Annotated in this window: 209 protein-coding genes, 15 tRNA genes, 2 rRNA genes, 4 pseudogenes, 1 riboswitch and 1 other annotated feature (2 of these 232 only partly in view); of the genes and pseudogenes, 53 read left to right on the top strand and 177 right to left on the bottom strand. The window is 45.6% G+C overall.

All coding sequences use genetic code 11. The annotated features are described in order from the left end of the window. The 5 genes from MKX59_RS05830 to MKX59_RS05810 all read right to left on the bottom strand — a co-directional run. Positions 1-654, bottom strand: partial view of a Cof-type HAD-IIB family hydrolase gene (locus MKX59_RS05830; protein ID WP_023990191.1) — the 5' portion only. Its footprint begins 96 nt before the window's first position; the window shows 654 of its 750 coding nt (coding positions 1-654); its start codon is at positions 652-654; its stop codon lies beyond the left edge, outside the window. An 82-nt stretch (positions 655-736) separates the two neighbouring features. Then, positions 737-2815, bottom strand: a complete 2079-nt coding sequence (locus tag MKX59_RS05825) for a peptidoglycan D,D-transpeptidase FtsI family protein (protein ID WP_028541424.1) — start codon at positions 2813-2815, stop codon at positions 737-739. A 191-nt stretch (positions 2816-3006) separates the two neighbouring features. Next, entirely contained in the window at positions 3007-5088 is a 2082-nt protein-coding gene (locus tag MKX59_RS05820; protein WP_209940382.1) for a peptidoglycan D,D-transpeptidase FtsI family protein, read from the bottom strand. 20 nt (positions 5089-5108) lie between these two features. After that, positions 5109-6260: a transglutaminase domain-containing protein gene (locus MKX59_RS05815; RefSeq protein WP_028541422.1), complete on the bottom strand. Its 1152-nt coding sequence runs from the start codon at positions 6258-6260 to the stop codon at positions 5109-5111. A 16-nt stretch (positions 6261-6276) separates the two neighbouring features. Further along, complete coding sequence (locus MKX59_RS05810) at positions 6277-6759, bottom strand: hypothetical protein (RefSeq protein WP_053326064.1); 483 nt, start codon at positions 6757-6759, stop codon at positions 6277-6279. Positions 6760-6982: 223 nt separating this feature from the next. Here MKX59_RS05810 and MKX59_RS05805 point away from each other — a divergent pair, with 223 nt between their 5' ends. Then, positions 6983-8155: an MFS transporter gene (locus MKX59_RS05805; protein WP_340857780.1), complete on the top strand. Its 1173-nt coding sequence runs from the start codon at positions 6983-6985 to the stop codon at positions 8153-8155. Positions 8156-8560: 405 nt separating this feature from the next. Continuing rightward, positions 8561-8905 (top strand): toprim domain-containing protein, encoded by a 345-nt coding sequence (locus MKX59_RS05800; RefSeq protein WP_029518206.1) that lies wholly within the window; start codon positions 8561-8563, stop codon positions 8903-8905. An 89-nt stretch (positions 8906-8994) separates the two neighbouring features. On the opposite strand, the gene cyoE is transcribed toward MKX59_RS05800, so the two are convergent. Next, positions 8995-9939 carry a heme o synthase gene (gene cyoE / locus MKX59_RS05795; protein WP_023990199.1) on the bottom strand — a complete coding sequence of 315 codons (945 nt, stop codon included), beginning with the start codon at positions 9937-9939 and terminating at the stop codon, positions 8995-8997. 203 nt (positions 9940-10142) lie between these two features. On the opposite strand from cyoE, the gene MKX59_RS05790 reads away from it, so the two are divergent. Then, positions 10143-11126: a metal-dependent hydrolase gene (locus MKX59_RS05790; protein ID WP_023990200.1), complete on the top strand. Its 984-nt coding sequence runs from the start codon at positions 10143-10145 to the stop codon at positions 11124-11126. 253 nt (positions 11127-11379) lie between these two features. Here the strand turns inward: MKX59_RS05790 and MKX59_RS05785 are convergent, their stop codons facing one another. Then, the gene (locus tag MKX59_RS05785) at positions 11380-11601 is read right to left on the bottom strand and encodes an alpha/beta-type small acid-soluble spore protein (RefSeq protein WP_013311857.1); all 222 of its coding nucleotides are present in this window, start codon (positions 11599-11601) and stop codon (positions 11380-11382) included. 121 nt (positions 11602-11722) lie between these two features. Between MKX59_RS05785 and MKX59_RS05780 the strand changes: the two genes are divergently transcribed. Continuing rightward, on the top strand, positions 11723-11890 hold the full coding sequence (locus tag MKX59_RS05780) for a hypothetical protein (protein ID WP_007431986.1): 168 nt from the start codon (positions 11723-11725) through the stop codon (positions 11888-11890). A gap of 42 nt (positions 11891-11932) precedes the next feature. Here the strand turns inward: MKX59_RS05780 and trpS are convergent, their stop codons facing one another. After that, positions 11933-12922: a tryptophan--tRNA ligase gene (gene trpS / locus MKX59_RS05775; RefSeq protein ID WP_071558285.1), complete on the bottom strand. Its 990-nt coding sequence runs from the start codon at positions 12920-12922 to the stop codon at positions 11933-11935. Positions 12923-12975: 53 nt separating this feature from the next. Then, positions 12976-13234: a binding site (T-box leader), on the bottom strand. Positions 13235-13375: 141 nt separating this feature from the next. On the opposite strand from trpS, the gene MKX59_RS05770 reads away from it, so the two are divergent. Together MKX59_RS05770 and MKX59_RS05765 are read left to right on the top strand one after the other, a co-directional pair. Then, positions 13376-14341: an aldose 1-epimerase gene (locus MKX59_RS05770; RefSeq protein WP_023990203.1), complete on the top strand. Its 966-nt coding sequence runs from the start codon at positions 13376-13378 to the stop codon at positions 14339-14341. A gap of 90 nt (positions 14342-14431) precedes the next feature. Next, complete coding sequence (locus MKX59_RS05765) at positions 14432-14668, top strand: alpha/beta-type small acid-soluble spore protein (protein WP_013311861.1); 237 nt, start codon at positions 14432-14434, stop codon at positions 14666-14668. Between the two features lie 244 nt (positions 14669-14912). Here the strand turns inward: MKX59_RS05765 and MKX59_RS05760 are convergent, their stop codons facing one another. Together MKX59_RS05760 and MKX59_RS05755 are read right to left on the bottom strand one after the other, a co-directional pair. Then, on the bottom strand, positions 14913-15314 hold the full coding sequence (locus MKX59_RS05760; RefSeq protein WP_023990204.1) for a hypothetical protein: 402 nt from the start codon (positions 15312-15314) through the stop codon (positions 14913-14915). 259 nt (positions 15315-15573) lie between these two features. Beyond that, entirely contained in the window at positions 15574-17361 is a 1788-nt protein-coding gene (locus MKX59_RS05755; protein WP_071558284.1) for a M3 family oligoendopeptidase, read from the bottom strand. A 97-nt stretch (positions 17362-17458) separates the two neighbouring features. Here MKX59_RS05755 and MKX59_RS05750 point away from each other — a divergent pair, with 97 nt between their 5' ends. Both MKX59_RS05750 and MKX59_RS05745 read left to right on the top strand, forming a co-directional pair. Further along, positions 17459-17629, top strand: coding sequence for a YycC family protein (locus MKX59_RS05750; RefSeq protein ID WP_014277894.1), 171 nt, complete (start codon positions 17459-17461; stop codon positions 17627-17629). Continuing rightward, positions 17626-17862, top strand: a complete 237-nt coding sequence (locus MKX59_RS05745) for a hypothetical protein (protein WP_023990206.1) — start codon at positions 17626-17628, stop codon at positions 17860-17862. The genes MKX59_RS05750 and MKX59_RS05745 overlap by 4 nt, the downstream gene beginning before the upstream one ends. Positions 17863-17955: 93 nt before the next feature. Here MKX59_RS05745 and MKX59_RS05740 read toward each other — a convergent pair whose 3' ends face one another. Next, positions 17956-18666, bottom strand: coding sequence for a DUF2225 domain-containing protein (locus tag MKX59_RS05740; RefSeq protein ID WP_023990207.1), 711 nt, complete (start codon positions 18664-18666; stop codon positions 17956-17958). Positions 18667-18708: 42 nt separating this feature from the next. Beyond that, on the bottom strand, positions 18709-19086 hold the full coding sequence (locus MKX59_RS05735) for a globin domain-containing protein (RefSeq protein WP_023990208.1): 378 nt from the start codon (positions 19084-19086) through the stop codon (positions 18709-18711). Between the two features lie 412 nt (positions 19087-19498). Here MKX59_RS05735 and ylbJ point away from each other — a divergent pair, with 412 nt between their 5' ends. Together ylbJ and MKX59_RS05725 are read left to right on the top strand one after the other, a co-directional pair. Then, on the top strand, positions 19499-20794 hold the full coding sequence (ylbJ, locus tag MKX59_RS05730) for a sporulation integral membrane protein YlbJ (protein ID WP_340857776.1): 1296 nt from the start codon (positions 19499-19501) through the stop codon (positions 20792-20794). Between the two features lie 66 nt (positions 20795-20860). Further along, positions 20861-21664, top strand: coding sequence for an NAD kinase (locus tag MKX59_RS05725; RefSeq protein ID WP_340857775.1), 804 nt, complete (start codon positions 20861-20863; stop codon positions 21662-21664). 58 nt (positions 21665-21722) lie between these two features. Here the strand turns inward: MKX59_RS05725 and MKX59_RS05720 are convergent, their stop codons facing one another. Further along, positions 21723-22637, bottom strand: a complete 915-nt coding sequence (locus MKX59_RS05720; RefSeq protein WP_340857773.1) for a YutD-like domain-containing protein — start codon at positions 22635-22637, stop codon at positions 21723-21725. Positions 22638-22661: 24 nt separating this feature from the next. Then, complete coding sequence (gene lipA / locus MKX59_RS05715) at positions 22662-23564, bottom strand: lipoyl synthase (protein WP_340857772.1); 903 nt, start codon at positions 23562-23564, stop codon at positions 22662-22664. A 248-nt stretch (positions 23565-23812) separates the two neighbouring features. Here lipA and MKX59_RS05710 point away from each other — a divergent pair, with 248 nt between their 5' ends. Beyond that, positions 23813-24919, top strand: a complete 1107-nt coding sequence (locus MKX59_RS05710) for a M23 family metallopeptidase (protein ID WP_023990212.1) — start codon at positions 23813-23815, stop codon at positions 24917-24919. A gap of 46 nt (positions 24920-24965) precedes the next feature. Here the strand turns inward: MKX59_RS05710 and yunB are convergent, their stop codons facing one another. From yunB to MKX59_RS05625, 17 genes and pseudogenes are all read right to left on the bottom strand, one after another. After that, entirely contained in the window at positions 24966-25775 is an 810-nt protein-coding gene (yunB, locus tag MKX59_RS05705) for a sporulation protein YunB (RefSeq protein WP_023990213.1), read from the bottom strand. A 126-nt stretch (positions 25776-25901) separates the two neighbouring features. Beyond that, positions 25902-26834 (bottom strand): aldo/keto reductase, encoded by a 933-nt coding sequence (locus MKX59_RS05700; protein WP_023990214.1) that lies wholly within the window; start codon positions 26832-26834, stop codon positions 25902-25904. Positions 26835-26917: 83 nt separating this feature from the next. Further along, positions 26918-27754, bottom strand: coding sequence for a carbohydrate ABC transporter permease (locus MKX59_RS05695; protein ID WP_028541414.1), 837 nt, complete (start codon positions 27752-27754; stop codon positions 26918-26920). Between the two features lie 2 nt (positions 27755-27756). Continuing rightward, positions 27757-28659, bottom strand: a complete 903-nt coding sequence (locus MKX59_RS05690; RefSeq protein ID WP_023990216.1) for a carbohydrate ABC transporter permease — start codon at positions 28657-28659, stop codon at positions 27757-27759. A gap of 32 nt (positions 28660-28691) precedes the next feature. After that, positions 28692-30056: an ABC transporter substrate-binding protein gene (locus tag MKX59_RS05685; RefSeq protein WP_028541412.1), complete on the bottom strand. Its 1365-nt coding sequence runs from the start codon at positions 30054-30056 to the stop codon at positions 28692-28694. Between the two features lie 99 nt (positions 30057-30155). Then, positions 30156-32012 (bottom strand): sensor histidine kinase, encoded by a 1857-nt coding sequence (locus tag MKX59_RS05680; protein WP_264454551.1) that lies wholly within the window; start codon positions 32010-32012, stop codon positions 30156-30158. 23 nt (positions 32013-32035) lie between these two features. Next, positions 32036-33631 (bottom strand): response regulator transcription factor, encoded by a 1596-nt coding sequence (locus tag MKX59_RS05675; RefSeq protein WP_264454550.1) that lies wholly within the window; start codon positions 33629-33631, stop codon positions 32036-32038. Positions 33632-33701: 70 nt separating this feature from the next. Then, entirely contained in the window at positions 33702-34391 is a 690-nt protein-coding gene (locus tag MKX59_RS05670) for a DNA alkylation repair protein (protein WP_023990220.1), read from the bottom strand. 19 nt (positions 34392-34410) lie between these two features. Continuing rightward, complete coding sequence (locus MKX59_RS05665; protein WP_023990221.1) at positions 34411-35028, bottom strand: DNA-3-methyladenine glycosylase family protein; 618 nt, start codon at positions 35026-35028, stop codon at positions 34411-34413. A 62-nt stretch (positions 35029-35090) separates the two neighbouring features. After that, positions 35091-35906 (bottom strand): SPL family radical SAM protein, encoded by an 816-nt coding sequence (locus MKX59_RS05660; RefSeq protein WP_264454549.1) that lies wholly within the window; start codon positions 35904-35906, stop codon positions 35091-35093. After that, on the bottom strand, positions 35896-36438 hold the full coding sequence (locus MKX59_RS05655; RefSeq protein WP_028541407.1) for a methylated-DNA--[protein]-cysteine S-methyltransferase: 543 nt from the start codon (positions 36436-36438) through the stop codon (positions 35896-35898). The genes MKX59_RS05660 and MKX59_RS05655 overlap by 11 nt, the downstream gene beginning before the upstream one ends. Further along, on the bottom strand, positions 36419-37024 hold the full coding sequence (locus tag MKX59_RS05650; protein WP_076264892.1) for a bifunctional transcriptional activator/DNA repair enzyme AdaA: 606 nt from the start codon (positions 37022-37024) through the stop codon (positions 36419-36421). The genes MKX59_RS05655 and MKX59_RS05650 overlap by 20 nt, the downstream gene beginning before the upstream one ends. Before the next feature lie 185 nt (positions 37025-37209). Then, positions 37210-38700: an alanine/glycine:cation symporter family protein gene (locus tag MKX59_RS05645; RefSeq protein WP_340857767.1), complete on the bottom strand. Its 1491-nt coding sequence runs from the start codon at positions 38698-38700 to the stop codon at positions 37210-37212. Positions 38701-38920: 220 nt separating this feature from the next. Beyond that, positions 38921-40810: a beta-glucoside-specific PTS transporter subunit IIABC gene (locus tag MKX59_RS05640; RefSeq protein WP_340857766.1), complete on the bottom strand. Its 1890-nt coding sequence runs from the start codon at positions 40808-40810 to the stop codon at positions 38921-38923. A gap of 250 nt (positions 40811-41060) precedes the next feature. Further along, a complete protein-coding gene (gene licT / locus MKX59_RS05635; protein WP_023990227.1) occupies positions 41061-41891 on the bottom strand; it encodes a BglG family transcription antiterminator LicT in 831 nt (276 codons plus the stop codon). Positions 41892-42168: 277 nt separating this feature from the next. Continuing rightward, on the bottom strand, positions 42169-43608 hold the full coding sequence (locus MKX59_RS05630) for a 6-phospho-beta-glucosidase (RefSeq protein ID WP_340857764.1): 1440 nt from the start codon (positions 43606-43608) through the stop codon (positions 42169-42171). A 939-nt stretch (positions 43609-44547) separates the two neighbouring features. After that, positions 44548-44634 (bottom strand): annotated as a pseudogene (locus tag MKX59_RS05625) (transposase); the annotation flags it as partial. A gap of 498 nt (positions 44635-45132) precedes the next feature. Here MKX59_RS05625 and MKX59_RS05620 point away from each other — a divergent pair. After that, positions 45133-46437, top strand: coding sequence for a pectate lyase family protein (locus MKX59_RS05620; protein WP_071558271.1), 1305 nt, complete (start codon positions 45133-45135; stop codon positions 46435-46437). A gap of 168 nt (positions 46438-46605) precedes the next feature. Here the strand turns inward: MKX59_RS05620 and MKX59_RS05615 are convergent. Next, positions 46606-46911: pseudogene (locus tag MKX59_RS05615) on the bottom strand (hypothetical protein); the annotation flags it as partial. On the opposite strand from MKX59_RS05615, the gene MKX59_RS05610 reads away from it, so the two are divergent. Both MKX59_RS05610 and MKX59_RS05605 read left to right on the top strand, forming a co-directional pair. Continuing rightward, positions 46898-47089 carry a hypothetical protein gene (locus MKX59_RS05610; protein ID WP_053325501.1) on the top strand — a complete coding sequence of 64 codons (192 nt, stop codon included), beginning with the start codon at positions 46898-46900 and terminating at the stop codon, positions 47087-47089. The pseudogene MKX59_RS05615 and the gene MKX59_RS05610 sit on opposite strands and share 14 nt — an antisense overlap. Continuing rightward, entirely contained in the window at positions 47038-47469 is a 432-nt protein-coding gene (locus MKX59_RS05605; protein WP_076264887.1) for a carbohydrate kinase family protein, read from the top strand. Before MKX59_RS05610 ends, MKX59_RS05605 begins: the two co-directional genes overlap by 52 nt. Before the next feature lie 149 nt (positions 47470-47618). Here the strand turns inward: MKX59_RS05605 and MKX59_RS05600 are convergent, their stop codons facing one another. From MKX59_RS05600 to MKX59_RS05555, 10 genes and pseudogenes are all read right to left on the bottom strand, one after another. After that, entirely contained in the window at positions 47619-47915 is a 297-nt protein-coding gene (locus MKX59_RS05600) for a DUF6250 domain-containing protein (RefSeq protein WP_053325502.1), read from the bottom strand. A 37-nt stretch (positions 47916-47952) separates the two neighbouring features. Next, positions 47953-48426 carry a PTS sugar transporter subunit IIA gene (locus MKX59_RS05595; protein ID WP_023988785.1) on the bottom strand — a complete coding sequence of 158 codons (474 nt, stop codon included), beginning with the start codon at positions 48424-48426 and terminating at the stop codon, positions 47953-47955. A 45-nt stretch (positions 48427-48471) separates the two neighbouring features. Continuing rightward, complete coding sequence (locus tag MKX59_RS05590) at positions 48472-50532, bottom strand: BglG family transcription antiterminator (RefSeq protein WP_340857761.1); 2061 nt, start codon at positions 50530-50532, stop codon at positions 48472-48474. 161 nt (positions 50533-50693) lie between these two features. Beyond that, entirely contained in the window at positions 50694-51257 is a 564-nt protein-coding gene (gene hxlB, locus MKX59_RS05585; RefSeq protein ID WP_340857759.1) for a 6-phospho-3-hexuloisomerase, read from the bottom strand. 10 nt (positions 51258-51267) lie between these two features. Further along, positions 51268-52320, bottom strand: coding sequence for a galactitol-1-phosphate 5-dehydrogenase (locus MKX59_RS05580; RefSeq protein ID WP_023988788.1), 1053 nt, complete (start codon positions 52318-52320; stop codon positions 51268-51270). Continuing rightward, positions 52317-52982, bottom strand: a complete 666-nt coding sequence (gene rpe, locus MKX59_RS05575) for a ribulose-phosphate 3-epimerase (protein WP_023988789.1) — start codon at positions 52980-52982, stop codon at positions 52317-52319. Before rpe ends, MKX59_RS05580 begins: the two co-directional genes overlap by 4 nt. A 22-nt stretch (positions 52983-53004) precedes the next feature. Continuing rightward, positions 53005-54258: a PTS transporter subunit IIC gene (locus tag MKX59_RS05570; RefSeq protein ID WP_023988790.1), complete on the bottom strand. Its 1254-nt coding sequence runs from the start codon at positions 54256-54258 to the stop codon at positions 53005-53007. Between the two features lie 14 nt (positions 54259-54272). Continuing rightward, positions 54273-54575 (bottom strand): PTS sugar transporter subunit IIB, encoded by a 303-nt coding sequence (locus MKX59_RS05565; protein ID WP_034095039.1) that lies wholly within the window; start codon positions 54573-54575, stop codon positions 54273-54275. A 1503-nt stretch (positions 54576-56078) separates the two neighbouring features. Further along, positions 56079-56870: a TrmH family RNA methyltransferase gene (locus tag MKX59_RS05560; protein ID WP_071558268.1), complete on the bottom strand. Its 792-nt coding sequence runs from the start codon at positions 56868-56870 to the stop codon at positions 56079-56081. 75 nt (positions 56871-56945) lie between these two features. After that, positions 56946-57611 (bottom strand): annotated as a pseudogene (locus MKX59_RS05555) (potassium channel family protein); the annotation flags it as partial. 160 nt (positions 57612-57771) lie between these two features. Between MKX59_RS05555 and MKX59_RS05550 the strand changes: the two are divergent. Next, positions 57772-58005 carry a small acid-soluble spore protein SspI gene (locus tag MKX59_RS05550; RefSeq protein ID WP_016819939.1) on the top strand — a complete coding sequence of 78 codons (234 nt, stop codon included), beginning with the start codon at positions 57772-57774 and terminating at the stop codon, positions 58003-58005. A 150-nt stretch (positions 58006-58155) separates the two neighbouring features. Here MKX59_RS05550 and MKX59_RS05545 read toward each other — a convergent pair whose 3' ends face one another. From MKX59_RS05545 to MKX59_RS05535, 3 genes are all read right to left on the bottom strand, one after another. Beyond that, positions 58156-59736, bottom strand: a complete 1581-nt coding sequence (locus MKX59_RS05545) for a peptide chain release factor 3 (protein WP_013311888.1) — start codon at positions 59734-59736, stop codon at positions 58156-58158. Positions 59737-60044: 308 nt separating this feature from the next. After that, the gene (gene zwf / locus MKX59_RS05540; protein ID WP_023990232.1) at positions 60045-61601 is read right to left on the bottom strand and encodes a glucose-6-phosphate dehydrogenase; all 1557 of its coding nucleotides are present in this window, start codon (positions 61599-61601) and stop codon (positions 60045-60047) included. A gap of 187 nt (positions 61602-61788) precedes the next feature. Then, positions 61789-62553 (bottom strand): YwmB family TATA-box binding protein, encoded by a 765-nt coding sequence (locus tag MKX59_RS05535; protein WP_076264884.1) that lies wholly within the window; start codon positions 62551-62553, stop codon positions 61789-61791. 245 nt (positions 62554-62798) lie between these two features. Here MKX59_RS05535 and MKX59_RS05530 point away from each other — a divergent pair, with 245 nt between their 5' ends. Continuing rightward, the gene (locus MKX59_RS05530; protein WP_340857754.1) at positions 62799-63263 is read left to right on the top strand and encodes a hypothetical protein; all 465 of its coding nucleotides are present in this window, start codon (positions 62799-62801) and stop codon (positions 63261-63263) included. 75 nt (positions 63264-63338) lie between these two features. On the opposite strand, the gene MKX59_RS05525 is transcribed toward MKX59_RS05530, so the two are convergent. The 14 genes from MKX59_RS05525 to MKX59_RS05460 form a co-directional block, all read right to left on the bottom strand. Next, on the bottom strand, positions 63339-63989 hold the full coding sequence (locus MKX59_RS05525) for a response regulator (protein WP_013372995.1): 651 nt from the start codon (positions 63987-63989) through the stop codon (positions 63339-63341). Then, entirely contained in the window at positions 63967-65046 is a 1080-nt protein-coding gene (locus tag MKX59_RS05520) for a sensor histidine kinase (RefSeq protein ID WP_023990236.1), read from the bottom strand. Before MKX59_RS05520 ends, MKX59_RS05525 begins: the two co-directional genes overlap by 23 nt. Before the next feature lie 16 nt (positions 65047-65062). Continuing rightward, positions 65063-65710 (bottom strand): cell wall-active antibiotics response protein LiaF, encoded by a 648-nt coding sequence (liaF, locus tag MKX59_RS05515; protein WP_076264883.1) that lies wholly within the window; start codon positions 65708-65710, stop codon positions 65063-65065. Positions 65711-65859: 149 nt separating this feature from the next. Further along, a complete protein-coding gene (locus MKX59_RS05510; protein WP_023990238.1) occupies positions 65860-66564 on the bottom strand; it encodes a PspA/IM30 family protein in 705 nt (234 codons plus the stop codon). After that, positions 66564-67052: a PspC domain-containing protein gene (locus MKX59_RS05505; protein ID WP_023990239.1), complete on the bottom strand. Its 489-nt coding sequence runs from the start codon at positions 67050-67052 to the stop codon at positions 66564-66566. Before MKX59_RS05505 ends, MKX59_RS05510 begins: the two co-directional genes overlap by 1 nt. 7 nt (positions 67053-67059) lie before the next feature. After that, positions 67060-67731, bottom strand: coding sequence for a PspA/IM30 family protein (locus MKX59_RS05500; RefSeq protein ID WP_023990240.1), 672 nt, complete (start codon positions 67729-67731; stop codon positions 67060-67062). A gap of 85 nt (positions 67732-67816) precedes the next feature. Next, positions 67817-68128, bottom strand: coding sequence for a LiaF transmembrane domain-containing protein (locus tag MKX59_RS05495; protein WP_013311898.1), 312 nt, complete (start codon positions 68126-68128; stop codon positions 67817-67819). Positions 68129-68258: 130 nt separating this feature from the next. Continuing rightward, entirely contained in the window at positions 68259-69521 is a 1263-nt protein-coding gene (locus MKX59_RS05490) for an MFS transporter (protein WP_327204603.1), read from the bottom strand. Between the two features lie 114 nt (positions 69522-69635). Continuing rightward, positions 69636-70187 (bottom strand): TetR/AcrR family transcriptional regulator, encoded by a 552-nt coding sequence (locus tag MKX59_RS05485; protein ID WP_023990242.1) that lies wholly within the window; start codon positions 70185-70187, stop codon positions 69636-69638. A gap of 385 nt (positions 70188-70572) precedes the next feature. Continuing rightward, positions 70573-70812, bottom strand: coding sequence for a NifU family protein (locus tag MKX59_RS05480; protein ID WP_013373004.1), 240 nt, complete (start codon positions 70810-70812; stop codon positions 70573-70575). A 313-nt stretch (positions 70813-71125) separates the two neighbouring features. Next, positions 71126-72523, bottom strand: coding sequence for a Fe-S cluster assembly protein SufB (gene sufB / locus MKX59_RS05475; RefSeq protein WP_023990245.1), 1398 nt, complete (start codon positions 72521-72523; stop codon positions 71126-71128). A 43-nt stretch (positions 72524-72566) separates the two neighbouring features. After that, complete coding sequence (sufD, locus tag MKX59_RS05470) at positions 72567-73874, bottom strand: Fe-S cluster assembly protein SufD (protein WP_023990246.1); 1308 nt, start codon at positions 73872-73874, stop codon at positions 72567-72569. Positions 73875-73897: 23 nt separating this feature from the next. After that, the gene (gene sufC, locus MKX59_RS05465; protein WP_023990247.1) at positions 73898-74674 is read right to left on the bottom strand and encodes a Fe-S cluster assembly ATPase SufC; all 777 of its coding nucleotides are present in this window, start codon (positions 74672-74674) and stop codon (positions 73898-73900) included. Continuing rightward, positions 74655-75176, bottom strand: a complete 522-nt coding sequence (locus MKX59_RS05460; RefSeq protein WP_023990248.1) for a MarR family transcriptional regulator — start codon at positions 75174-75176, stop codon at positions 74655-74657. Before MKX59_RS05460 ends, sufC begins: the two co-directional genes overlap by 20 nt. Before the next feature lie 220 nt (positions 75177-75396). Between MKX59_RS05460 and MKX59_RS05455 the strand changes: the two genes are divergently transcribed. The 3 genes from MKX59_RS05455 to MKX59_RS05445 all read left to right on the top strand — a co-directional run bounded on the left by MKX59_RS05455 (position 75397) and on the right by MKX59_RS05445 (position 76976). Then, entirely contained in the window at positions 75397-75579 is a 183-nt protein-coding gene (locus MKX59_RS05455) for a hypothetical protein (RefSeq protein ID WP_023990249.1), read from the top strand. Positions 75580-76265: 686 nt separating this feature from the next. Beyond that, positions 76266-76763: a tyrosine-type recombinase/integrase gene (locus tag MKX59_RS05450; protein ID WP_226887823.1), complete on the top strand. Its 498-nt coding sequence runs from the start codon at positions 76266-76268 to the stop codon at positions 76761-76763. An 84-nt stretch (positions 76764-76847) separates the two neighbouring features. Further along, the gene (locus MKX59_RS05445; RefSeq protein WP_256703645.1) at positions 76848-76976 is read left to right on the top strand and encodes a hypothetical protein; all 129 of its coding nucleotides are present in this window, start codon (positions 76848-76850) and stop codon (positions 76974-76976) included. Between the two features lie 44 nt (positions 76977-77020). Here the strand turns inward: MKX59_RS05445 and MKX59_RS05440 are convergent. The 32 genes from MKX59_RS05440 to MKX59_RS05285 form a co-directional block, all read right to left on the bottom strand. Beyond that, positions 77021-77099 (bottom strand) — tRNA-Leu (locus tag MKX59_RS05440). An 11-nt stretch (positions 77100-77110) separates the two neighbouring features. After that, a tRNA-Cys gene (locus MKX59_RS05435) sits at positions 77111-77185 on the bottom strand. Between the two features lie 12 nt (positions 77186-77197). Continuing rightward, positions 77198-77269, bottom strand: a tRNA-Gly gene (locus tag MKX59_RS05430). Positions 77270-77276: 7 nt separating this feature from the next. Next, positions 77277-77351 (bottom strand) — tRNA-Gln (locus tag MKX59_RS05425). 10 nt (positions 77352-77361) lie between these two features. After that, a tRNA-His gene (locus MKX59_RS05420) sits at positions 77362-77434 on the bottom strand. A gap of 17 nt (positions 77435-77451) precedes the next feature. Beyond that, positions 77452-77525: transfer RNA gene (locus tag MKX59_RS05415), tRNA-Trp, on the bottom strand. Positions 77526-77532: 7 nt separating this feature from the next. Beyond that, positions 77533-77618: transfer RNA gene (locus MKX59_RS05410), tRNA-Tyr, on the bottom strand. A gap of 5 nt (positions 77619-77623) precedes the next feature. Then, positions 77624-77699 (bottom strand) — tRNA-Thr (locus MKX59_RS05405). A gap of 22 nt (positions 77700-77721) precedes the next feature. After that, positions 77722-77794, bottom strand: a tRNA-Phe gene (locus MKX59_RS05400). A gap of 37 nt (positions 77795-77831) precedes the next feature. Continuing rightward, positions 77832-77908 (bottom strand) — tRNA-Asp (locus tag MKX59_RS05395). A gap of 15 nt (positions 77909-77923) precedes the next feature. Continuing rightward, a tRNA-Met gene (locus tag MKX59_RS05390) sits at positions 77924-78000 on the bottom strand. 26 nt (positions 78001-78026) lie between these two features. Then, positions 78027-78102 (bottom strand) — tRNA-Val (locus tag MKX59_RS05385). Positions 78103-78171: 69 nt separating this feature from the next. Continuing rightward, positions 78172-78243 (bottom strand) — tRNA-Glu (locus MKX59_RS05380). A gap of 17 nt (positions 78244-78260) precedes the next feature. After that, positions 78261-78352, bottom strand: a tRNA-Ser gene (locus tag MKX59_RS05375). A 3-nt stretch (positions 78353-78355) separates the two neighbouring features. Then, positions 78356-78431 (bottom strand) — tRNA-Asn (locus tag MKX59_RS05370). A 66-nt stretch (positions 78432-78497) separates the two neighbouring features. Then, positions 78498-81424, bottom strand: a 23S ribosomal RNA gene (locus tag MKX59_RS05365). Positions 81425-81828: 404 nt separating this feature from the next. Further along, positions 81829-83384: ribosomal RNA gene (locus MKX59_RS05360) — 16S ribosomal RNA — on the bottom strand. Together the 16S and 23S rRNA genes with 15 tRNA genes alongside form the textbook arrangement of a ribosomal RNA operon. 453 nt (positions 83385-83837) lie before the next feature. Next, a complete protein-coding gene (locus MKX59_RS05355) occupies positions 83838-84716 on the bottom strand; it encodes a nucleotidyltransferase-like protein (protein WP_023990251.1) in 879 nt (292 codons plus the stop codon). 112 nt (positions 84717-84828) lie between these two features. Continuing rightward, positions 84829-86547, bottom strand: coding sequence for a glycosyl hydrolase family 18 protein (locus tag MKX59_RS05350; protein WP_023990252.1), 1719 nt, complete (start codon positions 86545-86547; stop codon positions 84829-84831). A 185-nt stretch (positions 86548-86732) separates the two neighbouring features. Further along, a complete protein-coding gene (locus MKX59_RS05345) occupies positions 86733-87164 on the bottom strand; it encodes a Fur family transcriptional regulator (RefSeq protein ID WP_013311903.1) in 432 nt (143 codons plus the stop codon). A gap of 108 nt (positions 87165-87272) precedes the next feature. Next, a complete protein-coding gene (locus tag MKX59_RS05340; RefSeq protein ID WP_028541863.1) occupies positions 87273-88676 on the bottom strand; it encodes a DUF4097 family beta strand repeat-containing protein in 1404 nt (467 codons plus the stop codon). A 7-nt stretch (positions 88677-88683) separates the two neighbouring features. After that, positions 88684-89337: a hypothetical protein gene (locus MKX59_RS05335; protein WP_023990254.1), complete on the bottom strand. Its 654-nt coding sequence runs from the start codon at positions 89335-89337 to the stop codon at positions 88684-88686. 82 nt (positions 89338-89419) lie between these two features. After that, positions 89420-90133 carry an MgtC/SapB family protein gene (locus MKX59_RS05330; protein WP_023990255.1) on the bottom strand — a complete coding sequence of 238 codons (714 nt, stop codon included), beginning with the start codon at positions 90131-90133 and terminating at the stop codon, positions 89420-89422. A 98-nt stretch (positions 90134-90231) separates the two neighbouring features. Beyond that, positions 90232-90693 (bottom strand): GNAT family N-acetyltransferase, encoded by a 462-nt coding sequence (locus MKX59_RS05325; protein ID WP_023990256.1) that lies wholly within the window; start codon positions 90691-90693, stop codon positions 90232-90234. 129 nt (positions 90694-90822) lie between these two features. After that, positions 90823-92268 carry an Asp-tRNA(Asn)/Glu-tRNA(Gln) amidotransferase subunit GatB gene (gatB, locus tag MKX59_RS05320; RefSeq protein ID WP_013311908.1) on the bottom strand — a complete coding sequence of 482 codons (1446 nt, stop codon included), beginning with the start codon at positions 92266-92268 and terminating at the stop codon, positions 90823-90825. A 26-nt stretch (positions 92269-92294) separates the two neighbouring features. Beyond that, positions 92295-93752: an Asp-tRNA(Asn)/Glu-tRNA(Gln) amidotransferase subunit GatA gene (gatA, locus tag MKX59_RS05315; protein WP_023990257.1), complete on the bottom strand. Its 1458-nt coding sequence runs from the start codon at positions 93750-93752 to the stop codon at positions 92295-92297. A gap of 27 nt (positions 93753-93779) precedes the next feature. Then, positions 93780-94067 carry an Asp-tRNA(Asn)/Glu-tRNA(Gln) amidotransferase subunit GatC gene (gene gatC, locus MKX59_RS05310; protein WP_013311910.1) on the bottom strand — a complete coding sequence of 96 codons (288 nt, stop codon included), beginning with the start codon at positions 94065-94067 and terminating at the stop codon, positions 93780-93782. Positions 94068-94435: 368 nt separating this feature from the next. After that, positions 94436-94825 carry a hypothetical protein gene (locus MKX59_RS05305; protein WP_013311911.1) on the bottom strand — a complete coding sequence of 130 codons (390 nt, stop codon included), beginning with the start codon at positions 94823-94825 and terminating at the stop codon, positions 94436-94438. Between the two features lie 80 nt (positions 94826-94905). Continuing rightward, entirely contained in the window at positions 94906-95115 is a 210-nt protein-coding gene (locus MKX59_RS05300) for a hypothetical protein (protein ID WP_023990258.1), read from the bottom strand. A gap of 243 nt (positions 95116-95358) precedes the next feature. Continuing rightward, positions 95359-95988 (bottom strand): MBL fold metallo-hydrolase, encoded by a 630-nt coding sequence (locus MKX59_RS05295; RefSeq protein ID WP_023990259.1) that lies wholly within the window; start codon positions 95986-95988, stop codon positions 95359-95361. A gap of 3 nt (positions 95989-95991) precedes the next feature. Next, the gene (locus MKX59_RS05290) at positions 95992-96561 is read right to left on the bottom strand and encodes a thioredoxin family protein (protein WP_013311914.1); all 570 of its coding nucleotides are present in this window, start codon (positions 96559-96561) and stop codon (positions 95992-95994) included. 1 nt (position 96562) lies between these two features. Beyond that, a complete protein-coding gene (locus MKX59_RS05285; protein ID WP_013311915.1) occupies positions 96563-97177 on the bottom strand; it encodes a DedA family protein in 615 nt (204 codons plus the stop codon). A gap of 144 nt (positions 97178-97321) precedes the next feature. Between MKX59_RS05285 and MKX59_RS05280 the strand changes: the two genes are divergently transcribed. Continuing rightward, positions 97322-97645 carry a hypothetical protein gene (locus tag MKX59_RS05280; RefSeq protein ID WP_023990260.1) on the top strand — a complete coding sequence of 108 codons (324 nt, stop codon included), beginning with the start codon at positions 97322-97324 and terminating at the stop codon, positions 97643-97645. A gap of 81 nt (positions 97646-97726) precedes the next feature. Here MKX59_RS05280 and MKX59_RS05275 read toward each other — a convergent pair whose 3' ends face one another. Then, entirely contained in the window at positions 97727-98941 is a 1215-nt protein-coding gene (locus MKX59_RS05275; RefSeq protein WP_069080832.1) for a class I SAM-dependent methyltransferase, read from the bottom strand. Next, a complete protein-coding gene (locus MKX59_RS05270) occupies positions 98928-99584 on the bottom strand; it encodes a DUF6483 family protein (RefSeq protein WP_069080833.1) in 657 nt (218 codons plus the stop codon). Before MKX59_RS05270 ends, MKX59_RS05275 begins: the two co-directional genes overlap by 14 nt. A gap of 398 nt (positions 99585-99982) precedes the next feature. On the opposite strand from MKX59_RS05270, the gene MKX59_RS05265 reads away from it, so the two are divergent. Continuing rightward, on the top strand, positions 99983-100549 hold the full coding sequence (locus tag MKX59_RS05265) for a pyridoxamine 5'-phosphate oxidase family protein (protein WP_068938229.1): 567 nt from the start codon (positions 99983-99985) through the stop codon (positions 100547-100549). A 95-nt stretch (positions 100550-100644) separates the two neighbouring features. Here the strand turns inward: MKX59_RS05265 and MKX59_RS05260 are convergent, their stop codons facing one another. Both MKX59_RS05260 and yyaC read right to left on the bottom strand, forming a co-directional pair. Next, positions 100645-101439, bottom strand: coding sequence for an alpha/beta fold hydrolase (locus tag MKX59_RS05260; RefSeq protein WP_023990264.1), 795 nt, complete (start codon positions 101437-101439; stop codon positions 100645-100647). Positions 101440-101528: 89 nt separating this feature from the next. Further along, positions 101529-102119 carry a spore protease YyaC gene (gene yyaC / locus MKX59_RS05255; protein ID WP_023990265.1) on the bottom strand — a complete coding sequence of 197 codons (591 nt, stop codon included), beginning with the start codon at positions 102117-102119 and terminating at the stop codon, positions 101529-101531. Positions 102120-102239: 120 nt separating this feature from the next. Here yyaC and MKX59_RS05250 point away from each other — a divergent pair, with 120 nt between their 5' ends. Beyond that, a complete protein-coding gene (locus MKX59_RS05250) occupies positions 102240-102467 on the top strand; it encodes a DUF1128 domain-containing protein (RefSeq protein WP_013373034.1) in 228 nt (75 codons plus the stop codon). Positions 102468-102659: 192 nt separating this feature from the next. On the opposite strand, the gene MKX59_RS05245 is transcribed toward MKX59_RS05250, so the two are convergent. Beyond that, entirely contained in the window at positions 102660-103379 is a 720-nt protein-coding gene (locus MKX59_RS05245; protein WP_075154738.1) for a pirin family protein, read from the bottom strand. A 231-nt stretch (positions 103380-103610) separates the two neighbouring features. On the opposite strand from MKX59_RS05245, the gene MKX59_RS05240 reads away from it, so the two are divergent. The 4 genes from MKX59_RS05240 (at position 103611) to MKX59_RS05225 (ending at position 105724) form a co-directional block, all read left to right on the top strand. Further along, the gene (locus MKX59_RS05240; RefSeq protein ID WP_076264996.1) at positions 103611-104315 is read left to right on the top strand and encodes a phosphatase PAP2 family protein; all 705 of its coding nucleotides are present in this window, start codon (positions 103611-103613) and stop codon (positions 104313-104315) included. A 137-nt stretch (positions 104316-104452) separates the two neighbouring features. Further along, positions 104453-104710 carry a GlsB/YeaQ/YmgE family stress response membrane protein gene (locus MKX59_RS05235; protein WP_013311925.1) on the top strand — a complete coding sequence of 86 codons (258 nt, stop codon included), beginning with the start codon at positions 104453-104455 and terminating at the stop codon, positions 104708-104710. Positions 104711-104752: 42 nt separating this feature from the next. Further along, a complete protein-coding gene (locus MKX59_RS05230; RefSeq protein WP_023990268.1) occupies positions 104753-105154 on the top strand; it encodes a YtxH domain-containing protein in 402 nt (133 codons plus the stop codon). Between the two features lie 93 nt (positions 105155-105247). After that, positions 105248-105724, top strand: a complete 477-nt coding sequence (locus MKX59_RS05225) for a DUF5665 domain-containing protein (RefSeq protein WP_034095093.1) — start codon at positions 105248-105250, stop codon at positions 105722-105724. A 115-nt stretch (positions 105725-105839) separates the two neighbouring features. Here the strand turns inward: MKX59_RS05225 and MKX59_RS05220 are convergent, their stop codons facing one another. The 11 genes from MKX59_RS05220 to MKX59_RS05170 all read right to left on the bottom strand — a co-directional run bounded on the left by MKX59_RS05220 (position 105840) and on the right by MKX59_RS05170 (position 117887). Beyond that, positions 105840-106799 carry a magnesium transporter CorA family protein gene (locus MKX59_RS05220; RefSeq protein ID WP_076264995.1) on the bottom strand — a complete coding sequence of 320 codons (960 nt, stop codon included), beginning with the start codon at positions 106797-106799 and terminating at the stop codon, positions 105840-105842. Positions 106800-106919: 120 nt separating this feature from the next. Then, on the bottom strand, positions 106920-107693 hold the full coding sequence (locus tag MKX59_RS05215; protein ID WP_013311929.1) for a sigma-70 family RNA polymerase sigma factor: 774 nt from the start codon (positions 107691-107693) through the stop codon (positions 106920-106922). Beyond that, the gene (gene rsbW, locus MKX59_RS05210; RefSeq protein ID WP_023990271.1) at positions 107690-108142 is read right to left on the bottom strand and encodes an anti-sigma B factor RsbW; all 453 of its coding nucleotides are present in this window, start codon (positions 108140-108142) and stop codon (positions 107690-107692) included. The genes MKX59_RS05215 and rsbW overlap by 4 nt, the downstream gene beginning before the upstream one ends. 18 nt (positions 108143-108160) lie before the next feature. Continuing rightward, entirely contained in the window at positions 108161-108499 is a 339-nt protein-coding gene (locus MKX59_RS05205) for an STAS domain-containing protein (protein ID WP_023990272.1), read from the bottom strand. A gap of 99 nt (positions 108500-108598) precedes the next feature. Further along, entirely contained in the window at positions 108599-110269 is a 1671-nt protein-coding gene (locus MKX59_RS05200; protein WP_053326085.1) for a response regulator, read from the bottom strand. Positions 110270-110288: 19 nt separating this feature from the next. Then, positions 110289-111158, bottom strand: coding sequence for a CheR family methyltransferase (locus tag MKX59_RS05195; protein WP_023990274.1), 870 nt, complete (start codon positions 111156-111158; stop codon positions 110289-110291). Positions 111159-111237: 79 nt separating this feature from the next. Continuing rightward, positions 111238-114957, bottom strand: a complete 3720-nt coding sequence (locus tag MKX59_RS05190) for a response regulator (protein WP_076264994.1) — start codon at positions 114955-114957, stop codon at positions 111238-111240. Continuing rightward, complete coding sequence (locus MKX59_RS05185) at positions 114941-116122, bottom strand: PP2C family protein-serine/threonine phosphatase (RefSeq protein WP_023990276.1); 1182 nt, start codon at positions 116120-116122, stop codon at positions 114941-114943. The genes MKX59_RS05190 and MKX59_RS05185 overlap by 17 nt, the downstream gene beginning before the upstream one ends. A gap of 235 nt (positions 116123-116357) precedes the next feature. Next, the gene (locus MKX59_RS05180; RefSeq protein ID WP_023990277.1) at positions 116358-116699 is read right to left on the bottom strand and encodes a general stress protein; all 342 of its coding nucleotides are present in this window, start codon (positions 116697-116699) and stop codon (positions 116358-116360) included. A gap of 96 nt (positions 116700-116795) precedes the next feature. After that, a complete protein-coding gene (locus MKX59_RS05175) occupies positions 116796-117314 on the bottom strand; it encodes a hypothetical protein (protein ID WP_053326087.1) in 519 nt (172 codons plus the stop codon). 51 nt (positions 117315-117365) lie between these two features. Then, positions 117366-117887, bottom strand: coding sequence for a DUF948 domain-containing protein (locus MKX59_RS05170; RefSeq protein ID WP_013311938.1), 522 nt, complete (start codon positions 117885-117887; stop codon positions 117366-117368). 260 nt (positions 117888-118147) lie between these two features. Between MKX59_RS05170 and MKX59_RS05165 the strand changes: the two genes are divergently transcribed. Further along, entirely contained in the window at positions 118148-118315 is a 168-nt protein-coding gene (locus MKX59_RS05165) for a DUF1328 domain-containing protein (RefSeq protein WP_023990280.1), read from the top strand. Between the two features lie 125 nt (positions 118316-118440). Here the strand turns inward: MKX59_RS05165 and MKX59_RS05160 are convergent, their stop codons facing one another. Next, a complete protein-coding gene (locus MKX59_RS05160) occupies positions 118441-119607 on the bottom strand; it encodes a C40 family peptidase (protein WP_053326089.1) in 1167 nt (388 codons plus the stop codon). A gap of 191 nt (positions 119608-119798) precedes the next feature. After that, complete coding sequence (locus MKX59_RS05155) at positions 119799-120668, bottom strand: cation diffusion facilitator family transporter (RefSeq protein ID WP_028541844.1); 870 nt, start codon at positions 120666-120668, stop codon at positions 119799-119801. 410 nt (positions 120669-121078) lie between these two features. Between MKX59_RS05155 and MKX59_RS05150 the strand changes: the two genes are divergently transcribed. Beyond that, the gene (locus MKX59_RS05150) at positions 121079-121264 is read left to right on the top strand and encodes a hypothetical protein (protein ID WP_013311941.1); all 186 of its coding nucleotides are present in this window, start codon (positions 121079-121081) and stop codon (positions 121262-121264) included. A gap of 183 nt (positions 121265-121447) precedes the next feature. Here the strand turns inward: MKX59_RS05150 and MKX59_RS05145 are convergent, their stop codons facing one another. The 8 genes from MKX59_RS05145 to isdC all read right to left on the bottom strand — a co-directional run bounded on the left by MKX59_RS05145 (position 121448) and on the right by isdC (position 132035). Continuing rightward, entirely contained in the window at positions 121448-123076 is a 1629-nt protein-coding gene (locus MKX59_RS05145) for an ABC-F family ATP-binding cassette domain-containing protein (protein WP_023990284.1), read from the bottom strand. 282 nt (positions 123077-123358) lie between these two features. Then, a complete protein-coding gene (locus MKX59_RS05140; RefSeq protein ID WP_023990285.1) occupies positions 123359-124138 on the bottom strand; it encodes an ABC transporter ATP-binding protein in 780 nt (259 codons plus the stop codon). Next, positions 124128-125111, bottom strand: a complete 984-nt coding sequence (locus MKX59_RS05135; protein ID WP_028541843.1) for a FecCD family ABC transporter permease — start codon at positions 125109-125111, stop codon at positions 124128-124130. The genes MKX59_RS05140 and MKX59_RS05135 overlap by 11 nt, the downstream gene beginning before the upstream one ends. A gap of 14 nt (positions 125112-125125) precedes the next feature. After that, positions 125126-126085, bottom strand: a complete 960-nt coding sequence (isdE, locus tag MKX59_RS05130) for a heme ABC transporter substrate-binding protein IsdE (protein ID WP_076264993.1) — start codon at positions 126083-126085, stop codon at positions 125126-125128. 282 nt (positions 126086-126367) lie between these two features. Beyond that, entirely contained in the window at positions 126368-130360 is a 3993-nt protein-coding gene (locus MKX59_RS05125) for an NEAT domain-containing protein (RefSeq protein ID WP_076264992.1), read from the bottom strand. Between the two features lie 89 nt (positions 130361-130449). Then, positions 130450-130947, bottom strand: a complete 498-nt coding sequence (locus MKX59_RS05120; RefSeq protein WP_023990291.1) for an NEAT domain-containing protein — start codon at positions 130945-130947, stop codon at positions 130450-130452. 32 nt (positions 130948-130979) lie between these two features. After that, positions 130980-131447 (bottom strand): NEAT domain-containing protein, encoded by a 468-nt coding sequence (locus MKX59_RS05115; RefSeq protein WP_023990292.1) that lies wholly within the window; start codon positions 131445-131447, stop codon positions 130980-130982. Between the two features lie 72 nt (positions 131448-131519). Further along, positions 131520-132035 carry a heme uptake protein IsdC gene (gene isdC / locus MKX59_RS05110; RefSeq protein WP_023990293.1) on the bottom strand — a complete coding sequence of 172 codons (516 nt, stop codon included), beginning with the start codon at positions 132033-132035 and terminating at the stop codon, positions 131520-131522. A gap of 398 nt (positions 132036-132433) precedes the next feature. Between isdC and MKX59_RS05105 the strand changes: the two genes are divergently transcribed. From MKX59_RS05105 to isdG, 4 genes are read left to right on the top strand one after another with little or no spacing between them, the layout of a single operon-like run. After that, complete coding sequence (locus MKX59_RS05105) at positions 132434-133414, top strand: ABC transporter substrate-binding protein (protein WP_023990294.1); 981 nt, start codon at positions 132434-132436, stop codon at positions 133412-133414. Positions 133415-133423: 9 nt separating this feature from the next. Beyond that, positions 133424-134422 carry a FecCD family ABC transporter permease gene (locus MKX59_RS05100; RefSeq protein WP_175405192.1) on the top strand — a complete coding sequence of 333 codons (999 nt, stop codon included), beginning with the start codon at positions 133424-133426 and terminating at the stop codon, positions 134420-134422. After that, a complete protein-coding gene (locus tag MKX59_RS05095) occupies positions 134419-135210 on the top strand; it encodes an ABC transporter ATP-binding protein (RefSeq protein WP_023990296.1) in 792 nt (263 codons plus the stop codon). Before MKX59_RS05100 ends, MKX59_RS05095 begins: the two co-directional genes overlap by 4 nt. A 1-nt stretch (position 135211) precedes the next feature. Continuing rightward, positions 135212-135562 carry a heme oxygenase gene (gene isdG, locus MKX59_RS05090; RefSeq protein WP_023990297.1) on the top strand — a complete coding sequence of 117 codons (351 nt, stop codon included), beginning with the start codon at positions 135212-135214 and terminating at the stop codon, positions 135560-135562. 95 nt (positions 135563-135657) lie between these two features. Here isdG and MKX59_RS05085 read toward each other — a convergent pair whose 3' ends face one another. The 4 genes from MKX59_RS05085 to MKX59_RS05075 form a co-directional block, all read right to left on the bottom strand. Further along, complete coding sequence (locus MKX59_RS05085) at positions 135658-136668, bottom strand: MBL fold metallo-hydrolase (protein WP_028541835.1); 1011 nt, start codon at positions 136666-136668, stop codon at positions 135658-135660. Between the two features lie 211 nt (positions 136669-136879). Continuing rightward, entirely contained in the window at positions 136880-136990 is a 111-nt protein-coding gene (gene cydS, locus MKX59_RS27575) for a cytochrome bd oxidase small subunit CydS (protein WP_007432143.1), read from the bottom strand. Positions 136991-136996: 6 nt separating this feature from the next. Next, positions 136997-138028: a cytochrome d ubiquinol oxidase subunit II gene (locus MKX59_RS05080; RefSeq protein ID WP_023990300.1), complete on the bottom strand. Its 1032-nt coding sequence runs from the start codon at positions 138026-138028 to the stop codon at positions 136997-136999. Further along, positions 138025-139371, bottom strand: coding sequence for a cytochrome ubiquinol oxidase subunit I (locus MKX59_RS05075; RefSeq protein ID WP_068938244.1), 1347 nt, complete (start codon positions 139369-139371; stop codon positions 138025-138027). The genes MKX59_RS05080 and MKX59_RS05075 overlap by 4 nt, the downstream gene beginning before the upstream one ends. Positions 139372-139722: 351 nt before the next feature. Here MKX59_RS05075 and MKX59_RS05070 point away from each other — a divergent pair, with 351 nt between their 5' ends. The 4 genes from MKX59_RS05070 (at position 139723) to MKX59_RS05055 (ending at position 144988) form a co-directional block, all read left to right on the top strand. Continuing rightward, on the top strand, positions 139723-140277 hold the full coding sequence (locus tag MKX59_RS05070; RefSeq protein WP_076264991.1) for a MarR family winged helix-turn-helix transcriptional regulator: 555 nt from the start codon (positions 139723-139725) through the stop codon (positions 140275-140277). 90 nt (positions 140278-140367) lie between these two features. Beyond that, the gene (locus MKX59_RS05065; protein ID WP_076264990.1) at positions 140368-141600 is read left to right on the top strand and encodes an MFS transporter; all 1233 of its coding nucleotides are present in this window, start codon (positions 140368-140370) and stop codon (positions 141598-141600) included. Between the two features lie 329 nt (positions 141601-141929). Then, positions 141930-143063 (top strand): virulence factor, encoded by a 1134-nt coding sequence (locus tag MKX59_RS05060; protein WP_023990304.1) that lies wholly within the window; start codon positions 141930-141932, stop codon positions 143061-143063. Positions 143064-143184: 121 nt separating this feature from the next. Continuing rightward, positions 143185-143387: riboswitch (Lysine riboswitch) on the top strand. Positions 143388-143521: 134 nt separating this feature from the next. After that, complete coding sequence (locus MKX59_RS05055; protein WP_023990305.1) at positions 143522-144988, top strand: amino acid permease; 1467 nt, start codon at positions 143522-143524, stop codon at positions 144986-144988. A 118-nt stretch (positions 144989-145106) separates the two neighbouring features. Here the strand turns inward: MKX59_RS05055 and MKX59_RS05050 are convergent, their stop codons facing one another. Together MKX59_RS05050 and MKX59_RS05045 are read right to left on the bottom strand one after the other, a co-directional pair. Continuing rightward, positions 145107-146474 (bottom strand): MFS transporter, encoded by a 1368-nt coding sequence (locus MKX59_RS05050; RefSeq protein ID WP_076264989.1) that lies wholly within the window; start codon positions 146472-146474, stop codon positions 145107-145109. 47 nt (positions 146475-146521) lie between these two features. Then, positions 146522-147649 (bottom strand): transglutaminase domain-containing protein, encoded by a 1128-nt coding sequence (locus MKX59_RS05045; protein WP_075154750.1) that lies wholly within the window; start codon positions 147647-147649, stop codon positions 146522-146524. Between the two features lie 280 nt (positions 147650-147929). Between MKX59_RS05045 and MKX59_RS05040 the strand changes: the two genes are divergently transcribed. From MKX59_RS05040 to MKX59_RS05030, 3 genes are read left to right on the top strand one after another with little or no spacing between them, the layout of a single operon-like run. Further along, complete coding sequence (locus tag MKX59_RS05040; protein WP_016820309.1) at positions 147930-148175, top strand: FeoA family protein; 246 nt, start codon at positions 147930-147932, stop codon at positions 148173-148175. Then, the gene (gene feoB / locus MKX59_RS05035; protein WP_075154752.1) at positions 148166-150175 is read left to right on the top strand and encodes a ferrous iron transport protein B; all 2010 of its coding nucleotides are present in this window, start codon (positions 148166-148168) and stop codon (positions 150173-150175) included. The genes MKX59_RS05040 and feoB overlap by 10 nt, the downstream gene beginning before the upstream one ends. Positions 150176-150211: 36 nt before the next feature. After that, positions 150212-150388 (top strand): FeoB-associated Cys-rich membrane protein, encoded by a 177-nt coding sequence (locus MKX59_RS05030; protein WP_023990309.1) that lies wholly within the window; start codon positions 150212-150214, stop codon positions 150386-150388. Positions 150389-150478: 90 nt separating this feature from the next. On the opposite strand, the gene xylB is transcribed toward MKX59_RS05030, so the two are convergent. Together xylB and xylA are read right to left on the bottom strand one after the other, a co-directional pair. Further along, positions 150479-152002, bottom strand: coding sequence for a xylulokinase (gene xylB / locus MKX59_RS05025; protein WP_076264988.1), 1524 nt, complete (start codon positions 152000-152002; stop codon positions 150479-150481). 48 nt (positions 152003-152050) lie between these two features. Continuing rightward, positions 152051-153367 (bottom strand): xylose isomerase, encoded by a 1317-nt coding sequence (xylA, locus tag MKX59_RS05020; protein ID WP_013311966.1) that lies wholly within the window; start codon positions 153365-153367, stop codon positions 152051-152053. Positions 153368-153500: 133 nt separating this feature from the next. On the opposite strand from xylA, the gene MKX59_RS05015 reads away from it, so the two are divergent. Further along, positions 153501-154673 (top strand): ROK family transcriptional regulator, encoded by a 1173-nt coding sequence (locus MKX59_RS05015; RefSeq protein WP_076264987.1) that lies wholly within the window; start codon positions 153501-153503, stop codon positions 154671-154673. 71 nt (positions 154674-154744) lie between these two features. On the opposite strand, the gene MKX59_RS05010 is transcribed toward MKX59_RS05015, so the two are convergent. The 5 genes from MKX59_RS05010 to trxB all read right to left on the bottom strand — a co-directional run bounded on the left by MKX59_RS05010 (position 154745) and on the right by trxB (position 160589). After that, positions 154745-156202: a glycoside hydrolase family 1 protein gene (locus MKX59_RS05010; protein ID WP_071558242.1), complete on the bottom strand. Its 1458-nt coding sequence runs from the start codon at positions 156200-156202 to the stop codon at positions 154745-154747. A 15-nt stretch (positions 156203-156217) separates the two neighbouring features. Beyond that, positions 156218-157054 (bottom strand): BglG family transcription antiterminator LicT, encoded by an 837-nt coding sequence (licT, locus tag MKX59_RS05005; protein ID WP_028541828.1) that lies wholly within the window; start codon positions 157052-157054, stop codon positions 156218-156220. A 50-nt stretch (positions 157055-157104) separates the two neighbouring features. Beyond that, on the bottom strand, positions 157105-158994 hold the full coding sequence (locus tag MKX59_RS05000) for a beta-glucoside-specific PTS transporter subunit IIABC (RefSeq protein WP_069080520.1): 1890 nt from the start codon (positions 158992-158994) through the stop codon (positions 157105-157107). 364 nt (positions 158995-159358) lie between these two features. Continuing rightward, positions 159359-159589, bottom strand: a complete 231-nt coding sequence (locus MKX59_RS04995; protein ID WP_007432162.1) for a glutaredoxin family protein — start codon at positions 159587-159589, stop codon at positions 159359-159361. A gap of 58 nt (positions 159590-159647) precedes the next feature. After that, on the bottom strand, positions 159648-160589 hold the full coding sequence (gene trxB / locus MKX59_RS04990) for a thioredoxin-disulfide reductase (protein ID WP_028541826.1): 942 nt from the start codon (positions 160587-160589) through the stop codon (positions 159648-159650). 281 nt (positions 160590-160870) lie between these two features. Here trxB and MKX59_RS04985 point away from each other — a divergent pair, with 281 nt between their 5' ends. Next, complete coding sequence (locus MKX59_RS04985; RefSeq protein WP_053326102.1) at positions 160871-161602, top strand: ZIP family metal transporter; 732 nt, start codon at positions 160871-160873, stop codon at positions 161600-161602. An 81-nt stretch (positions 161603-161683) separates the two neighbouring features. Here the strand turns inward: MKX59_RS04985 and MKX59_RS04980 are convergent, their stop codons facing one another. Beyond that, complete coding sequence (locus tag MKX59_RS04980; RefSeq protein WP_053326103.1) at positions 161684-162145, bottom strand: hypothetical protein; 462 nt, start codon at positions 162143-162145, stop codon at positions 161684-161686. 10 nt (positions 162146-162155) lie between these two features. Further along, positions 162156-162710, bottom strand: coding sequence for an NAD(P)H-dependent oxidoreductase (locus MKX59_RS04975; RefSeq protein WP_053326104.1), 555 nt, complete (start codon positions 162708-162710; stop codon positions 162156-162158). 133 nt (positions 162711-162843) lie between these two features. Here MKX59_RS04975 and MKX59_RS04970 point away from each other — a divergent pair, with 133 nt between their 5' ends. Continuing rightward, on the top strand, positions 162844-163479 hold the full coding sequence (locus tag MKX59_RS04970; protein WP_103744670.1) for an HlyD family efflux transporter periplasmic adaptor subunit: 636 nt from the start codon (positions 162844-162846) through the stop codon (positions 163477-163479). 9 nt (positions 163480-163488) lie between these two features. After that, positions 163489-165012, top strand: coding sequence for a DHA2 family efflux MFS transporter permease subunit (locus MKX59_RS04965; protein ID WP_076264985.1), 1524 nt, complete (start codon positions 163489-163491; stop codon positions 165010-165012). Positions 165013-165158: 146 nt separating this feature from the next. On the opposite strand, the gene MKX59_RS04960 is transcribed toward MKX59_RS04965, so the two are convergent. From MKX59_RS04960 to MKX59_RS04885, 16 genes are all read right to left on the bottom strand, one after another. Continuing rightward, on the bottom strand, positions 165159-167141 hold the full coding sequence (locus tag MKX59_RS04960; protein WP_302055920.1) for a heavy metal translocating P-type ATPase: 1983 nt from the start codon (positions 167139-167141) through the stop codon (positions 165159-165161). A gap of 74 nt (positions 167142-167215) precedes the next feature. Then, positions 167216-167413 (bottom strand): hypothetical protein, encoded by a 198-nt coding sequence (locus MKX59_RS04955; protein ID WP_071558240.1) that lies wholly within the window; start codon positions 167411-167413, stop codon positions 167216-167218. 157 nt (positions 167414-167570) lie between these two features. Next, the gene (locus MKX59_RS04950) at positions 167571-169022 is read right to left on the bottom strand and encodes a PEP-utilizing protein (protein ID WP_340857724.1); all 1452 of its coding nucleotides are present in this window, start codon (positions 169020-169022) and stop codon (positions 167571-167573) included. A gap of 306 nt (positions 169023-169328) precedes the next feature. Beyond that, positions 169329-171770 carry a heavy metal translocating P-type ATPase gene (locus tag MKX59_RS04945; RefSeq protein ID WP_340857723.1) on the bottom strand — a complete coding sequence of 814 codons (2442 nt, stop codon included), beginning with the start codon at positions 171768-171770 and terminating at the stop codon, positions 169329-169331. Between the two features lie 190 nt (positions 171771-171960). Next, the gene (locus tag MKX59_RS04940; RefSeq protein ID WP_007432172.1) at positions 171961-172329 is read right to left on the bottom strand and encodes an ArsR/SmtB family transcription factor; all 369 of its coding nucleotides are present in this window, start codon (positions 172327-172329) and stop codon (positions 171961-171963) included. 148 nt (positions 172330-172477) lie between these two features. After that, positions 172478-173602 (bottom strand): NADH:flavin oxidoreductase, encoded by a 1125-nt coding sequence (locus tag MKX59_RS04935; protein WP_023990325.1) that lies wholly within the window; start codon positions 173600-173602, stop codon positions 172478-172480. 203 nt (positions 173603-173805) lie between these two features. Continuing rightward, positions 173806-174141 carry a cytochrome o ubiquinol oxidase subunit IV gene (cyoD, locus tag MKX59_RS04930; RefSeq protein WP_023990326.1) on the bottom strand — a complete coding sequence of 112 codons (336 nt, stop codon included), beginning with the start codon at positions 174139-174141 and terminating at the stop codon, positions 173806-173808. Next, entirely contained in the window at positions 174142-174750 is a 609-nt protein-coding gene (gene cyoC / locus MKX59_RS04925; protein ID WP_023990327.1) for a cytochrome o ubiquinol oxidase subunit III, read from the bottom strand. Continuing rightward, positions 174750-176726, bottom strand: coding sequence for a cbb3-type cytochrome c oxidase subunit I (locus tag MKX59_RS04920; protein ID WP_023990328.1), 1977 nt, complete (start codon positions 176724-176726; stop codon positions 174750-174752). The genes cyoC and MKX59_RS04920 overlap by 1 nt, the downstream gene beginning before the upstream one ends. A 25-nt stretch (positions 176727-176751) precedes the next feature. Continuing rightward, positions 176752-177735, bottom strand: a complete 984-nt coding sequence (cyoA, locus tag MKX59_RS04915) for a ubiquinol oxidase subunit II (protein ID WP_023990329.1) — start codon at positions 177733-177735, stop codon at positions 176752-176754. A 343-nt stretch (positions 177736-178078) separates the two neighbouring features. After that, entirely contained in the window at positions 178079-178327 is a 249-nt protein-coding gene (locus MKX59_RS04910) for a hypothetical protein (protein WP_013311984.1), read from the bottom strand. A 215-nt stretch (positions 178328-178542) separates the two neighbouring features. Then, complete coding sequence (locus MKX59_RS04905; RefSeq protein ID WP_023990330.1) at positions 178543-179889, bottom strand: GH1 family beta-glucosidase; 1347 nt, start codon at positions 179887-179889, stop codon at positions 178543-178545. Then, on the bottom strand, positions 179886-182366 hold the full coding sequence (locus MKX59_RS04900; protein ID WP_340857719.1) for a glycoside hydrolase family 95 protein: 2481 nt from the start codon (positions 182364-182366) through the stop codon (positions 179886-179888). Before MKX59_RS04900 ends, MKX59_RS04905 begins: the two co-directional genes overlap by 4 nt. 106 nt (positions 182367-182472) lie before the next feature. After that, positions 182473-184167, bottom strand: a complete 1695-nt coding sequence (locus tag MKX59_RS04895) for an ABC transporter substrate-binding protein (RefSeq protein ID WP_023990332.1) — start codon at positions 184165-184167, stop codon at positions 182473-182475. A gap of 74 nt (positions 184168-184241) precedes the next feature. After that, positions 184242-185144 (bottom strand): carbohydrate ABC transporter permease, encoded by a 903-nt coding sequence (locus MKX59_RS04890; protein ID WP_023990333.1) that lies wholly within the window; start codon positions 185142-185144, stop codon positions 184242-184244. Between the two features lie 15 nt (positions 185145-185159). Continuing rightward, positions 185160-186173, bottom strand: coding sequence for an ABC transporter permease (locus tag MKX59_RS04885; protein ID WP_023990334.1), 1014 nt, complete (start codon positions 186171-186173; stop codon positions 185160-185162). A gap of 241 nt (positions 186174-186414) precedes the next feature. Here MKX59_RS04885 and MKX59_RS04880 point away from each other — a divergent pair, with 241 nt between their 5' ends. Then, entirely contained in the window at positions 186415-186891 is a 477-nt protein-coding gene (locus MKX59_RS04880) for a GyrI-like domain-containing protein (protein ID WP_023990335.1), read from the top strand. Positions 186892-186965: 74 nt separating this feature from the next. Here the strand turns inward: MKX59_RS04880 and cydC are convergent, their stop codons facing one another. The 12 genes from cydC to MKX59_RS04820 form a co-directional block, all read right to left on the bottom strand. Next, on the bottom strand, positions 186966-188732 hold the full coding sequence (gene cydC, locus MKX59_RS04875; protein WP_340857716.1) for a thiol reductant ABC exporter subunit CydC: 1767 nt from the start codon (positions 188730-188732) through the stop codon (positions 186966-186968). Beyond that, positions 188713-190473 (bottom strand): thiol reductant ABC exporter subunit CydD, encoded by a 1761-nt coding sequence (gene cydD, locus MKX59_RS04870; RefSeq protein WP_340857715.1) that lies wholly within the window; start codon positions 190471-190473, stop codon positions 188713-188715. Before cydD ends, cydC begins: the two co-directional genes overlap by 20 nt. Next, entirely contained in the window at positions 190473-191486 is a 1014-nt protein-coding gene (gene cydB, locus MKX59_RS04865; RefSeq protein ID WP_053326115.1) for a cytochrome d ubiquinol oxidase subunit II, read from the bottom strand. The genes cydD and cydB overlap by 1 nt, the downstream gene beginning before the upstream one ends. Next, positions 191473-192879 (bottom strand): cytochrome ubiquinol oxidase subunit I, encoded by a 1407-nt coding sequence (locus tag MKX59_RS04860; protein ID WP_028541817.1) that lies wholly within the window; start codon positions 192877-192879, stop codon positions 191473-191475. Before MKX59_RS04860 ends, cydB begins: the two co-directional genes overlap by 14 nt. A gap of 405 nt (positions 192880-193284) precedes the next feature. Beyond that, positions 193285-194943 carry a response regulator transcription factor gene (locus MKX59_RS04855; protein ID WP_053326116.1) on the bottom strand — a complete coding sequence of 553 codons (1659 nt, stop codon included), beginning with the start codon at positions 194941-194943 and terminating at the stop codon, positions 193285-193287. Beyond that, entirely contained in the window at positions 194936-196726 is a 1791-nt protein-coding gene (locus MKX59_RS04850) for a cache domain-containing sensor histidine kinase (protein ID WP_071558232.1), read from the bottom strand. The genes MKX59_RS04855 and MKX59_RS04850 overlap by 8 nt, the downstream gene beginning before the upstream one ends. Positions 196727-196891: 165 nt before the next feature. Next, positions 196892-197473 (bottom strand): peptide deformylase, encoded by a 582-nt coding sequence (gene def / locus MKX59_RS04845; RefSeq protein WP_028541815.1) that lies wholly within the window; start codon positions 197471-197473, stop codon positions 196892-196894. Positions 197474-197774: 301 nt separating this feature from the next. Next, positions 197775-198749 (bottom strand): polysaccharide pyruvyl transferase family protein, encoded by a 975-nt coding sequence (locus MKX59_RS04840; RefSeq protein WP_023990345.1) that lies wholly within the window; start codon positions 198747-198749, stop codon positions 197775-197777. Continuing rightward, positions 198724-200103: a lipopolysaccharide biosynthesis protein gene (locus tag MKX59_RS04835; RefSeq protein ID WP_071558231.1), complete on the bottom strand. Its 1380-nt coding sequence runs from the start codon at positions 200101-200103 to the stop codon at positions 198724-198726. The genes MKX59_RS04840 and MKX59_RS04835 overlap by 26 nt, the downstream gene beginning before the upstream one ends. Positions 200104-200176: 73 nt before the next feature. Next, on the bottom strand, positions 200177-201130 hold the full coding sequence (locus tag MKX59_RS04830; RefSeq protein ID WP_053326118.1) for a glycosyltransferase family 2 protein: 954 nt from the start codon (positions 201128-201130) through the stop codon (positions 200177-200179). A gap of 41 nt (positions 201131-201171) precedes the next feature. Further along, positions 201172-202113 carry a glycosyltransferase family 2 protein gene (locus MKX59_RS04825; RefSeq protein WP_028541811.1) on the bottom strand — a complete coding sequence of 314 codons (942 nt, stop codon included), beginning with the start codon at positions 202111-202113 and terminating at the stop codon, positions 201172-201174. A 204-nt stretch (positions 202114-202317) separates the two neighbouring features. Beyond that, on the bottom strand, positions 202318-203118 hold the full coding sequence (locus MKX59_RS04820) for a DUF1836 domain-containing protein (RefSeq protein WP_071558230.1): 801 nt from the start codon (positions 203116-203118) through the stop codon (positions 202318-202320). A 224-nt stretch (positions 203119-203342) separates the two neighbouring features. Here MKX59_RS04820 and MKX59_RS04815 point away from each other — a divergent pair, with 224 nt between their 5' ends. Continuing rightward, positions 203343-204713, top strand: a complete 1371-nt coding sequence (locus MKX59_RS04815; protein ID WP_028541809.1) for a hemolysin family protein — start codon at positions 203343-203345, stop codon at positions 204711-204713. Positions 204714-204838: 125 nt separating this feature from the next. Beyond that, positions 204839-205636, top strand: a complete 798-nt coding sequence (gene bacA, locus MKX59_RS04810; protein WP_013312007.1) for an undecaprenyl-diphosphate phosphatase — start codon at positions 204839-204841, stop codon at positions 205634-205636. A gap of 129 nt (positions 205637-205765) precedes the next feature. On the opposite strand, the gene MKX59_RS04805 is transcribed toward bacA, so the two are convergent. The 7 genes from MKX59_RS04805 to MKX59_RS04775 form a co-directional block, all read right to left on the bottom strand. Continuing rightward, on the bottom strand, positions 205766-206092 hold the full coding sequence (locus tag MKX59_RS04805) for a thioredoxin family protein (protein ID WP_013312008.1): 327 nt from the start codon (positions 206090-206092) through the stop codon (positions 205766-205768). Between the two features lie 148 nt (positions 206093-206240). Continuing rightward, positions 206241-207152 carry an aldo/keto reductase gene (locus MKX59_RS04800; protein WP_071558229.1) on the bottom strand — a complete coding sequence of 304 codons (912 nt, stop codon included), beginning with the start codon at positions 207150-207152 and terminating at the stop codon, positions 206241-206243. 280 nt (positions 207153-207432) lie between these two features. Next, on the bottom strand, positions 207433-208176 hold the full coding sequence (locus tag MKX59_RS04795) for an alpha/beta hydrolase (RefSeq protein ID WP_071558228.1): 744 nt from the start codon (positions 208174-208176) through the stop codon (positions 207433-207435). A gap of 33 nt (positions 208177-208209) precedes the next feature. Further along, positions 208210-209190, bottom strand: coding sequence for a siderophore ABC transporter substrate-binding protein (locus MKX59_RS04790; RefSeq protein ID WP_071558227.1), 981 nt, complete (start codon positions 209188-209190; stop codon positions 208210-208212). Positions 209191-209202: 12 nt separating this feature from the next. Then, a complete protein-coding gene (locus tag MKX59_RS04785; RefSeq protein WP_340857711.1) occupies positions 209203-209961 on the bottom strand; it encodes an iron ABC transporter ATP-binding protein in 759 nt (252 codons plus the stop codon). Then, the gene (locus MKX59_RS04780) at positions 209955-210905 is read right to left on the bottom strand and encodes an iron chelate uptake ABC transporter family permease subunit (RefSeq protein WP_069080667.1); all 951 of its coding nucleotides are present in this window, start codon (positions 210903-210905) and stop codon (positions 209955-209957) included. Before MKX59_RS04780 ends, MKX59_RS04785 begins: the two co-directional genes overlap by 7 nt. Continuing rightward, positions 210895-211848 (bottom strand): ABC transporter permease, encoded by a 954-nt coding sequence (locus MKX59_RS04775; RefSeq protein WP_023990357.1) that lies wholly within the window; start codon positions 211846-211848, stop codon positions 210895-210897. The genes MKX59_RS04780 and MKX59_RS04775 overlap by 11 nt, the downstream gene beginning before the upstream one ends. A 328-nt stretch (positions 211849-212176) precedes the next feature. On the opposite strand from MKX59_RS04775, the gene MKX59_RS04770 reads away from it, so the two are divergent. The 4 genes from MKX59_RS04770 (at position 212177) to MKX59_RS04755 (ending at position 217094) form a co-directional block, all read left to right on the top strand. Continuing rightward, positions 212177-212854, top strand: a complete 678-nt coding sequence (locus MKX59_RS04770; RefSeq protein ID WP_023990358.1) for a response regulator transcription factor — start codon at positions 212177-212179, stop codon at positions 212852-212854. Next, entirely contained in the window at positions 212851-213768 is a 918-nt protein-coding gene (locus tag MKX59_RS04765; RefSeq protein ID WP_068938310.1) for a sensor histidine kinase, read from the top strand. The genes MKX59_RS04770 and MKX59_RS04765 overlap by 4 nt, the downstream gene beginning before the upstream one ends. Positions 213769-213876: 108 nt before the next feature. After that, complete coding sequence (locus tag MKX59_RS04760; protein ID WP_076264978.1) at positions 213877-214554, top strand: ABC transporter ATP-binding protein; 678 nt, start codon at positions 213877-213879, stop codon at positions 214552-214554. Then, the gene (locus tag MKX59_RS04755) at positions 214551-217094 is read left to right on the top strand and encodes an ABC transporter permease (RefSeq protein WP_076264977.1); all 2544 of its coding nucleotides are present in this window, start codon (positions 214551-214553) and stop codon (positions 217092-217094) included. Before MKX59_RS04760 ends, MKX59_RS04755 begins: the two co-directional genes overlap by 4 nt. A gap of 189 nt (positions 217095-217283) precedes the next feature. Here MKX59_RS04755 and MKX59_RS04750 read toward each other — a convergent pair. Next, positions 217284-217599: pseudogene (locus MKX59_RS04750) on the bottom strand (transposase); the annotation flags it as partial. A 290-nt stretch (positions 217600-217889) separates the two neighbouring features. Beyond that, positions 217890-218357, bottom strand: a complete 468-nt coding sequence (locus tag MKX59_RS04745; protein ID WP_023990362.1) for an Lrp/AsnC family transcriptional regulator — start codon at positions 218355-218357, stop codon at positions 217890-217892. A 172-nt stretch (positions 218358-218529) separates the two neighbouring features. Here MKX59_RS04745 and MKX59_RS04740 point away from each other — a divergent pair, with 172 nt between their 5' ends. Together MKX59_RS04740 and MKX59_RS04735 are read left to right on the top strand one after the other, a co-directional pair. After that, the gene (locus MKX59_RS04740; protein ID WP_023990363.1) at positions 218530-218727 is read left to right on the top strand and encodes a hypothetical protein; all 198 of its coding nucleotides are present in this window, start codon (positions 218530-218532) and stop codon (positions 218725-218727) included. Further along, complete coding sequence (locus tag MKX59_RS04735) at positions 218724-220244, top strand: MFS transporter (RefSeq protein ID WP_028541798.1); 1521 nt, start codon at positions 218724-218726, stop codon at positions 220242-220244. Before MKX59_RS04740 ends, MKX59_RS04735 begins: the two co-directional genes overlap by 4 nt. Before the next feature lie 231 nt (positions 220245-220475). On the opposite strand, the gene MKX59_RS04730 is transcribed toward MKX59_RS04735, so the two are convergent. Next, positions 220476-221006, bottom strand: coding sequence for a GNAT family N-acetyltransferase (locus tag MKX59_RS04730; protein ID WP_023990365.1), 531 nt, complete (start codon positions 221004-221006; stop codon positions 220476-220478). A gap of 250 nt (positions 221007-221256) precedes the next feature. On the opposite strand from MKX59_RS04730, the gene MKX59_RS04725 reads away from it, so the two are divergent. Then, complete coding sequence (locus tag MKX59_RS04725; protein WP_068938270.1) at positions 221257-222228, top strand: ring-cleaving dioxygenase; 972 nt, start codon at positions 221257-221259, stop codon at positions 222226-222228. A 261-nt stretch (positions 222229-222489) separates the two neighbouring features. On the opposite strand, the gene MKX59_RS04720 is transcribed toward MKX59_RS04725, so the two are convergent. The 7 genes from MKX59_RS04720 to MKX59_RS04690 form a co-directional block, all read right to left on the bottom strand. After that, positions 222490-223167 (bottom strand): hypothetical protein, encoded by a 678-nt coding sequence (locus tag MKX59_RS04720; protein ID WP_071558222.1) that lies wholly within the window; start codon positions 223165-223167, stop codon positions 222490-222492. A 518-nt stretch (positions 223168-223685) separates the two neighbouring features. Continuing rightward, positions 223686-223820 carry a hypothetical protein gene (locus MKX59_RS04715; protein ID WP_256026502.1) on the bottom strand — a complete coding sequence of 45 codons (135 nt, stop codon included), beginning with the start codon at positions 223818-223820 and terminating at the stop codon, positions 223686-223688. 21 nt (positions 223821-223841) lie between these two features. Then, on the bottom strand, positions 223842-224183 hold the full coding sequence (locus MKX59_RS04710) for a hypothetical protein (protein WP_028541793.1): 342 nt from the start codon (positions 224181-224183) through the stop codon (positions 223842-223844). Between the two features lie 76 nt (positions 224184-224259). Beyond that, positions 224260-225957, bottom strand: coding sequence for a M3 family oligoendopeptidase (locus MKX59_RS04705; protein WP_071558221.1), 1698 nt, complete (start codon positions 225955-225957; stop codon positions 224260-224262). 237 nt (positions 225958-226194) lie between these two features. Continuing rightward, positions 226195-227004 carry a bifunctional hydroxymethylpyrimidine kinase/phosphomethylpyrimidine kinase gene (gene thiD, locus MKX59_RS04700; protein ID WP_013312022.1) on the bottom strand — a complete coding sequence of 270 codons (810 nt, stop codon included), beginning with the start codon at positions 227002-227004 and terminating at the stop codon, positions 226195-226197. 197 nt (positions 227005-227201) lie between these two features. After that, positions 227202-228608, bottom strand: a complete 1407-nt coding sequence (locus MKX59_RS04695; RefSeq protein WP_071558220.1) for a DNA-binding protein — start codon at positions 228606-228608, stop codon at positions 227202-227204. Between the two features lie 246 nt (positions 228609-228854). After that, positions 228855-230686, bottom strand: the 3' portion of a protein-coding gene (locus MKX59_RS04690) for a bifunctional 2',3'-cyclic-nucleotide 2'-phosphodiesterase/3'-nucleotidase (protein ID WP_076264975.1). 79 nt of this gene lie beyond the right edge of the window; 1832 of the gene's 1911 nt are visible here — the last part of the coding sequence; its start codon lies off the right edge, out of view; the stop codon is at positions 228855-228857.

Below are 230686 nucleotides of genomic sequence, written 5' to 3'. Positions count from 1 at the left end.
ATTCCCCATTGCTACGCCCAGTCCAACCGCTTGAATCACAGCCAGGTCATTCAGACTGTCGCCAACGGCAACCACCTGCTCCAGAGTAATGCCAAGCAGATCGCACACTTCAGCGATTCCACTGGCTTTGGATATACCAGCTGGGTTAATTTCCAGATTTGTCATCGAAGAATTGGAAATTTCAAGTCCACCCATATCCTGAAGCTTAAGTAAAATTTGGTGGCGAATTTCGTCATTTTCCGTATTATAACCGAATTTGAGCCACTCCTGTGTGTCCAATGTATCCGGCCAACGATCCCTATTATATAATTCCTCCGTTGAGTAAGCCCAGAACCAAGAGCCTGTTTCTACAGCAATTTGGTGCATCTTACGAACGAGCTCCTTATCAAGTAAATAACGGCGCCACAACTCGTGGGGTGATTTCCACACCTCACTGCCGTTTACGGTTACCATTGGCGTCTCCAGGCCGAGTTGCTGACCGTAAGGCAGAGCATGCATCGCTGCACGTCCGGTGGACAAGCATACATGAATCCCTTCCTGAATCGCCTTGTTAATCCAGTTAATCGTTTCCAAGGAAATTTCATGATTATCATTCAGTAAAGTTCCATCCATGTCGAGCGCAAGCAGTTTGTATTTATATTGGTTTTCTCCCATAGTCTCTCTTCCTCCTGTATGTCCCTTATGTCCAACGACATTTTACCATGAAAAAGAGAAGCCCACAAAAGTATTCAAGTCCTCACTTTGCTGCCAGAGGCTTTTTAGGAGTACCATCTAGCCCATATACTTCGTCATACGCATCAAATATTTTACGCGCAACCGGTCCAGCGCTCGTCGCACCAAAGCCCCCTTCAGGAATGATGACCGCTACTGCCAGCTTCGGATTTTGACGGGGAGCAAAAGCGATGAACACCCCGTTATCTTTAACCGTACGTCCCACCACCTGCTCGGAAGTCCCCGTTTTACGGGCATAATCATAAGGGAATCCATTAAAGGCTTTAACATCTGTAGCCATACCTCGAATCACTGTATTCCAGTACGTATCTGAAAAAGCGACCTCATTCAGCACCTGCGGCTTAAACTCACGTACGAGATTCCCCTGATCATCTACAATTTTGCTGACCAAATGAGGCTGCATACGCTTGCCCTTTGTTGCCAGCACAGTTGTATACTGGGCTAACTGCATCGCTGTATATTTTCCCTGCTGACCAAAGGATGCCTGTACCAAACGTGTCAGCGCACTTTCATGCTTGCTCGTATACTCAAGTCTACCTGCCCACTCGCCCGGCAGATCTACTTCTGTCGGAACGCCTAATCCAAATTCCTTCATATACTTGTCCCATACGTCAATTCCCTGATGTACCCCTGCATTACTTCCGTATTTGCCATACAGCGGCTTGCCGATCATATCCACCATAAACGTATTCGACGAGACCTCAATTGCCCTGCTAGGTGTCAAAGAACCATACACATGTCCGCTAGAATTCCCAACCCGGCTGGAGCGATTTTTGCCGTAGTACGCACTTCCCGTATCCAGATAAGTTTGTCCGGGAGAAAACAGGTTTTCCTTCAACCCGATCAGCACGGATAGCGGTTTAATGGTTGAACCCAGAAGCACCGAGGATTCTGGATGTGGACCCGCTTTTCCGCTAGGGACGGATTTAATGGTTCCATTTCCCATTTTATGCTGAATTTCGTCATATACCGAAGGCGAGGTACTTCCACTTTTCCATACATTAGAGTCATAATCCGGCATACTGGCCATTGCCACGATATTTCCGGTCTCTACCTCCATCGCTACAGCGAAGCCAGTGGTAGCGTCTTGATGAAGCTTCCCCGATACGGCATGAGTATGAAGCCAGCGAAGCTGATCCATAATGGCCTGTTCGGTTTTCTGCTGAATTTCCTTGTTAATGGTGGAATATAAATGATGTCCTTTTTCAGGAGGAGTAATGGATTCAATGCCCTCCGGCATGCTGCGCGGATTGACTTCTACCGTTTTATATCCGTTTTTTCCTCTCAGTTCATCCTGGTACTGAAGCTCCAAGCCATCATATCCGACCGTTTCACTTTCCGAATACACCTGTGTCGGTCTTAGAACCTCCGAATTAGCTTCATAGAGCTCTTTATATTTGGGCCGGTTCGTTCGAGCTCCTTTGAACTTGTACATATATCCAATCGTTTGTACCGCCACCCGATCCGGGTCATAATGGCGTATACTTTCTTCTACAACCTCTACACCAGGGAACTCTGTCCGATGTTCCAGAAAATAAGCGATTTCCTGCCGACTCAGGTCGGATTTGACCAAACGTGGGGTAAATCCCCTATATTGATTATAGTCCGGGTCCAGTCGCTTTTTTATTTCCTCTGCATTAAGCTGCTCTCCTTCGTTACGACCCAGTTCGTTTAATTTGGCAGCAAGCTTGGCAGCAAAAGCATTGAGCTCAGGGAGCAGCTTTTCCCCCGGCTTGCGATCTTTCTCCGTACGCTTGCTATAATCCTTAGATAAAGTTACATACAGGGACTGTACTGGAGTCGAATATGCCAGCTTAACCGTACCTGTAGAATCATAAATCGTGCCGCGACTCGGGGCTAACGGGACATTTTTCGTATTTACGGATTGCTGCTGGCCCTTCAGCTCCTCCGATTGTACAAACTGCAATACAGCTAGTCTGGTAATGATCAGGGCAAACAGCACAAAAGCACTAAAAAACAGTAGGTTGGTTCGTAAAACCGTCCGTTTTTTTCGTGACTCTTCATTCTCTTCAACATTTTTCTTTTTAAATGAAAACTTTTTATCCAAACTTCCTCTGTCCATATTAGCTGGTCATTACTCCTTCCGATTAGGGTTTCATATTCCTGATCCTACCATATCTAAAACAATAAACGATGAATTCTAAGATGACAATTTTGTAAGAAAACGTAGAAAAAACATAAAAAAGCTTCCCTCAGCCCAAAGGCTAAGGAAAGCTTTCATGAAATGACATCGTATAAAATCGTATAAAATGATTATGGCTGTTTGATTGCGTTAGAATCGGTTGCTGTTTCAACCTTTTTCTTAGGTACCCCGTCCAAACCATATACTTCATCGTAAGCATCAAAGATTTTGCGTGCCACAGGTCCGGCGCTCCAAGCCCCGAAGCCCCCTTCAGGAATAACAACCGCTACTGCAAGTTTGGGATTCTGACGTGGAGCAAAGGCAATAAATACCCCGTTATCTTTTAGTTCTCTGCCCACACTTTGCTGCGATGTCCCCGTTTTGCGAGCAAAGTCATAAGGGAAACCTTTAAATGCGCTGACATCTGTTGCCATCCCGCGTATGACTTCATTCCAGTATGCATCCGGAAATTTCACTTCATTCAGCACCTTCGGCTTAAACGTTTGAACTACATTGCCGTTGGTATCTTTAATTTGACTGACCAAATGCGGCTCCATCCGTTTACCCTTGGTAGCAATCATCGTTGTGTATTGGGCAAGTTGCATAGGTGTATATTTACCTTGTTGACCAAAGGATGCATATGCCAATTTAGAAAGTGCTGACTCTGATTTACTCGTGTACTCCCGCCAACCCCGGAACTCACCGGGCAAGTCTACTCCAGTAGAAACACCTAATCCAAACTCCTTCATATAACGATCCCATACGTTAACGCCCTGGTCTTCTGCGGCATTGTTGATGTATTTGTTATATAAGCGTTTGCCAACCATATCGACCATAAAGGCATTGGAGGAATGGCGAATAGCGGTTGCCGGGTCCATTGAACCGTACACATGACCAGATGAGTTGCGCACCCGTGAGGAGTTGTTACGTCCGAAATAAGCCGCTCCTGTATCTTGATAGTACGTATTTGTTGTAAACAGTCCTTCTTCCAATCCAATAAGAACGGACAGCGGTTTAATAGTTGATCCGAGAAGTACAGTAGAATCAGGGTGCTGTCCAGATTGGCCAGAGCCAACGTTCTTAATTGTGGCGTTTTGATACACATGTTCAATCTCTTTATATTTATCTGTCGAAATTGTACCCGTTTGCCAGTAATTCGCATCATAATCCGGCATGCTCGCCATGGCTACCACATTACCAGTATCCACTTCCATAGCCACAGCGAAGCCTGTTTTGGCATAAGGATGAGTCTTTCCAGAAACCGCGTGTGTATGGAGCCATCTCAATTGATCCATAATGGCATTTTCAGTCTTAACCTGAATTTCTTTGTTAATCGTGGAATAGACATTATCTCCTTTTTGCGGAGGAGTAACGGAATCTACACCTTCCGGCATATTGCGCGGATCTATCGGAACGGTTTTATAACCATTTTTCCCTCGCAACTGTTCCTGATATTGAAATTCAAGTCCATCAAAGCCTACAGACTCGTTATCCATATAGATGAGACCCGGATCATTTTCAGCTGACATGGATTTTTGAATATTTTTATATTTATCCAACGTTTCACGCGCACTTTTGTAGCTTTTAATGTAGCCAACCGCTTGAACTGCTACCGTATCTGGATCGTAATGACGTACCGTTTCCTCTACGACATCTACGCCCGGGAACTCACTCTTATGCTGCATAAAATAGGCAACTTCATCTTTATTAAGATTCGTTTTAATCAGACGCGGCGTAAAACCGCTAAATCTCTGATAGTTTCGGTCCATAGCGTCCATAATTTGCTCTGCCGTCATTTTCGGCTCATCTTTATTACCATATTGAGCAAACCGATTTGCCAGCTTTTGTGTCATATTTTCCAGCTCAGGCAACAGCTTTTTATCAGGATTACGTAACTTTTCCATACTGTCACTATAGTTCTTGGAGAGTGTGATATACAGCGATTGTACAGGTGTAGAATACGCCAGTCTATTCTGCCCGGTCGAATCATAAATCGTTCCGCGAATCGGCGTAAGTGGTACATTTTTGGTAACATTACTGGCCTCCTGCTGCTTAAGCTGAGGTCCATCTACAAATTGAAGTATCGCCAGTCTTACAATAATGACCGTAAATATAATGAACGAGCTGAAAAAGAACAGATTGATCCGAAAGCTGAATCTTTTTCGATCAGACGTCTCGTTGTCTTTTCCCTGCTCGTTGTCTATCTTTCTCATGTGCCCTTTTCCACTCCTTATTAAATCACTTTATCCTTGATATGTGTTTGGGCAAAACCAGGCGGATTAAACCAGTCCCCACTTTGCGCCCAGGTCGGGTCTAACGGTACCCACTGATCCTGCGCGCTCAAATACACTTCATTCCATGCATGGGAACCATATCCTCCCTGTCCGTTATATCCAAGCCCTGTCACCACCTTGACCTGTAGTCCCTGCGACCGAGCCATCATCGCATACAGGCGGGCATAATCAATGCAGACTCCTTTACGTGTATCAAACGTATCTCTGGGGGTCTGTTCATGCCAGTCACCACGCTGCTCATAGGCTTCTACCTTACCGAAATCATAGCTAATACGGGTACCTACCCATTCATACAACGCTCTGGCCTTTTGCTCATCACCGCTCATCCCCTGTGTAATCTTGGCCGCAGCCTGACCGATATCGTTCGGAATTTCCCGGTCAATCATTTCGTATTTTCGCTGCAGGATACCATTTAATTCCTTGGTAACGGCCTGCGTAAATACGGGCAATTTATCCTTAATCAGTGTACCGGATAACGGCTCAATGACCGATTGCGCTCCCTGCTTATAAATCGGTGAAGCTTGGACGTAGCTGCTAAACCCGCTGTCTGGATACAGACTTACGCCGATGAATAGCAGGGCTATAACCATGATAGCGCGTGCTCCACCAATAAGAGTACCTATTCCAGCCCCTGCCACCCTGCTGAAAAAGCCTGATTTTTTTTCATGCTCATGGAAAGAAGAATCTGACTTGCCCCCTACCATCAACACATAAATTGCACGTAGTACAAATTGGGCGATCGCATAACTGAGCATAAACAATACGGCGAACCGCAGCAGCGGAAACCCCTCTAAGCCCGCCACCAACGTATAATAAAATTGCTCAATCCCGCTTAGTTCTCGCTGAGGCAAATGTTCCATGTAAGCCGCCAGCCATTGTTGTACCTTCGGTGAAAGCCACATGGCTAATCCGAGCGAGCACAAAATACCCGCCACAGTCAGTATGCCATCCACAATAAGACTGAACAGCGCCCCTACAGATCTGGAAGCTCCTCGTCTCCAGCCCTGAATCAACGACAGCAGTACAATGACAATCAAAAACACCGTCACGCCATTCCAATGAAGAATAGGCTCCAGCCAGGATGGTTTCATTGTGTTCCTCCTGTCTCTACGGCGACTGTGGCGACTGTGTTACAGCCGAGCCTTTCGCACCTTCGATATATTTCTTGACGGTATCGCCCATACTCCACTCGCCCAGCGACATCCCCTGAAACCATACCTTGACCTTGTCACCATCAAATGGACCTTTCACTTCCAGGTTGGAGCTGGTTACCGAAAACGTACCATCCGCGTTGGATGTGTATTGGGCATCCCGTCCCTCTTTGATCATCATGTTCAAAGCCTCGCTCTGAACCTTGTTAATCGCATCATCCTTTGCCTGAGTAACGACCTTGCCGACCTGTTCAAAGGAAATGCCACTGTAGATAAGCAAGCCTGCAATTACGACAATAACAATCAGCCATTTTATGAGAGTTCTTACAACCTTCAATATGACTAACAATAGGACAAGCCCAATTAATATATACAGCCAGTTATCCTGAACGATCTGCCAATTATGTTCCAAAAACTCTGTCCAGACGCCCTTATCCATTTCGCTACACTCCCGTTTTCAACTACATCATTTAAATCAGAAAATTGTCTCTGTAATTATACATGATTACGTGATGCCCTGTCAGCTTAGCTCTTTTACATACCTTGTTATTCAATTCTTGTCCATACAAAGTGGTCTATGTTCGTCCACTCCAGCGTACAACTTAGGAAGGGCCAATACGTGGTACAACATGAAAGTTTACATTAGGGAAGGGGGTCATCCCATGAAAACAGCCCTCTGGCTGTATCTCTTTTTATTCATTGCTTTTTTCGATCTGCATGCACAATATCCTATTTTGACACCATTCGCTATCTCCCTGGGTGCAGCACCTACTTTTATTGGCTGGATGATGGGGATTTACTCTCTAACTCACCTGCCTGGTAATTTGATGGCCGGCCCCAAGGTCGACAAACACGGCAGCCGCCGATATATTATGTTCAGCCTAACAGCCGCAGGCATCATTCTTATCATTCAATCGTACATCCACACACCGTGGGAATTACTTTTTCTTCGGGCGATTAGCGGTTTTGTGTTGGCCTTTTTATCTCCAGCCTGTCTGGCCCTGTTGGCACAGCTATCCGATCATCCAGTTACGCAGGGCAAATATATGTCGGGACATGGTGTCGTTCACACATTGGCCTCTGTCCTGTCTCCAGCCGCCGGCGCATTTATCGTAGCCAGTTTCGGCTTTAGTGAGACGTTTAGTTCCCTTGGCATCATTCTCGTAGTCACGGGACTTATGGCTTATTTCACCTTGCCCAAAAGAGCTCCCGCTCCACAGGCCCAATTATCAGATGGTCATGCGACACCCGCTCCACTATCCGGGGTACAGAAGACGCGTTTACCATTCAATTGGCGCTACCTGCTCCTGCCTTTTGTTTTGGCGTGTGCACAAGGCATTTTATTTTACGAAATCCCATTACGAAATAACGGTTCTGCGTCCATGATGTCCACCGGATTGCTCTTTTCCATCATCAGTTTGGGAGCACTTTGTACGCTCAGCTTGCTGTTTCTGAACAAATATTCACCCATGGCGCGGCTACTTTGTGGCATTATTTTGATGTCTCTAAGTTTCTACGCACTCGCCACCACGCCTGAAGCGGCGATTGGCATCATACTTTTTATTTTGGGAACAGCCAAAGGTATCATTTTTCCAGCGCTGGCCTCTCTTTTCATACGAATTGGAGGTGCGCGACTGGGTAAAACCTTTGCACTACAGTCTATTGCAACATCTATCGGCTCCTTTGCCGGACCTGTACTGGCAGGTCAGCTACCCGATCACATTTCTCCTTTTTTTATCGCATTTCTGATTCTGATGGCTGGCCTGCTATTCGTTCCCGTTAAGCGCTTATCTCCGACGCCGCCACTGTCTGCCTCAGGACCTTATCATTCCTAGCTAGTCTGAGACAGCGGTTGCTATTGTCCTACCTATAAAGCCCAAAATACCGTTCCAGAGGGCAAATGCACAGTACACTATACCCCTATCCACATAGACTATTTTGACTGAACATTCACTAACAAAGGGAGGTGCAGCCTGTGAGCCACTGTCATCCTTGCCCTATTGGAACTTCAACTGGCACCATTCTTGTTCTTTATATTCTGCTCGTCATCATTCTCCGTACTTGCTGGATTTAATGTCTGAATCGCCCTAACATGTTGCCCCTTGTGCCCATGCCTGCCACTTCTGGCAGGCTGTTTTGTTATTTTTTGCATGAGAACCCTATTTGGAGCTACACTATACACATATTCTTCATTTCCCGGGGAATTTCGAGCATATGTATCAGACAAGGGGTGAGCTTACATGGCGATAACCGTGATCGTCGAAGGGAAAAATGACCGCAGCAAACTTCGCCGATTACTTGACCCGGAGGTCCACATTTTATGCACCTTCGGCACACTAAACTCTATAAAACTGGAATCCCTCCACAAGCGGGCCAAGCACGACGAAATATATTTATTTATGGACAATGACAGCTCAGGGAAAAAAATAAGGGGTGTACTTGCAGACTCTTTTCCGGATGCCTACCATATGTATACCCGCAAAGGATACGCTGGCGTAGAAGGCACTCCAGACGAATATGTGATCGCTCAATTGGAAAAAGCAGGGTTGGAAGAATACATTATATACCCGCCACCTGTTCTTTAGTCTTTAAAATAACAAAAAGCTGTCCTCAGGCCGCTTTCATGCCTGTTGGACAGCTATATGGTGCACTATAAAATGCCTCTAAAATGACATTAGAACTTATGAACCGTATCGACGATCATCAGCAAGAAACTGAGTGTCAGATGGTTAATGGAAAAGAAAAATACTTTCTTCGCCCAGGAATCCGTTTCTTCTTCCTTAATCGTAAAACCTTTAAAGGCATAGAATGCCCACAGCACGGACAGTAACACGGACACGATCATAAAAATCATACCGGCATATCCATAAGCATACATAAGGATGGGTACCGGAATCAGCAATACAATATAAGGAATCATCTGAATCTTCGTCCGATGGATACCTTTTACGACTGGCAACAACGGAAATCCTGCTGCGCGATATTCCTCAACTCTGCGAATAGCAAGTGCCCAAAAGTGAGGAGGCTGCCATAAGAACAGGAGAGCGAATAAGAGCCAAGCGCCCATATCAATACGACCCGAAGCGGCCACATAACCAATCACCGGAGGCATTGCACCAGAAATACCGCCGATGGATGTGCTCCATGTAGACGAACGTTTTAACCAAAGTGTATAAATACCGACGTAGACGAACATACCAAGTAATCCCAGTAATCCTGCCGTTACACCAGAGAAGGAGAATAGAACAGCTAACCCAACAACGCCCAAAATAATAGCGTATGACAACACCGTTGTAGGGGTCAGACGCCCTGTTGGCAGTGAGCGATTACGTGTACGCTCCATTTTCAAATCCAGCTCACGGTCAAAATAGTTGTTAAAAACACAAGAAGACGCCATAACCAGCATTGTACCTAAAAGTGTAAGAATTAGCTTTATATAGTCAACATCCCATTGCGATGCTAACCAAAAACCACCAAAGGCTGCAACCAGATTGGTACGAAGGATGCCTGGCTTGGTAACTGTAATAAAATCTTTCCAAGTGCCCGCTTTACCGGGTGGTTTAGATTTTACAGAATAGGTAGCCGCATCCGAAGAAGTCTTATAACTTATATTATCCATTGTGAGTAACTCCCCCTTAGAGATGTATGAATTCGGGAGTAAGTTGAACTCCGATATAAATTTTATCATATACCTACCCCAAAAAGTTTGACAGAAAACGCACAAAACGTTCACAATTCCGATGGCAAATCGCCCCTGCTGATCGTTTACAGTAAATTTGGGTAGTAATAAGTACAGGAAACAATACAAAAGGAGCGACAGATATGGATACAGCCACACACTTTGTCATGGGAATCGGATTGGCCGGGCTGGCCTACACTGATCCTGTCGTCGCCGGAGATCCAAAGTTGGCCGCAGTCATACTGCTCGCTACAGTCGTAGGGTCACAAGCTCCGGATTTTGACACTTTGCTTCGGTTGAAAAACAATGCAGCCTACATTCGCAATCACCGTGGACTGTCGCATTCAATTCCCTTCTGGTTGATATGGATCTTGTCCATAACAGGACTGATTTGCCTGATCTTCAGAGATGTGCCCCCAGGTCATGTAGCATTATGGGTAACGATTGCCGTCTGCCTGCATGTATTCACAGATTTATTTAATACGTACGGAACACAGGCATTCCGGCCGTTTACAAACAAGTGGATATCTTGGAATATCATCCATATTTTCGATCCCTTTATTTTTGGCACCCATGTTGCTGCGATTATGCTGTGGATCACCGGGTTGACTCCACCCGCTCCCTTATTTATTACGCTGTACGTTATTATTGGCCTATATTACATTTGGCGAACCTGGAGTCATTTTATAACCAGAAAAGCGGTACGTAATATGGACAATGAGCGTCAGGAGGGCGACATCTATTATATCATTCCCACCGTATCATGGAACCGGTGGCATGTGGTAAAAGCTCATCAGAATGGAAGTTATGACATTGGCGGATTAAATGGCAAACACTTATTTTGGACGAAACATGCAATTCCATCCACACATCCTGCCGTAGAAGCCTCCAAATCCTATCGCGATGTGCAGGCATTTCGCTATTTTTCCTCCTTTGCCGTTGCCGAGGTGGAGGAACTGGAATGGGGCTATATTGTGCGATGGGGAGACGTCAGGTATCGACACCGGAGACAATATCCATTCGTGGCTGTGGTCGCGATGGATAAGCAGTTCGGACTGATCAACAGCTATATTGGATGGCTCAGTGACGAAAAGATGCAAAAACGCCTTTCCCTGCATACGAATTAAAACCTGCTTACAAGCTAACAACAAGCCGTATGAACAACAGACAGCAAGCTACCCTTAATCTGGGAGCTTGCTGTTTTTTTGGTCACTCCCGCAAAAAATCAGATCTCATGAAAGCGCCCTCTTGACGAAGCGGACTTGCGTGATTCACAATGGTCATAGGCCATGCGTAAAAAAATCCGGAGCATGATCGCTCCGGATTTTCTTCATCACAGTTGCTCATAATACAGCTTCCAAGATGGAGTGTTTATGTGTATTACTGCAAACGGCTGCTGCCCGACAAGGATTGTTCTGCTTGTTGGACCAGCTTTTTCGTGATATATCCCCCAAGCGAACCTGTTTCGCGGGAAACAACATTACCGAAGTAACCGTCCTGAGGGATGGTGATGCCAAGTTCTTGAGCTGCCTCATATTTTAATTGTTGTAAAGCGGCGTTGGCCTGCGGTACTTGCAGGTTGTTTGAACGACGTCTGCTCATATTTGAATCTCCTTTCAGTTCTTTGTGAGTGAGGTTCATTGCAAGCTTGCAAGATTATTATGGCTCGCTTACAACTACTTATTCCTGAAATTCAACATTCGAACACTGGAGGTTTTTACCAATGAGCAAAGGTTTATCCCTATGGTTCGCCGTTTCATCCATTGTCCTGCTGACCGCAGCCGCTATATCCATCAGTTATTCCGCATGGCTTGCCATTCTACTGGGGCTATTATCTGTCGGCAATATCGGCTGGGGTTTCGTGGTCAAAGCCCGACAACGCCGCTCCTAAGCCAATCCTATAGGGCCTAATCTATTTTGCCAGCAATATGCTTTAGCGTAGACGTGGCAGAAAGCCCATGCGCTCTTTGACCGCAGACAACGTGACTTCAGCCGCTTCTTGTGCGCGCTCTGCGGATTGGGCCAAAATACGTCCAATCTCACCGGATTCCCGGATGTCGCGATAGCGCTGCTGAATCGGTTCAAGCATAGCTACAACGGTCTCTGCCAGTTCTTTTTTAAATGTTCCGTACATTTGACCTTCATAGCGATCCTGCACTTCTTGGAGCGACAAACCGGAACATTGACTGTAGATGCCCATCAGATTACTAATTTCTGGTTTATTGGCCGGATCATATCTAACCTCACTGCCAGAATCGGTCGTAGCGCGGCTAATTTTCTTGCGTATGACTTTCGGTTCGTCCAGCAGGGCAATAAAGCTGCCTGCATTCGGATTGCTCTTACTCATTTTTTTAGATACATCATCCAGGGACATAATTCTCGCCCCTACTTCAGGGATATACGGTTCGGGAACAGTAAAATAATCTCCGTAACGGTGATTAAAGCGACCCGCCAAATCGCGTGTCAGCTCCAGATGCTGTTTCTGATCGTCGCCTACCGGAACGAGATCCGCGTTGTAGAGCAAAATGTCAGCTGCCATCAACGATGGATATACGAACAGCCCTGCTCCTACGGAGTCCTTGCCTGCCGCTTTGTCCTTAAACTGAGTCATACGTTCCAGCTCGCCCATATTCGTCAGTGTTGTCATCAACCATCCCAGCTCAGCGTGCTGAGGAACATGGGATTGTAAAAAGACATTGGATTTATCCGGGTTAATACCTGCTGCGATAAATAATGCCGCTACCGCCTCCGACTGCTCACGTAATTGGGCCGGTTCCTGCGGTACGGTAATTGCATGAAGGTCCACGACCATAAAGTAGCATTGATGATCCTCTTGCAATTTGACAAAGTTTTTCATTGCACCAATGTAATTGCCCAAAGTAAGTTGTCCGCTAGGCTGAATACCTGAAAGTACAGTTTTCATATTCTTCCTCCTCAGTTTATTTCAAAATTAGAACGCAAAAAGGCCCCGCATCCTCAAGGGACGCGAGACCGTGGTACCACCCTTATTCATTGCCGTCAGCCTATTACTTGTCAGAGCTATGCTCCGTGGCTGCCTGCAATCTTAAAGCTCCGTTAACGGGGAGCAATCGGCCGTCATACTGAGGACAGTAGAATCCTGTTCTGTGCGGCACTCCAAGGTCCATTCAGCAGTGCAGGCTCACCGGTTCCCATCCACCACCGGCTTTCTGAAGAGCTTATGCGAAAGCTTACTTGTCCTCATCATCGTGTTATCCATGTCATTACTTTCTAAACTACATTAATGATAATTCCGCATAATGTTATTGTCAAATGACGATTGTGCCCTACGATCAAAAATCTGTTATCATAATGACACGAAGCTTCAACCGATTATAGTGGACAAAGGAGCATGGATATGAAACAAGTGACCAAAGAACACTGGAACGGTTACGACACGTATGTTTTACATAGTGGTGAACTCGAAGTTACGATGATCCCTCGCCTCGGGAATAATATTATCTCAGTGCGTGATCTGAAGCTCGACCGGGATATCGTACGTCGGCCTGGTGAGGAAGAATTGGCTTTCTATTTACAAAAGCCTTATCATTTTGGCTTGCCCATTTTGATTCCTCCAGGCCGAATTCGCAAGGGACAATTTGAGTTTGACGGTGTTCCTTATCAGTTCGACCGAAATACTGCCAATGACAATCATATACACGGTCTGCATCGTAATCAATCCTGGCGCTGCAGTGATATTGAAGAGGATGAAGAAGGTTGCAGTGTTACTACCGAGCTTTTAACAGAAAGTGATCCGCACTGGATGGAACAATTCCCCATTCCTTTACGTCTGGAGATGACGTATCGCTTACAGGGTGCTGTATTAAGTCAAACGCTGCGCGTAACGAATTTGGGTGAAAAAGCAGCTCCATTTGGCTTGGGATATCACACTTGGTTTATGGTGGACGGAGAACCTGAGCGCTGGCGCCTAAAGCTGCCTGTGAACGGCGTCTATGAGCAGGATGCTGAACAGCTACCTACAGGTATCATTACTTCGTTGGACGACTTGGAACAGCTCTCTTCCGGACTTTCTCTGAAAGGAACAAATCTAGATACGCTGCTGCGGGCAACGGAAGGCCCTGCTGAAGCTCTTTTGACCCGTGACGACGGTTATCAAATCCGCTACACAGCAGATGAGCAATACTATAAGTATTGGGTTTTATATACCAAAGGTGAATGCGACCAGTATCTTTGCATTGAGCCTTATACATGGCTGCCTGATGCGCCCAATTCACCTGATCCTGTCGGGGAAGCCGGGCTGATCCGTCTGGAGCCTCAGCAATCCATCGACCTCAAAACTCAGATTCATATCATATATCCGTAATTTTCCTCTAGTCACTTTTCTTCCTTCGGCGCATATTTTCATAACTCTGTCGCATACTAACCTCATCACAGCCGAAGGAGGTGACTACACATGAATGAAGCTAATCAAGGCAGAAGCCGTCGCAGTAACAACCTAGTTGTTCCTCAAGCCAACAACGCATTGCAACAATTGAAATATGAAGCTGCACAAGAGCTGGGCATCACCATTCCGGCAGATGGTTACTACGGTGACATGCCATCCCGTGAAGCTGGTTCTCTGGGAGGCTATATCACTAAACGCTTGGTACAGCTGGCCGAACAGCAATTATCAGGTCGTTCAGGTCAATAAGCGTCATTATTCCGCGTGAGCATTCCGTTCATCGTAATTTACCAAAATGCGTTATAACGGGCATATAACAAAGGCGGTCTTCCCTAGGAAGGCCGCCTTTTCTTTACTCTTTTTTATCAGGATTTTGCAAAATTCGATTCCAGTCGCTCCGAAGTGCAAGATATAGACGAACTAACCATTTCGATCTATATCTTGTTCATTGGAAGTCGCTTATGGGATATTTGCAAAATTCTCATATAAATGTTTATTCCGAATTAGCCGCTCGGTATGTAGGCTTGTTGTAGCGGATCATGAGATTCGCCATGTTGTAGTTGGACTCCAGTGTTGCATCTACCAAAATCGTTCCTTGTCTGATGGCAAAATCGAAAGCAATCTCACCATGAGTCCAGCTACGCTTATGATTTAGCGTTTCTAGGGCCATACGCCGAAAATCCTCCCGATGCTTTACTGATAACCCCGGTTCTACTGCTGCAAATGTGCCACCTTTACCTGCAAGCGGATTATGACGAATCCCAAATTTCCCAACTACATTGTTACGTATTTGTACAAATACGATACCTGACGACAAACCCGCCAGTTCATTATCCAGTTCTTTTAAAACGATATCCATCTGCCTTGCCAACGACAATTGACCTACTTCATCCATTACAAAAACCCTCCTATATACCTTATCCAAAAATATTTAATAGGTCTTACGGCTCAATTATATGCGAAGATTTTTAACCTTACAATCAAAACCAACATAATTGGGTATTTATAACTATTTTCTAAGTATATCCATCATTTTAAATTTCGCCAACAGGTAATGTTAATTACACTTCGACATTTTGCGACTTTGTTCATCATCTTCTGCAAAAATTACAAAAAAGGCCTCCCTCGTGGGAGACCTCTAAAGTGTAAATCCGTTATTTTGTCATTTGTAAAAATTGCTCAATATCCTGAACAGTAACTTGCGCAGCATTACGCCAGAAGTCAGCCTGTGTTAAATCGGTACCTAAGTGCTTGGAAGCCAATTCTTCGACTGTCATGCGACCTGTATCACGCAGCAAGGCATCATATTGGTCGGCGAAGCCGTCAGGATTTTCCTTCGCAAAAGCGTAAATTCCTGCACTGAACATATACCCGAATGTGTACGGGAAGTTGTAGAAAGGAGTATTCGTAATATAGAAATGCAGCTTGGATGCCCAAAAATGAGGATGAGCCTCATCCAGGACACCACTAAACGCTTCACGCTGCGCTTGTTCCATCAACTCGCTTAATTGTTGTGCTCCTACGACTCCTTTTTTCCGCAGCTCGTAAAAACGGGTTTCAAACAGGAAACGGGCATGAATGTTCATAAAGAAGGCTACACCACGCTGAATTTTATCCTCCAGCAAAGCCACCTTCTCCTGACCCTCGGCAGCTTCCAGCAACGCATCTGATACAATTAGTTCTGCCAGCGTCGATGCCGTCTCAGCTACGTTCATGGCATAATTTTGATTCAATGGGTGCAATTCATTCATCACATGCTGATGATAACCGTGTCCGAGCTCATGGGCCAGTGTCGAAACATTGGATGGTGATCCGGCATAGGTCATAAAAATACGGGTCTCTTTGCTCAGACGCAGAGATGTACAGAAACCACCCGGACGTTTGCCTGGACGATCTTCTGCTTCGATCCAGCTTTTCTCAAAAGCCATTTGGGCAAAGTCAGCCATTCTCGAGCTAAATTTACCAAATTGCTCAACAATCGTTACAGCAGCATCGTCGTAAGGGATTTTAGTAGTTGACGTCCCCAGCGGAGCTTCAACGTCATGCCAGGACAGCTTCTCTAAGCCCAGCAGTTTTGCTTTCCGCTCCAAGTATTTGACTACAATAGGCTTTGTTTCATTAATAACCTGCCACATCGTATCCAGCGTTTGTGCAGACATACGGCTGATTTCCAGCGGTTCCTTAAGCACATCTGTCCAGCCTCGTTTTTCATATAGCTTCAGACGGAAGCCTGCCAAATGATTCAATGTATCCGCGCAATAGTCCTCTACCTGAGCCCATGCCTCTTCCCAACGTGCAAACACGTCTTTACGTACGCTGCGATCTGCTTCATCCAGCTTATTAGCTGCCTGACCTACAGACAGGTTTACGATCTCGCCATTTTCTGGCACAGGGATCGTCATATTTTTGACAATGGTATCATAAAAGTCGCCCCAGCCATGGTAGCCATCCACTGCCAGATCCAATGCAAGGCTTTCCAGCTCAGGAGCCATTTTTTCACGTGCTTCGTTCCGATATTCGGTCAGGACAAAAGAAATCGGCTGGATAGCTTCCCGCTCCATCCATTTCTGCCAAATGTCTTCACTGGTTTGTGCCAGCAAGTTCTGGAAAGATACTAAAGCACTTTTTCCTTGGGCATATAGCGTATTGACACGCGCACCCAGTTGAACAGCCAGCTTGTCGTGCTGGTTTTGAGCAGTTAGACAAGAGACAAAGGAACCCGCCTGCGACGCACCATTAAACAGCTCCTGTATGCTATTCAGTACACTATCCAGACGCTCGGTATCCAATACCGTTTGTGGTACTTTGGCTGCTTTAAGCTGAGCTTGCAGTTGTTGGACCTTGCTTTCCATTTCTTCCAAAAATGCAAGAAATGAGGCAGAGGAAGATCCTCCGCTAAAAATAGATTCCAGATCCCATGTTTGCTTTAACGGTGTTTTCATAATAGTTCCACCTTTCTTTTTTGGCGAATTCTTGTGGTTTCATATACAATAAAGCTACATCGTGATAGTAAATCACTACAATTGGGAGGAAAACAGGATGAGACCCTTACAAATTTCGCCGGAAACGGCTGTGAAATTATCCGAAAAGCTCGGCATTCCGCTGGAACACCTTATGCATACACCCCAGCACATTTTGATGCAAAAGCTAGCCGAACTGGCTAAAGAAGAAACCGCTGACCCGAACGGCGGAGAATCGGACAAATCATGATCCCTTTTCATAAAACCTGGCCTTATGACATCGTCATGGGAGACGTTTATGTACAGTCTTGTCCGTTTTGCGACCATGATAATGTTTTGCTGCCCCTGAAGCCAAAAGAACTTAAGCTCATACACGAAGGTATGAAAAAGCTGCTTGTGTTTCCATGCTGCCATAACAAGGTTACTTTAGTGGATTGTGATGACGATTATTTGCTGTCAGATACCACATTGCGTCATCATTAATTCATGAGGCATTTGTAAGATAAGATAACCCCGTTTTACAAACAAGGTGTGAACCATGAGCCTAAATCGGCCATAGTGCACACCTTTATTTCTTCAGGAGGAGCTTGCGTCTTGCATTTCCTCTGGCAGTTGGTAATTTTTAGCCAGCATTTGTTCTCGCAGTACAGACCACTGTTCACGGGAAGCCCGGATCATGGCTGCATCCATAATCTTTTTGTCATTAATGACACGCGAAAACCAGCGTACCGCTTCGTTAAAGTTGCCTGTACGTCGATGCAATTCACCAATCAGATAAAGCAGTTTGGCATTATTCGCCCCGACACCCTCCAGCTCATAGACCCGAACATAAGAATCCAGGCTAAATTTGAGAAAGCGAAGCTCCTGCTCCTCATTTCCCTGGTATCTGTACATCCAAGCGATATGCTGTAATAGACTAGCTACTACGCGTTCCTTTTCTCCGATGACCTGGGCACATAGTAAACCCAGTTTATACGTTTCTAATGCCTCTTCCCAGCTACGATGCCCGCCATATTCGCGAGACTGCCAGCGATTACCGATTTTATCCTTGAATATCTTGGTTTGCTGTTCGCTTAACTGAACGGTAGAGTGCTCTGTCGAGGTAAATCCACAATGAGGACAGACCCTTACGACATAAAAATCCGGATTTTCATTCTTATAATAAGCACAAAAATCTGAATCCGTACGAATGGCCTTCTTTAGGCTTGGTCTTACACGGGATGTCTGAAATTCTTCTTCGCAATGTGGGCAAATGATTTTGATCTGATATAACGGTTCAAGTTCCAATGTTTTTACAACCCTCTCCAAAATTCGGCAATCCCCGAAAGCTTACGGGGTATTTACAAAATGATGCGCAGGACCAGACAAACGGTTAAGTATGATTGAACGAAGCGGCTCCTCAATGCCCGTATCCGTTAACGCACCTGCCATACAAGACAACCATGCCTCTGCTCGCTCCTCCGTTACGGGAAACTTCATATGTCTGGCACGTAACATCGGATGACCATATGCATCAGAAAAAAGGGACGGTCCTCCAAAAAACTGGCTCAGGAACATATACTGCTTTTCCTTAACCGGTTCCATGTCTTTAGGAAACAGGGGACTTAACAACGGATCTTTATAAACTCTCGGGTAGAAGGCCTCAATAATAGCACGAACACCTTCCGCACCCCCAAGGTTGTCATAAATGCTCAGGCTAGGGTTCACTTTTTCTCCAACTTTCTGTGCTATGGTAATAAATATACACCCGTATTATAACAAAAAACAAAAAATGACGCTAAAAATAAGCGTCATTTTATCAATTTAACATATGAAGAGGGTGTGCTTCGTTGCACACAGCTTCGTCATTCTATAAATACCACTAATAACTCCGCCAATCCTCTTCACCGGGATGGACGAGAGAGGCACGAATAACATACACAAAAGCACATACGAACAGACCGGCAACGATACTCATCCTGATCACTCCATCCTTAAGGTTATGGATCGTTGTTTTCCTATTTTAACATACTATTTACAAAAATACAGCAATAAATGTAACCGTTTTCTTTGATTTTTTTGTACTCTTTGTCCATCCCCGACATAGGTATATTAGTACAACACCAAAGGAGGGGCCTCTATGTCGCTATACCGTCGTTACTCGCTTCCTCTGCTCATCCTTACACTGCTATTCCTGTTTATGCTTATGGCTGTATACCCGCAATCTTCTCTGAATGCCGGGCTTCGGGGGCTTGCCATCTGGTGGGACGTGCTGTTTCCGTCTTTATTCCCGTTTTTCGTTATTTCCGAGCTTCTCCTCGGTTTCGGAATTGTTCATTTCATAGGTGCGCTGTTGGATCCGCTGATGCAGCCTCTATTCCGTGTACCTGGCTGTGGGGGTTTTGTCGCTGCGGTCAGCTGTGCATCCGGTTACCCGATTGGAGCTAAACTAACAGCCAAGCTGTGGGAGCAAAAATGGATCACACGCATTGAAGGAGAGCGTTTGGTCGCGTTTACTACTTCCTCTGATCCGATATTTTTGATCGGTGCGGTTTCCGTTGGCTTCTTCCATCAACCAGAAATTGCACTCGTACTAGGCGCGGCCCATTATGGTGGCGTGCTCATCATCGGGCTGCTTATGCGCTTCCACGGTTCCCGTTCAGGGGAAACAGGTACTCGCAGCGACCGCCAACCTACTCAAAAAGCCTGGTCGAAGTCCAAGAATACAAAAGCAGCAGATCGCAATAGGCAGCCTGGACCCCTACGCCAAGCATTATATGCCATGCATACAGCTCGTTTGGAAGATGGTCGCCCATTGGGTGAGTTACTTCGTCAGGCGATTACTTCCTCCCTACGCCTTATTATTGTCGTAGGAGGGCTAGTTGTATTCTTCTGCGTCATTTTAGAAGCTTTGACGAACTCCGGTTTAATGAGCGGGCTTCATCTGCTTACAGCAAGCCTATTGACTGCATGTGGTCTTCCTCCTACGTTAACGGAGTCCATTGTGGGTGGTATTTTCGAAGTCACTTTAGGAGCGCAAGCCGCAGGTAAAGCCACGGCAGCGGCGTTACCATTCAAGGTAGCCGCAGCCGCTTTTGTTCTCTCCTGGGGCGGGCTGTCGGTTCATGCGCAGGTTGCAAGTATTTTAAATATGACGGATCTTCGTTATTTGCCATTTTTGTTGGCCCGGGCTGCGCACGGCATCATCTCAGCACTGCTAGCTCTCGTGTTATGGCGGCCTCTTATGGGACAGGGAAGTTCTCCAGTCTTTTCTCCGATATACGACATCGTGTGGTCTCCTGGCTTCTCGTCCGTCATGTTGTTGCAAAGTCTGCTGTTTCTTGCCTTTATACTGGCTGGAATGCTTAGTCTCTCATGGTTGAGTGTGGGTACAAGTCGCTTATATGTACGTTTGAGAAGAACACACAGGCAATGAACGATTGTGTTCTTGCTCATAATTGATTATGATCGATATATACCCATGACAAAGGAGCTTTTCATCTTGAGATATTATGTTCTGGATCGCGGGGATCAGCACTCCATGGACTTGAGTCAGCAATTTCACCGTCTTGCCCAAGAAAAGAATTTCAAGCTGGATGCCGAATCGCCGGAAATCGTCGTGTCTATTGGAGGCGATGGTACGATGCTTCATGCGTTTCATACCTTCATCGACCGCATTTCGGATATTGCCTTTGTTGGTGTACATACCGGTCATCTAGGCTTTTACGCTGATTGGCGTGCGGACGAGCTGGAGGAGCTAATCCACCTGATGAGCCAAAGCGGATCTGAAGGACCGCTTAACCCGAGAATCGTTAAGTATCCACTGATTGAGTTGGAAATTCACAAGAAGTCAGGCAATGCTTCTTTTATTGCCTTGAATGAATTTACATTAAAAGGGGTGGATGGCACTGTCGTTGCCCAAGTAGATATTAACGATATCACCTTTGAAATGTTTCGCGGTGATGGTATATGTGTTTCTACCCCCTCAGGAACGACCGCCTATAATAAAGCACTTGGCGGAGCTATGGTTCATCCCACCATTGAAGCATTGCAATTGACTGAGATCGCTTCCATTAATAACCGCGTGTATCGGACACTGGGATCGCCATTGCTACTGCCAAAACACCATCATTGTGATATTTTTTCACGGAAAGATCAGCGTCTCTTATTGACAGTAGATCACCTCAACTTTCCTGTAGATGACTTAATTTCTGTTCGATGTCAGGTCGCAAGTCAGAAGATCAGCTTCGCTCGTTACCGTCCTTTCCCATTTTGGGATCGAGTACGCAACGCTTTTCTTAATTAGAATCTATAAAAGAGCCGACTTTGGCTCTTTTTTTACAAACAAAACGGTTCCTGAAAATTCAGGAACCGTTTTGTTGTGGAGCTGTAAATGTTTTATTCTTTTTACTACCCTCAGCTCTTTCGGCTTTAGCAGCTGGCTGGGTCTGACCCTGGCCCTCAGGTTCACGAGAGACACGAACTTGCCGTCCCTCCCGATTTTCCTTTGATTGACGCTCATAGCGTGGTCCACGCGATTCCTTTTTATCGAAACTCCCTTGCTGATTGCGCTGTCTACGTGGTTCCCGGGCTTGCTGCCCTTCACCCGGATTGCGTCCATCCTTTGCTTCACGTGGTTCTCTTGGCTGGCGCGAATCGCGTGCTTCACGTGGCTCACGCTGCCGATTTCCTTCACGTCCTTCTCTGGATGGACGACTTTCGCGAGCTTCACGCGGCTGTCGCTCACGTACTTCCTGGGCATCCTTCGATTCCCGACGTTGCAACTCGCGTGGTTCCCGGGATTCTCGAGGCTGCTCCACTCGCGATTCCTCCGTAGCTGTGGAATCCTGCTGTGATTGCGGCCACTCCTGTTCTCCAGCTGTATGTTGCAATACTTCTTGCTGCTCTTCGGGTTCTAGCGTTCCTGCTTGTTCCCTTTGAGCATCTACCAACTGCTGAATATCTGGAGCAATGATTTCATCATTGACCCCGTTTTTATTAACCACTTCACGACTTTTTTGCAACACAAAATAGGCACAGCCAAAATTGCAGTATTCATTAATGTAATCGTCCAGTATCACTATAGATGTATCCTTATTTGCTTTGGGATGACCGTCTCGATAAAAGCCCTTCAGACGTAGCTGATTGTAACCCCAATCACCAATAATGTAATCATAGCGATCCAGCACTTCACTATACCGATCACGAAACGCTTCGGGATTCCACCCGTTCTTGTGATCCTGCAACAATTCATAGTTTTTACCACCGATTTGAAACAAGCTATTCTGACCGCCTTTCCCGGATCAAGCCTGCGAAAGGGCGCCTTCTTCCTTATGCTGAGCGGCTGACTTCACCTGCTCATGCGCTTGGTAGGAGCTGCGGACCAACGGTCCGGATTCGACGTGGCTGAATCCCCGCTGTAATCCCTCTTCCTTTAACTTCGCAAAATCTTCCGGTGGATAATATTTTTGCACATATAAATGTTTCTCGGACGGCTGCAAATATTGACCAATTGTCATAATGTCACAATCGACTTTACGCAGATCATCCATGGTTTGTAAGATCTCGTCCCACTCTTCCCCGACACCTAGCATGATGCTTGATTTCGTTGGAATAGCCGGATTTAATTGCTTCGCACGTTGAAGCAGCTCCAGAGAGCGACGGTATTTCGCTTTAGCCCGAACTTTGTCGGACATTCGCTCCACCGTTTCAATATTATGATTCAGAATATCTGGCTTGGCATCCATGACGATTCGTAGCGATTCAATATCGCCCATAAAATCGGGAATCAATACTTCTACACTGCAAAAAGGTAACCGGCGGCGAATCGCACGAACCGTTTCTGCAAATATAGTAGCACCTCCATCTTTCAAATCGTCGCGAGCCACACTGGTTACGACACAGTGCTTCAAATTCATGTTTTCAGCCGCTTCAGCGACGCGTTCAGGCTCCTGCAAGTCCAGTTCCGTAGGCATTCCCGTATTTACTGCGCAAAAACGACACGAACGCGTACAAGTATCACCCAAAATCATAAATGTAGCTGTCCTATTGGCCCAGCATTCATATATATTAGGGCATCGTGCCTCCTCACATACGGTATGTAATGTCTTGGAACGCATCATGCTCTTGATTTCCTGATAGTTATCGCCTGTCGTAAGTTTAATACGAATCCAGTCGGGCTTAGCTTCCTTCACTTTTCTAGACAATGGCATAGACCTTCTTTCTGATAAGCTTAAGCTGTCATTGCCATACATTATAACATGAAAGCCATGGAAAAACCTCCATTCATTGTTCCCTTTTTGATATGACATTGATGCCGGAAAAAGTAAACTCTTTACATGGATAAAAGCGGCGGATATGGCTCAATCTAAACAAAAGCACCCTATTCACGCTATTGAATACGGGGCCTAGAATTTACCGGGCGATTAAGCCCTTCTATAGGAGGTCGGTTCACGTGCCTTACCCTACGCGGACAGCCCGAGCTGTTCGTTTGTTATCGCTGCTGTTATGCGCTACTACACTGACAACGGCCTGTCCGCTTCCTGCCCATGCCTTTGCCAATCACTTACAGTCCTCGTCCGCCAGAAGCAGCCTGACCGCAAATGTAGATGCTTCACATGCTCAGTCTTCGTCGTATACGTCCAGGCTGGCTCTATATCATTCCATCGAAGCCCTGACTGGAGTTCCTTGGTACAGGCTGGCCGCCATCGACCAGTATGAACGCACACTTACAGTGGCCCATCCCAGGGATCGCAAGCATGCGGAACGGATCATAGGTATTTTCATCACGGGACCAGTCTGGTCCGGCCTGATGAACCCTGATTCGGAGGATCAAAATCCGCGTTCCATTGAACTATTTTCCGGGCTGGGACAAGACGGTTCGGGTGATGGAATCGCTGACCGTAATAATGACAAGGATCTGCTATTCAGCATCGCATCTTATCTCGGAAAGTATGGAAACAACGAGGATGAATTTGGTATTGCCGTTTGGGAATATTACCATAACAGCCGCGCAGTTCAAAGAGTTCAGCAGTTTGCCAAGCTGTATCGGACGTATGGCAAGCTGGATCTGGTCAGTCAAGCCTTCCCTCTTCCTTTAGGCAGCATTTATAGCTACCGCAGCACATGGGGAAGCCGTCGCAGCTGGGGCGGTTACCGTATACATGAAGGAACTGATCTGTTTGCTGGCTATGGAGTTCCAGTTCGCAGTACCTGCTACGGTGTAGTTGAAATGAAGGGCTGGAATCCCTTCGGCGGATGGCGAATCGGAATCCGAGATCTCAACAACCGCTATCACTACTATGCGCATCTTTCCGGCTTTGACAAAACCGTCCACAACGGAGACATCGTTACACCCGGTCAGACGGTTGGCTGGGTCGGAAGCTCGGGCTATGGAAAACCCGGTACTCAAGGTAAGTTTCCACCGCATCTGCACTATGGTATATATCGGGACAATGGTTGGGCAGATTGGTCCTTTGACCCGTATCCGTTATTAAGACAGTGGGAGCAGACCGAACGCAAAGCGCTCAAAACAGGAAAAACAAAAGGGACCTCCTCATAGGGTCCCTTTTGTTTTTCCTGAGCAACTCACGTCACTCCCCTCCGCTCTATGGCGTTGGGGACTGGCTAGAGGTGTTTTGGTCTTCCTGTACCTCTGGAACACTTACTGTGCTGGGATCTACAGCGCCGCTACTCTCTATGGAATGGGGAGGCAACGCCAACTGCGGAGCGGCTGCACCATTTTTACCCACTGGTTTCCCCTGATTGTCATAGTAGTACATCGGAACGTTGCCTACCACTAATAAATAAGAAACCGGAATTTCCGTCTCCACAATCTGAGGTTGCATCTCAAACGGTATAACCACGGACACTTCCGTCGTAATCCGAATGTACACTTCCACCAAGATCATGTTTATGCCCGCATCCTGTTGACGGGTATTTAAATCCACCTTGATTGCTCCATGCGGCTCCACCTTTAGGGGGACCGTTGGTCCATAAGCTGCCAACAGTGGACTGCCCAATGCCTGACCAATCGGAACACTCTCATCAAAATGGCTCATGCTGTCCATCGTTGCCTTGACTGCTTTGAGCGTGTCTGACGTAATTCTCATATGCTCTGCATAATTCAGAACAAAGCCGGAGGTTCTTCCTTGTGCATCCGTTCTCCATTCGATCAAATTATCAGCCGTCTTCCCCTGCTCTACCTGTGCTGTAATTGCTGAATTAATAGCCTCCGTCGCCATTTGTTTGACCCGTACTTTTGCCAGGTGCATCATAGGCGGCTTCAAATGCTGCTCCACATAAGCAGCCACCTGTATGATTCCCACCAGCAGCGCCAGTACCACAATCAAAAATACTCTACGTCTACCGCGTCGCCTTCTGTTGGGCGCGCTGTGCCATTGCGGTCTTCTCATCATCCGATCCCCCCGCAGCGTTGGACTTACCCTACAAGGATATGCAACGGAGGGACGAAAAAGAAGCCGCCCGTCCGGCAGCTTCTCTAGATGGAATACATATACAATTGCAAATTTCAGGTGCACTTATTATTTGAAAATGTGGTCAATCTTTTCGATATCAGCCTGACTCAATTGGACATTTAGCGTCTTCAAATTCGCCAGCACCTGCTCCGGCCCCTTCGCCCCTGGAATGAGGGCATCAATCGAATCGCGGGTCAAATACCATGCGAGCACAACATGAGCAACCTCTGCATTCAACGCATTGGCAATCTCCCTTACCTGCTCCACTTTGTCCAAATTACGAGCAAATGCATCTCCCTGAAACAGTGGATTTTTTGCTCTGATGTCCGTGAAGGTCATGTCTTTCGTATACTTACCACCCAGCAATCCTGAGGCTAGCGGGAAATAAGGCACAAACGAAATGCCATTTTCCTTGGTATAAGGCAGCAGATCCTTCTCAGCTTCCCGTTGAAACAAATTATATTGGGATTGGAGCACATCTACATAACCGTCGCTATTCGCATCCTTAAGTTGTTCAATGGAAAAGTTAGATACGCCAATAGCCTTGATTTTGCCTTCGTCCTTAAGCTTCTTCAATTCTCCAACTGCTTCTGCCTTCGGCGTTGCTTCGTCCGGGAAATGGATATAAAACAGATCGATATAATCGGTCTGCAATCTTTTCAGGCTGGATTCAACGGATTCACGTAAAAAAGCAGGCGAGTTGTCAAAAACGACCTCTCCGTTCACAAATTTGTGTGCACCCTTCGTGGCAATAACAGCTTTATCACGCTGACCACGCTCTTTCAATACCTCACCAATCAACCGTTCCGAGTGCTCAGGTCCATAAATAAAAGCCGTATCCAGAAAATTGATGCCGTTGTCCAAAGCTGTGCGAACGACTTCTTTACCCGTTTCATCATTCAAACCGGAAAAGAGATTATGTCCTCCCACCTTATTTGCACCCAAACCAATTGGTTTTACATATAGATCTGTTTTGCCAATACGCACTTGCTCTGCCAATTCACGTCATCTCCTTTTCGAAAGTTACTTCCATTTTAATATTAAATTCCAAAAAAATCAAAGTGCGTACCTGGCAGTTGTTCTCATCCTTTAATCCCCGTCAAGGCAATCCCTTCCATAAAATACTTCTGTCCTATGGCAAACAGAATAATAGCAGGCAAGACTACAATTAAAGATGCGGCCATCAAAACGCCCCATTGAGCCGAATATATTCCCTGAAATTGCTGCAGCCCAATCGCCAACGTAAATTTGCTCTCATCATTAAGGTAAACCAGCGGCCCCATAAAATCATTCCATGTATTCAAAAACGTAAACAATCCAATGACCAAAATCGCCGACCTCGACAAAGGCAAAATAATACGGGTGAAAATCGTAAAATGATTGCCTCCATCCACAAATACAGCTTCATCCAGTTCTCGCGGTAGCGTCATGTAGAATTGTCTTAGCAAAAAAATATTAAAAACGCCTCCACCAAAAAACGAAGGTAATACCAATGGAACGTACGAATTAACCATGCCTAATGCCTGCCAACCAATAAATGACGGAATCAGCGTGACTGCAAACGGCAGCATCATGCTGCTTAATAACAAGGCAAATACCTTATCTCTTCCCTTCCATCTCATTCGCGCAAAGCTATAGGCAGAAATGGTACTCGACAGAAGTACACCCGCCAAAGTACCCGCAACGACGATAAATGTATTCACAAAATAGCGCCCAAAGGATAACTCTTCAAACGGCTGTAAAAAATTCTCGAATACAAAAGGCTCTGGAATCCATTTCGGCGGGATCAAAAAAATCTGACTTAAATCCATCATAGAGCTTCGCACTAGCCAGTAAAAAGGAAACATACAAAACAGTGAGCCCACTATGAGAACTGCGTAGAGCAAAACCCTGCTCCAACTCCAACCGCGTTTTTTCATGTTCATGCCCCCCCGCCTTCGTAATACACCCATTTTCGGGCCGTCTTGAACAGAAAGGCAGTGAATACCAAAACGACAATAAAGAGCACCCAAGCAATAGCACAGGCATAACCCATATTCGAAAAAGTAAATGCCTCGCGGAACAAATAAAAGGTATAAAACAAGCTGGAGTTATTGGGTCCACCCTGAGTCATGACGTAAGGTTGAACAAACACTTGAAACCCACCGATGAAGCCCATAATCGTATTAAAAAAAATAGTGGGCGATGTCAATGGAATTGTAATATACATAAGCTTATGAAGAGCGTTTCCACCGTCAATTTCAATGGCTTCATAATAATGTCTAGGGATATCTTGCAAGCCTGCCAGAAAAATAATCATGGTTCCTCCAACGGTCCACAAACTCATTAAAACCAGAGTAGGAACTACTGACCCTTCGCTATATATCCACTGACTTTCAGGCAAATGCAGCGCACGCAATACCACATTTAGCAAACCAAGATCCGGATCAAACAGCCACATCCAGATCATAGACGATGCTATGAGTGGCACAATGGTAGGGAGATAGAAAACAGTTCTGAAAAAAGCCAGACCTTTTACCTTTTGATTAAGTAATATTGCCAAAAAGAAAGCTACAATAATTTGCAAGGGCACACTCAGAAACACATAATAAAACGTAACCCCGAGTGATTTATAAAAAAATTGATCCGTACCGTCAAATAAGTGGACGTAATTATCCAGACCGATAAAATGGGCCTGTGAAGCAACCTTGTAATCGGTAAGACTGAACCAGAGACTAGCGATCATCGGTCCCAGAACAAAAATGACAAAGCCGAGAATAGCAGGGGCGGCAAAAAGCCACCCCAACCAATTTTCCTTCTTACGAATAGAAGATAATGATTGCATTCTATCCCTCTCTTTCTGTCAAAACACTCACCCTATTCTTTTGGATACGTCCCTTTAAATTCCGCGTTAGCCTTTACGGAAACCTCCTTGAATGCTTGCTCCACCGTTTTCTTGCCCAGCCATACCTGATCCAGCGCCGGGTTAATGATAGCATTGATTTTTTCCGAGTTTTTCAGATAATAGTCGTAAGAATTGACACCGTTATGCAACGTTTGGTTCATGACAGCATCACGGTAACCATCGGCATGACCTGGTTTGACATCAGCCCATTTGCTAATCAAGTCTGGTTCGGTGTACCACTTTTTCATGACAGGCATCCACAATCCGCTGGAATGCATGTCAAGTCCGCTTTCAGCATCCAGCAAGAATTTATAAAACATCCATGCTTCTTTAGGATGTTTGGTTTTGGCAGAAATCACTTCCGGTTCGCCAAACAGGATCGTTTTGCTGCTCTTCAGCTTGGGTAACACGCCTACACCAAAATTCACCTTCGATTCTCCAAGATCCAATTGAACCCACTGTCCATCCAAATCCATCGCTACACGCTTACTTTGTAGTGCTACGGCCGGGGAAGGTATATTTTTGGACTGCGTTGGCGACGGTGCCACATGATAAACGTTGATCAGATCAGCCATTTTCTGAACAGCTTCAATCACATCAGGGCTCTCAAGATTAAGCGAGTCCCCTTTGTCTGAAATGACACTTGCGTTATTGGAAGGCACAAGCAAATGCCACATCCATGTATCAAACCGAACTCCATACTGTTTAATGTTACTTGCATCGAAATTGGGACTGAGCGCATTATTTCCCGCTTTATCAATGGTCAGCTTTTGTGCTGTCTCTAAAAACTGCTCCCATGTCCAAGCCTCCTCAGCCTTTACTGGCGGCAAAGCAACACCAGCCTCATCAAACAAATCTTTATTGTAATAAAGCGCGAAAGCTTCCTCAGTTACCTTGATCCCAGCCACTTTGTCCTTATCCCAATAGATGACTGAATTAGGAATAAGACTTTCCTTCGTTAGCTCCTTATCCTCCTTCAAAAATTCATTTAAATTATATAGTTTGCCTTGTTCAGCCCATTGCAGAGCCTGTGCTTTATAAATGGGAAATACATCGGGTGCCTGATTGGCGGCAAACATCGTCGTTAATTTGGTTACGTAATCCCCGGGGATATGCATATAGTTAATTTTGATCCACGGATATTTCTCTGTAAATTTTTTAGCGATTTCCTGCTGAACCTTCTTTTCATTGGTGCTACCCCAACTGGCATAGGTCAGTGTCACTTGCTCGTGACCCTGCAAATCAACTGGTTTGCTGCTGCTCTCATTTGAACTACAGGCTGACATAAGCCCAACGATCAAGCACATGCAGACGATCCATAATTTTCGTTTTAACAAGAGTAACGCCCCCAAACCGTTTATTTTTTTATCTTTTCGTTTGTTGCTTCGTCACTAAACTCATTTTAGCAAACGCTTACATTTTTAAAAGTCGTACTCTCATTGGATTGGTGTCATTTGATTAGATCTATGAATTTCTCCGATGCGAATCAGGACGAATGTCCCTTTACCTGCTGGCGAGTGGAGCGTAACGCCATAATCCATTCCATATAATAGCCGTACTCTTCTGTCTACATTTTTAATGCCCGTTGATCTGATTTCTCCAGCTTGAATTCGGCGTATATGATCTTCTTGAATTCCTAATCCATTATCCTCCACTTTAAAACACACCAATTGCTTCTCGATCCAGGCTGTGATCCTAATCAGACCCCCTGATTCCATTTCGGCGAAGCCGTGAATAATTGAATTCTCCACAAAAGGCTGCAAGAAAAGTTTGGGAACCTCCACCTGAAGCAAAATGGGATCAATATCATATTCCACCGTGAACTTGTCCTCAAAGCGATTCTGCATAATATAAATGTATTTTTCCAGCCAATTCAGATCGGTTTCCAAACTCCATGTATCGTTTTTATTTCGAGTAGTAATTTGCAGCATTTCCGCCAGACTAATGATCAATTGGCCTAGTTCCTGCTGTTTATGCTCTAAGGCGATCCAATACATGGTCGTTAAGGTGTTATACAAAAAATGGGGATTCAGCTGTAAATTAAGTGCCATTAACTCCGACTCTTTGGCTCGTAGACGTGACTTGTAATTTTCCTCGATTAAATCTTTAATTTTTTCATTCATTTGATTAAACCGAATCACCAGGTCTCCCAATTCATCATAGCCACGCACAGGAATTCGAATATCAAAATGTCCCTTCTCCATTACTTTCATCGCCTGTTTCATATCTGTGATGGGCTTACTGATGTAAACAGACAGTAAATATGCAAGAATAACAGCAACGAGCATCATAAAACCTAAAAAAAACACCGTGTAGGTGCGAATCGTTGACAGATGTCCCAATACATCTTCCATGGGAATGGCTATATAAGATACCCAGCCCGTCGTCTTCATCGCTTCGTAAACCAGTAATATGCTTTGACCTTTAACGTTTACCATTTTCATCCCTTGTTCCGAAGTAATGGCATCCTTAAGCCAATCCGCCACGGGCTCCCCCACTTGTTGCTGTCCATTCGAACTCATGACCATCCCATTTTTATCATGAATCATGCCATAGGATAGATGTGCAAATCCGCTGCGGGCTGCATAGTCTTCAAAGCCCCCTTTTAACAAGTCAGGACGAAAATTCAATATAAGTATAGGTTTTTCCTTTCCCTCCGGAAGCGTATGAAAGGTTCCTGCATCATCTAATGCAGTCAAATGGAGCTGCTTTACCACAGCAAATAAAGAACTAAACTCATAGGAGCCTCGTTTTAAATCCTGCTGATGGAATGTATCGGCATACGAATAAGCGGGAATCCATTGGGTAGCCCCTTCTGCTTCCACCGCCGTTGTTGCCAACGGAGAAGAATAGAACGGCTGAACGGGAATATACATCCGATCAGTGCTTCCATATGCATAATTTTGCGTCATAATTTGGGAAGCATACACTTCCTCCATATTGCCAAAGTATCTGTACAAAATTTTTGTAATGCTGCGATCAGCTCGTAACAGCGATGAAGAATCCGTAGTATCCACGTTCATAATGGTCTGAAGAAGATCATGGTCGATCGGAATCATATCTACGGTTTTTTGAATAGCTGTCAGCTTGTTATCCAGCAGCTGGTTATTACTACGCAGAACGCTTGTAACGCTATCTGTTACATTTGTAGTAATATTCCGTGCGCTCGTTTCAAAGTAAACGAAACCTAGGATCAAAACGATAAAACCAGACAACAAAAAATAGGACAGCATCAATTTCGTACGAAAGCTACTGTCCAAAAATTTTTGATACATATATTTAACTTGGCGCATCGTATCTTCCTTTCACCTAACAATCAGTTGAATTTCCTACGAAATTCTTCCGGCGTGTGCATTACGTTTTTTTTGAACACTTTAAAAAAGTATTTGATATCTTTATAACCAACCTGTCTACTAATTTCTGCGACCTTGGCGTCTGTATGCAGCAGTAAGTGCTGAGCCTTTTGCATTCTGAGCTTCACCATATATTCCGTGAACGAGAGCCCAAAATAATTTTTGAACAGAATGCTAAAATAGGACGCATTATAGTGGAAGCGCCGGGCCACGATCTCCAGACTTAGGTCTTCATGTAGATGTGCATCTAGAAATTCCTTGCACTTGTTCATAATGGGTTCGCCTTTGGAGCCGCTATGAAGCTCAAGAATCAGCTCTTTTAACCATGTTGCAACACCATCCTCAAGATTCCGAAGATAGGTTGCCCCTTCGACAGCTTTGTTCAAACGTTCCGAGAAACGTGAGTAGACTTCCTCACTCCACCCTATATTTAACCGTTGTAAACTAACCAACAGAAGGTGTACCAATTTAGCTTTAAGCGCTTCAGGTGCAGGATACCCTTGTGTCACTTGTCCAATGAAATTTTTCACCTGACCCAATAGCTGATCGGGCTCTCCATTAGAGATAGAGCTTTCAATGAATTTAAAAAAGGCCCTTTGTTCGTGTGCGCTCATTTCCTGTACTGGCTGCTCATCATCTGAAACGACAAGGTTCAAACATCTGATGTGAGGTGTATAAAAACGCATGGAGATCAGGCCAACGGCCTTTTCGTGAGATTGGTTTATTTGCATTTCATCAAAATCAAAAGGCTGACCCCAAGCAAACCAGATTGAAATCGCTTGCTGTTGCTCCAACTTTTTCAGTCCAGCTTGAAGGGCGCTTTTGGCCTCCTTGCTTTCAGCCCTATCCTTCCAATTCACTACTGCAACCACATGGTCTTTACGGGATTCGAGTGGAAACACGACAGAAGACGCCCAAGGTCGCAATATTTCAACAACCGTATTACGGAGCTGAGAATCCCACATATGTATATCCTCCGGGTGGGCCGCCGATGCTCCCAACGCGAGAACTTCTCCTACCCCACGCCATCCAAAGTGACTCTTTAATAGGATTTTCTCATTAGGCTGTAATTTGTCTGTCACGCATTTGCTAAACAAATGCTCCACAAATGCAGGCATACTCTGCTCGATCTGATTCAACGCTGTTTGATTCCCAATCAGTGCTTCCTGCTCCTCTACAATGATCTTCTCCATATGTTGAATCACTTCAATGAGCTGCTGCGATTGCACCGGTTTCACCAAATAATCATTCGCCCCGTACCTCACCGCCTGCTGTGCATAGCTAAATTCCTGGTAGACTGTCACTAAAATAACTTTGGTCTCATGCTGACCAGATGTTCTCAATTGTTGAAGATATTCAAGTCCATTCATGATCGGCATTTGAATATCTGTAAAAACGATTTGGATCGGTTTGGATAACGAAATGGTCAGAGCATCTTTCCCGTTCTTGGCTTCCCATACCTCGTATTCGGGACGTAGATCCCTGACCATGGCAGCCAAACCTCGACGCTGTCTAGTTTCATCATCCACAACAAGTACTCCCAGCGGGATCGAATTCACTGACTCCCCTCCTGTTCGTTTTCATACACGCATTTTTTTTCAGTATAACACTTACAGGTGGGAGCCGATCCTATTTTCTTTTTCGCTTCATACCGCGGATAGTCGTTTTCGTTGCCTGATCCACCCGATATGATTCCGTGATTTTTTGCAGTGCTTTGTTGAAGGTAAAATCATCCAATGTATTATGACTTAAATACGCCATTGTTACCTCGGGCAGCTTGATATAACAGATCGATATCGCCCATGCTACTGCCATTTGTACATAATAATCCTCACGATGGGTCTGATCCAGTAAAGTAAATACCCGGTTCATATACTGTTCCTCAATATAAAAATTTAGAAGCATAACCACACCAAACCGAATTTCATATTCTTTCTTGGAGAATAGATAGGGCTGAATAAACTCCCATACCCGTTCTTTATGATGTTTCGTGATTTTCAATCCGGCACAAAAGCTGTCACATACGGACCAATTATCAATTTTAGGAACAAACTTGGCGGTATAACTCAAAACTTCCTCTATATCTGTTTTTACAGAACCAATCACCATACCTTGCAGCATTACTTCTTCGAAGTGTTCACTTTCAGCGGTCTCCAGGTAGAGACGCCAATCTCCTTTGGCAATATTTTGAGCTAGCTTACGCAGCACTGGCAGACGTACACCCAGCACATTATTAATCGTCGGAAGCAATGCAGCCGTAAATTTCTGAAAATCCGCATCCACATATGACAGTATCTGTTCTCTGATTGTTTTCTCCATCGTTTCCACTCCCTGATTCTTAACGAAATGAAATACTCCACAAATAAATAGAGGCCACCGAACCATAAGGCGAATAAACTCGGCGGTACTCCTCAAATTGCTGCTTGGTCAATGTATCTAGATGGTACAACTTCATCATTCCCCGTCGAATAGCCATATCGCCCCAACTGACGACATCTGGACGCTCCATACAATTAATCAGCATCATTTCAGCCGTCCAAGGTCCTATCCCTTGCAGCGAGGACAATTTCTGGATCACCTGTGCATCGGAAAGCTCATATAATTCCTGTAAATCCAACAGGCCCTGCTCGATCGTTTGGGCTATATTTAGGATACATGTGGCCTTTTTCATGGTGATGCCACAGCTTTGAATATCTAAAGCCGTCTGAACGGCTATATTTTGTGGAGTGATCACGCCTAACTTTTCCTGCATCCTTGCCCATATGGTCTGAACCGCCTTGGCCGATATAAGCTGTCCCACAATCGCATGAACGAGCGCCGCGAACAGGTCGGGAATGATGATCCGTTCTACCTTGCCCATTTGCGTCATCGCTGCACCAAGTACGGTGTCTACGTTTTTTAGATAATTGATTTCCTTTTCTCCATAATCAAAGTTTTTGGTCATTACGGTTTGCATTCGTTCTCCCGCTGCCCCCTTATATGCTCACTCTTGATTCAATGGCATGGACTGCTTTTACATCAGGGTTCGAATCCTTCTTTGCTCACATAGAGCTGCTCTTTCGGGAAAACATGGAGAAAACGTTCATAAACCGCCTTATAGGCAGCAGGATGATACCATTCTTCCAGCCCCAATGACTCGTACAACGCACCAATTTTTAAGCTACGCGTTCGTCTTCCCCCACTGCCGTCTCCCATAAAATAATCATCAATACAGACACGGTTGACCAGAGGCAACAGCTTATCTGCAAAATGTTCACTGCTTGGAAGCATCGGAGCAATCGTAGCTTGCGTCGGTACACCTGCCTCCCTTAAAAGATGCAGCGTTTGGAGACGAGCCTGGATGGGAGGAGCCTCCGGGGTAAAATGTTTGCGTATATCTTCTCGATCTGTTTCTACAGTCATACTCACACGAACACGATTCCCCAATCGAAGCAGTAAATCGGTATCCCGCTGTACCAGTGGACTGCGCGTCTGTAAAAAGAGAAAATCAGGTGGATCCTCCACCATCACCTCCAGCAGAGACCGGGTCACCTCTTCCTTGTACTCGGCAGGCTGATAAGGATCTGTGCTTGACGACATAAAAATCGTGACTTTACCTTTGGACTTGGCTCTGCGAAGCTCCTTACGAAGAATATCTGCCGCCTGTTTTTTAATATCAACCCATGTCCCCCAAGCTTCCTTCCGAAATGTGGAGACTGGCAATTGGCGTACATAGCAATACGAGCAACCAAAGGTACAACCTGTATACGGGTTCAACGAGTGTGTATACCCTGACAAAAAACCTGTCCCTTTATTCAAAAGAGTCTTGGGGGATTTGTAATACTCATTTTTCATACTGAACCGATGCCACACTTTCCTTTTCGAGCTGCAAAAGCTTCACCTTCATGTCCAACCCACCCCGATATCCGGTCATAGCTCCATTTTTACCAATGACCCGATGACAAGGGACGGTGACCAAAATCGGATTAGCACCGATGGCAGCCCCCACCGCACGAACAGAGGCTGGCTTTTGAATAGCGTTGGCAATGTCTGAATAGGATACTGTTTCCCCATACGGAATATCACACAACGCATTCCAAACCGCCATCTGGAACGCAGTCCCATGAAAGTCAAAGGGCAATGTAAATTGGGTCCGCTCCCCTTGGAGATATTCAATCAGCTCCTTGGCATAGGGCTGTAAAGCAGCATCCTCTTCAACTAAAGGACTGCCGGGAAATCGCCTTCCCGCCCATGAAAACAATTCCTCTACAGGTTGATTGGGCGAACCTACATAACATAGTCCTTCCGATGTAGCTGCAATATATAAATTCCAATCCTCATGTGTCAACAATGACCAATAGATCGTTTTATTTATTTGCTGTGCCATGCTGTGTACCTCCATTTTGTGTTGCTTTCGATTTGAGTTGGCGATATTGCAATGGGGTGTAGCCTGTATTCTTTTTAAATAACGTAATAAAGTAAGGTGCATTGGACAGACCTACGTTCTCCCCCACTTCCGCAACAGATATATCTGAGCAAATGAGCAGCTTCTTCGCTTGTTCCAACCTGGTCTGCTGTATATATTCCATTGGAGTTAGATGCATAATCCGCTTGAAGGTACGATGTAAATGATACGGACTTCCATGACTTATCTCAGCCAGGATGTGCAATGTTAAGTCCTTCATATAGTTAGAATTCACGTATTCTGTAACCAGTGCGACCCATTCATGATCAGGCAATCGTTGTCCTGTCGGTTTACATCTTTTGCATGGACGAAAATGCTGGGCCAATGCCTGCTCTGCTGTTTTAAATATACGGATGTTCTCTCTTTTGGGAGGTCTGGATTTGCAGGAGGGGCGACAAAATATTCCCGTTGTCTTCACAGCGTACAAAAATACCCCATCATATGACTTGTCGTTTTCTACAATAGCTCTCCACTTGTCGTCAGTTATGGATAAATCGGATGTGCTCATTCAAATCACCTCTCTTGTGCAATGTGGCCTCCCCACATATCTATGGCAGAATTTTTCTAAATCCGTCTGTCTAAATTATAGACTAAATAGTGAACATATGTACCCCTCTTGGAATGTAAAGGCAAGATAACGAAAAAAAGATGACTCCCCGCGGAGCCACCTTTGATCTTACTTATCTATCTTATTTAGGCTTGCAGCTTGCTCGGTTTGGCGGTAATCGTCAACTCATCTGAAGGAGGCTGATATTCCTTTGACCAATACTCGGCATTTGAAATACCTGCCTTCTCCGGGTCAAACACCGGGTCCAGCCCTTGCCTCTGCTGCTGTTCGTAATCCTTAAGCACAAGAAGAGCAGGCTTGGCTAACAGAATCATAGCAATCAGATTCACCCAAAGCATAATACCGACCCCCATATCCCCCAGTGTCCACGCCAACGCCGATTCCTTGACGACCGTTCCATAGAACGTCGAACCCAGGATAACCAGCTTTAGAACGAACATGGGCCATTTGGCTTTACGGTCGGCAACCAGGTAGGCCATATTCGTTTCTGCGATGTAATAATAGGCGATAATGGTCGTAAAAGCGAAAAAGAACAAGGTAATGGACAGCAGACTCGACCCAAAACCCGGAAATACCGATTCAATAGCAGCTTGTGTATATTGGGTTCCCTCTTCAACACCCGGGAGATGCTGCACAATAAAATCGCCACCAGGTCCCTTCACGTTGTACATACCTGTGAATAAGACCATAAAAGCCGTAGACGTACAGACTAAAAAGGTATCCACATACACGGAAAATGCCTGAACTAGCCCCTGTTTTGCGGGATGAGACACTTCCGCGGCTGCTGCCGGATGCGCACCTGAGCCTTGTCCGGCTTCGTTGGAGTAAATGCCCCGTTTTACGCCCCAGGCAATCGCCGTCCCTGCCATACCGCCGAACACAGAATCCACGCCAAAGGCACTGCGAAAAATCAGCGAAAATACATCGGGAAGCGCAGTAATATTCGTCATCATAATATAAAAAGAGACAAGGATGTAGCCAAGTGCCATAAACGGTATGACAACCTGAGCCACATTGGCAATCCTTTTTACACCTCCAAAAATGATAAGCGCCAGCAACACGACTACTACTATCCCGGAAACCTTCATATCCATGGCAAACGAGCTATGAAAAGCTACGGCAATAGAGTTCGATTGAGTTCCCGGCATCAGTAAACACATCGCTACCAACGCAGCAACCGCAAAAATGACGGCAAACCATTTAAAGCCTGTCCCTTTTTCAATATAAAAGGCCGGGCCGCCTCGGTACTGACCATCGCGCTTTACCTTATATACCTGAGCCAGTGTGGATTCAACAAACGCAGTAGCCGATCCGATAAAAGCCATGACCCACATCCAAAATATCGCCCCGGGTCCACCCATACCGACTGCCAATGCAATCCCAGCAATATTTCCCGTCCCTACACGCCCCGATAGCGCCATCGTAAAGGCCTGAAAGGAGGATACACCTGCCTCGGAACTTTTCCCTTTAAATACTAGGCGGATCATCTCTTTGAAATGCCTGATTTGTAGGAAGCGAGTCATGATCGAAAATAATAGCCCCACACCCAAACAGACATATACCACAGGATTGCTCCAAATGACGCCGTTTACTGCCTCTGCCCACTGCTCTAACATTCCTTGTATTTCCCCCTGATCAATCAATTGATTTTCCAGTCTATGTTTTCAGAAAATTTGCATAATTACAAAAAATTATAGATTAGTTTTTACCCCCGTACAAGTTAATTTAATTGACATATTGTCAATTACAAGTGGGCTTACCAGCTACATAAAATGACGACAAAAAAGCTCTGATGATCCGAGAATATGGATCATCAGAGCCTTGTCCTTAAGACATTTAGGCAATGCTTTCTTTCTCATTCAGAGCACTAGACAGTTTCAACAGTGGGGCCTGCTCCGTTACCTCTCCTTGAGCGATTGGAAGGACTTCAGTATATTCGGAAGAATTCGTAATGATAACTGGCGTAATCGTAGGATAACCCTCTGCCCTGATTTGCTCAACATCAAACTCAAGCAGTAGATCCCCAGCTTTTACCTCGTCGCCTTCTTTGATATGGGAAGTAAAATATTTACCGTCCAGCTTGACTGTATCTACTCCAACATGAATCAAAACTTCTGCGCCATGATGCGAAACAACTGCAAGCGCATGTTTTTTCTTGAACGCCACGGTGATGGTTCCATCGAACGGGGCCACGACTCTGCCCGTTGTCGGTTGGATGGCGATCCCTTTGCCCATAGCTTCCGAAGCAAATGCAGGATCGGGAACCTCCGACAAAGCGACCACAGTTCCTTCAATTGGGCTGAGTACCTCTTCATTAGAAACAACAACTGTAGAGGTCGATTCTTTAGCCGAATTGTTAGTAGTTTCCTCTTCTTCAACTGGATCTTCAAAACCTAAAATATAAGTCAAGATGGCCGACACCAGGAATGAAACGGTAATCCCTAAAATCAATCCCGGGAATCCTTGTCCACCAGGGCCGTAAAAGATCGGCAAGGTCAGCAACCCAGGTGCGCCAGAGGCAAATGCTTGCGTTCCCGCTTGACCGATAATGGCACCACCGGCGGCGCCGCCGATAATACCTGCAATAAACGGACGTTTCAGTGGCAACGTAACCCCATAAACTGCTGGCTCCGTGATGCCGAATAAAGCGGTAAGTGTAGCGGAACCCGCCAGCGTTTTCAGCTTTTTATTTTTCGTTTTCAGCATAACACCGAACGCTGCGCCGGTTTGAGCAAAGACGGAAGCCGAAGCAGCGGGCTTAATGCCATCCCGGCCGTTGACAGCAATGTTATTAATAAATACAGGTATAAGCCCCCAGTGAACACCGAAAATAACGAGCAACTGCCAGCAAGCACCAAGGATTGCTCCAGCCAGCAACGGACTAAAGCTAAATGCAGCAACGAGTGCAGTAGCGATCGCGTTGCCCACATATACCCCGACTGGACCAAACACGATCAGGGTTAGAGGTAGCATAATTACGAGTAGAATCAAAGGTGTAATAAAGTTTTTGACGCTCTCATGGATCACTCGATTGCACCATTTTTCCAGCTTACTCATGACGATGACGGCTAAAATGATCGGAATAACGGTAGATGAATAACTCATCATAACAATAGGAATACCGAAAAAGTCCGTAGGTGTACCTTCCGTTTTTAGCGTGACAATGGTCGGGTAAAGCAACCCTCCGGCAATAGTCAGGGCAACGAAGATATTACCACCGAATTTCCGTGCTGTTGTAACCGCTAACAAGAGCGGGAGGAAATAAAACAAGCTGTCGGCCGCAGCATACAAAATCATATAGGTAGTGTCTTTCGGTAGCAACCAGCCGAGGTTGCTCGCAATCAGCAGCAGACCTTTCAGAATACCGGACCCCGCCATAACTCCGAGCAACGGTGCAAAAATGCTGGAAATTACGTCGATTACGGCGCCAAATCCTTTGTTGCCTTTAGCTGAATGATCTTCTTTTCCAGTTTCATTCAAAATATTGGATACTTTGCCGATTGCATTATATACCTCTGGTACTTTGTTGCCGACTACAACCTGGAACTGACCACCGCTTTGCTTTACCGTGATAATTCCATCGGTTTTTTCCAGCTTTCCCTTGTCTGCTTTTGCCTCATCTTTTAGCACAAAACGCAGGCGAGTGGCGCAGTGAACGAGTGATATTACATTTTTTTCGCCACCTACCAGGTGTACAATTTCCTTAGCCAGTTTTTCATTACTCATGATGGACACCTCCATGTTCTAAGGGGCTTTTTACATATTTAGGCACACAAAAAACCTAAGCCTTGAAAAATGGTGGGCACTTTATTCCCGCAATTTTTCATGACTTAGGTTTTGCCTGCATAACCAGTAACAATCCCAGTTAAAACTTATTAAATTCCTGTTACTATCATAATATAATTAATCTACCATATTTGTCAACAAAAACTTTTAATCATATATTTTTGATCCTTTTTCGTCGAAAAAGTTCGACTTATCTATTCACCACCCGTTCAATATGCACGGTCAGATATAGCTTTTCTTCATTAGTCAATTCGTGGTTGTATTCTTTTTGCACAAAAGCACCAATTTTCTCTGTGCAAGCAGCTGCTTCCTTGTGCTTTTCCTTAATCATGTCATACAAATGATCATAGTTATTTTCGTAGTGATTTCCCTTAAATACGCGCTGAGCGAAAAATTTCAGATGCGTAATAAAGCGGAAATAGCTCAGAGAGTCCTCGTCAAAATCGACCTTAAAGTGATATTTTGCAATATTGATAATTTGCTGGATAAACTTCGTGATACTCATGGTCGTAATGACTTCCTCGTTCATTTCAGCATTCACGATGTGAATCGCAATATAAGCTGCTTCGTCCACAGGCAGTTCAATACCGAGCCTTTGTTTGATTTGCTCCAACGTTTTCAGACCAATTGCGAATTCTTCTTTATACAGCTGCTTGACTTCCCACAATAACGCGTTTTTGATTTCCAATCCTTCCCGGTATCTTTCAACAGCGAAATTGATATGATCGGTCAGCGAAACATAAATATTTTCGTTCAGCTTTCTGTTCAGATTATGCTTGGCATCATTAATGACTTCCTCCACAATCACGATCAAATCAAGCGGTACCTCACGCAACAACATTTTAAAGTTATCGGACGTCTGCTTGTTTTTCAGGGCAAATACCTTCTGAATTCTGGTTTCGTCTACTTTGTCTCCAGGCTTTTTCTTAAAAGCAATCCCCCGACCCATTACCACGAGTTCGGTACCGTCCGTCTGGTAGACGCTGATTACATTGTTGTTGATGACCTTTGCTATGTTCATCTCGATCCCCCGTTCCATATGCCAGCAAGAGCCACACTTGCTCCATCCTCTTTATTGTAAACAGAAAAAAAACCGAAGCACGCCAAATAAACAAGACTGTAACATCTTCTTATTTGTGGCTTAGGTTTTGCCTGCTACGCAGTAACAATCCTAAAAATGATGGAATTGCGTCAAGTATAGCCCGAAGAGGAACGATTGTCAACGCTTTCAATGAAGAAACGAAGATCGGAAATCCCCGTGGGCCCGGGACGTCCGATCCTATTTTCTTGTGGTACGATTAATCGCCCAGATTTTCGCCGTCGGAATGAATTACGTTTTTGTACCAGTGGAAGCTTTTCTTTTTAATACGTTTCAACGAACCGCTTCCTTCGTTGTCGCGGTCCACATAAATATAACCGTAGCGTTTTTTCATCTCTCCTGAGGAAGCACTGACAATGTCAATAGGTCCCCAACTTGTGTAACCGATAATTTCAACTCCGTCTTGAAGAGCCTCACCCATTTCGGCAATATGCCGCTTGAGATAGTCGATCCGGTAATCGTCGTTAACTTCTCCTTCAGGCGAAACCACATCATTGGCACCAAAACCGTTTTCCACTACGAACAGGGGCTTTTGGTAACGGTCATGCAATTGGTTGGCTGTGATGCGGAATCCTTTTGGATCGATCGTCCAGCCCCATTCGGACTTGTCCAGATATGGATTGGCCACGGAGCCAAATACATTACCACTGGTCATGTTCTTGACGATTTCCGGGTCTGTGCTGGTCGTCCGGCTCGAATAGTAGCTGAATCCGATATAGTCAACGGTATGATCTTTCAGAATGGCTGCGTCGCCTGATTCCATCTCAATGTTTAATCCATGATCCTTGAAGAAGCGCTTCGCATAACCAGGATATTCGCCGCGTGACTGTACATCAATGAAGAAGTAGGACTCGCGGTCTTTTTCCATGCCCTGATACACATCTTCGGGATTACACGTATACGGATAGAAGCTGCCGGCAGCAAGCATACAACCAATCTTGGCATCCGGGATAATCTCGTGGCACGCTTTTACAGCCAGCGCGCTTGCCACAAGCTGATGATGTGCAGCCTGATACTGAATCTGTTTAACGTTTTCACCTTCTTGAAAAACAAGACCGGCGCCGAGAAACGGCAAATGGAGAAGCATGTTAATCTCGTTGAATGTCATCCAGTATTTCACTTTATCCTTGTAGCGGGTGAATACTGTTTTAGCATAGGTTTCAAACAGGCTTACCAGCTTCCGGCTCCGCCAGCTTCCATATTTCTCGACTAGATCCACTGGCACGTCAAAATGAGCGAGGGTAACGACTGGCTGAATGCCATGTTTATGCAACTCGTCGAACAAGTCATCGTAGAATTGCAAACCTGCTTCATTTGGAGTAGCGTCTTCTCCTGTTGGAAAAATACGAGCCCAGGCAATGGAAACACGTAGCGCCTTAAATCCCATTTCTGCAAATAGCGCGATATCCTCGCGATAGTGGTGATAGAAATCAATGGCTTCGTGGGAAGGATAGAATTCGCTTTCAAGTGGAGTCAGCGAGGGAACATTCCCTTTCATTATGCTTCTTCTCTTCTCTCCGGTAGGCAACAGATCCACCAGACTCAATCCTTTACCGTCTTCCAAATAAGCGCCCTCGGCCTGATTGGCAGCAAGAGCACCGCCCCATAAAAAGTCTTTAGGAAAAATATAACTGGACATAAACGTTCTCCTTCCAAATGTGTGATAAAGGGGTTCCTAGAGGGTGGTGATGGATATAAAAAAACCCAAACCAGCCTGTATACACTTGCAGTGTAAACAAGCCAATTCAGGTTATGCCCTATCGGTAACATCCCATGAAAAGGTTATACGTATTTGATTGAAACTCTAACAAAGATTTGGGAACCTGTCAAATTCATTTGATATAATAACACGCAATTAACAAACCAACAGCATTACGTCAATCGCCTATTGGGTAATGAGTAGAACCATGAAAGAAACCCCAGATAAACGACTTTACGAAAGATACCTGGCTGTTCGTCTTTGTCTGGAAGGGCACATGTTTTCGGAGAGTCGCTAATTTAAGATATTTTGTTGCAAGAAATTTAGAAAATCCCTTTGCATAGAGCCAAGAGGAATAATTTTTTTGATTATCTTGAACCTCCAATGCTGTCCTTTAATGTTAAATGACCAGATTGCAGAAGACAGATATATAGAATGATATTTTTGTTCTTGTAAATCAGCTACTTCAAATTCAACTTTTTCTACTACTTTAGATGAAAATAGATTGAGGAAAAGGATGATAATCCTATCATTATTTAGGAGTAATATAGCTCGACTTGTCCAAGCCGAAAGGCTTTGAGGAGTTGAATAGCAGATAAGCATGTTAGGTTCTCTATGCGATTCAGTTAGCTTATCAATAGTTTTTTTGTTAATGAATATCATAGTCAAATACCTTTCTATTTGGTTGCTCAAATAAAATAGCTTTTTAAAGAATATCTTTCAAAATATTTAAAATTCTAATTGTTTATGTTAAGAGCAAATATATTATCTACTCCCATAAGTAAACTATTTATATTATATACCACAATTAAACTATTACAAGAAAGGCTACATACCCTAATACTGGCCGACATGAAGCTTAATCTTATAAAACCTCTAAAAAAACACGTTATTCGCCACATTGGATTTAAGCCACAGCCATAGCCCCTCGACTGGATTCAGATTGGGACTATAGGGGGGTAAGAAAGACCCGGTGCAGGCGTAGATGTTCCTTCAGGAGGAGTTGTAACCCAGTGGCATATAGATTGGTTTTTAACTTATGTCCCTGTGCATGGGTCTGGACAAGATTTATAACGCTAAATCAAAAAACTGCGATTATCGCGGCTCCTTATGAGTATAAGTTTTTCCACTCTGAGAGCAGTCCCTTTATTTATGCACTTTCTGTAATATGATCTTCATATTTTTCTAGATCCGATCTGCGGTTGATTCTAAGGGGCAAACTCCAGTTACGGCTACCCAATCGTCCGTTACTACGGAGTAATCCCAAGCGCTTGGGATAGTAAATACCCTACCAGCAGCATTAAGTTGATAGGTATTTTTAGTTTTATAGAAAACACAAAATCGACATTAGTGGCTGGTTTATAATCTTTTTGCGCTAAAATAGTTGGAACGAATCTCAAAAAAAGTTATATTAGGATATATATATAATATCATTAGTATAATAAAAAAGGAGGAATATCCTAAATGGATGTACGAAGCTGTTTGCAACAAGGATGGAAGGTAGGCTTATGTATGTTGTTGTTGTGGATATGGATGATGGGGGCTGTAACAGCGGGTGAAGCCGGAGCACAACCAGTGTTCCCGGGAGCCGTGGGATACGGGACTGACACTTCAGCAGGCCGGGGCGGAAAAATAATCAAAGTGACCAACCTGAACAATGACGGGCAAGGCTCATTTCGTGCGGCATTAGAAACCAAGGGACCGCGGATTATTGTATTTGAAGTCGGCGGTGTCATAAATCTAGAAAAGGAGCGTCTTGAGCTAAGAGAACCCTACGTGACCATCGCAGGTCAAACGGCTCCCTCCCCTGGCATTACATTCATCCAGGGAGGTATGCAGATCAGAACGCATGATGTGTTGATGCAGCACGTCCGGTTTCGGATGGGCAACGGTGACAGCACTCAAGGCGCAGGCTTTGAACCAGATGTATCCACTTACGGAGCCTCCGCTTATAACATTGTCATTGACCATTGCTCCTTTTCTTGGGGAGTGGATGAGAACATGTCCTTCTCAGGTCCTCGTACCAGCGGAACCAAGGCGACTACCCACCGTGTAACACTCAGTAATAGTATTATCGCCGAAGGCCTGTATAATTCCGTTCATGAGAAGGGCCCCCATTCCATGGGCACGCTCGTTCATGATTACGTCCAGGACGTGGCAGTCATCGGAAACCTTTATGCCCATAACATGGAACGTAATCCGTGGTTCAAAGCATTCTCGACGGGCGTAATTGTTAACAATGTCATTTATAATCCAGGAAAATGGGCAATTCGACTCGGATTCGTGGAGAATGAATGGACGGATACGGGGATCAAACCGGAAGGCCCTAGAGTCAGTATCGTCGGGAATTACATGCGGCATGGAGTAGATACGATTAAAGGGTTAGGAATTGTCGGAACGAACAGTAAAAGCGGCTGGGCTTATCTCAAAGATAATCTTGCTTATGACCGTAATGGCAAGTCAGTCCCGCTGACTTTTGGCGGAATCAAGGAACTTGACAATCCACCTGTTTGGGTTGAAGGACTTGAAGCACTAGCTGCCTCAGAAGTAGTAAAGGAGGTCACTGAGCATGCAGGAGCAAGGCCGCAGGACCGGGATGCAACAGATCAACGAATTATCTCCGATTTTCTGACTGGTCGAGGAAAGATAATTGATAGTCAGGAAGATGTAGGGGGATACCCGGATGTTCCAGCGACCTACCGTGCTTTAAATGTACCTGACCACAGCATTGACGAATGGTTGTATCAATTTTCAATTGAGTTGGAGTAGTCTTTAATGCTCTTTAACAAGATCTAGTACAGTCCAGCATTTTGACTTGGGTACCTCCTAAGATTATAGGTATCTGATGTCCAATGAAAAGATCTGCTCAAACGTTTTTCGATTGCCCTCATTCGTATAAATTGCAATCAAGCCTGATCCTTCTTCGTTGAAAAGTCAGCTTGTACTGTTCTTATCCACCACCGCACTTCCCGAGAAGCTCGCTCCGTCCTCTCCAGGCAGAATTGTCGGTGGGAGTTCTCCCCAATACATGCGACCAAAGTCAGGCCGCGTATCATGGGGCGTATGCTGGTAGAACAGGTGGTACTCTCCCTCATGGTAAACCAAGCCGTTAGGATCGTTCATCCAATTTTTCTCAGGAGAATAATGAAATTGAGGCCTGTATGTCTCCCTATAATAACTGTTTGAGATCCCACCTTTTTTTGTTTCAGCCTTTCTGGATGAGCACCATGTGGATACGTCCATGCTCCTTTTTGATCCGGCAACTCCGACTACACTGGCCTTTGTTTCCCTTACCGCTAACGGCGAACGGGATTTCGTGTTCAATCGCGGAGCTGACCGTCAGCTGTCTCTGCAGGACATTGATAGAAAATGGACCCGGCAGGCTGGAGGAATTTATCACAATATCCAGAAGAGGAATTAAACATCATTACAGGGCTAGCTGACCGCGATGCTTCATTGGATTTTTTGCATGGGTTGGGAGCCAAGACGGTGGCAGTTACCTTGGGGAAAGAAGGAACCCTCATCTCAAGTGGTGCCTCCCGTTCGTTAATCGGCAGTATTGCTGTCAAATCGATCGACTCTACTGGTGCCGGAGATGCCTTCGTCGGAGCAATGCTGTATCAAATCAGCCAGCTGAGTCAGCCTAAGGCATTTACCTCCAACGCGAAGCAGCAGCAGGAATTTGTGACACTTGCCAATCAAGTCGGCGCCATCGTGTGTACTAAAGTTGGAGCGATTGCTGCCTTGCCGTCGTTGGAAGAAGTTAATCGTTTCGTAGCGCAAGGTTGGATCAAGGAATGAAGCGTAAAAACAGCAAAAGGTGTCCCACTATCTCTAAGGTCGCTGGACACCTTTTTATGTAGAGGTCCGTCATTCATTGGAAAGATGCTACTGATCAGGGCACCTTCCAATGAATGACGGAAAGCTTGGTGAAAATTCAAACTTATTATTTATGATGCGCATCCCTGTTGCTCTCGATTAATAAAATGAAGCGAGAGCATCGCGTCCTTATAATTGATAGGTCGATGAAAATGACTGACTGAAGGTAAGAATATATATACATTGAGACCAAAGTATCCTTCTTTATAAGTTTGATCTTTTGTGTCGATAACTAATTTATTGTTCAAATAAACCTTAGTGATATTGCCTTGCGCTTCTACTTTGAGATGATAATCTGTATTTGGCTGTAAATCCAGTTTTCCATCATTGTTATATGTCGCAATTTCATATCCGGTCCCATCAACCAATTTAATTAATTTTACAACATTATTTTATGTGTCTCTATTAAAGCAACTTCAAGAGTATTTCCTCGATTTCGGCAGGATTAGTTGCATTTTGAAAACGTTTAACGAATTTTTCTTCTTGAAACAAACTTGTTAAGTTCTTTAAAAATGAGATGTGCATCTTAGGATTTTTTACTACAAGTACCATCACAATTTCTGCGTTGACAGTTACATCAGATCCCCCCATATCCTCGAACTCTATGCTATTATCTAAAACTGCAACGGCAATAGCAGTTTCGTTAACGAATTCTTTATTTGTATGTGGAATTGCTATACCAATTGTCCCCATGTTGATTCCGGTCGGATATTCGATTTCACGTTGAAGCAAAGATTCTGTATATCCTTTTTTGGCATAATTTTTCTCTTCTATCTTTTTTCCAAAGCTTTTGATAAGCTCTTCCCTCGAATCGTAACGTGCGTGCAGTTGAATTAAATCCTGATCAAATACGAGTCCATTTATCGTTTTTGCGCTCATAATAATTACTCCCTTTTATAAAAATCGGAAAACATAGATATCTTTTTAATAATCCGTACCATATTTTTTGATGATACTATGGATATCCATTGCACTTTGGGCTTGAATGATAGCTTCACAATCATCTTTACTTTCAACAAGTTTCATTAACTGAACCAATGCCCTTAAGTGCTGTTGTTTATCGACAGCGGCTATGATAATAACGATGTTTATCGGCCTATTTCTTGCAAATTCAACGCCTTGCTCTAAACGGAGCAAGCTCATAGCTACTTCGTTTACCCCACTTTCGGGACTATCATGAGGAATTGCCACATTTGGGCTAATAATGATATACGGATCTTCCACATCGTAATGTTGGATCATAGCTTCTACATAAGAAGGTTGGATACTCCCTTGAAGCAGCAGCGGTAGCGCCCCTAATCGTATAGCCTCTTCCCAAGATGATACTGAAGGAAGCAATGTAATATTCTCCGGCGTTATCAGGTCATGCAAATTTGTCTTTTGTAATTCGGGTTGTGATTTGAAAGACAACGAGTGATGGCTTGTAAAGTAGTGTTGTAATTCCTTTGCAAGAAGTTGCCTGTTCTGAACGGTTGCATATTTCTCAACGATCTCCAGAATATTTTTCAAACTTAATTCAGATGGAGTGAATCCATGCAATAATTCCATCACTTGTTTTCGTAGAGAGATCTTTTCTTCCTTTTGTAATATTGGCTTGACTATAAATAGTCGTTTGTTCGTTTGCAGATATACGGAAGAAAAAACAATGTCATATTCCAAATCATACATCTTGAATTCTCTCACAGATAAGGAATCCAAAAAAATGAATTCAGGAAATAAATCATTCAAAGTAATTAGTAAAAGCTTAGAAACGGATACTCCGTTAGCACAAACCACTACTGCTTTTGTTTTACTCAGAATGCTGTCTCCTTGCTTTGTTAACCAACCGCCTATCAGCATCGTTAAATAAGTGCATTCACTATCTGGAATATCACAGCCAATGTAATCAGCTAAAGGTTTTGCTGACTTTTTTACAAGGTGGTGCAGTTCTATGAATTCACTATTAATTGTTTCTTGTAGTGGATTAGTAATAGTAAGTTTGTATTTAATGCGATAATATGCAGGTTTTATATGCAGCATGATCATATGCAACAACTGCTTTTTGTCTTGTAAGAGGATGCAGGACATTTTCTCGAATCGCTCCAGCATCTTTTTCAATGCCTGATTTAAATCTGATACAATGTCTTCCCCAAGGAGCTCAGATGAGGAAACATTCGTCGTAAGAATTTGCAGCGTTATGAATAATCTTTCCTCGGTCGGGATATGCACCAAATCCGATAGTAGTTCTTGAACCGCTTGGTACTCCTTGGTATCCGATAATTCTTCATAGCTAATATGAAAGGAATTTATTGTTTTCCCAAGTTTGATTCTTCGCAGCAAGATCAGTAGGATATGCGGCAAAGTCTTCATCTTATCATCTGTAAATTTCAAGCTCAGATGGCTTTCAATCTTTTCAAGACGTTCATGAATCTGTTGCACTTCTTTTTCAGTGATCTCTGCTAACTGTTGAACCCATTTTTCCCCATTGTACATGTGATGAATTTTGTTAACGACATCAATCAATAACTTTCTTTTTTGAAATTCAACACCCTCAATTGAGTAACCAGATAACCGGGAATAACGGATACTAAGATCATAAGGTTCGACTAATTCTTGTGCTGCTTTTAGATCATTTAGTATGGTATTCTTGCTTACGTAAATGGAACTGGTAAAATGAAATAAAGATAATTCTTCACTACGACTCAGTAGGATCAGAATAATAAGTTCTACTCGCTCTGCTTCAGAAAAAATATATTTTTTTGTCGAAGGCTTGTTTACTTCATTAGGCACAGCAGAGAAGAGAGTAGCATCAACAATAAAAACACCCTGTTTATTCCGTTCAATTTTTGGTAGGCGTTGGCCCTCTAACCAGTCATTGATTTTTTCAAGGCTGTAACTGATTTGCCTGCGGCTTAAACCATACTTATGTTCCAAGTTCTTACTCTTCACACTTGGATTTGATAACAATTCTTGCAGCAAGCTGCTGCTTCTATCATCAAGCTGCATGGCTCTCTCTCCTCCTTCCTTGTTAATAATAATATTGACAACTCCAGAGGATTATATAAGAGGCTTCAAGTTTAGGTCGTATTCAAATTACTCAATTTAATCTTTGGTCTTGGAGGCGCTCTGTGAAGAATCGAAATTTTGTTCTGCCTCAAATCAAACGTTTATTCCAAATTAGCATGTCTTAATTTCATGTCATCATAGGTTTCATTAAAATTAGCTACCCATTCCAAAACAATCGCATCATACAAGAGAAGACTTAATTGCTCAAATGCCGATCCCATTGGTTGAATAGAAGATTCCATTAAATCAGTATCCGTTTCTTTATTGTCAACATTAATTAAAAGCATGTAATCAGCTAGTTTCCCCAAAGTCGACTGCGAATTCGTTGTATTAAGAATTACCTTTGCTCCTGATTGCTTTGCTTTTTTTGCATTTACTATTAGACCAGCGGTTTCTCCTGAACCAGAACCAATAAATAAAATATCCTCTGCTTGAATGCTTGGAGTAGTAATATCACCAACAATATAAACCGTTTTATCTAAGTGCAACAGTCGATTAGCGAAAGCACGGATCGCTAAACCTGATCTCCCTGAACCAGCAAGGAAAATCCGCTTTGTATTATACAAGACTTGTAGAATTTGTTCACTTTCACCAACATTCATTAAGGAAATACTTCTTTCTAATTCTTTCATAATGACTTCCATTTGTTTAATTAATTTGTCCATAAGTTCACCTTCAGCTTTCTGGATACATGATTACCTTGCCGATAAGTTCTTTTCTTTCCATTAATCGTTCAAACATTTCTGAACCTTCTTCAAGCGGTATACGATGTGTAATCATTTTTTTAGTATTTAATCTGTTATTGTGCATAAAGTGAACAGTCGTTGCCCATTCCTTACCTGGGAATGGTGCGGATACACAACTCCATGATCCCCACACGGTTAACTCACTTCTTAGGATTTTTTCAAAATAAAATCTTTCCATCGCAACGTCTGCATAAGGGATACCTAGGAACACAACTCCGCCGCCTTTTTTGGCGTAACCAAACACAGTTGCTGCTGTATGGGGCGTTCCAGCTGCTTCAACTACAATATCTGCATTCATGCCATCCGTATATTCAGCGACCTTTGTCAGAACATCTTCATTCAGAGAATTTATCGTATAATCGGCGCCTAATTCCTTCGCAATTTGAAGTTTTTCATCATCAATATCAACCGCAATTACTTTTTTCGCGCCAAATATTTTTGCCCATTGAACAGCAAACAACCCAATGGTTCCCCCTGCTCCAACAATGACCACATCGTCGCCCACCGATAGATTGGTTCGATAATACCCATGTAAAACTACAGTAGAAGGTTCTACCATAGAAGCTGATTCGAAATCCAAATCATCAGGTACTTTAACTAAATTCTTCTCTGGGAGTTTAATGTATTCGGCGAATCCACCAGGTTCCTTAGCACCTATTGCATGCAATGAATTCGCTCTAGCTGGTTGACCTGCTCGATAATAATAATCATCTTCTTCAATTAGTGCTGGACATCCAGCAACATGGTCTCCAACTTTTAGATCTGTTACTTGATCGCCAACTTGTTCTACAACACCTGCAAATTCATGTCCCCATACCTGACCAGGTGTGACTGCACCCAATTTTTTATATCGAGAGATATCAGATCCACAAATGCCACATGCTTTTATTTTTACAATGACATCTTTTCCATCCAGTATTTGAGGTTTTTCCGCTCCTCCAAAACGTATGTCTCTGGCACCATACAGTTTTAATGATTTCATTTTCTCTCATCCTTTCTCTCTCCATGTTCTAGACTTTTCAAATTCTTCACATGTGCTTTGTTATTCGAAAATAAATATGATCCGATGACAACCAAAGATGCTCCAGCTTCGATACATTGACTAGCTATACTCTCATCGACTCCACCATCAACTTCGATCTGAATATCTCGTTGACCTATCATTACTTTCAGTTCTCTTATTCTATCAATCGTTTCTTCCATAAAAACTTGATTAGGTCTTCCTGGATTGATCGACATAACTAGAACATAGTCAATGATGTTTAGAAAAGGTTTCAATATAAAGGTGTCCGTCCCAGGATTAATGACGATCCCTGCTTTCCTTCCATGTTGCTTAATCTGATCAATGACAAAACGAATATGAGGAGTTGATTCATAGTGAACTGATATCATTTCTGCTCCAGTGTCCAACACACTCGCTATATGCTGCTCTGGGGCTGATACCATCATGTGAACATCTAATTTCATATTCACTTGTTTTTTTATATTTTTAATTTGTTCTGGTCCAAATGCGATATGAGGGACGAAGTTTCCGTCCATCATATCTACATGAAGTACTTGAAATCCTTCTTCATATAAAACATCGCATTCACTTTTTAAGTTCATTAAATCTGCTGCAAATATTGAAGGTAAAATCAGATTCATTATTTTTCCTCTTCTCTAGTCTTTATTTAACTAAAGTGCTTACCCAATAAATTAATAAGTTCCATATCTCAGAAAAAGTAACATCTGTCCCTAAACCTTTTAACTCGACACCTGCGCTGTTAAGCATCTGTGTTGCACCTGGTGCAACAAATCCTGCCAAATAAAATGTGATAATACAAAATACTACTGTCGACACAATAGAACGGAATAGATTTCCTTTACTTGTTAACGTACACATTACAGAAATATAGGTAACAGACATTAACAGTCCTATTGGAAAGAACTGAACTCCAGGTAAAATGAGTGCCAATAACATAACAATTGGAATAGAAACGACTGTAGTTGTAATAGTAGTCGGATCGCCTAAGCCTAGCGCAATATCCATCCCCACATTTAGATTGGAGTTATTCCCCATGCGTTTAATCATAAAGTCTTTTGCCGATTTCCCAATTGGAGATAGCCCGTCCATCATCACTCCAACAACTTTAGGCATTAATACCATAACTCCAGCTATCCCTGTGGCCATAGTCACTATCTCTGTAACAGGTCTTTTAGTAATTGCCCCTAAAACTAATCCAACAATAAATCCAATAATAACTGGGTCCCCGAGAACGCCTATTTTTTTATTAATTTTACTCAGAGAAAACTCCAATTTATTTAAACCAGGAATGAAATCAATGATTCTATTTACCAGCCAGGCAATCGGATAACCCCAAGCTGAATAAATAATAGTTGTGCAGGTTGTACCTTCTAAACCAAAGTATTCTTGCCATTTTGAAGCAATTAAATCACCAACGAATAGAGCAATAACAGACATCACCAATGTTACTACCAACCCTAACCAGAAACTGTCAAAAAGAAAGTAAGCCAAAGCTCCTGGAATTAGAAAATGCATGTAATTCCATATATCCACATTTAACGTTTTTGTCCATCTAAGTCGAACTAATACTAGATTAATAATTAAACCAAGAGGAATTGCTAATGCTGCAAAAGGAGGCACCCAAGATGCCGCCCCTACAGCTGGCCATCCAATATCTGCAATTGTAAATCCAGAACCGATTTTTGCATAATAATCAACTGCCGGTTTTAGGGAGGAATTGAGCAAGCCAACAACTAATGTTAAACCTAAGAAGCCTACCCCAACTAAAAGGCCTGATTTGATAGCGTTTCCAATTTTCATTCGAAAAACTAGACCTAATACGGTGATTATTATTGGTAAAATAGCTGTTGCTCCCATATCAGTAATAGATTTAATAATATTATGCACAGTATCCATTATGATCTACCACCTTAACTATTTTTTAAATCCAGCAGTTTTTCAGCCAATTGATTTTTCAATTTTTCTTCATTAAGCCCTGTTACAAATCCCATGATGTTCATATATGGCTTTTCATCGGTTTTAAAATTATTAGTTGTCAGAACAATATCGACGTTGTCAATAATATTCGGTAATTCCGTCATACTCGTTTTAATGATATCGTAATGTTCAATTCCTGCTTCTTTTAATACCTCTTTCACTCCATCTGCTGCGATAGTAGAAGTTGCTACTCCGCTTCCACAAGCTACGGCGATTTTAATTTTTGAATTTGACATGTTAATTCCTCCTGGTATGTTAGTTTTCGAAGCTAGTTTTAAATCCATTTCCAATCCCAAAGGGTTGAAAAAATCCTCCTTGCAAATTGTTTTATATTTCCTTTTACTCAGCAGGATTAACTTCTTTCTTGCTGTGGATTCATAATAACATGATGAATTCAATTGTTGTATTCGTTTACATCCCACTTTATAGACAACAGGTTGTACAATATAGTGATGAAAAAAATGATTTTCCCTCGATATTTTTCAGGTTAAAATCCATCTATTCCAATGAATTCAATCGTATCAACGAGTTCCGGGTTGGGTACAACGGTAGACGAGGCTGAGCTGCAACATGTAGACGTGAGAGATGATGAATCCTGGTACATGACGTCCTATGGAGAGGAACCCACATCTGCCACAACGGAGGAAATGACACTTAGCAGCGCAGATTTGGTATTGCCCAGGTTGATCCCATTTTGTCTCACTCGTATATATGACAGCTCCAGGTTTAGCTGAACTACAGCTACATTTCTCCAATCCCCCCTCGAAACCAAGAAGTTTATTAATTTTGTTAAGCCTATGTCAAATTAAATCAATTCGATTGACGATCATTTTCGCAGATTGTTAAAATGTTCTCGAAATGACACGTTCCAATAAATGATCAAAAGGGAGATTAATTATGAAATTTAAATTTAAACGTTTATAGAGAAATTTATGAGCTCATGCATTCATTCAGAGAACAGGATCAAGATAGCTTCACTTTTTTTCAATGATTTTCTATAACTCTCCAAAAAGAAATCCTGATTCATCAAAGTTTTTGACGACCGGGATTTATAATAGTGACAAAAATATATTTTACATATGTGACAACCTTCAAACGACTTGCTACAAGCAATACATCTCTTGTTGTTATAAAAATGGACTGTCCTTTTTCATACGAAAATTCATCAAGATAAATCACCTTTGAGGATAACTCATTTGAATACTTAAGCAAAATCCCCGCCGTTACTGGATTCTTAAGGAAATGTCTGTCTCATTCCGATCTTATAAACAGTCTCATTTAGTGCTATAACTTGTCTCATTTGATGTTATAAACCACATAGCAGGATGAGATTTGAATGACTGCAACATTTTTCTGGAAACTGGTAGCCATTTCACCTGCTATACATAACGTAAAAAAGCCCCAAAATAGAGAGCTTTTCATCGGGACTGTTTTAGTTAGATATTAAATTTTCCTGTAGTAAATGTATATAACAAATTGTAGCCGAGCAAAGGTAATTTTCCCTTTAGATATGTTTATCTTACTTCTTGTTATAAAAAACAGGCTGTCCTTTTTCACTATAAAATAAGAAAACTTAGATGAATCATTAACAGATAATTTTGTATTTACTTTGCCTTTATTCCCGATTTCACTGGGTTTTCGGGGATATTCGCTGTCTCATTTAGATGCTATAATCAGTCTCATTTAATAATATAATTAGTCTCAATTGATGTTATAACCCACACAGGAATTATTTTAGTTTAAAAGTTTCGTTGTCTCATCGCCTCAAATAATAGCACCGTAGAAGCCATCGCTGCGTTCAGTGATTCCGCTTGCCCCTGCATCGGAATGAATACCGACTCATCCACCATGCGCGCGGTAGCAGCAGAAATACCTTGGCCTTCGTTTCCGATCACAAGCCAAGTGGAAACACGCAAATCTATGGTATAGCATGACAAGCTCGCATCCAGTGAGGTGCTGAGCAAGCGGGCACCTTTACTTTTGGCCTGCGGTAAAAGCTCCTCCAGACTGCCTTCAATCACCGGCAGGTGAAACAACGATCCCATCGTGGAGCGGATCGTTTTGGGATTGTACAGGTCGGCGCAGCCATGACCCAATATTACGCCTGCGGCTCCAGCAGCGTCCGCGCTGCGGATGATGGTGCCTACATTGCCGGGGTCCTGCACCCCGTCCAGCACCATCACCAGTGCATCCGGCTGCTCCAGCAATGCCGGGAATGCGCTGCGCTCCTCCTTACGCACGATGGCAAAGACCGACTGCGGCGTCTTCGTATCGGTGCATTTTGCAATGACCGCCGCTGACACGGGAACCCATTCCACCGGCTGGTCGGCTGGATCCAGGCCATTCAGCTCGGCGGGAATGCCCTTGTCCAAATCATAGGCGACGGTTTCGACAGCCGCGTCCGAACGCAGCGCTTCCTGCACCAGATGAATACCCTCGACAATATATTTATGCTGCCGTGTGCGATGCTTTTTCTCCAGCAGTTGCGCCCACTCTTTTACACGCGCATTATTCGGTGAAATGATTTCCATTCGTTTAACCTTCCGTTTCTTTGTCCGTTTCTTAGAATAAATGATGCATCACTTGTACTTGAACATCAGCCTTCATTAGGCTGCGAATGCCAGCTCCAGCTTGGTCAGATCATCCTTGTGGCCCACAATGACAAGTACATCACCCGGCTCCAGACGATCTTCGGCATAAGGTGAAATGTTCATTTCCTGATTTCTGCGAATCGCCATCACATTGCAGCCGAAGCGTGCACGTATGTCTAGCTCCTTCAGGTTTTTGCCAATCATGGAATCGGCGGCTCTCATCTCCAAAATACTGTAGTCCTTGGACAGCTCGATATAATCCAAAATGTTGGGAGATGTCAAATGATGGGCTACCCGTAACCCCATATCCCGTTCAGGATAAACGACTTTATCCGCACCTATTTTTTGCAGCACTTTCCCGTGCAATTCATTTTGTGCCTTGACCACAAGGGCTGGTACGCCCATGTCCTTGAGAATCAATGTCGTCAGAATACTGGCCTGTATATCTTCGCCAATCGCAACTACAATTACGTCAAAATTACGGATACCCAGCGCTCGTAGCGCTTCCTCATCCGTCGAGTCAGCAGATACCGCATGCGTCACAATATTCGACATTTCCTGTGTACGCTGCTCGTCCGAGTCAATAGCCAGCACATCAAAACCCATCTCACTCAGCGCACTGGCAACACTGGAACCAAAACGGCCCATGCCAATGACCGCATACTGTTTTTTTGCCATTCCTTCTTTACCTCCCGATCACCATACTGTCCGTCATAGTATAGCATATCATGTTGCAAACATAAATTTTGACATACTTATGCCAAATGCTTCTCCATGTATACTGGACAACAGCCCAAGCCATAATACATTCGACCACTACTACAACATACGGGAGGTACACATGCCCATTACAATGGATTTACGACAAGCAATTGTTCACAAAGTACACGGCAAATCAGAAGCTGATCTTACGGACATGATTATTGGGTCAGTGGACGGACCGGAGGCCGCTTTGCCTGGATTGGGTGTCATTCTTGAAATTGCTTGGAAGCATATGAGTCCAAACCAGCAGCACGATTTCGTCCATTTGGCACATGAACAAATCGATAAAATCAAACCCGTACCTTTAACCTAGCTCTAGCTATTTAACTTTTTGTTCCGATTTAATTGTGCTCATTATTTTACCCGTATTCGAAAATGAGAATAGTCCACTCGCATTAACATCGAGTGGACTATTCGTTGTATACACTAAATGACTAGATCTAACGGTTCTGCATACTCAATCTTATGGAGCCATTTCCAAAAACTTAGCTGTCGGGTTTTTCTCCATAGCCGTACGCATGGCATACTCATTTTCGAACAAGGCAACATAATTGCCCTTCTTATCCTTTACCAGCGTAGAGTTAATACGGAACTTGCTCGGATCAATCTGATCATCCACAATCCAACGTGCAAATTGGAATGGCATACGCTGAAGCTGTACATCAACGCCATATTCACCCTTCATGCGGTACTCAAATACTTCAAATTGCAGTTGCCCGACAACACCCAATAGCGTATCGTCAAAGCTTACCGTACGGAACACCTGAATCATACCTTCCTCGGTCAACTGGTCAATACCCTTCAGATACTGTTTGTGCTTCAAGGCATTTTTCACCGTTACCTTGGCAAAAATCTCAGGCGAAAAGGTCGGCAATTCATCAAACACAACCTCGCTACCTTGGCTGAGTGAATCACCAATACGGAAAATACCCGGGTCAAACAATCCTATAATATCGCCAGGAAAAGCCTCCTCGACAATATCACGGTCCTGTGCCAGGAACTGCTGTGGCTGAGACAGCTTAATCTCCTTGCCCATCCGTACATGCTTAACACTCATCCCGCGTTGAAACTTACCGGAGACAATACGCAAAAATGCAATACGGTCACGGTGAGCCGGGTTCATGTTCGCTTGAATTTTAAATACATAGCCGGTAAACTTTTCGTTTGTTGGCTCAATTTCCCCAGCTGTACTACGGCGCGGCTCCGGTTTAGGAGCAAGCTGAAGGAAGTTTTCCAAAAATGTTTGTACACCAAAATTATTAATCGCACTGCCGAAGAATACAGGTGTTAATTCTCCACGCTGTACTTTTTCCATGTCAAAAGGGTCACCCGCGACGTCAAGCAACTCCAAGTCTTGGCATAATTGGTCATGCAAATATTCGCCCGCCATCTCACGAATGATTGGATCATTGTAATCTTCCACTTTTTGTACTTTGATCGTGGAATGGTCATCTCCCTGAAACAGCTCGACCTGATTTTTGACACGGTCATAGACACCACACAACTCGCGTCCTGTACCAATCGGCCAATTCATAGGCACCGAACGGATGCCAAGCACCTGCTCCAGCTCCTCCATCAAATCAAAAGGACTGCGTCCCTCACGATCCAGTTTGTTAATGAAGGTGAAAATCGGAATTCCACGCTTCGCACAAACTTGAAACAGCTTAATCGTTTGCGCTTCCACACCTTTCGCTACGTCAATCAGCATGACTGCACTATCTGCTGCTGTTAATGTACGATACGTGTCTTCACTGAAATCCTGGTGACCTGGGGTGTCCAGAATATTGATGCGGTGACCATTATAATCAAATTGCATTACTGAGGATGTTACAGAGATCCCCCGCTGTTTTTCAATCTCCATCCAATCACTCGTGGCGTGTTTGCTTGCTTTACGCGCTTTAACTGAACCAGCAAGACGAATCGCGCCCCCGAACAGCAGCAGCTTTTCCGTCAGTGTCGTTTTACCCGCATCCGGGTGAGAAATAATCGCAAACGTACGCCGTTTGTCGACTTCCTGTTGAAGTATATCTGTTGTTTTACTCATTTCACATATCCCTTCATGATCAAATCCATTGCATTACTGCTCAAGCTATTCATAAAAAGGCCATGACGCACGCCTGTTTTCATAAGTTCATCGGCTCTATGGGCTATATTTCCATTAGCTCCAGTATTCGGCGCACTCCGTTACCATATTCATTATAAATACGATCAATTTACATGTTTTAGCCTGCCTTTAACTTATAATCAGTTGCAAACCGAAAACCTGAGACTAAGCTATTATAGCACACTCCGAACGCAAAGCATCCCCTTACGTCCTGAACAGGACATAGGGGGATGCAGGACAAATCGGGATTACTGAACGCCGCCTACTCGCCAGATGACATTATCTTCATCCTGACCGCTAACCGGCCACCACTTGAAGCCATCCTGCTCCAATAGCTTGTGAGCACCTTCCGGTCCCCATGAGCCTGCAGCATAGGTTTCCAGCGTATCTGGGGTCTGCTGCCATGCCTTGGCGATTCGATCGACGAATCCCCATGCCGTGGCAACCTCATCCCAACGCGTGAAGTACGTCGAATCACCCTCAATCGCATCCATCAGCAATCGTTCATAAGCCTCCGGTGAGTTGATACCCACCATACAGCTTTGGCAAAAATCCATAGCCAGCGGTTCAATATCTGATTCGGAACCAGGTTTCTTGGCATTAATTTTAATGTAAATGCCCTCCATTGGATTGACCCGAATCACGAGCAAGTTCGGTTCTAGCTTATGCTTTTGACCGAGATACACGTTCGTTGGCATGCTCTTAAATTCCACAACAATCTCCGTTGTTTTTACTGGGAGACGTTTGCCCGTACGAATATAGAACGGTACGCCAGCCCAACGGAAGTTATCAACAAACACGCGTGAAGCAAAATAAGTCTCTGTGTTCGACTGTGGATCTACCTTGTCTTCTTGGCGATACCCCGGCAACTGCTGGCCGCGATAACTGCCTTCGGTGTATTGGCCACGTACCACATTGGTTTTCACATCCTCAGACGTTTCAAAAGGGCGCAGCGAACGCAGCACTTTTACCTTTTCATCACGGATATCCTCAGGCAACAAACGACTAGGTGGTTCCATCGCAATCATCGTTAGCATTTGCAACATATGGTTCTGTCCCATATCCCGCAAGGCGCCGGAATGATCGTAGTAACCTCCGCGTTCCTCCACCCCTACCGTTTCACTAAGCGTAATTTGCACATTGGCAATATGCTTATTATTCCACAGTGGTTCAAAGAAGGCGTTCGCGAAGCGGATCACCTCAATATTTTGTACCATTTCCTTACCAAGATAGTGATCAATCCGATAAATTTCTTCTTCGGCAAATACTTCTCGTATTTCAACGTTCAATTCTTGTGCAGATTCGAGGTTATAACCGAATGGCTTCTCAATTACTAGGCGATTCCAGCCTTTTCCATCCATCATGCCGCCATCTTTCAAGCTCTTCGACACGCTTCCGAATAATTCAGGAGCCAAGGCCAAATAAAACAACCGATTTCCCGGTATGTTAAACTTGCTTTCTATAGACTCCGTCTGCTGTCTCAGCTCATGGAACCCTTCGACATTGTTTATATCCAGCGATTTATATTCAAAATGCTCGGCAAATGCCTGCCATTCTTGATCATTTTCTGCTTTGTAGCGACTAAACTCCTGTATGGAAGCATACAGGTCATTACGGAATTCTTCCTCTGTGCGCGGACGCCTTGCTACACCAATAACGGCAAAATCTTCAGCAAGCTTGCCTTCGCGGTACAAGCTGTAAATAGCAGGAAAAAGCTTGCGACGAGCCAAATCGCCCGTAGCGCCAAAAATAAACAGAACTGCGCCTTGCGTCACAACAGATTCTTTAGCAGGTATGTCAGCCATGAAGTACCTCATTCTTCCCATGTCAAGATTCCGCAATCCACAATCCCCGAAATCCGCATGTAGTATTGTGTATATTTATACAAGATCATACTTGATTTTCGAAAAACATGGAACTAAAGATTTGATGATATTTTATCATATCCTACATGGATAAGCTATCCGATGAATCATAAATTTACCTTATAAGTCAGTATTCAATCGTGATGAGCGGGAAACCGAGCGTTATACGTGTATTCTGCTGCTCCCTATCTTCATGTACAGCCATCTGCATCTGGACCTGATGCTCACCGCTTTGAATCATTAACGGCAGCTCTGGAGCTTCATAGGATATAGCCACAGTAGTCGCATCCGTATATCTTTCTTTGGCCTGCATGGAGATGTTCTCTGCTAAGCTCGCCTCTGTCAGTTTCAACAGTTGATCTTTGGATTCCTTTGTATGCAGCGAACGCTGAAGGGCTGTGTTCCACTGCGCTTGAATCCCCATAGATTTTAATTGCTCAGCACAAAGCTTATGAAGCTGAATCAACCGCTCACGTCCTGCATTATTACTCTCCAGTTGAACAACTACATACCATTGTCCAGTTTGACGTTCCATCACATTTAAGCGGATTCTTAGATCCTCACTATGACGAACAGAACGATAAACCGTGTGTCCATTTTCTACGAGTTTGTTTACTGTGGGTATATTCAGCTGATCGGCTATCTGTGCCGCCACATCTGCCGGCTTTTCATGGTTAGAAATCCAATCGCCTTGCCACTTCACAACCAGCTTATCCAACGTACCCGGGGCCTGGTCCGAGATGATTAACAATGAACGTAAAGCCGTTTCTGCTTCGCGGGAATCATATCGGTTTGTCTGAAGGGTTCCGTAGCGCCAGCCAGCCAGTACCAGCACCGTTCCTAATACCAAAATTGCAATAATCCCTTTTTTAATCAGCTCTGCTTTTAACATTATCGTTCCCCCCGCTCCACAACCATCCGATTCCCACACCTACGCTCTGGTTACTTTCTTTTTCGGCTGGTTTGAAATCTATCAATCTATCAATAGCATTCCCTTTGTCAAAGGTTTTATACACACAGCTACGGCAAAGCCCTTCTAAAATATTCATCTGCCTACTGGGTGTTCGACCATACATCGTAGGCACCGTAAGAATAGACTATGATCACAATGCATCTTACACCAAAAGAGGTGAAATCATGTTTCCGATTTATCCTGTAAATGAAGCCAATGTGGCACCTCATGGTGGACGTCTGGTCTGTGCCGTTATGCGTGATGGTACACGACACATCGGCATCTTAAGTGGGTGTAGCAAAGGCAAGCTGATGTTGAACGGATATCCATCCTCCTTTCCTGACAGTCTCTACGCCGGGAGCTACAGTAACAAAGGAAAACAATCCCCAAAAAAGAATTCCTCTAAAAAGAAAAAAAGGAATCCTAAAAACAAAGCTCGTACCTCTGCCAAACTAAATGCCTTAATTAAGCCACCTAACGAACCTCTGAGTCCATCCTTTCCTTATGACGCAGGCGGATTTGCTGGAAATGGTTATAGTAGTTATGGAAATGGCAGACCAGGCTATCGCGGTGGGTACGGCGGATATGGATACGGGGCAGGGCTTGCACTAGATCTGGCTTTAATCGCCTTTTTATTCCTCCTGATCTAAACACCTTGTTATGGAATACAAAAAACCGGAGGACTATTGTCGTCTCCGGTTCTTTGTATTCGTTTATTCTACATTCTACTCTGCTAATCCGTTCTTATAGGCATAGATCGCCGCCTGTGTACGGTCTTCCACTCCTAATTTAGCGAGAAGGTTCGTGACATGGAATTTTACCGTCTTAATCCCGATAATCAGCTCATCTGCGATATCTTGGTTAGACTTCCCTTGTGCCAACAGGCGAAGCACCTCCATCTCACGATCAGTCAGTTCCGTATGCGCGGGTGCCTCAGCCTGTGGCTGGCGAAATCGATTCATCATCTTGGAGGCCACCTGTGACTCTAGTACGGACTGTCCGCGTGCAGCTGCACGGATCGCATCCGCTATCTCGGAAGCACGAGACGTTTTGAGCAAATAGCTGAATGCCCCTGCCTCAATGACCGGATACATTTTCTCATCGTCCAAATAACTTGTCAGCACAATCACCTTTGTCTCTGGAAGCAGACGAGTTACTTGGCGTGTCGTTTCGATGCCATCCATGCCATCCATGACCAGATCCATCAAAATGACATTTGGCTTGTATTCGGAAGCCAACCGTATGCCTTCTTCTCCGCTTCCAGCCTCGCCGACCACTTCAATACCTTCTTCCGTCCCCAGCACCGCCGCAAGACCAATCCGTACCATTTCATGGTCGTCTACCAGCAGTACGCTAATCGGTAATTCCGTTTCCATGATCATCGTTCCTTCCGCTTTCATCATTAATAACTGGCACGGAAACCTCGATCCGTGTTCCTTTTCCCGGTGCCGTTATATATTGAATAGCTCCCCCAATTTCACTGACCCGCTCCTGCATTGTGGATAATCCATATGAAGTCTGCTTTTTCTCATCCAGTTCAAAACCAATACCGTTATCCCGAATCGTCAGCCTGATGGAATCCGGGCGTTGCACGATACGAATTTCCATGCGGGTTGCTTTGGCATGACGCAATGTATTAGACATCGCTTCCTGAACAATACGAAACAAGTGGTTCTCAATGCCTTTAACCAACTGTACTCCGCTTTCAATCTCAAAATCAATCTCCATCGGTACCTTTGCCTGCAACTCCTGTACCAAATCACGCAAACCCTGCTCAAGCCGTTTTCCTTCCAGATAGACAGGCCGCAGATGAAGTAGTAACGCCCGCATTTCGGATTGTGCCACGGAAGACATTTCTTCAATTAGCGCAACTTGACGCTGCGCTTTATCAAAATCCTTATCCAGCGTCCTCCCCACAGCCGTCGCCGTCATTGAAATAGCAAATAATTGCTGTGATACGGCGTCATGCAACTCTCTGGCCAGCCGCTGCCGCTCCTCCACAATCGCAGTCATCCGTGCCTGTTCTGCCAACTGAGCATTATCCGTGGATAAGCGTTGTAAAGACGTAACTTGTTCCTGCCATTTACGCCCGATCCGTTCCAGCTGCTCTCCCAGCCTGCCAAGCTCATCATGCCCTAGGGGCGGCAACTCACGTGCAGGGGTTCCCTTTTCCCACATCAGCAACGTCTCTCTCAACATTTCCAATCTGCTTTTAAAGCGGTAGCTCTCATAAAATCCGTACATTGCCCCTGTACCAATCAACACCAGTATAACGGCTCCTGCAACTTTCAATATCATGCCCCAGGTTGGGAACGACTTCACATATCCATATGTATACAGCATATAAAAGACAACTACGCCCACAACAACACACAGGAGGATACCTTCACCCATACTGCGGGTTACCATGTTGGACGTTTTTTTATGATTCATCCCGGTTCCTCCTGATTCAATAAAATCGGACGCGGACATCGCCCGCCAAGTACGAAACGACAAACTTCACTTTATACTCACTCTGCTCAAAATGGGGAGACTTCCAAACCAGTCGATTGAGCATCCCCGCCTCATGATCCCGGTCAAACTGAATCTGTCCGAACAATACGAGCATCTCCACCTCTACACCGTAATTATCCGGTAACGTGATGTCAATGTCACCGAAGATCCCTTGTAGAAATATGACGGACTCACGTTCCTCTGGGAGAGCCAACGTCAGGTCAGCATCCACGTCCCCAACCACATGCCATATGCTTGTGCTGCGCAGACTCCAAGGCACTTCATCCCATTTATGATTGGATATAAAATTGTGCTTGAATATGGAGCTTTGACCTTTATGCAGCTTCCTTGAACGTGAATAGAATACAGCTAATGATGCTAGTGTAACTACCACAAACAGGAACAAATGATCCAGCACTAACAGTCCAGCACCAATCGCGAGCATCGTGTAACCTTTTTTGATTTTGGAATTACGGATCTTATATATTCCGGCCAACATTAGGATCAGTGCAACCACGGAGAGGAACCCAATCCACTGACCGAATAAAATGATAATCCCGATGCCAATCCCTGCCAGTGCCAAGGCTGATTTTCTTCTCTCCATGCTGCACCCCCTTTATGTTTATACAGGACGGAAAAGCCATAGTGGCGCGACATTCCGCCATATGGCTTTCACGGACCATACAGATTGAGCACGATCATCGACCAATGTCCATTCCATACAGCATATCATAATGTCTTGTTTCCGAGTAGTCAGTCCTTCTTCATATCGACTGGTTTAGCACCTGTCTGAATTTTGGACTTAAGCTGTTGAAGCTGCTCATCCACTTTAAACTGTTTTTCAGCCTCAGCTGGATTAATATATGCTTCTCCTGGAGCTTGACGGTAAGGAGCACGCAGTACGTCAGCTTCAGCTTCCATTTGCATGATTTTTTCTTCCATACGGTGGAAGCCCAATGAAGCAGACCCACTTTCAATCGTGTGCAAACTATTGATTTGAGACATTTGCTTTTTGGCTTTCGCCATTTGAGCACGGGATACCAACTCATTGCGCTTGTTGCGCATTTTATAGAATTCATCTTTCATGTCGTGAAGCTGCTGTACCAATTCTTTTGCTTGAAGCTCAGCTTGTGTGTGCAAGTCGCGGTATTCGTCCTGCTTTTGCACAAAATAAATCTTCTCTCCCAACAGCTTGCGCGCTACTTCTTCCTGGCCATTTCGTAATGCGGATTCAGCTTGCTTCTCACGCTCATTGGATACACGCACCGCTTCCTCCAAACGCTGTTTCATACGTCGTTCATTCGCCATTTGCTTGGCAACCGTTACCTCAGCCTCGTGAATTTCCGCCTCCATATCGCGCAGATATTGATTCAACATAATAATCGGATCTTCCACTTTATCCAACACTTCATTCACCGATGCTCTTGTCATATCCTTCATTCTTTTAAAGATCCCCATTATTTACGATCTCCCTTCTCGAATTGCTCTACTTTTTTGCGTAACTCTGCCAATTCTTTTTTCATTGCCTTTTTCTCAATATCTTCCATCATGGAATCCAAGTCGTTGTTCTGACCTGTGTTAAATTTGGATGAGTTGCGGGCATCTTGACCAAAAAACGGGTTCGAATTGCCGTATGCGCCGCCCTGATTGTAACCAGTTCCCTGCCCATACTGCGATCTTGTATTGTTACTGCCATAATAGCGCGGGTCCTGTTGATTATAGGGTCCGCTGTCAGGGCCAAATCCTCCATCGAAAGGAGATCTCGGCTCCTTGGAGATAACCAGTGCCGCAATCACATAAATCATAAATGTGGTTCCTGCTGTAATAAAGAAACTGATCACAACCAGAATACGAATCCATGTTGAGTCCATTCCTGTTGCGTCAGAAAGACCGCCACATACACCTGTTATTACTCTATCCCGGCTTGATCTGTAAATTCGGGTCATTATCAATTTACTCCTTCCCGCTGTTGTTCAGCTTGCTTTTCAGTCTCTCCCACTCTTGTTCAAGCAACGATCCACCGCCTTGGGCATCCTGTACATGGTCGCCCTCACCCCGACGTAAATCACGCAGACTCATCGTTTCTGCTTCCATATCGGCTACTCGGTCTTCCAAGCGGTTGAACATTCGGGGAACATTTCGTCCACCGTATGTACCAGCCCGTTCGTTCATTTGCTGCTGGAGTCTCAACGTCTGTACACGTGCCGCATAATACTGACGCTTACTGTGTACCGTTTGATATTCTGTCTTTAATGTATCTAGCTGTTGTTCTAGCTCACGTAGTGATTCACGGCTCTGCTCCCACAGTTCTCTATACTGCTCTTCTTTTTCTGCATATAGCATTTTCTCCTGAAGGGCCAGCTTCGCGATATGTTCTTCATCAGCCTTCAAAGCCAGTAGCGCCTGTTCCTCCCGTTTGGTCTGCATGGACAATGCATGATCCAACTGCTGCTTCATCTGTCTTGTGTGCATCGCATACTGTTGATGGAGTTTTTCCGCTTCGGCAATTTCCTGGCGGGTATTATACAAGAACTGGTCAATTAGTTGCACCGGGTCTTGGCTTTGTTCCAAATGCTCATTGAAGGTCGCTACCGTGATATCTCGCATTCTTCGAAAAACACTCATTTGCGTCTGCTCCTTTCACAATTCGTATTTCCATAATTTATCACTTCGTTGCTACAATCTTTTTTCATTCGTCAAACTGCTAAAATCAGTAACGTCTTCTGCGGTCACTCAGCAGGGAAACACCAAATATGATCAACCCGATTGCCAGTAGCGGTCCCAGAAGCCAGGACAGTTTGCCAAGCAAAATCAGTACCCCGAGTACAAGTACGATCCAGCCGAAGAGCGCATTTCCTTTTTTCACACCGTAGTAGCCTAGCATGACCATAGCTATCGGAATTAAGTAACCAATCAGATGTCCTAAAAAGTGACCGAAAAACGGAGTAAACTTACCGAGCAGCATAATCGAACCCAACACGATCAGTACAATCGCTAACCCATTCCCTTTGTTAACTCTCATCATCTCTCACCGCCTTTCACTGTGTCTTGCTTATGTTCTTATTGTACGCTGACTTAGCGTTCGACAAAACGGACCCCAGACGGTTTTTGAACCTAGACCTAAGTCGGGGATGAATATAGACCTGCGGCTATCACCCTCTATGCTGTTCTGCTGCACGGGCTATCGAGTGTTGCTCACCCGCTTGCTTGGAGCGTAGTGACAGGACAAGACAAGCCAGTAACGCTATAGCTGCAACCATATAAGGCAGGTTAATATGAACATCGAACAACAGTCCTGCAATTAACGGTCCAATCACATTACCCAAGCTTGTATAGGACGAGTTCATTCCTGCCACAAAGCCTTGCTCATCTCCGGCCTGCCGCGATAGAGAAGTGCTTACTGCTGGACGAAGGATATCCATAGCCAGAAAAATGATAAAGGTCGTCAGCATAATCATCACATACTGTTCAGCAAATAGGGTTAGAAAAATGAAAACGCCCCCAATAGCCAAACAGAGGTGAATGACTTTTTTCTCTCCAAAACGATTAATGATCCATCCAAATATAGTTGCTTGGACAACTGCTCCCATAATGGAGCCTGTCGTTATAATGATGGCAATATCCATTGGTGTAAAACCATATTTATGGTCAACAAACAGTCCAAACACTGTTTCAAAGTTCGCTAACCCAAAAGCAACGACAAATACAATGAGTAAACCCATGAAATATGGAGATTGATATGACTTGGCAAATTGCTGCAAAAGATTTTCTTTTTGACGTGGAAGCTCTCTATTAAATTGTTGCTTTTCCTTGCTTAAAGACTCAGGCAGCACTAACAGAGACAAGATAGCCGCTATTCCCGCAGCTCCTGCTGCCGCAAAGAAGGGAATGCGTATTCCATATGTGGCAAGCAAACCGCCAATCCCTGGTCCTATTATGAAGCCTGTGTTGATCGCTGCATTGATCATTCCCATTCCCTTGCCTCTTTCCTCAAACGAGGTCACGTCAGCTACATAGGCCATAATAGAAGGAGTAAGCAATGCTGCCCCTGCTCCACCCATGATTCGTGCTATGAACAGGGTAGGAATGGAATTTGCCAGTCCAAAAACAAGCTCTGATAACATGAAGATGAACATCCCAGAAACAATCAACTTTTTACGTCCATAACGATCAGACAACTTTCCTGACAATGGTGATAACAAAAGCTGTGTCAACGCAAAAGCTGCAACCATCAGCCCCATCGAGGAACCATTCATCCCTAGCTCACTTATAAACTTAGGTAACACAGGAACAACTAAGCCAATCCCCATGAATGCCAAAAAAATGTTAAGCATCAATAACAGCATTGCTCCTCGATTTCTTGTGAGTATAGACATATTTCCACCCTTCCTTTTCCGTATCTCTTTATTCAACATCAGGTAAACTTCATTATTCTTTTTCAAAAACAATTGAAACTAAAATTGTTTTATTAGTTTTCATATAAAAAAATGGCCTCTTCAAATATGCAGCATATTGTTGAGGCTATTTTTTTATTTTTCGACCAATCCGAACAACAGAATATCTACAATAGAATAAGTTGCTTCCTCTACCGTCACACTGTTATCCAGAAAGAAACGCTGATCAAGCGTTAAATTTACAGATTCAATAATAAGCTTCATGATCAGAGCCTCATTTTTGTTCACTATTATTCCTTCTCGAATGCCTTCCTGAATTAATGTTCTAATCGGAGACCAGTCATTTAAATCGGCATGTACCCTTTTCCATTGCTCAGGATAATACTTTTTCATCTGGTCCAATATTCTTAAATCGTAAAACTTATAATACAGAGGCATGACCCTAATCGACTGCTTAATCTTGTCTAACAAAGATAACTCATTATTTTCGATAATTTGCTCAGTTTTACGAATCATATCATCATTAGTACGCTCAATAAGTGTTTCTAAAATAAGCGTCTTAGACGAAAAATGTTCATACAACGTACGCTTACTAATGGCGAGTCTTTTCGCAAGATCATCCATCGTAAATTTCAAACCATTTTCATGAACTTCCTCTACAAAAGCCTCCAAAATTCTTTCCTGCATATTCGTCCTCATTTCTTTCGTGCTCAGTAAACTAGAAAAGTTTTTTCAGTACCATCATCTTACGATAAGATCAAAGCGCTGGTCAAATCCATGTTAACCTTGTTGCCAAAATCATGAATATATAATAAAAAGGATGATAAAATGCCTTTAAGCATTTTATCACCCTTTTGTGTATACCGGCGAGAGGACTCGAACCTCCACGGTTTCCCACTCGATACCGAATACAATCTTGATAATACCTTGTTTAATGAAGGAAAATAAGCGCTGCTCGTCGATTTCGACCCGCAAGGTAATCTGTCGATGTACTTTGGTATTGAGCAGCGGGATCAACTTCCGTAGCTATGGTCTGCGACAGGACTAACTCAGTTGCTCAGTATCAAGGAATTTAGAATACTTGTACAACTTCTTTAATATCATCAATTTCCTCAAGAATTGCGCGCTCAATAGCAACCTTTAACGTAATCGTAGCACTTGGGCAACCATTGCAAGCTCCCAAAAATCTTAATTTTGCTATACCGTTCTCAACTTCGACCAGTTCAGCATCTCCACCGTCACGCAGTAAGAAAGGACGTAGTTTGAGAAGAACTTCCGATACTTCATCGAATAAAACTCCATTTTCATCCATTATGTCAACTCCTCCCATTTTTTATCAACCGTCAATTCAGACCTTTTTTCACCCTAGATCGTCTGAGTGATCCTTTGCTTTTTGCCTAAGAGTGACCTCTTGATCCGAAAGTTCCCTTATAAGCGTATGAATAGAGTCTAAAGGTATCATCACACCACAACTTGCGCTCAATCCTGACAGCATATTGAAGCAGAACTGAAGTTTTCGTATCTCTCGGGTAATTTGAGCTAGTTCTGAATCGTCCGAATTATTTTTCTTCATTACTAGCACCTCTTTAAAGAATGATAAAGGTTTGATCTATTAAATTAATGAATCAACCGATGCTTCCTTCCATCTCAAATTGAATCAACCGATTCATTTCAACGGCATATTCCATTGGCAATTCTTTGGTAAACGGTTCAATAAAGCCCATTACAATCATTTGTGTAGCATCTTGTTCTGTAAGCCCGCGGCTCATTAAGTAAAACAATTGTTCCTCGGACACTTTGGATACTGTTGCCTCGTGCTCCAAAGTAATCTGATCGTTTTTAATTTCATTGTACGGAATCGTATCTGATGTTGACATGTTGTCCAATATCAACGTATCGCACTTAATATTGGACTTGGACCCTGCGGAATCGCGGCTGAAGCTGGACAACCCTCGGTAGTTTACTTTTCCGCCCTGCTTGCTGATGGATTTGGATATAATCGTAGATGTTGTCTCGGGAGCAAGGTGAATTACCTTCGCGCCAGCATCTTGATGCTGATCTTTACCGGCTACGGCAATAGACAGGATGGACCCCTTGGCTCCCCGTCCTTTCAATAATACTGCCGGATACTTCATTGTTACCTTGGAGCCGATGTTGCCGTCCACCCATTCCATTGTGGCATTTTCTTCTGCCACAGCCCTTTGGGTTACCAAGTTGTAGATATTAGGAGCCCAATTCTGAATGGTCGTGTAACGGACACGGGAATCTTTCCGGCAAATAATTTCAATAACTCCACTATGCAGAGAACTGGTACTATAAATAGGTGCTGTACATCCTTCAACATAATGGACAAAGCTGCCCTCTTCGGCAATAATTAATGTCCGCTCGAATTGACCCATATTTTCAGAATTAATACGGAAATAACCTTGTATAGGAACCTCGCACTGAACACCCTTCGGAATGTATACAAAGCTACCGCCTGACCAAACCGCACTATTAAGCGCCGCAAATTTATTGTCGGCGGGAGGGATGATCGTCCCAAAATGTTGCTTAAACACTTCGGGGTATTGCTTTAATGCACTATCCGTATCAAGGAAAATAACGCCCTGATCCTCCAGTTCTTTCCGCATGCTGTGATAAACTACTTCCGACTCATATTGAGCGGATACGCCCGCCAGGAACTTTTGCTCCGCTTCAGGGATTCCCAGCTTGTCAAAGGTTGCTTTGATCTCGGAAGGAACCTCCTCCCAGGTCTTTCCCTGTTTTTCAGAAGGGCGAACGTAATACTGGATGTCATCAAGATTTAGCCCGGTCAAATCCGCTCCCCATTCAGGCATCGGCATTTTGTAGAATTGATTCAAAGCTTTCAACCGAAAATTGAGCATCCACTCCGGCTCTTCCTTGATCCGGGAAATTTCCCGGACAATCTCTTCCGTCAGACCTTTTCCAGATTGAAAAATAGACTGGTGCTTGTCGCGAAACCCATATTTATATTCGCCCATATCTGGTGCTTTTTTAGCCATTAGTATCACTCCTTTTTAACCTTTCAAGATTCATTTTGATTTGCTATGATCTGCCGAGCTTGCTTTCCACTAAATCTTTTAGGCGACTGCGAACACCTTCCAGCGGGATCTCCGAAATGACAGGAGCGAGAAATCCGAAAATAACAAGATGTTCGGCTTCACTCCGTGATATCCCGCGCGACATCAGATAATAGATTTGCTCTGCATTTACTTGCCCCACGGATGCAGCATGACCCGCGGTTACATCATCCTCATCTATCAGCAGGATCGGATTGGCATCGCCGCGAGCTTTAGGACTTAGCATAAGCACGCGTTCTGTTTGCTGACCATCACAATGGGTTGCGCCTTTTTCAATCTTTGTAATGCCGTTAATAATGGCCGTAGCTTCTTCAAGCATGACTGCACGCGTAATCATCTGGCTTACCGAGCTTCTGCCAAAATGCTGAGCTTGAGTTGTATAGCTCGATTTTTGATTGCCCGTGCCAATAGCAATCACCTTATTGTCGGAGACCGCCCCGTTGCCTTGTAGCAAAGTCTTGGTATCGCTGGCGGTATAACCATTGTTCATCTCACCAATAATCCATTCCACACCCCCATCAGCAAGAACGACCGCCCGTCGCTGGGTGAAATCTGTTGTAGTTGCAGCAAGCTGATGAACCGAAGCTACTTGCACCTTTGAGCCCGCCCCCGCGAAGACCTCCGTCACACCGTTATGCAATACCTTGACATCATCACCACTCGATACACAATTATCCACATAAGTGATCTTGCTGTTGCTCCCTGCCACAATTAAGACGTGAGGAGCAAAACACACACCGCTTGTATCGTTAAGAAAGATCGCTTGAATAGGTGCTTCAACCTCTACACCGTCTGGGACATATAGAAAAACGCCACCACTCCATAAGGCACTGTGTGCAGCAGATAAACGATGTTCTTCTGGCTTTACTGCCTGAAAGAGATAACGTTGAACCAGCTCCTCATGCTCTTTTGCCGCAGTATGCAGATCCGTTAAAATGACTCCCTGGGCGGCTAAGCTCTCGGACAATTTCGTATACACTACATCCGAGTTGAACTGAACGATTAGTCCGCCTTTCACCGGAGAAGCAACCAAACCTCGAACAACCTCCGGCGCTTCCTCCAAACTAGACCACGCATTCTCAGCCTTGTAATCTCCACTTTCGTAGATATCCCATTTTTCGAGATTGATTTTCTCCACTTTAGGCAACTCCAGCGTCCCTGCCAGTTCGAGTGCGTGAACGCGGCGTTCAATCAGCCAACGAGGTTCATCCTTAGCGCTTGACCATGCGCGTAAATCGTCCACATTCATTGAAACTCTAGCTTGTATATCCACGTGCTGTTCCTCCTCTCCGGCTTTTAAGCTTCCCTTACCGTCTCATCCGTAATCCCAAGTTCCTCCTTCACCCAATCGTACCCTTCAGCCTCCAAACGGTGGGCAAGCTCCGGACCGCCAGATTTAACTATCCGGCCTTGCATCATGACATGCACAAAATCCGGGGTAATATAATTCAACAGTCGTTGATAATGGGTGATGATTAAAAAGCCTCTATCCGGGCTGCGCATCTCATTTACGCCATTGGCCACAATACGCAGTGCATCAATATCAAGCCCTGAGTCCACTTCATCCAGGATCACAAACTTGGGTTCAAGTAGCATCATTTGCAAAATCTCATTCCGCTTTTTTTCACCGCCAGAGAATCCCTCATTCAAATAACGATGCACAAATTCCGGGTTCATCTCCAGCCCCTTCATTTTGCTCTCCATTTCACGGATAAAACGGATTAAGGATATCTCATCGCCTTCTTCACGCCGTGCATTGATGGCACTTCTGAGAAAGTCCGAGTTGGTCACGCCAGCAATTTCACTTGGGTATTGCATAGCGAGGAACAAGCCTGCCTGGGCACGCTCATCCACCTCCATCTCCAGAAGGTCTTCATTGTCCAATGTCACCTTACCGCCAGTAACCTCATATTTGGGATGGCCCATTAAAGCTGAAGCCAATGTACTTTTTCCCGTCCCATTAGGCCCCATAATCGCATGAATCTCTCCGCCATGAATCTCCAGTGTGAGCCCTTTTAAAATTTCTTTCCCTTCAATCTTGGATCTTAATTCCTCAATCTTTAATGTCGTCATTTATCGTAAACTTCCCTTCGGAGTATTCTTCGGCACGCGCCACCAAATCACTCATAAATTTTCCAATAGTCTGCAGCTCAACCTCTGAATAGGATTCAATGAATTGGTAAAACCTTTCTTCTTTTTCTTTGTGCAGTTCTTTATGCAAATGATAAACGTGTCTTCCCTTATCCGTTAAACTAAAGTAAATCTCCTTACGATTGCTGTTCAGTTGACTTCTCATAATGAAGCCCATTTCCAGCAGCTTTGCACTAATTTTAGTAATGCTAGCTTTGGACAACCCCATCTTCTCCACAATCCCGGTATGATTTATCGGTTCATAATCACCAATGCAATCAATAACGTGTACACTAGTAATATTGTTGGAGAGCATGTCAATCTGGTACTTTCTGGCCTGTTGCCGAAACGAGTTAAATTCTTGTTCAGTATACAGCTCATTCAGATGTAGCATTTTAATATATTGCTCGTAAAGATGACCTTTAAAATGATTTTGAAACTCCAATTTCCCAATCTCCCCTCTCTTGTAGTAGTTGCAGACCAAGTTCAGTGTCACCATTAGATTATTTTTTGTTCACTAGTGAACAAAATTATATTAACACAATTGATATTGATAATCAATATCAATTGTGTTAAATGTGACGCAATTTTGGAGGCGCTTTTCATGAGTTTGTTATCATTGTCATCGGCCTCATGCTGTGTTTTGACTAGGGCACGTCCCGGAAATGGTTTTGCCTACCTCTGATCAATTCGGCAGCACCCGGATGGATATGGTAACCGAAGCCAAGTCCAATACCGTTGCCTATGAACGTCATGGTACACCTGCCACAGACCGGGGTCGCTACCGTAAAAAGAGGACAAAGGTGGTGCTTGGCCGAGCTGTTTTAAAGCCGTACCGCAGCGTTTGAGTACGCTATCGTGAGCATGTATGGCAATGAATAATCCGTCAGTTACCTGTGTCTGGATATGTTATGGGGCCAAAGAGTATACCAAAAACTGTGGTTTTTGCTGGTGAATCCGAACAGGCGATGCTCCATTCTAGCCAGCACCGATCTGACACTGGAGACGACCTAGATCATCGAACTTTATACCGCCCGGTTCAAAATCAAATGCACCTTCTGGGCGCTAAAGCAATCCATCGGCGGATTCAGCTACCACTTTTGTAGCAAATCCATTCCGAAGCTCAACCGGTATTTGAAAAAGGATCGGGTTCACCCTCTGGAGTTGTTGGAAGAGGAGAAAGCGCAACGGGACATCCGCCTAACTGTAAAGATGAGAATGGTAAACGATAACCAAAATGGATCCCTACGGGGCTTAAGATAAAAGGAACCAAGAAAAGAGCCGAAATCTTGCTTCAGGAAGCCAGGAAGAATTATCATATGGAAGGACAAGCACTCGCGGTTGAAAACGAAGATATGCTGTAAGAGTAAAAGCGGCTACTCCATCCGGTAATAGCAAAAGGCTGTTCGCAGACTTTATGCTTCAATGGCTAGAGATGATGAAAAACAGTATCGGGCTTATCTCATCTCCTATATCTCCTATTCCGACACTGTAAAAGGCCGCGTAGATCCTTTTTCCGAGAGAAAGGGATGTATTGCTTGATGATTTAACTACAGAGGATTTTCAGACCTTGTATACCCATGAAATGAATGTGCAAGGTGTCAGCGCCAATACCGTTATTCATTACCACGCGAACATTTGCAGAGCCCTTCAGTATGCCGTGAAAATAAAGCTGATTGTGGCGAATCTCCCTGACTTAGTTGAAAGCCCAAAAAAGAACAATTACGTCGTGAGCTTCTACAATGCCGAGGAGCTGAATCAACTCCTCGCAGTAATCCGAGGCGAAAGAATTGAGCTTTTCGTTATCCTGGCTGCCTTTTATGGGCTAAGCCGAAGCGAGGTCGTAGGATTAAAATGGTCGGCTATTGATTTATTGAATTGGACTATTAATATTAAACATACCGCCACATCGGGTAATTTGAATGGTAGATATATTGAAATTGAAAAGGACCGAACCAAGAATAAAGCCAGTCGCCGTATACTGCCACTGGTGGACACGTTCTATGAGCTTCTGATTCGTATGAAGGAATAACAGGAATCCTATCGCTTATCTTCTGACAATTCTTATTGTCTTGAATACCTGGAGTATATTTATGTAGATGTATTAGGGGTAAGCATGAAAGAAGTTCAGGAATGGTTAGGCCACAGCGATTATGCAACAACGGCAAATATTTATTCGCATTTCGAATACAACTCAAAGGTGTCTTCAGCTCAAGCAATGAGTGCGGTACTAAAGCTCAAATAAAAAAAGCCCACTAGAGATTATCTCTAATGAACTCTTTTAGTTAATACCGGCGAGAGGACTCGAACCTCCACGGTTTCCCACTCGATTTTGAGTCGAGCGCGTCTGCCATTCCGCCACGCCGGCATATTCAATTATGGAGGCGCCACCCAGATTTGAACTGGGGAATAAAGCTTTTGCAGAGCTTTGCCTTACCACTTGGCTATGGCGCCAGAGTGTAACAAAGCGGACGACGGGAATCGAACCCGCGACCCTCGCCTTGGCAAGGCGATGCTCTACCGCTGAGCCACGTCCGCATAAAGATGGCTGGGGATATAGGATTTGAACCTATGCATGACGGAGTCAAAGTCCGTTGCCTTACCGCTTGGCTAATCCCCAATAAGTAAAGGGCGGCCGATGGGGCTTGAACCCACGAATGCCGGAGTCACAGTCCGGTGCGTTAACCACTTCGCCACGACCGCCGCAAGTAATGAATAATTGGCAGGGGCAGCAGGAATTGAACCCACACCAACGGTTTTGGAGACCGTTGTTCTACCTTTAAACTATGCCCCTATAAAACTGGTGGAGGATGATGGATTCGAACCACCGAACCCGTAAGGGAGCAGATTTACAGTCTGATGCGTTTGGCCACTTCGCTAATCCTCCAAAAATGGTGCCGGCGAGAGGACTTGAACCCCCAACCTACTGATTACAAGTCAGTTGCTCTACCAGTTGAGCTACACCGGCACATAAAATATTCAATTAAAAGTGGCTCGGGACGGAATCGAACCGCCGACACGAGGATTTTCAGTCCTCTGCTCTACCGACTGAGCTACCGAGCCTTATTATAAGGCTCTTCATTAAACGTTGTATTACTAATGGCGGAACTGACGGGATTCGAACCCGCGATCTCCTGCGTGACAGGCAGGCATGTTAGGCCTCTACACCACAGTTCCATAATAAATTTTAATTGGTTGCGGGGGCAGGATTTGAACCTGCGACCTTCGGGTTATGAGCCCGACGAGCTACCGAACTGCTCCACCCCGCGACAATAATAAATATTTAATTTTCAAATGGTGGAGGCTGAGGGGCTCGAACCCCCGACCCTCTGCTTGTAAGGCAGATGCTCTCCCAGCTGAGCTAAGCCTCCACAATTAAGCACTTCTCATATTATACCATAATGAACTTTTTATTGCAAGTTCTTTTATGATATTTTTTATGACCCGTAGGGGATTCGAACCCCTGTTACCTCCGTGAAAGGGAGGTGTCTTAACCCCTTGACCAACGGGCCATGCAATAAAATAATTATGGCGGAGAGAGAGGGATTCGAACCCTCGAGACGCTTTTGGCGCCTACACGATTTCCAATCGTGCTCCTTCGGCCAACTCGGACACCTCTCCATATGGCTCCCCGAACAGGACTCGAACCTGTGACAACTCGATTAACAGTCGAGTGCTCTACCAACTGAGCTATCAGGGAATATTAAGCATTTGTTTCAAGGTTACACCCTGAAAACTGGATCCGAAACTCATTGCGTTTTATTCTTAGGATAAGCCCTCGACCGATTAGTATTGGTCAGCTCCATGCATTACTGCACTTCCACCCCCAACCTATCTACCTCGTCGTCTTCAAGGGGTCTTACTAATTGGGAAATCTCATCTTGAGGGGGGCTTCACGCTTAGATGCTTTCAGCGCTTATCCCTTCCGTACATAGCTACCCAGCGGTGCTCCTGGCGGAACAACTGGTACACCAGCGGTACGTCCATCCCGGTCCTCTCGTACTAAGGACAGCTCCTCTCAAATTTCCTACGCCCACGACAGATAGGGACCGAACTGTCTCACGACGTTCTGAACCCAGCTCGCGTACCGCTTTAATGGGCGAACAGCCCAACCCTTGGGACCTACTTCAGCCCCAGGATGCGATGAGCCGACATCGAGGTGCCAAACCTCCCCGTCGATGTGGACTCTTGGGGGAGATAAGCCTGTTATCCCCAGGGTAGCTTTTATCCGTTGAGCGATGGCCCTTCCATGCGGTACCACCGGATCACTAAGCCCGACTTTCGTCCCTGCTCGACTTGTAGGTCTCGCAGTCAAGCTCCCTTCTGCCTTTGCACTCTTCGAATGATTTCCAACCATTCTGAGGGAACCTTGGGGCGCCTCCGTTACTCTTTAGGAGGCGACCGCCCCAGTCAAACTGCCCACCTGACACTGTCCTCGCACCGGATCACGGTACCAAGTTAGAACCTAGATACGATCAGGGTGGTATCCCAAGGATGCCTCCCTTCAAGCTGGCGCTCAAAGTTCAACGGCTCCCACCTATCCTGTACAGATCGTACCCAAATTCAATATCAAGCTGCAGTAAAGCTCCATGGGGTCTTTCCGTCTTGTCGCGGGTAACCTGCATCTTCACAGGTATTAAAATTTCACCGGATCTCTCGTTGAGACAGCGCCCAAGTCGTTACGCCATTCGTGCGGGTCAGAATTTACCTGACAAGGAATTTCGCTACCTTAGGACCGTTATAGTTACGGCCGCCGTTTACTGGGGCTTCGGTTCATAGCTTCGCCCGAAGGCTTACCACTCCCCTTAACCTTCCAGCACCGGGCAGGCGTCAGCCCGTATACTTCGCCTTGCGGCTTCGCACAGACCTGTGTTTTTGCTAAACAGTCGCTTGGGCCTTTTCACTGCGGCCCCCTCGGGCTATTCACCCTACCGAGGCACCCCTTCTCCCGAAGTTACGGGGTCATTTTGCCGAGTTCCTTAACGAGAGTTCTTCCGCGCGCCTTAGAATTCTCTTCTCGCCTACCTGTGTCGGTTTGCGGTACGGGCACCTTCTCCTGGCTAGAGGCTTTTCTTGGCAGTCTGAGATCATGACCTTCGCTACTACAATTTTCGCTCCCCATCACAGCCCAGCCTTACGATGTGCGGATTTGCCTACACACCAGCCTCACTGCTTAGACGGACATCCATCAGTCCGCGTCACTACCCTACTGCGTCACCCCATTGCTCATAACGGATTACGGTGGTACAGGAATTTCGACCTGTTGTCCTTCGACTACGCCTATCGGCCTCGCCTTAGGTCCCGACTTACCCTGAGCGGACGAACCTTCCTCAGGAACCCTTAGGCTTTCGGCGGATCTGATTCTCACAGATCTTTTCGTTACTCATACCGGCATTCTCACTTGAATGCAGTCCAGCGCTCCTTACGGTACACCTTCAACCCGCATTCAACGCTCCCCTACCCCTGATGCAAGCATCAAGCCATAGCTTCGGTGGTGTGTTTAGCCCCGTTACATTTTCGGCGCAGAGTCACTCGACCAGTGAGCTATTACGCACTCTTTCAATGGTGGCTGCTTCTAAGCCAACATCCTGGTTGTCTGTGCAACTCCACATCCTTTCCCACTTAACACACACTTGGGGACCTTAGCTGATGGTCTGGGCTGTTTCCCTTTCGACAATGGATCTTAGCACTCACTGTCTGACTCCCGGAACTAAATCTATGGCATTCGGAGTTTGACTGAGCTTGGTAACCCTTGCGGGCCCCGCACCCAATCAGTGCTCTACCTCCACGATTCTTTTTTCCGAGGCTAGCCCTAAAGCTATTTCGGGGAGAACCAGCTATCTCCGGGTTCGATTGGAATTTCTCCGCTACCCCCACCTCATCCCCGCATTTTTCAACATGCGTGGGTTCGGGCCTCCAGTGCGTGTTACCGCACCTTCACCCTGGACAGGGGTAGATCACCCGGTTTCGGGTCTACGTCCACGTACTCAAGATCGCCCTATTCAGACTCGCTTTCGCTGCGGCTTCAGCTCTTCACCTTAACCTTGCACGGGAACGTAACTCGCCGGTTCATTCTACAAAAGGCACGCCATCACCCATAAATAGGGCTCTGACTTCTTGTAAGCACACGGTTTCAGGATCTATTTCACTCCCCTTCCGGGGTGCTTTTCACCTTTCCCTCACGGTACTGCTTCACTATCGGTCGCCAGGGAGTATTTAGCCTTGGCAGATGGTCCTGCCGGATTCATACGGGGTTTCACGTGCCCCGCACTACTCGGGATCCGTCTCGGAGAGAACAAGTTTTGAACTACAGGGCTTTTACCTTCTCTGGCGGGCCTTTCCAGACCTCTTCATCTAACCGGTTCCTTTGTAACTCCATGTGAGACGTCCCACAACCCCAAGGAGCAAGCTCCTTGGTTTGGGCTAATCCGCGTTCGCTCGCCGCTACTGACGGAATCACTATTGTTTTCTCTTCCTCAGGGTACTTAGATGTTTCAGTTCCCCTGGTCTGCCTCTATTCTGCCTATGTATTCAGCAGAAAGTGACTGTCGATGAAGACAGCCGGGTTTCCCCATTCGGACATCCCCGGATCAAAGCTTGCTTACAGCTCCCCGAGGCTTTATCGTTGTTCGCCACGTCCTTCGTCGGCTCCTGGCGCCTAGGCATCCTCCGTGTGCTCTTTGTAGCTTAACCTAGACTTTTCTTTCAAAGAAAGAAAATGTCGATGTTCGATAAAGAATGATTTTTGCCAAAGGCAAAAGATCTTTCCTTACCTGCTACCTTTATTTCACTTGTTTACACAAGATCAGCTTAAAGGAATATTCTAAAACGCAATTTCGTTTCGGTATCCAGTTTTCAAGGTGCAATTCGCTTCTTCGAAGCGAAACCCGATGAATATTTCGATTCCACACGGATGTGTGAATGAAACATTCGTCAAAGCTTGAGAGTTTGAGCTCTCAAAACTGAGCAACGAGTGAGTAAGTTAAGGATATTCATTTCATTCACACGAACGTGATGAACCGAATTGAATATCCGGTCGCAGGTACATTGTACCTGCTTATTTGAATGTTTCCGTTGCAGGAAACGATTCTCCATAGAAAGGAGGTGATCCAGCCGCACCTTCCGATACGGCTACCTTGTTACGACTTCACCCCAATCATCTACCCCACCTTCGGCGGCTGGCTCCCTTGCGGGTTACCCCACCGACTTCGGGTGTTGTAAACTCTCGTGGTGTGACGGGCGGTGTGTACAAGACCCGGGAACGTATTCACCGCGGCATGCTGATCCGCGATTACTAGCAATTCCGACTTCATGTAGGCGAGTTGCAGCCTACAATCCGAACTGAGACCGGCTTTTCTAGGATTGGCTCCACCTCGCGATTTCGCTTCCCGTTGTACCGGCCATTGTAGTACGTGTGTAGCCCAGGTCATAAGGGGCATGATGATTTGACGTCATCCCCACCTTCCTCCGGTTTGTCACCGGCAGTCTGCTTAGAGTGCCCAGCTTGACCTGCTGGCAACTAAGCATAAGGGTTGCGCTCGTTGCGGGACTTAACCCAACATCTCACGACACGAGCTGACGACAACCATGCACCACCTGTCTCCTCTGTCCCGAAGGAAAGGCCTATCTCTAGACCGGTCAGAGGGATGTCAAGACCTGGTAAGGTTCTTCGCGTTGCTTCGAATTAAACCACATACTCCACTGCTTGTGCGGGTCCCCGTCAATTCCTTTGAGTTTCAGTCTTGCGACCGTACTCCCCAGGCGGAATGCTTAATGTGTTAACTTCGGCACCAAGGGTATCGAAACCCCTAACACCTAGCATTCATCGTTTACGGCGTGGACTACCAGGGTATCTAATCCTGTTTGCTCCCCACGCTTTCGCGCCTCAGCGTCAGTTACAGCCCAGAGAGTCGCCTTCGCCACTGGTGTTCCTCCACATATCTACGCATTTCACCGCTACACGTGGAATTCCACTCTCCTCTTCTGCACTCAAGCTCCCCAGTTTCCAGTGCGACCCGAAGTTGAGCCTCGGGATTAAACACCAGACTTAAAGAGCCGCCTGCGCGCGCTTTACGCCCAATAATTCCGGACAACGCTTGCCCCCTACGTATTACCGCGGCTGCTGGCACGTAGTTAGCCGGGGCTTTCTTCTCAGGTACCGTCACTCTTGTAGCAGTTACTCTACAAGACGTTCTTCCCTGGCAACAGAGCTTTACGATCCGAAAACCTTCATCACTCACGCGGCGTTGCTCCGTCAGGCTTTCGCCCATTGCGGAAGATTCCCTACTGCTGCCTCCCGTAGGAGTCTGGGCCGTGTCTCAGTCCCAGTGTGGCCGATCACCCTCTCAGGTCGGCTACGCATCGTCGCCTTGGTAGGCCTTTACCCCACCAACTAGCTAATGCGCCGCAGGCCCATCCACAAGTGACAGATTGCTCCGTCTTTCCTCCTTCTCCCATGCAGGAAAAGGATGTATCGGGTATTAGCTACCGTTTCCGGTAGTTATCCCTGTCTTGTGGGCAGGTTGCCTACGTGTTACTCACCCGTCCGCCGCTAGGTTGTTTAGAAGCAAGCTTCTAAACAACCCCGCTCGACTTGCATGTATTAGGCACGCCGCCAGCGTTCGTCCTGAGCCAGGATCAAACTCTCCATTAAAGACCAACCGAAGTTGGTTTATAGAAAGAGCGATAAGCTCATTTTGAAACTGACGAGATAAAATATCTCTCGTTTGATTTTGCGAACAAAATCGTTTTACTCACTCGTTGTTCAGTTTTCAAAGATCAAACCTGCATTTTGTCTTACTTTGTTTCACCACCGCGTCTCAGCGGCGACTTAAATAATGTAACACATAATCTCATTTTTCGTCAAGCTTTTTTTTGAAAATTCATTTTTCTGCTTGATGCAACACGTTTATCCTGCTTTAAACAGTTCAAAATTATTCATGCTGCTTAATGGGGCGAGTTATAACTTATCACATATTTTATATACTCGTCAACCTAAATTGATAATTTATATTTTTTAACTATTTATAAATACTAAATCACGTACAAAAAAAGGAAGAAAAGTCGGTTTAACAACCTTTCTTCCTGACAAATCAACCCCTGCACATCAAATAAGGGAGTAACGCAGTTCACGATTTTGTCCACGCTCCCTAAAATCCCCGGCAGCTGTTTCTCTAATAAGTGAACGATATACCAGTTTACGGAGCACGACGGTAAGATCCAATTGGAGATTCTTTAGCTCAGGATGGTTAATAAGTTCATTTATAGACCAAGGTTCCCGTCTGCTGCCTAATATACGGAATAGCGGAGATGAGCACTCCTCCATTTTTGACATAACTGAAAATTCACAAGCAAGCAGTACTAGTTCAACCCGTTGTTCCAAGGTTTCCGTACTTAATGTGAGTTCGTTATACAATTTGTCAATCGTTCGATCCAGAGGCCGTACCTGAACCCATAAGTGAATCTTTGGATAAATCCCCCGTTCAATGAGTTCAATAGATGCCCAATGATCCAATGCTTTCAGAACACTTTGATAAGCGTCAATGATCCGCCCTTCTCGCACCGCTCTTTTACCATGAACGTAATTGACCAGAAAACGGGAGAACTCATGAAATCGCTTCTGCTCCCGCAGTGGATCGTTAAAATCAACAATTTCCTGTCTTAAAAGACGGACCCTGTCATCCCGTTCCCAGACAATACGACCTTCTAGCACATAATCTATAATGTTGGCTTGTTCACCAGCGATAATCCATTCCTTCAGACAACTGAGCGTTGCATACAACACTTGGCATCTTAATCCATTCATAAATAAGTGTTGAATAGAACGAACTGGCTTGGTGCCTTCTCCAATAATTAGAATGAGTTCATCAAAGTCATACAACATCGAACCGTGAAAATACTCTCCCGGCTTTCTATACGAAATAACACCTATCGAATCTTCCTGCAACAATTCATCATACATCAGGTTTAATTTGGTTAGCTGCACTTCTCCCTCCATATCTGCAAGGCGGCTATGACCGCAAATTGGATATTTGGATACATGTGATCATTTCTACATAAATAAGAGACTTCCTTCTTCAATTGTATAAATTTTTATCTTATTCACTTATTTTTTTCAGTGTTACCCAAGCGTTTGCATCAGCAAAAGTTCGATTCCACACACCAATTCCTCCAAGCTTCAGCGATTTGGCAAGTTCTACTCTTGCCTCAAGAGATACCTGATCCTCCAGCCAAATCTTTTTGACCACACCATCTTCTGTATACTCAACATAATTTTGACCTTCGGAAGCTCTAAACTTAGGCTTCAACTTAAATTTGGCTATGATATCCGCTGCTGCCTCCATACCAAGTGATTTGGAGGTGACCTTAATCTTCCCTTCTTTGGGAGTCTCGGACCACACGCGAGTATATAATGGAATACCTAAAACCACTTTTTGAGGCGGCACTTCATCTTCCTGAATAATTCGCTTAATTGACGCTTCCGTCCATGGTAGCGAGGCGACAGAACCAGCCTTTGGACTAGCCGCCCAATGTTCATCATATGCCATTACCATGAGGTAATCTGTGATGGTGCCTAATGATTTTCGATCTAAAAAAGCTGACCACATCTCACTTTGAGATTTAGGCGTTACATCAATGGACAGTATCAAATCATGTTCCCGAGCCATCGGTTTAAGTTCCCGCAAAAATTGGGTGACATTTGGGCCATCTTTCGTATGAACATTTTCAAAGTCAATATTAATACCGTCCAGATCATTTTCTAGGGCAAGTGAAATCATCTGATCTACAATCGACTTTCGACGTTCAAAGGTGGACAAAGCTTCTGTTGTTAATTCGGGATTAAAGCTGTTGCTCAACAAGCCCCAAACCTCAATCCCTTTGCGATGTGCCCAGCTGACATAGGCAGGATCTGCCTTGCTTTCTACAGTACCTTCATGATCGACGACACTGAACCACGTAGGGCTCACCACATTTACTCCAGGCATAGGATCAAACTTGGAAGGATCGGGCTTGCGATTATAGACAGCTTCCCAAGCGAGGTTTACTAATCTACCCTCCCAATGTTTTTCCGAGATGGACAAATCGTCCTTAACCGAAGGGATCACAAGCTCTTCTCCTTCAGCGACATGGTCTGACTTAATGTATCCTGCATAACCATTGTCTAACTGAACAAAATACCAATCTCCCTGTTTGGACCAAATACGCACCTTCGTCCGCTGAGATATATCTGTCAAAATGAAAGATAGGCTAGAGGCTTCTTTACGTAAGGCGATTGTAGCATCCTGTGGGCCATCCTTCTTTTCTACACTCCCCAGCCTGACCTTCTCTCCAGCCTTCATTAGGATGACAGCACCAGTCACAGGGTCTTCGTGTATAGAAACGCCGTATACTTCACGTACAGCCTCTATCGGGATATATACCTCTCCACTGATTACCTGAGGGGTTGCGCTCAGCGCATATGTTTTACCATTCAGTTCCCCTTGTGCCTTCGAAACCTTCATATAGAGCAGGTTTTGTCTCGTCGCCATAATGACGGTTTGGCTGTCATCCTCGTAGCGAACCGTAGGATCAATTTTACTTTGCACCAATTTAAGCGGCATCAGCATGTTCTTGCCGGAGCTCTGAGCTTCATACCCAGTCAACTTTCCCTGCATAAAAATAGGACGGACACTGCCCTGCCAATCGGGTTTCTCGTGAAGGGGATTACCAAACCATACAACAGTAATTGCACATATAATCGCTGCAAATAATAGCAGGCTTGCCGCTCCTTTGAATCGTGAACGTTTACGGCGGCGTCTGGAATGATTTCTGGCCAATATTGAACCTCCATTGTATGAACTTTGAATTTCCGTATTTTGTAACCTCAACAGATTACTTAAAACAAAAATAAAGTGATTTAAACAAAAAAACGCGGTAAATCCCCGCTTATGGGGAATTCCTCACGTTTCCAATCCATTACAATATATACATACCGCACAAAAAACTTCTATTCCTTGTTTCGTTACGTTTGTTTGTTACTACAAGCTTTGCATACTCCGTGTAACTCCATACGATGTCCATGCACCTCGAAGCCTGTTTCCAACGCGGCATGGCGTTCCACATCGGCCAAATACGGATAACTGAAATCTTCAATCTTTCCGCATTTTTCGCAAATGATGTGATAGTGCTCCGAAATATTGGCATCATAACGACTGGCGTTATCTCCATAGGTCAACTCATGTACCATACCCGCTTCTATAAACATCTTTAAGTTATTATAAACCGTAGCCACACTCATACTTGGAAACTTGGACTCAAGCGCTCGATATATTTCATCTGCAGTCGGGTGCCCCATAGTTTCCATTAAATAGTTTAATATGGCATGACGCTGGGGTGTTATGCGTACACCTGTCTTCTTCAGAAGTTCCAAAGCATGCTGGACGCGTGCTGCCATATATGTCCACCGCCTTATCCCTTACTTACGATCCTATCAATTACCACGCATCTATTTACAATTCACTTCTAAACCTACTCACATTGTACGGTCTACTCAAGTTTCTTGTCAACGCGCCGTATTGTCGCCGGATATTCCTATAGAGGTATCTGTCTCAGAAGCTCCCGGTTCAGCCGCAGAGCTTTCAGATGTATCGGGCGCAGTCGTACCCCCGGAATCATCCAAGTCGGGTAACGACGGCATCAGTAACTTTTTAATGGTTAAATTACTGTTGCCCTCTACGTTGATCGCATACTTGCCTGTCCCGTTTTGGCCTGAAATACTTTTACTGTCTATTTTAAATGGAAAATCGGATTGAAGATTACCATAACTGCTTGAACCCTCTAACTGAAAATCTCCATTCGACGGAAGATCCAATACGATATCACCGACAGCACTGTATATTTTCCAATCTCCGCCTATCTGCTCGCTATGCACTTTGATAGAGCCATTAAGCGAATTTGCATTCAGCTTGGCTGTAGAATTCAGCACATTCATGTCACCATTCTGAGTATCTACGGTGATGTCCCCTTCCGAACGAGCGAGCTGAATATCACCTACCATGGTGTGCAGTGTCACAGCTCCTTCAATATCGCCTGCTTGCATGTCGCCACGGTTCGTGCGCACATCCACATCTCCAGAAATCCGATGCAATTTAACCTGACCGTTCAGCGTGCCTCCCTTGACATTGCCGATAGCGTCATTAACAGTGAGATTTCCATTACCGCTCTCAAGCCGAATGCTGTCAATTGCATCAACTCCATTCAAGGAAATATTCCCGTTGGAGGTTCTAATCTGCACATTGAACCGCCGGTCCTCCGGCACGGTGATCAGCATGTTCACACGAGGCTGACGTTTGCTTGATGCTCCGTACGACTTTGCCTCCGGACGAATCTGGATAGTCTTGCCGTCGGTAGAAGTCAGTGAAGAAGCTTGAGCAATCTTGTCCGCTTCGGCAGCAGGCGCTTGATCCACCCATAGAGTCCCTCGTACCTCTATATTGGACACAGGCCGTCTGATCAGTGTTACATCACCATTAACCGAATCAACTACTAAATCGGACGTCTGCATAGTTACAGGTACCAGCATACCACCCATATCATACCGATTCTCTTTAGCCTGGCTAAAATCCATAGAGGCTGACGTCAGATTGAGACTGACCCGGTTCCACAGATACATATAATGATTTTGCTGGGTCACGATAAAAACCGAGGCTGCCACTACCAAAGCGGACAGAATCCCCTTTAGGTCAGGTCTGAATCGCCTTCCGTTGTCAGACTTGCCTTCTTTCCGATAGTACATGGCAAAAAAAATCAGATACTCCAGTCCCCAAAGCACAAAGATTACGGGCCACCAAACGAGGAGCTGAAGCATATATTCAGTATTTTGAAACACATCTACAATAAGCAAAATGCCTACAGCCATCAACAGAAGCGAAGAGGTGTAGCGCCCGACTCTTATTTTGCGGTGCACGCCAGCTTCACCCTCTTTCTTTCAACTTTTTACGCTTAAAGTTCAGAAAGGCTTCCCTTAGAAAAAGGAATAAACCGATCATCATTAATAAAATGGCCAGCGTAAGGAATCCATAATCCTCAAAGAAATTACTCAACCAGCGAGGTTTCATGCGAAACAAAATCATAAGTCCACCGCCTGCCACCATTAGCACAGCAAAAGCAAAGCCTCTCTCCCATGCATAAAAAGGACTACTTTGCTGGCCTCTAGCATCCATTCGTGCATAACGATCTGGCTTACGCCGATAACGAACCATGTAATCTGCTGACTGTAAGACATCATATACATTATAAAAATATAAAATGGGTATGAACAATCCAAGCAAAATAAGTAATGGAATGTTGATCCTCAAGCCGTCAGAGGAAACATACAACATCGCAAAAATATCTAGCAGGAGCAATACAATAAAACTAAGCCCCCTAATAAACAGTCCTAAAAAAAGATGTCCCAGTCCGGGTAACAATGCCGCCATGATAATAGCAATCACTTTGCGAAATTTAGCGTATTTTAGACGTTTCCCCTGTCTGGGCTGTTCCCGCTGTTCCGATGCTTGTAGCTGTCCAGCCTCTCCAGACGGTAACGGTTGTTCCGAGTTCATGCCATCCTCCCCTTTGAATCCCATGCGTGGCTCCGCTGAAAATACTTCGATGCTTACATAGTACCCCAATCGGATTTAAGAGTAACTGTTAAAAAAAGGTAGACTATTACTCGACGGAGACAGCAGCTATATCTTCCCATTGTCGTAAATCAGCTGCAATACGTACGGGATTAAAATCATGACGGGACAGCACCTCTAGGGAAACCTCCATACTCTGCCGATCTGGATGTAATTCGTGAAATGGGACATTTTCATGTTCTTTAATCATTATTTTACGTATTTCCACTTTTTCTTGCTCTAAATAAGTCGAAATCTGCTCCAGCAATCCGTGAGACGACAATCCGTACAATGTAATAAGATGACGCTTGCGTCCACGCATATATCGGAGTTCGACTTTGTTAAATACCCATAAATTTAAAAACACGAGCACCGTTGCCGCAATAGACGGGAAATAAAAGCCTGCTCCGACCCCAAGACCAATGGCAGCCACGACCCAAATGGAAGCCGCAGTCGTTAGTCCGGTAATGGATTTACCTGTGAACATAATCGTCCCTGCACCCAAAAAGCCTACGCCAGTGATTACAGCCGTAGCCAAACGAGCGGGATCTATGCGTACATTAGCTTCTTTAATAAAATCGGCAAAGCCGTAAATGGAGAGTAGCATAATCAGCGTCGAACCAAGACTGACCATAATATGAGTCCTCAAACCAGCTGCGTGATTGGAACGTTCGCGTTCAAAGCCAATGAATCCACCGAGAAGCATGGACAGCAAAAGCCGTAAAATGATATGTGAATCGTCTATAATCCACGGATTATTCATTCAAGTCACTCCTCCCGGTTATGTCGTACTTCCCACTCCGGGTGCGCGGTTTGTGGGCTTATGTGCATTTTTAATGCCAATTTAATGATATTTCAATGCTATTCCAACTTATGCAGATGGTAGGTGGTTAATTCCACGCCTGGGGCGACCTCCGCCGCAGATACGGGGCGAAAGCCATGTTTTCGATACAATGTCACCGCAGGAGTATTTAAAGTTCCTGTAGAGACAATAAACAACGGGATATTTTGATATTCATTCAAAACATGCTTCATTAAAGAGTCTGCAATACCTTTTCGAAAATGATCCGGGTGAACCATCATACGTGTAAGGGTAAGCGAATCGGGCGACTCAGACTGCACAGCCAGTGCTCCTAGCAATTCACCGTCCTCCAGCCACCCATAAAAAGACTCTCCACAGCTTTTCAGCGTATCCAATGTATCCATCAGTGGAGGAATCTCATCAAACCCAATCAGCCCAGCTTCCAACCTATAGGCAACGTGCTGTAGACGCCATATCTGACTGACGATATCATCATCTTCCAATGAACATAGGGTAACCATGCTGTTTTCCCTCCTAAGGAAACTCATAAAATGCCATCAGGATTCTAAAGCTTGTTCGCGCCAACCGTTCTCAGCGCTATGCAAAAGGGGCCTGTCCCTAAAAGACAAGCCCCTGTCAAATCTATGCCATTAGCGGTTCAGCACTTCCGTCAGCAACTTATTAGCAAGACCAGGGTTTGCCTTCCCCTTGCTCTCCTTCATCACTTGACCGACTAGGAAGCCGATGGCCTTTTGCTTGCCAGCTTTGTAATCTTCGACCGATTGCGGGTTAGCTGCTACAACTTGTTCGACAATCGTCAGGATTGCACCCTCATCACTGATTTGTACAAGCCCTTTTTCTTCAACAATTTGCTGTGGCAGTTTATCACTTTCCAGCATTTCCTTGAAGACCGTTTTAGCGATTTTGCTATTGATCGTTCCCTTCTCCAGCAGTCCGATCATTTCACCCAAGCCCCGTCCGGTCAATTTAACCTGCGACAGCTCCACACCGGCACTGTTCAAATAACCGAGTAAATCCCCCATAATCCAGTTGGATACTGCTTTGGCATCCTTGGTAAATTGAAGGCTATCCTCGAACAAATCGGCCAATGGCTTGGAGGACGTAATCACCTGGGCATCATACTCAGGTAATCCATATTCCGAAGTGTAGCGTGCTTTACGCTGGTCAGGCAGTTCAGGAATCGAAGCACGGATGCGCTCTTTCCATTCTTCATCAATATGCAGTGTAACAAGATCCGGGTCTGGGAAATAACGATAGTCATGAGCCTGTTCCTTACCACGCATGGATAAAGTTTTACCTTGCGCTTCATCCCAACGACGCGTCTCCTGTACAATCGTTCCGCCTTCGTCCAGCGTCTGCTCCTGCCGGAACTGTTCATATTCCAGTCCGCGCTGTACGCCACGGAAGGAGTTCATGTTTTTCAGTTCCGCTTTAGTTCCCAGCTCTTTTTGTCCATGCGGACGAAGGCTGATATTCGCGTCGCAGCGAAGTGATCCTTCCTCCATCTTCACATCGGATACGTCACAATACTGCATAATGGCACGTATTTTTTCCAGATAGGCCTTGGCTTCTTCCGGCGAAGATATTTCCGGCTCCGAAACGATCTCGACCAATGGTGTGCCGACCCGGTTAAAATCGACCAAAGATGCGTAGCCACCATCAACATGTGTTAATTTGCCTGCGTCCTCTTCCAGATGCAGTCGGGTAATACCGATACGCTTTGTCTCACCATTCACTTCAATATCAATCCAGCCATTTTCGCCAATGGGTTGATCGTATTGTGAGATTTGGTAAGCCTTAGGTGAGTCGGGGTAAAAATAGTTCTTGCGGTCAAACTTGCTCACATCAGCAATGGTGCAATTCAGCGCCATTGCTGCTTTCATCGCATAATCAACGGCCTGACGGTTCAATACCGGCAGCACCCCTGGATGACCGAGACAGACCGGACATGTATGAGAGTTGGGTGGTGCTCCGAAGGATGTCGAGCATCCACAGAATATTTTAGACTTCGTATGCAATTCCACGTGCACTTCAAGTCCGATGACCGTCTCATATTTGGATGTAGTTGTAGACATGAATAGGTTCCCTCCTTTTTGGCAAATTACAGCTGCGGACGCTGCTTGTGAAATTCGGTATTTTGTTCAAAAGCATGAGCTACGCGTAGCACGGAAGACTCGTCAAAGGCTTTTCCGATAATTTGTAGTCCGACTGGCATTCCATCCGCAAGACCACACGGAATGCTGATGGCTGGCACACCAGCCAAGCTTACCGGAATCGTCAAAATATCGTTCAAATACATTGTTAATGGATCGTCCACTTGCGAGCCGATTTTGAAAGCAGTTGTCGGTGCAGTAGGTCCGATAATCACATCATATTGTTCAAATACACGATCAAAATCCTGTTTAATCAGTGTGCGCACTTTTTGAGCTTTCAAATAATAGGCATCGTAGTACCCGGAGCTGAGTGCATAGGTACCCAGCATAATCCGACGCTTCACCTCGGGACCAAACCCCTGCGTACGGGACTGATGGTATAGATCAAGCAGGTTGTCCGGATTGTCAGAACGCACACCATAGCGCACGCCGTCAAAACGGGCCAGATTGGATGACGCTTCGGATGAAGCCAGCAGGTAATATGTAGCTACCGCATATTCTGTGTGAGGGAGAGACACTTCTTCCCAAACAGCACCCAGTCCTTCCAGCGTTTTCAGTGCATCCAGCACCTTTTCCTTGACCTGAGGATCGACGCCCTCACCAAGATACTCTTTAGGCACAGCGATACGAAGTCCTTTTACATCCCCGGTTAAAGCGTTCAAGTAATCAGGAATGTCTACCTTTGCAGAAGTGGAGTCCTTCTGGTCATAACCTGCAATGGCTTGCAGGACATAGGCCGAATCCTGAACATTTTTAGTAATGGGTCCAATTTGGTCTAAAGAGGAGGCAAAAGCCACCAGTCCAAAACGGGATACTAGACCATAGGTTGGTTTCAGGCCAACTACACCGCAGTAAGAAGCAGGCTGGCGAATGGAACCACCTGTATCCGAACCGAGTGTGAAATAAGCCTCACCCGCTGCAACAGCCGCAGCTGAGCCGCCACTGGAACCGCCGGGAACACGTTCTAAATCCCAAGGGTTACGTGCAGGGAAAAAGCTGGAGTTCTCGTTAGAGCCGCCCATGGCGAATTCGTCCATGTTCATTTTACCGAGTGTCACGGTTTGCGCTGCGCGTAACTTGCTAACAACTGTGGCATCGTAAACGGGATCAAAATTTTTCAAAAACTGACTGCCACATGTTGTACGCAGCCCTTCTGTCACGATATTATCCTTAATACCAACCGGCAGGCCAAACAACAGCCCTCTTTCCTCTCCGGAAATCAGCTGATCATCCAGCTGACGTGCGGATGCACGGGCCTGTTCCTCGTCAACGGTAATATAAGCTCTGATCTTGTCTTCCCGCGCACCAATCGTCTCCAGAGCGTGTCCCACCAGATCACTCACGGAAATTTCCTTTTGATGCAGCTTGTTATGTATCTCGGGCAATGTGTTATTGAACAAGCTCAATTTGCATCCTCCTTTCAAATATGAGATCTATTCCAGAACAGCAGGAACTTTAAACTGTCCGTCTTCTTCTTCAGGTGCATTGCGCATCACTTGCTCATGTGTCAAACTTTCGCGAACTTCGTCGTCTCGCATGACATTGCTGACGTGCAGCACATGAGTGGTCGGTTTTACCTGCTCCGTATCCAGCTCATTCAGCTTCTCCGCATAATGGAGAATGGCGTTTAATTGTCCTGTCATCGTTTCTTCCTCAGCCGCGGTCAGATTCAACCTGGACAGCTTGGCTACGTGACGGACATCTTCCGTGGAAATGTTCATACAAAACCCTCCTCATGTATATGAGGATTTTGCAAAAAATCCTATAGGCGGCTTCCAATGAGCAAGATATAGATCAAAATGGTTTAGTTCATCTATATATTGCACTTCGGAGCGACTGGAATTGAATTTTGCAAAATCCTAATATTAAAAAATGCTGCACCGAACTTCGAAATAACGTTTTTAATTATAGGATAGAACCCTTTACAATTCAATCTTTGACGCGGTACAGAAGCAAACTGTACATCAATGAGGTAAATGTTGCTAAAAGGATATAAAAAAAGCACCTCTCGGTGCTCTTTCGAGAAAACTATAGGAGCTGAGATTGTGCCCATTATATATTTTTAAAAAGAGTCGGCAGTAGCCGACTCCTATATCCAAGCACGCAAATTGACTTGTCTGATAAAATCAGCCTGTGACAACAACTCTGCCGCGGTTTCTTCTTCCTCTTCAGTCTCTACCGAATCAAGACCACCGTTCATTACATGCTTGAACAGTTTCTCATTATGAGTAGCAAGGGCGTAATCTATCAGCGCTTCACGCTCAATCCGCTCGGCTTCCAGCTTGAGAATACTCTCTTCCAGCTCGATGTCCCCGGATGGTACAAAAAAGTTGCGGTTCACCTTCGGTACGCGAATGACATAGTCAAAAGCATTGTCCGCATTACGGTCGTAAGCAATGATATAACCATGTTCGCCCACAGGAAGATTCTGCTCAAAAGCATCCGCGACGATCATAATTCTAGCTCCTAAATGATGCATCGTTAGCCCCCCCGTTTGTCTGAACTTATCTGCTAAGTCTACTAAAAAAAAAGTAGCTTGTCTATATCATCTATGTATCTTCATAATCGACCGTCTCCACGTCCCAACCTGTGTTCATTCAGCCTCACATGCCAGTTTTGTGAAGGGATTCCGCTCCGTCGTTTCACCTTTTTCCAAGTCATGATCTTCGGCTCGGAACCTACCACAGAATCTTCAATATCTATTATATTGGGAACACGGAAACTACCTCCAATCTCACGTTGTACCCCAAATATATGTTTTCTTTTCATTCTTGCTCCCCCTTGTGATCTGACGGCCTCATGCCTCTTTATCCTCTTAATGGGCAAAAAAAAGAACGCAAACCGGGATTCATCCACAGCTTGCGTGCTTCGCGAGTTTAGTATGTAACTTTAATAAATTTATGTTAACAAAAATAAAAACCTTTGTCTATACATAATTTATAATTTGTTGTCGAAATGGGGCAAAACCTGTCACACCTTTGATTTTGCCCCTACTGAAAACGTTCATCACATTTACCGGATATACGGATTATTAGCTTTCTCATAACCGATGGACGTTTTGGGACCGTGACCGGAATAGACTGTAACGTCATCTCCGAGCGGAAACAATTTGTTCTGAATAGAATCGTATAGATCCCGTTCCCGACCACCCGTCAGATCCGTGCGTCCGACGCCCTGACGAAATAGCACATCCCCGGAAAAAAGATCTTTGCCGCACAAAAAGCTGACACTTCCGGGTGAATGGCCCGGTGTATGGAAAACCCGGAACGTGTGCCCGATCAGGTTCAATTGCTGACCTTCTGCCAAATCATATTCGGCAGGTTCCGTCGAGATCGGAGGGGATGCCTCTGGCCACATCAAGGAACCATTCAGCTTAGGAGATGTGAGCCAGTCTTGCTCCAAGGCGTGCAGATAAACCGGGCAGCCTTTGGTATTGCGAATCTCCTCTACTCCACCGATATGGTCAAAATGGGCATGAGTCAGCAGGATAGCTTCAATGGTCAGTGGCTCAATAGCTCTGAGCAAAGGACCCGGATTCATCCCCGGATCAATAATAACGGCGCGCTGTGGATCATCCCCTTGAAGCAAATAAGCATTTGTTTGGAGAGGACCGAGATTAAAGCTGCGAATAGATAACGTCATAAGTTAAAATCCCGAGATCAGCTCGCGTAATTCCTGAACAATCACAGGATGGACCTCGGTTCCCTCCCCATATTTTTCAGCCATTTCTTTACGAGCAACTGCGATTTTTTCTTGATAATCATCAGCTTCCCGATCTGGATTTTCACGTTTGAATCCAATCATAATTTGTTGGACATGTGCAGGGCGTGGTCCCCAGTGGCCAAGTACGTGACCTCCTGTATCCGCAAAAATCACAATCGGAACAGCACGTCCACCCATTGTCAGGAAGTCATCCATCAGCGCCTGATGGTTTTCCAAGATTAATACTTCGGTCGGAATCCCGCTATTCTCCAGCGCACGGAACACAACTGGCACATTGCGCACCACGTCCCCACACCAGTCGGCAGCCAAAATAAGCACGCGCAGATCATCCCGATGGTTCAAGCTTTCAAAATACTCTCGATCCTCTTCGCGATTCCATACAAACTGATCGTACCCAGAGCGGAAGGCTTCTTTGTTCTTTTCCATGCCCTCCATAAACTGTTCAGGGCTTAAGCCCTTTCCGAAGTATTGCGATACATTAGTACGGCTCATGTTATACACTTCCTTTTTTGTTTTTGGACAAAATCCACTTGATAACAAAATAAATGATCAAGAGTGCAAGGGCAACCAGCAAAATCGGTTTGATGTAAGGTGCTGCCACTTCGTCAATTTGCTCCCACTTGTCTCCTAGCAGCATACCTAAATATATAAACAAAACAGACCAAGGTATAATCGCTAGCGTTGTCAAAATAGTAAAGCGCCATACGTTCATTCGAGCCAACCCGGCAGGGATTGAGATGGCATGACGCACAACAGGAATAAAGCGAGCTGTGAAAATGACCCCTGTGCCGTATTTGTTAAACCAGGCTTCAGCATGGTCGACATGACTTTTTTTGATAAGTATGTATTTCCCATACTTATCTAATACCGGTCTGCCGCCATAGCGCCCAATCCAGTAAATGAATAGCTGGGCCAGCACCCCGCCAATCGTTCCAAAAACGACTGCGCCAAAAAAATTAATATGACCCGAGGATACCAAAAAGCCACCATAAGCGAGGACAATTTCGCTTGGAATGACCTCAACCATCAAGCCTAGCATAATACCAAAATACCCAAGACTACGAATGATCTCAAACAAATAATTAATGATACTAGATATTTGGTCCACTTCTCTTCCCACTCCCTGCCTGTTTCTCTATTTTCATTAGTGTATCACAGCGGCAGAACAAGTCGCCACTTCGCCCAAATAGGGAGGTCAGTGACCCCGACCCCTCTGCCCGCATAAGTTGAGAGAGAGAGGAGGGGGTACAATATGCCTCCCGGCAAATTCCCCAAACATGACAATTCACAATCCCGTTTACCCACAGCTCGTGGTATTCGCCGCGCATGTATCAAAGAGTTGTATCGAACCTGCAAACGTCTGCCTGTTCACATTGCTCCTGATCTGGTCAAGCAGGGCGAGGAGCTATACTGCCGCAAGGTCGTCGGACACCTTATCTGGATTGCGGAAAACCATAGTAACCGCAAACTACTATGCGACTGGTGGGACGAAGATGTCAGTGAGGAGCTCGCAGCATTGTGGAAGGTGGATCGCGATGTTTTGTGCACCGCTTTTAGAAGTGCCTATGGTGGATAGATGTTTGCGTACTGCAACTATGAACTGTGAACTACAAAAAAAGTGGAGCCACCCCGCAGTGGCTCCACTTTTACTATACTCCTAGCTGTGTGTCTGCTTTTCCCCTGCTCCTTCGGGAAGCAAATCCGCACAAGCGCGTTCCAAATAAGGATCAGCATGAATAAAATTCCGAAATGCTGTGTATTCACGCCACATAACGGATTGTTCTCCCGCTTGCCCTTTGACGGCACGAATCAGAATATTTTTAGGTGTATGCTCCATGTCGATAAATTCCAACAGCTGTGTCCGATATCCCATCATATCCAGCAGTTTGGCCCGGATTCCATCTGTTGCCAGTGCAGAAAAACGCTCCTTTAAAATACCATGGGAAAGCAACGGCTCCAATACCGGATTTTCCAGTTGGCTGAACAGCTCATGCTGGCAACACGGAACCGACAAAATGACGGAAGCTCCCCAGCGGACGGCCTTTTCCAGCGCCGCATCCGTTGCTGTATCACAAGCGTGCAAGGTAACAACCATATCCACCTGTTCCAGTTCGTTATAGTCTGCGATATCACCGACCAGAAACTCCAACTGTCGATATTGCAGCTTTTGAGCCAGAACATTACAGGTTTCAATGACATCTGCCTTCAAGTCCAAACCAACGATCTGCAATGGTCGCTTTTGCTGTACAGCCAAATAGTGATACAGCGCAAAGGTCAAATACGATTTGCCACAGCCAAAATCCACAATCGTCAATGGGCGGCCTACCGGAAGGCTAGGCAATATATCCTGCACCATTTCGAGAAACCGGTTAATTTGACGAAACTTATCATACTTGCGGGCCAGTACCTTACCATCCTCATTCATTATCCCGAGCTCAATCAGGAAAGGAATTCGTTCCCCTTCTTCGAGCACATATTGCTTTTTGCGATTATGAGACAGGTCGGCTTTACTTTTGCTCGGTGACTTTGTCAGAATGGATACTTTATATTTTTTACTGATCAGCACTTGGTAGTCTGCATCCTTGGCGCATAAAAGTCCTTGGCGGAACGTGTCCTCAAACAAGGCAGTCATACGCTCACTAGCTTCGTCAGGGGTCAGATTTTCATGAATGACTTTGTTGCTATAATGAAAAGCAAACTGGTAATGCAGCTTATTTTTCAATTCTACAGGTTTGATTTGCACTTTAGTAAAAGAAGCATCCTCCCGTTTGCGAAGCTGACTCAGCGTCGCTGTGATGAGGGATCCTCCCGTGGTCAATTGGTATATAAGTTCGCGCAGTGAATCCAAAAGGTACATCTCACTTTCTTTCATGTAATTGGGTGATCTCGGTCAAACCCTCGGTGACTTCCTGGCGTGAAATTCCACCCAGCTCCAGCTCTGCATTGGTCTTATCCAGTAATTGACTATAAAACGTCTCCGCTTCGGATAGAAGCTCTGGCTGCTCCCATGCCAATCCAAACCAGACATCGGCGGCTTCGTCCAGCCTGTTTTCTCGCTCGTAATGAACAGCCAACAGTTTGCTGGTTTCAGGGGGAAGCTCATATTCACGCACCAGTTTCACGATACACGCTATTCGTTCAGGCAAGACCTGCAGATCACGAGTCGCGCCATTCGTATCGCTGTACAAATATAAATGAAGAGATTTCATCAAGATTCGTATGCCCTCGTCTGTTCTGCTGGTTTCCAGGTAAATCACGGCTTCTTCTTCCAAAATGCGAGCCACCTGCTGAAGCTTATCCGCTTCAATTCCAGGGCCCAATCGGAAAAGCTCAATAATTTGTTCCGGCGGCAATCGTCTGAGCAAATCTGAACGAAGACGAAACTGCTTGTTGAGCAGGTCATCTAGCTGTTTTAGCGCTTCGACGTGTTTATTTTCACGCCTTAGACCGAGCACCGATGCTACTGCCGATGTCAATTCTTCCATCATACTGAGCAAATAATCTTTTCTAAGCAAGCCGTTCCCTTCCTTTCATCCCGATGCCTAGACAACCAGAAACTCTGTCTTCTGATTGTATGACATCCTTGTCTAAAAGCCAAATGCCCCACCATGCATAAATACCACTCATAACCTTCACCCTCAGTTAATAACATCAATGATCAGGTAGTCAGAATGCTCACGTATGGCAGTGAAATTCCTACGGTACAGTACTTTGTAGCTGATCATGTGAATAGCGAATGATGAGTTTTTTTAAAATCAATATTGCTTCTTCATTAGTGTTGTGATATTTTTGTTTCATACGAAACAAAAATAAAATCAGTATATTTAAACATTCCATAAAAGAATTCATATTAATTACTTTCATTAGAAACAAAAATTTATATGAATGTTTTTGTGAGAAAGGATGATGGAGTTTGGGTAAACAATTTAGCTCGATATTACCGGAACATCAAGAGTTTATACAGCGACAGCACATTTTCTTTGTAGGATCAGCACCGCTATCCAAGACAGGGCACGTTAACCTTTCCCCCAAGGGATATGATTCCTTTCGTATTCTATCGGACCAAAGGGTAGCCTATCTCGACTTGGCGGGAAGCGGCAACGAGACAAGCGCTCACATTATCGAGAATGGACGGGTAACAATCATGTTTTGTGCATTTGAGGGCACTCCCAGTGTACTAAAGCTCTATGGTACTGGTACCGTCGCGCTGCCTGATACTAAGCAATGGAATGAGCTGTACCCACTCTTCAACCCGCTTCCCGGTGCAAGACAAATCATTGTTGTGGACATTCACATGGTTCAGAATTCATGTGGTTTTGCGGTTCCCTTCATGACATACACGAGCGAACGGGAAAAGCTGAAGGAAGTCTCAATTCAGATGGGAGAAGAAGCACTTAAAAGATATGCCTATGAGAAAAATTTGGAGAGTATTGACGGTTTGCCGACAGCGTTTGCCTTTAACAAAAGCAACATAAATTAGACACCTTACACTCCTAAAAATAATTGACTACACAAAAAACCAGAACCTTCTGATTATCACCTCAGAAGGTTCCGGTTTTTTGGGCTTCCCTTAGTCTATTTTTTCAAGTTCTGCTCTAAAAATGTCAAGATAGCGTTCGCTAATAACTCCGGTGCTTCGAACAAGCTCATGTGACCTGCTTCCGGTAGGGTAACCTGAGTTACTCCGGCCCGATCTGTTGTAAACGTCCGCGCTGGAGGAACCGCCTGATCCTGCTCACCCGCTACTAAAAGGGCCGGCAATGCAGAAGCCGACAATACATCCCGACGATCAGTACGCTCGCGCATAGCCAGTGATGCTCCTACGGCTCCTTGTGGTGGTGTTTTGTAGCCAATTTCTTTGACTTTCAGTAATTGGCTGGACATCGACTCCACATGATCAGGAGCAAATAGCCCCGGTACAAGTCCATCTACAAAGGTTGTAATCCCCTCCGTTTGGATGGTGGATACAGCCTTATTCCGCTTTTCTTTACCTTCGTCCGTATCTGCATAAGCTGTGGAATGAATCAGTCCAAAGGCTGTAAGGCGCTCTGCATGTCTCTGCACTGCCGAAAGGGCTAGATAGCCTCCTAGGGAGTGACCAAACCAGGCAGCCTGAGGGATGTCCAATTGTTCTTGAAGTTTAAGCACATCATCTGCCATTTGATCAATAGTATAGGCTCCTAGTGGAGCATCGCTGCGTCCGTGTCCACGCAAGTCTGGAACAATACAACGATAGCTTTGGGACAGCAATGGAACAACCTCATCCCAATAGGAGGAACTTCCGCAAAAACCGTGCAATAAAATGATCGGTTCTCCTTTTCCCTGTTCGGCATAGCAGATCGTCGTTCCTTCGCATAATACCTTTTCCATATGGAACCCTTCCTTCTCTGTATATAATCTATTGGAGCTGAATATATTATTAAGTAGAACAATGCTGATGTATATTATTAAGCAGACCATCAATATCTGAAACGGTAACCCTCTGGAAAATCTTGCGAAGCTGTTTTCAAACCAAATTCATAAGCCGCCGCATTAGCAATATGCGCAGCCATTGTCATGACCAAGTGAAGCGACGTCATTTGGAGTGTCCAATAGGGTTTGGGGCTGCGCTCATTCACAATCGCTGCAACACTATAATGACCAACAGACGGCAGAGACAGCCCCACCGATCGCGCAGGAGTTAGCGGTTCACGCGCAATAAGAAACATTCCCGTTGAGCCGTGCTGTCCAAGACATGCATCTATGGCGATCACATGATGATCTTGGGGAATGCACTCCAAGTATGAAACCAGATGATCCGCATCACAGGGCTCCGTCATTGTGCCAATCACGTGCGGAAAGCCTTGCTCCTTGAGCATGGTGCCTACCAGTGGCCCGAGTGAATCACCCGATGAGCGATCTGTACCGATGCAAACAAAAGTCAACTTATCTATAGCATGCTGATGATGAATTTCTCGGAAAAACGGCGCGAGTCCATCTCGATCTGTTTTCTTTACATTATGTTCTAAGGACGAGCGACCGGGTGCGGAAGCTCGATTATACAAAGACAACTTTGTCCATCCTCCTTGATTCGGTTGTATATCAGTAATCTGGCTTTCAGTACATTCTACAACAAAAACATGATACAATACAGGCAACTTCCCCTGTTATGAAAGGATGGAAAATTAACGATGGATTTGTCTGTACCGTCTCATGCCAACATTGAGTATATGATTGAGGGTATTAAAACCAAGCTCCGTATGGCGAGTGGTGCTGCTATGCAGGCTTCCGCTTTCTCACTGGAGCAATACGAGGACATCCACGATGTCTATGATATGGTGATAAGCAAGCCTAACCTGAGCATTTCAGAGGTTGAAGCTATTGTTTCTGAACTGGGCAGATTGCGCAAGTCCTCCTGAATTAGCTTATAGGAAGACAGCTTAGCTGTATTACAACCTATCATCATGAGCAACAGCCTTCATGATAGTGGCCCTGTCAGCGTAAAATAAAGCTCGTACCTCCGGTCGTCTCAACAGACGTGCAACGGGATACGAGCTTTATTTTTCGATTGCATATACGCATTTTCATACACTTCTTCATTCAAGGATGCTTCAAGGCAAATCAGCTAACACCAGTTCAGATATATCCTCATTACCTGCAGCTCGTATCTTTAATGTACAGCTTTTTTGAATTCGCGCGGCATCACCAGGCCCTAACTGAAAATCCCCATCCTGGCACGTAACTTCCACATGACCGCTAACTACATAAATGTGGGTACGGCGCTCCTCTTGCTGTGGATATTCAAGCTGCTGTCCTTTCTCCAATCTGCTCAGATACAGATTTATATCCTGCGCGATGGATAACGCTCCCTCCACTTCTGAACCAGACACAACAGGCTGAAGCCGATTTAGGCGTTCACTGTGCTTGAATCTTTGCACCTGATAAGAAGGCTGGATGTCAGGACTCTCAGGTAAAAACCACATTTGCAAAAAGCGAACCGGTCTTTCATCCCCAGTATTTCGCTCTTCATGTTCAATTCCCGTGCCTGCACTCAGAACCTGTATCGAGCCGCTTTTCAAATCCTGCTCATGTCCCAAGCTGTCGCTATGATGCAGTTGGCCTTCAATTACATAGGTGACGATTTCCAAATCGTGATGCGGATGTCTTTTGAAGCCTTGCTGCGGTTCAAGCACGTTATCATTATGGGCTAGCATACAACCAAAATGGGCATTGCTCGGATCTTCATAATCGGCAAATGAAAAGCTAAACTCACTATGAATCCATCCTTTATTTGAGGTATGTCTTTCTGCCGATGTCACTATTTTAATCATCCTTAACACCTCCATGGGTTCCAGTTCCGTAAAGCAGCCTTGCTTTGTGATGACTATTCCACTTCCGGCCCTGGCATTACAAACGCTGTGATACGATCCCTTTACCCCGGGCTTATATGCCTCAATCAGCCTGTCGTCTCCGTCGGGTTTTGCTCTTAAGTTCATTATTAGTTAAGTTAATAGTACGAAAAATTGAATCTATCACAGCCATAAGGAGGAGATTTATTACATATGCTATCTCATGAACCCCAATCATCCCGTTTCCTACCGAGCTATTTGCGCCGTAGTCTGTATGCATCTATTATCATGATCGCTGTGTTGCTTCTCGTCGCCTACTCTGTGAAATGGATTGGCACAGCTCCTTTTCTATATTGGGATGAACGCATACAGGATGCCATTTTTCCAGATACAGCAGCTGCTCGTTACCAACTGCTAACCCTCGCTATATTCATTACATCTTTCGGTTCATTCCGCATGTCGTTGATCATCGCCCTCGGTGCCGCTACCTTGTGTTGGGTCAGTCTTCGTTCAAAAGCTTATTCCTTTGCGATCCTAAGCAGCTTTACGGCGATGTGGGTGCTGAATACGCTCATTAAGGAAATTTTGCAACGGGAACGCCCGTCACTTCAACATTTGGTTGAAGCCGGGGGCTATAGTTTTCCCAGCGGTCATGCGATGATTTCCATGGGATTTTTCGGAATGATATTTGCCATTTGGGCCATGGAACGAAAGATTCGTGGGCGTTCGCTCTTTCTTCCGTGTGTTCTTGGTGCACTACTGATTCTCTTGATTGGATTAAGCCGCGTATATCTAGGCGTTCACTTTCCTACAGATATTGTGGGTGGCTATATTGCAGGTATAATTTGGCTGGTGTTTACCGTTCCTGTGATCTATTGGCGAGCGCGCATGAAGCTTCCTTCCACTCCCCACCGGTAAATGTCCGAGACGGCTTTTTGTTTCACTCCGGGTCACGACGTTTATATACGAAGTAAGCAAGGCTCAGCAATAACGAAGCTCAGCCTTCATTAAAAACGTTATGGTTTTGTGAACTTAGGATAAGGGAGGCGATCCTTGTGTGGGGAATTGTACTAAGTATTGTAATGGCTATTATTATCGGATTGATTGGCGATGCACTGGCTGGTCATGAAATGCCTGGCGGCATTGCGGGCTCTATGATTGCTGGATTTGTAGGAGCTTGGCTAGGTGTCATGCTATTGGGAGACTGGGGCCCGGTCATCGGAGATTTTGCAGTCATTCCAGCCATACTCGGAACCGCATTGTTCGTGTTCTTGCTCGGACTTGTGTCCAGGCTATTAAGAAGGGCTACCTAACATTTATATATATTTTTTATTCTATAAGAGGAGTGATATAACATGAGTAACATTGACAATCAAAATATGGCAAGTACTTCAGGTTTTGCAAAAGGTTTATTTATTGGAGGTTTGATTGGTGCTGCCGCAGCCCTGCTGTTCGCGCCGAAGCCGGGTCGTGATTTGCGTAGTGATCTGTCTGATAAAATTACAGTTGTCTCCGATAAAACAAAGGACGTGGCATCTGTAGTTAGCAGCAAAGCGACAGATTTGGCCAAAACCGTTTCCACCAAAACAGCAGATGTAGCCAAAACGGTATCCGAGAGCAAAGACAATATCGTTTCCAGCGTAACCAAAGCTTCTGCCGATGTGGCTAATGAAGCGGCCAAAGCGGATAAAGAAGTTATGGATGCAACGGCTCAGGCGGCCAAGGATACACAGAAACAATTGAATGCTAATTCCTAATAGTTACACATTCAGATGAAAAAAAATAAGCCCTAGACACTGAACAGCCAGCATGCAAGAAGCTGGCTGTTTTTAAATGATAGAAAGGCTGGGATGACAATGAGCAAGCCAAACTCCTATGGAGATGATCTTACCGCGAACAACAAAAGAACCTTTCATCCCTTACAGGCTCAAGATCAGCCAGATGAGGTTTCATCCAAGCAGGCTTCTTCCACTCCTGATCATGTTAAAACGCATGATCAGGAGAGAGACTTTGATGTAAATGAGCATCCTTTTGAGCTGCGCCATGAGGTCAAGCGGCTTAACAAACGCTTAGATCAAATAGCAGATACGCTCGAAAGAGCAGAGTTCAAAGATATTCTGGAGAACTACTCCAGCACTAAAAGAAGAATTATGAGCAATCTGACCGCAGGGATTGCACGTGGTCTCGGCCTTACGCTGGGTACAGTGGTCATACTCGCCTTGCTCGCTTGGTTGCTCAGTTTCCTGGTACAATTAAATCTTCCGGTCATCGGAGATTTCATCGCCGAATTATTAGGATATATCAAAATGAGCCAAGGTACTAAGTAATTGTTCCTATCTCATTTAAAAACGATCCATCGTAACCGATAATAGACTCCTCAAAGAGCCTCCAGTTACGATGGATCGTTTTTTATTTGTAAATTGTAACAGCTGTAGTCAGCCGTTACAATTTGTTGCGCTTGTTAGCCTTCAATAAGTCTCCTGTCCACCCCTTCATCATCAGCCAGCCGTACATTCCCGCCATACTTAGCAGTGTGGCAATAATCACGGTGGTAAAACCCCAGCCTGTTTTAATCCAAGGCAGATTTTCAAAGTTCATGCCCCAAATAGCGCCCACTACAGTTGCTGGTGTAAATACGGCGGTGACAATGGTGAGCGTCTTTGTAATCTCATTCCCCCTAAATGCAGAAATGGCGTCGTCAATAGAGATCAATGTGTCGATTTCCTTTTCATAATGCAGGAAAAGCCCTTCCATCCGAGTAACACGGTAAAGTAACTGCTTAAAAAAGCGGTTCTCCTCCAGTTTATCCAGATATGCCTCCCGAGAAGCCGTTACCAGCTCTGAAAAAGGAATGAACATATTGCTCCAATACAACAGCTCGAAACGTGCATTCAATATAGAATCCATCAGCGTCCGAGCATTCCTTTTCTCCATGTCCTCTTCCAGTTTTCTCAGGTTGATCTCGAACTTATCCATACCAGTATGAAAATAATGAAGCACGGCTCTCGCCAATACAAACATGCCGTCAGCTGCATCCTCACACTGTTCCAGCATTTTTTGACGTTCCGCTGTGTGCATAATTTCACGGGTATTTTGATCCAAATTTAACGTCACTAACTTCTGATTTAGGACCAGAAAATAAAACTTGTTGCAATTGCGCTGACTGTCGATCTCCTCCTGAACAGAGTAGATCAGCGACCCGTACATTAAGGGCTGATCGCCATCTGGAAAGCGCACAGATATAAAGCTGGATGGAATGTCCTCTACCTTGTCCAGCCATTCTGAGGCTTCTGGGAGCTTCTCCTTCAAATGCTGTATGACCGAATCTTGCCAATTCCCAGCACTGATGTCCCACCATTCCCATCCTCCACGAAAGGAAGAAATCTGTTCAAATGCTGTCATGGATTCCAAGCTTCCTCCCAACCTTTTTCGCTTTATAAAAAGGACACGCTTCCCATATCGGAATAACGTGTCCTTACGATGTGACGTCAAATATTTTAAGCCATATAATCTGCCATCTACTCATGAAATAGAGGAATTAGACATAATCTGCTTCAGCTTTTCCGTTGCCCGCTTCTGAATACGGGAAACGCTCATCTGCGATACGCCCAACGTCTGTGCAATCGCACGTTGAGATTGACCGTCCTGAAATGCCAGAAGAAGCACCTTTTGTTCCTGCTCCTTCAGTTGGCTTAAAGCCTGCTGCAAATCCATTCGTTTTTCCACAGTGTCATAATCGTTAGCATCCGAGCTAATGAGCTCGCCTAATGTAGCTGCACTCTCTTCCTGGGATAAAGGCGAGTCCAGTGAAACATAGTGATAGCACTCACGGCCTGCAAGCACCTCAATCGTTTCTTCCACGGTAAGATCCAAATAGGTTGCAATCTCATCCACATTGGGTGAACGTTCCAATTTAACGGTTAGTTCATCAATAGCATGTTGAACAAGCGCACCCTTTTCTTTAATGCGGCGAGGAACCTGGATGTACCAGGATTTGTCGCGCAAATAATTTTTCATATGTCCCAGCATACTTTTCATAGCGTACGGTTCAAATGGGATACCCAAGCTGATATCGTATTGCTGAAGCAGACGTATCAAAGCCATCTGACCGGTCTGATATAAATCCTCGTATAAGTCCGGACGGTTACGGGAGATCTTCCCAGCAGCCATCTTGACCATCGGCTCATACTTACGGATCAGCACGGTAGCAATCTCGTTATCTTTTGTTTGCTGGTACTCCCAGATTAGACCAACGGCTTCATCCATCGACTCCGGGGGAGTTACCTTTTCATTCATACTCTTTCCTCACTTCTGGTCAGTCGCTTTACAAGCACCACTTCGGTGCCTTTTCCTGTCTCATTCAAGATATGGACATCGTCCATAAGCGCCTGCATGAGATAAAAGCCTAATCCGCCTATCTGCGCATCATTCAACTCCTTGTCATGCAAGGATGCGATACGGGACGGGTCCTCCACACGTTCAAAGCTCTCCCCTTCATCTTTGACACGAATGGACAACGAAACTTCATCAAATTCGAATATTACTTCCACGACTCCCCCCTCATGACCATATGCATAAAGGACAGAGTTATTACAGGCTTCCGATACAGCCACTTTCATGTCTTCAATATCCTCATAAGAGAATCCCATTTTCGCGGCAATACCGTATAAATTTAATCTTACAATATCAACAAAGTCAGCAGTTGCCGGCAAATTAAGAACTACTTTTTGAATTTGAGCATTCATTTCTTTTTCTTTCCTTTCCTATTGGGAATTCTCCTGGGGGACAAAGAATTTGGCAATACCGGTCATATCAAACAGCTTTTGAATTTGAGGCGGTACCTCTTGAACAGCAAAGCGAGACTCCATCCCATGCCTTGCTTTTAAAATGGATAACAAGATACCAATCCCCGTGCTGTCAATGTATTTAAGGTCTCTCAAGTTAATAATCAAATCTTGGCTGGACTCCCCCACCAAAGGCTCCATCACCAGACGAAAATCAGGTGCTACCGAAAGATCCAACTCTCCACTCAGATAAACGGTATTTACGCCATCGGTTGTTTCTGTAATTGCATTAAACTTCTCATTTTTATTTGTATTCATAGGCCTACTCTCCCGAAAAAAGATTTCCCTACATACTAACCCATTATACGATCGTTTGAATCACGGTATAACTTTTTAAACACTACCAAATGCCACCATCTAGGCTTCATTGATTTGTTCTTTACCCGGCTGCATTGGAAAATGGTCCGGAGAATGCCGTAGCAACGCCTGTTTTACACTGCTGATTTTAACGGGCTTACTGATATAATCGTTCATCCCAGCTTCAATACATCGAGGCTGAATACCCTCCATCACATTAGCCGTCATGGCGATAATGGCAGGTTGGGATCTTCCCGCCAATTGCTCACGCACTCTACCCGTACACTCCAGACCGTCCATCACAGGCATCTGCAAGTCCATAAAGATATAGTCATAGTCCTGATTCGCCATGACCATATCAAGCGCCTGTTGCCCATCTGCTGCCACATCTGAAGCTAAACCGAGCTTATCCAGTATATTAACCATCAGCTTCTGGTTAATCGGATGATCATCTACGACCAGTACAGGTTTACGGCTTGGAGATTCCCGATGTGGAATTTCCCAGTCGTGGCTGGACTCCCCCTCCAGTTCATTTTCCTGAGCAAAGCCAAGCTTCATTGTAAAATGAAACGTCACGCCCTGTTCTCCGCTCGTATCTACACGGATATCTCCGCCCATCATATTCACTAAGGTTTTACAAATGGCGAGTCCTAACCCGGTTCCACCATATTTACGCGTCATTGAAGAATCCAGTTGGGAAAAGGGCTGAAACAGCCTCCCAACCTTAGCGGGATCAATACCAATGCCTGTATCCTTCACAGAAAACTCAACGGTAAGTCCATTGTCGCTTTGCTCTTTGACAGATGCAAAGACGTACACCCCGCCCCGGTCTGTAAATTTGACGGCATTGGATACCAGGTTAATCAATACTTGACGCAATCTTCCCATATCTCCGAATAACACAGGAGGCATCTGTTCATCGAGGAAATAAACCAGTTCCAAGTTCTTTCGGTTCACCTCTACCGTAAATAGGCTGAAAACTTCCTTGATACAGGAAACCAGATCAAAAGGATATTCCTCTACCTCCATTTTGCCTGACTCCAGCTTAGTGAAGTCCAGAATATCATTAATGACTGCTACCAGCGCATCTGCACTACGACGGATGATATCGGCATATTCCTGTTGGTCGCTTTGCAACTCCGTCTCCATCAGCAAATCAATCATGCCAATGACGCCGTTCATAGGTGTGCGGATTTCATGGCTCATCATTGCCAGAAATTCCGTTTTGGCATTGGCAGCAATCTCTGCTGCCTCCTTGGCGGCAATCAGTTCGCTGTTCATCTTCTCCAGCTGCTGGGTCTTCTGATGAAGCAGCATGGACTGTGTCTTCAAGCGCTTGTTTGTCAGATACATTTGCACGAAGCCTTCAATTTTGGACTTGAGAATTTGAGGGATGAACGGCTTCACCATATAATCAATACCGCCCGCTGAATACCCCGCAAATAAATGCTCCGCTTCCTTGCTGTTAGCTGAAATAAAGATAATCGGAATATCCTTCGTTTTCTCTCTGGCCTTGATTAACTTTGCGGTCTCAATTCCATCCATACCTGGCATCTGTACATCGAGGACTACGATTGCAAATTCATCTTTTAATAGACATCGCAGCGCTTCTTCCCCGGATGTGGCCTTTACCAAATTATATTGTTCACTCTCCAGCACCGCCTCAAGAGCGAGCAGGTTCTCAGGTCTGTCATCTACCAGCAATATATGAATCGGTTCATGAAGCCCCATGGAATCCTCCTAAGCATCTCTATTTAATCTTCCGGTAAATTTTTTCTATCCGGTCCAGCGGCTCGTAGGAATCACTATAATCGGTAAAATGTATGGATTCCTTGGCCCCAAGCACCAACACACCAAAATGACTCAAACTATCATAAAACAACCCATGCACGTGGTTGCGAAGTTCGTCGTTAAAATAGATCATGACATTCCGGCAAAAAATAACATTGAACTCGTTAAAGGACCGGTCAGTCGCTAAGTTGTGCTCCGCAAAAATAATATTTTTCCGTAAAAAAGGATGAAACATCACTGAATCATACTTGGCTGTATAATATTCAGAGAACGATTGCGTGCCCCCGGACTCCAAATAATTTTTGGTATACAGCTTCATTCTGTCGATCCCGTATACGCCTTCCTTCGCCTGCTGTAAAGACAGGTTATTCATATCCGTCGCATAAATGCGGGCCTTATCATATAAGCCTTCTTCATGCAGCAAGATCGCCATAGAATATACTTCCTCACCTGTGGAGCAACCTGCATGCCATATTCGAATGTACGGATACGTTCGCAAAATAGGAATGATTTTCTGCCTAAAATTCAGAAACAGCTCCGGGTCACGGAACATCTCGGTCACCGGAATGGAAAGGCTTTGCACCAGTCTATCGAAGGCGCTGCGATCATGCAGCACCTTCTCCTGAAGTCCTGATATCGTGCTTACATTCTCGGACTGCGCATGATAATAAACACGCCGCTTAATCGATGGCAGAGCGTAGTTACGAAAATCGTAGCCGTACAGCCGATGTATACCTTCCAGCAACAGCTCAATCTCAATCAATTCCCGCTCAGTATCATTCGATTTCACTTCATTAGCAGCATTATCCGCCATATCCTTAGATGTCATAATCTCTCTCCAATTCCTAAATAGGTTTTGCCTGTGCCGCTCCAATCATGTGTCGATTTATATTACCCAATTTTTTGGGTTACGAATACAACCACACCCGCATTAATGATAAAAGCTGTTCGGTTTGAATCGGTTTTTTTACATAATCGGAAGCGCCTGCCTCAATACACTTGGAACGATCATCCTTCATGGCCTTGGCTGTCAGGGCAATAATAGGCAACTTCTCGAATTGTGGCATTAGCCGGATACGTCGCATCGCTTCATATCCATCCATTTCCGGCATCATCATATCCATCAGAACCAGATCAAAATCAGGTGTCTGTTCCAGCAGTTCCAGTGCTTCTCTTCCATTTTCCGCAAAGGTAACCTCCATACGATAGCTTTCCAGCACGCTGGACAGAGCAAATACATTGCGAATATCATCGTCTACCAACAATATTTTTTTATCTTCAAACAGTTCTTCCTTGTTGTATAGCTTCTGCAAAATTTTGCGTTTATCCTCAGGAAGATTCGCCTCTACACGATGCAAGAACAACGTTGTTTCGTCTAAAAGCCGTTCCGGCGATTTAACATCCTTAATAATAATAGACTCTGCATATTTGCGAAGTTGCGTTTCTTCTTTGCTATCCAGATCTTTGCCTGTATAAATAATGATCGGCAGATCAGTTAGCTGCTCGTTCTCTCGAATACGATCCAGCAGTTCAAAACCAGTCATGTCGCTCAGCATCAGATCCAGTACCATGCAGTCATACCGCTGGATAGCCAGCTCATTCAGTGCTTCCTGACCTGTCGATACCGCCGTAATGGCAACATCATCATGATCGATCAGCTCAATAATGGATTTACGCTGATTATCATCATCTTCAACCACAAGGAGACGTTTGACCATTTGGTCCGTATACGATTTTATATGTGAAAATGCCTTATCCAGACTTTCCTTCGAGGAAGGCTTTTTGAGATAGGCAATCGCGCCCATCATTAAGCCCTGCTTCACATCATCTATGACCGAAATAACATGCACTGGAATATGACGTGTCGATGAATTTCCTTTCAGCTCGCCCAAAATGGACCAGCCATCCATCACAGGTAATTGAATATCTAGTATAATAGCGTCCGGCAAATAAGATTGAGCCATGTTGAGCCCATCGTCTCCTTGGAGAGCGATCAGTGCTTTAAAGCCCCGGCTACGGGCCATATCGTACAAAATATTAGCAAAATTAATATCATCCTCAATAATCAGCAGCACTTTATCCTGCGAGGTAATCTCGTTTCGGTCGTCCCCCGGATGTATAATGTCCTCCGCTTTGTTTTTCGAAGGCATCTGATATAATGGCAACCGTTTAGCAGGCATAATCATGGGAAGGTCCGTTTCTACCGAGGCTGCGACACTCTCAAAATCCGAATTCACATCCGCACCGTTAAATTCCTCTCTCGAATTAGACTCCATATCCTCAGCCGTTGGTGTTTGTTCCGGCAAATACAATGTAAAACAACTGCCCTGTCCCTGCTCGGATTCCACCGTAATAACGCCGCCCAACAATCTGGAAAGCTCGCGGCTGATCGACAGACCTAGTCCTGTCCCCCCGTATTTCCGGCTGGTTGTACCGTCTACCTGCTGGAAGGCTTCGAAGATCAGATCCGTTTTATCGGAAGCAATCCCAATGCCCGTATCACGCACAGATAGAGCCAGATAGGATCTTCGTGGATTTAGCAGGCCAGGAAGCTGCTCTCCGTTTGCCCGAGATACATTGAAACGAATAGAACCTTCCGTGGTGAACTTGAAGGCATTAGACAGCAAATTACGTAAAATTTGTTTGAGACGATAACCGTCACTGATAATGGCATCTGGCAGGTTCTCTTCAATTTCGGTATGCAGTTGAAGCTCACGTTTGGCTGCGACCGGAGCAAAATTCTGCTCCACAAACAGTTCCAGTTCCTTCAAATGGACCGCTTCATGGTTAATATCCATTTTTCCAGCGTCCACTTTGGATAAATCCAGAATTTCATCAATCATTTTCAACAAATCCGCGCCTGACATATAAATGGTTTGTGCATATTCCACTTGCTTTGGCTTGAGATTGCCTTCCTTGTTCTCAGACAAGAGCTGAGAAAGAATAAGCAAGCTATTTAGCGGAGTACGCAGCTCATGAGACATATTGGCCAAAAACTCGGATTTGTATTTGCTTGTAATTCCTAGCTGCATGGCCTGTTGCTCCAACTGAGCTCGTGCATGTTCGATCTCGTCGTTCTTTTCTTCCACTTCTCGAACTTGTTCTTCCAGCGCTCTAGTTTTGGCAATCAGTTCAGTATTAAAATGCTCCAATTCTTCCTGTTGACGCTGTAACAACTCCTCTGAACGCTTGAGCTCCTCTGTTTGCTCCTCCAAATTTTCGTTGGAGCGCTTGAGTTCCTCTTGCTGAGTTTGTAGCTCCTCGGACTGGCATTGCAATTCCTCAGTAAGTGCCTGGGATTCGCGCAGCAATTGCTCTACACGCATCCGTCCCTTGATATTGTTCAGAATGATCCCCAAGCTCTCTACTAATTGAGCAAACAGCTTCGTTTCCAGATCACTGAAGCGATCCAGTGACGCTATTTCTATAGCACCGATGCACTCATCCTCGAACAAAATAGGGAAAATCATAATTCCCACTGGCTTACTTTCTCCTAAGGCAGAGCCTATGGACAAATATCCGTCAGGAGCCTCTGTAATCAAGATCGGCTTACGATCCAGAACACATTGTCCGAGCAACCCTTCGCCCACATGGATAACGTCCCTAATCGAATTTTCGCCAGTCACCTTTGCATAGGAGCCGTATAACTTAAAACGGTTGTCTTCTACATCTTTTCCTTGCAAATAGATGGCTCCATAGCTGCCTCCCAAGATGGGCGTAAACTCACTAATGAACATCTGAGCAACCTGCTCCAGTGAATTTACACCACGGAACAGCTCAGTCACCCGAGCAGTATTGGCATTAAGCCAAGTTTGATCCTTCTGCGTTTGAAGGACGGAATGCTCGAATTTCCGCTTTTCTTCCAAGTCCCCGGCCATTTGTTGAAATACACGAGCGACCTCACCGATTTCATCTTTGGAGGCAACACTCATTCGGCTGATGGCCCTGTACTTTCCCTTGCCAAAACCATTAATCATGAGACTAACGATATTTAGACCTTTGGCAATGCTTGGGAGCACCCACAAAATAACCAGTAAGCCCATGATCAGACCGGCGGCCATCAGAATTGTGGTAATCTGTACAGATTCCTCATAGGCCTGATTGGCTTGCTTCATGTCGTTATCAATCTCCCGATCCTGAAAAACGGCAAGGGCATTAATGCTGTCCATTGCCTCCTCTTGAGCAGGCAAACCAGTACTATTGCGAAAAGCGTTAGCCTCATCAATGCGATCTTGTCCCAGCAAAGAAACTAACCTTTGTTCGTAACTCAGAAATTCATTCCAGGCGACGGCTACCCGATCAACCTGCTGCTGCTCTTCACTGGTGCCTGAATTTGTTTGCAGACTTGCCAGCACTTTCGTTCCAGTAGCGGAAATATCATCGAGCTCACGTTTGGCCTCGCCGACGGAGGAGCCCGGATTTAAAATCAGGTTGGCCATAACTTTGGCCATATCATTCACCTGACCACGAATAGCCGTTGTTTTCCGGACCTTCACATATCGGTCCTGGTAAACCTGATTCAGCTGCTCATTCAGGCTCCCCATACGGTCATAGCTGATTAGCGTCAGCACAAGGAGGATCGCCATGAGCGATCCAAAGCCGATCAGCAGTTTATTTCTGATTTTCATGCAAGCTCTCTCCCTCTTTCAATGAAATCCAGATCAGGCACTTATCATCATCGCGATCCTGTGGCGCCTCATTACGAAAAAATGCATCCAGCATCGCTTCTTCATTCCAATCCTCATACTTACGTAGACACTCAGTCAGATACTCCAACTGCTCCTCATATTCACCTTCCACCGCTTCCAGCAAGCCATCCGTATACAAAGCGATATGTCCAGTTCCTTCATAATGAATCGTGTGCATTTCTGCATCAATCTTATCAAACAAACCAACCGGGCTACATGCACGGTCAAATTTGGTAATGCTGCCATCCTGGTTGAACAGCAAACCGGGAGGATGTCCCGCATTTACATAGTCAATTCGCCGTGAACGGGTATCAATCACCATATAAATCGCCGTAAAATAATACTGTACCAGCTGCTTGCCCAGATCCAGTTGATTAAAACGACGATTCAGCTCTTGTATGACTTTCTCAGGCTCCACATATGTGGTCACCGTATCCTTAAGTACAGACGCAATGAACATGCAGAACAGCGAGGAAGAAATGCCATGCCCCATCATATCAAGCAAAATGATGGCATATCGCCCCTCCCCTAACGGATACCATGAATATAAATCCCCTGCCAGTTCAAAGGAAGGCTGATAGAGCGCATTCACTTGCAGCACCGGGTCCTGAATGGCAGGACTAAGCACCGCCTGCTGCACCATCGCGGCCAGCTTCAACTCATCCTGAATTCGCTGATCCCGATCCTTATGCCAGTCCTTCTCCTGTTTGAGTCGCAAAGCAGACCGGATTCGCGCCATTAGCTCTACCTTGTTGATCGGCTTCGTGACGTAATCAACGGCTCCCACATCCAGAGCTTCGGCCAATTTTTTGGAATCGCCTACTGCCGTTACCATAATAATCGGGATATCTTTTAAATGCTCATATTCCTGCACAATACTGCAAGCTTCAATGCCGTCCATTTCAGGCATCATCATGTCCAGCAGCACCAAATCAATATCTGAAGGACGGGGTCGAAGACTAATGGTACGATCGCCGATTCCCAGATGCTCCAACATTTCTGCGGCCGAGCTAGCAGAGATCACATCCCGATAATTTTCTTTTTTCAGTATTTCACGAATAATAATGACATTCGTCGGGTTATCGTCAACAATTAGAATTCTCATTGGCCTCTCCTTATCTGTAACTCATGTATTATACTATACCTGCTTAAACGGCAACACCCTTGTTCATTAGAAGTAGTGTTTCCGTAAGAAGGCATTCCAAAAACATAGATAAGGAATGAGGCTGGAACCCCATTCCTTATCTATGTTTTTGGAGGACCCGCGAAACACTTGTGCTGCGGTCAACATCCTCTTTTTCGAATCTAATGCCACTCTGCTTTTATGGTGAACAGCAATATCACGCTTTTTTAGCAATGACCAGCACTTTACCCTGATCCAGTTCTTTTTCATAAAAGTCAGCTTCGGTATCTGTAAATCCCAAGGAAGTAATTTTAGCGCGAAGCTCATCGCCGCGGGAACGGAACAAGTTGGCTAATGAGTCGAAAACGCCCTCTTCCTTAATCCCGATTTCCTTGGCATCCACCGTATCAGCAATACGATCTGTCCGATCCTGATCATGAGCGAGCACGAACACATCCTCATAACGATAGCCCGTGTTACGCAACTCATTTACTGCTTCAACGGCTTGTACACCGTTATCTACCACTTTGGCATAAGATTTATGATTGGTCTGATTCATGTTTCTCACGCTCCTTTAAGGATTGACTTCTCTGACTATTACACTTCACACATCCATTTGAAACTTCCATGTTATGTCACGCCTCGGAAATATCAATTACCATTCCGTTTCATCAAAAAACTCGACATACTTAGGTTTATCAGACGTCTCATCCATAAACACTTTGATTGCACGTTGTCCGCGTACATAGACCTCTCCGTCTTCCGCCGTGAATTGCGAGCCACCCAGCGCCTGATCCAGCGTTTTCCGTTGCAGCGGCAGCCACTCATCATTTACCTTGATTCGACCGGCAGCAGGGTCTACATGCACATAAGAAACGACGTCATCACGCATACCAACTACAACATCTGGATATTGGTATTCTGTAGAAAGCAGCAGCATATCCTTTTTGACTCGTAGTGGCTTGCCCAGCTTTTTCAATACATCGGCACGTGTATCATCCAAAGATATGCCATTTAAGGTATGAAAATCTGCTGGTACAGCATGTGGAGCGGGTATCGTCTGCACAGTCCTAACCATATGCCCCGCTGTTTGCGGGGAAACGGTTTGCTGAACCGTATCCTGTCCGGAAAAGGGAGTGAGCAAACCAGCAGCTAGTAATAACGTCTTCATCATAAATCTCACCCTTTCAATGAATTTCCTGTAGTTTACGGTTCAGCCACTATGCTACTGACGCATTTTCTGCCACACCCCAGCAGCGATGTCTACATAACCCAACCAGTTTTTACCCGGCTTGGCCGCAGGCTCCTCATAAGTCGCATTGTAGCTCTGAACCGTCCGCTCCGTTGCGGTCAAAGGTCTATTCGGTGTCGTTGCCTTAATCGCATTATCCGTTCTGGAAGTATTACTCGCAGCGCTATGCGATTTCTGAAACCGTGTCATTAACGCTGTTGAAGCCTGCTTGGCAGCCAGCGTCACTTCGCTGAGTACCTCCCCCAAGTTTCTAACCGATTCCATCACTGGCTCCACTTGCTTCAATTTATGATCAACATCTGCGGTGATGTCATTCGCATGTCGAACCGTTTGTTTTACTTCATAACTCAGTTCATCTACCGTTTTTTGCACATCCTGTAAGGTTTGAGTCACCTTATCCAGTGAGCCTTGTGCTGCTTTCAACGTTTTAATGAGGAAAATAACGAGAACTGCAAATGCGATAGCAATAATAAAAATGCTGACCTGTGTTAACATGGCGTAACCTCTCTTTCGTCTTTCACGATGATGTTTATGATTACTGCATAGTTACCCTTTAGATTCAGACACGAAACAACGTCCAGGCTGGCTTCTTCTCCGCTCCAAACGTTATGATTCACGGACTCTCGCACCGTTTAAAACAACATATAACGATGGCACAGCCACGAGTAATCTATAGAAGTCACCGTCATCTGCAACCACGCTCTATCGGGGCGTGAGTATGCCACATTATATACAATTAAAGGAGGATACAGAACATGCTAAAATGGTCCGCTTTATTCTTAATTTTTGCTGTGATCGCCGGAATCTTAGGTTTTTTTGGTATCGTCGTGTCCATAGCTGCTACAATCGCTAAAATATTATTTGTGATATTTCTGGTGTTGTTCGTCATTTCACTCTTTACCGGAAGAAGACGGGTTTCATAGTTATCGGATGCTAGCTGTACAAAAGCAATATTCTAATGTTTATAAAAAAAGGATGTTCCCACCCTGGTCAACAGGGCTGTGGAACATCCTTTTTTGATGCAGCTTTTTTACGGTTAACGGCGCTTTTATTGAATCACGCTGCCCCCAAACAGGAAACGGTCCTGCCAAGGCTTACTGAAATCCGTAACTTTTACACCGCCACCCGCTACAGAAAACGTATGGAGAAGCTTGTTGTCTCCCAAATATACAGCTACGTGTGTAATCGTTTGGGAGGAATTATCCAAGGACGTGTACGCCCCAGAAGATGCATTATAATTTGTAAAGAAGAGTAAATCGCCACGCTTCAGCGTAGTCATGTCCGTATTCGGCTGACTGTTTTGCTTGATCCACTCACCCTGTGAACGGGAATCTGCCGGAAGCTGGATACCTACAGCCTGACGGAAAATTTGACGGGTAAATGCCGAGCAATCAAAAGTAGCCGTACTGTTACGATCCGAACCATATTCATATGGAGTTCCGAGATAAGTCATCCCCGTATTAATAACCTGCTCTATTGCAGCCGCTGCATCACCGGAAAACATGTTCGTAGTTGACGCAGGAGATGCTGTCACAGGTATTGCGGTAGTATCAGGAGTGGTTGTCACCGGAGCAGACACAGGCTGCTGCACAACAACGCCCTCGCCAATACGAATATACTGTGGAGACGAGCTGACGTAGCCCACTGTACCATCAGCATTGGTAACCTTGAACCAATAAGCATTACTTGGATCGGTAATCGTAACGACATCCCCTGCATTCAAATAGCCCAAAACCTCGGAAGAAGTGGATGCCTCCGCCCGCAAACGAACGGACGTTTGAATCGTGGCTTTCGTTTGACCGGCAGAACTATTCACTGAGGCCACAGCCTCTTTAGCTGAAACATTTTTAAGTGACTCTGTGGCTTCCGATTTACGAGTGGTAGACGGGGTGACAGCAGCAGCGACACTGGTAGCGCCAATTTTTATGTACTTGTCAGAGCTGCTAGTGTATCCGGTTACTCCATCAGAAGTCTTGATCTTGTACCAATAGCTGTTTGTTTTCTCCAATACCGTTACGGCCTCTCCCTGCTTCATAAAGCTGACTACATCCCCTGTAGTCGAAGGACCGGATCTAAGCTTTACAGCCGCCTGAATAACCGCCTTCTGTCCTGTGGATGCTGTTGATGCCGCTGCGTCAACCTGACCCGGCGCCACATGAATTGCTGCCAACAGCGCGGCTGACGTCATGAGCATTCCCATCACGCGTCTTCTCAATGTTGCACCTCCTGGCTGTTTTTACGAATTTGAAGAGCATATCCAATTCCGACGAATATAGCCGGACATGCCTTCATTATAGTAAAAGCAGCAGGAAGAGAGATATAATCCAAACGTCACAAAAGGAAGCGTATACGCCTTTTTCATATAGGTCTAAAGTCACTTTTAACACTAAATATTCAATAAATAATCTATAATTTGGGTTCTACATGGACATGGACATGCATCGTATTATGAACCTCTTGCAGACGTTCCTCAATCCGGTCGCTGATTCGATGCCCTTCAATCAGGCTGAGTTGCGGATTGACCTCAATGACCACATCCACCAGCGCATGATTACCATGTACACGTGCCTTAACGTCCCGAATTCCCTCTACTCCAGGTATACAGGCAATCGTACTCCGTAAGTCAGACAGCTCTTGCTCATCAAATCCATCGGTCAAGCTGTGCGTGGAATCCTTAAAAATATCCCACGCTGTTTTACAAATGATAAATCCTACCGCGATCGCAGCTACAGTATCCAGCCAGGGTAGGCCGAACTGTGCGCCGATAATGCCAACTGCTGCCCCAACACTGACAAGTGCATCCGATAGATTATCCTTGGCCGCTGCCAGCAAAGCCTTATTGTTAATTTGCCGTGCCAGTCTGTTATTGTAAAGGTACACTCCCAGCATAATCACTGCACAAATCACAGCTACACCCGCGGAGGTGATATCCGGTATTTGCTTTCCGCCCTTGAAAATGCTCCCGATCCCATCAATAAGCACCTGCAAACCGACGACAGCCATAATAAAGGACGCCAGCAGCGCCGCGATCGTTTCTGCCCGAAAATGTCCATAGGCATGGTCAGAGTCCGGTGGCTTTTGGGAAATTCTCAGTCCAACCAGTACAGCAACCGACACTACAATATCGGTGACATTATTGAAGCCATCCGCCCGCAACGCGCTAGAAGCAAATATATATCCGCTAATCAGCTTAAAGGCGGACAACAAGAGATAAGCAGCAATGCTCACCCACGCCCCACGCTCACCTTTTCGTATCTCTTCATAGACATTTACCACAACGTAGGACACTCCTTCAAATATATAGTTCCCAGCAGAACGATCTCACCGGGCCCAAAAATAAAAATAGCAGCGTTGCTGCCCTGAATAATATCAATTTTCTTTGGTTAACTGTTATTTTCAGGATAGCAGACGAACTTTGTGTGGGTCTAGAGAAACAGTCTTTCCGCTCTGCATCGCTGTAGTAACAACGAAAAAGTATTGCCAGGCCCCATTCCTGTAGGTTATACAAAACATTTTTTACTTCACGCAAAAAACAGAGGTTTTCTCTTCCAACCCACCCCAGATGTGTGTTATCATTGTTGCCCTTGTCCCTTCTTTTAAAAACGTATAAAATGAGGACACAGCCGCGTTTTTATTCAATCCAGCATGATTGACATGAATTTGGCGGCAACAGGAGGAATTTATTCATGAGCGATGCTAATGAACCACGTAAAGTTAATCTCGCAGATGCCATTCGGGAAAAGCTGGCACAAAAAAAACAGCAGTCCGGCGCTTCACAGCAGGGCGGCTTTCAAGGCGGTTCCGCCAAAACACTGAAAAGCCAAAATACGAAGAAGCCGAACAACCAACGTCGTCGTACAGGCGGATCATAAGCCACCTCATAGCCTTTATAGGGTACCAAAGGTCTGGCGAAGTCTATCTTACCTCACTGCCAGAACCAAGTAAGCTATGGGCATGACACAAAAACGAAAAAGAGGAGTCTCCCCGCCATCTTAATGGCCTGAAGGAGCTCCTCTTTCGTTTATCTAGTTGTTGAAGTTAGCCGGTTTGGATATTTAGCCGATTTCTACCGGATACATACGTTCACGCAATTTTGTGATTTCTTCATTTTCCAAGTATTCATCATAGCTCATCGTACGGTCGATTACGCCGTTTGGTGTAATTTCCACGATTCGATTCGCGATCGTTTGAATAAACTGGTGGTCATGGGATGTGAACAATATAGTACCGTCAAAATCAATCAGACCATTGTTCAGCGCTGTAATGGATTCCAGATCCAAGTGATTGGTCGGTTCTTCCAGCAACAGCACATTGGCACCGTTCAGCATCATTTTCGCCAGCATACAGCGAACCTTTTCGCCCCCGGACAGCACACTTGCTTTCTTAAGCGCTTCTTCTCCAGAGAAAAGCATACGTCCCAAGAAGCCGCGCAGGAACGTTTCGTCCTGATCCTTGGAATATTGACGCAGCCACTCCACAAGATTCATATCCACACCTTCAAAATAGGTGGAATTATCTTTCGGGAAATAAGCCTGGCTAGTTGTAATCCCCCAAGAGAATTCTCCGCTATCCGCTTCGATCTCGTTCATCAACACCTGGAAGAGCGTCGATTTAGGCATGCCGTTCGGGCCAACAAACGCGATTTTATCGCCTTTGTTCACAACCAGACTGAACTCATTCAGCACTTGCTCGCCTTCAACAGTTTTACTGAGGCGGTCTACTGTCAGGAGTTGTTTGCCTGCTTCGCGTTCAGGCTTGAAGTTCAGGAAAGGATATTTACGGTTCGATGGACGGATGTCATCCAACGTAATTTTATCCAGTTGTTTTTTACGTGAAGTAGCCTGTTTGGACTTGGAAGCATTCGCGGAAAAGCGCTGAATAAAGGCTTGCAGTTCCTTGATCTTCTCTTCCTTCTTCTTGTTGGCATCACGAGTCAAGGCAAGCGCAAGCTGGCTAGACTCATACCAGAAGTCGTAGTTTCCGACGTACATCTGGATTTTGCCAAAATCAATATCCGCAATATGCGTACATACCTTGTTCAGGAAGTGACGATCATGGGATACAACGATGACGGTGCCTTCATAGTCCATCAAGAAATTTTCCAGCCATTGAATGGATTCGAGGTCCAGATGGTTGGTAGGCTCATCGAGCAGCAAATTGTTCGGACGACCAAACAACGCTTGAGCCAGGAGAACACGTACCTTGTCATTACCACTCAGCTCAGACATGTTCTTGTCATGCAGGTCGCGGGGAATACCAAGACCGATCAGCAAGGAAGCTGCATCTGGCTCGGCATCCCATCCGTTCAGCTCCGCAAATTCACCTTCAAGCTCACCGGCACGTAGACCGTCCGCTTCGGTAAATTCCGTTTTGGCATACAGAGCATCCTTTTCCTTCATGATTTCATACAGACGCGTGTGGCCCATAATAACGGTTTCCAGAACCGGGAATTCATCGTATTCATAATGGTTCTGCTTGAGGACTGCCATCCGTTCACCCGGTGTCATGTGAACCTCGCCAGAATTGGCTTCAATTTCACCGGAAAGAATTTTCAAAAAGGTGGATTTACCCGCGCCATTCGCCCCAATCAGGCCGTAGCAGTTCCCAGGAGTAAATTTGATATTTACGTCTTCAAAAAGTGGGCGTTTACCATAACGAAGCGTTACGCCGCTTGTACTGATCATATAAGCATACCATCCTTATCATTAGTAAAGTGCTAAACACAAAATTACCGACGGCAATAGTATAACACACAAAAGATCGGATTCGAACCGTAGTATAAGTATAACCGCCCCTGAATCTCATCCAATATCTTATAAATAAAATAAAAAATGCTTCTGTCTCCACCATTGTCGCCTGACAAACACATGGACCAGAACCATTTTCATGTTCTAAATTCGTTGAGATGCCGTTAGGACAGACGCGTTATTCAGTCGCGGCATTGATGTTCCATGCGCTTGTAATTGTCAGGAAACCCCGACACCTAACGGAATGAGGTACATGCCGACTTCATCATCCTGTTTGATTACGACCTCCACGTCATAGACCGTCTGGATCAGTTCAGATGTAACGACCTCTGTAGGTGGGCCGTTCGCTATAATACGCCCTTCCTTCATGGCAATCATCACATCGCTATACCGAATAGCCTGATTGATATCATGCAGCACCATCACGATTGTCAGTCCATGTTCCTGGTTTAACTGCCGAATGAGCTCTAAAATTTCAAGCTGGTAGTACATATCCAAATAGGTGGTCGGCTCATCCAAAAATAAAATTGGCGTCCGCTGTGCCAAGGCCATTGCAATCCATACACGCTGCCGTTCTCCTCCTGAGAGCTGATCCAATGTGCGAGTTCTACGTTCGTTCAGGTTAGTGCAGGCTATTGCCCACTCAATCGCCTCCTCATCCTCGTCACGCCTCGCTGTGAACATGTTCTTATGCGGCAACCTGCCGAAGCTTACGAGCTTTTCTACAGTCAAGTCGGAAGGTGCCTCGTTCTGCTGATGGACTACCGCCAGTTGACGGGCCAGCTCCTTGGGCTTGTAGTGGGCTATCTCCTTGCCGTCCAGAATCACTTGGCCCAAGCGGGGAACAGCATTGTTGGACATCACGCTGAGCAGCGTTGATTTGCCGCATCCGTTGGGACCGATAATGGTAGTGATCCGTCCCGACTCAATAACAGCATTAATAGCATGCAGACGATCTGTTTTCCGATCATAAGAGAAGGTTATATCCTTAATGTCCATAGGTGCGATCCGCCTTTCTGATCAGGAATATCAGGAACGGCCCGCCAATGACGGCCATAATAATAGAAGCCGGGATTTCATTGGGAGCAAGCACTGTCCGCCCCAGTGTATCCGCGAGCAGCAGGAGCAAGCCGCCGCATAAGGCGGAAAATGGAATCAACCACTTATGATCCGAGCCAACTAGGTAGCGGGCACAATGCGGAACGAGCAGACCGATAAAGGCAATCACTCCCGCGATGGCTGTAGCCGTTGCTGCAAGCAGCACTGCAATCACAGAAATCAAAAGTCGTGCACGCGTTACATTGAATCCCAGATTTTTAGCTGTTTTATCTTGAAGGGACAAGAAATTGCACCAAGAGAACACGAGCATGGCTAAAATTAGCCCAATCCCGCCATAGGTCACAATAACCTCGACATCTACCCATTTTTTCATAGACAAGGTTGAAGTGGTAACCTGATTAATGCTAGTGACTGCATAACTGCCTCGATAGTTAAACGACTGACCTAGGCCGGAAAAAATGGCGTTCACAGCCACCCCGATCAGAATGAGACGAATCGGATGCAAGCCAGATTTCCATGAAAAACCATAAACCATTAGACAGGCTAACGCACCGCCAATAAATGAAAAGAACGGCATCCAGAAATAAAGCGCAGGAAAGACCGTCACCGCAATCAGCGAGATCAATGCCGCTCCCGAAGAAATGCCGATAACCCCTGCATCCGCCAGTGGGTTTTTCATGACGGCTTGCAGCAAAACACCCGCTACTGCAAGTGCTGCACCTGCCATCACGGACACGAAAATTCTCGGTAGTCTCAGGTCCTTGACCACATTCACCTGATCATCTGTACCTGTCCACAATCCGGTCATCAACTGACTCAAATCCACCTTGAGACTGCCTGTCATCGCTGAATACAGCATGACGCCGACGAGCAAGACAATTACAACAATAAGGCTCCATACTTTTTTGGACATGTCATCAGCTTCCTTTAATTCGAAGGATACAGCATTTTCATCAGCTCATCCAGCGCCGAGTTTGCCGCTAAATTCCCTGTTGTGCCAAACAACGGTTCAGGCAGATCATAGACATGCCCATTTTTCACAGCGTTGAAATGCTTCCAGATATCGTTAGTTTTGAACTCTTCATCGAACATTTTCACTACTTCATCCGGCATCCCGTGTGCAGCGCGCAAAATGATATCGGGGTTGGATTGCTGCAAGGCTTCGGTATTGTGGGCAATGAACTCCACCTTCTCGCCCTGAACCACATTGGTTCCGCCTGCAATTTTAACCAGATCCCCAATATAGGAATGCTCGGTAGCCACCAGATAGCTTCCTGGTACTCCCAGCAAAATCAATACTTTAGGGGATTTCTTCCCTTGGATTTTTTGTTGAATCTCAGCTACTTTGGCATCCAAAGCTCCATTAATCTCTTTGGCCTTATCGGCTTTGCCAAACGTGTCTCCCAGCTTTTGAATCTCTTTTTGCATATTCGCGAGACTTTCAAAATTCAAAAATTCGGCATTAATTTTCAAATCTTTAAATTTAGGCTCCAGATCATATTTCAGTGTCGTCACCGACAGTACGTCCGTCGGCTTCAATGACATCACTTTTTCCATATCAGGACTCATCGGATTACCCACATCAGGCACATCCTTGTAACGGTCAGGCAGCACTTTCGTGCTTGTCGGCTTGCCTGCCAAATCCAGACCCAGCGCATCCGTAATTTCCGCAATAGCTACCGTAGTTGCCACAATACGAGAAGCTTGAGCTTTACCATCAGACGACTTTTCGGTTGCATTAGATGTTGCCGCTGATTTCGAACCATCGCTCTGATTCTGTCCAGCCTGTGCTCCTCCCGAACATCCAGCCAGCAACAAGATCACGATGCCGATTAACATATACAAACAAAACGATCTTCCTTGAGCCAATGCTATATACCGTTTCATGAAAATCCAGTCACCTCAATTCAAAATATAGAACAACATTAGGAACCCCAACTTTTCGGGTATCCGGATTTTGCAAAATTCGATTCCAGTGCTCCAAAGTGCAATATATAGACGAACTAGACCATTTCGATCTACATATTGTTCATTAGAAGTCGCTTATTGGATTTTTGCAAAATTCCTCGGGTATGTAAATGCTGACAAGTCTTGACGCCGGGGCACCAAGACTTGCTCGCATACAAACTTTGCTGTTATTCAGACTACATTGATTATCACAACCTGAGGCTACTTCGCTTTTAGGCTTTCTTCATCAAATTGGAACTGAACTGTATACCAGTGATCATACGGCACTCCGCCAAGGACCAAACCAGGCACAATGACGTGTGTGTAAGCACCAATTTTCTGAGACAAGTCCCCTACCTCGAATTGAACGACACGTGTATCGCCGGATGTCGAGATTACTTCCACATCTTTCAGGGTACCGTTTTGCTCCACTTGGAGAGCTGGCATCCAGGAACTATTTTTCAAAGTAATTTGAATATAGCGCTTGTCTCCCTTTTCAATCAGTGTAGCTGGCTTGTCGAGATAACCGTCCATAACGGAAGCTTCACTCGTTTTATCTTTAAATACATTGTAATTAATCGTGTATTGCTTCTCGGAAGCCGTTTGAACCGGTTGCTCAACTACTGGTTTTGTTTCAGCCACAGATGCAGTTGTTTCTGCTGCCTTGTCCGTAGAAGTTGCTGTTGGTTCAGTTGCGGTTGCAGTTGTAGCTGCATTGACTCCCTCACCTTTAAGCGATGCACGGTCAAATTGAATCTGTCCGCCGAATTTCTCATTTAGAATGTATTTCTCAGGCAGATATACCTGTGTGTACACACTCAACTTTTTATCCAGATCAGGCACTTCGAACGCAATAGTGTGCGTATCACCTTTGGTGTCCGAACCCATAATCGTCGGATTGGCATAACGGCCTTCAAAATCCGTTTGGAATAGCTTCAAAGCCTGGTTGTCCGTAACGGTTACATGAGCCTGAACCTTCCCATTTTTCACAATCAACTTCGCTAGACTCTGTACAAAAGGAGCCGCTAGAGAATCCTTGTCCGTTCCGTTCGCCAGCACACGGAAGTTCGCACTGTACTCTCCATCCGCTAAGTTGTTTTTCCCTTGCTCTACTTCGTCTGCTTTAGTTTCGTTGTAGTAAGAAACATCACTGGTGTTAAATTTAAATTCAAAATCGTATACCTTCTCTACCCGATCCTCAGTCTTAAAGACCATCGGAGTGGCACTTGCCACTTTAGGGGCTTCATAGACAACCAGTTGGCCTTTTACATTGTTTTTAAAGTCATTCACGCTAAAACGAACGTGCTTCGTATTGCTTGCTGCATCCTCCTGGGTCACTTCTGCGTCTCGGTAGTCCCCGCTTGCGTTGTCCCAAATGCGCAGCGCCTTCACTTCATTACTGTTTTGCAGCTTCAGACCTACAAACCGTTTGTCGCCTTCCACGACCAATTGCGCCGATTCGTCAGTGATGAAGCGTTGAGCCGGAGAATCCACTCCTGTGGAACCATCAGACAAAACGATACTGAATTTCAAAGCATATTTACCATTGGCAAGCTTGTCGAAATCCAATTTAACAATGGGATCAGCTGCACCCGAAGAGGAAGGCTCGACAAAGCTGCGAATGGTAGCAGGCTCGAATTGATACTGCACATCATATACGTGGTCATAAGGGATGCCACCCAAATCCAATCCAGGTACGATGACATGCGTATTCACTGTCACTTTATCCGACAGATTGGGTACTTCGAATTGTACTGTTCTTGTATCTGCGGAGCTCGATTGATCGACAACCTGAGCCTCTGCACCATTTACTTTGAACGTTTTAATCCAACTGCTCTTGTCCATTTTGATCTGAATCACATTTTTACCGGACTGTCTTAACAGCGTGGCTGGTTTCTGCATATAGCCATCCATCACAGATATTTCATTGCTTCCATTTTTGAGTACGGAGAAATCAATGCTGTATCTGCCGTTTTCAGTCACGGGAGTTGTGCCGCCGTCTGTTCCTTTTACCGCAATGCTGCTGCGGTCAAATTGAAGACGAAGCTTATGATCCATCTCATAAACCCCACCTGGATAGGTCGTGCTCACATGTACCTGTGCATTCATAATAGCGTCCAAATCGGCCACTTTGAATTTCACAACACGTGTGTCCGCTTTCTTGTCCACGCTTACGATATCTGCATCTGTTAACGTTCCGTTTTGTTCTGTTTTGAACTCCGTCACTGTGGCGCTGTCTTTGATCGTGAAGGAAGCTTCATACTTGCCTTTTGATACCGTCAGTGTTGCCGGAGATAATAAATATTGCGCCATTGCCGATTTTTGATCTTTTGTTGCGTGCAATGCATTGAACTGGATCGAATACGTTCCATCAGCTAAAACTTTTCCAGGCGTACCTGGCGTCCCAGGATCAACCGGGGATGTTGCCGTTCCTAATTGGAGATCGACATTATATGTTTCCACATAATTTAACTCAGGCCAGTTGATGCTTACCCATGCGTTCAGCTTGGCAGGCACTTCTTTAACCTCAAATTCGATAACACGTGTATTCGCCGTTTGATTTTCGCTTACTACGGCCGTATTGGTCAATACTCCGTTTTGTTCTACTTTAAAGCCGTCAATCTGTTTGCTCTTTTTCAAAGTGAACTGTACATATTTCCTGCCCTTACGTTCAACCAGGGTACCCGGTTTTTCTGTATATCCATCCATCATGGACTTTTCACTTGAACCGTCTTTTAACAGCGTAAAGTCCAGATTTGACGTTACTGGAGTTGAACCGTTGTCCGTTCCTGGCTGGTCAAATTTAAGGCGTATTTTGTGGTCTGCACTATACGTACCCATGAGAATATGGACTTGTGCGTTCAAAACTGTATCCAGATTCGCTACCTTGAATTTCACCACACGCGTATTGGCTGTTTTGTCCTCACTTACAATATCCGCATCCGTCAACGTTCCATTTTGTTCTGTTTTGAATTCCGTTACTGTAGTGCTGTCTTTAATGGTGAAGGAAACTTCTTTTTGCCCCTTCAATACCGTCAAAGTCCCTGGAGACACCAGATATTGCGCCATTCTCGATGCTTGATCTTTTGTTGCATCCAGCGCATTAAAGTTAATAGAGTACGTTCCATCCGCCAAGGTCGGTGGTGCACTAGGGTCAGGTGTAATACTTGTGTCAAACTTGATTTGAACATGATACCAATGATCGTATGGTACTCCTCCCAGTTCCAAACCAGGCACAATCACATGAGTGTAAGCATTCAATTTATTGGATAAGTTGCTTACTTCAAACTCAACCGTACGCTGATTAGCGTCACTAACCTCTGAAATAGTTGCTGCTTCTACAAATTTACCGTTTTGCTCTGTTTGAAATGAAGGAATCCAGCTACTGTTATTAAACGTCAGTTGAATATACCATTTATCTCCTTTTTGAACGAGCTTTGCAGGCTTTGAGGCGTAACCGTCCATCACAGAAACTTCTTCTGATTTGTCCTTCAGTATTGTAAAATTAAGGACACCCGGTTTCAAGGGAACTTCCGGCTCAGGTGAAGGGGTAGGGGGAGTTACGGGTCCCTCTTTTAAAGCTATAGTTGATGGATCAAATTCAATCCAGTTTTGTCTGAGTCTATTATTTAAATTGTAATTCACATCAATTTTCTGTTCCAAATTATACACATCAAATGTTACTGTTCGTGGTTCATACGTCTTTTCCCCTTTTACTAAATCTGAAATATGGGCAGGAACGGTTTCTCCGTTTTGTCTAAATTCGATATCTGTAAAGGGAGTATTAGGATTGTCAAGAATTAAAGAAACATGATACGTAGCCTGCCCTACAGTAGAACTCTGTTCAACCGTCAACGTAGCTGGCTTTAGGAACATATCATTATAAGGGGAAGTCACTACCCCTGACACCTTGCTTTCACTTTTAACAACGTAGCTAATAGAATATTCATTAGTATCCTTCACAGTGCTGGAACTCTGTGAGTCTGCGGCTGCTACTGTGTACGCACTTGCCACATCTACTGTTGGAACCACTTCTTCTGGACTTGGCTCTATCGGATATACATCTTGCGTCACAGAGGGCTCGGATACACCAGATTCAGTTGATGAGCTTGTCTCATCAGAAGCAGATACGGTCGGAGCAAATGGGAAAACAACTGAGAGCAGCATAACAATAGCTGCAAACGTCATTAAGTATTTTTTCAATTGCCTTTTCAAGTGTATTAATCCCCCTACTTAAAATATACTCATTTGGAGCTCAATAGAATTCCAAATGAGTATAAGATCAATGTATAATTACTCCACTATTAGATGGAATCTTCGTCAAATAAAAATTGAACAGTGTAATCGTGATCATATGGAATGCCGCCAGTGTATTCTTTAGGCACACTTACATGCAACTTAACATTCAATTTTTGGGAAAAACTACTTACAGGGAACTCTACTATTCTTGTATCACCTGAGGTACTTACCACACTCGCATTCACATACTGGCCGTTTTGTTGCGTTTTGAATTCAGTGACCCAAGCACTTTTAGTAATAGCTACTCTAACTTTGTATTGACCATTATTAGCGATTAATGTAGCGGGTTTGGCGACATAACCGTTTGAGTCCATGTATGAGGTTTCATTGGTACCATCTTTGTACACTGTATAATCAACGTTATACGTTCCATTAGGCAAAGCCGCATTCGCTTTATTGGCAGAAAATGGGGCTAGTACCACAAAAACAAGCGCTGCCATCAGTACAGTAAGCATTACTTTTTTCAAAGACAATTTTTCCATACGATTCATAATCATGTTCATGTTCTTAATCTCCTTTTACGTTTTATTTTGGATTAGATTTCGTCGAATTGCAGTTGTACATCGTACTTGCCTGTGTAGCCGATTACTGGAATTGTGATTTCAGCGTAAGCATTCACTTTTGCATTCAGATCAGCAACTTCGAATTCCACTACACGAGTGTTGCTAGCAGTATCTGTGCTTACTACAGTCGCATCTTGCAGTACGCCATTTTGCTCTACTTTGAACGTTGTAATCAGATTGCTGCTTTTCACAGTCAGACGAACGACATTCTTGCCATTAGCTACTGTAACCTGAGCAGGCTTCGTCAGGTAGCTATCCAATCGAGAAGTCTCATTGGTTTGATCCTTCAGAACGGTATAGTCTACGTTATACGTGCCGTCGGCTGCTGCCACTTTAGCTGAGAATGGAGCAACGAGTGCAAAAACAAGCGCTGTCATGATCAATGCTACAAATACCTTCTTAAAAGAAAATTGCTCAAAGCGATTCATTACCATATTCATATCTACACACACTCCTCAATTTTTTATGCTTGAATTTATGTTGATTTTATGAACGATAAAGATGGCTTGAATTTACTTCTTGGAAGATTTAGTTGATTTTGCTGACTGGACGGCTGCTATTTTTTTGACGCTTTTGGAATCAAAAGCGAAGCGGATCGTATAGTCATGATCGTAGTTATACGCAGGGACAGTAACATGAATTTTAGAGATTAGCGGGCTGTTCACACTCGTAATTGGAAATTGTACGATGCGGGTATCGGTTTTGGCATCCTTATGGATGACCTTTGTATCGATGATTTTGCCTTTGTAATCTACTTTAAACCCAGTTGTCCATTCGCTATGATTCAGCTTAATTTGCATGGTCATTTGACCTTTTTTTACATACAACTTAGCTGGTTTTTCAAAATAATCATTAGCCATGGACACCGAATCATTTTCTGCCTTGAGGATATTGTATTTGAGCGTGTATGTACCATCCGCCAATTTTGGAGAAGCCGCAGCGGCTACTACAGATGACGAAGTTGGCCAAAAGCTCAGCACACTCACCAGCAGAAACACAGCAATAATTGCAGAATACCCCTTCTTCATTATGACAGCAGTCCCTCCCCACGAGAATTTAAGTAATTGATTATCATTCTCAATTGATAATTAAAAAAAATAGCTCTTTTTGAGCCGTGTCTTCCCACCTTTCTATTCCAGAATTTCGCAAAATAAAGTAAACCCATCACCAATATATCTTACACTTTTCGAAAATGTCAATATGTATTTGCATGTACATAACCCCTTGATATATGCTATTTTTTAAGAAAAATTTGTAGTTCCTTCTTCTATAATTCGAATATACCCCTTTTATTTTTAGTTCAAAATTTATTTAAAAATTTGCTTTTTTCAATTGACAATCCCCAGTGATATTCATTATCATTCTCTTATACATAAATGAAAATGATTATCATTATTGTTTAACTCAAAATTGCAGGAGGAATAACATGAAATCTTATGTGTTGTGGTCGTCCGCAGCGCTTTTATTGGCAGTTACCGGATGTAGTAATGGTGCCTCGACCGCAGATCACAAACCAACCAGTGCATCCGTATCTGCCACTTCTGGCACGACAAGCAGTGCGGTGATTCAAGTTACTGATTTTTCTAAACGGACGTTAGCGTTTCAAAAGGTCCCTCAACATATCATTGCGCTCAGCAATGGCGATCTGGATATCATATACGCATTGGGTGGAACTGCCGTGGGCAGGCCCAACTCCAATGGACCTGCCATCGTACCTGCTGCTGAGAACGTTCAGCAAGTAGGCTCCACTCATGAAGTCGATCTGGAGAAAATTACGATGCTCAAACCGGATGTCGTGCTAGGCAATTATCCTATGAATGAAAAAGACATTCCAGCCATTGAAGGAGTCGGTTCGCAGCTGCTGCTGACGGGAGCCAATTCAGTTCACGATATTCAGTCGCAAATTACGCTGTTCGGACAATTACTGCAAAAGCAGGCTCAGGCCGTGAAGCTGAACCAGCAAATTGACCAACAAGTAGCTAAGCTGCAAAAGGAAACCGCTTCTGCCTCCAAACCGAAGGTGTTGCTAGTCTACGGAGCCCCGGCTACGTATATGGCGGCACTGCCGAATTCACTGAGTGGAAACATTCTGGAAGCTGCAGGTGGCTCCAACATCGCCTCTGATTTTCCGGGCCTGCAAAATTTCCCACAATACGCGCAGCTGAACACAGAACGCATCATACAGGCTGACCCTGACTACATCTTCATCATGACCCATGGCAATACGGAAGATGTTAAAGCCGCATTTATAAAGGAAATGCAGGAAAATGCAGCTTGGAACGGAATCCGAGCAGTCAAAAACAATCAGGTCGAGGTTTTACCTTCAGATCTGTTCGGTACGAATCCGGGCACACGTGTCACTAAAGCGCTGGATTTGATGCATCAAAAGCTGTATCCGGCGAAATAGGCGATGGAGATGAACAAACTACAGCGCGCCAGAAGACGCACCATCGCCTGGATTACCCTTCCGATTCTACTGCTGGCCGTCTCTGTGTACGGTCTGGCCTACGGCTCGGTGTCGATTCCACTTCAAGAAATTAATCATGTTTTGCTACATAATGATGAATCTACATATCGCACGATCCTGATGGATCTCCGGCTACCCAGAGTATTAGTAGGTTTACTCGTAGGAGCTTGTCTTGCAGCTTCCGGAGCACTTCTTCAAGGTGTTATGAAAAATCCATTGGCTGACCCTGGCATTATTGGTGTATCGGCTGGAGGTGGACTTGCCGCCGTCATTACGATGGTGATGCTTCCACAGCTCAGCTACCTTCTTCCGATAACCGCCTTTTTGGGAGCCTTTCTGAGCGCAATCGTCATTTATCTGCTGGCTTGGGACCGAGGGGCATCGCCTGTCAAAATTGTGCTCGCTGGCGTTGCGATCAACGCGCTGCTGGGCGCACTCACCAACGGCGTAATGGTCATGTACAGCGACCGCGTACAGGCCGTTCTTCCTTGGCTATCCGGCGGATTAAACGGACGAAGCTGGCATCATCTAGAGTTCATGGCGCCTTACGCCATCATTGGATTAATCGCCTCTTTCTTTGCGATTAAACCTGCTAATTTACTGCTGCTGGGCGACGATTCAGCACAGCTGCTGGGCCAGCGAGTAGAGCTTCAACGCATGCTCATTATCCTGCTTTCTGCCCTGCTTGCCGGTACAGCAGTCAGTGTAGCCGGGTTGATCGGCTTTGTAGGACTGGTCGTTCCCCATGTCATACGGCTGCTGATCGGGGAAGATTATCGGTTCCTCCTTCCCCTTTCCATTGTGGGCGGCGGAACGCTGGTTGTTCTCGCAGATACGGTGGCGCGATCCTGGTTTGACCCGATTGAACTGCCTGTAGGTATTTTGCTGGCCGTCATCGGAGCACCGTTCTTCTTAATCCTGCTCAAGAAACGGGGGAGTTTCGGATGACAGCCATTCAGGGTGAGCATATCTCCTTACAACGTGGGTATTTCAAGCTGGACGATGTGAATATCACCTTGCCCGCTGGTCAGCTCACTGCGATCGTCGGACCGAACGGTTCAGGCAAGTCCACGCTTTTGCGGATCATGACCCGGCTGCTCAAGCAGGATCAGGGTCAGGTTTCCGTCCTCGGCAAGCCCGTGCAGGAATACAAGCGGCGTGATTTTGCCCAGACGATTACAATGCTACCGCAAATGAAGGATATGCTGCCGTTATTGACGGTCCGCGAGCTGGTCGCTTACGGAAGATCTCCTCATGCCAAGGGCTTGAGGGTACGCCATACCGGACAGGACCAGCAAATCGTGGACCATGTCATGAAGATCACGGGCATACAGCCCTATGCAGATCGGATGTTCCATACTCTATCGGGAGGTGAACAACAAAAAGCACGAATTGCAATGGCCTTGGCCCAACAAACAGGTATTCTTTTGCTCGATGAACCGACCACTTTTCTGGATATCGCCCACCAATTTGAAGTTATGGATATGCTGCGGCGTATCAATCACGAGTCCGGCTTGACGATTGTTATGGTACTGCATGATTTGCAGCAAGCTGCGGCCTATTGTCATCATATGATTGCGCTTAAAAAGGGACGAATCGCCGTTGCCGGCGAACCCCGTGAGATTTTGACGTCTGCTTTTCTTCGCGACATTTATGAAATGAACGCTACCATCAAATTTGAGAATGGCTATCCGGTTATTATACCGACCATACCACATCATTCAGGAGGAATTTAATATGGTTATCGTTACAAATACATCTAAAATCACACCGGGCAATGCACATCTACTCATCGAAAGATTTAACAAAGAAGGAAAAGTTGAAAAAATGGAAGGTTTTCTCGGTCTGGAAGTGCTGCTGACTGAAAACACGAAGGATTATGAGGAAGTAACGATCAGTACACGCTGGAAAGAAAAGGAGAACTTCCAAGGCTGGACGAAAAGCGAAGCATTCCGCGAATCCCATAGCCACCGTCAAATTCCGGACTATATTATTGAAAATAAAATCACGTTCTATGAAGTTAAAATCGTTCGTCATCCCATCGCCAACAGCGATTCCTCTTTGGCGAGTGATACGGAAGCAGTTTAATCCTGCATCACAGCCTAAAAACAAAAAAAGCGACTCCGCAGACAATATCAATTGTCCGCAGAGTCGCTTTTTCTATAAGAATTATGTCGAATTCCTCAGATTGTAGTTGAGCAGCGACGTCCAATTTTCAGCGTCTCTCCGTGCCCCAGAACATGAATGCGTTCCTTCGCAATACCCCTACGCTCACGCTCCGCTTCGAGCCGATCCAGCGCCTCTCTTGGCGTATCATCCGCTAGCTTGAAGGCTCCGTAGTGCATCGGAATCATCTGATCTGCGCCGCAATCTACAAACCCTTGCAATGCCTCCTCCGGTGTCACATGCTGCGAGGTCATGAACCATTCCGGTTCATACGCACCAATCGGCATAAAGGTCAGGTCAATGGCAAAGCGCTCGCCAATCTCCTTAAACCCACGAAAATATCCAGTGTCTCCCACAAAATACAACGTCGGTGTATGCTCTGAATCTGTATTCGAATGAGGATGAGGTTCCGTGACGGACGTGGCAGAGCCAATCACCTGCTGCTCATTTTGCAGAACGTATCCCCCCCAATGCGAAGTGTTCGTATCAAACGGCGTGCGTCGTGTCCAATGCTGGGCTGGAACAAACGTAAATCGCACCCCTCCTACCGTAAAATGCTCCCACCATTGCAGCTCATGACAGTTACGAAAACCTTTGCGGATCATTTTCGCCTTTAACCCCGTGGGTACGAGCATCAGCGTATCTGCACGATATAATTTCCGCAACGATTCTAAATGTAAATGATCATAATGTGAATGAGACAGCAGAATGATGTCCAGTGGTGGTACATCCTGAATACGAATGCCGGGCGGAGCCAACCTTTTATCAAGAGCCATACGCTCTGCCCATACCGGATCGGTGACGATATTCAGCCCAAGATACTGGATGAAAAAGGTGGAATGTCCCACCCAGGTCGCTGTCGCCATCTCCCGATTGCTATGCAGGAACTCCAGCTCCGGGGGATGGTTTGGCACAACGAACGTATAATCCTTTATTTTGCTGCGTCGCTCCTGCCGCCATTGTCTGAATTGCTTGATTGTTTTATCGGTATTTACATGATCCATATTGTTAAAACGAACTTTGGGCATGATGCAGCTCCCTCCCTGATGAACCCGTTTTCCAAAAAACGCATCGGTTCAATTTAACTATATATTGTCACTCGAGTGTGAACATAAAATGATGCAACATCCTGATATATGTAAAGTATAATTCAATCACGTCTGTAAAGGAAATTCTGCGATAATACAGCAAAAACAGACCTCCCGAATCAATCAGGAAGGCCTGTTCCACCTGTTGTTGTCAGTCTTGTGGATTTTTAAAGCGTGCCGAATAAATAAACAAAAACACAATCGCCACGACAATAATGATAGGTGACTCGTACATAATCGTAAAATGCTCGAAAGCAGCCACTCTAACTCACCCTTTCTTCCCTTCATGTCCGCGCACATATTTTGCATCGAACAGAAACAATCTTAATATCAGGATTAGCGAAGGGATCAGCACCAGCAGACCCGCAACAAACGCCGTAATCAATGCATACGCCATCGTAGAATTTGTAAAGCTGTCGTAGACATTAATGTAGGGATACAGAACATACGGGAGATGCGAGCGGCCGTAGCCATACCAGGCAAATGCAAATTGCAGCATCACCAATATGAATGAAACCCCTAGATGCCGCCGCTGCCATACCAGATAAACTGCTCCCGCAAAGCATATGAAGGATGCAACAAACATCCAGGCTATGTTCAGCATATTGGTAAAATGATCTGGATTTTGTTTGTTAATCTGAAAAAATGCGAGCAGACTCGCCAAAATCGTAGGAGCACTCCAGAGCAAGGCGTACCCTCGTACGATTTCGAAAGCAACCTTGTCCCCTGCCCTTTTGGCATAAAAGGACAAAAACATCGCCGAGATATACAATACACTCACCAGCGCCAGAATAATAACCGCCCACGTGTAGGGGTTGCTTAATAGCTGGCCCCATTGCAGATGAACACCTGTGCTGTTTTCTACAATAATGCCGCCTTCCGAAATGGCGAGAACCGTGGATAGCGCCGCCGGAATCAGCAACCCTGTCGCACCGTATAACGCCATGTAGACGATATTATTTTTACCGGAATGCCCATACGTATTGTATGCATAATACACTCCTCGGATGGCAAGAAGCACAATCGCAATACTGCCAGGAACGAGTAACGCCGTACCATAGTAATATGCCGCATCCGGGAAGAACCCGTTTAATCCCACCACAAAAAAGATGAGAAATACGTTTGTTACCTCCCACACCGGGGACAGATACCGTTGAATGATATTGTGGATTTTGTTCTGGTGGCCTGTTAACACACTGTAAAAGCTGAAAAACCCTGCACCAAAATCAATGGATGCCACAAGCAAATATCCGAACAGGAACGTCCACAAAATGGCGATACCTACAATCTCATAGCTCACTTGCCTTCAGCCCCTTCCAGGCCCAGCTGCCTTATCTCTTCCACCGCATCCTTATTGCGGAATAGCTTGCTGAGTACCTTAATGGCCGAGAAACACAACACCAGATACAAAATAATAAACAGCACCAGCATCCACCCGACACTCGTAGAAGTGGTCGCTGCTTCGGAGACTTTCATATATCCGCGTAAAATCCACGGCTGTCTACCGACCTCCGCAAACATCCATCCGAGCTCAATAGCTACCATCGCCATCGGCCCCACCAGAATGAGCGCCAACAGCAGCCATCTGGGGTATGGTTTGCGACCTGGCAAACGCTTGCGGATCAGATATAGCAGCGGAATGACGAGAATCAGCACCCCTGTGGTGATTTTGAGGTCAAACATATAATGGATAGACAGTGGCGGACGCTGATCCACGGGATAATCATTTAAGCCCTTGACCTCCGTACTGGGCAGGTTCCCGGCCAACACACTAAGTGCATAAGGCACTTTCAGCGCATACTTGATCTCACCGTTCTTATCCATGTATCCGCCATATACGAAGGGCGCATGCGTCATCGTATCAAAATGCCATTCGGCGGCTGCCAGCTTCTCTGGCTGATATTTGGCCAGAAATTTACCGGATGCATCTCCAATCATCACGGTACTGATGGCAAACACAATGGTACAGGTGGCAGTCAGCTTCAGCGCCTTTTTGAAATAAGGGTGATTACGTCCCCTCAGCATGCTGTAAGCCGCCAGTCCCATCAGCACCCCAGCGCTCAATGTATACGAAGAAGCCAGTACATGAGAAACTTTAGTCGGGGTAGCCGGATTTAGCATGGCCTGGATGGGATGAATATCAGTCATGACTCCATTTTTGAGTGTAAAGCCTTGAGGTTGGTTCATGAACGAGTTCACAGTCGTAATAAAAACCGCTGATGCAGATGAGGCAATCGCTACCGGGATGAGCAGCATCAGGTGAAAATATTTGCTTTTAAACCGATCCCAGGTATACAAGTAGATGCCCAGGAATATAGCTTCGATGAAAAAAGCAAACGTCTCCAAAAACAGGGGCAGCGCAATCGCTTGTCCAGCCACCCGCATAAAGGTGGGCCAAAGCAAGCTGAGCTGTAGACCAATGGAGGTGCCTGTAACGACACCCACGGCAACGGTAATGACAAACCCTCGCGCCCACCGTCGGGCCAGCAGTGTATAATGCGGATCACCGGTTCGCAGCCCACGCCATTCTGCTAGTGCAATCATTAAGGGTACGCCAACGCCGATGGATGCAAATACGATATGAACAAACAGGGTAATTCCGGTCAGCATCCGGCTTAGCAATACAGGGTCCAATGAAGACAAATGGGTTTCACTCCTTCATTTCACATTTTAAACATCGCGGATCACTCTGGATTACCAACTAAGGAGTCAAGCGAGCTATGCTTTTAATTACGGCATATAGCATAATGGCCGCAATTACTATACATACAATAATGAGCGTTCTTTCCTGCTTGCGGAACATAGGAACGCCTCCTTCACTTATCTATTGGCGCATTTTGGTAACCTATTCACAGTTTGGTTCATTCTTCCGAGTTTTAACCCTGCTTATACATTGAATGTAGCCGTATTTCTTTTTAGATATTGTCTTATGCATTTCAATACGTTATATTGATATATAGTTAGATAACCTAATTATATGAAAAGAGTGAACTTATGCCACCAAAACAAAGTAAGCGGGACACCGTCCAGCAACCCCTTCCCCGTCTGGGTCCAGAACCTTATCTGGAGTTAATGGATCAAACTGCCCTTGCAGGAACGGACCGACAACTTGCCCGCATGGGTCTCTTCTTGCTGTGGACGGGTGATAACGTGCTGGACGCGATCGATCTAGATCTATCTGCCTACGGCCTCACAGAGAGTAAGCTAGATCTGTTGTTGCTGTTGACACTGCACCAATCTCAGGCTCAGATGAGCCCCTCTATGATTGCCGACCGTCTGGGAATCCGTCGTGCATCTGTCACATCAATCTTGGACTGGACAGAGCAACGAGGATGGATTATCAGAGAACATAATTCTACAGATCGACGCAAAATTCATGTACGTATTACAGAAGCGGGGACTCATCTTGTACAGCAGGTGCTCCCTGTATTTTGGTCTTCCTGTGCTTCTCTAGCGAGTATTTTGGAGCCAGAGGAGCAGGTCGTTTTTTCGCGGATTATAGAAAAAATCCATCATCATATGGAAGGCAGATTGGGGGTGGGCAGATAAATTTTTTTAAACATATAATTAGGTTGTCTAATATACTTAATTGCGCGTATCAACAAGCTGCTTATTTTATGATCAAGGAGTGTTCAATTGATGAGTAAATTACGAACCAATCATACCGTTATACAGAAAGAAAATGTGGCTCTCCCTTATGCATGGATGACTGTAATCCTATGCTGGTCAGCGGTTGCCGTTATGTCCAGCCTGTATGTGACGATCCCTTTGGTCCCTCTTTTTGCTAAAGTGTTTGGAAAAACGCTTGCTGAAGCAGCCCTGCCGGGCAGTATCTTTTCCTTAGGCTTTGCGGCGGGATGTCTTGTTTATGGTGGATTGTCTGACCGCTTTGGACGAAAGCAGGTTATCGTCACCGGACTGCTCGCATTAACGATTATTTCGTTATCCCTCAGCTTAACCAGTCAGTATTCTGTATTAGTTACACTGCGCTTGCTTCAGGGTTTAGCTGCGGCCACCTTTTCTCCCGTTGCTCTTGCATACGCTGTCGATATGTTCCCGACCGAAAAACGGGTAACGGCTATCGGCTTTATCAGCACCGGTTTTCTAGTAGCAGGTATCGCTGGTCAGGTATTTAGTATTGTCATTAGCGAGCAAATGGGGTGGAATACGGTATTTCGGATGCTAGGCATTTTATATGCAATTACCTTCCTAATCGTCCTTTTTTTCCTTCCTAAAACCCCCTCCCCTCAACGAGGTGTTCGCATTTGGTCAGCTTTCAGTCAGTTAGGGACCGTTCTGCGCTCGTATCCTTTATGGTTAAGCTATACGGTTGCTTTTGTTCTCCTGATGTCCTTTGTGAGCATGTATACGGTTTTGGGTAGCTATCTTGGCGGCCCTGAATTTGGCCTGAATAGCCGACAGATGCTTTATGTCAGATCCGCTGGTATCATCGGCATGCTCCTTTCACCATTCGCCGGAAAGCTAGCCCAGAAATATGGTGTGCACCTTATATTACGTACAGCTCTTATTCTTTCCATTCTGAGTTTGGCGCTGATGGGAATGACACTCTCTCTTATGACTATCGTGGTGTTGAGTGTATGCTTTGTCAGCGGCATTGCCCTGAGTGTTCCTTCACTCATAGCAATCGTCGGCCAGCTCGGCGGTGCAGCGAGGGCTATAGCTGTCTCACTATATACCTTCATCCTGTTTGCTGGTACAAGTCTAGCTCCTGTGCTTTCCATTCGCTTGATGGATAATGGCGGTAATCAGACGACTACATTTATGCTGCTGGCAGCTGTTCTGTCTCTAGGCTTTATCGCCTCCCTGCTCATTCGCAGCCACCAGAACGATCCGCTGAAGCGGAATGCATAGACAGCATCAAACTATAAACCGAACTTAAAAGCTACCTATAGCGCCACTGCGCAGTCGGATGGTGCTTTTCATCGCGACCGCTACGCTTGTACAGCACCATTCCGCCTACTCCGTTTTCATGTTAATTTTTCGAGTTCGGCTTATATAGCATCCTGTTTTTATTAAAAAAACCTCCATATTTATCAGCCATGTTTACATGAGTTAGTGTGAGATATGTCATTGTTTTTTCCTCAGAAACACGAACTTCTCTTTGGAGACATTCGTAGAATGAGTTACAATACAGATAAGCTATATATGGAGAACTTTTGAACAGGAGGCTGTACTGAGCTATGAAAATAACATCTATCGAGCCAACTCCCAGTCCGAACACCATGATGCTGCATCTGGATGAGCGACTGGAAGCGGGTATCCGCAGAACATATACACGGGACAATGAGCGTTCCGCTCCTCCATTTATCCGGCGCATGCTGGGCATTGAAGGGGTCAAAAGCGTGTTTCACACGACCGACTTTGTAGCCCTTGACCGCAAAGGGAATGCAGACTGGTCCACCATTCTGGGTCAAGTCCGGGATCGGCTAGGCGAGGAAGGCGCTGACGCCAATTGGGATTTGCCAGAGGAAACCTCTGGAGAAGCATTTGGCGAGGCACAGGTCTTTGTGCAATTTTTTCGCGGCATTCCTATGCAAATTCGAGTCAAGGCGGGGCAGCAGGAGGAACGAATTTCCTTGTCCGACCGCTTTGTGCAAGCCGTTACCCGTGTAGCGAGTGCAACGCTGATTAAGGAACGCAAGCTGAGTGATTACGGCGTCCGCTATGGTGAACTACCGGACATTGCACGCGAGGTCGAGCAGGAACTGGAAGCTGCCTTTCCGCAAGAGCGGCTGGAGCAGATTATCCAACAGGCGATTGCCCACGGCGCAAACAACAGCGAATTCGTGGAGGAACGCCGCGAGTGGAGCGATGCCGAGTTGGGGCAGGCCCTGCAGCACGAGGATTGGCGCACACGCTACGCTGCGCTGGATCGGCTGGAACCGACGCCCGAGCATTTGCCGCTTATCCGGCAAGCGCTGCATGACGACAAAATGCAGCTGCGGCGGCTGGGCGTCGTCTATCTGGGCGATATTCGCTCACCGGAGGCGATGGATCTGCTAGCCGAGGCACTGCGCGATCCTTCAGCGGCAGTACGCCGCACCGCAGGCGACACGTTGTCGGACATCGGCGACCCGGTCGCTACCAGCGCAATGATCGGAGCCCTGTCGGATAGCAGCAAGTTGGTGCGCTGGCGGGCGGCACGTTTTTTATACGAGGTTGGAACCGAGGATGCGCGTGATGCGCTGGAGAAGGCCGTCGATGATCCCGAATTCGAGGTTAGTCTACAGGCTAAAATGGCGCTGGAGCGCATCGAATCAGGCGAACAAGCCGCGGGAACAGTTTGGCAGCAGATGGCCAAGCGGAACTCTTAATTTAAGATTCTACGAGTGATTTTCAAAAAATTGTCGATTGTCAGAAGATGTACAGGTACGATATACTGTAGTTCGCTATACAATAAAATATCATGTCATACACCTCATCAACCCTGTTTTATGATGAGGTAGAGGTCGCGGATGTAATCAGTACACCGGAGGAGACGATAAGAGCCGTCTGAGATTCCAGTGGAAAGGTACACCCGCCGAAGTATGCGGAGCTGACTCTTTGTAAATACTCCGAATGCTGGGGCTGCTAACCGAAAGGAGCAGAACTGTCACACGCTGTCCTAACACAGACACGTGTGTTGAGCTATCTTGTTATAGAAGAAGGTATGGTGCGGAATGCATAGACAAGACCGCAGGCGTATTCCCTGCGGTTTTTTGATTTATATACTCCCCCTCCTTCTGGCTCTTGCCCTGACATGAAATACAATTTCATGAAGGAGTGTTTGAACGTGCAACACAAAGCAACACCTGACGCAACCTTGCGTAAAAGTCTCAAAGCCCGCCATATGACGATGATCGCCCTCGGCGGCTCTATCGGAACAGGCCTGTTCCTCGCCAGTGGAGGCGCGGTTGCCGAAGCTGGACCCGGTGGTGCCCTGCTGGCTTATGCAGCAGTTGGTCTCATGGTCTACTTCCTTATGACCAGCCTCGGTGAGTTGGCTACATTTATGCCTGAATCTGGCTCTTTTAACACCTATGCAGGTCGCTTCGTCGATCCGGCTTTTGGTTTCGCCATGGGATGGAACTTCTGGTACAACTGGGCAGTGACGATTGCTGCCGAATTGGCAGCAGCGACCGTGCTCATCAAATACTGGTTCCCGGAAAGCCACTCTGCCTGGTGGAGCCTGTTATTCCTAGCCGTAATCTTCGCGCTCAACGCGTTGACCGTCAAAGGCTACGGTGAGTCTGAATACTGGTTCGCCATGATTAAAATTGTGACCGTCGTCATCTTTTTGACTGTAGGTGTGCTGATGATCTTTGGCATTATGGGTGGCCCTGCGATCGGCTTTGCCAACTTCACGGTAGGAGACGCCCCGTTCCATGGCGGATTCTTTGCTGTATTGGGCGTATTCATGGCAGCGGGCTTTTCCTTTCAGGGAACGGAGCTGATTGGGGTAGCCGCTGGAGAGAGCGAAAATCCGCGTGAAAATGTGCCGCGCGCCATCCGTCAAATCTTTTGGCGCATCCTGTTCTTTTATATTCTGGCGATTCTCGTGATTGGATTGATCATTCCGTACACCAATCCGAATCTGCTGCGGGGAGACATCAGTGACATCGGGGTCAGCCCGTTCACGCTCGTATTTGAAAAAGCAGGGCTTGCGATTGCTGCTTCTGTTATGAACGCCGTTATTTTGACTTCCGTATTGTCGGCAGGTAACTCGGGTATGTACGCGGCAACTCGGGTACTGTACGCTTTGGCACGGGAAGGTAAAGCCCCGCGTTTCCTCGGACATATCAATAGACGCGGCATTCCTATGAACGCGCTTCTGATCACGACCGCTGTCGGTATGCTGGCCTTTCTCGCCTCTCTGTATGGAGACGGTGTAGTCTATAACTGGCTGCTGAATGCCTCCGGAATGTGTGGATTTATTACGTGGGTCGGGATTGCGGTCAGCCATTATCGTTTCCGCCGTGCCTTTACTGCACAGGGTCACAGTCTAAGTGAGCTGCCATACAAAGCCCGCTGGTTCCCGTTTGGGCCGTTGTTCGCCTTCGCTCTGTGTATCATTGTCATTATCGGGCAAGGGGCGGATGCCTTCACCGGACAGGAGATTGACTGGAAAACGATGATCGCTACGTACATGAGTGTGCCGCTGTTCCTTCTGCTGTGGCTCGGCTACAAATGGACCAAACGTACTAAAATCGTTCCGTTAAAAGAATGTGATTTGAGTCCAGATGCTTCTTCGGATAAATAATAGAAAACAGTAAAAAAAGCCCGTCTCCACATATCAGGAAAAACACGCTGGTAAACCTGGTCCAAGACCGTTTATCCGCATTTTCACCTGTATATGCCCGGAGACGGGCTTTTTCTGTTTATTTGGAAGAAGAAGCTGACAAAGACATGGATAAGGCACGACGACTAAAAATACCGTATATAACAGCAATCAGCGTCAGCACTGCAGAAAACAAGTACAAATTAACGATGCCCAGATGATCTGCAATCCAGCCCATTAACAGCAGCGATATACAAAAGGTCAAACTTGTCAGTGTGGCCTGGGCAGACAGCACCTTGGGCAAATCATGTACGGACACACTCATTTGCATCATCGTACGGCGGGATACGACGGACATTTCCGCAGGTAGTCCCATCAACAACACGATAAGCAGTGTCAGCGGCGGTAATGTGTTCAGTGCATACCACGCTGTCAGCAGCCCGTAGCCTACCATCCCCGCCAGCATGGCGGGCAGCAGTCTGCGCTGCAAATGCTTGACGCAGGCGAGGACAACGATGCCGCCGCCAATCGCTCCTGCAAAATACGCTGCATTGATGTATCCCCACCATGCCTCGCTCTTGTGCAAAACCTGCTGAGCGAAAGCAAGCGTGAACGCGCCTACCCAAACCGAACCCCCTAGAAGGTCAATCATATCCATAAAAATAAGAGCTTTCAGTCTGCGACTGGCTCCGATGAGGCTCCAGCCTTCACGGAGTATTTCCTTTTTACGTTTGGGAGGTAGTGCGGTGCTCTCTGATTCCGGGCCATACAGTGTATCTTCCAACCGTGCAGGAGGCAAGTCATGATGCCCTTGCCCGGACTCAGTTACAGCTTCGGAAACTGAGACATCTCCACCTCGCACCCTTGTTCCAGGTTGCAGCAAATAATGGGCTTTGCCCTCTAGTGGATCTCGAATCAGGCTGGTGAAGATCATTGCTACCATATACAGCCCGCCAGCCACCAGTAGTGTTTTTTCCGAGCCTAGCATGGCTACGAGCACACCACTAAGCCCCCATCCCGCTAATTGCACCGTCTGGTCGCTGACCGATACCAGACTGTTTGCCCGCATGAGTCCTTCCCCAGACGCAAGGCGGGGAATCAGCGCATTACGCGCAGGCGTGGTCCATCCGTCCAGAAAGGACATGGCTGCCACCAACGTAAACACCATCACCCATATCGGCTCCGTACCCGCTGACCACAAGTGGCCCAGCAGAACAGCAAAGAAAGCCAATTGCCCGAACTGAGAAACGAATAAAATAAAAGGAAGCTGGAATCGGACCAAAATGAGCGGTGCTAAAAAGCCGCTGATCATCTGTGCCCCCATTCGCAGCAACGGGACGAGTACCGAAGAGAAGATCGAGTCCGTTTCATGAAAAACCAGAGACACAAGTGCCATAATGTAAAGAATGTCGGCCGCATTGGACATAGTCTGCGTGCCAAGCAAGTAGGTAAAGGAACGCTTGTGCATATAAATAGAATACTCCTTTGTTAATGTAGCTTTTTACAGCAAGATGATTAGGTCCATTTCAGGGTTACACGAAGATTGCCGGTACTTCCTAGATCCGTAATTTGATAAGAAATGGATTTCAAACCGAGTTGATATAAGGATTGTAAATCCTCCTTGAGACTTCGCTCCGTTCCCTGATAGGCGAAGGTAAGTGTTGTCCCTCCCTTATTTACAATCTTACGCACCTGTTCCTTAATGTCGGCGGATGTTTTAACCAGACCCTTGCCGTCTTGCAGCGGATATTCGAGGGTATTGTACAGTTTTTGATACACAGCAGCCTTTGATCCTCCGGTAGCTACCAGTGCTGATAAGGTTTCCCGATACGATGTATTCGCCTGAGGATACGGCTTAACCCATGAGTGATCCCGCCGCATTTCGGTATCCGTCAACAGATAATATGAAGTGCTTACCTCATTCGCGCGATCCGGGGTTGGATCATCCCATGTCGTATCCATGTGATACCATCGATCATCTAATAAAACAAGATTCCAGGCATGCAGCTGGCCCCCTGCTCTTCCTTCCACAATCCGGTTCGTAATGCCTGCACGTTCCAGCATTTTATAGGCCAACAGTGAATAACCCTGACAGACTGTGCTTCCCGTTTTCAGGCCATCATAGGCTGTGTACTTTTGTTGTGCTTCATCATACTTCAGGCGAACGACGATCCAATCATGAATGGCCTTTACCTTCTCATGATCCGTCATTCCCTTCGTAATAATATCCCCCAGCACTGCTTTAACTGTGCTATCCACATATGCTGTCTGTTCCTTCGTCTCCCGGTAGCTTAGACGAATCGTAACCTGAGCGGAGGTCGTTGTGCCTGTATAGCTGAATGCGTAGCTTTTGATCGTATAATTCACATACGGATCGCTCTCCATGGCCTGTTGGATGGCCGTCTGTAATTGTTGCTTGAGACCGTTCACTCGCCCTTGATATGTAAAGGTCAGCGTTTCACTCCGCGTAGCCATTGCCTGTAAAAGCTTGTTCTGAAGCTGCTGCGATGATACGGATGGAGCCGGCTTGGTCGATGCCGCATACACATTGCTACCCCACTCCACAGCCTGCGGCAGCAACACAGCCAGCGCTGCACCCGCAACCAGACATTTTACAAGCCTAACCCCGATTTTTCTGTTCATACAGAGCGTTCCTGCCCTTCTTAGCATAGTTGTAAACAGCTATATCTTACCATAAAAACAGTTGCCCCAAACGCTCTAGTTTTGTCGGTTGCAGACGAGTAAGGGAGCAGTTCAAGACAGGGTGTGACATTATACTCGCCTATATAACAGATGGGACAATGAGCAGACTTGTCGTTCGCAGAGAGTTTTATCACAGCAATCTAGGTTTCCTCATGATATGGTACTGGCATCGGAAGTAAATGATATTGATTCTCATTCTAGATCAGAAAGGCTGAGCACCATGCCAGAATGTATCTCACTCCTTCGTACGCCACTGGGTCAGACTGTGCGTTTGCAATCTCTTGCCCCTCTTCATCCCTCATTGCGCCGTCGCTTAACAGATATGGGTATCAACGAAGGTTCCATCATACGATTAAAGAAAATCAGTTTATTGGGCGGTCCTATCGTCATTGAATGCAACGGCCAGCTGGTTGGCCTCCGTCAAAATCAAGTGAAGCAACTGGAGGTTGTTCCAACATGGACATGATCGCTCTATTCGGTAATCCCAACACAGGAAAAACCTCATTATTCAACAAGCTGACTCGTACGTATGCAGAAGTAGGAAACTGGTCCGGCGTCACAGTGGAAAAGAAAACAGGAATCCTGCGTGACAAGTCTGCCGTATTGGTGGATTTGCCGGGCGCCTACTCTTTACTCCCTCTTTCGCTGGATGAAGGTGTCGCAACTCGATATTTGCTGGAAGAACCTCCTACGGCCCTGATCAACATTGTGGATGCCTCCCAGCTCCAGCGTAATCTCTATCTAACCGTACAACTACTGGAGTATGGCCGTCCGCTTGTACTTGGCTTAAACATGACTGACGTAGCCGATGCCACGGGTCTTCGCGTAAACAAGGAATTGTTAGCCGATCAGTTGAACGTTCCCATCATTCCTATGGTGGCGCGTACAGGCAGTGGAAGTAAGCAAATGCTTGCTTCTCTTCGGGAGGTAAGACGTACATCCAATGCTTTTCAATTGGACTACGGTCCTGCCGTTGAAGCTGCCATTACGGATATTTGCAACTTGCTGCCAAATGCACCTGTGCCGCAACTGCGGTGGGCCGCACTGCAATGTCTGGAAGGCAATCCTGTCGTCATGGAATGGATGACGAATGAGGTACAGCGTGAACAAGTAACTGTGCGCATCCACCGTTGCGAGGAAGAACTTCTCGGTGAAGGCCATGCCATCACCCCTGCTCAGCATATTCGTTCTGTACGAACAGCATGGATTGCTGATCTGTGCACCAAGGCACTCGACACCTCCAAACTCAGACCGCACAGCCTGACGGATAGGCTGGATGCACTATTAACTCACCGGTATCTGGGGATTCCGATCTTTTTGCTGCTGATGTACGCTACCTTCAAGTTCACCTTCGATTGGGCGGGTACGATCCTTTCAGATATGCTGGATGGATTTTTTTCAGGGACACTCAGCACTTGGATTTCTGAGTTACTCGTTCACTTGAACGCGTCCGCTTTTACGCAAAGTCTAGTTGTGGACGGCATCGTGGCTGGAGTCGGGGGTGTGCTTGTTTTTCTGCCTCAAATTGCTATTTTATTTCTGATAATTTCAGTGATCGAAGACTCCGGGTATATGGCACGGGTCACGATACTAATGGATCGCCTGATGCAAGCCGTTGGCTTGAACGGGAAAAGCTTCATTCCCTTTATCATCGGATTTGGCTGCAATGTCCCTGCGATTATGGCGGCACGCACCATTGAACAGCCCAGAGAACGTCTCATTACAACATTGCTGGTGCCCTTTATGTCGTGTTCGGCCCGCCTGCCGGTATATGCGTTGTTTGCGGGTGTGTTTTTCCCAACACATGCGGCAAGCATCATCATGCTGATGTATGTGTTAGGAATCATCGTTTCACTTATACTTGCCAAAATTTTTTCCAAAGTATCCATTTTGTCGGGTGAGCCCTCCCTCTTCATCGTGGAACTTCCTCCCTATCGAGTGCCGCAGGCTCTTACACTATTCCGCAGCACATGGGAGAAGGTCAAAGGCTTCGTCCGTAAAGCTGGAACAATTATTCTTGCAGGTTCCGTTGGCATCTGGCTCTTGTCCAATTTCGGTCCGCAGGGCTTCGGGGCAGAAATGGATGACAGCCTGCTTGCCACCGTTGGAGGTTGGTTCGCTCCATTACTGGCCCCTCTCGGTTTTGGCACCTGGCAAGCAGGTGCTTCCCTACTCACAGGCTTTATGGCCAAGGAAGTTGTCGTATCAACGATGAATATTATTTACCACGTTCCTGATATGCAGGGACTTGAACTACAAGTCAGACAGGCCTTTACACCGCTTGCCTCTTTTAGCTTTATGGTGTTCATTCTGTTGTATGTTCCGTGTCTGGCTACGGTAGCGGTCATTCGTAAAGAAACCCTTTCGTGGCGTTGGACCGCATTTTCTGTGATCTATCCTTTGACCGTCGCATATATCATCGCCGTCTTGATCTATCAATGTGGCAGATTATTAGGTTGGGGTTAAGTCAGGCCCTACAGTAAATAAAAGGAAGTGGATTCCATGATCAATATCATCATTTTATTGGCGATCCTCGGTTATAGTGCGTGGGTGCTGGTACGATTTTTGCGAAAAAGCCGTCAAGGCGCCTGTGCGGGGTGTTCGTCGAGCAAGTCATGTCCTGGCTGTGCCGGGAGTTCTATGAATGAAGATCATGCGAAAATCGAGAAAAGTATTTAATTCAAACTCATCATCACATGAAAAAAAAGCGGCTCCGGGGGTTTCTTACACCCGAAGCCGCTTTTCATTTACGCTCAAAACTCACCGTATTCAGCGATATACTGCCAAATGCTCACTTAGCTCTCGCGTATGCAGGTAAACTTCACGGTACAGTTCGTATAGGCCTTCATACCGTGCCACATGTTCCGGGTTTGGTGAATATCTCGCTGCTTCACGCAGAAAAGCTTCAGCACACGCTTGCAGAGATTCAAACCAGCCACTACCATAAGCAGCCAGCATGGCCGCCCCCAAGGCAGGTCCCTGCTCGCTTTCCAGCTTGATGATATCCGCATTAAAAATATCTGCCTGCATTTGCAGCCATGCCTCATTACGTGCACCGCCACCGATGGAAATGACTTCGTTCACCGTTTTGCCCGTTCCTCTGAGAATATCAATGGATTCCTTGAGCGAAAACGTAATTCCCTCCAGTACCGCCCGTGTAAAATGCGCAAGCTTATGCCCCGCATCCATCCCGATAAAGCTGCCTCGAATGGTTGCATCTGGATGAGGTGTACGTTCGCCGACGATATAAGGCGTGAACAGCAGCCCTTGGCTGCCCGGCTCAATAGAGTTCACATCTGCCAACAGTGCATCAAAAGAATGCTCTGGTGCAAAGGTATCCTTAAACCAAGTCAAGCTGTATCCGGCCGCGAGCGTAACCCCCATAATATAATAAGCATCCTGCTCACTATGATTAAAAAAATGCGCCCGCCCCTGCACATCAATATCCTTGCGTTCCTCATAAGAAAGTACAACCCCTGAGGTGCCGATGCTGCACAGGGTGCGGCCTTCGCTCAAAATGCCGGCGCCAATCGCGCCACATGCGTTGTCCGCACCACCTGCAAAGACCTTCGTTTCAGGCGAAAGCCCGCTCTGCTCCGCAATCTCCGGCAGTAGCGTACCCGTCTGATCAAAGGATTCCACTAGCGGCGGGAACAGCGACAACGGTAGGTCAAACGCGGCAGCGATCTCTTCGCTCCACTGCTTGTTCGCAATATCCAGCAGCAGCGTGCCCGCCGCATCCGAATACTCCGTCGCCAGCTCTCCTGTCAGACAGTAGCGCACATAATCCTTGGGCAGCATAAAATGTGCCGCACGGGCCAGCACGTCTGGCTCATGCTCCTGCACCCACAGCAGCTTGGGCAGCGTGAAGCCTTCCAGCGCGCGATTACGTGCGATGTTCAGCAGCTCCGATCCGAGCTTTTCTTCAATACGACGGCATTGTGCTGTTGTACGCGTGTCATTCCACAGAATAGCCGGACGAAGCACTTGGCCTTCCTTGTCAGTCAGCACAAGCCCGTGCATCTGTCCCGAAAAGCTAATACCGTCCACGGCATCTGTGCCGCCGATTCCAGCCTTCTCCACAAGCTGTTTTAGTGATGCTAACGTGCCACTGACCCAGTCCTTAGGGTGCTGTTCGCTATACCCCGCCTTTGGCTGATGGAGCGGATAAGACTGGGAGGTTTCATAAGACACCTGCCCCTTGCGGTTAACCAGCACCGTTTTGACCGCGCTGGTACCCAAATCTACGCCGATGACATAGCGTTCCTGCTCCTGATTTAGCTTCTCCTGCATTGGAGTTCCTCCTTCCCTGTTATCGTACTGCCCTTATAAGTTCTGGCACTAGTCAGCCAAAATGTATTGATTTAATGTTGCTTTCAGATATTCCTGACGACCGGATACGTTTTTGCGTGGTGTTTCGTTCGCCAAAGCATATTCAGCAAGAGAAGCAAGCGTTGCTTTTCCGGATACGATGTCTGCTCCAATACCTTCTTTAAAGCTGCTGTAGCGCTTCTCAATAAAGTCTTCAAACACACGATCTTCGATCAGTTTGGCGGCTACCTTCAGTCCCTTCGCATACGTATCCATACCTGCGATGTGCGCAAGGAACAAGTCTTCTGGCTCAAATGATGCTCTGCGCACCTTGGCATCAAAGTTGATACCGCCACGGCCCAAGCCTTCATTTTGCAGCACTTCATACATGGTCAGTGTGGCATCATACAGATCAACTGGGAATTCGTCCGTATCCCAGCCCAGCAGCAAATCTCCCTGATTTGCATCCAGTGATCCCAGCATGCCGTTAATCCGTGCTACACGTACTTCATGATCAAAAGTATGCCCCGCCAAAGTTGCATGATTAGCTTCCAGATTAAGCTTGAAATGCTGATCCAGATCATATTTTTGCAGGAAGGCAATCGTCGTCGCCGCATCAAAATCATACTGATGCTTAGTTGGCTCCTTCGGTTTTGGCTCAATCAGGAACTGAGCGTCAAAGCCGATTTCACGCGCATAGTCTACGGCCATATGGAACATACGTCCCAAATTGTCCTGCTCCAGCTTCAAATCCGTGTTCAGCAGTGTTTCGTAGCCTTCACGGCCTCCCCAGAAAACATAGTTATCCGCGCCCAGACGTTTGCCCACTTCCAACCCTTTTTTAATCTGAGCAGCTGCGTGTGCGTATACATCTGCATTGCAAGTCGAGGCAGCTCCATGCAAATAACGTGGATGGCTAAACATGTTCGCCGTGTTCCACAGCAGTTTTTTCCCCGTAGCTTTCATATGTTCCTCAATCAGATCCACGATGGTATCCAGATTGCTGTAAAATTCCTTCAATGACGCGCCTTCTGGTGCAATATCCACATCGTGGAAAGCAAAATAAGGTAAATTCAGCTTATCCAGCAGCTCAAAGGCAGCTTCCACACGTGCCTTCGCCAAATCCAGCCCGGTAAACTTGGACCATGGACGTTCCGCTGTTTCTACACCAAAAGGATCAGAGCCGCCTGCAACCAGTGTATGCCAATAGGCCATGCTAAAACGCAAATGCTCCTCCATCGTTTTTCCCGCTACAATTTCCTGTGGATTATAAAATTTGAACGCAAAAGGATTGTCGGATTGCTTGCCCTCAAAGTTAATTTTAGATACCTGTTCGAAATAAGCCATTATAAGTTCCTCCTTTATAGTAAACGTTTACAAAAACGATTCTAGCACAGCTAAAAGACTTTGTCTATTGCTTAAACTAAGTTTGTTTTTATGATATAATATCAGGAATTACACCAACAGGAAGTGAATTAACATGAATGTCACTGGCGATCAGGCGCTTGTCAAAAAGCTGAATAAATCCATTGTGCTGGAGCGTATTCGCCTTCATGCTCCGCTATCCCGGGCACAGTTATCCAGTCAAACTGGATTAAACAAGGCCACCGTTTCCAATCTGGTGGCAGAGCTCATCACCGATGGACTTGTGTATGAGACGGGATTAGGGGAATCCAGCGGCGGGCGTAAGCCTTTGATGCTACTGTTCAACAGCCGTGCAGGCTTTGTACTCGGTATTGAGGTGAGTGTACAGTACATCAAGGGCGCTCTGACCGATCTGGCAGGTACCATTGAAACTGAGCTTACCTTTTCCCTAACTCAGCATGACCCCGCCTTTGTTATGGAACAGATTCGAAAGCTCGTTCAGGAGCTCATGCAGGTCACTCCTCCCTCCCCTCATGGTATCGTCGGCATTGGGCTGGGGGTACCGGGTATGGTGGATGAAACCGGAACCGTTTTGTTTGCACCCAATCTGGGCTGGGAAGAGGTTCCGCTGCGGCGGCAGCTTGAGGCCGAGCTAGGTCTGCCCGTCGTAGTGGATAACGAAGCCAACGTCGGCGCACAGGGCGAGTTGTACTATGGTATGGACGGTGATCACCGACAGCTGGTGCGGGATCTGGTCTACATCAGTGCAGGGTCCGGGATCGGGGCCGGGATTATCATTGACGGCAAGCCGTATCAAGGAGCTTGGGGGTATGCCGGAGAGACGGGTCATATGACCATTGATTGGAACGGACGGCTCTGCTCTTGCGGTAGTCGCGGCTGCTGGGAGCTGTATGCTTCGGAGAAGGCGTACGCAGCATCCACATTGAAACTGCCTGCACATAATACAGCGGAATTACTGCCGTTTGCTCAGCAAGGTGAAGCGAGTACATTAAGCGTCCTTAGTGATATTGGGCGATATTTGGGTGTGGGTATTACCAACATTGTGAACAGCCTCAACCCCGGAATGCTTATCATCGGCGGTCCACTGGCGGAAGCCAGACCTTGGTTGGAGCAAAGTATGCGTGAAGTGATTGACGAACGTGCCCTGCCCTATCACCGTCGGCAACTACAGATTCGTTTCTCCACGCTTGGCAGCCGTTCGACGATGCTAGGTGCCGCCTATGCAGCAACAGCTCCTTTTCTCGGGCGTGTACGCGTATCTTTATAAGAAAAAAAGCGTACGGGAACACTCAAGTTCCTGTACGCCCACTTTTCTCGAGATTTTGCAAAATCCTCTTCTTACAACCCGTTATTGGAGATAACATCCTTATACCAGTAGAAGCTCTTTTTTCGTTTTCTTTCTAGTGTCCCGTTACCGTCATTGTCTTTGTCCACATATATAAATCCGTATCTTTTTTCCATTTCAGATGAGGAATAACTGACCAAGTCGATCGCTCCCCAGCTGGTGTAACCCATGAGTTCAACCCCGTCTAGAATCGCTTCATGCATTTGTTCAAAATGTGCACGGAAGTAATCAATACGGTAATCATCCTGAATACTACCATCTTCCTCTACCTTGTCATATGCTCCCAAACCATTTTCTACAATGAACAATGGTACTTCATAGCGGCTGTACAGCTCACTCAGAGAGAGTCTCAAGCCGACTGGGTCAACCTGCCAGCCCCAATCACTCGTTTCCAGATAAGGATTTTTAACGCCGCCAATCGTATTGCCACTGACTTTTTCCATGCCTTCACTATCCGCACTAGCAACCAACGACATATAGTAACTAAAGGAAATGAAATCCACCGGATGCGTCTTCAAAATTTCATCGTCACCCTCGAGCTTTTCAATCACGATTTCCTTTTCACGGAAGAAGCGTTTCATATAATGGGGATACGCTCCACGAACCTGTACATCCGTGAAAAAATAGTTGAACTGATTATCTTTAAACGCTGCCAGAATATCTTGCGGATTACAGGTGTGCGGATACGTCGTTAGCCGGGTTAACATACAGCCGATTTTAGAATCTGGAATGATTTCGTGACAGTATTTTACGGCCAGAGCACTAGCTATAAATTGATGATGCAGACCCTGATAAACCGCTAGCTCTACATTTTCAAAGCGCTCTGGTAAAATACCACCGCTCGTAAACGGATGGCGCACGATACTATCTATTTCATTAAAAGTGATCCAGTGCTTTACTTTATTTTGGTATCTTTTAAATACAGTCTTACAAAAATGGATAAAGAAATCTACAACTTTCCGTTGGGTCCAGCCTCCGTAATGGTTTACAAGATACATCGGCATTTCGTAATGGGACAGGGTGACAAGTGGCTCTATCCCGTTTTTATGCATTTCATCAAACAGCCGATCATAAAATTGCAGTCCAGCCTCGTTGGGCTTGTCCTCATCTCCGTTGGGGAAAATACGCGTCCAAGCAATAGAAACTCGCAACGTTTTAAATCCCATTTCACCAAACAATGCTAAATCTTCGGGATAGCGGTGATAAAAATCAATTCCCTGACGTTTGGGATAATCATGATCTGACGTGTCCTGCATCGCCTTTTGGATATGCTCCTCAGTCATTGAATTGTGTTTTTTATAATCAGCTTTGCTCACATTCTTTTTGTAAATAGCCATATCTGCTGTAGATATCCCTTTACCATCGACATTCCAGGCGCCCTCTACCTGATTTGCGGCTATCGCTCCTCCCCATAAAAAGCCTTTCGGAAATGTTCTTTTTATTTCTGTCATCTCTAGCTCCTCCTCTTAATTTCTGCTTATGACTCGTTTTAAGTGAATGATCAGATACATGAGTTCTTCATCCGGGATCAAAAGTTCGAATTTGGCTTCAATATATTGTTGAATCGATAATGCACACTTCTCTTCTTCAGGATACTTGTTCACAATTTGGCTCATTAATTCTGGATCTTGAGAATCTAACATTTTATGCTCAAGTAATCTCTGAACAAAAAATTGAAGGTGCGTTAGAAAACGCGAATAGTTGATGCTGTGGGTATCCAGTTCGATTTGGTAATGCAGTTTAATGATGTTCAAAATGTCTTTGACCGTATTGGTCATCAATAAAACCTGGTTCATATTGTTATCGGTTTGTTGAGCATTAACCAAATGAAAGGCGATATTCGCCGCTTCCTCTTCAGGCAGTTCTAGACCGATACGCTTTTCAATCAAGGAGAGCGCATACAAGCCAATACCGAACTCTTCCGGATAAAACTTTTTGACCTCCCACAACATCCGATTCTGAATCTTCATATTTTCTTTAAATCGTTTGGTTGCCATGTACAGATGGTCTGTCAGGGATACATATAAATGCTCATTCAAGTGACTGGATAGTGTATTTTTGGCATAAGATATGATTTCGTCTGCCAGAATCAAATACTCTTTGGGTGTTTCCTTCATTAGCGCCGTCAGATCAGAAGACATGCTTTCATTTTCAAGAACATATATCTTTTCAATCTCGTTCTCATCGACGAAGTCACCAGGTTTGCTTTTAAAGCCGATCCCTTTCCCCATCACGATAATTTCTTTGTGATCCTCACGTTTGGCAAGAACAATACTCGTATTGAGAACTTTAATTACTTTCATATCCAACGACATCTCACTTTCCAGGCTTGATTCCCCCAACAAACACACTGTTAAAGTACAGTAATTAGAGGCTTCTCCGGCCCTGTCTTTTCTGAACTTTCATGACCCATGATTTCCAGATAGTCCGCCGTGTTGGTCACAATAATCGGAGTTATCGTATCATACCCCGCCCTTTGTATGGCTTCAAGTTCAAATTCAATCAGAAGTTGCCCATGCTTAATTTCGTCCCCTTCCTGTACATGCACAGTAAAATGCTGGCCTTTCAGCTTAACGGTATCCAAACCGATGTGAATGAGCAGTTCTACGCCTTCAACTGATTTTAAGGCTATGGAATGCTTGGTGCGGAATACATTTGCTACGATGCCGTCAAAAGGTGCGACCACTTTTCCGCTACTTGGTTGAATAGCCATCCCTTTACCCATTGCTTCCTGAGAGAATGCTTCATCTTTGACCTGCTGTAAGGGAATTACGGTGCCCTCCATAGGTGCGAAAATAACGGTTTTAGATTTGAAGCTTTTACTTATACTTTGTGCTTTAGCAGGCTCGGGACGAGCTTCTTTTTTAGCCGGTTCGGTAACCGTATCTTGAAAGCCGATCATATAAACTGCAATAAAAGTCACAATGATCGAAATAGCCATCGTAATAAGCGCATATACCAGGTTAGAGTGATCTTCACTGATAAACATCGGCAGTGATGCAAAACCTGGACCCACAGCTGCATAAGCTTTTAAATTCATAAGACCTGCAAACAATCCGGCAACCCCGGCTCCAATCATACAGGCGAACAGTGTTTTTTTCAGGCGTAAATGTACGCCATACAAAGCGGGTTCCGTAATGCCGAATACCCCTGAAATACCTGCGGACAAAGCAATTTGTTTGAACTTGGGATCTTTCGTTTTCAGCGAGACGGCAAATGCACCCGCGCCTTGGGCCATATTGGAAGCCAACATGGCAACCAGTACCAATGTTTCATATCCTGGTGAAGCCAGCGCAGCAAAAATAATAGGATAGAATACTTTGTGCATGCCGAACATGACGATTAGCGGCATCACGATAGACATCAATACGACTGTAAGCCAGCCGATTCGTTCCTGAATCCAGAATACACCGTTGGACATACCTAAGCCCAAATACGTACCTAGAGGTCCTAAGGCAATGAGAGAAACAGGTGCGACAATCAGAATGACGATTAATGGTTTTAGAAATATTTTCACAGGTCCGGGAGAGATTTTATCAGCAAATTTCTCAATATATGACATGAGCCATATGGTCAAAATAATAGGAATAACGGAGGTAGCGTATTGTACCGATGCTACGGGCAAGCCTGCAAATGTGACAGCTTTCTCACCTCCTAGCAAACTGATTAAGTTCGGATGAAGTAGCACACCCCCTAGGAGTACGGATACGAATGGATTAGTCTTGAATTTCTGCGCGCTGGAGAAAGCCAGCAGCATAGGCAGAAAATAAAATGCCGCATCCGAGATTACACTTAGGATCATATACGTTTGGCTTTCCTTGCTCATGATTCCGGTTACTGTGCATAGCAAGAGCAGTGCTTTTAACATCCCTGATGCAGCAATGGCCGGAATAATGGGCTGGAAAATACCTGCAATCATGCTCGCAAAACTATTGAACAATCCCTTAAAGCTTCGATCCATCTTCACTTTTTCGGCTTCATCGGAAGACGATTGATTCGGGTCCAGCAATTTGACTAGCTCATTGTAGACATAGCCTACATCATTTCCTATAATGACCTGATATTGTCCACCGCTATTCACGGCTCCCATAACTCCGTCCAAAGCTTTAATTTCATCTGTTTGTGCCAATTCCGGCTTACGAAGCGTCATCCGTAATCGAGTAGAGCAATGAATAACACTGTTAATATTATCGTTCCCGCCCACTTTGTTAAAAATGGCTTGTGCGATATCTTTGTAATTCATGAGTTACACCTACCTTCTTAAAATAAGGAACAAAAAAAGACCTAAAAAGGGTAGGGAAAAATATCCTACCCAATCTAGGTCTTGCCTGCCGAACAGTAACACGCCTTTATTGGATATTGTGCTATTTAGTTAATTAGAAGTCATAATTGATGGTGCATTGATGAATTGTTACATAGAAGCAACCCGGGTTTTAAGCGCTTACAATTAAAATATAGCACCTATTATCTACAGATGCAATACTTTTCGACAAAATTCTCTCTTTGTAAAAAGAAGTAAAAAGACCTCCATCGCAGCTGTAACTGCAATGGGGGCCTTATTTAAACCATATAACGATCATAGGACCGTCATCTGCTGTTAGGTTGGATTAAGCGTTCAACACTTTTTCAAACTTGGTTTTGTTCATACCGGAAATACGTTCTTCCCCGATCAAAGTCAATGGAACGGCACGAATGCCCATATCCCAAACCTCTTGAGCAAAAGCTTCATTGGTTTCAATGTTGCGTTCTTCGTACTCCACGCCTTTTTCACTCAAATAGCTTTTTACTTGACGGCAATGCGGGCAGTTTGTAGATGTGTATACAATTGCTTTTTCCATGAATATCACCTCATCATTTATTTTGTTACATCATATTTATTCAACCTTGCGAAGATCATTACAGGGCCAGTGCGCTGTGCTCCAAGCTTTCGATGTATTTCTCGCTGTCCATAGCAGCCATGCAGCCACTACCTGCTGCGGTAATTGCTTGTCTGTAGCGTGTATCCTGTACGTCGCCACAAGCGAATACGCCTGGCACGTTTGTTTCAGAAGTCCCCGGATTTACGACGATATAACCGTTCGCATCCGTTGTAATTTGCCCCTCGAGGAAGCCTGTATTCGGATGATGACCAATCGCCACGAATACGCCGCTAACTGTAATGGTCTCCTCTTCGCCTGTTGCATTATTCAGCACTTTCAAGCCAGTGACTCCGTTCTCGTCAGCGATCACTTCTACAGGAGTACGATTGAGCGCCCATTCAATTTTGTTGTTCGCACGAGCACGATCCTGCATAATTTTGGAGGCGCGCATTTCTTCACGACGATGCACCAACGTTACTTTGGAGGCAAAACGAGTCAGGAAATTGGCTTCCTCCAGTGCAGAGTCTCCACCGCCGATGACAACAATTTCTTTGCCACGGAAAAAGAAGCCGTCGCATGTTGCGCAAGTGCTTACGCCACGTCCGATATTATCCTGTTCACCGGGAATACCCAAATATTTGGCAGTCGCCCCTGTGGAAATAATCAGTGTATCGGTAACCAGTTCACCCAAACCTTCTACATCCAATGTAAATGGACGAGCAGTTGTGTCTACCTTGTTTACCCAACCTGTGCGGAATTCAGCGCCAAAACGCTCCGCTTGCTTACGCATATTATCCATCAAATCGGGCCCCATGATTCCTTCAGGAAAACCCGGGAAATTTTCGACTTCCGTAGTCGTGGTTAATTGTCCGCCTGGCTGTGGTCCTTCGATCACCAGTGGGCTCATGTTAGCGCGTGCCAGATAAATTGCAGCGGTCAAACCGGCAGGGCCGGTACCTATAATAATGGACTTGTACATATCTTGGTTCCTCCTAAAATATCATAAGTATTATATAACGAGTTTTCGACACCGGGCGCTGGGCAGCTGCATATACTCTAAAAGTAATTCCACCAAAAGCTTATCCCAAAATGTGGACACCCGGATATTGCAAAAACGAATCACTTGTTTTGTAGGTTCTTATGACTTAGACTGATTCTAAATCCTAATTTCATTATGCGGAAATAGCTGTAAACAGTCAAATGAAGTTTTCATGAAGCGAAGCTTAAAGATAAATTAGGTATGGAGGGATTATCCCGATTATGAATGACGTTTTTGTAGGTAGCTTTATTTCTGCCCTGTCCACTGGACTCGGCGCCGTGCCCATACTATTTATGCGTAATATCACGCATCGGCTTCGCGATGTTTTGTTGGCTTATGCCGCAGGAATTATGACCTCTGCATCCGTGTATAACCTCATTCCCGAAGCGATCGAGCATTCCAATTGGTTCGTGCTGACTGCGGGAATCCTGCTCGGCTGTCTCGTATTACTGGTGATGGAAATGTACATTCCCCATGCGGATTTGGAGGACCCGGACTCCAAGACCTTTCATCTGGAGTCCAAATCTTTTCTCATTATCGCAGCTATTACATTGCACAATTTGCCAGAAGGGCTTTCCGTTGGAGTCAGCTATGCAAGTGAGACTCACAATCTCGGCAATCTGATCGCCTTCTCTATCGGCCTGCAAAATGCCCCGGAAGGCTTTATCGTAGCATTATTCCTTGTGAATCAAAACATTGGCCGTTTCAAGGCATTGGGCATTGCTACCCTCACCGGAGCCGTGGAAATCATAACGAGTCTGATCGGGTTTTATTTGAGTAGCTGGGTGAACGGACTGGTACCTTACGGGCTTGCTTTTGCCGCCGGAGCCATGATGTTTATCGTCTACAAGGAACTGATTCCCGAGAGTCACGGGGATGGCAACCAGCGGATCGCCACATTCTCTTTTATTCTCGGCTTGATTACAATGATTGGGCTAACCGAATGGCTATAGCCGAGCAACACAAAAAAGCTGCCTTCTGCCTGTAATCCAGACAGATAAGCAGCCTTTTTGGCATGTTCACATGAAGGTACCTCATTTTTTTTGGTTCATGGAGCGCAGTGCTTCACGGTACTGCTCATCCTCACTTTTGTGAGTCTCCTTCTCTCCATTAGATATTTGGGAACGTTCATCCTTTTCTTCGTCTTTTCCAGCAAAACCACGTAAAGCCGCACGATAATCCTGATCCCCGTAAGCACCTTTGATGTTCTCGCGATCCTTTTCCACCTTCTTATCCGTCTGGATATCCGGCATATTGCGATGCTCCTCGGCATGGTGTTCTTCGACGTCGAGATTTTTATGCTGCATCTCACGCGTATGATCTGTCAATTCACGCACCTCGGGTTCCACCTGCACAGGATAAGGACGTTTACTTCTTTGCCGTGTATCCTCTTCGGTGGGGTGAGTCTTGGGAGAAGACTTGCGTGTCATCTTCGTATTAAATACCAGCAAAAAAATAAAGGCAACCGCAGCTACTACGATAAAAGCAATGGTCATCGGCGGCCTCCTATTCTCTTTCAGCGCTACGGTACCGTCTCGCTATCTCAGCGACCCGTTTGCCCAAAGAGCGACCTAGTGCAAGATCATCACCCGTTGGAAGATTAGGCGGTCCATTGGGGTCTGTCTCCACCGGACATGTTATCCCTACGCCGTAATAGGAGCCGTATAACGCATTTTCCGTAATATTAGCTGGCAGTCCTACAACAATCATGCCTTGATGAAGCATCGGAGTAATCAAATTCAGAAGTGTGGATTCTAATCCACCATGAACAGTAGCGGTTGTGCAAAACACAGCGCCGATTTTATCCACCAGCTTGCCCTGTGCCCACAGATACCCCAGCTTATCAATCCAGCTTTTCAGACCGCTACTAATGGTACCAAAATGGCCCGGGCAACCCCATATGATCGCGTCCACACTCACTAGCTCATTCACATCGGCCTCGTTCACATGCTTTAGCAACACTTCCGTGTGCTCAAGGCGCGCGCCTTCTGCGATGGAGCGAGCGAGACGTTCGGTATGCTCATTTTCACTGTCATATACAATCATGATTCTGGTCGTCATTATGCGCATCATCCTTTGTCAGCAAAATCATCCTTTTCGCATGCGCTCTTAACCTTGCCCAAAATCCATCTGAATATTATGAATCGTTTGACGCATACTTTGAAAATCCAAGAACTAGGGAGGCATGTTACACATGAATTCACGCGCCATATTAGTCAACCTGCTAGTTATTATCATTATTCTGGCAGGAGGTGGAGCCGCCGCCTATTACTATAATCAATCCGCCAACTACATAAAAACCGATAATGCCCAAGTGAGCGGACAAGCGGTTACCATTGCCTCTCCAAGCGCGGGCAAGCTCACAGGCTGGAATGCTGAAGTTGGTAAAACCTACACCGCTGGAAGCACGCTTGGGAATATAGAAGGAGGCGGAAGTCGAATTAGCGTTACGATTCCAACCGATGGTACCATCGTGCAGCAATCTGCGGTCAATAACTCGATTGTTGGGGCAGGCACGCCTTTAGCGAAGGCTTTTGATCTAAACAATTTATGGATTACCGCCAATATAGACGAAACGGCTGTACAGGATCTTCAAGTAGGACAGACCGTAGATGTATATATTGATGCTTACCCGGATACGTCCCTAAGCGGTAAACTCGAAAAGATCGGCCTGGCGACCGCATCGACTTTTTCACTACTGCCCACTTCCAATACCACTGCCAACTATACCAAGGTAACGCAGGTCGTGCCTGTCAATATTTCCATTCAAGGTTATAAAGGGCTGGGTATTATCCCGGGAATGAGTGCGACCATCAGAGTTCACAAGTAGGAGGCTGTCATGGATCAAAAAATGTCCGTCGGACGTATTCTGTCCGTGCTGCTGCTAGGCGCCTTCATTTCGATTTTGAATCAAACACTGCTTAACGTGGCCATTCCACACTTGATGAATGATTTCAATGTATCTGCAACGACCGTTCAATGGCTATCCACCGGATATATGCTAACCAACGGGATTTTGATTCCAATCACCGCTTTTCTGATTGAGTCATTCGGAACACGTGCGCTGTTCATATCCGCGATGGGGTTATTTACTGCCGGGTCTGTCGTCTGTACTGCCAGTACCGGCTTTGCGCCTATGCTGGTTGGACGCGTTATCCAGGCCAGCGGAGCGGGCATCATCATGCCTGTGGTCATGAACGTGTTCCTGACTGTGTTTCCTCCGGAAAAACGGGGCGCTGCCATGGGTACCATGGGGATCGCCATGATGTTTGCCCCGGCGATTGGACCGACTTTATCCGGCTGGATTGTGGAGCATTACAGCTGGCGGCTGCTATTTTTGCTGGTTATTCCGCTGGCGATCATTGATATTCTGTTCGCCATACGCTGGCTCAAAAATGTATCCAAGCTAACAAAACCGAACTTTGACCTGTTGGGAACCATCTTTTCCACCCTTGGTTTTGGCTTTCTGCTGTATGGCTTTAGTTCAGCTGGAGACAAAGGCTGGAGTAGCAATACGGTAATACTTACACTCGCTGCCGGGATTGTGTTTATTGTAATGTTTATCGTACGTGAGCTGAACATGATACAACCGATGCTGGAGTTCCGTGTGTTTAAATATGATATTTTCACTGTATCGACCTTAGTCGGGGCTACCGTCAACATGACAATGTTCGGCGGGATGCTGCTGCTGCCGATCTATTTGCAAAATATACGCGGCTTTACACCGCTGCAATCCGGTCTGCTGCTGTTGCCGGGTGCACTGCTGATGGGTGTGATGTCACCGATATCAGGGGCAGTATTTGACCGTATCGGCGCGAGGCCGTTGGCGATCATTGGACTGATCATTACGGCAGTCACGACATGGGAATTCAGTCTGCTGACCGATGCCACCACCTACGGACATATTATGATCATCTATACGATTCGCAGCTTCGGAATGTCATTGCTGATGATGTCCGTCCAGACGGAAGGGCTAAACCAGCTACCTGCCCATCTCGGTAGCCACGGTACAGCCATGTCCAACACAGTACGGCAAATCGCTGGGTCTATCGGTACCGCTTGGCTCATTACTGTAATGAGCAGCCGGACCACGATTCATGTAGCGGATTATGCGAATGTCGCTACCACCGCCAATGTTCCTTTAACCGAAGGAGTAGCACAGTTGGGACAAACCCTCGCGCAAACAGCGGGCGTTTCAACAGAAAGTGGTTCAGCGTTGGCGCTACAACAGGTGTACCGCAGTGCTGTTACGGAATCGACGATCCATGGCATTAATGATGCCTTCATCATTGCTACAGGGATTGCGCTTGCAGGGCTATTGTTTTCCTTGTTCTTGCGACGGTCTACACCGCGACGAAGATAGACGTACAGCGTTAGCGAACTAGAGGTATGAGATGAACTTGCCTTTCAGACAGATAGGCTGGCACTGCAAAAGAAGGAGCATTCATCCCCCTGGATTTTAACAGGTATGAATGCTCCTTCCTGTTTGTCATCTTGTAATTATTAGTCCTATGACCGCAATAAGCGCAGGCCATTCAAAATGACAAGTAATGTGCTGCCTTCATGCCCAATAACCCCAAATGGCAGGGCTATATCTTGCACAAAGTTGCTGATCACAAGCAGCAAAATGACACTTACCGCGAAGATCATATTTTGTTTGACCACCCGCTGCGCCTTGCGCGCCAGTGCTATCGTCGGAGCAATCTCCTCGATTCCATCGTTCATCAGTACCACGTCAGCGACCTCTAGCGCTGCTCCGCTGCCATGCATCCCCATGCCTAGTCCTACGGTTGCCGCAGTCAACGCTGGAGCGTCATTCACACCGTCGCCGACCATGACGACATGCCCGTACTGCTCCCGCAGCATGCGAATATGGCTGACTTTGTCCTCCGGCATTAAGCCAGCATATACGGCGTCGACTCCGGCCTGCTCCGCGATCACAGCAGCCGTTTCTGGGCGGTCTCCGGTCAGCATGACGACCCAGATCCCCTGCGCTTGCAGGCGTTTCACGGACTCTTGGGCCTGCGGACGCAGCTCGTCGCGTAGTGCCAGCATCCCGGCAATCCGATCATCCGCGAGGATAATGGATACGGTTTTGCCCTCAGCTTCCAGCCGGGCCCGACTCTCCATCCACTGTGGCTCTGCCAGAGGACTAGGTCCATCCAGTACATTTGTACGACCGATTTTCCACTTCACCCCGCCTATGATGCCTTCCATCCCCCATCCGGTGAGTGCCTGCACTTGCTCGGTTGGGAGCAGCTCTCTCTGTCCCAATTCAGCTTCGGCTTTGGCTACAATCGCTCGCGCCAGCGGATGCAAAGAATAACTTTCGATTGTAGCGACAATGTGCAATAGCTCATCGGCATCGTATTCTGCGGCGGTAATCCAATCCGTGACGACAGGTGACCCCATCGTTAACGTGCCTGTTTTGTCAAAAGCAACAACAGAAGTCAATGCCATATTCTCCACATGTGCGCCACCTTTGAACAGGATGCCCCGCCGGGCACGGTTGGAAATGGCCGATAGCATCACTGGCATAATGGATGACACGAGCGCACAGGGTGAGGCCACGACGAGGAACACCATAGCCTTGTAGAACGCTGCTGCCCACGTCCAGCCTAATGCTATGGGTGCACCGGCAATGACGATCAGCGTGACAGCAACAACAATTCGAGCGTACACCGATTCAAACGTTTTAATAAACCGCTGGGAATCAGGAACTTCGGTCTGAGCCTCTTCCACCATACGAATGATTTTTGAAAATAAAGTGTCCTCCGAGGACTGACTAACCTCTACATATAGCACGCCTTCTCCATTAATGGTGCCGGCATATACTTCGTCACCTTCCACCTTATTTACCGGAACAGATTCCCCGGTAATAGATGCCTGATTCACTGCCGAAACGCCCTTGGAGATTCGCCCGTCCGCCGGAATCAGTTCGCCCGGCTTCACCAGCAGCAGGTCGCCTGGCAACAGCTGCTCAATGCCGACCGTTTCCGTCCCCTCGCGAGACAAGCGCAAAGCCGTTTCCGGCTTCAACGCCATGAGCTCAGAAATATCCTTACTACTACGCTCGGTGGTATAGCTCTCCAGCGCACCGCTGAGTGCAAAAATAAAGATCAGCATGGCTCCTTCATTCCAATAGCCAATGGCCGCAGCTCCTAGGGAGGCAGCGATCATGAGCAGATTAACATCCAGATCATGTTCTCGGATCAGTGTTTCGATCCCTTCTCTGGCTTTGGACCAGCCCCCAAGGGCGTAAGACACCACATACAGAATGACCGATAGCCATTGCCACCAATGTGAAATCCCCCATGCCATTAGCATCAGCAATCCACTACCTAGAGCAGCTTGCATCTCCTTGTTTTTCAGCATGCTTTTAAGCTGAAATTGCGGCTTGCGATTCGGACCGGGTCGTCCGCTGCCACTGTTTTTTGAAAGGGTTCGGTTAGAGGAAGACAATGTATCTTGTAATCGTTGAGCAGCTTGCATCATGTCACGTTCCTTTCCATATTTTGTTCCTTGTACTAGCATCTCATTGAGAATGATATCCATTGTTAAGTGCCCTAAAATAGCACATGCTGCTTCGGGAAGCCCGAAGCAGCATGTTTGGCAATGAGAATGATAATCATTTTTGCATCTATACAATTATTTTGGTTTAGAGAAACTTTTGTTTTATTATATACCTTTTCTTTTCCACTTGTAAACCAGTAATGGCCTAAATAAAAAAAGATACCCGCGCAAACACCGCAGGTATCCTCCATATTTAAAGTATCCTATTCAGGATTTGCAAAATTCGATTCCAGTCGCTCCAAAGTGCAATATATAGACGAACTAGACCATTTCGATCTATATATTGTTCATTGAAAGTCGCTTATTGGATTTTTGCAAAATCCTCTATTACATGAATTCGGGTTATCTTCAGGCTAAAGGAAACTTCCACGCATGGTTGTGTGCAGTTCCTGAAGTGTGCTGACGATCTGCGGGCTGTTGCAGTTCCAAACGCGCAGCCGCAAGGCGTGCAGCGGGAACTGCTGTGTCCGGGCAAATGACCCCCGTCAGCTCATTCTCCCAGATCGAAATCCCATCCAGAGACTGGTGAATTTCATCTATTGCTACCCATAAAGGAAGCTCGGGCTTTACACGCCGAACAGCTTCCATTATGCATTTTATCATATCACTAGTATTCTCATGACCATTGACATCGGATGGAATCAACTGATCCTCAGCCCTAATGCCATCGGATGAAGTTGGTACGACTTCTAAAATGACCGTATCGGCAAAGCGTGCCAGATCTGCAGCTTGAGCCACCTGCTTGATCTGTCGTGCGCCCACTTCGGACATGTGATTGGGGTTGGCTGACTCCCCCGACCGTGCGGCTGGCCTGTTCCCTGTTTGGCTTACGTTAGGCACCAAAGACGGATCAACTGTCAAAAGTACGCCTACCCGATATGGAATGCACCGAAGACGTTCGCATAAGGTCTGCTCCGCAACGCCGTCAATCCAGTCTCGGGTTGCCCGGAATTCGTCCACGTCAGCCGGATTGCGCACCATAATCTCCAGCTTGGGTTCCCCCCCCTGCCGCACGCTCCGTAACGCCGCACGCAGTAATGCCTCCAGCTGCATATCTTGCAGGCTTCCAAGACCCACTGCATTGTTTTGCTCAATTAGAGCTATAGTGAGTGGTGATCCGTTCAAAGACTCGAATAAGCCTTCATATTCTGTTTCCAGCAAACTGATAATTCGGCGGGACAAATGCTCACACAATCCAGGCAGGCCAGATGCCTGGTTAAAGGTTTTGTACGTGTCAGATGCACGAGAACCGGGAATAAGGATGGGATCGGGCTCCCCGTCAGGGGCATGAATCATCTGTCCAGACTCAGCTACGTCCAGATAGGCATAGCATAATTCCCCCACGCGGCCAGATGCCTGTGACAAGGGACCATGCAGAAGACTATAACCGTCAAAACTGCCTATTTCTGATGCTGTCTCTGTACTGATGCGACTCAAACTTGCAGGAGCATCGGCATAAATCCGTATGGAGGTACGCCTGTATTCATCGCTCCATTTTAGGAGTGTGCCCATTGCTTGCCCAATATCGTTGCTGTTATTCAGCATCGTTTCCCCAAGTAATTCCGGATTCGCAGCCATCAAAGCCTCCGCTCGACTGATTACGCCCTGCTCAGCTAAACCAACCAGCCAGCCCAACGGATCTTCCTCCTGCGTAGCAGATACTTCATGGCTGCCTGCCCTTAGCGTCTCCATAGCCAACCTCTGTGCAGCAGCCTCCGTACCCGACTCTGGAACTTTGAGATCCCGGCTGTTTTTGCCACCCAACAGCTCTGCGAATACATGCATCAGTTTAGCCTCCATGCTATTAATCCATCCTTTCTTCCGTCAGCAAGTTGGCACACACGAATTCGAGTACCCCTCCAAACAAAGAAAACGCTTACTCATTATGGAGCAACCGAATCTTACATGGGCCTTACCTGTAAAGCCCCTACCTTAACGTATTAGGCACGCCACACATTTATACATCTGGGCACAACCACCCTACATCCCAAAATAAATCTCTATACTGCTGGCACAAGACCACTCGAAAAAGGAACCTATAAAATAAACACCCCCGGTCTTCACAGGATGCCTATACATCCAATGCTAACCCAGGGGTGTTTATTTTTATTCGTAAGAACGAACCTTCAATACACGCATCACATTCAATACGGCTAGCAATGTTACACCTACATCGGAAAATACAGCCTCCCACATAGTAGCAATACCGAATGCTCCCAGCGTAAGAAACACAGCTTTGACGCCTAGCGCAAATATAATGTTTTGCCATACGATACGACGTGTGCGCTTAGCGATATGGATCGCCGTAACTAGCCTTGAAGGCTCGTCGTTCATGATTACGATATCTGCCGCCTCAATCGCAGCATCCGATCCCAAACCGCCCATCGCTACACCGACATCTGCCAGTGCCAGTACGGGTGTATCATTAATCCCATCGCCTACGAACAAAATTTTGTCGCTCGTTTTTTTACTTGTAGACAACTGCTCGATGGCTTCAGCTTTGTGCTGAGGTAACAGCTCTGCCCGTACTTCATCCAAACCCAGCTGTCGTCCTACAGCCTCGGCAACTGTCCTATTGTCACCCGTCAGCATGATGGTTTTAACCACACCCAACTTTTTCAGTGAAGCAACCGTTTGGGCTGCGTCTTCCTTAACCTCATCTGAAATCAGAATGCACCCAGCATACGTTCCGTCTACAGCCACATGTACGACCGTTCCTTCATCCAGCGTCCCTGCTTGCTGCGCCGCGTTAAAAGCCACATGCTCCCGCTCCATCAGCTTGGCGTTCCCGGCCGATACCAGACGACCATCTATTTGTGCCTGAATCCCGTGACCCGATATTTCACTATATTGCTGAACCCGTTCTGCTCTGAGTTCTTTACCGTAGGATTCACGCAAAGACGCAGCAATAGGGTGTGTGGAATGCAGCTCCGCCAAAGCGGCGGTTTCGAGCAAGCTTTCGTTTGTAAAATCTCCGGCAGGATAAATCCCTGTTACACGGAAAACACCTTTGGTGAGTGTGCCCGTTTTATCGAAAACAGCGTATTTCACATGATTCAGAGCTTCAAGATAGTTCCCGCCCTTGATCAGAATACCTGAACGGGAGGCTGCCCCGATTCCCCCAAAGAAGCCCAGTGGAATGGATACTACCAGCGCACAAGGACAAGAAATAACGAGGAAAACAAGCGCACGGTATACCCAATCTGCAAATTGTGCACCTGGCACAACAAGCGGTGGAACAACCGCCAACAACAGCGCTACAATAACCACTACTGGAGTATAGTATCTGGAAAATTTCGTGATAAACTTTTCAGTCGGCGCTTTTTTGGCACTCGCATTTTGCACTAATTCCAAAATTTTAGAGACCGCGGATTCACTAAATTCTTTGCTAACCTCTACCGTTAGAAGTCCGTTCGTATTGATAAATCCACTCAACACACTGCTTCCTGGCTCTACAGTACGAGGCACCGATTCACCAGTCAACGCAGAGGTATCCACATGCGATTTACCATCTATAACCTTACCATCCAGCGGGATCTTCTCGCCCGGCTTAATTACAATCAAATCCCCTATGCGAACGTCTTCTGGGGACACTCTCCGTACGGACTCAGCCGTCTTCAGGTTGGCATAGTCCGGTCTAATATCCATCAGATCACTGATGGACTTACGTGAACGGTTAACTGCAATGCCTTGAAACAGCTCTCCGATTTGATAAAAGAACATGACAGCTACGCCTTCCGGGTATTCCCCAATCGCAAATGCACCCACAGTAGCTAGCGTCATTAGGAAGTATTCGTCAAAGGCCATTCCGCGCACCAGGCTGCGTGCAGCCTGCAAGACAACATCACCGCCAACGATGATATATGCCAGTAAAAATAGGGCCAGCTTGCCTACACCTTCGACAGGTAACCACCAGGCAACAGCCGCAACGACCGCACCAATAGCCAAACGCGCAATCATGCGGCGCATACCGTCCGTACCGTGATCATGCGTATGTCCAGCGTGGCCATCATCTCCATGCGAATGTGAATGAGCGTGGGTGGCTTCACCATGTTCGTGCTCTGCATGGTGGTTGTGATGCTCGTGTCCATGATCGCCGTGGTTGTGTCCATCGTGCGTATGGGCTTGCTTGCCATGTGCTCCATGATGATGACCAGCGTGGCTGTGAGCCGCATGTTGCCCGACCTCGTGTGTATGCCCTTCACCTTCACCATCATGCTCATGACCGCATGCACAATCCTCTGTGCTGTCTGACTGTACTGCACCAGCATTGCTTCGGCTGTCTTCACGCAAGCGTCCACGAGCATTTTTTACAACCATTCGAACATGCGGCTCGAGTCTGTGAACCTTCCGTTCAGTCTGGCGAAAAACCTCTTCTTTTTGATCCGAACTTGTGGTCATCGTCAACGTTTTCGTAACAAAATTGACCGAGCAATCCAGGACCCCTTCTATTTTACTGACTCCATTTTCAATCTTTAGAGCACAGTTGGCGCAATCCAAACCTTCCAAAATCCATTCATGCCGTTCCGTTCTTTTTAGAGCATCCATAATCCATCGGCCTCCAATTAACTATATATGAGCAACTGTTCATATATTATTTGTTAAGGCCATTATATTCAGGATCAGGGTCAAAAGTCAATGACTCTAGCCCCTTTTTAACAAAAAAATCGACTTCAACGGACAAACGCCAAAAGAGCGCCAATCACTTGGCGCCCTACTGTTGTTTTATTCCAAAAAATCATTGATGTGATATGTGCTGATGGGTTTGCAAAAAGATCTGCTCCACATGATTATCATCCAGTGAATAAAACACCGTCTTGCCTTCCTTGCGTCGTTTGACAATACGCAGGTTGCGCAAATAGCGAAGCTGGTGGGATACCGCAGATTGTCCCATGTTCAACACCTGGGTCAGATCATGAACACACAATTCTTTTTGTGCCAGGGCATAAATCAGCTTAATCCGTGTCGGGTCACCCAGTGCTTTAAACAGCTCCGACATTTTGTATGCGATGGAATCCTCGACAAGGGAAGATTTTATGCGCTCGATTTCCTGATCTGAACCGTGACAAGCCGGCTCGCAATCCAAAGCTTCCGTTTCAGAATTCATCCTTTTCACCCCGTGTATTTCGACTTGATGCTTCTATTATAGCAAATTCGTAGAGTTTACGAATAGCTTATATTACAGCTTGCCCTGTAACAGAAAACTTCCAAGTTTCAATGCTTGCCTAACGCTATAGCTTTACACGACATAAAGCTTAATTCAACGTCTTTAATACTTCATCACTGTAAGGAATAATTTCTTCTATTTGTTGATCACGTAACTTCACCGCAAACGCTGGATCAACCAACAAAGCACGCCCAACCGCAACCAGATCAGCTTCCTCTCGTTCTACTTGCCCCACGAGTTGTTCTAATCTTGCCTCTACACTACTGGATTGATCGGTTTGACGATTATTATTTTTTTCCAAATCACTCAAAAAGGCCTTCTCCAAACCAATCGAGCCCACAGTAATCACTGGCTTGCCTGTTATCTTTTTGGTCCAAGCTGCCAAATTTAGATCAGACCCTTCAAATTCCGGTTCCCAAAAACGGCGGCTTGAGCAATGGAATATATCCACCCCGGCCTTCACTAATGGAGTGAGAAACTGTTCAAGTTCCTGTGGTGTCTGTGCCAGCTTTTCTTCATAGTGATACATCTTCCACTGGGAGAATCGCAGTACAATTGGGAAGTTCGGCCCCACTGCACGACGGCAAGCCTCAATGACCTCCACCGCAAACCGAGTACGCTGGACCAAATTGCCTCCGTATTGATCGGTACGCTTATTCGTTTTGTCCCAGAAAAATTGATCGATTAAATAGCCGTGTGCTCCATGAAGCTCAATACCGTCAAACCCCACTCGCTGGGCATCGGCAGCGGCCTGAGCATAAGCGGAGATAATATCCGCAATCTCAGCCTCCGTCAATGGCTCGACTACCTTTTCACCAGCGGGAGAAATACCGGACGGACCGACAGGCAATGCCTCGGGATTCGGTTGATTATCTGCACCTATTTTACGGGCCGTACCCACATGCCAGAGCTGCGGTATAATCTTGCCACCTACCGCATGAACCTCCTCAACTACCTTGGCCCATCCCTCTAATCCCTCTCCATAAAAATTAGGAATGCTTGTGTGCTCCACAGCTGCAGGATGATTAATAGCAGTGCCCTCCGTAATAATCAATCCAACTGCATTTTCCGCACGGCGACGATAATACGCGGCCACTTCAGGCCCTGGAATACCTTGAGGAGAAAAATTCCGTGTCATAGGCGCCATAACAATCCGATTGGGAAGAGATAAATTACCTGCCTTAAAAGGTTTAAACAGTAATTCTGTGTTCATTAATTTTTCCTCCGCTCTCCACTAGTATTATCGTTTTCACTCTACTGTTATACAATTCCATTTTACACATATGTAAACTTGAGTTCAAGAAGCCACAGTTTTATTTTTAATAAGCTACACAAAAAAAGAAGAAGCGGCTCTAAGTCCGCTTCTTCTTTCCTAATTCGTTTTTACTTGAGTGATTTTGCAAAAATCCTGACTTATTAGTGTGCTACCATGTTGTATTCCATAATCCATACAGAACCACCAACAATGGTCAACAGGATAACTACCCCGAAAATCAAAGTCATGACATTCCAGCGTGGTCCATTGCTTTCACGAATGTGCATGAAGAAGAAAAGCTGAACCAGAAATTGCAGCACTGCCGCGGCTAAAATAACAACCATGGTCGAAGTGCGGCTCAACATATGATTCATAACCACACCGAGAGGAATGATGGTCAGTACGATGGACAGAATAAACCCGATAACATAGGATTTCACTGAACCGTGAGAATCATCATGACCATGCGAACCCGCTCCTGTTTGATGCTGTGCCATCTACATCACCCCCATCAAATAGACGACTGTCAGCAAGAAGATCCAGACAGCGTCCAAAAAGTGCCAGTACAAGCTCAATGCCGAAACTTTGCCCTTCGTCTCTGGTGTAAGCCCGCGTTTCTTCAACTGGAACATGAGTCCAATCATCCAAACCAGACCTAACGAAACGTGAAGTCCATGCGTTCCGACTAAAGTGAAGAATGCCGACAAGAACGCGCTGGTTCCAAAATTGGCTCCTTCGTGTACCAACTCAACAAACTCGTAAACCTCAAAACCGATAAAACCAAGACCCAGGATCGCCGTCACGATTAACCAGTTAATTAATCCCTTCATGCTTCCTTTGTTCATGGCCAACACAGCCAGACCACTTGTGAAGCTGCTCGTGAGCAAGAGGAACGTTTCAATAATAACGCCCGTCATGTTAAACAGCTCTGCGCCACCCGGTCCTCCGGCTGTGTTGTTCCGAAGGACGACGAAGGTTGCGAACAAGGTACTGAACAGGATTACGTCCGTTACGAGGAAGATCCAAAAACCAAGCATCTTCAATTCTTGCGGATCGTGATGCCCGTGGTCATGATCATGGCTTTGGTGTGCTGCTGCTTGTGCCATTATACAGACCCCCTTATTGCCGCTTCCGTGCGTTTTACTTCATCCGCAGGGATATAGTAGTCGCCATCATAGGAGAAGAACGAACGGCAAATCATACAAATTGCCACACCGATCAACCCTGGAATATAGAAGAACGACCATCCGAATACGAACCCGAAACCTGCAATGAAAAAGAATACCGACATAATGAATGGAATCGCCGAGTTCTTCGGCATATGAATCGCTTCAATTGGCGGCTGCTTTCTGAAAATACCTTTTGCACGTTTATCTTTTTCTGCCCACCAGTCATCCCGTTCTTCTACTTGTGGAATGGTAGCAAAATTGTACTCCGGTGCAGGTGAAGGAATCGACCATTCCAACGTATGGCCACCCCAAGGGTCGCCTGTTGTATCCTTCAGCTTGCGGTAATTCTTGATGCCCAGAAGAATTTGAAGAACCTGGAACAAGAAACCAATCCCCATCAAGAATGCCCCAACGGTCGAAACGAGGTTAAGCGGCTGCCAGCCGGTATCCCAGCCATAAGTGCTCAGACGACGCGTCATACCCATCAGACCCAGAGAATATTGTGGAATAAAACATACATAGAAACCGATGTTCCAGAACCAGAAAGCCCATTTACCAGGCGTTTCAGGTAATGTGAAACCGAACATTTTAGGCCACCAATAGTACAGACCTGCCAAGTAACCGAACACTACACCACCAATCAGAGCGGAGTGAAAGTGAGCGATCAGGAAGTAACTGTTATGGAACTGGAAGTCAGCAGGCGCTACAGACAACATGACGCCCGTCAAACCAGCAATCAAGAAGTTAGGAATAAAAGCAATTGACCACATCATAGGGGTCTTGAATGTAATCTTACCCCGATACATCGTGAACAACCAGTTAAATACTTTAACCCCTGTTGGTATTGCGATAACCATCGTCGAAATCGCAAAGAATGCATTAACATCTGCGCCTGATCCCATCGTGAAGAAGTGATGCGCCCAGGTGAAGAAGGACAAGATCGCAATAATGAACATGGCGTAAACCATGGACTTGTATCCAAACAATTTCTTTTTGGAGAATACACTGATGACCTCGGAATAAATACCGAAAGCCGGCAAAACTACAATGTATACCTCAGGGTGACCCCACATCCAGATCAAGTTGATATACATCATCGGATTACCGCCGAAATCAAGCGTAAAGAAGTGTCCTCCTCCAAAGCGGTCAAGGAATAGCAAGGCTAAAGTAACCGTCAGAATTGGAAACGCGAAAATGATAATAACACATGATGAAAATACGGACCACGTAAAGACAGGAATCTTCATCCAAGTCATACCAGGTGCACGCATTTTAATGATAGTAACAATAAAGTTGATCCCTGTAGCCAATGAACCTATACCCGAAATCTGAATACCCCAGATATAGAAGTTCTGACCAACGCCGGGACTAAATTGCATTTCTGAAAGCGGTGGATAACTCAACCAACCTGCATCTGGCGAACCGCCGATAACGAAGGACAGGTTGAACAACATCGCTCCCATAAAGAAAAGCCAGAAGCTCAATGCGTTCAGGAAAGGGAACGCAACGTCGCGCGCACCAATTTGAAGTGGTACGGCAATGTTAAACAAACCAAACATCAACGGCATCGCCATAAACAAGATCATGATCGTGCCATGTGTTGTGAAAATCTGGTTGTAATGCTCAGGATGCAGTAGTGTAACATCCGGTGTAGCAAGTTGAACACGCATCAATAATGCATCCACGCCTCCGCGGAATAACATCAAGATGGCCGCAAGAATATACATAATACCGACTTTTTTATGGTCAACGGTAGTCAACCAGTTTTTCCAAAGCCAGCCCCATTTTTTGAAATAAGTGAGCACAAACACGATCCCGATCGTTGCTAGTGCGATGGAAACGTCCGCTCCATAGATCATCGGGTCTCCAGTAACGAAGAAAGTGGATGCAAACTCTTTTATTTTGTCAAGCATTGGGGGCCTCCTTCCCTGTAATCATTTAATGGTGTCCGCTCATATTCATATGACTCATGTCCATTGCAGCTTCATCTTCTGTATCGGACTTGGAAGAACCTTCTGTGGATGTGTGTCCGCCATGTCCAGCATGCGGGTTAGAAGCACCATCCACTACATACTTGCTTACAATGTCTTGGAACAAGCCATCTGGAATTGAAGAATACTCATCAGGTTGGGACAAACCTGGTTTTGCAAGCGCCAAATAGCCGTCTTTCGTCAGCGGCTTAGACTGCTTCTTGATGTTAGCGACCCAGTTTTTGTACTCTTCATCCGACTGAACCTCTACATCAAAACGCATTTGTCCAAAATGCTCACCGCTAAAGTTTGCACCCGAACCAAAGTATGTTCCTTCGTGGTCGGCCTGCAAATGCAGTTTCATTGCCATGCCTGACATGGTGTAGATCTGACCGCCCAATTGCGGAATCCAGAACGAGTTCATCGGGGCGTCGGCAGTCAGTTCAAAACGGACTGGAACACCTTTAGGAATGTGAATTTCATTGACTGTAGCAATACCTTCTTCAGGGTACATAAAGAGCCATTTCCAGTCCAGTGAAGTCACTTGAATGGTTACTGGCTTTTGTGTACTTGCCAACGGCTTGGAAGGCTCCAGCAAGTAGGTATATCTCGCAGTTATAACCGCAAGAATGCAGATAACGATGATTGGAATAGCCCACCATACGGTCTCCAGCTTTTTGCTGTCATCCCAATGAGGTTGGTACTTGGCTTTGTTATCCGGTGCGTCGCGATATCGCCAAATGATGAAAAAAGTCAAAATCATGACCGGTACAATCAGCAGTGCAGCCATAGACGTTGAAAGAATGATCAGCTCTTTTTGTGCTTGCCCAATAGGTCCTTTTGGATCGAAAACAACGTATTTTCCGCCAGCATAAAAACACGTCCAAATGAGCAATGCTACCGTGAGCACGGTCAAAACCAACGCAATAATCGCTTTTGGTTTTTTGTTCATGTTGTTCCCCTCTCCTTAAATAATAAATTACTCAAAACTTACGAACTCCTGTAATGTTGCCCTTATATAAGATAGCAGAAAAGCGGCCACTTTTTTTATTGTTAACAGAATTGTCGATTATTTGTCCGTTTTTTGTGAAAAACATCTCTAAAAATAAAATTTCTCTTGCAAATTCAAAATTTCTTATTAATACAAAGATGACATAATAAAAACGTTATTTGTGTATCTTAAAGAAGTTATATTAAAGAAAAAAGGGGACTCCTTACAGTTATCATCCTACACTGCTCGAAGCCCCACATTGTTGTTTTCGGTATATATTGCTTTAAATCATTTTTAAATTGTATTAACTGCGGCCGTTTTCCTGGTCTTCCTTCTTGCGTGCAATGACAAATGATTTCCCAACTAGAAAAATAAAAATCCCGGCAACAACGCAGCCAATACCTGTCATTAAATATATATTTCGATCAGTTAAATTACCTATATCAAGCAAAATAAGGATAATTCCTGCAATACAGGCGATCCAAGCGATAACAGATACCGTGCGGCTCATTTGGTTATCATTTGATCCTGATTTCCTAACATTCGAAGCCATACCCTCCACTCCCTCTGGTTTAAAATGGTTTAAAACGCCCTCGTCAGGTATTTTTTTCAGTATGCACACTTCTTATTTTTTTATTCCTGCTGTCTCTACATACTTGAAACAACCTGCATTCATCTTGGTTATTATTACCCCAGAGGGCCTCCTATTCAAACAAAAGGGAGCAGAGACAGGCGTAAATCTGCTTTATTTTCAAAACATCTCTTCGTTTAACGTCTGGTCTCCAACCAGTTATTACTTACTACATTTCGATACCAATAGTAACTTTCCTTCGGGGTGCGGACCTGTGTGCGGAAATCGACATGAATCATGCCAAATCTCATATTATATCCCTCTGCCCACTCAAAATTGTCCATAAGTGACCATGCCATATATCCTTTGACATGAAGGCCGTCATGAATAGCCCGGTGTACCTGCACCAAATGCTGCTGCATATACGAAATCCGACGGTCATCCTGAACCTTGCCATTCACGACATCATCGTTGATGCAAGCCCCATTCTCTGTGATATAAATATCGAGGTTACCGTATTTTTGCAAATAATGCAGTACCTCGTACAGCCCACGCGACTCCACTGGCCAACCGATATCCGTTACAGGTAGCCCCATATTGATTTCTTCAGATTGAAGGAACCCGGCTTCAGGATTAAAACGATTAACTGACATAGCATAGTAATTGATACCGATCATATCAATAGGCTCGCCGATAATATCCATATCCCCATCCTGAATAGGCACGGTGGCTCCCTGCTCCGCAAACCAGTCTACCAAAAACTGAGGATACGAGCCTTGATAAATAGGTTGAAGAAACCAGTCACTGTGCAGGGAAATGGTGCGCGCACAAGCGGCTTTATCTTCCTCAGATGTGCTGTAAGGAACAGCCCAGGAGACATTGGGAGCGATACCGATCTGGCCACTGGTGCCCAGCTCGCGGAAGCGGCGCACAGAAAGACCATGCGCAACTAGCAAATGATGTCCTACATCAATGGCTGTCTGAAGATTTGTCAGACCCGGGGCATGAACACCCAGCATATTGGATAAAAAGGCGATGCACCACGGTTCATTGAATGTTAGCCATTGGTGTATTTTACCGTGAAACTCGCGGAACATCGTTTCTGCAAACTGGACAAATGCTTGAATCGTGCGACGATTCTCCCAGCCTCCAGCATCCTGAAGCGCTTGAGGCAGATCCCAATGGTACAGTGTACAAAACGGTTCAATCCCATTTTCGTTCAACAAATCGACTACGCGATGATAATAGTCCAATCCTTCTTGATTAACTTCACCGTCACCATTGGGAAATATACGCGGCCAGGACACTGAAAAACGGTATGTACGAATGCCCAGCTCCTTCATTAGGCGGATATCTTCCTCGTAGCGATGATAGCTGTCACAAGCTACATTGCCGTTATCACCGTTGAATACTTTGCCAGGCGTATGGGCAAAGGTATCCCAGATCGACAAACCTCTCCCATCCTCCTCATAAGCTCCCTCGATTTGATAGGCTGCCGTCGCGGTCCCCCACATGAAGTCCTGCGGAAATTGAAAAATGGTCATAATGTCTCTTCCTCTCCTTTAATTATAATCGTATGTCCGTTCGTTATTTCCTGCTCTTTGGTAAAAATCCATGACAAAATGAATCCTCCGTGCTCAGGATCAGGCAGAGCCTGACGAGCATCTGCGCTAAACGGATGTGCACTGCGAATCGTGCAGCTTCCTGCTGAGATGGATGTGGCCAGTTCAGCACGGGCAAGCCGGGAACCGGACCATTCCATGCCGACCGTCATCCCGCCATGTCCCTTCAATCCACTGGCCCGTCCCTCCGCCCATGCCGTTGGCAGGGCAGGCAGTAACGTCAGCTCTCCCGGACGGCTTTGTAGCAGCATTTCTGCGATCCCCGCCGTCGCACCAAAATTACCGTCGATCTGAAAAGGCGGGTGAGCGTCGAATAAATTAGGATAGGTCGATCGCGACAGCAACGTGCGAACATACCGATGTGCGGCATCGCCATCTTCCAGTCGAGCATACAGGTTAATCAACCAGGCACAGCTCCATCCGGTGTGCCCACCACCGTGATCAAGCCGTCGACGCAGCGATATGCGGGCCGCCTCAGCCAGCTCCGGGGTATCACGGATGTGAATTTGTCGACCGGGGTACAACCCATATAGATGCGAGACATGCCGATGCCCAGGCTCCGCTTCCTCAAAATCGACAAACCATTCCTGTAACTGACCGTGACGGCCAATTTGATAGGGCATTAATCTGTCCCGTATCTCCTCGCAGCGGTTGCGAAACTCATCGTCTAATTCCAGCAGGTCCGCAGCTTGAATGCAGTTACCCAACAGCTCCCGAATCAGCGTCATATCCATGGTGGAGCCCATAGATATACTGCATTCCTCGCCGTCCGGCGTTTTGAATTTATTTTCAGGTGATGTGGATGGGGATGTCACAAGCCAACCCTCCGGGCCTTCCACGAGCCAGTCCATGCAAAAGGCTGCCGCCCCCTTCATGAGTGGATAAGCTTGTTCTGCCAAATAGGCTGTATCCAGGGTAAACAGATAGCGCTCCCATAGATGGGCGGTCAGCCATACACCCCCAAGCGGCCAAAACGCCCAACTGGCATGGCCCCCTGAAGGTCCAGCGTATCTCCACACATCTACATTGTGATGAGCTGCCCACCCTTGAGCACCATAATGGATGGAGGCTACCCTCCGTCCCGTGCGGGCAACTTCTCCAATCATGTGCAGCAATGGTTCATGGCACTCGGCAAGATTGCATACCTCAGCGGGCCAATAGTTCATCTGAGCATTGATATTGGTTGTATAATTACTGTTCCACGGCGGCTGCACCCGGTCATTCCAGATGCCCTGAAGATTGGCAGGCTGACTCCCCGGACGCGAGCTGCCCATGAGCAAATAGCGGCCATACTGAAATAACAGCACCTCCAGCCCCGGGTCGTCCTGACCTTTCTGATAACGTTCTAATCGCAGATCGGTCGGTAGAACGGAGTCGTCGGTTAAAGTATCACCTCTCAGTTCTAATACAACGCGGTCAAACAGCTTTCGGTGATCCTGTTCATGGCGTTGCCGCACCTGCTCACTTCCCAGCGAAATTGCTCCGTCTAAAATGACTTGACATGCTTCTGCTGACTCCGTTGCATCACTATTCGGCATAGTGTGAAATCCCCGAAATCCGGTAGCTGCTGCCAAATACACCGTGATTTTATCCGCGCCTGAGATGATCAGTGCTCCATCAGCACCCTTCGTCAAGGTTCCTCCCTCGGGAATAACCCTCGCCTGAACTGCAAAAGCCATCCCCAAATCATTTTCATAAACAACAGACTGTGGATGATCGCCGTGATAATTAGATTCCACATGACTGGGCGCTCGTCCAGTCAACGTAATAAAGTCACCGGACGGCTCCTCGGATGGAGCGTCCTCCTTATCGCTATCCCATTTGGATGAATCACCAAAATGTATATCCTCTCCAACCTCGTCTTCACAAGGATGGAGGGAAGTGATGCGCACGGATGCATGGATCTTCCCAAGCTTATTCGCAGTCAGTGACACCATCATGACTCCATCTGGCGCACTGGCGATAACTTCACGGGTATAGCAGACTCCAGCACTCTGAAAAGTGACCGCTGCCGTTCCGGTCAGCAAATCCAGTTCCCGTTCATAATGTGCAATTTCCCCTAGGCCCTCCTGCGTAATCCACAAATCTCCCAAAGGCTGATAGGCTTCCGTATCGCGACCTAGCATATTCGCATTAATCAGTTGTTCCGCTTCCTTGTATTTTCCATCTGCAATCAGCTTTCTGACAGGCTGCAAATATCGCAATGCATCATACTGAACGCCGTCTCTGGGAAATCCGGACCAGAGCGTATCCTCGTTTAATTGCAAATGCTCCTCTCTGATTCCGCCAAATACCATAGCTCCCAGCCTTCCGTTACCGACTGGCAATGCTTCCTCCCATACCTCAGCAGGCTGGCGATACCATAAACGCAGGGACTGTGGTCTTTCGCTTTTCGTCACATCAAACCCTCCCCCATCAAGATGAAACAGAGCGCTAATCCCGTATGGACCACAAGGACAAGCGCTCTGTCATTCCGGCATTCAAAATTTCGTTAAAAGCAGTCAGCTATTTAGAAGCCTTGCCACTCCATAACTCCACTCTGTCCTTCACCAGTTGCGTGTATTGCTGTTCCATTTGGACAGCTCCGGCGGCATCCAGTTCTTTAATCATGTTGTCGTATACCGTATCAAAATTGGAAGCCGGTGCTAAAATAGCTTCCGGTATACGTTTGCGGATAATGTCTGTCGTTTTTTTGAATGTAACGTTATAGCTGGATTCATTGTCTGTTGTCAGATTATAGGCTGCGCCCCAAGGCTTTACATCAAATTCTTTCTTGTCCGGGAACAGATCTTTCCACGTTTTTACGCCATACGCTTTAAGTGATTCTTTCTCCGGCTTCGAATAAGCCGCGATAATTTGTTCCGGGAATTTCGCAGTATAGTAGTTACCTGTAGGGTCCTTCACGCCGTCACCATAGTGTCCGCTGATGAGCGTGTACAAATCTATACCCGTAGATTTATTGAAGTTGGTTGTATTGTTCGTTTTTTGTTCCAGTACATCAGCAGGAATGACACGTTTGCCGTCTTTAATTTCATAATGCTTGCCTTCGATCCCCCAGTTCACTAGCACCTGTCCTTCATCGGAAGCTAAATAATCAAGGAATTTAATAGCCCGCACCGGGTCCTTGCAATTCTCTGTAATACCTACTCCATAACCGGACGTGAAGCCCGTATCCTGAAAGGAACGATCCTTGTATTCCTCCGAAAGTGTAACTGGAAAATGCGCGTAGCTGGATTCGGATTTACCTGACGCTTTTAACGCATTTTCGGCATCCTGATAACCCCACTCCTGGTCGATCAGACCGAGGACACGGCCGCTGGCAATTTTGGATTTGTATTGATCACTTTTCTGCACAAACGAATCTTTATCGAGCAGTCCTTCATTGTACATGTGGTTCAACCAACGGAAATATTCCTTTTCTTCCGGACGTTTGTAATGAAGCTTCGCTTCAAATGTTTTGGGATCAATAAAATATTCACCATCATCCGGCGCTCCAGTCGTCTGGAAGGCAGGATTCGTTACGGTAATCATAATTCTCCAGTCGTCTGCATCCAACGTGAGTGGGATCGTTTTTTTGCCATTGATCGTCGGATGTTTGGCTGCATAGGTTTTGAGTACGTTTTCATAATCCTGTAGCGTTCTTACCTTTGGATATCCTAGCTCCTTGAGCACCTTATGCTGAATTTCAAATCCCCCCGTCGCGTCAAAACTCTCCTGTCCCACACCTGCATACGTAGGAAGGACATAAATGGATTGATCTTTATTACTGTATTTCAAACGATCCATATAGGGTCCATATAGCTTTTTGAGATTGGGTGCATGATCGTTGATCAGATCTGTCAGATCAATCATGGCCCCCGCATCCACAAGCTTGTTAATATTCGCTTTAGGAGAAACCAAGTCCGGGTATTCTCCACTTGCTGCCATCAAAGCAATTCGGTCATCTCCACCTCCACCGCTGACATCAAATTCCGCATTCAAGGTTACACCTGTTTTTTTGGTGATTTCCTTGCCTATTTCATCCTTCATTCCGTTCCATTGTGGGCTTGTATCTGCTCCGAAGAAGCTAAACGTAATCGGGTCTGTGCCGCTGGATGTGCCTTCCTTCGCTGCTTTATCGCTTCCTCCACAACCTGCGAGTGCGGTAAGGGACACCGCGAGCAAGGGAATCAGTGCAAATCTGGACCAGTGTTTTTTCATGTATAAATCCTCCTATATTCCTATGATGACTTCTCCTGCAAATAACTGCTATTTTACTACCGGAATCCTGTCTTTTATGATTTCACTGCCCCCAGTGTCATCCCGCCTACAAAATATTTTTGCAGGAACGGATATACCATCAGGATGGGGAGCGTAACCGTAATCGTGATTGCCATTTTAATCGACTCTGGTGAAATTTGAGCCATTTGCTTAGCCATATCGTTACTATTCGTCATACTGGAGCCGCCTTGCTGCGTACTTTGCAGTATCTTCATCAGCTCATACTGTAGCGTCGTCCATTGCGGCGCCCCACCATTATACAAATACGTATCAAACCAAGCATTCCACTGACCTACTGCCAGAAAAAGAGCAATCGTTGCCAATACTGGTTTGCACAGCGGCAAAATAATTCTCCAGTAAATCGTAAAATCATTCGCCCCATCGAGTTTGGCAGACTCCTGCAACGCATATGGCAAACCGTCCATAAAGGAACGAATGACAAACACGTTAAATGCGCTAATTAAGCCTGGAAAAATGTACACCCAAAACGAACCCAGCAGATGCAGATCACGCATCAAAATAAACACGGGCACCATCCCGCCAGAAAAATACATCGTCAACGCCAAAAACGTAGAAATAAACTTACGAGCGCGAAACTCGACCCGACTCAATGTAAAAGCAAGCATAGACGCGCAAATCAATCCGAGTACTGTTCCGACCAAAGTACGAAGAATAGATATTTGCAGTCCCTGAAGAAGGCCATCGTACTGGAAAATCGTTTTGTAATTTTCGAGCGTAAATTGGCGGGGCCATATATAAATTCCACCGCGAACCGTGTCCGTTGAATTGTTCAGGGAAATCGCAAGTACGTTCAGAAACGGGTACAGCGTCAACACCACGATCAGAGCCATGAGGATATAATTGAACAGGTCAAACAGCTTCTCAGACCGGGTAGCATTAAATGCCTTATTCGTCATTTCGCTTCTCCCTCCCTACATGATGCTTTCTTTGGTCAGTTTTTTGAATATACCGTTCGCCGTAAACAACAGCAAAATGCTAACCAGTGAGTTGAAAATACCAATTGCCGTCCCATAAGAGAAGCGACCCAAATTAATCCCGTAATTGAGCGCGTACAGATCCAACACCTCGGAATAATCCGTCACGAGACTATTGCCAAGCAAGAACTGCTTTTCAAAACCATTGCTCACCAGATGCCCAATCGCCATAATGAACAGAACGGCAATCGTCGAGCGGATACCCGGCAGTGTAATATGCCACATCTGTCTCCAGCGGCTCGCTCCATCCACGCGCGATGCTTCATACTGTTCTTGATCAATTCCGGTGATTGCAGCTAAATAAATAATCGTATTCCAACCTGTCTCTTTCCATATGTCGGAAGCGGTTACAATGTACCAGAACCAGCTCCCCTTTGCCATGAACTGAATCGGCTCATCCACAATATGAAGCGCTACCAATATATCGTTGACAATGCCTCCGTCAATGGACAGCATTTTCGTGACCAATCCAGCCACAACTACCCAGGATACAAAATGCGGGAGGTAGGATATCGTCTGCACAAACCGTTTGAACAGCATTCCCCGCAACTCGTTTAACAGAATTGCAAAAAAGATCGGTACGACAAAACCAAATATAATCCCCATCAGGCTCATCGCCAGTGTATTACGTAATACTAGATAAAATCGTTCGTCCTGAAATAACTCAATAAAGTTATTCAACCCTACCCATTTCTGGTCCGTAAAGGATTTAGCTGGCTTATAATTTTGAAACGCCATCGTCCAGCCCCAGAGCGGCAGATAGCTGAAAACAAACACCCATATGACGAAAGGAATGGACATAAAATAAAGATACTTTTGCTGCTTCACACTGTCCCACAAGCCTTTTCTACCACGTTCAGGCTTCGGTCCGCGAGCCTTGCGCGGTCTTCCCCGGTTGGATTCAGGAATCACAGCACCATTGTTGGAAGCGGTTTCAGTTGAAGATTCCATAACAAGCTCCTCCTCATCTCTAGATACTATTATCATACTTTGCTGGCTTGGAAGCGGGTACCCGACGAATTAGGAGAAAAATCAGTTCAAAATTAGATATATGAGGGGTCTCTATGCCTTCCAAGCATAACTTTTTTGCGGATTCCAAACAAAATCGATCCTATAGTGAAAGATGACTAAAATTGTATTGGGGTTTACATTATAATCAAACTTGACAAACTTATTGGATGGAGGAGACTTTATGGAAACTAACGTAATAACATTACCTCTTTTTCATGTTGCAGGTTACAGAATCGAAGCCAATATTAATGAATTTGAGTCTGGTCTTGGCAAGAGCATCTATCATTCATTAATTGAAAGAAAAGATGAAATTCGGGACAGGAAAAATGAGAATGTAATTTTAATGCAAATTTATCCCATGAAGCCTGATTTTAATCCTCAGGTAGATAAGTTTACAAATATAATCTGTTATGAAATAAGTAAACTAGGTGAGGTTCCATTAAATATGATAAGTCATACTGTAAATGAAAGTAAGTATGTAACTTTCACACATAAGGGGCTTGAATCGGAGCTTGATCATTCGTATGACTACATATATGGCCAATGGATTAAAGATACCGGAAATGAACCGAAGGATTACGATTTTGAAATTTGGGGTGAGAAATATAATCCAGAAAGTTCAGACAATGAGATTGAATTATTTATAGCATTGAAATGAACGAGACACAACAATAGCCCCCAACACAAAATGTGTTGAGGGCTATTGTTTGCTTAGGTCAATCTATTCCTAGTTCACAGGCTCGGATGATCCAGCTCATACAGGTTGCGGTATCGGGGCTGCTCCTGCCAAAGCTTTTCATGACTGCCCCGCATGGAAATGACCCCTTTTTCCATAAAAATCACCTCGTCCATATGCTCCATTCCTGTCAGATGATGCGTGATCCAGATCAATGTTTTGCCCTTCAGCACACGAAACATCGTCTGCATGAGTTCATGCTCTGTCAGTGGGTCAAGTCCCACTGTTGGCTCATCCAGCAAAACAATCGGGTGATTTTGCAGCAAAATCCGCGCCAGTGCAATTCGCTGTTTTTCTCCACCGGAAAAACGAAGACCCGTCTCCTGCATTCGAGTATCGTAGCCCTCCGGTAAAGAATCAATTAGGGTTCCAAGCCCCACCTGCTCTGTTACTGCACGAACCTCTTCCAGCGTAGCATTGGGTCGTCCTAACCGAATATTATTCGCTACCGTCGTATCGAATAAATACGGCTGCTGGTTTAGCACCGCAAATAAACCGGAGTATGCTCCACCTGTATATACGGGAATCCCTGCGACAGTGACGCTACCTTCATCAGGCTGCAATGCTCCCTGAATCAGGTTCAGCAGCGTGGACTTGCCCGCACCACTGCGGCCAAGCAATGCAAGCTTGCCCCCCTGCGGTACGTGCAGGGAGATATTACGCACGCTCCATTCCTGCGTTGCCGCATAGCGGTAGCTTACGTTGTTCAGCAGCAGGTCTCCTCCGAGGCCCAATCGCATAGCGGTAGCCTGTTCCTCTAGAATGTCTGCTGTTCCGCCTGCTCCCGGTGTAGGTGTGTCTTTCTCCGAATCCTTTAACCGTCGAAGTGAATCCTGATACTCCGGTGCATGAACCACCGCTTCTCCAGCGCGAACGAAGGCATCCAGCAATGGAAAAGCCACAAGGGCAAAGGATGCCAGCCATGTGGCTTCTATACGATTCTGTGCTACCAGTCCCCCGGCCCACACAGTCATAATCACAATCCCGCCGCCTACAACGCATTGTGCGATCCAATGAGAACGCCACTCGCTCCGGCGAAGTGAATTCTCCATCACGGCAGCCCTATTGTGCCGTTGTGTAAAGGTACTCAGGAAATGCCCAGTCCGTCCGCTCAGCACCAGATCACTCATGCCGAACAGAGCATCCGTCAGCTCCTGATAGGCTTTACTCCGTTCCTGCTTGAACATTCGCCGTTTGGCGAGTGAGGTCCATAGTGAGATAGCTGGGGCAATAAAAAGCAAAAATCCGCCATATAGCGCCATGAGCAAGGCAAAGGTTCCGTCCATCCGTCCGAGCGCCAAGATGCCTGCTGCATAAATCAGCAAAGCCGATAGCGCAGGCAGAACTAGCTTCAGATAGATGTTTTGAAGCTGCTCAATATCCTCTGCCAGCAATCCTAATAGATCCCCTGTACGGAATTTGCTGCGAATCATCAGCGCCTGCGGTTCTACTGCCCGATATAAGCGTACCCGCATACGGGACACCAGACGCAGTGCGGCATCATGCCCTACCAAGCGCTCCAGGTACTGAATAACCGCTTTACTAAAGCCAAATGTTCGCACAAGCACAATTGGAACGTACACCATTAATATATTTTCCGGTTTTAAGGCCGAACGGGTAATCAGATGACCGGACGTAAAGAGCAACGCGCCCGCACATCCAATGGCCAGCGCGCCCAAAAGAGCAGCTACCAGAAAGGCCCAAAAATATTGTCTCAGATACGTCACAAACCAGCCTTGTCTGCTATTGTCCGTTACTCTCATATCGTCCGTTCCCTCCTTCCGATATCCCCGTCAGCAATCGGTAATATGCTCCCTTACGGGCAATCAATTGCTGATGGGAGCCTACTTCTTCCAGGCGACCTTGATCCATCATCCAGACACAGTCCATTTCTGGCATCCAATGAAGCCGGTGGGTGGCAAGAAACATTCTCTTATGTTTCAAAACCGATAAAATCGTCTGTTTTAGCTCCCATTCTGTCTCAATATCCAGATGGGCCGTAGGCTCATCCAATAAAACGACCGGACGATTACTGAGCAATGCCCGCGCCAATGCAATCCGTTGCGCCTGCCCTCCGCTCAGTGTCCGACCTGCTTCACCAATGGGCTCATTCAATCCACCCGGAAGACCGTCTACCAGTTCACGCAGTCCAACCGCGTCAATCGCCCACTCTACCTGCTGGTTGGATGCCTCCGGTTCATAAAAGCGGATATTATCTGCCAGAGAAGCGCTAAACAGGTATGGATGCTGTGGAATATAGGCAATATGCCGTTGCCATTCAGCTTTGGCAACCCCAGCCAATCCGCATCCATTCAGGAGCAGCTCACCCGAAGTGGGATCAGCAAAGCCGCCAAGCAGACTGAGCAGCGTCGTTTTACCTGCACCGCTAGCTCCAACGATGCCGATCATGTTCATGAGCGGTTCAACATTTGCAGACACATGTTCGAGCCGAGCCGAACCGTCTTCATTAAGGAGGCACACATCAGATAGCTCGAGACTATCCTGTCCCGTGATGTCCAATCTTTTATCGCTAGCTGCCTGTTTATTCGGCTCGTTCGCATCATCTTCTGTACTGAGAATGGAGCGTATTGCTCCCCAAGCCTCCTTACCATCCAGTGAAGCATGATAGTCTGATCCCAACTGGCGTATGGGCATAAAATATTCTGGTGCCAGAATAAGCACCGCAAGCGCTGCCTCCAGACCCACCGAGCCACTAATCAGGCGCAGCCCCAAGCCTACCGCGACAAAAGCGACCGATAGCATACTAAAAAAATCGAGGGCAAATGAGGAAAGAAACGCTACCCGCAGCGTGCGCATCGTTGCCGTGCGGTATTGGTCGCTGACCTTCCCAACCGATTCCCCATGCTCTTGGCTACGCCCCAAAAACCTTAGTGTCTGAAGTCCACGCAGCGAATCCGTGAAATGGTGAGATAACAAACGATAGGAACGCCATTGCTTGTCTGCCTGCTTCCGCGCTGCCAAGCCGAGCAAAATAAAGAAGCCCACCAGAATCGGCATCGTAGTCGTCAAAATTACACCTGAAATGACATCCAATGTGAAAACATACACAAGCACAAGTATAGTTACAGCCATCATGTCAATCATTCGAGGAATGGACAGTTCCAAATACGTGCGAAAACGATCCATGCCGTCCAGCGCTAGCGTCACCAACTTGCCGCTGCCTTCCTGCGCTGCAAAACCCGGCCCCCGTTCGAACAAACGTGCAAGCAGACGCTCCCGTAAGGAAGCGCCTGAAGCTTCGGCAAAACGGCCGGCTGTCCGTCGTTGCAGCCAGATCATCGTATGCCTCATTGCAAAAGCAGCGAAAAACAACGCCAGTGACGGCCAAGCCATCACCAGCGGATTTTTATCAAATAAAATCGTAACAGCCTTTGCCAAGAAGACTGCTTGTGCAATCACAGCAGCCCCCTGGAGCAGGGAAAGGGCAGCCAGTAGCAGCATTACTGGCCGAATGCCCTTTAATTCTAACCATGCCTTATCCATTAGTATTCCAAATGATCCTTCTCACTGAGACGCTTATGGAAAACAAAATAGCTCCACGCCTGATAAGCCAGCACAAAGGGTAAAAGCGTTGCTGCAACAATCGTCATGGCTTTCAGTGTGTAATGACTGGAGCTTGCATTATAAATCGTCAAATCAAAAGCACTGTTAATCGAGCTCACCATAAATCTTGGGAACAAACCAACGAATAACGAAACGAAGGTCAGCAAAATCAATGCACCTGTCATCCCGAAGGCCCATCCTTCGCGGCCCTGCTTCAGGAAGTACCACGTCAGCACATAGGCGACAATTCCCACTGCTACCGCAGCATACATAAAGGGACCGCGACGTGCAAATAAATCCGTTGCAAAATAAGTCCATACCACCATGCCAGCGAGTAAAATGCCCAATACCGGAAGAAATTTGGACGCAATCACGCGAGCACGATCCCGTACTTCTCCAATCGTCCGCAGGGAAATGAACGTCAGCCCATGCATTAGGCACATTCCGACCACTGTCAGTCCAATCCATACGGTGTATCCATTGAACACATCGGAAAATCCAGCTTTCAAATCCATGTTTTGCTGAATAGGTACACCTTTCACCAAAGCCGCAAAAGCCATACCGAACAGCATCGGCGGTAGAAAGCTACCAATCAGAATGCAGGCATCCCACGTTCCTGTCCACCATTTCCCTTCAGCCTTGCCGCGGAACTCAAAAGAAACTCCACGCAAAATCAAACCTAGCAAAATAAAGACAAATACCAGATAATATCCGCTGAACATAGTTGCATAAAAATGCGGGAAAGCGGCAAACATCGCACCTGCTGCTGTAATCAGCCACACTTCGTTGGCATCCCAAAATGGACCAATCGTATTGATCATCAAACGTTTTTGTTGGTCATTGCGCGGTACCAATCCCGTGGCCATCCCCACGCCAAAATCAAAGCCCTCCAGAAAAAAGAAACCGGTAAACAACACTGCGATCAATAAGAACCATAAATCATTTAGCGTCATTATTGTCACCCCCTTGGGCAAATGGATCATGAATTACCGTTTGCTGATGTGGCTCGATATCTGGACCTTTGCGAGCCGTACGGTAAAACAGAAATGCCAGCACACCTGTTAAAATTAAATACAATGTGGTAAATGAGATGAACGAGAACAGCACTTCTCCTGCCACAACCGTGGGCGAAACAGAATCTTTTGTTTGAAGCAAACCAAATACAGTCCACGGTTGGCGACCTATTTCGGTCATGATCCAACCAGCAGTATTCCCAATGAATGGAAGGGATATCCCCCATATCATAAGACGGAAGAACCAGCGATGTGAACCTTCCAGCTTTTTACGGAACGTCAGGTAAGTACCGTATAAAGCGAGTGCAATCATGCCACATCCCGCCGCAATCATAATACGGAAACTCCAGAACGTGGTACGTACTGGCGGGATATAATCACCCGGACCATAGGTTTTTTCATATTCTGCTTGAAGCTCATTCATACCAGGCACAGAGCCGGAAAATTTACTATAAGATAGAAAACTCAGAGCAAAAGGAACTTTAATTTCAAAGGTATTTTCCTTCTTTTCAGGATCAATACCCGCGATAACTGTCCAAGGAGCGGGGTCACCGCTGTTCTCCCATAAGCCCTCACTGGCAGCCATCTTCATCGGTTGTGTTTTCACTAAATATTGAGCCTGACCATGACCAAACAAAGGAATAGCAATGGCACTGATTAAGGCAACAATAATGCTCAATTTAAAAGAAGGTTTAAAAAAGTCCATATTCTTTTTGTGCATCAGCTTCCATGCACTGATACCCGCGATAAGAAATGCCCCCGTTGCAAAAGCAGCAAACAACGTATGCGGAAATTCCCATAACAGTTGTTCATTCGTTAACAGAGCAGCAAAATCTTTCATTTCTGCACGTCCATTTTGAATCTCATATCCTACTGGACGCTGCATGAATGAATTAGCAGCTAGAATCCACAACGCCGATAACATCGTACCGATAGATACCAGCCACATACAGATTAAATGGACCGTTTTGGACAATCTTTCCCAACCGAATACCCATAATCCGATAAAGGTCGATTCCAGGAAAAATGCAAGTAGCGCTTCAATCGCCAGCGGCGTACCGAATACATCACCCACAAAACGGGAAAAGTCCGACCAGTTCATCCCGAACTGGAATTCTTGCAAAATCCCGGTGACTACGCCCAGTGCAAAGTTAATCAGCAGAAACGTTCCCCAGAATTGAGCCATTTTTTTGTACAAGTCATTTTTTTTGATAACATACATAGTCTCCATAATTGCCACCAATAACGACAATCCAATGGAGATCGGCACATAAACAAAGTGAAGAATCGTTGTGGTTGCAAACTGCAACCGTGCCAAATCCAATACGTCCATGATGTTGCTCCTCCCCCTGCACTTCTCTTAACATTGATTTATAGTGTCTGTAATCTGAAGTCTTCTACATTTGTGATAGTATTCACATTCTTACATATGCAGCGGTCACTTTTTAGAAAATGACTCACTCAACTACCTTCACCATGGTTGTCATGATCCGGCTTCAGATTATCCCCATTATATAGAATAAATTTAAATGAAATAGAATCGAAAATGTGAACATCGTGTCAAATATGTGTCATAACGATGGCGATTTGATGAAAACGGCCTAAACTACATAATAAATGTGACATTTTCGATTGATCTATCCATTTATCCGCCATAAAAAAGAGCCTCTCTTCGTTCGGAGGTCGTACCTCCGACATCTGTAAGAGAGACTTCATAGCGTTAAACCTAGGGATTCTATCAACAGCCATCTGTTCCTCCGTTCTTTTGAACCCGATTACGGTAGGAGGAAGGTGACATTCCAACATACTTTTTAAATTTACTATGAAAATAATCTGCATTCGCATATCCTACGCGTTCCGCCACCTGGTGCACCTTAATTCCTTGAGCAAGCAATTCTCTTGCTCGCTCAATCCTCACCTTATCCAGGTAGGCATTAAAGGCCTCGCCAGTATGACTTTTGAACAGTTTGCCCAAATAGCCACTATTGTAATTGAACATATCTGCCAGTAACTCCAGTCGCAAATTTTCATCATAATGACTATGTATAAAGTCAATCATTTGTTTCATGATGATGCCCTTGCCACCAGATTCAGTCTGGCCAATCCATTGCAACACATGCTCCAGCGAGTGATCCACCAGCTCGCCCAATGTGGAATAAGCATATACATCGATTATAAAGCTGGAGTGCTCCTCTAGCACGGTTCGGCTGTGATCCTGTCCGGCTGCATACTTGTTCAACGCCAGTGTGAATGTTTGGGCGAACGCCGCCTTGATTGCAGATTCTGTGCGATAAATCCGTGGAAATTGGCCTTCCATTTCCTTAATGACACGGGTTGCAGCTTCACTATTAGCCATATCTAGCGCATAATACAGCTTTTCTGCATAACGTAGGGGATCATCTGTGGCACTATCAGACGCTCCACTCCTTTCAGTCTCGACTGTCTCCAATTCGTGTAGGTCTCCGGAAAGCATGGCTCTTTCTGCCCGGAACAAAAACGTACGTTCTAACAATCGTAGTGCCTGCTCAAAAGACCTGGGAATGTCGTTAAGAATGGCTACAGGATCACCGGCAGCCACATAAATTTCCTTTGCCCACGGCTTTAGCTCCTGTCGCCAAGCAGCCAGTAACTGAACAGCATCTTTCTCCGTTTTTAACGTGGCGGGAAGCAAAAGACCCATATATATTCCAGCCTCAAACACGATACCTCTGCCCTGCTCATGGCACAATTCTGTTAGCCGCTGCTTTGCTGCCGCCAGCCGAGCTTGCCGATCCCAGTCAGGAATACGTAAATCGAGCAGAATAACCTGATAGCTACTCCAGTCCAACGCTGGTAACACGGGCTGTTGTCCATGTTTTCCGTTACCGCTTTGATGTTCAGCTTGCTTGGATGCTCTGTGAAGAGAATCGCTGCTTTCCACAGCATTACGAGCATGCTCTTGATGAACCGGAAACAATAGTGCTTCGATCCAATTACGCTCATGGGAAGGCGGACTTCCCCATTTGCCATCTTCTTTCTCGTCCTCAATGTTTTGCCGTACCCGTTTCAACTCTGTCGTCATTTCTTCCTCATCAACTGGCTTCAGTAGGTAGCCATCCACCCCGAAGCCCATGGCTTGCCGTGCATAATCAAAGTCTGCATATCCGCTTAATATGAGAAAGTGAAACGGCTCTCCGTTCTTTTCACGTATGCTTCGTATGACCTCCAGCCCACTCATCCCGGGCATACGAATATCTACAATGACCAGCTCCGGTCGATGCTCTCCGAACTTATCCAGAGCCTCGCGTCCGTTCCCTGCCGTATCGACAATACGGAAGCCACAATTCCCCCAGTCAATAATGGAGGACAATCCTTCACGAATCGCAGGCTCATCATCTACAATCATTGCTTTATACATTCGACTCTTCCCCCCTTGGTATGGAAAAGTATACGGTTGTTCCTTCTTGTAATGCGCTTTCAATATGCAGTCCATAACGTTCGCCGTACATCAATGTTAGACGTTGATGTACATTACGCAGGCCAATACTGCTTCCTTCCGGCTCTTCCGTCCCCCTGATCCGAGCTAGCAGACGGGTCAGTTGCCCAGCTTCCATGCCGATCCCGTCATCTTCTACTTTAATTTTCAGCTCTCTTTGTTCTATTGTAATATCTACCTTCACGGTAACTGGCTCTTCCTTATTTTCCAGGCCATGAATGACTGCATTTTCCACCAGCGGTTGTATGATTAAGGGAGGAATCGACAGGTCCGTCGCGCTTTCTTCCAAATTCACTTCATAGATCAAACGATTTCCAAATCTGAACTGCTGAATTTGCAAATAGGACCGCACCATATCCAGCTCCTGTAGTACCGTCGTTTTACCACTGCCAATCTCCAGATTCCGGCGCATCAGCCTGCCAAGCAAACGCACCGTCGTTGCAATTTCCGCTTCCCCATTCAGATGTGCTTTCATTCGAATGGATTCTAACGCATTAAACAGAAAATGCGGATTAATTTGGCTAGCCATCATTTTTAGCTTGATATCCTTTTGTGCCAATTCCAGTCTGTTGTTATGCTCACTCGTCTCATAGACCTGCGCCATGAGTTGGCGAATACTGTTCACCATATAGTTGAAACGGCGGGATAAATCCCCGATCTCGTCCCTTCCCTCCACACTCGATACCACATGAAAATCGCCCGCGGCTACCTTACCCAGTTCATAGCTCAACCGCTGTAATCGTTTGGTAATCAGCCAGGAAATGATGGTGATCAGAATCAGTGCCATAACCAGCACCGCAAGAACACATAGAGCACCAATCAAGCTAATTCGGTTGGCTCCCTGTACAATATGCTCCGTCGAAAACACTGAAATAATCGTAAATCCGCTCACACTGGAGGCGGGCAGCAGCTCATCCACGATGATGTTGGAGGACTTCCCGTTGATTTTCGCTTCATATATTCCCTTACCCGCACGCTGGACATCAAAGCCCAAATGTAAATCTCCCAACGTCTGACCCACCGACTGCGGACGAGTAGCTGCGACCACAATACCATTACGATCTGCAATCAATGTTTCAAAGGGCTCCTTGCTCAGCATATGATTCAACTCGGTCTGACTCAGCGATATCATCAGAACTCCCTTGGTATTGTATTCGGGAAATGGAATTTGCCGTACCAGACTCAGGCGATTAACCGGGTTATCTTCCTTATCCTGAATGTAAAACCAGTTAATCGCCGTCCCCTTCAAAGCCGTTTGGAACCACTGCTGCCGCTCAATGTTAGAGTCCACTGGAATAAACTCCAGATTATTGACAAGCGTCGGATTGTACGAATAGAACCGGATGGTAGCAACCTCTCTATATTGCTGAGTATACTCATTAAAATCCTTGTATTGATGATACGCATTCATCAGCTCTACCATACCCGGATACCGTCGGTTCGCCATCTCCCTCAGCCTCTTATCGAACATGAGCCCATTTGAAATATCCGTTGGCACACGCAGTAAATTTGCCGTCTGGCTCTTGATCTTTTCCACATTGTTTACCGTCTGGGCAATTGCACTATTCAATGCCTGCTCTCGCAAATAAAAAGTAACGCAGCCGCCTACCACCAGCACCGGGATCATGACAATCAGTACATAGGAGAACAGCAGCTTATTCCGCATACGCATATTATTCATCAGAAGCCGTACTCCACGATTCATGTCATCCCTCCCATAAGATAAGCGCTTACATTTTTGTGTATTTTCACATCCTCTATCACGAGCTACATGTTTCCAGTTTAAAGCTTCGTAACCTCTATATCCATATTTTTTTGCAAAATTAAAAAAATGTGGCGAACGGAGTCACCACACTTTACGGATCATGAGCTATTTACGTACAAAAGGTTCGATATGCACTCCCTGCGGCAGCTTGTGCGGATCTTCCGGATTGATACGGTCATAGAACATAATACCGTCCAAATGGTCCATTTCATGCTGTACTACAATCGCTGCATAACCTTTGAAAGTCAATAGCTCCTGTGTTCCGTCTGGCAAATTGGCCTTAATACGAATTTTTTCATAACGAGGTACATATCCGGCTACGTACCGATCTACAGACAAGCACCCCTCACCTTGTTCCAAATAAATCATGGACGTGGAGTGGCTGACCAGCTTCGGATTAAACAACGCATACTCTACCGTTTTGTCCCCATCTTCATAATAAATAGCGCACATTCTTTTGTTCAAACCTACCTGGTTCGCAGATAATCCCACACCCGGGCGCAGTTCATAGCGGGTAGCCAGCTCTTCATTTTGGCTATTTTTCAGATAATCCAGCATCCATTGCATCTGTTGAAGATCCTCTTCAGACAGTGGCAAGCATACCGGATCCACCTTCGTACGCAAAATAGACTCCCCTTCACGCACGATATCCTTCGTGAGAAGCATGTCCATCGATTGATTACTCATTCGTCAGCCTCGATTCATTAAAATAAATATACTTTCATGTTATTCTGCAAAAGTTAGGGGAGTTCCCAATATTCCTACAAGTTTTATCCCATAAATTATATCTATTCATGAAATGAATTGTCAAAATGAAGCGGTATTTAAGTCATTAAATATTCATTGCCTTAATGGTTTATCTAATTAACAATTATACTTATGCTCTATATAGCACAAAACGAAAAACCTCCTTAACCAATGAAGTGGTCAGGAGATTTTTTGCCGTTATCATACCTTTGAAATTAATCATACGTATCTTTTCTTACTATTAAGATGGCTGTTCCAACGCACTTGGAGCTTCACTAAACAGCTGCGCCTTTGGATTCGGCTGTGTCCAGGTATTATAATATTGCGAGTTCTTGCCGTAGGAATTGTCAATGACAACGTGCGGCATATCAAGCAGACAGGCCAGAATGTGACCGTGCAGCCGTGAAGTGCGAACCTCGCGGTAAGAGCTGAACAGCGTAACCGCTTTGTTCATGAGATGGTCTGTGTACTTGTACCAGAACGTACGTGTAGGCAACGGTCCACCGATTTTCTTATCCAGTCGATAAAACTTCTGGAAATAGACAATTCCCTTCACTTCCAGCGGAGTGAACAAAGTATCCCAGTCCAGCCGGTGAGCGGCATCTGCCTCGTCATCGAACTTCTTTTGTCCACCCACCGTTTCAATATCAGTCCGCAGGAAATACAATACATCCTTCACGGTTTCCGTAGTCGGCTTCAATGGCCAGAGCTGGTGCGCCATATCAGGGCATAGTGTGATACTGCACTGGTTCAGCTTGTCCTTAGCCCACTGATAAGAGCGTGTATCCCGCACAAACATATGTAGATCCGGATGAGCATTGAACAAGGCAGCGACTTCATTAGCCTTCTGTTCAGATTGAAAGTGGATCGTCTGCGGCATAATTACAATTCGGTGGTTAGGGAAATCGCGAACGATGCGTTCTCGCAAATTTTGGTGATTTGAATAGAGATCGCCGAAGTTGCCGCCGCCGTGGCACACGATAATCCAGTCACCCGGAATTTGAAGCCGATCGGGAATATCCATAGCGCTATAACGGGCACGGACACGGATGCCATTATCCTTGAAGAACGCTTCGGTGCCTTTCATGATGAGTACATCCCCACCGTTATTATAGACGGGATAATCGACATAAATGATATTCGAACCTTGGGGGACTACGTCGAGAATGACGCTCAGCTTATTTTTCAGTTTAGCCATGGGATGCAAATTCGGCATCTTTCAGTTCTCCCTTCCTGCGCTTCTTTTGTATAGTCTGAATGACAAATGTAATGTCACTTTTATCAAAAATGATCCGTGATAGCGGAACATTGAAAAACATCGGGAATGAGAACAGTGAGAACGCCAATCGTACACAAGCGCCTACAAGCAAAGCAATCGCAATGCCGTCCAGACCAAAGATCGGTGTACAAATAAAAAATAGACCGACGGTGATCGCATAGGCTACAATTTGCCGGAACAATACCAGTCCCGGACGTCCCAGCGCGTTAAAGGCCGAAGCCAGAATCCATGAGCCGCCACCAATGATACATTCCAGTGACAGCAGGTAGAACGTTAGCGATGCTTCCAGAAAAGCGGGGCCGTACAGCAAACCCAGCATGTATCGTCCAATGAAGAGAGCAGGCACAATGACGATTAGCATCGCAGCCATAGAGATGCGAAAAGCACGACCTACTGTTTCGACAATCTTGCAGTGCTCCATCCCCGTCACCTTAGGAAAAGTAACGTTAGTGACGGCATTTTGCACCACATTGAACACACGAGACAAGGCGTAGACGACAGAGTACAGACCGAACGCTTTGGGTGATAGCAGCGCCACAATAACGATTTTGTCCGTTTGTGTGGACAGCGTCCCCATCAGCTCCATCCCGTAAACCCTCGCTCCATAGCTATAATAAGGACGAAGCACTTGGCGGCTGGTAAATGGACGGAAAGCACGCAAATTCATATACTTGCGCAAACGGAGGAACGCCCATACTAGCGCAAGGAAACTCGCGGCAAAATTCACTGCTCCTGCCAGCTGCACATTGAGCAGGCCCATCAGCCACAGTGTCACCAGACCGATGAAATTCAGTAATGGGTAGTAAAACAGCAGGCCGTTATATACGCTAAATCGATCCAGCCCTTGCGACAATGCTGTCGTCAGCGCTGTAAGCACTGCCAGCGGTATGGCTGCCGCACAATAAAGCTGGGACAGCTGGATGATGTCCGCACCATAACCATTCAGCCACAGCGGCATGCATATCCAGGCCACCGCTCCCGCCAACAAGCTGGCAGGCAACTGAATCCAGAGTGACAACGTCAGTAGTTCTTCCGTCGTGCCTGTTTTCTTCTTGATGTTATAAATTAACGACGTTGGTAATCCGAAGCTCAACACACTGCCGATCAGCGTAGGCCAGAACAGAACTGCCGCCAGTTCTCCTTTCCCCTCTACTCCGAGCATACGTGCGGTCAGGATGGAAGTCAGGGTCGTGACGATTAGCACAAAAAAATTGTTAAAGCTCGTGCGCATGATCGTTTTGGCGAGACTGTCACCCGTGAATACTTTCCTTGCTGCTGTCCATGTGCTCATGTTACGTCCAACTCCTGTTCCTTATTAAGCCTCTCGTCTCTATGCTCACATTGCGTCTTTTGACGCACCTCCATCAGCCTACCGTTTTTTTGGAATTGCGTTCAGGCAACTGTCCCCCGCCAACAGGCTCCTTTGGACTTGAAAAGATCGCTTTCAACGCTCTTCTATAGCCTTGAATGGCAGTATGATTTTTCTTGGGCTTTTCTCTCAAAATCTGATACAACGTCGTCCAGTATAGTGCTGCATAACCAATCGGCCCAGATCCCTCGTCACGCAGCAAATGAATATGATTCATCACCCGCATATAAGTAACCTGCTCCATATTGTCGCGCGAGGACGGCGATTCGTGATGAAGCAGCGTAAGCGCCGGATTAATGTATAACGGACCACTTTTCATTGCGATGCGTGAAAGTAATAAATCCTCGCCTACGCTATAGCTTTGCAACCAAGGTACCGGCTCCAGACTACGAATCGCCTCACGGCGAAATGACATATTACAGCCATGGAAAAACTGGGTTCTAAACGTCTTCTTGGCCTTATGCCAGTTATACATCGAGCCGGACTGACCGCTGAGGGACAACCTCCCTTTGGACAAAGACTGCTGGAATGACAGCAAGCATCGAATCGTTCCCATGAAGCTGTTACTCATTCCCTGTGCAATACCGCCAACACCAGCGGCCTGCGGGTAAGCCTCATAGGTACGCATCAACTCATTCAAATAGTTGCTCGGCAGCTCAACGTCATCGTCAAGGAACAAAATGATGTCACCCTGCGCAAGTTCAGCTGTCTTTACACGAGATAACCATAATCCCGGCTGCTCCTTGCGATGATATCGGTAGGTAATTCCCGCTCTGCCCAACTGACGCTCATAACGTTCCAGCACATGCTTCGGCAGTTCTCCGTCGTCAATAATCCATAGCTCGGTTTCACATGCCTCCGGTGCTCCCCCAATGGCAATTGAATTAATGCATCGGGTCAGATCATCAACCCGATTTCGGGTGCACAGAGCAATGGACAAGCTTAACATCATACTCCCCCTTTATCCTGTCAGTGTGTTAAAAAAACAGTTTACTGAACCGCCGGGCCTAAATATTCGTTATATTTTTGCTTGCGCGGGTTCAGAATGAACAACACCCCCTGCTTGTATCCATCTGCGGCATTAAAATTGCGGCGCAGCATTTCTTTGAGCATCAAGTAGGATAAGGTCCATAAAAGGGCTCCATACTGAATCACTCCAGCCTTTTTCAAGGCAAGAAAATAATAGTGGTTAATCGCTGTAGCCTTGGCTACTTTGCCCGCCTTATCGCGCGAGCTTGGAGATTCATGATGAATGATGGTTAAGTCAGGATTGATAACCAATTTGCCGTAACGGCTCGCCAACTGGCACATGTACAAATCGTCAGCAACGGCATAACTGGTCATCCACGGATACGGCTTCATGTCCCGAAGCGCATCCCTCCGAAATGACATATTGCAGCCATGGAAAAATTCTGTATCGAAAACCTCAGTCGCTTCGCCCCAACGCAGCAAAGAACCTGCCAGACTACTAGGCGAGAGCTTGCCGAGGGATGAAGACATCTGAAATGTCAAAACGCCCAGCAGCTTTCCTGCCCGGCTCGAATGTAATCCCTTTGCAATCCCTCCAACACCCACAATCGTTTCATCCTGATCATAGGTATCGAGCAAGCGCCGGATATAGAGTTTATCGTCCAGTTCTGCATCATCGTCAAAATACAGCACAATATCATACCGCACAAGAGACAAGGCCTCATAGCGGGACAACCAAACGCCGGGACGACTTTTTTTATAATATTTCAAAACGCTTTGAGGCAATCCGGATACCATGTGACGGTACTGCTCGATCTGTTGGTCGGAAATATCGCCGTCATCAACAATCAGCAGTTCTACAGCCGTATGCTCCAATTGCTGCTGTACTGCAATAGATTGTATACAGCGTGTCAGGTCTTCGATCCGGTTGCGGGTACAAATGATGATGGAGACATCGGACATGCCATTACCTCCTGTGTGTGTATCCAGATGCTTTGGAAGAGATATTCTAAGTTTTTCCAATTGCTGGATTATATATGTTTATTGTATCTTTGACAGCGTTTTAGTGTATATACCTCTTTTGTATACTTTTTCAGTCTCCAAAAGGGTAGACAATCCTCTAAAAAGAGCAAAAAAATAGGATTGGCTTCTAGTGCCAATCCTGATTTACCCCTGGAAGTCCAGAAACAACGTCGCATTCACATACCGACGTGCCATGGACAAAAAATAACTATTTTGCACCGCTACCGCTGCCACCAGCAAAGTATTACGCACTGCTTCACACTGGTTAGGGGTCAAATGCTGTAAACGGCTGGTGTATTGATCGGCCGCCTGAACCAGCAGCTCCTCTGTCGCAGCTTCCTGGCGCTGCTGTCCTGTAACGGAATTTCCGTTGTCCTTTGCATAGCCTGCTCCAGCAACATCGAGCAGTTGGTCTCCGTTCGCATCCAGCTCCTCAAACAAAGTTGAATAGGCGGCGTACAAATCGACCGGCTGAATCAGATCGTCCGTATCATCTTCGGGTTGTTGGAAGAGGATATGAAATAGCTGACGAATGGATTCAAAATCAAGACATGATTTTAAATCTTCCACAATGAGCAATATAGCTGCCTGGTTGACCGAGTATTTTTTGCCGATCTTCGGAGCGCCGAGAAATTCCTTGAAGTCGCGTTTGACCCAATTTTGCATAGATGCCAGTGAGACATGACTGTATTCGACCAGTTGACCCAGGGAAACGATCTCCTGCAGCGAAAAGGCTGCGCTGTGCTTACCCTTGATGATTTTATCTAGCACAGGTGTCACGTCGGTGTATAAAAATGTCGGCATCGTGCTCCCGGAACGGACGAGATGGCTATGAGTGCGCCTCCAGGCGTCCTGTAGAACGGCCAAAGGCTGCAATTCGCGGCGACCTTCCATGGCCAGCAGCAAATGGGCCATATCACGACGAGTAAGGGTAAAAGACTCCATCTGCTTTCCTCCCTTTATTACATTTCAAGTTCATTTGAACTCATCATACGCCCTCAAACTAGGCTTGTAAAGTGAAGCAATGAGCCGTGCGGGTTCTATTATGCCTTATTTTCCGTGTAAATTGGAGGTAGGTGACCTGCTATGATTCCATATGAACCTTGTATATTTCCTTTTAAGTTCTTAAAATAAGTTCAAGTGAACTTAAAATGGAGTTCCTTAAAAAATTGAACGAAAAAGGGATGAGTGAAAATTATATGGGTATAGGTGTCAGTCTATTTTTGTTTGCGGTGTTGATTTTATTTAGTGCTTTTTTCGTGGCTACCGAGTTTGCGATTATTAAAATCCGTTCCAGCCGGGTCGATCAGCTGGTCGTGGAGAACCGTAAAAACGCACTGGCGCTACAAAAAGTCGTCAATAATCTGGACGGCTACCTGTCCGCCTGTCAGCTTGGTATTACGATTACAGCGTTGGGACTCGGCTGGCTCGGTGAACCGACCGTAGTCAAATTGCTGGAGCCTCTCTTTCAACAGCTCAACATCAATGGGGATTTTTCACATATCCTGGCCTTTATTATTTCATTCGTCATTGTAACTTACCTGCACGTGGTGATCGGCGAACTGGCTCCCAAAACATTGGCGATCCGCAAAGCGGAAGCTGTCAGTCTGTTAACCTCCCCAGTCATCGTGTGGTTTAATCGGATTATGTATCCGTTTATTTGGCTCCTTAACGGCTCGGCCAATCGTCTGGTTCGTCTGTTTGGTCTTCAACCGGCTAGTGAGCATGAAGAAGCGCACTCTCAGGAAGAAATTCAGATCATTTTGTCCGAAAGCGTGGAAAGTGGTAAGATCAATAACACCGAATATGGCTACGTAAATCGTATCTTTGCTTTTGACGAGACCGTTGCCAAAGAAATTATGGTACCACGTACAGATATGGTATGCTTGTTTACGAATCGCTCGCTACAAGAAAACATGCTGACTATTCACGAAGAGCAGTATACCCGTTTTCCGGTGGCGACAGACAGCAAGGATCAGATCATTGGTATGATTAATACCAAACAGCTATTCCTTGAGTATGATCGCAATCCAGAGCTTGTTTTCGACAGTCTGATTCAACCGATCTTGACCGTTCCGGAAGTTATCCCCGTCAACACACTGCTGAAACGTATGCAGAAGGAGCAGGTTCATATCGCTCTCCTGGTCGATGAATACGGTGGAACCTCCGGCCTCATTACCATTGAGGACATTTTGGAGGAGATTGTTGGCGAAATTCGGGACGAATTTGATAAGGATGAACGGAAGGAAATCGAGAAACTGACGGAGAACAGTTATTTGATGGATGGTAAAGTGATGCTTTCCGATCTGAGTGATCTGACGGGCTTGACATTGGACGATGAAGACGTGGATACTGTCGGAGGGTGGGTGTATAGCCGGGTTCCGGAACCTAGACAGGGCAAGGAATTCATAGAAGAGAATGTGAAATTTATCATTCGTGAAATGGGTAAAAATCGTATTCGTCGGGTGGAGATTATTTTACACCACACATCCCCCGCATCTGAATTGGAAGCAGAATCGGACACTTCTTCCCGGGAGTGAACCGTGTGACCTGAGCGTTTATCTTTGCACTTGACACTTGTGTTCACTCCTACTGAAATGACATATTCCCAGGGCAAACGACTTAGGTCGTTTGCCCTGCACGCGTGTAAGGAGGAGCTAGTAAAGTGGATATTTTATCTTCTATTATTATGGGAATTATTGAAGGACTGACAGAGTTTTTGCCGGTCTCTTCGACGGGTCACATGATCCTCACGGCTGATCTTCTAGGATTAAACACAGAGAATGATACGGTCAAAACGTTTGAGGTTATCGTACAATTAGGTGCTGTGCTGGCAGTCGTCGTATTATACTGGCGCAGATTCCTGAGCCTGTTTGATTTCAGACGCAAAATCTCGAGTCAGCCACGTCTAAACCTGTTACATATTATTTTAGCCATGATCCCTGCAGGCTTGATTGGCGTACTGTTCCGTGATGTAATTAAGCAATACCTGTTTGGTCCTGAAACGGTTTTATACAGTTTGGTGATCGGGGGCCTGCTCATGATCGCGGCTGAAAAATTTCATCCGCCTATTAGATCACATACGCTGGATGAGATCACGTACAAACAAGCTTTTACGATCGGTTTGTTCCAAGTCCTAGCCCTATGGCCAGGATTCTCCCGTTCAGGCTCAACCATGTCTGGGGGCCTATTCGCACGTGTAAGCCATACGGCAGCCGCGGAATTTACATTCCTCGTATCTGTTCCGGTCATGCTGGGTGCATCGGGTATTGATATGATCAAAAGTATGGATCATCTGTCTATGAGTGATTTCCCAGTGTTCGCGGCCGGCTTTATTACTGCCTTTATCGTCGGGATGCTGGCGATCAAAACATTCCTCGGTCTGCTCAAACGCTTGAGCCTGACTACGTTCGCCATTTACCGCTTCGTGCTGGCGGCTGTGTTCTTTTTCATTATTTTATAAGCCATCGTTTGGTACCAATAAATAGTAAAAGGGATATCCATAGGATCTGAATGATCAGCCTTGGATATCCCTTTTACTATTTTGCTGAAAGGAAAGATAGTCTGGAACTATCCCTATCATGCGTTCTGATTATTGTTTGGATTCCAGCGTAGTCAAATATTCCGAGATTTGAGCTGGCGTTTTAGCGTATTTGCTGTGCAAATGAGCAATTTTTTCGCCATTACGGAACACGAGCAGACTCGGAATGCCGCGCACTTGATTTTCTTCTGCAATCGGCTGGAATTTCTCCGCATCAAGCGCAAAGAAACGCTTATCTGCGTTTTCCTCAATAATGCCGTCCATAAATTTATCCAGTGTCTTGCAATCCGGACACCAGGTTGTATCAAATTTCACGACAGTCAGACCGTCACCATTAATTAAATCCTGATATTGCTGCTGAGATTCGATGCGTTCCATTCGTTGGTCCCTCCTAGAGTGTATTTATAACGTCTCCATATTCACATATGAATTATAAACCGAGGCTTATTCCTATATTGTAATGATTCTTTTATAAATTGCAACTGGGACGGGTACATGTTTGACACTTGTCCTATACTTGCTCGGATTAGCGGTATTGCGCATCATACCGATTGGCTCGGCTGATTTGCTGTAGCGTCTGCCGCTCTTGCCTGGTTAGCGGTGCAATATCCGCAGCAGAAATATTATGCTCCAATTGTCCCAAAGAGCTTGCACCCGGAATAACAGCAGCGACAGTCGGATGAGACAGGCTATAACGGATCGCTGTCTGACCCATACTCCGGTCCGCACCTGCAAATGCCTTTAATTGCTTACGCACGTCCAGCAGCTCTGCTTCATTGTAGTCCAGATATCCCTTGGCTATCTTCCCTTCCCCTTGGTCAGCCAATACACCACTGGCCACTGGCCCACGTGCAATCACGCTAATTCCCCGTTCCTGAAGCAAAGACAGTACCTCTTCCTCTGCACGCCGATCCAGCAAACTATACTGATTCATAACACTAACGATATTCGAGCGTTTGACATATTCACGGATGACATGAGGGCGAATTGAGGAAATACCATAATAACGGATGACGCCCTCCCGCTGTAGTTGCTCAAAGGCCTCTATCGTTTCGTCTATCGGATCGTCAATTGTCCCTCCGTGCAGCTGATACAGGTCGATGTAGTCCGTTCCAAGACGGCGTAGGCTCTCTTTAACAGCAGACAGAATATATTCCTTGGACGGATCCCATCCCCAGCCCTCCTGTCCTGGTATACGCCGGTTGCCGACCTTGGTCGCCAGGATGACCTCCTGCCGACGTCCACGGATTGCTGTCCCCACAATTTCTTCATTGCGCCCGTGCTGGTACAAATCGGCTGTATCCAACAGGTTTACGCCCCTGTCTAGCGCTTCATGAATCAAGTAAACACCTTGCTGCTCATCCGTACCGACCGACATACATCCCAAGCCAATCTCACCTACCAGCAAATCTGAAGATCCCAGGCGGTTTTTTTTCATTTATGCTCCCCTCACTTCCAATAACGTATAATTTTAAATTTTTAATATTTCTCTATTGAATCAATTTCATAAATGATTAAACTAACGAAATGTAAACCTCATATAGACAAATTAAACCATTTTGATCTATATGTACTCTTTATTAAAGCTACTCAAGGTATTATGAAATTGATTCTATTATACGAAAAAAAATATACAAAAAAAACAACCCCAAAGGCATAGAGACTCCACGCTCTCCAATCCTTTGAGGTTGTTGTATGAAATTCGTATTCCATTCATGCTATCCGAACAGCCATCGGACGGCCTTAGGAAATTGACGCTGAAAACAATCCACACGATGCACCGCATCCTGATCCAACTCAAGGAGCACATCTTTTGCATCCAGTCCCTGTGTCCGCAGCACCTCGTGTGCCTGGAGGGTCAGCGGAACCATATCTTTTTGTACATTCGTCTTCCCTTCACCTTCACGGGTCCCGACAGATATATAAAAGCGATGTGCACCATCCCTCACAGTTACACAAGATGCAGATTTCATATAACCAATCATACCCGGATACCAATACGAGCCTGAGATGGAACCGACACGTCCGAATACGTCCTTATACTTGAAGACGGCATACATGGAAATTAATCCGCCCAATGAGGCGCCGATGATGCCCGTATGCTCCGGTCCGGTTTGTATCGGATATCTCCCCTCGACGTACGGCATTACTTTTGTAACCACAAACGCCAGATAGGCATCTCCGCCACCGCTAAAAGCAGGTCTTCCTTCTACTAAAGCAGCTGCCTTCCAAGGCGTATAATCATCCAGCCGATTTACGGGCTGAATACCTACCAGCACGACACGGGGCAACTCTCCCGTAGAAAAACCTCTTTCCAGCTCATCCAACCCGCTTAGAAATAAAGAGCTGCCATCCTGCACATACAGCACAGGATACAGCTCATTATGACTCACGGAGACGGGAGGTGTATAGACGTGCACAAGGTACCCATCTAATGGAATTTCATCTACATGACCTTTCATCCTACACAGTCCCCCATGATGTGAATGTATTCATTACAGTGCAGCATCCATTTCCTTGATCATTTCAGATACGGATTCCAGACCATTACCTGACAGGTACCAGTAGTTAGGATCAAGGTATACAATATGACCGTTTTTAGATGCATTGGTTTTCTTCACCAGTTCATTTTCCATGGTTTGTTTGCCTGTAACCTGTTCCTTGCCTTCTTCGACCACCACAGCCCCACGGTCAACGACAAAAATATAATCCGGATTTTTTTGCTGTACATATTCAAAAGAAACCTTTTGTCCATGCGTCGATACTTTAATGTCAGGATCTACAGGGGTTACGCCAAAAGCATCATGAATGATACCGAAACGGGATTGTGAGCCATATGCGCTCAGGCTTCCTTCATTCGTCAGCACGATCAGTCCTTTAGCTTTGCTCGCTACAGCCTTGTCATGTACGGTCTTGATGGAGCTATCAATCGCAGCCAGTTCCTGCTTGGCAGCATCTTCTTTGTTGAAGATTTGACCTAGTGTTTCAACGTTTTTCTTAAAGGAATTGATATAATCCTTGGTGTCTACAGCCATCGAAATGGTCGGTGCAATTTTGCTCAACTCTTTATATGCATCAGCTTGTCTGCCGCCGATGATGATGAGTTCAGGAGACAAATCACTGATTTTCTCGTAATCCGGTTCAAACAGCGTGCCCGCGCTTGCATATTTGGAATCTTTATATTTGCTCAAATACGTAGGAAGATCCTGCTGCGCTACTGCCGCAACGTCAACACCCAGCTTATCCAGCGTATCCAATGAACCAAAATCAAAGACAACGACATTTTTGGGATTAACTTTGACTTGGACCGGGTTTTCATCCAGTGCGTGTTTGACCGAGATAGTTTTGGATTCCGTTGTTGCAACAGAGGAGCCGTTTCCAGTCGCTTCCGGTGTTGCCGGAGCTGCTTTGCCACAGGCCGACACAATCAGTACCAATGCAAGCATTAGCGTTAAAAACATCATATTTTTCTTCATTTAACATTCCCCCTAAGTGAAATAAACGCAAATTTTATGGTCACCGATCTGTTGAATCGGAATATCCATATCGTACAAATCCTTTAATACCTGACTATCAATCATCTCGTCAGCCGTTCCTTGTTTTAGCAACCTGCCATCCTTCATCCCTACAATATAGTCTGAATAACAGGATGCAAAATTAATGTCGTGCAACACGATCAGAATCGTTTTGCCGAGATCATCCACCAAACCGCGCAACGTCTTCATAATCTGAACCGAATGCTTCATATCCAGATTGTTCAGCGGCTCATCCAGCAGGATGTATTCTGTGTCCTGAGCCAAAATCATGGCAATAAAAGCCCGCTGTCGCTGTCCCCCACTAAGCAAATCAATATGCTTATCTTTCATATCCTCCAGTTCCATGTAAGCCATAGACTGCTCCACCATTTTGCGATCCTCGCTGTTCAATCTGCCCTTGGAATACGGAAAACGGCCGAAGCTAACCAGCTCCTTCACGGTTAAGCGGATATTGACATCGTTCGTCTGTTTTAAAATAGATATCTTCCGGGCTAGCTCCTCACTTTTCGTCAGACTCACGGCCTGCTCGTCAATGAGGATTTCTCCCTCATCACTGTCAGTCAGGCGACTAATCATCGACAACAAGGTGCTTTTTCCAGCGCCGTTAGGTCCAATAAAGGAGGTAATCGTACCTTTAGGTACAGTGACGGATACCTGATCCACCACATTTTTATTCCCGTAGCGTTTGGATACGTTTTTGACTTCTACCATGATTTATTCTCCCGCAGCAAAAGGTACAGGAAGTACACCCCCCCGATAAAGTTAATAATGACGCTGACCGTTGTCGATAAGTCGAATACTCTTTCTGCCAGCAGTTGGCATCCTGCCAACGCAATGACGCTGACACAGATAGAGGCCGGAATAATATAACGATGCTGATAGGTTTTCATCACCTGATAAGTCACATTGGCCACAATTAATCCGAGAAACGTAATCGGCCCGACCAGTGCCGTGGATATGGAGATAAGAATCGCTACGATAATTAGCAGCCTTTTGATAATAAAACCATAAGGGAGACCTAAATTAATCGCATGCTCTCGTCCGAGCGACAGCACGTCCAGATACTTGATGAATCTCCACGCATAAGCAAATACGAGCACAAGAATGAATACAGAAAGCCACAGCAGCTCAGTGTTTACATTACTGAAGCTGGCAAAGCTCTTGTCCTGGATTTTCGCAAATTCATTCGGATCAATCAGTACCTCCATAAAGGTAGACAGACTGTTGAATAGTGTGCCGAACACCAGACCGATCAGCAAAAGTACATAAATCCCGCGTCCATCTTTGCGGAAAATTAATTTGTATAGCAGTCCTGCGAACAGCACCATCAGCCCCACCGATATCAAAAAGTTCAATTCTTTGCTGGTCGAAATGAAGGGTACGGAACCAAATGCAAAAATAATCGTCGTCTGAATCAGCATATACAGTGAATCCAGACCGATAATACCCGGAGTCAAAATCTTATTATTCGTTACCGTCTGGAAAATAACTGTTGCAAAAGCAATGGAGCCACCTGTCAGAATGAAGGCTGCGATCTTTTTCAATCGTCGTGGCAGCGCGTAATGCCAGGTATGCGGAAGATCTATAAACACGAAAGCAGCAATCAACACAAGCGCGGCAGCGGCTAATATTCCGATTTTTAATTTAGGATTCATAAGCCCTTCTCCTCAGCAGCAAATACAAAAACAACGCGCTCCCGATCACACCAACCGTAAGCCCTACAGAAATTTCATACGGATAAATGATCACCCGTCCCAAAATATCGCAAAACAGCACAAAGACGGCGCCCAAGATCGCTGTATGGGCCAGGCTTTTTTTCAGATTATCCCCCATATACATGCTGACCAGATTGGGTACAACCAGCCCCAAAAAGGGAATCGTTCCGACCGTTAAGATGACAACAGAGGAAACCAAAGCCACGATCACCAAACCGACATTGACGGTGCGCTTGTAATGTACACCCAAGTTGGCCGCAAAATCCTCACCCATGCCTGCAATTGTAAAACGATTCGCATATATGTACGCCAACGCAACCAAAGGAATACTAAGATATAGCATCTCGTAGCGACCACTCATGATTAGAGAAAAGTCTCCCTGCATCCACGAAGAAATGCCCTGGATCAGATTGTATTTGTAAGCAAAAAAGGTCGTTACCGAATTTAAAATGCCTCCAAACATCAAACCGACAAGCGGGATAAATACCGGGTCCTTGAAACGGATTTTATCCAGTATTTTCATGAAAATCAGTGTTCCCCCTAGAGCAAATCCGAAAGCCGTCAGCATCTTCGTCCAAAATCCTGCTGCTCCAAACACCATAATAGCCATCAGCACACCCAATCGTGCCGCATCCATCGTCCCTGCAGTGGTGGGAGATACAAATCGGTTCCGGGTAAGCTGCTGCATAATGAGCCCACAGATACTCATACTCGCCCCTGCGATAATGATACTGATCAATCGTGGGAATCTGCTAATCAGGAGTACCTGCGCCTGATCGTTGGTTAAGTGGAACACATCAAGTGGAGTTACATCATGAACACCGATAAAAACCGAGGCGAAGGCCAGTACCAGAAAAGCCAGTATTAAATAACGCAATTTCATGTTCTAACCAAGGGAGCCTGTTCTCCAACAACCTGTACCAAGCTTCGGCCCTGTCCTCCCCTCCAATAATGATAATGATTATCAAAATCAACTAGCATAAATTATATCAGTCATACCGTATCTGTCAATGTGATGAGGTTTTAAAGCTGGACAAAAAAGCTGCAGAGAACTTTCTCGACACCCCACCTGGACAACCCAAGGAGCAAATAAGAGTAAAATCCGGTAAACTGGAAATAGAGAGTTTGGGAGCCCTTTTTTATGTTTATGGTGAGCAGTTCTGGAAACCGAGTTCATTAACTTTGGTTAGTAAAAAAATAGGAGGACAATGATGAATCACATATTAATCATCGAGGACGATATCGCCTTGAGTAACGGTATTGTTCTTGCCCTTAAAGAACCTAACAACGTATTTACGCAAATGTATGACATAGCTACTGCAAAAGAACAATTGAACGTTACCGCCTTTGACCTAGTGATTCTTGATGTAAATTTGCCGGATGGAAGTGGACTCGATCTGTTAACCCATATACGAAAAAGAACAACTTTACCAGTCATCGTTCTGACTGCGAATGATATGGAAACAGATGTCGTCACTGGTTTTGAGCTGGGTGCTGACGATTATATAACCAAGCCTTTCAGTCTTATGGTACTGAGAGCAAGAGTTGGCGTTCAGCTAAAGAAATCCAGATACTCGCTTGCAGACTCCATTCAGCTAGACAATTTTTCTTTTTCATTCGAGAGAATGGAATTTATTAAGAATGGTACACCTATTGAACTAAGTAAAACTGAGCAAAAATTGTTGCGTATCCTAGTCGATAATCGAGGCAACACCGTTTCGCGCGATCATTTGATAGATAGCATCTGGACTGATGGAGCTGAGTATGTAGGTGAAAACGCATTGTCTGTTACAGTAAAAAGGCTACGGGATAAATTAGAGGATTCCCCCTCTTCTCCTCTATACATTAAGACGGTTTATGGGCTGGGCTACACATGGGCGTTGAAATGACAACACTCCTCTATATATGTATTGGAATTGCCGTTGTTGCTGTATGCACCGCTGTGTGTGCTATTATGCTTTATCGCAGGAGCATCCATAAAACAATGAAAACCATTGAGAACATGCTGGATGCCGCGATAAATGGCAGCTTCTCGGAGGATGTCTTTGATGAATCCGTTCTCTCTGCAATAGAAGCTAAATTTGCGAAGTTTCTTTCCATTTGTTCCGTGTCCTCCAAAAATCTGCTTGCCGAAAAGAATAAAATAAATGAGCTGATTTCCGATATTTCACACCAAACGAAAACACCATTGGCTAACATCCTGCTTTATTCCCAACTACTTAGCGAATACGAACTATCGCAGGATACCTCCACTTGTGTGAAAGCTCTATCTGCACAGGCCGAAAAGCTTAACTTTCTTATCCAGGCATTGTTGAAAACATCGCGGCTTGAAACGGGGATTATCACGGTATCGCCAAGGCGAGAATCTGTTCAAAAGCTCCTTGATGCTGCACTGGAGCAAATGATGCCAAAAGCAGACGCCAAAGGGATTTCAGTTGTTATGGAGGACACAGTTACCCATGCTTATTTTGACCTAAAGTGGACGAGTGAAGCTGTCTATAACATTATGGATAACGCCATAAAATATACAGAGACAGGCGGAAGCATGAATATAAAAGTAATGGCATACGATTTGTTTTGCCGAATTGATATTACCGACAACGGCATAGGGATTGCAGAAGATGAACAAGGGAATATCTTTACCCGCTTCTATCGCTCCCCTACTGTAAACACGCAGGAAGGTGTCGGTATTGGACTGTTTTTAGCTAGAGAAATCATCGCTGCGGAGGGTGGTTACATCAAGGTACGGTCACGCTACGGCAGTGGCTCCACCTTTTCTATTTTCCTTTCTATGGATACTTAATTCTTTCAATACCGTTAGATTTCAGAAAGATTGTAGAAAGATTAGTGTGTTAATGTCTGTACTGTAGATGACTACGATCCAGACATTTTTTTGTGGAGGAGAACGTATATGGCTCTATTAAAAACTCAGGCACTAAAAAAGCATTATGGTAATGGGGATACTGCTGTTTATGCCTTAGATGGTGTGAATCTGGAGGTGGAAAGCGGAGAATTTGTCGCTATTGTCGGTACGTCCGGGAGCGGCAAATCTACCCTTCTCCATATGCTGGGTGGACTTGATCGTCCAACAAGTGGAAACGTTACGATTGACGGCAAAGATATTTCTACATTAAAAGACGAAGAATTGACTATTTTTCGCAGACGAAAGATTGGCTTTGTGTTTCAAAATTACAACTTGGTACCTGTCTTGAATGTCTACGAAAATATTGTGCTTCCTATTGAACTGGACGGTAAAGAGCCAGACAAAACCCACATAGATAAAATTGTACATACCTTGGGCCTTGACCACAAAATGAATAACCTGCCAAACAATCTTTCCGGTGGACAACAGCAACGTGTAGCTATTGCCAGAGCACTGGCAGCCAAGCCCGCCATTATCTTGGCAGATGAACCCACCGGAAATCTGGACAGTAAAACGAGTCTGGATGTGATGGGATTGATCAAAGTATCCAGCCAGCAGTTCCGCCAAACGATAGTGATGATTACCCACAACGAGGAAATTGCGCAAATGGCAGACCGGATCATCCGTATTGAGGACGGTAAAATTGTCGGCGGTGATGCCAAATGATCAAGGTAAAGAACAAAAAAGTAATCCGCAAGCTGGCAGATAAAAGTTTCAAAGTGAACAAAACCCGTAACATTATTGCCATTGTTGCCATAGCACTAACCTCATTGCTATTTACAACACTGTTCACTATGGGGATTGGCGCTGTGGAAAACTTACAACGGGCGACCATGCGACAGGTCGGTGGAGATGGACATGCCGTACTTAAGTATATAACGGATGACGAATTTAATCATGTCAAGAATCATCCATTGATCAAGGAAATAGCTTATAACCGTATATTAAGCGATCGAGTTATGAACGATAAATTTCTAAAACGCCATACGGAGTTCTGGTATTACGACGATGTAGGGATGAAGCTTGGTTTTATTGAGCTTAAAGAGGGGCGTAAGCCTGCGGTGGAAAATGAAGTAATCGCAGACTCCAAGACGTTGCAGCTATTGGGTGTTCCACTGGAGGTTGGAGCACCTTTGAGGCTAAAGCTTGACATACGAGGTAAAGAAGTACAGCGTAATTTTATCCTATCCGGCTGGTGGAAAAGCGATCCTGTGGTTAACGTAGGACAAATATTCGCTTCTAAAGCCTATGTCGATGCTCATGCTCAGGAATTACAAAGCAACTATAAAAAGGATCACTTCTATACAGGAACCATTAGTGCATATATGATGTTCGACAACAGCCTTGATTTGCAGGGAAAGCTCAGTAAAGTGATTACCGAAAGCGGGTATTCGCTTGACGAAGAGGCACCGAACTATATCGCGAATAATGTAAATTGGTCATACATCTCGACCAATTTTAGTTTGGATACAGAGACAATCATAGCGTTAACTTCTGCCCTGTTACTGATCATGTTTACCGGTTATTTGATCATATATAATATTTTCCAAATATCGGTAATGCGAGATATCCGTTTTTACGGTCTCATAAAGACAATCGGTACAAGCGGCAAACAGATCCGCCGGATTATTCGCAGACAAGCGCTGATTCTATCAGCGCTTGGAATCCCGATCGGATTGATAGCAGGTTTTTTTATTGGTAAATCGCTCGTGCCTTTTATCATAAATATGAGTGTGTTTAACGGTACCGAGATATCGGTATCCCCTAACCCATGGATTTTTGTCGGATCTGCTCTGTTCGCTCTCATTACTGTAATGATTAGCACTTTCAAACCCGGCAGAGTTGCGTCATCCGTATCGCCGGTAGAAGCAGTCAGATATACAGGTGGAGTAAATAAGAGCAATGGTAAGCTGAAAAAATCAACCGGAGGTGCAAAAATCAACCTCATGGCTCGTTCCAATTTGGGACGCAATAAAAAACGCACCGTTTTAGTGGTTATGAGTCTTTCTTTAAGTTTGGTTCTTCTGAATACAGTATTCACACTATCTCAGAGCTTTGATATGGATAAATTTTTATCCAAATTTAATGATACCGATTTTCTCATTGCTCATGCTGAATATTTCCAGGTTCCCAGTAGTTTCAGCGGCCATGAAAATGAGACCACTGAAAGTTTTATTAAGGCTGTACAGGCACAACCGGGCTTTGAAGAAGGCGGCCGATTGTACGGTGATCTAACAGCTCTCACTGCTGAGAATACAAAAGGAATCATAGATGATACCCAAAACACTGACGCTCGCGGCAACTTCCTTGTAGAAGTGTATGGACTGGAAGATTTACCACTACATCGGCTGCAATTGATTGATGGTGAGCTTGATCTTAAGAAACTGGCTTCTGGTAAGTATATCCTGGAGGGAGTCGAACTGAACGACAACGACAAGCCTTACATGGAAAGCATTCATCATAAAGTGGGAGAAAACGTTACTCTGCATAGTTATGTGGGAACAGCAGATGCTCCACTGGATAGAGAGTATATAACGCATAATTTTACAGTGCTTGGCCATGTGGGTATCAAATCTACCAATTCGAATCGCCTTTATACTGGCTATAACTTCTACCTCCCTGCGGATATATACAAGTCACTTGTAAAACAGCCCGTTGTAATGAGTTATGCCTTTAATGTATCCTCATCTCAGGAAGCGTCCATGCAGAACTTTTTGAAGCGCTACACTGAAACCATCGAACCGATGATGAACTACGAATCCAAAATCACATCAAGGGACGCTTTATCAGGTATGCAAACTACTATTATAATGATCGGCGGCCTGCTTAGTTTGATTATTGGCCTAATTGGTATTTTAAATTTTATAAATGCGATTTTAACCAGCATACTGACCCGACGCAATGAATTTGCTATGCTGCAGAGCATAGGCATGACTAAAAAACAACTGCGGGGAATGCTGATTTATGAAGGGTTATATTATGTTTGGGCTACTAGCCTAACCTCTACTCTATTGGCAGTACTATTTTCTATTTTGATTGTGAAACCTTTTTGCAACTTGCTATGGCTTTTGAGCTATCACTTTATAATCTGGCCACTTCTAGCCTTATTGCCTTTACTGTTATTGCTTGGGATACTTATTCCAGTAGCGGTCTATTCTATGAACGACAAACAAAGTATTGTGGAGCGGCTTCGAGAATCAGAGTAGATTTACCGAGAAAGTCCATAATACCAGTGTGAATAATAAAAAGATGACTCCTGATCAATTCGAGGCCACCGAAAAACCAGCCTTTCGTGAAAAAAACAAGAACACGAATCAAAAAGACGACGGTTTATTCTGAATTCACAGAATGAACCGTCGTCTTTTCTCTTGCTCTCCGCCTCATGTGGCCCTTGCTTACTCCATCAGTTTCAATATTCGTTTTAAATTGACAGTGAATATCGCCATAGCCCCCTGGATTTCCATACCTATCAGACCCGAGGAGGACGCTACATCGTACCCGTGTCTGTGCTTCAGTTCACTATTCTTCGCCTCAATTTTGTATCGTTCTTTGGCCTTGGCTTTAAAGCTTTCGCTTTCTTGAAACGTAACTTCTTCAAATGCTCATGGCTTTTTATACTTTTTTGCCTTCACGCGCTCTGCGGATCGCCAGATGTCCAGCTTTGCATACGTACATTCCCGCATCTTTGTTAAACTCGAACTCGTCTTGTCGTGACAATAGGTTTCGTTCAGTTCCTCATAAATAAAGCTAAAGTCCACCAATTCGTCCATTCTTCCGTAACAGATGGTCTTTGGGAATCAACAGATTGTATAGTTCAATATATGGACTTAGGACCATGCTTTGCTGTTTCGGAAGCACCGGAACCACCCGCCTTTATTTGGATATTTTAATTATACCGAAAAAGCGAGACAGTAACCTCTGTTATGGAGGAACTGTCTCGCTTTAGAGTTTAGGACTTTTTCAGTGGCCTCGGGATATCCGGGGTTGTCTTTTTTTCATCCTTAATCTTTTTCTGAATGAGCAGCTCCACTTGCTTCTTCCAGAGAATGAATGAGAAGTCTATGATCGATCGGTGACGACATGACAAGCAGGCTCGTGTAGGTTCCATACTTATCGCACTGGTTGCTAAACTCTTCGAGGGTGCGCGTCGAGCTGGTCACTACTTTTAATAAATAACTGTGTTCTCCGCTTATACGATGGCACTCGGCAACATGTGGAGATGTATGAACAAAATCAAGAAATGCATGGCAATCTCTAGTCCGAAACAATATATAGGCTGCCGTATCCTTTCCTATTTTTTCAGGAGAGATGATAGTGCGATACCCCTTAATAATCCCTTTTTCTTCCATTCTTTTAACTCGTTCTGTTACAGCAGGTTGGGATAAACCCACGCATTTCCCTAGCTCTGTCATTGAAATTCTCGCCTGACTTTGAAGATAAAAGAGGATTTGTTTGTCTACATGATCCACTTTGAATTCCCTCCTTTAAATTTAACGTTTTTATGAGAAATTCATTTAATTACTTTGTATAATCATAATAATGGATTGATTGCGTTATGTAAAATGAATGATTTAGATTATATAATAAAACTCATATCGATAAGGTGAACCAAACATGAAAAGATAGAGAGGATGGCTGCCCTTGAGCAAATACGTTTTTAATAAGGTAGGAACAGTAGCAGATTTAGAAGTACATATTGAAGAGGCTATTGATCGTACAATTGTCGAAAAAAGGCTGGTTGGTGCTGGTATACGAGTTACGCTTAATGAGGCGCAATATTATAGTTGCGCTGCCGGATGTCCAGACCGTGAACAAAAGTCTGGGGGGACCTCTCAGTGAGCCTCTCCCTCTCCCGCAAAAATATAATTGCATTGGCTGCTATATGTTTGTCCGCATTGATGTTCGGCCTCGAAATTTCCAGTGTGCCAGTGATACTGCCAACTCTGGAGAAAGTATTGCATGGCGATCTTAAGGATATGCAATGGATTATGAACGCTTATACCATTGCATGTGCCACAGTTCTGATGGCTGTTGGAACGCTGGCTGACCGGTATGGAAGGAGGCGTATTTTTATTATCAGCCTCGTCTTGTTCGGTATTACATCCTTGATTTGTGGCTTGGCGCAAAGCACATCGGTTCTGATCATCAGTCGGTTTCTTCAAGGGGTGGGTGCTGGTGCGATGCAGATTTGCCAGATAGCAATTCTTTCACATCGGTTTCAGGAAGGACAAGAACGCAGCAAAGCCTTTGGCATATGGGGGATCGTGTTCGGTATCGGCCTCGGTTTTGGACCTATCATCGGCGGCATAATCGTGGCCGTGTTGAACTGGCATTGGGTTTTCCTGGTCCACGTTCCGTTGACCATCCTCACTTTGATTCTTGTTTTTGGTGGCATAGAGGAGTCCAGAGATCCGCAGGTGAAAAAGCTGGACATTATCGGCATCGTCACGCTTTCATTGACAGTTTTTGGCCTTGCATACTTTATCACGCAAGGGCCGGAACTCGGCTTTACCAGCAGAGCATCCATCAGCATCCTTGTTGCAGTAGCAATAAGTTTCATTATTTTTCTATTTGCGGAAAAGCTCAGCGCCCATCCGATGTTTGACTTTTCCGTATTCAAGATACGTAATTTCTCTGGCGCTCTCCTTGGCTCCATCGGCATGAACTTCAGTTTCTGGCCGTTCATGATCTATCTGCCGATCTATTTCCAGAGTGGCCTGGGTTACGGCATCGTAGCCGCCGGGCTGTCTCTCTTGGCTTATGCGCTGCCCACCTTGGTAATTCCACCTCTGGCAGAGCGTTTTTCGCTCCGCTACCAGCCGCGCATAGTCATTCCATCAGGTTTGTTCATCCTCGGTATGGGCTTCATTTTGATGAAATATGGCAGCGGCAGCGATCACGCCAGTTGGTTGACCATGCTCCCTGGCTCCTTGTTGGCTGGTATTGGGCTTGGCTTAACGAACACGCCTGTGACCAACACGACCACTGGCTCTGTTCCAAGTGCCCGTGCAGGCATGGCTTCCGGTATAGATATGAGTGCTAGATTGATCAGTCTAGCCATCAATATCGCTGTGATGGGATTCATCTTGCAGGCAGGTATTTTGTCTTATTTGAAGAGTGCCCTTTCCGGGACTCTCAGTGCAGTGCAATTGCGGTCTGTAGCCGAAAAAGTAGCCGCCGGAAATACTGTATCTCTCAGGCAGAGTTTGCCAGAACTCTCCTCCCTGGATGCGTCTGGAGCCGTCGTCCATGCGGCGCTTATGCACGGCTTTGGCTTGATAATGCTCTATGGCGGTATTGGTGTCTGGGTTCTAGCCGCGATCAGTTTTATGATTTTTGGACCTAAGAGAGCATAAAGACAATCCCGGGGATATCGAGGTACTGAAAAAGTCCCCCATTGTTGAGAGTAAGAGAATATCCAAAGAAAAACGAGCCTCTAGAATCGCTTCTAAGGCTCGTTTCGCGTTCAGGGAGACATATTTGTACCCCTAAAATCTTTGTATTTTCGGAAATCAACAGTTTTTCAGTGGCCTTGATCAATTCAGAGGTCATCTTTTTATGCTTAGAAAGGTACTTTGTATGAACAACTACAGTTCCCACTCTTCCCGTAAAAGCCCCATTCGGATCGAATCATAATACTCTCCATTATAATATCTGCACTTGCGAAGCCTGGCTTCGAGGGTCATGCCTAGCTTCTCCCCCACCTTCATCATCCGATGGTTTCCTGACCATGTTGTAAAACCTACTCTCACTAGAGGTAATGTATTAAACAAATGTGTGATCCATAGTCGAAGCGCCCTCGTACCATACCCACCGCTCCAATACTGTGAATCAAAGATACCTATCCCCATTTCAAGCCATTGTGAAGGCTGATGCTCCCAATAATAGCTCACTGATCCAATGACCTTGCCTTCCACTTCAATGATCCAAAAGTCATCTTGTCCAATTCGTTTTTCCTTCTCTTTTAAATAATCATCAAAAGAAAGTGGCTTATGTTCATAGTAGGGTGCATCCCACTGCTTCCATTCCGGTGCTTCTTCCTTGTAAGTTAGCTTCCAAAGGGCATGTAGGTCTTCTTCTCTAACAGGCCTAATCGTTAAATCCTTATCCGTATACATCGAGTACACTCCTTTAATAATAAAATTCATTCTATCTACTTTGGGTTATATTGAGCTTTATTGTATCTGCTTTTGCATTATTTCGAATTTCTAGTTTTGTCCGTCTTCCAAGCAAGATCGTAATTTAAGTTGACAAACAATCAAAAATAATATATCTTAATATCAAGATAATAAATATAAAGAAAAGTTTTTCGACTGTTTATTTTGTTTAGAAAAACCTAATCATATAAAAACCAAGGAGGATAATGACATGAAACTATTAGGATTGCATCACGTTTCGGCGATTACAGCGGCGGCGGCTAAAAATGTTGATTTTTATACTCAGGTATTGGGACTTCGGTTGATCAAGAAAACGGTGAACCAGGACGATGTTAGTGTGTATCACCTTTTTTACGGAGATGAGCGTGGAACTGCGGGTACGGAAGTCACATTCTTTGAAATTCCACATGCTGGACAAACTCGTACAGGGAATAACAGCATTTCAGCGCTCTCCCTACGGGTACCGAATGACAAGGCACTGGATTACTGGAAAAACCGCTTCGAGCAGCTGGATGTAAAGCATGGTGAAATTACGGATCAAGCAGGACGCTTGGCGCTTTCGTTTGAGGATTTTGAAGGACAACGCTTCTTCCTCGTTTCAGATGAACATGATAACGGAATGCGCGGCGGCACGCCTTGGGAGAAAAGCCCTGTCCCTGCCGAGTACGGCATTGTAGGACTTGGGCCGGTTCATCTGACCATTCCTAAAGCGGAGAATACCATTCTCATTCTTGAACAGGTTATGGGCTTCCGCAAAAAAGGCTCTTACCCTTCCCCCGTTGCCGGACAACCGGATGTGGTCATCTATGAAACGGGTGAAGGCGGTACAGGAACTGAAGTGCATCTGGAAGAGCGTAACGATCTGCCACAAGAACGACCAGGACGTGGCAGTGTGCATCACGTAGCCTTCCGTGTTGAAACTGAGGAAGAGCTCAAACAGTGGGTAGACCGTATTGGGCAGCTGCAAATTTCCAACTCAGGCTTTGTAGATCGCTTTTACTTCCGTTCATTGTATTTCCGTGAGCCGAACGGCATTCTGTTTGAATTGGCAACCGATGGGCCCGGCTTTGATACGGATGAAGAACTGGAGTTTCTGGGTGAATCGCTGGCGTTACCGCCATTTTTGGAATCGCGCCGTGCCTCTATTGAAGCCAATCTCAAACCGCTTAACACCAAACAATAATTGAAGTTTAAAGATACGATCAGGTATGGTCAATTCGCCCCATAAATATTTTTATTTCATGTTATTTATCTCATGAATTGTGACCGTTTATTGTGCATAGAACGACCAGAATGACAGAGCAGATCGAACACATTCTACCATCTCCCGGATCTCCTGGACTATCTGGCCTCAAATTTCAAAATGAGCCGATAAATGAAACAAAGAAAGCTTCAGACCGATGAAGGCCTGAAGCTTTCTTTGTTTATCGCGCTTTACTTAACATCAAGCACCATACACTTTAGCTGTAACGAAGTTTACTGCTTGGCTAGCAGGGTCACCAGCCCAAAATGCATCAAAATAAACCCCTCTGCCATTATCCGCATAAACAATGCTTGCACCTTTAACTAAAAATATCCCTACAACAATACCTCCAATCCAGCCTGGTAGACCCAAAGACGAAAGAATACCGGTAAGAGTTGATCCGGATATTGCACCAATTCCCCCAGCGTAAAGGGCTTTTGATTTGATATCATTTATTAATTGATGAGAAAAATAGATACGGTATCCCCACCAAAGTAATTCATAATCCCAATAAGAGGAAGTATTAATCGAGGCTGTAGAGAATTTATTAGTAGGTACTACTTTTAAACTGTTATTATCCGTTGTAGTAACTGTTACATCACCTGAGATATTTTTCGCTTGATTATTTGCTGAATCTAAAGCTTTATTAACGAGTCCAAGTTCATCTTCAGTTAAATTTTTTGAAGCCTCTTCACTTAAAGTGAATGTTTGTGACTGTAGTTTTATGTAGGGATTTGCTTTGTTAATCAATTCTTGGCTGAGTTCAGAGGTTGATTCTCTCTGTACTGCATTTGGCGTTGTTGCTGCCAATGCTGCTGTACTGCCGATAACAAGCATTAACATAACTGATGCCATCAAAGTCGATACAAATTTCTTCATTTTACCACTTTCCTCCTAATAATATGATATAATTGTAATAACAATATATAGAGTACCATATATAAGCTATTTTGGGTACATATTTTTTAGAAGGAGTTGTCAATTTTGAAAAACTTTTCAAAAATCTTATTCATTGGATTTTTCACTGGAATCTTGACTATATTTATACTTACTGGAAAAGTAGAACTAAATGGTTTACTAGTTTGCTTTTTAAGCGCAGGAATAGTAGCAGTAGGATATCTGGCTATATATTTAATAAAGAAAAGGCGTAAATGATTTAACACGGGATTGGAGACCTCGAGTGTTCCAGCTCGCTTGGACTGATTTATATAATTACATCACCTAATACAGTGCTATCACATTACCTAGATGGCATATGTATAAAATCCAGCATTTTTTGCATATATCTAGCCTTCCGTGGAACAATGCAAAAAAGCAGAGATTTGGCCATCCAGCTGATCTCTGCTTTTCTCCCGATTCCTTTGATTTTCGCCTATGCCCATTTCCGAAAAAACTCCTTATTCTGGCTTACCCTTCGGTGGAACATGGCCGTTCACTTCATCCAAAAGCTTCAGCACGTTGCCCCAATTTCTCGGCAACCGGTTTTTTACCTGCTCTGCCGGCATTTCTTCGTCGCCAAAATGACTCCCCACGGATAAACTTTCCCTTCTGCATCAATTCATGGTTAATTTAGAATAACCCAAAAAATCGTTTGTGCTTGCCGTGCAGCTCCAGCCGCGAAACAGCCCCGCAATTTCCGTGAGTTGCTGATCTGCACGTTCTTGAGCTTGGCGCACTTCCTCCAGCACACCATTTACCTGGTCACCAACCCCGGAATACGCCCACTGCTCCACAACAGCATTTATGGCGCTCTGATACTCAATGCCACGATTCAGGAAGTCCAGCAGCGCACAAAAGGCTACTTTGTCGTGATTTACAAAGGCTCGATGCTCTTTTTCATCCTTAGCAAACGCATAGCCAGCTTCTTCAAGAGTTCTCGCATACTTATTGACCATTTACACAAAGAGGCATTCCGCTATCTGCAAGCTATTCAGCTTTGACAGGTAAGCGAAATGCCCTTTTTAGTTATGCTTACAGCTTTTTATCATCCACACTGTTCAGCCATGCTTCGATTTCTCCGATTACAGAGGCGATACAGCCATCTTGGAACGGCGAGATTAGTCCAGCCAACTCAACCAATCCGGTAAAAGAGCGACTTCCCCCGGCACGGCATAGCTTCAAATAATCTTCCCACGCAGCTGTCCGGTCGATACTCATGCGTTTCCAGAATTGGAACGCGCACAGTTGCGCGAGTGTATAGTCAATATAGTAGAACGGGGATTGAAAAATATGACCCTGTTTGTGCCAAAACCCGCCCTGCTCCAGATACTCGTTGCCTTCATAATCCAGATGCGGTTTATACTTACGTTCAATGGAGCGCCATGCGCTTTTACGTTCGGCCGGGGTCCAGTCTGGATGTTCGTATACGGCATGCTGGAATTCGTCCACGGCTACGCCGTAAGGCACGAACAGCAACGATGAGGATAGATGTTCAAAGTGATATTTGTCCGTATCTTCCTCGAAGAACAGATTCATCCATGGCCATGCGAAAAACTCCATGCTCATAGAGTGGATCTCAGCCGCCTCCATGGTTGGCCAATGGTACTCAGGAATTTCAAAATGTCGGCTTTCATAGACCTGGAAGGCATGACCTGCTTCATGCGTCAATACGTCAATATCCCCGGATGTACCATTGAAATTGGAGAAAATAAACGGCGTGCCATATTCGCTCAAAAATGTACAATAGCCTCCGCTTTGCTTGCCTTTTTTGCTGATCAAATCCATCAATCCACGTTCAATCATAAAGCTGAAAAATTCATGTGTTTCCGCTGAAAGTTCCTCATACATACGTGCTCCATTGCGAATGATCCACTCCGGGTCACCTTTAGGCGTAGGATTGCCTGACAGGAAGTTGAAGCCCTCGTCATAATAGCGAAGCTGATCTACTCCGATCCGTTCGCGCTGGCGTTCCTTCAGCTTGGTTGCCAGAGGAACGATGTGCTTCAGCACCTGCTCGCGGAAATTGGCTACCATTTTGGCATTGTAATCTGTACGTCCCAAGCGAGCATAGCCCAATTCTACGAAGTTGTCATAGCCCAGCTTGTGTGCCATGCGCGTGCGCACCTTCACCAGTTCATCATAAATCCGGTCCAGCTCGTCCTCATGCTCACTCATAAATTGATATTTAGCCTCGGAGGCTTGTTTGCGCGTCTCCCGGTTGGTAGCCATTTCAAAAGGCAGGAGCTGCGACAATGTGCGTTCTTCTCCCTCGAACGGGATCTTCGCTGAAGCAATCAATTGAGCATATTCCGAGGTCAGCTTATTTTCCTGCTGTAAATCCTCAATAATATCTGGGTGGAACGACTTGAGTGCTACCTCGGCAATACTGAAAAGCTGGCTGCCCCATTGGCTCTCCAACTCGGTTCGGAATGGAGAATCCACCAATGCCCGGTAGTAATCGGTTACATACTCCTGAATAACCGGCATGAAATCATCAGCGTACTCTTGCTCCGCTTTGTAAAAGGCGTCCTCCGTATTAATGGAGTGCCGAACTTCCACCAATTGCAATTGCGTTTCCACGTTACTGCGCAGCTTGTTAATCGCATGAATCACTTCATTTTGACGTTCTACGCTGGCCGCTTCACGAAACTGCTGCAACAGCGTTTTAAACCGCTGTTCAATTTCAGGTTGCTCTGGTCGGCTGTAAGCCATTTGGCTGAATAAGGTCATTGCTTCGGTTCCTCCTTAAATGTAATAAATCTGATGCCTATTATACAGTACGATTAGACCAAACTGGAAGCTATAATTCCAAAAAAATACAACCTCAAGAGCCGCAATACCATGTATTGCGGCTCTTGAGCCTCATCTAACTCTATATATCAAAAAAGTCATGGTCTAAAACAATCTAATATATATTCAGCCTGATGGAGATTTATAAGTCTTTCTAAGATCGCAGACCTTTATGCTTTATTGATTTTGCAAACGATGTGCCGCATGCAGGGTTGGACCGACGAATTCATTCAGCTTGAAGCTACCTTCAATGGCCTGTGTAATGAATCTCTTGGCCTGATCCACTGCTTCACGTACAGTCAGCCCTTGAGCCAAACCAGCCGTTACCGCTGCCGAAGTGGTGCAGCCTGCACCGTGGGTAAAGTTTGTTTTTACAACATCGGCTTCAAACCAGTCAAAAGTGATTCCGTCATATAGCAGATCCATCGCTTTACCTGCGCGAATTTTGCCACGGTCCTTGATCAGTACATGCTTAGCTCCACGCTCATGGATAATCGCAGCCGCTTCCTGCATCTGCTCCAGTGTCGTGATCGGTCCATTCTTCGCCAGTTGCGAAGCCTCGAACAAGTTCGGTGTTACCAGGTCAGCGCCAGGAATCAACAATTCCAGCATCGCCTCTGTATTTTCCGGCTGGAGCACTTCATCCGTGCCTTTGCAGACCATGACCGGGTCAATTACGATCCGCTTCAGATCATGCTTTTTCAAATGGCTGGCTACCAGCTCGATAATTTCAACGGAACCAAGCATACCTGTTTTCATCGCATCAAAACCGATACCTTCCAATACAGTACGCAGCTGCGCTTCTACCACATCCAACGCAACAGGATATACAAGATGATCCCAGGTTTTAGGACCCATCGCTACTACGGTTGTCAATACGGTCATGCCATATACGCCAAGCTCCTGAAAGGTTTTCAGGTCTGCCTGAATACCCGCTCCACCGCTTGTGTCGGAGCCGGCTATCGTTAATGTTTTGGGAATCGTCATTTGTACATGCTCTCCTTCACTTTCTGTGCTGCATTTATCCTAATCCCGCTCGCGAAACTTGTCAACGCGCAAAACGGTCCTCTCTATGCTAAAAGTCACAGGCGACGACAGTAGCTAAAAAACGAGAACATCCCCTTTTGAAACAGGAACATCCTCGCAATAACGTGTTATATGAAGAATTCGAATGGAATTTAGAATTAGAAATACCCACCAGTACTGTGATCATAGGCATGATTCTTTTCATTTGCACGTACGCCCAAGCACAGACTCTGATACAACTGCTGCTGTTCCGGTGTAGCAAAATTCCGGTGCTGCTCAAATAAAGCCATACAACCAATGATATGTTCGGTATAGCTATTATCGACAGACAGTTGCAAGCAATGCAGTGTTTGTCCCACTCCCTCGGGGTAATCGCCTTTTCGGAAATAGTATTCCGCATACACCTTACAAAAGGATGCAAAGCGAAATGCGTTAAAGTGCTTGCGATAATGAGTGTCCCATCGTTCCGGTGCAAGCTGCCAAAAGCTTTTGAGTTGCTGACTAAATAGTCCCAGTTCGGCATCCACGAAATAACCAAACCGGTTCGCTGATTCGAGCAAGGTGTTCAAGCCCTCCAGTGTCTCATCCGGATGCTCACGCAGGTAAGTAATATAATCATAGATTGCAGAAGTGTTGCCCATTTTAATTTCAATACAAAGTCGGTTGCCCTGTGCATATACACGATGTAGGTTGACCACTTTCCAGCCTTCCTCGTCTAAACCCTCAAACCAGCTCAAATCTGCATAACCTTCAATCCATTGCTTGGATTCCTCATATCTACCCTGAAACTCATAGCAACTGGCCTTGAGCAGATGCCCCTGAGCATAGTAATAAACGAGCGGCTTAAGCAGCTCCAGGTGCTCATCTCCAAAACGGTTCCGATTGCGATACAATGCCTGCGCCAGCTCTCTCAGCTCGTCCGCATACATTTCCATCTCGGACCATTGCATTTTTAAAGCAAACACTTGAGATAGCATATGTAAGCCTTCCAGTGCGTAAATTTCCGGTAGACGACTACGGTACAAATGGAATTGTACAGCAGCCTTCAAGTTCCGTTGGTTATCCTTAATCTGAATCTGGAATATACGGAAATAGCTGATCGCCAATCGTTCAGAGTGGGTATACTTTTCACTCTCGATGACACAATCATACAGAAGCATGGAAGCTTCATGTCTGCCATCCTCAAACATCGCTTCTGCGGTCTCAAAAATAGCAGGAACGTTCGATAAATCGTCCATCAAATAGCCAAGTACACTGCGTATACACTCCAGCTTGTTCAACTCTGAGCAACGCAGGAGAAACGGACGCAACCTTCTCCAGTGTGGTAAGGAATGAATAAAACATTCATCAACATACATCTCGAACAAAGATCCTTCTTCCAATCCCATGGCCTCGGTAATCAAATCCAGCTGATTGACTGAGATCGGCCGTGGTGGGTTCCGGTTAAGTATACCGCTAAGTGTACCCGGATTTACCTTGGAAGCATCTGCAAAACATTGCATTGAAATGCCTTCACTTTGAATATACTTTTCTATTTCTGCGCGGATCGTGGTGTTTTTTTCCAAAGGGACACCCCCTCAAACGAATGATGGTGACTTTTTCATTACCTTTTAAACCAAAATTTGTTTAATCAAAGTATATGTCTATTTATACGAGAGGTCAATAACTTTAAATACGACTCAGGACATATAAAATCACGAATTTTGTACGATTTTAAAACTGTTTTATGAAAAAAGACCGTCCTCTGTGGGACAGTCTTTTTCTATTATTTTGATGCTGTGGACTTATAGGACAAAAACAAGTTAGCAGTTTTACCGTGAACGTCCGAAATCGAGGGCAAACTTAGCGTATCCCTCTACCGTTAACCCTTCATAAAGCAACTCCGAATAGGCATTAGCGGCATCCGTTGCTTGCGGTGAGGTCAGGAAGGTCACATGCGGACGCCCTGACCATGGGGCGAGGGACCAATGGCCATCAGCTTTTGGCGTCAACGTCTTCATATGCCGCACGTATTCAGTCAGCACATGACGGTTCTCATCCGGTGAAGCAAGTATGATTCGCTCTCCACCCGGATTGACCAGCGCAGAGGAAAACGCGCGATAGTTATTCGTAACAACCAGATAATTTCGCTGCATATCCATCGGTTCGTCATCAAAAGACATCTGAATGATTCTGTGTGCATCTGGGTCCTTTAGGCCCCCGTCAGCATCATATCTGGCTGGCTGTGTTACATCAATCTGATACCTGATGCCGTCGATGATATCGAAATTAAAGCTTGGAAAATCAGAATTAATCAGCTCTTGCTCTTGTTCTGCTGAAGGATCAATTTGCCGGAATTGTCCAGCAGACCACTCCAGCCATTCCCGGATTTCCGTTCCGCTCAGCCGAACGACATGCAACGTATTCGGAAAATTGTACAGATCGGCGATATGCTTGATCGCCAACGTCCCCGCAGGAATATGGGTATAGTACGATGGGCCATATCTGCCACCTGTTTTAAAAGGAGCTGCTGCCGACAGAACGGGCAATCCTTCGTGCTCGCTCCCTTGCATCTGCTGCTTCACATACCACATTTGCGCATCATTCACCAGCTGAACCGAAGCATCATCCATCACCTGAGCAAAAAAGCTGTTCACCGCCACCGTCGTCTGACCTACAGGTGCACGAATATACTCCAGTGTTCCGGCGTGCTCTTCTGCTACCGCCAGCTGAATGGCAGTATTCGGTTGTACCAGCGCCTCCTTGCGTATCGGATCATACACCGGGCGTACCTCGGCAGCAGATGCAGCCACTTGCCACTTCTCTCCACTAAAGGTCAGCTCCAGATCAATGATACCCAGATGATCCCCCCAAAAGCCCGACTCCACTGCTGGGATATCGTGGATGGTACCTCGCTCTACATCAACACCTGTTTTCCCCATAAACGATGGTCCGGGAAATACTTTATGTGCATGACCAAACACAATGGCATCGATCCCTTCCACCGTGCTCAGATGCAGCACTGCATTTTCCATATCAAGCGTTTCGGGAATATCCTCAAAGCCTGCATGGGGCATAGCAATGATGAGATCGGCTCCCGCCGCCTTCATTTGTGGAATAAACCGTCTTGCCGTTTCCAGCATATCTTTGACGATGATTTTCCCCTCCAGCCACGCCTTGTCCCATTGCATAATTTGCGGAGGGACAAAGCCGATGACTCCCACCTTCAACAGATGCTTACCACCTGCTTCATCCTCTACCGTCTTATCCAGCAATAGATAAGGTGTAAAGTAATTTCGTTCTTGTTCTCCCGCTATATAAATGTTGGCATTCACATAAGGAAATTGCGCTCCTCGAAGGCAAGTCTGCAAGTATTCCAGTCCGTAATTAAATTCATGATTCCCGATATTGCCTGCCTCATATCCAAGCAGATTCATAGCTTTATAGGCGGGATGCACCGCGCTTGGGTCCTGTTGGATTCGCTGTACAGCATAATCTCCCATTGGATTCCCCTGAATCACATCTCCGTTATCCAGCAGCAGGTGATTGGGTACCTCCGCCTGGGCTATTTGAATCAAGCTGGCTGTTTGCGCCAGACCGTAATGCAGCGTCTCCTGATCCGTATAATAATCGTAATTCCACAAGCTGACATGCAAATCGGTTG

The sequence above is a fragment of the Paenibacillus sp. FSL R7-0340 genome (genome assembly GCF_038002205.1).
Taxonomy (GTDB): domain Bacteria; phylum Bacillota; class Bacilli; order Paenibacillales; family Paenibacillaceae; genus Paenibacillus; species Paenibacillus polymyxa_B.
The sequence above is the reverse complement of the archived record's forward strand: the minus strand, read 5'-3'. Positions and strand labels throughout refer to the sequence as shown.

Bases quoted from the DNA above. Each gene is read 5' to 3' on its own strand.
- MKX59_RS04830 (WP_053326118.1), bottom strand. From the start codon at position 201,130: ATGTTAAGCTTGTCCATTGCTCTGTGCACCCGAAATCGGGTTGATGAT.
- MKX59_RS04995 (WP_007432162.1), bottom strand. From the start codon at position 159,589: ATGGAAAAAGCAATTGTATACACATCTACAAACTGCCCGCATTGCCGT.
- MKX59_RS05690 (WP_023990216.1), bottom strand. From the start codon at position 28,659: ATGCAATCATTATCTTCTATTCGTAAGAAGGAAAATTGGTTGGGGTGG.
- MKX59_RS05230 (WP_023990268.1), top strand. From the start codon at position 104,753: ATGAGTAACATTGACAATCAAAATATGGCAAGTACTTCAGGTTTTGCA.
- MKX59_RS04895 (WP_023990332.1), bottom strand. From the start codon at position 184,167: ATGAAAAAACACTGGTCCAGATTTGCACTGATTCCCTTGCTCGCGGTG.
- MKX59_RS05815 (WP_028541422.1), bottom strand. From the start codon at position 6,260: ATGAAACCATCCTGGCTGGAGCCTATTCTTCATTGGAATGGCGTGACG.
- MKX59_RS04905 (WP_023990330.1), bottom strand. From the start codon at position 179,889: ATGACCATTTTTCAATTTCCGCAGGACTTCATGTGGGGGACCGCGACG.
- licT (WP_028541828.1), bottom strand. From the start codon at position 157,054: ATGAAAGTAATTAAAGTTCTCAATACGAGTATTGTTCTTGCCAAACGT.
- MKX59_RS05445 (WP_256703645.1), top strand. From the start codon at position 76,848: ATGAAAGAAGTTCAGGAATGGTTAGGCCACAGCGATTATGCAACAACG.
- MKX59_RS05185 (WP_023990276.1), bottom strand. From the start codon at position 116,122: ATGAGAATTCTAATTGTTGACGATAACCCGACGAATGTCATTATTATT.
- trpS (WP_071558285.1), bottom strand. From the start codon at position 12,922: ATGAAAACTGTACTTTCAGGTATTCAGCCTAGCGGACAACTTACTTTG.
- MKX59_RS05670 (WP_023990220.1), bottom strand. From the start codon at position 34,391: ATGGAGAAAACAATCAGAGAACAGATACTGTCATATGTGGATGCGGAT.
- MKX59_RS05490 (WP_327204603.1), bottom strand. From the start codon at position 69,521: ATGTTGAATAAAGAGATACGGAAAAGGAAGGGTGGAAATATGTCTATA.
- MKX59_RS05770 (WP_023990203.1), top strand. From the start codon at position 13,376: ATGAAACAAGTGACCAAAGAACACTGGAACGGTTACGACACGTATGTT.
- xylB (WP_076264988.1), bottom strand. From the start codon at position 152,002: ATGCAGGAGAAGCTAAATCAGGAGCAGGAACGCTATGTCATCGGCGTA.
- MKX59_RS04910 (WP_013311984.1), bottom strand. From the start codon at position 178,327: ATGGCTTCGAATGTTAGGAAATCAGGATCAAATGATAACCAAATGAGC.
- MKX59_RS04795 (WP_071558228.1), bottom strand. From the start codon at position 208,176: ATGAAAGGTCATGTAGATGAAATTCCATTAGATGGGTACCTTGTGCAC.
- rpe (WP_023988789.1), bottom strand. From the start codon at position 52,982: ATGAATCTGATTTTACCTTCAATATTTGCAGCAGATTTAATGAACTTA.
- MKX59_RS05280 (WP_023990260.1), top strand. From the start codon at position 97,322: ATGCCTCCCGGCAAATTCCCCAAACATGACAATTCACAATCCCGTTTA.
- MKX59_RS04960 (WP_302055920.1), bottom strand. From the start codon at position 167,141: ATGCAAGCTGCTCAACGATTACAAGATACATTGTCTTCCTCTAACCGA.
- MKX59_RS05095 (WP_023990296.1), top strand. From the start codon at position 134,419: ATGACAGCCATTCAGGGTGAGCATATCTCCTTACAACGTGGGTATTTC.
- cyoE (WP_023990199.1), bottom strand. From the start codon at position 9,939: ATGGATAATATAAGTTATAAGACTTCTTCGGATGCGGCTACCTATTCT.
- MKX59_RS05825 (WP_028541424.1), bottom strand. From the start codon at position 2,815: ATGGACAGAGGAAGTTTGGATAAAAAGTTTTCATTTAAAAAGAAAAAT.
- MKX59_RS05790 (WP_023990200.1), top strand. From the start codon at position 10,143: ATGGATACAGCCACACACTTTGTCATGGGAATCGGATTGGCCGGGCTG.
- MKX59_RS05240 (WP_076264996.1), top strand. From the start codon at position 103,611: ATGCTATCTCATGAACCCCAATCATCCCGTTTCCTACCGAGCTATTTG.
- MKX59_RS04775 (WP_023990357.1), bottom strand. From the start codon at position 211,848: ATGAAATTGCGTTATTTAATACTGGCTTTTCTGGTACTGGCCTTCGCC.
- MKX59_RS04755 (WP_076264977.1), top strand. From the start codon at position 214,551: ATGATCAAGGTAAAGAACAAAAAAGTAATCCGCAAGCTGGCAGATAAA.
- MKX59_RS05660 (WP_264454549.1), bottom strand. From the start codon at position 35,906: ATGAAAAATGAGTATTACAAATCCCCCAAGACTCTTTTGAATAAAGGG.
- MKX59_RS05655 (WP_028541407.1), bottom strand. From the start codon at position 36,438: ATGGCACAGCAAATAAATAAAACGATCTATTGGTCATTGTTGACACAT.
- rsbW (WP_023990271.1), bottom strand. From the start codon at position 108,142: ATGAATGCTCAAATTCAAAAAGTAGTTCTTAATTTGCCGGCAACTGCT.
- MKX59_RS05325 (WP_023990256.1), bottom strand. From the start codon at position 90,693: ATGGTTACCCTATGTTCATTGGAAGATGATGATATCGTCAGTCAGATA.
- MKX59_RS05750 (WP_014277894.1), top strand. From the start codon at position 17,459: ATGAGACCCTTACAAATTTCGCCGGAAACGGCTGTGAAATTATCCGAA.
- MKX59_RS04935 (WP_023990325.1), bottom strand. From the start codon at position 173,602: ATGAACACAGAATTACTGTTTAAACCTTTTAAGGCAGGTAATTTATCT.
- MKX59_RS05065 (WP_076264990.1), top strand. From the start codon at position 140,368: ATGAGTAAATTACGAACCAATCATACCGTTATACAGAAAGAAAATGTG.
- MKX59_RS05085 (WP_028541835.1), bottom strand. From the start codon at position 136,668: ATGCCCAAAGTTCGTTTTAACAATATGGATCATGTAAATACCGATAAA.
- MKX59_RS05295 (WP_023990259.1), bottom strand. From the start codon at position 95,988: ATGACGTTATCTATTCGCAGCTTTAATCTCGGTCCTCTCCAAACAAAT.
- MKX59_RS05275 (WP_069080832.1), bottom strand. From the start codon at position 98,941: ATGAAAGAAAGTGAGATGTACCTTTTGGATTCACTGCGCGAACTTATA.
- gatC (WP_013311910.1), bottom strand. From the start codon at position 94,067: ATGAACATTTCCACGGAAGATGTCCGTCACGTAGCCAAGCTGTCCAGG.
- MKX59_RS05225 (WP_034095093.1), top strand. From the start codon at position 105,248: ATGACAATGAGCAAGCCAAACTCCTATGGAGATGATCTTACCGCGAAC.
- MKX59_RS05525 (WP_013372995.1), bottom strand. From the start codon at position 63,989: ATGGAAACGGAATTACCGATTAGCGTACTGCTGGTAGACGACCATGAA.
- MKX59_RS04880 (WP_023990335.1), top strand. From the start codon at position 186,415: ATGGAAACTAACGTAATAACATTACCTCTTTTTCATGTTGCAGGTTAC.
- MKX59_RS05335 (WP_023990254.1), bottom strand. From the start codon at position 89,337: ATGGGATTCAAAGGGGAGGATGGCATGAACTCGGAACAACCGTTACCG.
- MKX59_RS05015 (WP_076264987.1), top strand. From the start codon at position 153,501: ATGAATGTCACTGGCGATCAGGCGCTTGTCAAAAAGCTGAATAAATCC.
- MKX59_RS05045 (WP_075154750.1), bottom strand. From the start codon at position 147,649: ATGAACAGAAAAATCGGGGTTAGGCTTGTAAAATGTCTGGTTGCGGGT.
- isdG (WP_023990297.1), top strand. From the start codon at position 135,212: ATGGTTATCGTTACAAATACATCTAAAATCACACCGGGCAATGCACAT.
- MKX59_RS05570 (WP_023988790.1), bottom strand. From the start codon at position 54,258: ATGGATACTGTGCATAATATTATTAAATCTATTACTGATATGGGAGCA.
- MKX59_RS04705 (WP_071558221.1), bottom strand. From the start codon at position 225,957: ATGACCTTATTCAGCCAAATGGCTTACAGCCGACCAGAGCAACCTGAA.
- MKX59_RS05530 (WP_340857754.1), top strand. From the start codon at position 62,799: ATGTTTCCGATTTATCCTGTAAATGAAGCCAATGTGGCACCTCATGGT.
- MKX59_RS05645 (WP_340857767.1), bottom strand. From the start codon at position 38,700: ATGTTAGAGCAGTGGGCAGAGGCAGTAAACGGCGTCATTTGGAGCAAT.
- cyoC (WP_023990327.1), bottom strand. From the start codon at position 174,750: ATGGCACAAGCAGCAGCACACCAAAGCCATGATCATGACCACGGGCAT.
- MKX59_RS05560 (WP_071558268.1), bottom strand. From the start codon at position 56,870: ATGGAAATCATTTCACCGAATAATGCGCGTGTAAAAGAGTGGGCGCAA.
- MKX59_RS05630 (WP_340857764.1), bottom strand. From the start codon at position 43,608: ATGTCCAGTTATATTTTTCCTAAAGACTTTTTATGGGGCGGTGCTCTT.
- MKX59_RS05505 (WP_023990239.1), bottom strand. From the start codon at position 67,052: ATGACCCGAATTTACAGATCAAGCCGGGATAGAGTAATAACAGGTGTA.
- MKX59_RS05220 (WP_076264995.1), bottom strand. From the start codon at position 106,799: ATGACAGCATTTGAACAGATTTCTTCCTTTCGTGGAGGATGGGAATGG.
- MKX59_RS05105 (WP_023990294.1), top strand. From the start codon at position 132,434: ATGAAATCTTATGTGTTGTGGTCGTCCGCAGCGCTTTTATTGGCAGTT.
- MKX59_RS04725 (WP_068938270.1), top strand. From the start codon at position 221,257: ATGAAACTATTAGGATTGCATCACGTTTCGGCGATTACAGCGGCGGCG.
- yunB (WP_023990213.1), bottom strand. From the start codon at position 25,775: ATGATGAGAAGACCGCAATGGCACAGCGCGCCCAACAGAAGGCGACGC.
- MKX59_RS05120 (WP_023990291.1), bottom strand. From the start codon at position 130,947: ATGAACATGATTATGAATCGTATGGAAAAATTGTCTTTGAAAAAAGTA.
- MKX59_RS05805 (WP_340857780.1), top strand. From the start codon at position 6,983: ATGAAAACAGCCCTCTGGCTGTATCTCTTTTTATTCATTGCTTTTTTC.
- MKX59_RS05640 (WP_340857766.1), bottom strand. From the start codon at position 40,810: ATGAGTAATGAAAAACTGGCTAAGGAAATTGTACACCTGGTAGGTGGC.
- MKX59_RS05000 (WP_069080520.1), bottom strand. From the start codon at position 158,994: ATGAATTACAAAGATATCGCACAAGCCATTTTTAACAAAGTGGGCGGG.
- MKX59_RS04805 (WP_013312008.1), bottom strand. From the start codon at position 206,092: ATGGAACGCATCGAATCTCAGCAGCAATATCAGGATTTAATTAATGGT.
- MKX59_RS04760 (WP_076264978.1), top strand. From the start codon at position 213,877: ATGGCTCTATTAAAAACTCAGGCACTAAAAAAGCATTATGGTAATGGG.
- MKX59_RS04825 (WP_028541811.1), bottom strand. From the start codon at position 202,113: ATGTCCGATGTCTCCATCATCATTTGTACCCGCAACCGGATCGAAGAC.
- MKX59_RS04965 (WP_076264985.1), top strand. From the start codon at position 163,489: ATGGATCAAAAAATGTCCGTCGGACGTATTCTGTCCGTGCTGCTGCTA.
- MKX59_RS04950 (WP_340857724.1), bottom strand. From the start codon at position 169,022: ATGGAGGCTAAACTGATGCATGTATTCGCAGAGCTGTTGGGTGGCAAA.
- def (WP_028541815.1), bottom strand. From the start codon at position 197,473: ATGAGTAATCAATCGATGGACATGCTTCTCACGAAGGATATCGTGCGT.
- MKX59_RS05345 (WP_013311903.1), bottom strand. From the start codon at position 87,164: ATGGCAGCACGCGTCCAGCATGCTTTGGAACTTCTGAAGAAGACAGGT.
- feoB (WP_075154752.1), top strand. From the start codon at position 148,166: ATGGACATGATCGCTCTATTCGGTAATCCCAACACAGGAAAAACCTCA.
- MKX59_RS05290 (WP_013311914.1), bottom strand. From the start codon at position 96,561: ATGAGCCGTACTAATGTATCGCAATACTTCGGAAAGGGCTTAAGCCCT.
- MKX59_RS04940 (WP_007432172.1), bottom strand. From the start codon at position 172,329: ATGAATTCTGAAACGGAAGCTTTGGATTGCGAGCCGGCTTGTCACGGT.
- thiD (WP_013312022.1), bottom strand. From the start codon at position 227,004: ATGACGATTCCCAAAACATTAACGATAGCCGGCTCCGACACAAGCGGT.
- cydC (WP_340857716.1), bottom strand. From the start codon at position 188,732: ATGAGAGTAACGGACAATAGCAGACAAGGCTGGTTTGTGACGTATCTG.
- ylbJ (WP_340857776.1), top strand. From the start codon at position 19,499: ATGTCGCTATACCGTCGTTACTCGCTTCCTCTGCTCATCCTTACACTG.
- MKX59_RS04955 (WP_071558240.1), bottom strand. From the start codon at position 167,413: ATGGAGGATACCTGCGGTGTTTGCGCGGGTATCTTTTTTTATTTAGGC.
- MKX59_RS05190 (WP_076264994.1), bottom strand. From the start codon at position 114,957: ATGAAAATCAGAAATAAACTGCTGATCGGCTTTGGATCGCTCATGGCG.
- MKX59_RS04980 (WP_053326103.1), bottom strand. From the start codon at position 162,145: ATGACCATTGCTTTTATCGTAGTAGCTGCGGTTGCCTTTATTTTTTTG.
- MKX59_RS04920 (WP_023990328.1), bottom strand. From the start codon at position 176,726: ATGCTTGACAAAATAAAAGAGTTTGCATCCACTTTCTTCGTTACTGGA.
- MKX59_RS04970 (WP_103744670.1), top strand. From the start codon at position 162,844: ATGAATTCACGCGCCATATTAGTCAACCTGCTAGTTATTATCATTATT.
- MKX59_RS05030 (WP_023990309.1), top strand. From the start codon at position 150,212: ATGATCAATATCATCATTTTATTGGCGATCCTCGGTTATAGTGCGTGG.
- MKX59_RS04800 (WP_071558229.1), bottom strand. From the start codon at position 207,152: ATGAAAAAAAACCGCCTGGGATCTTCAGATTTGCTGGTAGGTGAGATT.
- MKX59_RS05115 (WP_023990292.1), bottom strand. From the start codon at position 131,447: ATGAATATGGTAATGAATCGCTTTGAGCAATTTTCTTTTAAGAAGGTA.
- MKX59_RS04840 (WP_023990345.1), bottom strand. From the start codon at position 198,749: ATGCCGAATTTGCATCCCATGGCTAAACTGAAAAATAAGCTGAGCGTC.
- MKX59_RS04730 (WP_023990365.1), bottom strand. From the start codon at position 221,006: ATGTATACGGATAAGGATTTAACGATTAGGCCTGTTAGAGAAGAAGAC.
- MKX59_RS05250 (WP_013373034.1), top strand. From the start codon at position 102,240: ATGGATTTGTCTGTACCGTCTCATGCCAACATTGAGTATATGATTGAG.
- MKX59_RS05060 (WP_023990304.1), top strand. From the start codon at position 141,930: ATGAAAATAACATCTATCGAGCCAACTCCCAGTCCGAACACCATGATG.
- sufC (WP_023990247.1), bottom strand. From the start codon at position 74,674: ATGACGACATTAAAGATTGAGGAATTAAGATCCAAGATTGAAGGGAAA.
- cydD (WP_340857715.1), bottom strand. From the start codon at position 190,473: ATGGATAAGGCATGGTTAGAATTAAAGGGCATTCGGCCAGTAATGCTG.
- MKX59_RS05140 (WP_023990285.1), bottom strand. From the start codon at position 124,138: ATGGACATTAAGGATATAACCTTCTCTTATGATCGGAAAACAGATCGT.
- MKX59_RS05245 (WP_075154738.1), bottom strand. From the start codon at position 103,379: ATGATTAAAATAGTGACATCGGCAGAAAGACATACCTCAAATAAAGGA.
- MKX59_RS04835 (WP_071558231.1), bottom strand. From the start codon at position 200,103: ATGAGCACATGGACAGCAGCAAGGAAAGTATTCACGGGTGACAGTCTC.
- MKX59_RS05820 (WP_209940382.1), bottom strand. From the start codon at position 5,088: ATGAGAAAGATAGACAACGAGCAGGGAAAAGACAACGAGACGTCTGAT.
- MKX59_RS04770 (WP_023990358.1), top strand. From the start codon at position 212,177: ATGAATCACATATTAATCATCGAGGACGATATCGCCTTGAGTAACGGT.
- MKX59_RS05695 (WP_028541414.1), bottom strand. From the start codon at position 27,754: ATGAAAAAACGCGGTTGGAGTTGGAGCAGGGTTTTGCTCTACGCAGTT.
- trxB (WP_028541826.1), bottom strand. From the start codon at position 160,589: ATGTACAAGTCCATTATTATAGGTACCGGCCCTGCCGGTTTGACCGCT.
- MKX59_RS05215 (WP_013311929.1), bottom strand. From the start codon at position 107,693: ATGAATGAAAAGGTAACTCCCCCGGAGTCGATGGATGAAGCCGTTGGT.
- MKX59_RS05150 (WP_013311941.1), top strand. From the start codon at position 121,079: ATGAGCGATGCTAATGAACCACGTAAAGTTAATCTCGCAGATGCCATT.
- gatB (WP_013311908.1), bottom strand. From the start codon at position 92,268: ATGTCTACAACTACATCCAAATATGAGACGGTCATCGGACTTGAAGTG.
- MKX59_RS05535 (WP_076264884.1), bottom strand. From the start codon at position 62,553: ATGTTAAAAGCAGAGCTGATTAAAAAAGGGATTATTGCAATTTTGGTA.
- MKX59_RS05135 (WP_028541843.1), bottom strand. From the start codon at position 125,111: ATGTCCAAAAAAGTATGGAGCCTTATTGTTGTAATTGTCTTGCTCGTC.
- isdC (WP_023990293.1), bottom strand. From the start codon at position 132,035: ATGAAGAAGGGGTATTCTGCAATTATTGCTGTGTTTCTGCTGGTGAGT.
- MKX59_RS04890 (WP_023990333.1), bottom strand. From the start codon at position 185,144: ATGACGAATAAGGCATTTAATGCTACCCGGTCTGAGAAGCTGTTTGAC.
- MKX59_RS05180 (WP_023990277.1), bottom strand. From the start codon at position 116,699: ATGAATCAGACCAATCATAAATCTTATGCCAAAGTGGTAGATAACGGT.
- MKX59_RS05495 (WP_013311898.1), bottom strand. From the start codon at position 68,128: ATGAGAGTTAACAAAGGGAATGGGTTAGCGATTGTACTGATCGTGTTG.
- MKX59_RS05755 (WP_071558284.1), bottom strand. From the start codon at position 17,361: ATGAAAACACCGTTAAAGCAAACATGGGATCTGGAATCTATTTTTAGC.
- MKX59_RS05785 (WP_013311857.1), bottom strand. From the start codon at position 11,601: ATGAGCAGACGTCGTTCAAACAACCTGCAAGTACCGCAGGCCAACGCC.
- MKX59_RS05145 (WP_023990284.1), bottom strand. From the start codon at position 123,076: ATGATCAGTACAAGCGGCGTAACGCTTCGTTATGGTAAACGCCCACTT.
- MKX59_RS05620 (WP_071558271.1), top strand. From the start codon at position 45,133: ATGGATGTACGAAGCTGTTTGCAACAAGGATGGAAGGTAGGCTTATGT.
- MKX59_RS05545 (WP_013311888.1), bottom strand. From the start codon at position 59,736: ATGAGTAAAACAACAGATATACTTCAACAGGAAGTCGACAAACGGCGT.
- MKX59_RS05205 (WP_023990272.1), bottom strand. From the start codon at position 108,499: ATGAATACAAATAAAAATGAGAAGTTTAATGCAATTACAGAAACAACC.
- hxlB (WP_340857759.1), bottom strand. From the start codon at position 51,257: ATGGACAAATTAATTAAACAAATGGAAGTCATTATGAAAGAATTAGAA.
- MKX59_RS04975 (WP_053326104.1), bottom strand. From the start codon at position 162,710: ATGACGACCAGAATCATGATTGTATATGACAGTGAAAATGAGCATACC.
- MKX59_RS04780 (WP_069080667.1), bottom strand. From the start codon at position 210,905: ATGAATCCTAAATTAAAAATCGGAATATTAGCCGCTGCCGCGCTTGTG.
- MKX59_RS05760 (WP_023990204.1), bottom strand. From the start codon at position 15,314: ATGGATGAAGTAGGTCAATTGTCGTTGGCAAGGCAGATGGATATCGTT.
- liaF (WP_076264883.1), bottom strand. From the start codon at position 65,710: ATGGAGAGAAGAAAATCAGCCTTGGCACTGGCAGGGATTGGCATCGGG.
- MKX59_RS05780 (WP_007431986.1), top strand. From the start codon at position 11,723: ATGAGCAAAGGTTTATCCCTATGGTTCGCCGTTTCATCCATTGTCCTG.
- MKX59_RS05650 (WP_076264892.1), bottom strand. From the start codon at position 37,024: ATGAGCACATCCGATTTATCCATAACTGACGACAAGTGGAGAGCTATT.
- MKX59_RS05520 (WP_023990236.1), bottom strand. From the start codon at position 65,046: ATGAATCATAAAAAAACGTCCAACATGGTAACCCGCAGTATGGGTGAA.
- MKX59_RS05260 (WP_023990264.1), bottom strand. From the start codon at position 101,439: ATGGAAAAGGTATTATGCGAAGGAACGACGATCTGCTATGCCGAACAG.
- MKX59_RS04860 (WP_028541817.1), bottom strand. From the start codon at position 192,879: ATGGACGTATTGGATTTGGCACGGTTGCAGTTTGCAACCACAACGATT.
- MKX59_RS05100 (WP_175405192.1), top strand. From the start codon at position 133,424: ATGAACAAACTACAGCGCGCCAGAAGACGCACCATCGCCTGGATTACC.
- MKX59_RS05165 (WP_023990280.1), top strand. From the start codon at position 118,148: ATGCTAAAATGGTCCGCTTTATTCTTAATTTTTGCTGTGATCGCCGGA.
- MKX59_RS05330 (WP_023990255.1), bottom strand. From the start codon at position 90,133: ATGAATAATCCGTGGATTATAGACGATTCACATATCATTTTACGGCTT.
- MKX59_RS05765 (WP_013311861.1), top strand. From the start codon at position 14,432: ATGAATGAAGCTAATCAAGGCAGAAGCCGTCGCAGTAACAACCTAGTT.
- MKX59_RS04765 (WP_068938310.1), top strand. From the start codon at position 212,851: ATGACAACACTCCTCTATATATGTATTGGAATTGCCGTTGTTGCTGTA.
- MKX59_RS05170 (WP_013311938.1), bottom strand. From the start codon at position 117,887: ATGTTAACACAGGTCAGCATTTTTATTATTGCTATCGCATTTGCAGTT.
- MKX59_RS04710 (WP_028541793.1), bottom strand. From the start codon at position 224,183: ATGGTCAATAAGTATGCGAGAACTCTTGAAGAAGCTGGCTATGCGTTT.
- MKX59_RS05200 (WP_053326085.1), bottom strand. From the start codon at position 110,269: ATGGGGCTTCATGAACCGATTCATATATTGCTGGTAGATGACAGACCT.
- MKX59_RS05565 (WP_034095039.1), bottom strand. From the start codon at position 54,575: ATGTCAAATTCAAAAATTAAAATCGCCGTAGCTTGTGGAAGCGGAGTA.
- MKX59_RS05175 (WP_053326087.1), bottom strand. From the start codon at position 117,314: ATGATGAAGACGTTATTACTAGCTGCTGGTTTGCTCACTCCCTTTTCC.
- MKX59_RS04885 (WP_023990334.1), bottom strand. From the start codon at position 186,173: ATGGAATCTTCAACTGAAACCGCTTCCAACAATGGTGCTGTGATTCCT.
- MKX59_RS05195 (WP_023990274.1), bottom strand. From the start codon at position 111,158: ATGACATCTAAGGATATGGCGGATAATGCTGCTAATGAAGTGAAATCG.
- MKX59_RS04855 (WP_053326116.1), bottom strand. From the start codon at position 194,943: ATGTATAAAGCAATGATTGTAGATGATGAGCCTGCGATTCGTGAAGGA.
- sufB (WP_023990245.1), bottom strand. From the start codon at position 72,523: ATGGCTAAAAAAGCACCAGATATGGGCGAATATAAATATGGGTTTCGC.
- MKX59_RS04720 (WP_071558222.1), bottom strand. From the start codon at position 223,167: ATGAAGAAATTTGTATCGACTTTGATGGCATCAGTTATGTTAATGCTT.
- MKX59_RS05485 (WP_023990242.1), bottom strand. From the start codon at position 70,187: ATGCAGGAAAGAATTTTGGAGGCTTTTGTAGAGGAAGTTCATGAAAAT.
- MKX59_RS05590 (WP_340857761.1), bottom strand. From the start codon at position 50,532: ATGCAGCTTGATGATAGAAGCAGCAGCTTGCTGCAAGAATTGTTATCA.
- MKX59_RS04945 (WP_340857723.1), bottom strand. From the start codon at position 171,770: ATGGATGCTCTAAAAAGAACGGAACGGCATGAATGGATTTTGGAAGGT.
- MKX59_RS05745 (WP_023990206.1), top strand. From the start codon at position 17,626: ATGATCCCTTTTCATAAAACCTGGCCTTATGACATCGTCATGGGAGAC.
- MKX59_RS04985 (WP_053326102.1), top strand. From the start codon at position 160,871: ATGAATGACGTTTTTGTAGGTAGCTTTATTTCTGCCCTGTCCACTGGA.
- MKX59_RS05580 (WP_023988788.1), bottom strand. From the start codon at position 52,320: ATGAAATCATTAAAACTGTATGGTGCCAGAGACATACGTTTTGGAGGA.
- MKX59_RS04790 (WP_071558227.1), bottom strand. From the start codon at position 209,190: ATGAAGAAAAATATGATGTTTTTAACGCTAATGCTTGCATTGGTACTG.
- MKX59_RS05810 (WP_053326064.1), bottom strand. From the start codon at position 6,759: ATGGATAAGGGCGTCTGGACAGAGTTTTTGGAACATAATTGGCAGATC.
- MKX59_RS05010 (WP_071558242.1), bottom strand. From the start codon at position 156,202: ATGACAGAAATAAAAAGAACATTTCCGAAAGGCTTTTTATGGGGAGGA.
- MKX59_RS05480 (WP_013373004.1), bottom strand. From the start codon at position 70,812: ATGGATGAAAATGGAGTTTTATTCGATGAAGTATCGGAAGTTCTTCTC.
- MKX59_RS05550 (WP_016819939.1), top strand. From the start codon at position 57,772: ATGCCCATTACAATGGATTTACGACAAGCAATTGTTCACAAAGTACAC.
- MKX59_RS04820 (WP_071558230.1), bottom strand. From the start codon at position 203,118: ATGGAGTCTTTTACCCTTACTCGTCGTGATATGGCCCATTTGCTGCTG.
- MKX59_RS05800 (WP_029518206.1), top strand. From the start codon at position 8,561: ATGGCGATAACCGTGATCGTCGAAGGGAAAAATGACCGCAGCAAACTT.
- MKX59_RS05455 (WP_023990249.1), top strand. From the start codon at position 75,397: ATGGTTTTGCCTACCTCTGATCAATTCGGCAGCACCCGGATGGATATG.
- MKX59_RS05070 (WP_076264991.1), top strand. From the start codon at position 139,723: ATGCCACCAAAACAAAGTAAGCGGGACACCGTCCAGCAACCCCTTCCC.
- xylA (WP_013311966.1), bottom strand. From the start codon at position 153,367: ATGGCTTATTTCGAACAGGTATCTAAAATTAACTTTGAGGGCAAGCAA.
- MKX59_RS04850 (WP_071558232.1), bottom strand. From the start codon at position 196,726: ATGAATCGTGGAGTACGGCTTCTGATGAATAATATGCGTATGCGGAAT.
- MKX59_RS05680 (WP_264454551.1), bottom strand. From the start codon at position 32,012: ATGCGCCAAGTTAAATATATGTATCAAAAATTTTTGGACAGTAGCTTT.
- MKX59_RS05300 (WP_023990258.1), bottom strand. From the start codon at position 95,115: ATGAAAAGAAAACATATATTTGGGGTACAACGTGAGATTGGAGGTAGT.
- zwf (WP_023990232.1), bottom strand. From the start codon at position 61,601: ATGGCTGACATACCTGCTAAAGAATCTGTTGTGACGCAAGGCGCAGTT.
- MKX59_RS05605 (WP_076264887.1), top strand. From the start codon at position 47,038: ATGGACCCGGCAGGCTGGAGGAATTTATCACAATATCCAGAAGAGGAA.
- MKX59_RS05510 (WP_023990238.1), bottom strand. From the start codon at position 66,564: ATGGGGATCTTTAAAAGAATGAAGGATATGACAAGAGCATCGGTGAAT.
- MKX59_RS05665 (WP_023990221.1), bottom strand. From the start codon at position 35,028: ATGCAAACCGTAATGACCAAAAACTTTGATTATGGAGAAAAGGAAATC.
- MKX59_RS04785 (WP_340857711.1), bottom strand. From the start codon at position 209,961: ATGGTAGAAGTCAAAAACGTATCCAAACGCTACGGGAATAAAAATGTG.
- MKX59_RS05500 (WP_023990240.1), bottom strand. From the start codon at position 67,731: ATGAGTGTTTTTCGAAGAATGCGAGATATCACGGTAGCGACCTTCAAT.
- cyoD (WP_023990326.1), bottom strand. From the start codon at position 174,141: ATGGCACAGCATCAAACAGGAGCGGGTTCGCATGGTCATGATGATTCT.
- isdE (WP_076264993.1), bottom strand. From the start codon at position 126,085: ATGAAACGGTATATAGCATTGGCTCAAGGAAGATCGTTTTGTTTGTAT.
- MKX59_RS05040 (WP_016820309.1), top strand. From the start codon at position 147,930: ATGCCAGAATGTATCTCACTCCTTCGTACGCCACTGGGTCAGACTGTG.
- cydB (WP_053326115.1), bottom strand. From the start codon at position 191,486: ATGACGCTAAATGATTTATGGTTCTTATTGATCGCAGTGTTGTTTACC.
- licT (WP_023990227.1), bottom strand. From the start codon at position 41,891: ATGAACATAGCAAAGGTCATCAACAACAATGTAATCAGCGTCTACCAG.
- MKX59_RS05050 (WP_076264989.1), bottom strand. From the start codon at position 146,474: ATGCACAAGCGTTCCTTTACCTACTTGCTTGGCACGCAGACTATGTCC.
- cyoA (WP_023990329.1), bottom strand. From the start codon at position 177,735: ATGAACAAAAAACCAAAAGCGATTATTGCGTTGGTTTTGACCGTGCTC.
- MKX59_RS05305 (WP_013311911.1), bottom strand. From the start codon at position 94,825: ATGCATCATTTAGGAGCTAGAATTATGATCGTCGCGGATGCTTTTGAG.
- MKX59_RS05595 (WP_023988785.1), bottom strand. From the start codon at position 48,426: ATGAGCGCAAAAACGATAAATGGACTCGTATTTGATCAGGATTTAATT.